Raw genomic sequence first — 230,686 nt, forward strand, 5'->3', positions numbered from 1 at the left:
TCCCTGGTGACCTGCCTGCTGATGAGCCTGACCCTCGCATTCGCCGTCATTCCCCTGGGAAAACGCATCGACGGACTTCTCGCGAGCGAGTCGTTCCGCGATCACGAGTACCGCCTGACGGCCACGCGTGAACTGGAACCCGTGGATCCGGCATCGCCACTGCTGCGCCTGCGTCCGCACAAGGAATACTGGGCCCAGTTCCCGGTCGGCAGCGTGCACCGGATGCCGTTGCGCAAGGGCGGGCTGGGTCTCTGGCAGGCGGATACGCGGGATTTCAGCGAGAAAGTCCGACGCTGGTACGAGGCGCATCCTTCCGCGCGACAGAAATAAGGGAAGTCCGCCGGGCCGGCGGATCATCCCGCGTCACGTTTTTTCCGGCTCCGGAATGTGCTCCGCCACTTCGTAGTGGCGCACCAGCGGTTCCATTTCCAGCAGGAATTCGTCGTCCTGGGCGTAGTAGCGCGAACGTTCGGCTTCCTTGCCGGCGAAGCGACGGACGGCGTCCATGGAATCCCAAAGGGAAATAATCTGGAATTCGCAATGTTCACCTTGTACGCGGCGAATGACGTAGACACCGCGATTGCCCGGGGTTTGCGCAAAATCACGCAATCCTGTCTGGCGCAGGTGCTCCAGGTACTCCTCGGCCTTCTCGGCGAGCGTCACGCCGCGCCAGACACGGGCAATCATGAAGTCTCTCCGGGGAGGTGGACGGGGCCAGCTTAGAGCCTGCGGTCGGCCTTGGAAAGGACGTCGATGGTCCGGGGTGGGCGGCGAACCGGCGCCAGGCAGGCCACGTCGTGACGGATGCGGCGAAGTATCCAAGGGTGGGTTCGCGCTTCACCCTGCTCCCAACTTGCGCCGACCTTGCCTAGACTCGGGTCCTGCGATGGAAGGAGGCGAGGATGGTGACAGGACTGGGCGGCCTCGCGGCCGGCGCACTGCTGATCGTGCTGGGCGGCGACTCCCTGGCCAAAGGGCTGACCGGTACCGCCCTCAACCTGCGCATGTCGGGGATCCGGACCGGCTTGCTGGTCAGCGGACTGGCCGCAGCGCTGCCCGCGCTGGCGGCAAGCGGCATGGCGCTGGCTGCGGGGCGGCCCGCAATGGCGCTGGGCTGCGGGGTGGGGGCGGCACTGGCGGCGCTGGGACTGGGGCTGGGGCTCGGCGCGTCGATCCGGTCGCTGGACGTCCAGGCGCGTATCCCCACACTGATCCTGGCAGTGATCCTTGTTGCCGCGTTGACCGCGGGTCTCCTGAGCTGGGACGGGCGCCTCGCGGCGGGTGACGGCGTCGGCCTGGCTGGCATTCTCGTGTTCGTTGTTGCGATGGTATGGAGGCGTGCACCCCGGGAAGCCACCACGGTGCAACAGGCGTTTGCCACGGCGGTTGAAACACGGCGCGAGCCCTCGCGTGTGGCACTTCGTGTAGCAGTGGGCGCAGCGGTGCTGGTGGCCGGCGCGCACCTGGCGGTACGCGCCATCAGCGGCCTTGGGACGGCGACGGACGCAGCGGATTTCCTGGCGGGCGCTACCGTGCTGGGCGTGGTGGCGAGCCTGCCACTGGCGGCGTCGACGGCGATGGCCAGCCTGCTGCGCCAGGGCGACCTGGCCGTCGGTACCAGCCTGATGGCGGCGGTCGCCACGCTGTGCGGCGCGGTAGGCCTGTGCGCCCTGGTGCGGCCCTTGTCCATTCCGCGCCAATGGCTGGCTTTCGATCTGGTAGCCGTGCTGCTATTTGCCGTGGCGCTGATCCCGATGCTGCGCAGCGACGCCCGCCTGACCCGCGCGGAAGGCGCGACGGTGCTGACGGCATGGGTCGCCTACGTACTGTGGCGGGCCTTCCTGGCCAGTGGCGGATAATGGCCCGGATCGGTGTTTTCGGTGAAGCTGTTCACGAAAGCGCGAATTTACGGTAAACCAGTTCTCCGTACCGAAGGTCGCCGCTTGCTTATACTCGGCCCGGGAACTGCCGCTTGCGCGGCCCGGTCCGGCCGTTGTCGCAGGTCCCATCCGAGGAGGGGCGCATGACCGTAATACTCGCCGTCGTGGCGGTGCTGCTGGGAGCAGCCGCTGCCGCGCTGGGCTGGCGCTGGAAGCAGTCCGAAGCAGACAAGGCGCGTCTGCTTGCCGAGCACCAGCAAGTCGAGGCTGAACTCAAGCAACTGCAGTCGAGCCAGGCGCAGGTGATCCATACCACCAAGCTGGCATCCCTGGGGCAGATGGTGGCCGGTGTGGCGCACGAGCTGAACACGCCGCTGGGCTTTGTGAAAAGCAATGTCGAGGTCGTGTGCGACCTGCTCGACGACTACCGTAAGCTGGTCAAGGCCTATGATGCGGCCGTGCAGTACTGCCAGCAGCCGGTCGACCTCATGTTCGGAGCCGACAAGTCTTCCCTGGACAAACTCGTCAAGCACGTTGAAGAGTCGCGCCGCAAGCTGTTCGAGGCGCGCACCAACGTGGAAAAGAGCCCGCTCCTGACGGAAGCGAAGGAGCTGCTTGCGGACGCCGGCGACGGCATTACGCAGCTGGCTTCGCTGGTGCAGAATCTCAAGGGATTCGCCCGCGTCGACCGGGACGGCATGGACCTCATGGACGTCAACGAAGGCGTCGAGAGCGCGCTGATGATCGCGGCCCACCAGCTGCGCGACCGGATCAAGGTCGTGCGCCGCTTCGACCAGGTGCCGCGCGTGCGCGGCATGCCTTCGCAGCTCAACCAGGTCTTTCTCAACCTCATCACCAACGCCGCTCAGGCGATGGAAGACGAGGGGACGCTCACCGTCACCACGCGCGCCGGCGAGGGCCAGGTCGAGATCCTGTTTGCCGACACCGGCTGTGGCATTCCGGACGACGTCCTGCCGAAGATATTTGATCCTTTCTTCACAACCAAGGCGCCGGGTGAGGGTACTGGGCTGGGTCTGTCGATCGTGCACAAGATCGTCAAATCCCATGGCGGGTCCATAAAAGTGCGGACCACGCCCAATCGCGGTTCTGAATTTACCGTCATGCTTCCTTCGGAGAATCCGGCCGGAGGTCGCGCCGCTACACTGCATTGAGCGAAGCTGCGCATAGCCATGCTAGGACACGACTTCGAAATGCCCGAAAACAACGCGCCGAGCGGTGTGCTGCGCGTTCTGTTCGTTGATGACGAAGCGCGCATCCTGCGTGCGCTCAAGGCCTTGTTCCGCGACCTGGAAACATTCATCACTTCCGATCCGCGCGAGGCTCCGCAGCTGGCTGCCAGGCATGATATCGACGTGGTCGTGTGCGACCAGCGCATGCCGGAGATGCTGGGCGTGGATGTCCTGCGCGAGATCCGCGCCAGCCAGCCGCGCGCCATGCGCATCCTGCTGACCGGCTATTCCGACCTCAAGGCCGTGCTGGGCTCGGTCAACGAAGGCGAGGTGTATCGCTTCGTCAACAAGCCCTGGGTCAACTCGGATCTGCGCGCCCTGGTTCTGGAAGCCGGCAGCATCGCGCGCGAGGCGCCGGTGGTGGCCACCGACCAGCTCAGCCCCAACGAACAGAACATCGCCCGCTCGCAGGTCGGCGTTCTGGTTATTGAGGACGACCCGACCGTGCAGCAGCGTCTGCGCGAGATCCTGCAACCGCACTACCAGGTGCGCTTCGCCAATACGGCCGAGCGTGCACTCCAGGTGCTGGAGCAGCACGAAACCGGCGTGGTCATCTCGGAAACCGCCACCAATCACGGCGCCGACCTGACCCTCATGCTCAAGGCGCTCAAGCAATACCATCCGCATATTGCGACCGTGGTCATCACCGAACGCGCCAACGCGCAGACGGTGATCGAGCTGATCAACGAAGGCCAGGTCTACCGCATGCTGATCAAGCCGGTGCGCATGGGGTCGTGCCGCCTGAGCATCGACTCGGCCCTGGGCCGCTACTGGAAGCTCAAGCAGACGCCCCAGGCCGTGCGTCGCTACGGCGTCACGCCGACCGTGGAAACCATGCAGGCCCAGGCCAAGCTGCCCAATTCCCTGCTCAGTCGCATCCGTTCGCTGCCGGCGCGATTGTTCGGCGCACACCGCGTGTGATCGCCGTCTGATACTGCGCGTTCTTGCTTTGTCGCAATGGGAATTAGTTTCTTTTGGTGGGGTACATAGGGCCGCGGAAACGCGGCTGCAGCGCTATACTGCGCCTCCCACGTGCGCCGAGCGGCCAGCCCTCGTCGCGCCATGACGACACCGGGCGATCGTGCAGCCATCAACCTCACCCATAGCGCTGTGTTTCGGTGCGTCGGGCGCCATCGGGCGCTTCCTGCTGCCGCGTCTGCGGGCGGGCGGCTGGCGCGTGATGGCCGTGAGCCGGCAGCCCGGCCGGGTGAGCGACGCCCGCCTGCTGTGGCTGTGCACCGATCTGGCGGGCGCCACGATTGCGACCAAGGGCATCGGCGCGGTGATCAGTGTCGGCCCGCTCGATGCGTTCGTCGAATGGCTGGAACGCTCGCCGCTGGCACCGGGCGTACGCGTCGTGGCGATGAGCTCGATGAGCGCAGTCAGCAAGTCGGCATCGGCGGACGGCGCCGAGCGCGCCCTGTCCGCGCGCCTGCTGGAATACGAAAACCGGCTCATGCGCCGCTGCGATGCCGCCGGATTGGCCTGGACCATACTGCGGCCGACCCTGATATATGGCGCAGGTATCGACCGCAGCCTGACACCGCTGGTCCGCTTCGCCCGCCGCACGCGGCTCTTCCCCTGGCTGTGGGGCGCCACCGGCCTGCGTCAGCCGGTTCACGCGGATGACCTGGCCGCGGCCTGCGCGGCCGCCCTGGCCGCGCCGCAGGCTGCCGGTCAACGCCTGGAAACCGGCGGAGGCGAAGTGCTGCCGTTCGCGACCCTCCTCGATCGCGTGCGGCGCAGCTGTGGCGTGGCGACGATTCCTGTTCCGGTCCCGCTCGCCGCACTGCAGACGGCTGCTGTGCTGAGCGGTCGCGGCCGTGGCATCGTCCAGCGCCTGCGCCAGGACCTGACGGCCGACAACCAGGCCGCCGGCCAGCTCCTGGGCTTTGTCCCGCGGCCATTCCTGCCCGATCCCGGTTGCTGGTCGCCGCTGCCGGAGTTGGCGGGTCCACATCCTGTAGAAGTGGATAGCGCGACAAAAACGCCGTAGTTTGCTGCGCCGCAACAGCAAAAACTGTCCTCGTCAGTTCGTTAAATCAGCGTTGCCAACAAGCGTTTGAACTCCCTAAGATACGGCGGCGTCGTGTCACAAAATTCCGCGCGTAACCAATTCCGCAAGAAGGAATCTTCCTATGCAGGCCCGAAAGAGTTTGGCACTGGCGTTGGCGTCCGCGCTGCTCGCCGCGTGTGGCGGTGGCAGTAACAGTCCTCGCGCGGTGGCTGCGCCGCCGGTCTTGAACAGCAACGGCTCGCCGGTAACGGGCGTCATCGCGGCCCGGTTCGATCCGGGTAACGCCGATGCTGCGCAGCGTGTCATTCCGCTGCCGAACAACCTGCTCTTTTCGGGTACGACCGACCTCACCCTCGAGCTGCCGGTCGCCAATCCCAACAATTTCAGCGATCCCCAGGTGGCGGTCAGCGCCCTGGACGGCTGGAGCACGACGGCGCCCTGGACCCTCCAGTTCAGCGCCGAACCCAAGGACAGCAGCCTCGTCCCGGGTACCACGATCCGCGTCTTCGAAGTCACGTTGACCGGCCCCGGTGGCGGCGTCACCGGCGTCACGCGCGAGCTGGCGCCGGGTACCGAGTTCGCCGTGGCCAAGGTGCCGTCTGACACGACCAAGCGCACCGTTGCGATTGTCCCGATCAAGCCGCTCAAGCAGCTGACGAGCTACATGGTGATCGCTACCACCGGTGTAACGGACAACTCGAACAACGACGCCACGCCGGACCAGACCTACTTCCTGTCCAAGCGCACCAGTCCGCTGTGCGTGAACAATGCCTCGACCGAGCCGCTGCTGCCGGCGACGACGGCCTGTGGCCTGGAGCCGCTGCGCCGCCTGACCAACTCGCACCTGGCCGCGGCCGCGACGCAGGGCATTGATCCGTCCAAGGTGGTGGTCAGCTGGGTCGCCACCACCCAGTCGATCACGCCGGTCTTCCAGGCTGCAGTCGGCAAGGTGCAGCAGTCTCCCGCGCCGGTGGTCCGCACTGCGCCGACGGGCAAGACGATCGGTGACCTGGGCCTGGGCCTGCAACCGATCGCCGACATCTACATCGGCACCCTGGATGTTCCCTACTACCTCAACGCCCCCGCTGCGGCGACGCCGGGTGCGCAGGCGGTCGCGGTGCTGGGCGGCTTCTGGAAGGCGGCTCCGAACGGCTATGTCGCGCCTTTCAACCAGCTTGGCCTTTCGCCGACCTCGACCAACGTCACCTTTGCCAATCCGTTCCCCGTGGCAACCAAGACCGAGACCATCCCGCTGATCCTGAGCGTGCCGAATGCGGCCTCGGGCAAGACGCGTCCGGCGTCCGGCTGGCCGATCGTGATCTACCAGCACGGCATTACGCGCAGCCGCGCCGACTCCTTCGCGGTGGCCCAGGCGATGGCCTCGCAGGGCTTCGCCGTGATCGCCATCGACGCGCCGTTGCACGGCCTGCCACCCGCCCATCCGTTCAACATCAGCGCCACGCCGTTTGCGGCGCTGGGTGCGCGCGAGCGCACCTTCGACGTCGACCTGATCAACAATGCGGCCAACGGATGCCCGGCGGGCACCTCGATCTGTCCGGATGGCGTGGCCGATGCGTCAGGCACCCACTTTATCAACCTGGGCAGCCTGCTGACCTCGCGCGACAACATCCGCCAGGCGGTCGTGGACCTGTTCTCGCTGTCCAAGGCGATTCCGACGATCAACTACGACAACGTGGCCGGCGCCGACTTCGACGGTTCGCGCGTGCAGTTCATCGGCCAGTCGCTGGGCGGCATCATCGGCACGAGCTTCACCGCGTTCGATCCGGCGGTCAGCAACGTTGCGCTGAGCGTCCCGGGTGCCGGCATCGCGCGCCTGCTGGACGCCTCGCCGACCTTCGGCCCGCGCATCCGCACCGGGCTCGCCGCGGCCGGCCTGAATGCGGGCACGCCGGACTATGACCGCTTCCTGGGTGCCGCCCAGCAGGTGATCGACTCGGCAGATCCGATCAACACGGCCTTCGTGCTGGGTGCCTCGACCAAGCGCGTGCTGCTGCAGGAAGTCGTGGGGGGCGGCGATGTGCTGCCGGACCAGGTCATTCCCAACGTCGTGCCGGGCTCGCCGACCTCGGGTACCGAGGCGCTGATCCGCGCCCTGGGCCTGGCTTCGATCACCCAGACCACGCAGTCGGCGACCGGCATCCGCGGCGCCGTCCGTTTCATCAAGGGTGACCACAGCTCGCTGATCGGCTCGCCCGCTTCGCCGGCCGCCACCGTGGAGATGCAGCGGCAGATTGCCAGCCTGTTTGTTTCCAACGGCGCCGCGGTGCAGGTGACCGACACTTCCGTGATCAAGACGCAGTAACCGACAAGGAACTTGGGGAATACCAATATGAACAAATGCACCAACTTCCGTGCAGGACTGCGTCCCATGGCTGCCGCAGTGGCGCTTGCCCTGGGCGCCCTGGCGACCGCGCCGGTCTTCGCCTTCGAATTCGGCGACGAGGACGGCTTCCACGGTACGGTCAACACGACCGTCACCTACGGCGTTGCCTGGCGCATGTCCTCGCAGGACCCGGACCTGATCGGCAAGGCCCAGTACAACCCGGCCATCAGCCTGCCGCCCTTCTCGCTGGGCAGCCAGTCGCAGCGTGACGCGATCGGCCGCTTCTCGGTGAACGGTGACGACGGCGACCTCAAGTGGGAAGACGGCGACGTCTTCACCAACGCGGTCAAGGCGACGGTCGAACTGAACCTGATGTACGGCGCCAACAGCGGCGCATTTTTCCGCGGCTACACCTTCTACGACTGGGAAAATGTCAGCCGTCACGACCTGTCTTCGCTGGCCGAGAAGAAGGTGGGCAAGGACGCGAAGATTCTCGACGCGTTCCTGTTCCACAACTTCAGCGTCGGCAACAAGCAGGGCTCGGTGCGCCTGGGCCAGCAGGTGGTGAGCTGGGGCGAGAGCACTTTCATCCAGGGTGGCATCAACACGATCAATCCGATTGACGTGTCCAAGCTGCGCGTCGCCGGTGCGGAGCTGAAGGAAGCCTTCCTGCCGGTCAACATGATCTGGGGCTCGTTCAACTTCACCGACACGCTGTCGGGCGAAGCGCTGTACATGTTCGAGTTCGAGCAGACCGAGGCGGATCCGGCGGGCACGTATTTCTCGACCAACGACTTCGCCACGCTCGGCGGCACCTACGTGATGCTGAACTTCGGCACCGTGCCGCAGCCGGTGGTCAATCCGGATTTCTTCTATCCGTACTGCTACGGCAATTCGGGCACCGACAACAATATTCCGGCCCAGCTCAAGCCGCTGGCCTGCGGCGCGGCCGTGCCGCGCGCGCGCGACCGCTACGCCAAGGATTCGGGCCAATATGGTTTTCGCCTGAATTACCTGGCTGATTGGCTCAACAACGCCGAGTTCGGCTTCTATGCGTTGAACTACCACAGCCGCCTGCCGGTGCTGTCGGGCATCTCGGTGACCAACACCGCGGTGAGCTCGGGCCGCTACTTCGCCGAGTATCCCGAAGACATCCGCATGTATGGCGTGAGCTTCAACATGCCGCTGGAAGGTCCGGGTATCGCGCTGCAGGGCGAGCTGTCCCACCGTCCGAACACGCCGCTGCAGATCGATGACGTCGAACTGCTGTTCGCGGCCCTGAGCCCGCTCAACGTGGTCATCCCGGCGCCGGGCCTGCGTTTCGCCAGCCAACTGGGCAATTACGGTCCAGGCCAGGAAATTCGCGGTTGGGAGCGCCACAAGGTTTCGCAGCTGCAGTTCACCGCGACCAAGGTGTTCGGCCCGGGCAACTGGTTTGCCGCGGACCAGGTCTCCCTGGTTGGCGAAGTGGGCTTCACTAACGTGTGGGACCTGCCGGATCCTTCGGTACTGCGCTACCAGGGCGACGGCACGGATACGGGCGGCGGCCCGGATGTGTTCTCGGGCGCACTGCGTAACCCGATGACCCAGGTCGACGGATTCCCGACTCCCTTCTCGTGGGGTTACCGCATCGCGGCGCGCGCGGACTACAACAATGCGTTCGGCACGGCGTACACGATCTCGCCGCGCCTGGCGTTCAACCACGACGTCAACGGAATTTCGCCGGGCCCCGGCGGCAACTTCATCGAAGACCGCAAGTCGGTCACGATCGGTGCCGAAGCGAACTACCTCAACAAGCTTGCCTTTGACCTTAGCTACACGAATTTCTTTGGTGCTGGCCATCTCAACTTGATCAGCGATCGCGATTTCGTCGCGTTCTCGGTCAAGTATTCGTTCTGAGCGCTCGGTGGGAGGGAAACACATGATGATGCTGAAGAAGACGCGGACCGCGGCACTGGTCGCCCTGGCGATGGTGTCGACTGCGGCGCTGGCTAAAGTCAGCCCGCAGGAGGCCGCCAAGTTGGGCGTGACGGGGACGCCGTTGACGCCCGTCGGTGCCGAGCGCGCTGGCAATGCCGATGGATCGATTCCCGAGTGGAAGGGCGGTATCACGGCGCCGCCCGCGGGCTACAAGACGGGCGCGCACCACCCCGATCCCTACGCCGATGACAAGCCTCTGTTTACCATCACGGCGCAGAACTACAAGGAATACGGGGACAAGATCGGCGCCGGCCAGATCGGCATGTTCGAAAAGTACAAAAACTGGAAGATGGTGGTTTATCCCACCCGCCGCAGTGCCGCGTCGCCACAGCGCACGTACGAATGGTCGATCAAGAACGCCACCACCGGCGAGCTGATCAACGATGGCGAGGGCGTCGCCAACGTCACCGAGGGCATCCCGTTCCCGATTCTCGAGAAGGACCCCTCGGCTGCCGGCTTCCAGGCCATCTGGAACCACAAACTCAAGTTCAAGGGTGTTGCCGCCTTCCGCTGGGCCAACCAGGCCACGCCGACGGCGTCGGGGGCGTACACGATCACGCGCATCCGGGAAGAGGTTCTGGGGCTCTATTACAAGCCGGGCAACACGCTCAAGGACATCAACAACATCCTGGTGTACTTCTACCAGGAGGTGGTGTCGCCGCCGCGTCTGGCGGGCCAGGTGCTGCTGGTGCATGAAACGCTGGATTCGAAAAAAGAGCCGCGCCAGGCGTGGGTGTACAACCCCGGCCAGCGCCGCGTGCGTCGCGCGCCGAACATTTCCTACGACAATCCCGGCACCGCCTCCGACGGTCTGCGTACCAACGACCAGACCGACATGTACAACGGCGCGATGGATCGCTACACCTGGAAGCTGGTCGGCAAGAAAGAGATGTACGTTCCGTACAACTCCTACAAGGCGCACAGCGACAAGGTGAAGGTGGAAGATCTGGTCAAGCCGGGCTTCATCAATCCGGATTACCTGCGCTATGAATTGCACCGCGTATGGGTGGTGGAAGCCAACCTCAAGGAAGGCCAGCGCCACATCAATCCGAAGCGGACGTTCTACATCGACGAGGACAGCTGGCAGATTCTTGTCGTTGACCACTACGACACGCAGGGCAAATTGTGGCGTTATTCCGAAGCGCCTTCGATCAACTACTACGAAGTTCCCGTGTTCTGGTCGACGCTGGAAACCACGCACGACCTGAAATCCGGCCGCTACATCGTTTCCGGCCTGGATAACCAGGAATCGATGTATGACTTCTCCCTGCAGACCACGCCGGAAATGTTCACGCCGCAGGCGCTTCGCCAGCGTGGATTCCAGTAAGGCGGCGTACTGCGTATGAGTGATCAGCCGCCGCCGTCAACGGGGCGGCTGATCGCGTTTCTGGCGTCACGCAACCCGTTTGCCCGTACCTGGGGACGCACTCGCGATGGGGCAAATTGCGCTAAGGTGAAACGCCCGGCGCTGGTTGCGTTCGCCTGCTGACGTGCTAACACGCTGTGATTGTTGTGGCACAAGCCGCACTGACAGGGGTATCGAGATGGGACGTTTGCTGGTTACCGGTTCTTCCCGCGTTCGCTTCGGCCTGGGCGTGGGTTTGTTGGCGGTAGCGGTCGCGTGGACGGCGTATGCCGCCGACGAACCTGCTCCCGCATCGGCTGCGCAAGCGGTGCCGGCGGAATCCGTCGCGCCCGCGACGCCTGCGCCCCCTGCGAACGCCGCGTCCAAGCCCTGGAAAGATCCGGTGGATGTTCCGGCCGAGCCGATGCGCCTGTCGGCACAGGCGCTGCTGCTGGACATGGCGGAAGCCGGCAATCGCGCCATCGCGGTGGGTGAGCGTGGCATCATCCTCGTCTCCCAGGATCGCACGCAGTGGACCCAGGTCGCCGACGTGCCGACGCAGTCCACGTTGACAGCGGTGGCGGCGGCGGGATCACGGCTCTGGGCGGTCGGCCGCGATGGCGTGATCCTCCACAGCAATGATGCTGGCGACCACTGGACACTGCAGCGCAAGGACCCTTGGACCGCACCCACGGATGACACCCCTGCGGACGACGCGCGCCATGGGGCACCCTTGCTTGACGTGCTGTTCCTTGATGAAAACAACGGCATCGCTGTCGGCGCGTACAGCTTGTACCTGGAGACTGCCGACGGCGGAAAGACCTGGAACCCGCGCGATATTCTGAATAACGGTGCGGCGCCGGCGGACAGTGCGGAAGCCGCAGGCGATGGAAAACCCCGCGACAAGTGGACCTTTTCGCGCGAGGAACTGAAGATCGAAGAAGAGGGCGAGCCGCACTTCAACGCCATCGCCCGTACCAGCGACGGCTCACTCCTGATCGCCGGCGAGCGCGGCAGCCTGCTGCGCTCGCGCGACGGTGGACAGACCTGGCAGCGCACCAAGCTGCCCTACGACGGTTCGATGTTCGGCGCCGTCGGCTTTGAAGGCCAGCGTGCCATCGTGTTCGGTCTGCGCGGTCACGCATTCGAAACCGACAATCTCGGCGATACCTGGAAAGAGCTTTCGACCAATACCGAGCTGACCCTGCTGGGCGGTGCGAAGCTGGCTGGCGGTGGTGTCGCCCTGGTCGGTGCGAACGGCCTGGTACTGGTGCGCCGCTCGGCCAACGAGCCGTTCCGCGAGGGAACCGTGCAACCGGCCGGCGCGCTGTCGGCGACGTTGCCGGTGGAAGGCGGCACGGCATTCGTCGTCGCGGGCGAGAACGGCATCGGCCGATTCCAGCCGCGGCAGTGACGGACACGACGGCGCCCGCCGGGGCGGCGCCGGGAAGGACGAACAGCAGCGCCCGTCCGTGAGCGATCCGGCGGTGCGCACGGCAAGAACGAAATCCGAGGGCAAGACATGGCGGGCTCCATCAAGGCGGTAGATAACCCCAGCGCGTTCCATCGGTTTGCCGAGCGCCTGATCTTCGGCAACCGGATGGTCGTCCTTGCGCTGTTCGCGCTGGTCACCGTGGCGATGGGATGGTTCGCCTCCCAGCTGCGCGTGGATGCCGGATTCAAGAAGCAGATCCCGCTGGCGCACGAATACATGCAGACCTTTCTCGACTACGAGAAGGAGTTCGGCGGCGCCAACCGCATCCTGATTGCAGTGATGGACAAGAACGGCGACATCTTCAACCTGCCGTTCATGCAGACGATGGAGAAGATCACGCAGGACGTGAAGGGCGTCGAGAATGTCGACGAAGCCCGCATCCGCAGCATCTTCACGCCGAACGTCCGGTTCGTCGAAGTGGTGGAGGACGGTTTCGCCGGCGGCAACGTGATTCCCCAGGACTTCACGCCGAACCTGGAGAACTTCCAGCCTTCGCAGGACCAGTTCGCCACCATCCGCGCCAACATCGAGAAGGCCAACATCGTCGGCCGTCTGGTTGCCAGGGACTTCTCCGGCGCCATGGTCTGGGCGGAACTCGTTCCCGAAGGCGGCGCCGGCCAGATCAAGCTCGACTACCAGAAGGTCGCTGCCCAGCTGGAGGCGATCCGCGCCAAGTACGAGAACGAAACCACCTCGGTCCATATCATCGGTTTCGCCAAGATGGTGGGGGATATCAGCGACGGTGCGCGCTCGGTGATCCTGTTCTTCTTCGTCACCATCGCCTTCACCTGGATCCTGCTGTTCCTGTATTCCTCGTCGGTCAAGCTCGCCACGCTGACGGTTCTTTGCGCGCTGATCGCGGTGCTGTGGATGCTCGGCGCGCTGCGTCTGCTGGGCTTTGGCATCGACCCGATGAACATGCTCACGCCGTTCCTGATCTTTGCGATTGCGGTCAGCCACGGTGAGCAGATGATCAATCGCTTCCGCGGCGAGATCTTCTTCGGTGGGCTGGAAGAGGGGACGGTCGAAGAGCTGCGTTCACGCAAGGGCGTCGATGCGGAGACGGCCGCACGGCTGGCGTTCCGGATGCTGCTTGTGCCCGGCTCGGTCGCCCTGATCGCCGGCTGCATCGGTTTCGCCACGATCCTGATCATCCCGATCCAGATCATTTTCGAACTGGCCATCACTGCTACTGTTGGCGTAGCGATCACGATCCTGACCGATCTGGTGCTGCTGCCGGTCCTGCTCTCCTACTGCAAGCTGCGCAACCTGATGGGCAAGCGCGAATACCGCCTCCGCCAGCTGACCCAGTTCGACAAGATCTGGGCGCTGCTGGCGAAGTTCGCGCGTCCGATTCCGGCGGCGGTCATCATCCTTGCCGGCGTCGGCATCTGGTTCGTCGCCAAGCAGTACGGCAGCCACGTGATGATCGGCGACGCCGAGAAGGGCGTGGCCGAGCTGCGGCCCCAGGCGCGCTACAACCAGGACGCCGTGCTGATCAGTGAAAAGTTCTCGCTAGGCGTGGACATGCTCAACGTCATCGCCGAAGCGCAGCCCTCGGCCTGCACCACGAGCTATCCGGTCATGGAAACGATCGACCGCTTTGCCTGGTCGATGCGCAATGTGGAAGGCGTGGAACAGGTGATGACGCTGCCCATGGCGGCCAAGATCGTCAATGCCGGCTGGAACGAAGGCAATCTGCGCTGGCGCGCGCTGCCACGCGACCCGGATACGCTGCGCGTGGCCACGCAGGGATTCGAGACGGACTCGGGCCTGCTCAACAATGATTGCAGCGCGATGCCGGTCATGATGTTCCTGAGCGACCACCGGGCCACCACCATCGACCGCGTCGTCGCGGCGGTGAAGGAGTTCCGCGAGAAGAACGGCGTGTGGTCGGGCGGCAACGTGAACCTGGTCAATGAGCTCTCGGCCCAGGCGAAACTGGCCCAGGAGAACGGCAAGGAGTTCCACAGTGATGCGCTGAACCTGCGTCTTGCCACCGGCAACGTCGGTGTCCTGGCGGCCATCAACGACAAGGTGCGCGAGGTCGACGCGGTAATGCTCTACCTGCTTTACGGCGCTGTCTTCGTGATGTGCCTGTTGAGCTTCCGCAATCCGCTGGCCGCGTTGTGCATCGTGTTGCCCTTGGTGCTGGTGACCGAGCTCGGCCACGCGCTGATGGTCAAGCTGGATATCGGCCTCAAGGTGAACACGCTGACGGTCGTTGCGCTGGGTGTCGGTATCGGCGTGGACTATGCGATCTATATTTTTGCCCGCATGCGCGAATCGATGCAGATGGGCAATTCGTTGACACAGGCCTATTTCGGGGCGCTCAAGACCACGGGTATCGCCATCTTCTATACCGCGCTGACGCTGGCAGTGGGTGTGGCGATGTGGATCTTCTCCGAGCTGAAATTCCAGGCCGACATGGGCCTGATGCTGACCTTCATGTTCGTGGTGAACATGTTCGCGGCGCTGATTTTCCTGCCGGCGCTGTGCCGCTGGTTGCTGCGACCGTTCGAGAAGTCCGCCTGAGGCGCCGACGGGGAGGGCACAAGCCCTCCCCGTTGCCACCCAGCCGTGTAGGATTCGGGCCGGGCGCCAGCTGGCGTTCAGCGACGTGGACCTACTGTCGCGCCGACCCCTTCCCTTTCTCCCCGCCCGGAGCCGTCATGCGTCGCCTCGTCGTCCTTTCCGCCCTCCTCCTGCCGTTTTCCGCAATGGCGCTGGATACCTTGCGTTTCGGCAGTCGCGTCCTCGCGGTCGGTGATTCCAGCGCAAAACTGATCGAACTGGCCGGCCAGCCGGCGATCAAGGATCCGATCGAAACCAAGGAAGGCGGCAGGGAAGGTGAGCGCTGGCAGTATTCCCGCGACGGCAAGACGCTGACCGTCGTGATCAAGAACGGCAAGGTCGAATCCATCGACGAAAGTCGCTGACAGACCACCGGCGAGCCGCCGGCGCAAAACAGAAGGCCACCGGTTCGCGGTGGCCTTTGCGTTTGTGGGGTTGCGCGTGCGTCGGGCTAGTAATTGATGCCCATCCGGCGGAGCACCTTTGCCGTGATCCAGGCCGGTCCGATCAGCAGGTAGGCCAGGTCCGTGAAGAACGACGGCCGCTTGCCCTCGATCTTGTGGCCGACGAATTGCGCCACCCATGCGACAACGAACACGCCGATGGCGAGGTATAGCAGGTTCTGCGGCCCCAGCACCCGGTAAAGCCCTTCGGTGAGCAGTGCCATCGCGATGAACACGGCGGCCATGGACAGCGCCAGCACGCGTGACAGCCGCATATAGAAGGCGAAGGCGAAGAACATGCCGGCGGCTGCCCAGAATCCCTGTCGACCCAGCGCCGGGGGCACCGGGATGATCCAGAGAAACGCGATGACGGTCCACAGGATCAGCGGCACGCAGACCCAGTGAATAAGAATATTGGTCGGGTCGCGGTGATCCTCGGCGTAGTTGCCGAGCCAGCGGTCAACTTCGCGGCGGGAATCGGCGGACGCGGCGGCAGTGTCGGTCATGGCACGCCTCAGGGTGCGACGGAAGGCCAGCTTAGCGCGATCCGGACGCCAGCGCATGTCGCGGGCGTCCGATGGGTCCGGACGGTGCCTGGCACCGTCCGCGCTCAGTCGAGGGTGATGTCGGCCAGTCGCTTGAGGGCTTCGGCGTACTTGGAGGCGGTAGCCGCGATGACTTCGGCGGGCACGCTCGGGCCCGGCGGCGTCTTGTTCCAGCCCAGCGTTTCCAGGTAATCGCGCACGTACTGCTTGTCGTAGCTGGGCGGGCTGATGCCGACCCGGTAATCCTCGGCCGGCCAGAACCGGGAAGAATCCGGCGTCAGCATTTCGTCCATCACATAGAGCGTGCCGTTCTCGTCCGTACCGAACTCGAACTTGGTGTCGGCGATGATGATGCCGCGCTCGGCCGCGAAGCGGGCCGCCCAGCCATAAATGGACAATGTGGCTTCGCGTACTTGTTCGGCCAGCGGGCCGCCGATGCGGGTGACGAGCTGGTCGAAGCCGATGTTCTCGTCATGGTCGCCGACCGCGGCCTTGGTGGACGGCGTAAAGATCGGCTCCGGCAGCTGCTCGGCCTGGCGCAGGCCTTCGGGCAGTCGGATCCCGCAGAGCTGGCCGGTAGCCGTGTAATCCTTCCAGCCCGAGCCGATCAGATAACCGCGGGCAATCGCCTCGACCGGCACCGGCTTGAGGCGCTTGGTGATGACGCTGCGGCGGATATACAGCGACGCATCCGTGCCCGGCGGCAGGACCGTCTCCACCGGCTTGTGCGTGAGGTGATTGGGAACCAGGTGTGCCGTCTTGTCGAACCAGAAGTTGGAGATCTGGCAGAGCATCTCACCCTTGCCGGGAATGGGATCGGGCAGGACGACGTCAAAGGCGCTCAGCCGGTCGCTGGCGACGATCAGCAGTTCCGCGGCAGACAACGCGTAGACATCGCGCACCTTGCCGCGGTGGACGAGGTTCAGACCCGGAAGCTGGGATTCACGCAGGGTGGTAGGCACGCTCGAAACTCCACGAGGACAGTCGGGAGGCCGGGAACGAGGTCGCCGGCCGCAGCCGCCCGCGGGGCGGGGACGCACCGCGTGGGCAGACTGCACAGCCGCCTATTCTAGCGGGTCGATCCGGGAGCGCCCACGGCGTCGCGCCGTACCTGCGCGTGCATGCGGGCGGCCGGGCCGATGCGTCCGCTGCTAGAATCGGCCGCTGTTTCCGCCTCCTGTCTTCCCATGCGACCGATTTTCCTGGTGGCTCTTGCGGTGTTTGGTACCTGCGCCGCGACGGCCCAGGCCGACGAGGTTCCCCGGCCGGCACGCCTGGGCCTGTGCGCGTCCTGCCATGGCGAGGACGGTCGTTCGACCCAGTCCGGTACGCCTCACCTGGCCGGGCAGGACCTGGAATACCTCAAGACCGCCCTGGCCGCGTACCGCAGCGGCCAGCGCGACGTCGCCGTGATGCGTGCCGCAGTCGGTGCATTGACGCCGTCCGAACTGGATGCCCTGGCGGCCTGGTATGCCGCGCGGCCGCCGCGTCCATGATCTGGATCGGGCCGCTGGTCGGTGCCGTGCTGGGCCTGCTGTCGATCCGCGGGGTGCCTGGGCTCATTCTCGGATTGATCGCCGGCCATCTGATCGGGCAATTCCTGCGGCCGTTCAAGACCGCGCGGCACATCAATTTCCTCGATCCCCTGTTTGGCCTGATCGGCGCCATGGCCAAGGCGGACGGTGCCGTGTCGCAGGCGGAAATCGACGCCACCGAACACCTCATGCGCCGGCTTTGCCTGGATCCGGCCCAGCGACGCGAAGCCATCGCGCGGTTCAATGCGGGCAAGCAGTCCGGCTTTGCCATCCATGTCGCGATTGCGGACCTGAAGACCTGGTGTGGCGGCCGTCGCGACCACGCCTACATCCTGATCGACGTGCTGCTGGACGTGGTCTACGCCGAGGGTGGCACGGCTGCGGCGCGCATGGCCGTGCTGCGCGCGCTGACCCAGGCGCTGGGCATCGACGACCGCGAGCTGGCCTCGCTCGCCGCCATGCGCGGACGGCGCTGGCAGGCGGGCCAGGGCCATGCCGGTGCGGGATCTGGCAACCACGCGCGTCCACCGCCGCCGGTCGACAGCCCGGATCCCTACACGGTGCTGGGCATCGCCGCCGATGCGGACAACCGCGCCATCAAGCGTGCCTACCGCAAGCTGATCAGCCAGCATCATCCGGACAAACTGGGCGACGTACCCGACGCCCTGCGCCGCCGCGCCGAGGAGCGCGCGCGCGAGATCAACACGGCCTACGAGCGGATAAAATCCGCGCGCGGCTTCGTCTGACCGGCACGACGCCGGCCCATCACAGTGAGTTACCTATGTCCCGCCAGCCTGCCGTCATCGCTCCTTCCATCCTTTCCGCCGACTTCGCCCGCCTGGGCGCCGAGGTGGATGCCGTCATCGCCGCGGGCGCGGACTGGGTGCATTTCGACGTGATGGATAATCACTACGTGCCGAACCTGACCATCGGCCCGCTGGTGTGCGAAGCCCTGCGCAAGCACGGCGTGAAAGCGCCGATCGACGTGCACCTGATGGTCAAGCCCGTCGACCGCATCATCCCGGACTTCGCCAAGGCCGGCGCCACCTACATCAGCTTCCATCCGGAAGCGTCCGAGCACATCGACCGCACCATCCAGCTGATCCGTGCCAGCGGGTGCAAGCCGGGCCTGGTGTTCAACCCGGCGACGCCGCTCCACTACCTCGACTACGTGCTCGACCAGCTGGACCTGATCCTCATCATGTCGGTCAATCCCGGTTTTGGCGGGCAGAGCTTCATTCCGTCGGCGCTGGAGAAGCTGCGCCAGGTGCGCGAACGCATCGATCGCAGTGGACGGGCGATCCGGCTGGAAATCGACGGTGGTGTAAAACCGGAAAATATCGGCGAGATCGCAGCGGCCGGCGCGGATACGTTCGTGGCCGGTTCGGCGATCTTCGGCAAGCCCGACTATGCGGCCGTCGTGCGCGACATGCGTGCGGCCATCGACGGTGCCCTTGCGACGACCGCCTGAGGCGGTCGTCGCCACATCAGAGGGCTGCGACGGCGGTGTTTGTCAGAAGACGTTCCATGTGGGGTCGTCTTCGACCGGAGTGCGCGGCCGGCGGCGCGCGTGGCGCTGCATTTCCTTAAGCGGCAATGGCGAAACGAGGGCTTCGCCGCCCAGCCAGTCGCTCTCGTCATCGGCGATGCGACCACATGCGCCGGTAGCGCTGCAGTCGATCGGTTCATCACAGGGAACAATACGGAAATCAGCCGGCAGGCAGGCGTCCATGAAGGGTCTCGGGTGCGGTTGGGGCAGGAGGGTTTGCCACCGCGGGCCCGGGCTCAGAAGCCCTGGGCCGCGACCACGAATCCCAACAGCAAGGCCCCCAGCGCGAAAAGGACCCGAAGCGGTTCGAAACCCGCTGTGAGTTCGGCATTCGGTTCCGGGCGGGGCGCATTGCTCATTGGGGTCCTCGTCAGTGTGGTGGCAGGTCCATTCCAACCGGTACAGCGGGTCACGCTGCTGCCGGGATGCGCCTTTGTACCGACCAGATCTGGCAATTCACGGGCAAGTGCGCGTCCGGCGTTGCGGGGGGCGGAGTCCCGTCGATAAAGTCCGCCCCAATCTCCGCCGCCGAGTAGCGACGCCATGCCCCGCAGTATCGCCATTGTCGAAGACGAACCACTGATCCGTGCGAACTACGTCGAGGCGCTGACCCGTTTCGGCTACGAGGTACGCGGCTATGCCTCGCGTCCGGAGGCGGAGGCGGCATTTGCCATGCGGCTGCCGGAGCTGGTGATCATCGACGTGGGCCTGGGCGATGAGCCCGAGGGTGGCTTCGACCTGTGCCGCGGCCTGCGGTCGCGCGCCGCGGCGCTGCCGATCCTGTTCCTGACTGCCCGTGACTCGGACCTGGACGTCATCTCCGGCCTGCGCCTGGGCGCCGACGACTACCTCACCAAGGATGTCTCGCTGCATCAGCTCGCCGCACGCATCAACGCCTTGTTCCGCCGCATGGACGCCCTGCGCAAGCCGGCCGATGCCGAGAGCGTGATCGAGCATGGCCCGCTCAAGCTGGAGCAGGAACGCATGCGCATCACCTGGAACGGCGAGGAGGTGCCGTTGACGGTGACCGAGTTCTGGATGGTGCACACGATGGTGCGTTTCCCCGGTCACGTGAAAAACCGCGACCAGCTCATGCGGGAGGCCCAGGTGGTGGTCGACGATGCCACCATCACCTCGCACATCAAGCGCATCCGCAAGAAGTTCCTCGCCATCGACGCGGCCTTCGACGGCATCGAAACCGTCCATGGCGTCGGCTATCGCTGGAAGCCGTAACGGTTCCCAGCCTGTTTCCCGCGCCGGCTGCGGTGCGCTCTGCCGGTGCAGGTCTCATGTCTCTACGTCAGAAATTGCTGCTCGTCGCCCTGTCGATGCTGGCCTTGCCCTGGGCCGGTTGGCAGTTCGTACGGCAGATGGAAGTGCTCCTGCGCCAGGGCCAGGAGCAGACGCTGATCGCCTCGGGCAAGGCGCTGTCGCGCAGCCTCGTTGCGATCAACGCGGCATTGCCGCCGCCGGGATCGGCGGTGTACGTGCATGACCTGACGGTTCCGATTGCCATCGACGGTTACGGTGACGACTGGTCCACCGTGCGTCCGTATTTCCAGGCGCTCGGTCCGGCAACCGATGCTCAGAAAGTGAAAATGGTACTTGGCAAAGATGCGCAATGGCTGCACGGCTTCGTCGAGGTGCGCGACCGCACCCGCCAGCGTGCCGATGCGCATGATCCGCAGGCCGCCCGCGCCGACCGGCTGGAACTGGAGTTCTCCCGCGCCGGCTTTACGCGCCGCTATTGGCTGGCCAGCGCCGCGCCCGGTCCTTTTGAAGCGTTGCCCAGCGGCATGGAAGGCGGGCCATTGCCGCTGACGATCACCGGTGAGTGGCAGGAAGACGCCGCCGGCTATCGGATCGAATTCCGCGTGCCGACCAGCCAGGCGCCGGATACGCTGTCGCTCAAGCTGGTCGATACCGGCGAACCCGACGCCATCGCGGGCAGCGAACCGATGACCTTGCTGCATTACTCCACGTCGCTGGCCCGCGAACTGGAACAGTTCGCTCCCGAATCCACCCGCGTGCGCCTGATCAGCGGCGATGGCTGGCTCGTTGCCGAAAGCGGCGCAGTGGCGCAGGTGCAGCCGCGCGGCGAAACCGAGGCGCCATCCTGGCTGGCGCGCTGGGCCTACCGCTGGCTGATCGCACCGGCGCTGCAGGGCACCCCGGCGCTGGCGCAGAGCCAGGCCCGCCTGGACGCGGCCGAATCGCTCCAGGCGCTGTCGGGCGTGCCGGCGGCCACCTGGCGCGCCGGTTCATCGCCCGGTGACGTTGTTCTGGTTGCGGCCGTTCCGCTGATCGTCGACCGCGAGACCCGTGGTGCCGTGCTGCTGGAACAGACCAACACGGCATTGCCACTGCTGACCGATGCGGCGCTCAAGCGGCTCGGGCTGGTCAGCCTTGGCGTGCTCGCGTTGGCGGCTGGCGTGTTGTTCGCGTTCGCGACCTGGCTGTCGGTGCGGATCCGACGCCTGCGCGATGGCGCCGAGCGCGCGACAGCAGCGGATGGACGCCTGGAAGGCCGCGTCCCGCTGACCGACAGCAAGGACGAACTGGGCGACCTGGCCCGCAGCTTCCAGCAGCTGCTCGACGCGATCGCCGCCTATACCGACTACCTGCGCACCCTGGCCTCCAAGCTTTCCCACGAACTCCATACGCCGCTCGCGATCGTCAAATCCTCGCTGGACAACCTCGAACACCAGCCGATCTCGTCGGAAGCCCGTGCCTACGTCGGCCGCGCGCGCGACGGTATTGATCGCCTGGTCGCCATCGTGCGGGCGATGAGCGAGGCCAGCCGCATGGAACGTGCGATCGCGTCGGCCGATGCCGAGGATTTCGACCTCTCCGAAGTGGCGCGCGGCTGCGCGGAGTCCTATCGCGCGCTGGCTGCGCCGCGCGACATCATCATCAACGTCCCCGACCAGCTGATGCCGATGCACGGCGCGCCGGAACTGATTGCCCAGGCCCTGGACAAGCTGTTCGACAACGCGCGCTCGTTCACGCCGGAGCACGGCTGGATCCGCATCGGCCTCGAACCGGACGCCACCGGTATGGTGCTGAGCGTGGCCAACCAGGGGCCACTCCTGCCGGCGGCCATGCACGGGCGTCTGTTCGATTCGCTGGTCAGCCTGCGCGATGGCGCCGGGCGGGGCGACGTGCCGCACCTGGGCCTGGGACTGTACGTCGTGCGGCTGGTGGCCGAGCGGCATGGTGGCAAGGCCTCGGCACACAACCTTCCGGGCGGTGATGGCGTCGAATTCGTGCTGCATCTGAGCGGCATGCCGCGCGAATCGGTGGCGTCGCGGGCACCGATGGCGCGGCGCTGAGCCGTGCGCGGCGCACGGTAGCGCGTGCCGGCCGGCATGCACCGTCCCGTGGGTCGCTGGCACACTGGCGCGATTGACTCGCGCGGGAGACGTCGCGGAATGCGGCAATCGAGATTGGTACGGAGCCGGGCAACACGGAGATGGCCATGATGGCCGCGCCCCTGCTCTGGGCGGCATTCGCCCTCGCCGGTGCCGCACCGGATGTGGCACAGACCTGCCGTGACCGCCAGCAGCAACCGGCCCAGGCGGTGCAGGCCTGCCAGGCGGCTTACACCGCGGCCGTAGCGGCCGGCGACCGGTCCACGGCCGACGAAGTGCTGTTGCGCCAGGTCGATGCGGAACTGGCGCTGGGCGACTTCGGCGCCGCCCGCCGGTTGCTGGATCAGGCCGAGCGCGCCGTGCAGCCGCCTGCGGGCATGCAGGCGTATCGGGTCGCCCGCCGGCGCGGCATCCTCGCTTACCGCCAGGACGCCGTCGGCGACGCACTGGCGCAGTTTCGCCAGGCGCGCGAGATGGCCGTGGCGATCGGTGACACCAAGGCCCAGGCCCAGTCCTGGAATGACGAAGGCAATGCCTTGCGTCGCCTTGGCAGCTACCGGGAAGCCCTGCAGGCCTACCTGACCAGCCTGGATCTGCAACGCCAGCTGGGCAGCGAACAGCTCGGTCCCGTGCTCAACAATCTGGGCGATCTCTACCGCGACCTGGGCGACCCGGCCTCGGCCGCCGCGCGCTATCAGGAAGCCCTCGCGGACCACGAGGCGCACGGCCGCGCATTGGATATCGCCCATACGCTGGAAGGCCTGGCTGCCAGCGCAATGGACGCCGGGGATCATCCCGCGGCGAAACGCCACCTGGATCGCGCCCTGGGAACGTTCCGCCAGAAGCAGGCCCGTGCGGACGAACTGCGGGTGGGTATCGCCCTGGCACGACTGGCGCTCGACACCGGCGACCTGCCGGCCGCGCGTGAGTCGCTGGCGGCGAGTGAACGGCTGGCCGTGACGCTGGGCATTGGCGTGAACGCGGGCCTGGCGCAGGAACAGGCACGCCTGGCACTGGCTACGGGCGATGCCCCGTCTGCCGCCGCGCGCCTGGCAGCCACCCTGGCCGCGTTACCGCCCGATGCCCCGGAACGGGCGAGCCTGCTTTCCCTGGAGGCAAAGGCCGCTGCGGCGGCCGGCGACTACCAGGCTGCCTATGCGCGGGCCCTGGCCTACCAGGCCGCGGATGCCGCCCGCCGCGATGCCGAGCACGACCGTCGCCTGGAGCAGTTGCGCGTCCGTTTTGAAGTGGCGGAAAAGGAGCGGGCGCTGGCCACGCTGGCGGCGGAATCGCATCTGCGCGAATCGCGTCTGCGCCAGCGCACCGCGCAGCTGTGGCTGACGGCAAGCCTGTCCGCGCTGGGATTTATCGTGGTGGCATTCGGCGTGTACCGGTACCGCGAACGGTCGCGGCTTGCGGCGGCGCGGCGCGAAGCCGTCCTGGCTGCCGAGGCGGCGCATTACCGGGAGGCGGCGGCGGCACTCGAACTGGATCGGCGTCGCGTGCAGTCGCTGCTCGATCGCGGTGCCACCGCGCTGCTGGCGCTGGATGCGGGCGGCGCGGTCATTGCCGCGAACACGGCGGCGACAGCGCTGTTGTCGCCGGCCGGCCCGGTGATCGGCTGCACCCTGGCGGATCTGCTCGATGCCGACTCGCGCCGCCAGCTGGAACAGGCCCTGGGCCGTATCGACGAGGGCGAAGGGCCGGCGGATGTCAGCCTCACGGTGCGCGGCGGTACCGTGATGCACCGGGTGCGCCTGGCAGCGGCGGACGCGGTGGAAGGCATGGCCGTGGTGACCTGGCTGCCCGGTCCGCAGGGCGCCGCTGTGAAAGACGCGACGATTTACGACACCCTGCCGGACGATCCCGAATCGGCCCTGGGCGTCGCCAGCGTGGCGCTGCAGGTGGACACGGCGCTGCTGCGTATCGCGGCGGACGTGGAACCGTTTGCGTCGGCCGGCGATACCACGGACGACGCCCTCGACGACAGCGGCGCCGATGGTTTCCGGCGTGAACTGGTCGAGCTGATGGTCTGTGCCGTGTCGGCCTGGGAGGAGTCCACGGGCAAGACACGCATCGACCTGGCCGAGAAGAGCCGGGTCTGGCGCGTGACGGTCGACGACGGCCGGCTGCGCGTGCGGGCGATGGAACGCTATCTGACGCTGGCACGCCTGCCGCGCCAGCCGCGCTGGCGGGAAGTGCTGCGCACTGCGTTCTACGTGCTGGCCGAGTGCCGGCTCGATGCCGGCGTACGCGAACGCCTGCGCAGCCTGGCCGATGCCGTCCAGGCTGCCGTGCGGCGCCGCGCGCTGTCGTGATCCGTTTGCTACGAATGAAATAGCAATCCGGTTCCGCTGACGACCGGGCAGGTTGACATACCTCTGGCCACCGCCCGGTACGGCCCATCCACCAAGCCGGATTGCCGGCGTGGCCTTATGCATTTGCCTGAGCTGACCTTTGCGCATCAAGGGCTTATCATCGTCCATTCGATACCGTCGGAGGCGAGCCGTGCCGATCACCCCGCAACAGGCGCTACAGCGCACGATTGAACACCGCGAGATCTTCCACGACGAGATGGTGGATCTGATGCGCCAGATCATGAGCGGCAGCGTATCGCCCACGATGGTAGCCGCCATCATCACCGGCCTGCGCGTGAAGAAGGAAACCGTCGGCGAGATCGCCGCCGCCGCGCGGGTGATGCGCGAGATGGCCACGCCGGTGGTCGCGCCGGCCTATCCGCACTTTGTGGATATTGTCGGTACCGGCGGCGACAGCGCCAACAGCTTCAATATCTCGACCGCGGCAATGTTCGTGGTGGCGGCGTCCGGCGTGAATGTCGCCAAGCACGGCAATCGCAGCGTGTCGTCCAAGTCCGGCAGTGCCGATGTGCTCGAAGCGCTTGGTGCCCGCATCGACCTGGATGCCGAGCGTGTCGCCGAGTGTCTGGCGGAAACGCGGATCGGCTTCATGTTCGCCCCCAACCATCATCCGGCCATGCGCGTGGTCGCGCCGGTGCGCAAGGAGATGGGCGTTCGAACCTTGTTCAACATACTCGGCCCGCTGACGAATCCGGCGAATGCGCCGAACATCCTGATGGGCGTATTCCATGCGGACCTCGTCGGCATCCAGATCCGCGTCCTGCAGGAACTGGGCGCGCAGCATGCGCTGGTGGTGCACGGCAAGGATGGCCTGGACGAAATTTCCCTGGGCGGCGCCACCCTGGTGGGCGAGCTCAAGGACGGCGTCGTGCGCGAGTACGAGATCGAGCCGGAGGAATTCGGCTTTGCTATGGCGTCCTCGCGCCAGCTGGCGGTCGCTGACGCGAACGAATCGCGTACCCGCGTGCTGGAGGTGCTCGACAACCAGCCGGGCGTCGCACGCGACATCGTCCTGCTCAACGCCGGTGCCGCCCTGTACGCGGCCAACCTGGCCGCCTCGATCGCCGAAGGCATTGCCGTCGCCAACGAGGCGATTGTCACCGGCGAGGCCCGCGCCAAGCTCGACCAGTTCGTCGCTGCCACGCAGCGCCTGGCCGGGTAGGGCGCTGCGCGCACATCCACTTGCACGAACGACCAGGTAACCCATGAGCGATATCCTGACCAAGATCCTGCGGCGCAAGGCCGAAGAAATCGCCGCGCGCAGCAGCGCGGTATCGCTGCGCGAGCTGTCGGCGCGCGCGGCCGACGCGCCGCCCGCGCGGGGATTTCGCGACGCGCTGGAATCGCGCATCGCCGCCGGTGCTCCGGCGGTGATCGCCGAGATCAAGAAAGCGAGTCCGAGCAAGGGCGTGATCCGTCCGGATTTTCATCCCGCCGAGATTGCCCGTAGCTACGAAGCCGGCGGCGCGGCGTGCCTGTCCGTGCTGACCGACGTCGACTTCTTCCAGGGCGCCGACGCCTACCTGCAGCAGGCCCGGGCCGCCTGTGCGCTGCCGGTACTGCGCAAGGATTTCACCATCGATGCCTACCAGGTGTATGAAGCGCGCGTCCTGGGGGCGGACTGCATCCTGCTGATCGTGGCCGCCTTGGGCGACGCCGCGCTGGCGGAGCTTTCCATGCTGGCGCTGGAGCTGGGCATGGACGTGCTGGTCGAGGTGCACGATGCGGAGGAGCTGGATCGCGCGCTGGCCATCTCCGCGCCGCTGATCGGCATCAACAACCGCAACCTGCGGACGTTCGAGGTGTCGCTGGACACCACCCTTTCGCTGCGCGATCGCGTTCCGCCAGACCGCCTTCTGGTGACCGAGAGCGGCGTGCTCGCGCCCGCAGACGTGCAGCGTCTGCGCGCCAACGCCATCCACGCCTTCCTTGTCGGCGAGGCGTTCATGCGCGCGGTTGATCCCGGCGCCGAACTGCGGCGGCTGTTTGATGCCTGAAGGATCCCCGCCGCCGTCCGGGCCGTCGGCGGACAACCCGCGCATCGTCCTGTTCGACTTCGACGGCGTGCTGATCCGCCAGGACAGCTTCGAAACCTACCTGCGCACCCGCCTGCGCCGGCAGCCATGGCGACTGCTGCCGCTGCTGCCCGTTCTGCCGGCGCTGCCCCTGCTGCTGCGGACGATTGCGGGAAAGTTCTGGGTGGCGCGGGTGTTCGTCCGCGCGGCCACCATCGGGATGCGGCACGCCGCGTTCATCGAGGACGTCACCCGGTTCGGGCAGACCATGGCGCAATCGCCCGGCGTCGCCGTGCACGAGGCGGTGGCCTGCGTGACAGCCCATCTGGCGGCCGGTGATCGCGTGCTGGTGGTCAGCGGGTCATTGCAACCGTGCCTGGAGGCGATCCTGGTCGGCCTCGGGCTCGGGCACGTACAGGCGCTCGGGTCGGATTTCGTGATGGGGCCGTTCGGCCTGCGCCCGACCTTCCACAACTACGGCAAGGCCAAGCTGAAACGCCTGGCAACGCTCGGCATCAGCGCATGGGACGTGGCCTACAGCGATTCGCGTGCTGACCTGCCCATGCTGGCCGCGGCACGGCAGGCGATCCTGGTCAATCCGGACGCGCGCGACATTGACGCCGTGAGGGAAGTGCTGGGGGATCGGTTCGAAGTCCGCCGCTGGGCCTGATCGGCCGGGGCCGCGGACCGCCGGGCTGTGGCGGTCCGGGGAGGGGCGGATGGGTCTCAGCGGGTGCCGAGCACCACGATGGTCTTGCCGGACACGGTGATCATGCCCTGGTCTTCCAGCTGCTTGAGCACGCGGCCGACCATTTCGCGCGAGCAGCCGACGATGCGGCTGATTTCCTGGCGCGAGATGCGGATCTGGCTGCCCTTGGGATGCGTCATCGCATCGGGTTCCTCGGTCAGGTCGATCAGGGTCTTGGCGACGCGGCTGGTCACGTCCATGAAAGCCAGGCGGCTGACCTTGCGCGAGGTGTGCAGCAGGCGGTTGGACAGCTGCGAACCGATCGCGAAGAGGATCTTCGGGCATTCGGAGGACAGCGAGGTCTCGAACAGCTGGAACAGCCGCTCGTAGCTGATCTCGGCCAGTTCCACCGGCGTGCGCGACCGCACCATGACTTCGCGTCGCGGGGTCTCGACGAACAGGCCCATCTCGCCGATGAACTCGCCGCGGTTGATATAGGCCAGGATGAGCTCGCGGCCTTCTTCGTCCTCGGTGAGGACAGTCAGCGAGCCATCAATGATGTAGTACAGGATGTTGGCCGAGTCGCCGGGCCGGATGATGGCTGTCTTGCTCGGATACCGGCGGCGATGGCACTGGCCGAGGAACCGTTCCATGGCGGCCCGGTCCGGCACCAGCATCGGCGGCGCCTGTACCTTGTTAACAGCTTGTTGCAGGTTGTAACGAAAATCGGCGACTTTCTGCATTCCCCGGAGCCCTTGGCGTGCATGGATGGTCCGCGGTCAATGCCGCGGCGAGTAGTTCGTACGTCGGCTCAAAAAGCCTTGCGAAGTCCGGCGCTACCCGGTGGAATCACGGATTCCGGGGCCTGCGCTGGTGCCGTTCACCCCCTCTGGATCCCGGCATGGGCCTAATCTTATGCCATCGGGGCACAGGATGAGGAGGCGATGGAGATGCACGGTGTAATCCTTGACCCGAATGGTCCATAATCCGCGCCCCCTCCCCCCACCCCGGCCTATGCGAGGTAATCCGCCGTGGTCAAGCCGCTGCCGCGCCTGAAGCTACAGGGTTTCAACAACCTGACCAAGGCATTGAGCTTCAACATTTATGACATTTGCTATGCGGTGACGCCTGAACAGCGCGACCGCTATATCGAGTATATCGACGAGCAATACGACGCCGATCGACTCACGCAGATCCTGTCGGATGTCGCCGAGATCATCGGCGCCAACATCCTGAACATCGCGCGCCAGGATTACGATCCCCAGGGGGCGTCGGTGACCATCCTCATTTCCGAGCAACCGGTCATCGACAAGAAGGCCGCCGGAAAGGATGTCATCTCCGACGCCGTGGTGGCGCATCTGGACAAGAGTCACATCACCGTCCACACCTACCCGGAAACGCATCCGCACAACGGCATCGCGACCTTCCGCGCGGACATCGACGTGGCGACCTGTGGCGTGATTTCGCCACTCAAGGCCCTCAATTACCTGATCGAGAGCTTTGAGTCGGACATCGTCACGATGGACTACCGCGTGCGCGGCTTCACCCGCGACGTGAAGGGCAAGAAGCACTACATCGACCACAAGATCAATTCGATCCAGGACTATCTGGCCAAGGGCATCCGCCAGAAGTACGAAATGTTCGATGTGAACGTGTACCAGGAGAACATCTTCCACACCAAGATGCACGTGAAGGAGTTCGACCTGGACACCTACCTGTTCGAAGCCAATGCGTCGGATCTGTCCTTCAAGGAGCGCCTGCGCATCGAGCAGCGCCTGAAGCTGGAGATCGAAGAGCTGTTCCACGGCCGCAACCTGGCCTGAAAAAGCCGCTTCAGCCGGTAATGTTGCAAAACCCCGCGATTGGCAACGGTCGCGGGGTTTTTCATTGTGGCAGCGCCAACCGCTGAACGGGTCACAAGCGCCTTCATGCCTGGCCCGCTACGATCCCGCCCTGGTGCATGTGGAGTCGGCGACGATGTGGCGGCGTGGAGCGGGTCTGGTTGTTGGAACGGCGGGAATCCTGGCGGGAACGGTCAGTCACGCGACGGAGCCGCCGGCGGGTTCGACCACGGCAGCCCTGGCCGCGGAGCAGGCGCAGTTCAACAAGCGGCTCGACCCGGTCGAGGCCAAGCTGCACGCGCAGCTGCGGCACGCCGTCGCGCCTGACGCTGCGCCGCGCGCGACGTCGGATGCCTTGCCGGTGGATCTGCGCGACGGCGACCGGATTCTCGTCGAAATCGAATACATGCCCGACCTTCCGCCGGAGGCCGCCGATGCCGCGCTGGCCCGTACGGCCGGCGAGCTGCGCAACCGGCTCGGCTCCGAGCGTGCCGAAGCCTGGGTGCCGGCAAACCGCCTGCGCGACCTCGCCGGCGATCCGGACGTCGCCGCCATCCACCCCGCGCGCCTGGTGCAGCACCTGATCGGCAGCAAGACCAGCCAGGGCATTGCTGCGGGCCGCGCTGACCTGTGGCACGGCGCAACGCCTGCGCTGACTGGCGCCGGCGTGAAAATTGCCGTGATCGACGGCTTCGACAGCACGGCCAGTCACATCACCCAGCTGCAGACGAGCAATGACTGGCCGCCCAACGCCCGCCTGGCCCAGCTGGCCTACCGCAGCGCCGGCTGCACCACGTTCGGTTGCGCCGCGGTGAAGCACGGCAATGCGGTGACGGAGATCCTCTACGACGTCGCGCCCGGTGCCAGTTACCGCGTCTATGACACTGCTACTGTGGGTGACTGGCGCCGCGCCATCCTGGACGCAGCCGGGCTGAATGCCTCCGGCGGCGTGGCCGGCCCGGTCCAGGCCCACATCATCAGTGCCTCGCTGGCTGCGGTGCGCGACGGCAAGGGCGATGGCAGCGCATTGCCGGGCTCGATCGCGGAGGCGGCCGGTTGGGCGCGCAATCGCGGTGTGCTGGTCGTGAATGCGGCAGGCAACTCACGCCTGAAGCATTGGGATGGCCTGTTCACGCTGGCCCCCGGTGGCCTGGGGCGGCATACCTGGAATGGCAGCACCGTATTCAATGTCCTGCAGGCCGGGCCCGCCAACAACTGCATTCCGGCGGGGCAGGTGATTCAGCTGGATATGTTCTGGAATGACTGGAACGCCGCGGGCAGCACGCACGATTTCGACCTCTATCTCTACCGCCGAATCAACGCGACGACCTGGGAAGATCTCCCGGTCGCCCAGTCCAATCAGCTGCAGTCCGGCGGCGCCGCCCACAAGCCGCAGGAATGGCTCCAGTTCACGGCCAGTGGCAGCACCAGCGGTTCCGGCTGCGCTGCCAACAGTGCGGTCTACGGCGCGGTGATCGTGCGCGTCACCGGCACCACGGCGGTGGACAACCTCGAAGTCTTCTCCAGTCACGACCTGACCGAACGGGTGACAGCGCGTTCGCTCAACTTTCCGGCCGATTCGCCGAACGTGCTGAGCGTTGCGGCGATCGACGTGGCGAATACTTCGGCCACGCCGCAGGAGGGATTCAGCTCCGAAGGCCCGGTGCTGGCAACCGGCGGCGGGCTGCCCGGCTCGGCGCCCGGCACTGATTCGAACCTGAAGCCGGACCTGGCCAGCTACGACAACGTCAGTACCGTGACCTACGGAAATGGCGGAACCTCGCCGCCGCCGGTCACCAGCTTCCTGGGCACCTCGGCCGCGGCGCCGCATGCGGCGGGAATGGCCGCGCTGCTGATGGAGCGCAATGGCATCCCGACGACTGCGGCCCAGTTGCAGAGCAGCATCATTGCCCCGCTGCGCACGGTTGCCGCTACCGGTTCGAACGACCTGGGCACCGCCGGGAAGGACTACCAGTACGGCAACGGCCGCCTGCGTTTCCAGCGCGAAAGTGCCCTGGGTTTCCTGCAGCAGCCGACGTCTGTGCTGGTCAACCAGAACATCACGCCGGCGATCCGCGTGCGTGTGCTCGACGATGAAAACCAGGTGGTGGCGGTCGGGCCATCCGAGGAAGTCAGCCTGGCGTTTGCGAACGATCCAAGCGGCGGCGCGGCAGTACTTAGCGGCGCTGGCGCCGCAGCCCTGGTTGACGGGGTTGCAACCTGGAGCGCCGTGAAGATCAGCCAGGGCGGTACCGGCTACACCTTGCGGGCCAGTATCTCCGGCGTCACCGCCAACAGTGCCTCGTTCAATGTCACGACGGGACCGCCTGCGCGACTGCGCTTCGGCGTGCAGCCCTCCACCGTCGTCGCCGGCCAGGTCATCGCGCCCGCCGTGACGGTGCGTGTGGAGGACAGCAACGGCAATCTGGTGGCGACTGACAACGCCACCCAGGTGCAACTGCGGCGAACCTCCTGCCTCGCCGCCGGCCTCAGTGGCGGGCGCGCCGTGGCGGTGGTCAACGGGGTTGCCACGTTCCCGGCGTTGCGCCTGTTCGGCGTGGGCAGCGGGGTGCAGTTGCAGGCCTCTGCCAGCGGAATGACCGCCGAGAACAGCGCCGCGTTTTCCGTGACGACGGCTGCGGAGCCGCTGGGCTTCCGATCCGGATTCGAAAGCTGCACGCCCTAGCGGTGCGGCCTGCCTCGCCACTCAAAGGCGGTAGGCCACCAGTTTCATCGCGCGCGACGCGGCGCGCATGAGGGTTGGAATCGGGAAGGGCAGCAGGCGCGCACCGGCGGCCTGCGCCGCGTCCGCGTGGCGCGCTTCGTCGGCCTTCATCGCGCTGACGATGGCGCGACTGCGGGCATCGCTCTCCGGCAAACCCTTCGACTCGAGGTGTTCGTCCAGGTGGGCTTCGACCTGGCGCTCGGTCTCGACCACGAACCCCAGGTTCCATCCATCGCCACGAAGGCCGGCCGCCACGCCGATGGCATAGCTGCCGGCGTACCAGAGCGGGTTGAGCAGACTGGGGCGGCTGTCGAGCTCGTCCAGGCGTTCATGGCACCAGGCCAGATGGTCGGTTTCTTCCTGGGCTGCGTGGAGCAATTGCTCCCGTGTGGCGGCATCGCGTGCGACGGCCGCTTGTCCCAGATACAGCGCCTGGGCGCAGACCTCGCCCGTATGGTTGATCCGCATCAGGCCCGCAGCATGGCGGCGCTCGGCATCGGCCAGGTTCTCCTGCGCGTGGGCATCCGCCGGGTTCTGGCGCTGGGCAACCGGACGCACGCCGAGCGACGTCGCCAGTGCGTGTTCGACTTCCTGGAGAACGCGATCCAGACGGGTCAGATGGCGGGTGAACATGGCGGGTGTCCGTGTCAGGCGTCGAGCTGGCGGGCCAATAGAGTAATCGGATGGAGCACTGGCAGCGCGCGGGCGCGTTGCCGCACGCCGCTTTCCAGGTGCAGCCGGCAGCCGATGTTGGACGTCACCAGCAGGTCGGGGCTGAGCGCCTGCGTCTGGTCGAGCTTTTCCGTCAGCAGCGCATCCGCCTGGGCCGGGTGTTCCAGAAAATAGCTGCCCGCGGCGCCGCAGCAGCGGGGCTGTTCCGGCAGGGTGACGAGCCGTATGCCAGGAATGCGCGACAGCAGTGTGGTCACGGCGGCGCCCGCTTTCACCGCGTTCACGAGCGAGCACGGCAGGTGCACGGCGACCGTGGCATCCAGCGGGCGGAAAGCCAGTGATGAAAGATCCTGACCGGACAGGAATTCGCCGATCTCGCGGACGTCAACGGCTGTTTGCGCGAACGTCAGCTCGCGCAACGTGCTGTAGCAGCCCGACGCCGACACCAGGACCATGTCGAGCCGGGCCTCGACAAACGACTGTCGCGTCGGCGTCGCGAGTGCGGCGGCGGTATCCGCATGGCCCGCGTGCCAGGCCAGGGCGCCACAGCATCCCTGGCCGGACGGAATCACCACCTCGAAGCCCAGTGCGTCGAGGAGCCGCCTGGCGGCATGGTGTGTGTCCTGGTCGAAGGCGGACGCTACGCAACCCAGGAACAGACCGACTCGGCCGCGGGAGCGTGGTGCGGGCGCGGACAACGGTGCGGACTGAGCGATTCGCGCCGCCGGAAACGCACGCGCTGCCCGCGTGATCGACGAATCGGCACCCAGGAGGCGTGCGCTGATGCCCGGTAACCACCGCGATACCCCGGCGCGTCTGGCTGCGAACGCCAGTGCTCTCAGCCACCGTGGGCGTGCGGCAAGGGCGTACATCATCCGTTGTGCCCGGCCCGGTGGGCGGCGCAGGGATTCCCGCCCCAGCCGCAGCAGTCGCCCGTAGGCTACCGATGACGGACAGACGCGCTCGCAGCTGCCGCAGCCCAGGCACTGGTCCAGGTGCATCAGCAGGGCAGGTGATGGAGCGATCTGTTTCTGCGCGACCGACTGCATCAGGGCAATGCGTCCGCGCGGCGACTCCGCTTCCACGCGCGCCAGCCGGTAGGTCGGGCAGTGGGGCAGGCAGAGCCCGCACTTCACGCACTGGTCGGCCAGGCGGGCGATCGTGCCGTCCAGCGCGTCGATGGGGGAGAGGCAAAGATCATCCGGGTCATGCTAGCATTGCCGACCCCGGCGCCCAGCCGGATCCCCAGCGGCCTCGGTTTCATCACCGGGCTTGCACCTTCGGAGAAGTGCGGATATTATCCCGCGCCTTTCCCTGCCCCTTTTTGGCACAAGGTTTTGTCATGAAAACGATCAGCGCGAAGCCTGAAAGCGTCAAGCGCGATTGGTACGTCGTCGACGCTACCAACAAGACTCTTGGTCGTCTGTGCTCCGAGATCGCGCTGCGTCTTCGCGGCAAGCACAAGACCATCTTCACCCCGCACGTGGACACCGGCGACTACATCGTCGTGGTGAACGCGGAAAAGGTCGCCGCCACCGGCGCCAAGCTGGATGACAAGTACTACCACCGCTTCACCGGTTACATCGGCAACCTGAAGTCGACCTCGCTCAAGGACATGCTCGCTACCCATCCGGAGCGCGTCATCGAGATCGGCGTGAAGGGCATGCTGCCGAAGAACCCGCTGGGCCGCGCAATGTATCGCAAGCTCAAGGTCTACGCCGGTGCCGAGCATCCGCATACCGCCCAGCAGCCGAAGGCGCTGGAAATCTGATCCGCAGGAATACAGACATGGCACTGCAACAGAACTACGGTACCGGCCGCCGCAAGACCTCCGCCGCGCGCGTCTTCCTGCGCCCGGGCACCGGCAACATCACCGTGAACGGCAAGACGCTGGACACCTTCTTCGGTCGTGAAACCGCCCGCATGATCGTCCGCCAGCCGCTCGAACTGACCAAGATGACCGACAAGTTCGACATCCTGGTGACGGTTGAAGGCGGCGGCACCACCGGCCAAGCCGGTGCGATCCGCCTCGGCGTTTCCCGTGCTCTCGCCGAGTACGACGAAACCCTGAAGTCCCCGCTGCGCAAGGCTGGTTTCATGACCCGCGACGCCCGCGAAGTCGAGCGTAAGAAGGTCGGTCTCCACAAAGCCCGCCGCGCCACGCAGTTCTCGAAGCGCTAATCCCGCTTCGGCGGGGTCGGTACTCCCGGCCCCCGACGCATCGCACAACCGGTCAGAGCGTGCGGTGTGGAAAATTGATGGGAGATCGTCTAACGGTAGGACAACGGACTCTGACTCCGTTTATCTAGGTTCGAATCCTAGTCTCCCAGCCACATTGAAACCCCGCGGAAACGCGGGGTTTTTTGTTTCTTGCATCCCGTGAATTCATGGTGGCGTCGGTCTGCAACCGCAATTCACTGAAACTAGCCCTCTTGTGCGGTCGACGCAAACAAAAAGCCGACCTTTCCAGGTCGGCTTGCGTGTTCAGGTGATTCGATCATGGCCTGGCGCAAACAGTTAGCTTACGACCCAGCTGGGATGTCGTAGATCACGATCTCGATTTTTCCGTCCAGATACTCGAAGACTTCCAGCGCTTGGTTTATAAGATCATTCATGTTCTTCAGCTCATCCAGGGCGATCTGAAAGAGATCGCGTTGTCGAGTAAGGTTCATCGACGGTTCCGAATTCAGACAAACAAGTCCGGCATGTAAAGTCTGCTTGGCATGATGCCCACCTAGCTGCTCGGGGCCGTTGCCGCGGAAGTCGATCGAATTGTGAGTGACCAGCGTGTAGTCGTGCTTGACCACGTATTCAATTAGCTGCCAGTCCTTCGTGCCGGCCCAGCCGCGGTTACGGACGCATGTAGATTCGACGTGCCCCGCGTCGACCGCCATCGCTACCAACTCTGGTGAAAGGCATTCGTCAATCAGTGTCATGTGCGCGCTGATCGAGATAGCCGCGTCACTTTGCGAGGCGACAGCTGGTTGACCTCGGCGAGGCGCGGTCGACCACGTTTAGGATGAACTTGCTGGTAGGTCCTGGCGGCATCGACATGTGCGTCAGTGAGAAATGGATATGACGCGCGCAGACGACCCATGTCGGTGTTGTCTTCAAGCGAAGACAACACGATGTCGATGGGTACCCGAGTGCCGCTAAATACGGGCGCCCCATTCATGATCTCTGGGCAAGAGCTCACCAAGGCGTCGGCATGATCAACGTCACGAGCTCGAAGGAGTGCCCTGCTAATGTACGGTGCCAAATCAATTTCCACCGCGAGCTTCGAAACTTTCCAGCTCAGGTCTTTTGGTACAGATAGGAGCGCAAAGACTTCGTCCTTGGCCAGCAACTTTTCCACTCGCTGCGTGAGCTCTTCGAGAATCTGTCGCCGCGCTTCGGCGATCAGCAGATCGTCAGTGTCAAAGTAGAAGTTGGCAAACGCTGCGCTAAGTCGCGTAAACCGACGAATATTGCCGTGGCGCTCGAATAGAGACTGAGGCACCAATGTTTCGTCAACAACGCGATTCATCTGGCGATCGGTCAGGCCAGCGATAAACGCGGCTTCGGCCGTCTGAATCAATGCTACTTGTGAGGCCATGACGTCGATGCTTGCTTTAATGTTCCGAGTGTTCGGAATATTAAATCGGATGCTTGCCAGCATCAAGTAAGACCTAGAGCAACCAAGTTCGTCCGGATTCCGGCTGGCGGGCGCCGTCTGGTTGTTCGCAATATCGCCACTCCAGTGGGCTCCAGGCCTTGTCGCGCGCACTTTTCGGGCGACAGTTGCGGACCAATTTGCAATTTAAATCGCTGAATAGATAGAGTATTTACTAGGACTCTGACTCCGTTTATCTAGGTTCGAATTCTAGTCTCCCAGCCACATTGAAAACCCCGCGGAAACGCGGGGTTTTTTGTTCCAGCACTGGCGTATTTCGAACCGATCGTGGCATCTCGTCTTGGGGCGCCTTGTCTAGCGTCAACAAAAAAGCCGACCCCTGGGGCCGGCTTTTTGCGGGAAGTCGCCAACAGCCGGCAACGCTAGTCGGCAATCTTCGGCAGGGGTCGACGTTTCGGGCTCGGCTTCTTTGCTGCAGCGGTTAGCTCCTTCTTCATGGTTGCCGAAGTGGTTGATCGCGTGGGTGATTGCCGTGGATCTCGTCTGCGTGTTCACGTCGGCTCAAGTGCGGCACTATCGCCAGATACTGTTGCCCTCAGGCACGAGAGAGGGTGCAAAGCATCCCGCCAGCGCCGGAAATCGTCCACCCAACTCCACATCAAACCGAGCCAGAAACGTCCGCCCGTACATCCCATCCTCCAGCCCGTCGACCAGCCTTGCCGGCAGGTCCGACTGATACTCGGGCGACAAGGAGGCGATGCCGACGGCAATGGCCGCGACGCTGTCCACGTCGCCGCCGAAGTCGACGCAGTCGCGCAGCAGGTCTGACAATCGACGATTTCGCTGCAGAGCAGTGTTCACGGCGTGCAGCGTCTGTATCGCGTCGCACTCCACCTCCGCGGCCCAGTCATTCCGCAATTGGAAGCCGGTGTGGTGTTTGACCTGCGCGGAAAGATCGGCGAGCTCGACTCCGTCGTACAACAGGCTGTGGGCCATCAGCGCGACGACGTGCGCCGACGTGACCCCTTCGGGCGTGTCATGCGTGACAACGGCTTGCGCGCGGGCTGTCTGCGCCAATTGCGTCTTGTCGGAAATCAGACCCAGCGGCACCGAGCGCATCGCTGCACCATTGCGGCGGCTGGCGGGGCGGATCCGCTGCCGGAGCGCAGCGCCATCGGCGCATTCATCCAGCAAGCCCTGCAAGCCCTTCGCATAGCCATTGCGCGGATCCCGCCGGTAGCAGCGGACGAATGCTTCGGCGAAGGCATCGCTGCCAGGCGCAGGCTCCGACAGCAGTACCTCAGCCACGGCGATGCTCATCTGCGTGTCGTCGGTATAGCGCCCGGCTTCGCTCCCCAGCGCGTGGGATGCATAGGCGGCCAGCGTGTTGTGCTGGACGATCCTTTCCCGGGCGCAGAACTCGAATCCGGCGCCGTAGGCGTCGCCAATGGCGATCTCCACTAACAAGCAAGTTTCTCCTGTGGCATGAGGCGCGAGGGGATACATCGCGTGATCATTGTCGCCGAAAAGATCCGCGTGTACTCGGCAGGGACAAACGGTGATCGCGGCGTACAGGTCACCCTCTCTGGCCAGTACCCGCCCAAGGAGCAAACGAAATGAGCCCATCCGCTTTCCCGCGACGCAGGCTGCCCTCAGCCCGCCGTGCGTCGCTTGCAGCCGGCCTTGCGGTGTTCGCGGCCTCAGCGGCTTCCGCGCAAGTGTCCTTGTACGTCGGTGCCAATGGCGGATCGTGGAATACGGCGTCGAACTGGTCACCCGCCGGCGTACCCAACAGCACCACGGCAGACGCCCAGCTGCCCGTCGTGAGCGGTCCGCGGCGGTCGCTGACTCTGGGCGGCAGCGCGATTACGCTCAATCGCCTCAGCATGCAGGGGTTCGTCACGCTCATGACATTTGCCAGCCAGTCGGGCTTCTCGGTGTCGGGCTTCCAGGTCCAGATTTCCGGACCACCGAACGCCTACAGCGGCCATTTCGAGCTCACGGCAACGCAGCTGCGAGTCGTGATCGACTCCCTGCCGGTTACGCTGCAGTCGTTCGAAGTCGATTGACGGGGCAAGCTGCGCAGGCGGTCACCAGTCGCCGAGAAAACGCAGTCCCACTCCCGGTTCCGTCGCGATCCAGCGTGGTGCCGCTGCCTCGTCACCTAGCTTCTGACGTAGCTTCGCGACCAGGATACGAAGATAGTGCGTGTCCTTCTGGTGCGTCGGTCCCCAGAGTTCGCGCAGGAGGTGCGGCTGAGTAACCACGCGACCGGCGTGCTGGATCAGTAGCACGAGCAGCGCGTATTCCTTGCGCGACAACACCAGCGGGTCGCCTCGCAGCTGGACTTCGCGGCGCACAAGGTCCACGCGCAAGATGCCGTCATCAAACACCGGCGGCATTTCCGTCGCCGTGACGCGGCTGCGCAGGCAGGCGCGCAGCCGCGCCATCAATTCCTGCACGCCGAAGGGCTTGGTGACGTAATCGTTCGCACCACCGTCCAAGGCGGCGACTTTGTCCGCTTCGCGCGAGCGCACGGTCAGCACGATGACGGGCACCTGCGACCATTGCCGAAGTTCATTCAGGACAGACTGTCCGTCGCGGTCGGGAAGGCCGAGGTCCAGGATCACGGCATCGGCGCCGAGTGTTGCCAGGGCGTCGATGCCCGCCTGGCCGGTTTCGGCCAGGGTCACGCGATAGCCTTGGGCGCGCAGGCTGATCTCCAGGAATTTGCGGATCTGCTGTTCGTCGTCGATGACGAGCACCCGGGCCGCCGATGTATGCACGCCATCAGTCACGGCGATGCACCGCCCGGACCCCGTGACGGCAGTCGGATGCGGATGGTCGTGCCGCGTCCGTCCGGGCCTGGTTGCGCCTGGACACTGCCGCCGTGTGCGCCCACCATGCCGCGGCAAATCGCCAGTCCAAGGCCGGTCCCGTCACGCCCGCGGTCACCGCGTTCCACGCTGTAAAAACGCTCAAATATGCGCTCGCGTTCCGCCTCCGGTATACCCGGGCCGCTGTCGCTGATATCAATGGTGATCTCGGATTCAGCAGTGAGCGAGGCGGACACCAGAACCGCTTCGCCGGGTGGCGAGAATTTGGCCGCATTTTCCAATACATTAAAAAGTGCCTGCTCGATCAGGGCAGGATGAACCCAGACCGGAGCCAGTGCCGGATCGATACGCGGGCGGAACGGCGTCTGTACCTGATGCTGCAACCGTCGTATCGCGGAGCCGATCAGCTCGTCGACGCCGATCCAGTCGCGATTCAGGACCAGATCTCCATGGCCCAGGCGCGTCATGTCCAGCAGGTTCTGGATGTAGCGATCCAGGCGTTCGCCCTCACCGCGAATCGCTTCAAGCAAGCTGCGGCGATCCGTCTCGCTCATCGATTCGCCGTAGTTCTCCAGGCTTCCTGCGGCGCCGATGATGGCGGCCAGCGGTGTGCGCAAATCGTGTGACACGGATGACAATAGCGCGGACCGCAACCGTTCGTTTTCCGTGGCGATGCGTTCCCCCTGCAGTTCGGCGGCCAGGCGCGTTCGCAGTATCGCCTGGGCGATGTCGCTGGCCATGGTTCGCGCAAGCCTGCGTTCGGCTTCGTCCAGGTGGTCCAGTGGCGGAGGTAGTTTCAGGCCGATGACGCCAAGGATGTCGGCACCGGCGGCGAGGGTCATGAACCACCAGCCGTGTTGCTCGACGGCGTCATCCCACGGCCGGATGGCCGCAACGCTGGCGTCGGCGGCGACGGACCCGTGCGTAGCGAGGCCGGTCGGCCCGAGCCGGATCCAGGTTTCCGCGCCCAGTACATCGCGGAACGTCGCATGTGCAGCGTCGATAACCGTCCGTTCGTCCGCGGCGGAAGTCAGGCGTTGCGCGAGGTCGTGCCGCGCGAGGGCGTGGCAGTGCGAAACACGCAGCGCCTGCACCTGGGTCGCCAGGCGTGCGGCGAGTCGACCGGCGAGCAGTGCCGCGGCGAGAAACAGTGCAACTGTCGTCAAGCCGTGGCGGGCGGAGATATAGAACGTCAGTCGCGGTTCGATAAAGAAGAAGTTATAGGCCAGGAAGCACAACAATGCGGTGGCCGCCGCCGGCCCGGCAGCGGTCCGTGACGCGATCACGATCACCGCCAGCATGAAAACCAGTGAAAGCTCGACCGGCCCGGCCAACTGCTCGAGGATGGCGGCGATGACGACGGCCGTCGCCGTACCGACGAGCGCCATCCCGTAGCCGCCGCGCGGCAGCGAGGGACGATTCGAGGTCAGCGCAGACCCATCAGGAACAGGCATCGCACTATTCTGCCCTTTCCAGGCGGGAACAACAGCGCCGGTACCACCCCAGCGGCTCCCAACCCCGGCAATTTACGCAGAATTTACGTGTCCGGCCGTTCCGATGCCTACAGCTTTTATGGGCGGACGCGGAAGACTGCTCCGGTCCAAGCCGATCGTTCGATTCGGCACCGAGAGCTTCCATGAATGTGCTTGCCGAGACTTCGCCCCAGAGTCGCCACGACCTGGACCATCGCAGCGGATTCGCCGCCATGATGCTCGGCGCGATTGGCGTCGTGTTCGGTGATATCGGGACCAGTCCGCTCTATACGCTCAAAGAAGCGTTCTCGCCGCACTATGGACTGACACCGGATATGCCGACGGTGCTGGGCATCCTGTCGTTGATCTTCTGGTCGCTGATCATTGTCATCACACTCAAGTACGTGCTCGTCATCATGCGCGCGGACAATGACGGCGAAGGCGGTGTCATGGCGCTGACGGCGCTGGCGCAGCGAGTGCTGGGCACCAGCTCTCGCCCGGTGTACGTCGTGGGCATTCTGGGCGTGTTCGGTGCGGCCTTGTTTCTGGGCGACGGCGTGTTGACGCCGGCGATCTCCGTGCTCTCCGCCGTGGAAGGGTTGAAGGTAGCTGCACCGGCCCTGGGGCGGTGGGTGCTGCCGCTGACTCTCGGCATCCTCCTGGCGCTATTTCTTTCGCAGCGCTTCGGTACAGAGCGTGTGGGTAAGGCGTTCGGGCCGGTGATCGTGGTGTGGTTCGTGGCGCTGGCAGCGCTGGGTGTCGCCAACATTCTGTCGAACCCGCAGGTGCTGAAGGCGCTGAACCCGTACTGGGCTATCCGGTTCTTCGTCGACCACGGCTGGCACGGCATAATCATTCTCGGCGCTGTCGTTCTGGCTGTGACCGGCGGCGAGGCGCTATACGCCGACATGGGCCATTTCGGTCGCCGCCCCATTCAGTACGCGTGGAACTTCTTCGCCCTTCCGGCGCTGACACTCAACTACCTGGGACAGGGCAGCCTGCTGTTGCGTGATCCGGCCGTGGCCAGCAATCCGTTCTTCATCGGTGTGCCGGGATGGGCGCTCTATCCGATGATCGCGCTCGCCACGGCCGCGACGGTCATCGCCTCGCAAGCCGTGATCAGCGGTGCCTATTCGGCGGCACGCCAGGCCATGCAGATCGGGTACCTGCCGCGTATGAACATTGTCTACACGTCCCGGAAGACAATGGGGCAGATCTACGTTCCGGCGGTCAACCGCATCCTGATGATCCTGACTATCGCCACGGTGATCGGGTTTGGCAGCTCGACGGCGCTGGCGACGGCCTACGGCGTCTCTGTAACCGCGACGATGCTGATCACCAGCATCATCCTGGTGGTCGCGATGCGGTCGCGGTCGAGCATGCCGTCGCCGGTGTTCTGGGTTCTGGCCTCCGCCTTCATCCTCGTCGACGTGGCCTTCCTGTTTGCCAACCTCATCAAGTTCATGGATGGCGCCTGGTTCCCCATCGCGCTGGGCGTCGTCGCTTTCACGCTGCTGCGCACGTGGGCGCGTGGGCGCCAGCTTCTACGCGCCGAAACGTCGACTGACGGTATCCGTCTCGATGCCTTCCTGCCCAGCCTGATGCGGCACGCGCCGGTGCGAGTGCCGGGCACGGCCGTATTCCTGACGCCGCAGACCGACATCGTGCCGCGGGCCCTGCTTCACAACCTCAAGCACAACAAGGTGCTGCACAAATGCAATCTGCTGCTGACGGTGCAGTCATTGCCGGTGCCCTTCGTCGCCGCAGAACGGCGTCTGCAGATTGAACCGCTGGAGCTCGACTTCTATCGCGCCACCGTAAATGTCGGATTCATGGAAACACCGGACGTACCGCTGGCCCTGATGCGGCTGGATCAGCACGGTCTGATCTTCGACCCGATGGACACGACCTATTTCGCCAGCCGGGAACGCATCGTGGCTCACCCGCGTCGCGGTATGGTGCTCTGGCGCGACAAGCTGTTCGATTTCATGCATCGGAATGCGACGCCGGCGACCGACTTCTTCCGAATTCCGGCCACCCGCCTGGTGGAGCTTGGCGCCTCCGTGGAAATCTAGCGACGGCCCCGCAGAAATGCGGGGCTTTCTATGCGTGTGCGCCGGCTCAGCGCTGTTGCAGCTCGTAACTGCGGTCCAGATAGGCGAACGGCACCAGCGCGACGCGAGGGGCGTCGCCGGGCTTCGACGGGTTGAAACGACTGCGCCGGACGATAGGGGCAAACGTCTCTGCGAAGGCGCCGTCGGCACCGCCGTCGAGCAACCAGAACCTGGAGACCCGGCCTTCGTGGTCGACCGCGATATAGAACTCCGCGTTGCCCGACTCCGTAGGGGGCACGGCTGTGTGCGACAGCCCGCTCACGCGACGCTTTCCGCCGGGAATCTGCAACTGCGGTGGCGGCGGCGACGTCGCCTGCCGCGCCTGGTGCGCCGCTTCGATCGTCGCGCCGTAGCGGTCGAGCAGTGTGATTGTGCGCTGGCGGATCGTTTCGTGCTCGACCGTGCCCAGACGCTCGGCGATGCGACTGATCAGCGCAGCGGCGCCCTTTGCATCCCGAGGGTCGAAGCCGGGCTGCTCTCGCAGATAGTGCATGTGCACCTGCGCCCAGTCCATGGCCTCCGCGTATCGGCCAGCCTGGTACTCCACTTCGGCCAGCTTGAAGGTGGCAGCGTGCATGCCGTCCAGTGCGGCGGCCAGCAGGTATTCACGGGATTTGTCGAGGTTCTGTGGCACCAGCTTTGCCGGGTGCGCATGACCGAGACGGTAGAGCACGCCGGCGATGTACCGTGCGGTGGCATTCTTCTGCTCCGCCTGGCGTAGCAGGATGTCTCGAAATGCGTTGCGTACGTCCGGGTCGGCGTTGTACGCCAGTGCCCCGTCGAGGACCCATTGTTCAATCGGCGACCTGGCCGTAACGGCGGCGGCGCGGCCGCTGGGCGTGGCGGAGTCGGCGGCATGCACGGCCGGCAAGGACAGGCCGGCCAGGGCGAGAGCAAGCAACAGTTGACGCATGGATACGCTCGGAAGTCAGGGGAGGATGCGCGACGGCGCATCGTCCACTAGTATCTTTTCCGGGATTGGCAAAATCCAGGCAGATTCCAGCGCTTTTGCAGGCCTATCGTGCGCGACCCGGATCCGGGCCGCAGATCACGGCAGAAAGCAAGGCCGGCTTGCGCCGGCCTTGTTGCCGTGCACCCCGGCATCAACTACTTGGCGTTGACCAGCGCCAGGGTCATGTCGAGCATGCGGTTGGAGAAGCCCCACTCGTTGTCGTACCACGAGCAGACCTTCACCAGCGTGCCACCCATGACCTTGGTCAGCGTGGCGTCGTACACCGACGAACGCGCGTCGTGGTTGAAGTCGACCGACACCAGCGGCGCCTTGTTGAAACCGAGAATGCCCTTGAGCGGGCCTTCCGCGGCTTCCTTGATGGCCGCATCGATCTCGGCATTGGTCGTCGCGCGGGCGGCGACGAAGCTCAGGTCGACGACCGAGACATTGATCGTCGGCACGCGCATGGCGAAACCATCGAGCTTGCCGTTGAGTTCCGGAAGCACCAGGCCCACCGCGGCGGCCGCGCCGGTCTTGGTCGGAATCTGCGACATCGTGGCCGAACGGGCGCGACGCAGATCCGAGTGGTACACGTCGGTGAGGACCTGGTCGTTCGTGTAGGCGTGGATGGTGGTCATCAGGCCGTGCACGATGCCGATCTTCTCGTGCAGCACCTTGGCCAGCGGAGCCAGGCAGTTGGTCGTGCAGGAGGCGTTGGAGATGACCTCGTGCGAGGCCTTCAGGCCGTCATGGTTCACGCCGTAGACGAAGGTGCCGTCGACGTCGTTGCCGCCGGGGGCGGAGATGATGACCTTCCTGGCGCCACCGGCGAGGTGGGCGCCGGCCTTGGCCTTGGAGGTGAATAGGCCGGTGCACTCCAGCACCACGTCGACGCCATGCTGGCCCCAGGGAAGCTTGGCCGGGTCGCGCTCGGCGAAGACTTTGATCCGGTCGCCCTTCACCACCAGGTCGCCGCCGTCGACGCTGACCTCGTGCGGGAACTTGCCGTGGGCGGTGTCATAACGGGTCAGGTGCGCATTGGTTTCGGCATCGCCCAGGTCGTTGATCGCGACGATCTGGATGTCGTTGTTACGGCCGGATTCGTACAGCGCGCGCAGCACGTTGCGGCCGATGCGGCCGTATCCGTTGATGGCAACTTTCACCGCCATGGTGAGGGCTCCTGTCAGGATGGGGGGACGAAAGACGCCTATTGTAGCGGCTTGGCAGCCGGCCCGTTTGACCGGCGTCGCCACCGGCGCTGGCCAGGTGTGGCACGTATCGGCCGAGCTCTTCGGTAAGTGACTGATTCTGCGGGTATAGTGCGGACTGCCTTCGGCAGCACGATGGGCAGCTAACCAATCGCGCCCAGGAACCATCCGATACCGCATGACGAACGAGGACGAGTGGGTCGCAGCGGCCCGTAACGGGGATCGGGTGGCCTTCCGGCGCCTGGTGGATGCGCACGCCCGCACGTTTCACGCGCTCGCCGCGCGGATCACGCGCGATGCCACGCTGGCGGAGGATGCCGTGCAGGAGGCCCTGTGGAATGCCTGGCGTCACCTTCGCGACTTCGATGGCCGCGCGCGTTTCTCGACCTGGATGCACCGCATCGTGGTGAACGCGGCACTGGAACAGCTGCGCCGCCGCGGCGATCGCGAGGACAACCTTGCCGGGCTCCTGGAAGACGACGACGAAGAAGCGGCGTTCCTGGCCCGCCATGCCGACGAAACGCCCGGTCCGGATCTGCACGCCGACGGCCACGAAATCCGCGTGCGCGTGGAAACGCAGCTGGCGCGTATGAGCGCCCTGGAGCGCAGTGCTTTCGTCCTGCGTCACCACGAGGGACATTCGCTGGAAGAAATCTGCGGCGTGCTCTCGATCAATGTATCGGCCTGCAAGCAGGCCATCTTCCGCGCCGTGAAGAAGTTGCGTCTGGCGCTGGATACCGTGAGGTAGTGCCATGGACCCGATTCGTGACTCCGACCTGATTCTCTACCACTACCGCGACGGACTCGACGCGGATCGCTGGGCGGCGATCGACCGCGCGCTGGTTGAATCGCCCGCATTGGCGGCGCGCTATGCCCGCCTGTGCCAGACCCTGGCGCTCGCTGACGCCGCGCCCGTGCCCGAGCCGGACGCCGGCTTCGAACGCCGGCTGTGGACAGCGCTGGAGCAGCGCATCGGGCCGGCTCCGGCACGGCCCGGAATTGCCCAATGGCTGCGACGCTGGTGGGAGGCGCCATTGCGCCCGGCCTTCGCAGCGGCTGCCGGCGTGGTTCTGGCCCTGGGTGTGGCCTTTTATGCCGGCCGCTACTCGGCGCCGTTGCCGGCAGCATCGCCGGTGGCGGCAACTGAAAAGGGTGCCGCGATGGGCGACAAGGTGCTCGAGGCGTATATCGCTGCACATTTGCGTACAACGCAAAATGTGGTTTTGACCGCAGTCAACGTACAAAGCCCGGAATTGCTGGCTGGTAATCGCGATATTGCCGAGGATCTGATCGAATCCAACCGGCTGTATGCCGCTGCGGCCCAGCGCGCCGGCAACGCGCGCCTGGCGGAGTTTCTGCGTCGCCTGGAACCGCTGCTGATGGAGCTGGCTAACCAGAATGGCGCCGGTGGCATCCAAGATTCCAACGGCCTTCGTGAGTATGTCGAAAAGAACGACCTGCTGTTCGAACTCAAGGCCACGCAGGCGCGCATCGAACCGCGCCGTTCAACCAGTATCTAGTGGAGCAGTGCAATGACTTTGCGCGTTGTGAAGAATGCGATGGCGACAGCCCTGCTGATCGCGCTCAGTGCCGGGGCCGCCGCGCTTCCCCAGGCGAATGGCGACATGGCGCCGCACGACAAGGAACTGGAAGCGCTTTACTGGCGCGGCCACGAGGCCTTGAAAGAGTCCAACTGGCCGGTTGCGCTGGAACGGTTCCGGCGACTGGAAGCCCAGCTGGTCGAAAAGGAGCCAAAGGCCGCGGATGCCGCGGTCTACTGGCAAGCCTACGCGCTGGTGCAGGCACGTCGGATCGACGAGGCGCGCCGCACGGTGGAGCGTCTGCACGAAAAGTACCCGGAAAGTCGCTGGAACAAGGACGCCGTCACGCTGATCCGGCAGACACAGCCGACGCCGCCCCCCGGGTCGGTCGACGCACTCGGCGATGACGAGCTGGCCGACACGGCGATCATGGCGCTGATGAGCGCGCCGGAAGAGCGGGCGATTCCATTGCTACAGAAGGTGTTGCGCGGGAAGTACTCCGAAAAGGTCAAGAAGCGCGCCCTGTTCGTGCTCAGCCAGTTCGAAACCTCGGAGGCGCGCACGATCATTGCCAATGTCGCCCGCGACGGTTCGCCGTCCATGCGCAACGAGGCGATCCGCATGCTCGGCATCAGCGGTGACAGTTCGGCCATCGAGCGGCTGAGCGAGATCTACCGCAATGCGCCGGTCGAGGTGCGGCGCGAGGTCATGCAGGCCTGGCTGGTGGCGGACCGCCCTGATCTGCTGCGTGATGCGGCCAAGGAGGAAACGGACGAGAACGTGCGTCGCGATGCCATCAACGCGCTGGGCGCGATGGGCGCGACGACCGAGCTGGCGTCCATCCTGGACGATCTCCCCGACGAGGAATCCCAGCGCGCCATCGTGCACGCCCTGGGCGTGGGCGGTGACGTGGAACAACTGCGAAGGATTGCCGAGTCGGCGAAATCCGAGTCGATCCGCAAGGAAGCGCTCCAGGCCATCGGCATCGCCGGCTCCGACGCGGCATCCAAGGTGCTGATCGACCTGTACGGGAAATCCGATGCACCCGGATGGCACGAATCGGTTCTCCAGGGGCTGATGGTGGCGGGCAATACCAAGGCGCTCCGGCAGCTGTACACGATCGCCAAGACCCGCGAGGAGAAGCAGCAGATTCTGAAAATCCTGACGGCCAGCGGCGACGACGCCGCGCTCGACGTCATCGAAGAAGCGATCAACAAAGGAGAGAATCCATGAAAACGGCACTACTGGCGGCCATCGCCTTCGTGGGATCCCCGGCAGCGCTGGCCGACGGATTCTCCAGCGCAATGGGAAAAGTGGACGGCTGGGCGGGCTGGCGCGTGCCGCTGGCCGAAGGCGTGGCGGCGCCGTGTTGCCAGTCTCACTCGCGCAAGGGCGATCTGCACCGTCGCTGCCATCTGGATGAGCGCGACTGGAGTGTGACGACGCACAAGCCGGTGGCATCCGGCGCGTCGGGCGACCTGCTGGTGTTCGCTCGGATCGAGGGCGGAAAGGTTCGCCGGCTGCGCGTGACCAGCGAGGACTGCCCGATCGACAGCACGGTGCCGGTCTCCGACCTCGGTGCCCCGGCGCCCGCCGAGAGTGTGGCGTGGTTGACGGCGCAGCTGGGGACTTCCCAGTCCGATGAGGCCATGGCGGCGATCGCCTGGCACGCAGGTGCACCGGCGGATGCGGCACTGAAAGCCGCCGCGGCGCCGGGCCGCCCGATGAAAGTCCGGGAAAATGCGCTGTTCTGGATCGGACAAACCCGTGGCGCTGCCGGCGTGGAGACGATTGCACGTTTTGCCACGCAGGATCCGGATGCGGCGCTGCGCGAGAAGGCCATCTTCGCGCTGTCGCAGGCCGAGGGTACCGACACGTTCGATCGGATCCGCGCCATTGCCCGGGACGATGCGGCGCCTTCCGTGCGCGGCCAGGCGATGTTCTGGCTGGCCCAGCAATTTCCCGAACGGGCCGAGGCGGAAATCCTCTCGCTCATTACGCGCGAGAAGGATGAGAGCGTGCGCGAGGAGGGCGTTTTTGCCCTGTCGCAGCTGGGTGACGAGCGTGCGGCAAAGGCCCTGATTGCCGTTGCGCGTGGAAATTACCCACGGGATGTCCGGCGGCAGGCGATCTTCTGGTTGGGCCAGACCGGCAGTGACGAGGCGATCGCCTTTCTCGATACGGTGCTTTCCGCACCCGAACGCTGATCGCCGGGAGGAATCCGGCGGTCGGGATTCGACCATTCGCCAGTGCCCGGCAGGTGTCCGGACAAGCGTGATGAAACTGGCTTATGCCGTGCCAAGATTAGCAGACCAGGCAATGGCTTGGCGCGGCAAGCTAGCCAGAATAGCGAGCAGACGAAACGTTTTTTTGCCCGGATAAACGTGAACTGGTCGACATTTTGGATGGCGCGCTTCGATGCTAAGCTTGTCTCGAAGGCCTGTCCGGGGCTGGCCTGTCAATCACCGGCCGGCCGATGCACATGGGGGTGCGTCACCGGTAACAACAGTCTCCCTTGGAGGCAGTATGTCGACGCAGCGATCGACGTGGGTCCCCACCTGGCCAAGCACGGCGCCGGAAACGACGCCTGCTGGCACGTCGCCTGTCTCTTCGCAGACACCCAAGGCGCCGGTGCCGCCGCCAACGCGTCCGGCCGCTCCTGCGCAACAAGGTGGCGTGCTGGGGCGTCCGCTACCGCCGACGCAGCCTGCGCCGCCGGCATCGCGCCCGGTTGCACCGACGGCGAGTGTGCTGGGCAAGCCCATTCCGCCGGCTGCACCGGCGAATCCGAACCTTACGCCGCCCGCCCACCTGGCGAACAACGCCGTGCTGGCGGATCTGGCTCGCCAGGCCCGCACCGCACGCGCCGAACTGCAGGCGGCGCAGGAAACCTTCGCCCGTCGCGCGCTCGGCCTGTACGAAACGCTGCGCGTGGTCGATGACAGCCTGGTCCAGCTGGCCACCCACGTACTGGGCAACAGCGTCATCGCTGCAGCCTGGTTCAGTTCGCGCAATCACCATCTGTCGCAGCGGTCTCCGCTGGAGGTTCTGATGGTGGGGGACCGCGAGCTGGTCGTGAACGAGCTGTTGCGCCTGGAGCACGGCGTCTACTGAGGCACCGCCCCGGGCGGGCAGGCGACCTTGCCGCCTCGCTCTTTTCCTTCATTGGCTGACATCCCGACGGCGTTGCACAATGCCGCTTTGCAGACGCGGAGCTGCCGATGTCGCCGGTTGTCGATTCTTTTTTTGATGCCACTACGGGCACCTGGTCGCACATTGTCAGCGGCGGGCCCGGTACCGACGCCGCTATCATCGATCCGGTCTGGGATTTCGACATGCCGTCCGGCCGCATCAGTACTGCCTCAGCCGAGCGAGTCCTGGCGCATGTCCGCACGCAGCGGCTGCAGGTCGCCTGGATCCTGGAAACCCACGCGCATGCAGACCATCTCACGGCCATGGATTGGCTCAAGAACCGGTTGAGAACCGAGGGTCATGCGGCCGTCACCGCCATCGGCGAGGGCATCTGTTTCGTCCAGGCGGTATTTCGCGACCGTTTCGGGCTGGGGCCGGAATTTCCCACTGACGGATCGCAGTTCGACCGGCTGCTGCGCGAGGGCGACCGGCTGCCGTTGGGCGGGGCCGTCATTGAGGTGCTGGCCACGCCAGGCCACACCAACGACAGCATGAGCTACCGAATCGGTAACGCCGTGTTCGTCGGCGACACCGTCTTTTCGCCGACCGCAGGCACCGCGCGCTGTGATTTCCCGGGCGGCGACGCGCACCGCCTGTACCAGTCGATCCACCGGTTGTATGCCTTGCCGGGCGACACCCGCCTGTACCTGTGCCATGACTATCCAGCCCGGGATGCCGAGCCGCGAAGCCAGGTGCCGGTCGACGAGCAGAGGCAGGATAACGCGCACCTGGCCGCCACGACGGACGAATCGGACTACGTCCAGTTTCGCCGGTCCCGTGACGCCGGGCTTTCCGTGCCGCGACTGCTGTATCCGGCACTGCAGGTGAATATCCGGGCAGGCCGCCTGCCCGATGCCGACGAAGCAGGGCGTTGCTTCCTGGTCGTCCCGGTGACGCAGCCCGGCTAGCGGGTCGCGCGGTTGCACGGGCCATGTCACACTGGCGAACCGCAAGGTACAGGACGCCGCCGTGCACCGTTTCCTTTTTATCCTTGTAGTGTTTTTGTTGTCTCCGGCCGCGTGGGCCTGGGGCCCGGTCGGGCACCGCACCGTGGCGAAACTGGCCGAAGACCAGCTCAGTCCCGCCGCAAAGACGCAGGTCGTCTCGTTGCTCGCGCCTGACAACGAACGCACCCTGGTCGACATCGCTGTCTGGGCCGATGACCTGCGCGACACCGACCCGGCGCGCTTCCGCACCACCTCGCGCCAGCATTACGTCAACATCCGCAGCGATACCTGCCGTTTCGACGCCGGGCGTGACTGCGCCGGGGGCGAGTGCGTGGTGATTGCCATCCGTCGCAATACGGACATCCTCAAGGACAAGCGGCGTTCCCGCGAGGAACGGGCCGACGCCCTGCGTTTCGTCGTTCACTTCGTCGGCGATGTGCACCAGCCGTTGCACGCCAGCTATCGCAGCGACAAGGGCGGTAACGAGGAACAGGTGCGCGTTGGCCGCGACACCAGGAACCTGCACTCCGTGTGGGATTCGATCATGCTCGACTCCACCGGGCTGAGCTGGTCCCAGTACGCGAAAAAGCTGACGTTGCAGCGCGCCCTGGTCGAGCGCGACAACGCGCTGCGGCCGGATCTGTGGGCGCAGGAATCCTGCAGCATCGTGCGCGACGGCGATATTTATCCCGATAAGCGCAAAGTAGACGACACCTACTTCGACCGGCACCTGCCCCAGGCCGAACGGCGGCTGCGCGAGGCTGGCAACCGCCTGGCTCATCTGATCAATACCGCACTGCAGTAGCGCCGGTTGTGACCGCGCGCTGGCAGGGATGACCCGGTGCTGTGCTAGGTTTAGGACGGGTCTGGGTCGTCGGGGAGGGCGGCGTGGACCCCGGTGTGCGTGTACCGCCGGCGTGTGCCGGAGCCGCGGGAGCCGCCGCTCAATCCCCCACGAGAACCTGGACAACAACAACGCCTATGCAGACTCGCCGCACCAAGATCATCGCCACACTGGGCCCCGCCACGGATGCGCCCGGCATGCTCAAGCGCATCATCGAAGAAGGCGTGGACATCGTCCGCCTGAACCTCTCCCACGGCGTCGCTGCCGACCATGCCCGGCGCGCTGTGGAAGTGCGACAGGTGGCCGAGGCGCTGGGTCGCGAAGTCGGGGTGCTGGCCGACCTGCAGGGGCCGAAGATCCGCATCGAGAAGTTCGCCAAGGGCAAGGTCAATCTCGAGCCTGGCCAGCCGTTTGTCCTGGACTGCCGCGCGGACGCCGCGCCCGGTGACGACGCGCGCGTCGGCGTGAGCTACCTGGGTCTGCCCGCAGACGTGCAGACGGGCGATACGCTGCTGCTGGACGACGGCCTGATCTCGCTTGCCGTTCTCGACGTGGTCGGCACGGAGGTGCGCTGCCAGGTGCTCAACGGCGGCGTGCTGTCGGACCGGAAAGGGCTCAACCGCCTGGGTGGCGGATTGTCCGTCGCGGCGTTGAGCGATAAAGACCGCGCGGACATCAAGCTGGCCGCCGAAATCGGCGCAGACTTCCTCGCTGTTTCGTTCGCCAAGTCTGCCGAGGACATGAACGAGGCGCGTCGCCTCCTGCGCGCCGCGGCCGGGCAGGGGGCGCTGGTCGCCAAGATCGAGCGCGCCGAAGCGATTGACGTGCTGGGTGAGATCATCGACGCATCCGATGCGGTGATGGTGGCGCGCGGCGACCTGGGCGTGGAAATCGGCGACGCCGAATTGCCGGGCCTGCAGAAGAAGATCATTCGCGAGGCGCTGATCCGCAACTGTATCGTGATCACCGCCACGCAAATGCTGCAGTCGATGGTCGAGGCGCCGATTCCCACACGCGCGGAAGTGCTCGATGTGGCCAATGCCGTCATCGATGGGACGGATGCAGTCATGTTGAGCCAGGAAAGTGCGTCGGGCCGCCACCCCGACAAGGCGGTCGCCGCCATGCGCCGGGTGTGCCTGGGTGCCGAGCGCCAGTTCGAGCCGATGGAAGGATTCCAGCCCGGCCAGCACCGACTGGACCGCACGGACCAGGCCATCGCGATGTCGGCCATGTTCCTGGCGACCCAGGTCAATCCGCGCGCGATCGTGGCATTGACGGAATCCGGTGCCACGGCGCAGTGGCTCAGCCGCTACCGCTCCGCGGTGCCGATCTATGCGCTGTCGCGAAGTGCGGCGGCGCGTCGTCGCATGCAGCTCTATCGCGATGTCTATCCCGTGGAATTTGATGCCCGGGGCGTCGACCCGGCGCATGCCACGCGGGCAGCCATCCAGCACCTGTTCAATCTCGGCCGCCTCTCGGAAAACGACCGCGTGATCATTACCACAGGTGATCACACCGGCCGGCTGGGGGGCACCAATACCCTCAAATTGCTGCGCGTCGGGTCGGGCGGACTGGCCGAAGGGCTCGGGGAGCTGTAGTCTCCAACGGTTCAGCCCGCCATCGGCCACGGATGTACGCCGGCCGGTCGGCGGGCGATTCGGTTCCAGTCGTCGGGGGGCGGCTGCACCGTTTTTGCCATGGCAGGACAATTGCTGACGGACTGAGCCGAACGGCCGCCAATTTACGGTAGCTGTAGCTGAGGGGAATCCCGTTCCTGGCTCGGCCGTTGCCCTGTTGCAGCAGCGGTGCGTTCACGCGCGTCCAGCCGGCGTAAAGCGACTTTTCCCCTATATATCAGGAACCATAACGGAATTCTTAAGGTCGTTACTGAGATGAATACCTCGCTTTACACGATTCTGTGCATCGTCATCCGCGTTGGCGCCGTGGTGTGGTTTCTGGCGACCGTGATGGCCGTGCCGCAGTTCGTGGTAATGATCGCGGATACCGGTGGATCGGCCTTGAGCCTGTGGACCATCGGTTCCGCACTGGTTTCCCTGCTGGCGACGGCGCTGCTGTGGATCTATCCCGGTGCGCTGGCGCGCCTGGCGGCCAGCCGGGCCAGCCAGCAACCGTTCTCCAGCAACATCGGCGGCGCCGACCTGCAGTGGATCGCTTTCAGCGTACTGGGGCTGTGGTTCGTGATGCAGGGAGCGCTCTACCTGCTCATGGGCAGTGCCCGCGCGCTGGCCGTGACGTACGCCATGCAGGCCGACAGCGTCGTCGGCGCCATGCAGTGGGTCGACACTCTGGTCTACGGCCCGGGCCAGATGCTCCTCGGAATCGCCCTTTGCTTCGGTGCGCGCGGCATGGTCCGCCTGCTGCGCACCGCCCGCTATGCCAGCCCAGTCAAGCACACGGACGATTTGGCTCATGAATGAGAATGTTCGCCGCTTCATCCCCATCGTGGTGATGATGCTGATCCTGCTCTGCGGATTCCTCCTGATCCGTGAAAGCGTCGCCCAGACCTCGCCGCGTCCGGTCGCGCCGAAAGACCTTGCCAAGTACTGGCTCGTGTCGAGCACGTCGCTGGAGGCGCTGGTGCCCAATTCCGGCCGCAACATGGACAAGCCCAGCTGTGCGTCGGTGGCCTACGTGATTGAAGCCAACGGCACCACCAGCAATATCCGCCTTGAAAAGCTGTATCCGGCCAGTGACCTGGGGAGCGTCGCCACCAGCGTCGTTCAGAACCTGCGCTACGTGCCAGGGCCGAACAACCAGGGCGTGGTTCCCGTGGCCACACGCGTGGTATTGCCGTTCAATCTTCCACCCGTCCAGGGAACGCCCGAGCGGCAGGCGCAGATCACGGCGTATCGGGAAAGGGTACTGGCGCAGTGCGAGCCGACGGTGCCGCCCGTGAAGAATGAGACGCCCGCCACCGGCCAGGGCGCCGCGCCGCACCAGTGAACTGGCGGCAGTAGCAGCACACCTGACGTTCCGGAGAGGTTGCGCGGTGCGACGAACCGCCGCACTGCGGCGGCATGCGGCATTGGCGGCAATCGACGCCGGAACCCTGTGATGGCTGCTTCCGGGACTGGCCCCTGCCGAACCGGCGGCGGTCCGATGCGCCGTGATGCCGAGGCGATCACTTCCGTTGCCGTTGTCCGATACGCACCGGCGACCTTCCAGCCCGCAACACTCCGAGACTCCCAATGCCCTCACGCCTCCTTGCCCTTCTCGGTCCGAACCAATGCCGGGCGTCCGCAGGTTGACCTGGTCCAGGTGAGCCTGGCTGACGGATCGATCGGCGATACGCTGTTCTCCCACCCCGGCGCAGACATCACGGGTGTGGTGGTCCGGCAACGGGACAAGGTGCCCCTGGGCGCAGCGTATTACGCAGGTGGCGTGCCGAACGTGCACTACTTTGATCCCGAGGATGACGCGCTCGCCAAGGCCGTCGGGGGGCACTTCCCGGACGCGCTGATCATCCCGATCGATCACTCGGTCAGCGGTGAACAGGCGACGGTGCTGGTCCTGTCGGAGGTCAATCGGGGCGCCTACTACCGCTACGACGCCACCGGCAAGACGCTGGAAAAACTCTACGACCTGTACGAGCCGTTCGCGGCCGTCAAGCCGGTGACGTCAAGGCCCGTGGCCGCGAAAACGTCTGACGGCCTCGAAATACGCGGGCTCGTCACGCTGCCGTCAGGCACTGGCCCATTTCCGCTGGTCGTCATGCCGCACGGCGGTCCCATCGGTGTGTTTGACGACAAGCACTTCGACCCTACGGTGCAACTGCTCGCGAACCAGGGGTTTGCGGTATTGCGGGTCAACTATCGTGGATCCGGAGGTGCCGGACGCCAGTTCGAGGAGGCCGGTAACCGGCAGTGGGGGCGCGCCATCGAAGATGACATCGAAGCGGTCCTCGGCCGGGCACTGGCGGAATTTCCGCTGGATGCCAGCCGGGTCGCGCTGATGGGGGCAGCTACGGCGGCTATTCCACCCTGATGGGCCTGATTCGTGCGCCGGAAACGTTCCGGTGTGGTATCGCCATTGCCGCCGTCACCGACCTTCCGCTCCTCTTCGCCAACAGCGATGTGGCCAGCGATCCCAAGGCCATCGACGTCGTGCGCAAGCGTGTGGGCGATCCGACGACCGAAATGGAGACGCTCAAGGCACATTCGCCGACCTATCAGTACGAGCGGATCAAGCGCCCCTTGCTGCTGATCCACGGCACTGCCGACGAACGGGTGGATTTCGAACACGCGTGGCGGTTGCGCAGCCTGATGGCCAACGCCGGCAACGCGCCGCACTGGCTGCCGTTGCCTGGCGCGGGACACTCGCTGTCGCGGCCGCAGGACAGCCTCGCCGTCCACGCGGCCACCGATCGCTTCCTCCGCGAATGCCTGGCAAGCCTGGGCGAAGCAGGCAAGTCCGCCGCAACTGGCCTATAATCCGCGGTCCACGCAGCCGCCGGGCGGCTGCCGCGCCTTCGGCGCCTCGACCGGATTCACATCCACGGAGTCATCCATGAGCATTGAACAGCTGGAAAGCATTGCCCAGGCAATGGTCGCCCCGGGCAAGGGCATCATCGCGATTGACGAGTCGAACACCACGATCAAGAAGCGTTTCGACGGCGTCGGCATTGAGTGCACCGAGGAAAACCGCCGTGCCTACCGCGAGATGCTGCTGACCGCGCCGAACCTGTCTGACCACATCTCCGGCGCCATCCTGTATGACGAAACGCTGCGCCAGTCCAGCCGCGCCGGCGTTCCGTTCACCAAGATCATGCTCGACAACGGCATCCTGCCGGGCATCAAGGTCGACAAGGGCCCGCAGCCGCTGGCCGGCTTCCCGGGCGAAGTGGTCACGGAAGGCCTGGACGGCCTGCGCGACCGTCTCAAGGAATACGCCCAGCTCGGCGCCAAGTTCGCCAAGTGGCGCGCCGTCATCAACATCGGCGAAGACATGCCGAGCTCGACCTGCATCGAAGCCAACTGCCATGCGCTGGCCCGTTACGCCGCGCTGTGCCAGGAAGCCGGCATCGTGCCGATGGTGGAACCGGAAGTGCTGATGGACGGCACGCACGACCTTGACGTCTGCTACGACGTCACCGAAGTCACCCTGCGTTCGCTGTTCGCCTCGCTGTATGAGCAGAACGTCCTGCTGGAAGGCACGATTCTCAAGGCCAGCATGGTCATCGCCGGCAAGGATTGCCCGGACCAGGCCTCGGTCGACGAAGTGGCCGAAGCCACCGTGCGCTGCCTGAAGGCCAGCGTGCCGGCGTCGCTGCCGGGCATCGTGTTCCTGTCCGGCGGCCAGTCCGACGAGCAGGCCACCGCGCACCTGAATGCGATGAACCAGATGGGCCCGCACCCGTGGCCGCTGTCGTTCTCCTACGGCCGCGCCATGCAGTCGGCGGCACTCAAGCTGTGGTCCAAGGACATGGCGAAGAACTTCGCCGACGCCCAGAAGACCGTCGCCCAGCGCGCCCGCGAAAATGGCCTGGCCGCGCTTGGCCAGTGGAAGAAGAGCGCGTAAGCGACTTCGACCGGTTGTACATAACGGGCGCCTTGGCGCCCGTTTTCTTTTGTATGTGCGTGCAGCGCCTTGGCGCCCGTTTTCTTTTGCATGTGCGTGCAGCGCCTTGGCGCCCGTTTTCTTTTGTATGTGCGTGCAGCGCCTTGGCGCCCGCTTTTCCGTGTTTGCGCCGCGCGTGGATTCAGACGGAACGGGCGGTACCCAGCGCTGACAGCGCGCGCTGGTAGGCGGCGGCCACGTCCTTGCTGAATGCGCAGAAGTAGATGCGCGCGATGCCGGTCGGCTGCAGCGTTTCCACGTGTATCGTCTCGATCGCTACCCGTGTCGCCGCGTCCAGCGGGTAGCCGAAGACCCCACAGCTGATGGCCGGAAACGCGATAGTGCGGATGTCATTGGCCTGGGCCAGCCGCAGGCGTTGCGCATAGCACGCAGCGAGCAGGGCCGGTTCTCCCTTGTCCCCGCCGTACCAGACCGGGCCCACGGTATGGATCACATGCCGGGCCGGCAGGCGGTGCCCACCCGTCAGGCGCGCCTCGCCGGTCGGGCAGCGCACGTGCGGGCGCACCTGTGGTATCGCCAGACATTCCTCGAGAAGGGCGCGGCCCGCGGCCCGATGGATGGCGCCGTCCACGCCGCCGCCACCGGTCAGGCTTTCATTGGCGGCATTGACGATGGCGTCGACGGCCAGGCGTGTAATGTCGCCCTCGACGACTTCCAGTACCGGTTCCATACGGGCAGGGTCCGTCATTGCGGTGGGCTGGCGAGGCGGTGCCTGTGTCGCACCGCACGCACAGGATGCAACGACAGGGTAGCCCGCGCCACCGTTTGTCTGTGTTGCCGCTTCGGCGGACTACCAGTGTCCAGGTCGCTTGAACAATACCTGACCAGGCAATAATAATCGTGGCAATCATGCCTTCGTCCGACCATCGCGCTGCGATTCTCGTCCCCCTGTTCGACGTCACGCGTCTGCTGCGCACCCGGTTCGACCGTCGCGCCGAACCACTGGGCCTTACCCGGGCGCAATGGCGTGCCCTGCGTTTCATCGATAGCGAACCGGGCATTACCCAGAAAATGCTGGCGGAGCGGCTGGAGATGGAGCCGATTCCGGTCGGTCGCGTCGTGGATCGCCTGGTTATGGCGCAGTTCGTCGAGCGCCGCGCGGACCCTGCGGACCGCCGCTGCTGGCGCCTGCACATCACCGCCAAGGCGCACGGCATCACCGGCAAGATGGACGTCATCGCCGACGGCCTCTGCGACGACACCTTCGCCGGCGTTGCCGAGGCGGATGTCGCGGTGTTCCGTCGCGTCGTCGACCAGATGAAGCAGAATCTCCTGGCACTGGACCTGCCGCCCGTCGATTCAGACGCGTGAGCCACGATTTCCGCCACCTCGACGCATCGACGCGGGCGCCGCACAGCGACGCTACCGGCGGTGCGCAGACAACATTGTGGAACATGATGCATTTTTCGCGCGCCATGCGGCGCCGTTGCACGGCGCTACGGTTCGTCGCATGCCGCAGACGGTTGGCCGCTGCCAATGACTTCTGGCGGATGAGGAACCCCTCCGCAGCTGCGATACCGCGCTCATGGGCGATCACGGCAACGCTGGTGCTGGCACCTGCGCCGATTGCGGCGGATCATGGGGCCGGACGCCTTGAACGGATTGCTGAAATACCCGACAGACCCAATGCTTCAGCCAGGCAGTGCCGTCCCGGCCGGAACCTCGACGCAGGCCGGTGCCGGATCGGTCAAGGACATTCGATGACACGCAGTATCGGTTCGCGGTTCCTTCTCGTCCTGACACTCGGCAGCGCAGTGCTGGCCGGTTGCGGACGCAGCGGCGGCGCCGCCGCGCCACCGCCGAGCCCGCCGGTCAGCGTGACAGCCCGCGTCGTCGAGCCCGCACCGTGGACGGACGAGATCCAGGCCCTGGGCACCGCCCGTGCGAACGAGTCGATCACGCTGACGGCCAAGATTGCCGAGACCGTCCGCAAGGTGAACTTCACCGACGGCCAGAAAGTGGCAGCGGGCGACGTCCTGGTCGAGCTCACCTCGCACCAGCAGGCGGCCCAGCTCAAGGATGCCCAGGCCACGGCCAAGGACGCCCAGCGCCAGTACCAGCGGCAGCAGGACCTGGTCACCCAGGGCACCGTTTCCAAGGCACTGTTCGATACGGCGCAGGCCGCGCGCGACTCGAACCAGGCCAAGGTCGAGGCGATCCGCGCGCAGCTGGCTGATCGCGTCATCACCGCGCCCTTCGGCGGCGTGCTCGGGCTGCGCCAGGTCAGTCCCGGCACCCTGGTCACGCCAGGTACGCCGATCACCACGCTTGACGACATCGATCGCATCAAGCTCGACTTCTCCGTGCCGGAAACCTTCATCGCCGCGCTGTCGGCCAACCAGGATGTCACCGCCACGAGCGTGGCCTGGCCGGGGCGCGAGTTTCACGGCCGCGTGCTGTCGGTCGATTCGCGCGTGGATCCGGTGACGCGGTCGATCATCGTCCGTGCCGAGATCGACAACACCGATCATGCGTTGCGTCCGGGCATGTTGCTGTCGGTGCGCCTGCTGCGGCCCGAGCGCCAGGCGCTGGCCCTTCCGGAGATCGCGCTGGTGCAGGTGGGCACCGATGCCTACGTGTATCGCATCCGCGGCGACAGCACGGTCGAGCAGGTGAAAATCGGCCTCGGTGTGCGCCGGCGCGGGGAGGTGGAAGTGATTTCCGGTCTCCAGCCTGGTGACCGGGTAGTGGTCGAGGGCACGGTGAAACTGCGTGGCGGCGCCAAGGTCGCCATCGTCGAGCCGCCGGCTACGCCGGCGACCGCGGCCAACTGACGGCACCGCCATGTTGCTGTCCGATCTGTCCGTCAAACGCCCCGTCTTTGCGATGGTGATGTCGTTGCTGCTGGTGGTGCTGGGCGTGATCGCCTTCCTGCGCCTGCCCTTGCGCGAACTGCCCAATATCGATCCGCCGGTGGTGTCGATCGACACCAACTATGTCGGTGCATCGGCGGCCGTGGTCGAGACGCGCGTGACCCAGGTGCTGGAAGATGCCGTCGCGGGCATCGAAGGCATCGAGTCGGTGCAATCCTCCAGCCGCAGCGGACGGTCCACCATCACGCTGGAGTTCACCCTCAGTCGCGATATCGAAGGCGCCGCCAACGACGTGCGTGATGCCGTCAGCCGCGCCGCCGATCGCCTGCCCGAGGAAGTGAATCCGCCACAGGTGGCAAAGGTCGAGGGCGACGCCGACGTCATCATCTGGCTGAACCTCAGCTCCAGCCAGCTCGACACGCTGGCACTGACCGATTACGCGGATCGCTACGTCGTCGACCGCCTGTCCTCGCTCGATGGCGTGGCGCAGGTGAACTATTCCGGCGGGCAGCGCTACGCAATGCGTATCTGGATGAACCGCGAAGCCCTGGCCGCGCGCAATCTCACCGTCAGTGACATAGAGAACGCCCTGCGGCGCGAGAACGTCGAGCTGCCCGCCGGGCGCATCGAATCTGATACGCGCGATTTCACCCTGCGTATCGCGCGTGACTACCGCACACCCGACGATTTCGGCCAGATGGCCATCGGCAAGGGCGAGGACGGCCACGTCATACGCCTGGCCGAAGTGGCGAAAGTCGAGCGCGGCGCCGAGGAGCGGCGCGCCTGGTTCCGTGGCAATGGCACGCCGATGGTCGGTCTGGGTATCGTCAAGACGTCCACTGCGAACAGCCTGGAAGTGGCCAAGAATGTGAAAACGGAAATGGCGCGCATCCAGGAATCGCTGCCCGAAGGCACGACGATCGGCGTGAGCTATGACTCCACCATCTTCATTGATGCAGCAGTGAACCAGGTCTACAAGACGCTGTTCGAAGCCGTCGCGCTGGTGCTGGTGGTGATTTTCCTGTTCCTGGGCAGTGTGCGTGCGGCCCTGATTCCCGCGGTGACGGTGCCGGTGTGTGTCGTCGCGGCCTTCTTCGGCCTGTATGCCTTCGGATTCTCCATCAATCTGTTGACGCTGCTGGCGCTGGTGCTTTCTATCGGCCTGGTCGTCGATGACGCCATCGTCGTGCTGGAGAACTGCCAGCGCCGCTGCGACCTGGGTGAGCCACCGCTGATCGCCGCCTACCGGGGCGCACGCCAGGTCGCGTTTGCCGTGATCGCGACGACGGCCGTGCTGGTGGCCGTGTTCCTGCCGATCGCCTTCATGGAAGGCAACAACGGGCGCCTGTTCCGCGAGCTGGCGGTGGCGGTGGCCAGCGCCGTGGCCATTTCCGCCTTCGTCGCACTCACCCTGACACCCATGATGTGTTCGCGCCTGTTGCGTCCCCATGCCGGGCAGCAGGGATTCACCGCCTGGACCGAACGCCGGCTGGAGTCGCTCTCGCAGCTGTATCGCCGCAGTCTGCAGGCCAGCATCGGCCACACCTGGGCAATCGCGGGCGTACTTGCTATCGCTGCCGTAGCGATCGGCCTGCTCTTCAGCAGCGTGCCGCGCGAACTGGCGCCGCCGGAGGACCGCGGTGCGTTCTTCACGATGGTGCAGGGGCCGGAAGGGGCGGGTTTTGACTACACCGTCCGCCAGGTACAGGAAGTAGAGAATCGCCTGCTCGACATGACCACCGGCAACAGCCCGGTCTATCGCATCAACGCCCGCGTTCCCGGCGGATTTGGTCGCAGCGAGGAAATGCATACCGGCCAGGCCGTGGTACTGCTCAAGCCATGGCAGGAACGCACACTCACCACCGTGCAGGTGCTCGAGGAGGCGCGCAAGCGGCTGGCCGGGATCCCGGGCGTGCGGGCGATTCCGATCATCCGCCAGGGCCTCGTGCGATCGATGGGACAGCCGCTGCAGGTGGTGCTCGGGGGGCCGAGCTACGACGAGCTCGTCGGCTGGCGCGATCGCCTGCTGGCGCGCATGGAGAAGAACCCGTCACTGTTCGCCGTCGATTCGGACTACAAGGAAACCCGCCCGCAGCTGCGTGTCGCGATCGACCGTTCGCGCGCCTCGGACATGGGCGTCGCGGTGGCGGACATCGGCCGTACGCTCGAAACCATGATGGGTTCGCGCCGGGTCACCACGTTCATTGATGGCGGCGAGGAGTATGACGTCATCGTGCAGGCGCAGGAATCGGACCGGCGCAGCCCGACGGACCTCACCAACCTGTACGTTCGCGGCCGCGGTGGCCAGCTGATTCCGCTGTCGAACCTGGTCACCCTCACCGAGCTGGCAGAGCCTGGCACGCTCAACCGCTTCAACCGCATGCGGGCCATCACGCTGTCGGCAGGCCTGGCACCGGGCTATACATTGGGCGAGGCGCTGGAATGGATGAAGAAGACCGCGGCCGAGGAGTTGCCGCAGGTCGCCCAGCTGGATTACAAGGGCGAATCCCGCGAATACCAGAAGGCCGGCGGCGCGGTGGCCTTCACCTTTGCCATGGCGCTACTGATTGTGTTCCTGGTGCTCGCGGCGCAGTTCGAAAGCTTCATTCATCCGCTGGTGATCATGCTGACAGTGCCGCTGGCCGTGCTCGGCGCTCTGCTCGGTCTGTGGCTGTGGGGTTCCAGCCTGAACCTGTTCAGCCAGATCGGCATCGTCATGCTGGTGGGCCTGGCGGCAAAGAACGGCATCTTGATTGTCGAATTCGCCAACCAGCTGCGCGACAACGGCCGCGAGATCCGCGACGCCATTCTGGAGGCCGCGTCGGTGCGTCTGCGCCCGATCCTGATGACGTCGGTCGCCACCATGACGGGCGCGGTGCCGCTGGTGCTGGCCAGCGGTGCAGGTGCCGCCAGCCGCGTGACGATTGGCGTCGTCGTCGTGTTCGGCGTGGCCTTCTCGACCGCGCTGTCGCTATTTGTCGTGCCGGCGTTCTATCTGCTCCTGGCGCGGTTCACACGCTCACCCGAATCGGTAGCGCGCCAGATTCACGCTGAAGGCGAGGCTTTCCCCGACGCCGAGCAGGCCGGATGACGCCGCTGCGCCGGGCCTGAATGCAGAAGGCCGGACTGGTGGTCCGGCCTTCTGTTCGGGCGATATCCGCGATCAGGCAGCCTTGTCAGACACGTCCAGGCTTGCCAGCCACTCGTCGTCCGAGCCGTCAGCGACGCCTTCGAACAGGATCGTCGACAGATAGCGCTCGCCGGTATCCGGCAGCACGGCCAGGATGACCGAACCTTCCGGCGCCGTCTCGGCCACCCGCAGGGCGGCCGCCGTGGTCGCCCCGGCCGAGATGCCCACGAAGATGCCTTCTTCCGCTGCGAGGCGGCGCGAGGTGTCGCGCGCCACGATGTCATCGACCGGCAGAATTTCATCGGCCACGGTGCGGCTGAGCACTTCCGGCAGGAAATCGGGCGTCCAGCCCTGGATCTTGTGCGGCTTCCACTCCTGGCCCGACAGCAGCGCGGCGCCGGCCGGTTCCGAGGCAATGATGCGGATGTCAGGGCGTGCCAGTTTCAGCACTTCGCCGGCGCCGGTGATGGTGCCGCCGGTGCCCCAGCCGCTGACGAAGTAGTCCAGGCGCTTGCCGGCGAAATCGCGCAGGATTTCCGGCCCCGTCGTGCTGCGATGCCAGGCCGGGTTGGCCGGATTCTGGAACTGGCGGGCGAGAAACCAGCCGTGCCTGGCAGCCAGTTCCTCGGCCTTCTTCACCATGCCGCTGCCACGCTCTGCCGCCGGCGTGAGGATCACCTTGGCACCATAAGCGCGAATCAGCTTGCGTCGCTCGATGGAGAAGGAATCCGACATCACCGCCACGAACGGATAGCCGCGCGCTGCCGCGACGGCTGCCAGGGCGATGCCGGTGTTGCCGGACGTGGCTTCCACGATGGTCTGGCCGGGCTTGAGCAGGCCGCGCTTTTCCGCATCCAGCACGATCGCGAGTGCGAGGCGGTCCTTGACCGAGCCGGCTGGATTGAAGGCTTCCACCTTCACGTACAGGTTGACGTGCCGGGGCGGCAGGCGGTGCAGCTTGACGATCGGGGTGTTGCCGATGGTGTCGAGGATGCTGTCGTAGATCATGGCAAGGAATCCGTCTCTTCCAGGAGGGCAGGAGGTGTCAGGCGGCGCGCGCCAGGTCGGGTGCGCCGGTTTCCGCCGGCGCATCAATGATCGGAGCGGCGCCGAACCAGTGCAGGGACTTGCCCAGGGCCGCCACTTCACCCAGCAGCAACAATGCGGGGGATTTCACAGTGTGTTCTTGTGCAATACGCCCCAGGGACTCAAGCGTGCCGAGGATCACGCGCTGCTCGCGGCGCGAACCATTCTCGATGATGGCCACCGGCGTCTGCGGCTGGCGTCCGTGAGCGATCAGCTGGCTGCTCAGGCGATCAAGTCCCGCTACGCCCATGTAGACCGCCAGCGTCTGCCGCTCGGCGGCGAGGGCGCGCCAGTCCAGGGTGTCGAGCGAATCCTTGCAGTGTGCGGTCACCAGCCGGGCGGACTGCGCGTGATCGCGGTGCGTCAGCGGTATGCCGGCATACGCGGCGCAGGCCAGGGCCGCGGTGATGCCTGGCACCACTTCGTACGGGATGCCCGCATCACGCAGCACTTCCAGTTCCTCGCCGCCGCGCCCGAACACGAAAGGGTCGCCGCCCTTGAGCCGAACCACGCGCTTGCCCGCGCGGGCGTACTGCAGCAGGAGTTCGTGGATGCGCGCCTGGGTGGTGTGATGCGTGCCCGACTCCTTGCCCACTTCCACGAAGTGCGCGTCGCGGCGTGCGAGCTGCAGGACTTCGGGGCTGACAAGACGGTCGTGCAGGATCACGTCCGCCTCGTTCAGCGCACGCAGCCCCTTGAGGGTGAGCAGGCCCGGGTCACCGGGGCCTGCGCCGACCAGCACCACATGGCCCGGCGCGGCCGGGACGGTGCCGGGGGCCAGCTGGTGCGCCAGGGCAGCGTCGGCGTCTTCTTCACGGCCCGCGCGCACCAGGTCCGCGACCGGACCGGAAAACAGTTTCTCGAGAAACCGCCGACGCTGGCCCAGATCACGCAACTGCTGGCGGATCCGGTCACGCCAGCGCTCGGCGAAGCGCGCGAGGGAGCCCAGCGACGGATCGAGCAGCGTTTCCAATTTTTCACGCACCATCCGTGCGAGTACGGGCGCTGCGCCGCCGCTGGAGATCGCCACGACCAGCGGCGCCCGATCGACGACGGCCGGTACCTGGAAGCTCGACAGTGCGGCATCGTCCACCACGTTGACAAAAACGCGCTGTTCGCGACCCGCCTCGGCCACCGCGGCGTTCACGCCGCGGTCGTCCGTCGCGGCGATCACCAGCCAGGCGTTGGTGAGCCAATCGCCGGCGAAAATGCCGCTAATCCACCGGATCCGCCCGGCGGCGACCCAGGCCTGAAGGGGCTGGGTGAGGGCGGGCGCACCCACGGTGATATCCGCCCCGGCCTCCAGCAGACCGGCGATTTTCCGTTCCGCCACGCAGCCGCCTCCAACCACAAGAACGGGTCGGGAAGCAAGATCGGCGAATATCGGATAGAGTCGGGAGACGGACATGGCGGCATTCGGCTTGAAACGGTGTTATAGCGATTGGATCTGACGCGAAGTCCGTCAGATCACACCGGATCATGCTGGGCGCCCGTCGCGGCGCAGGGAAGTGAGCAAACGCTTTGCCGTTATTCACTTGCGGCATGTAGGTCTGTATGGCCGTATAGACGGCCAAATGATCCGTGGTTATTATCGGATCGACCCACAGCCTATCCGGACGGCCCTTGTAGGCCGAGGATAGGCTTCACTGACGGAGACACCTAATGAAACCGATGAATTACGTAACTCGAATTTGTACCAATTATTCCCTTACCAATTGGCGTCGTTCGCTTTCGTCCGAATTGTTGCGATCTCCCCAGAGAAGGCCGTCATGACACTCACGCAGCTCCGTTACCTCATTGCAATTGCCGATTCCGGCCTGAACATCACTCTGGCAGCAGAGCGCGTCCACGCCACCCAGCCCGGCATCTCCAAGCAGCTCAAGCAATTGGAAGATGAACTCGGCTTCCAGATCTTCGCCCGCAAGGGCAAAAGCCTCGAGCGCATCACCCCGGCCGGCGTCCAGGTCATCGACCGCGCCCGCGTGATCCTTGCCGAAGCCGCCAACATTCGCGCGCTCGCCGCCAACCTGCGCAATGAAGCGCAAGGCGAACTGCGCATCGCCACCACCCATACACAAGCGCGTTTCGTGCTGCCGCGGACGGTAGCCAATCTGAAGCGCCGCTACCCCCAGGTCAGTGTCCACCTCAAGCCCAGCGGCGACGCGGAAGTCCTTGCGTTGCTCGAGCGCGGCGAAGCGGATATCGCCATCGTCAGCACGGCCGGCAGCGTTCCCGCCGGCGGACTGGCCGTGCCGCTGTTCCGCTGGGACCGCCACGTGCTCGTGCCGCGCTCGCACCCGCTGGCTCGCCTGGATGTCGCGCCCAAGCTCGATGAACTCGCCGAGTACCCGCTCGTCAGCTACGAATCGTCGCTCAAGCCCGATTCGTCCCTGCGACGCGCCTTCCTCGGCGCGGGGCTCCTGCCGCGTATCGCGATCACGGCGCGTGATGCCGACCTGATCAAGACCTACGTCCGCGCCGGTCTCGGCGTGGGTGTCCTCGCCGAAATGGCGATGACGCCGGAAGACCTGGTCGACCTCAAGGCACTGCCCGCCCCGGGCATGTTCCCGGTGTGCACCACCTGGGTCGTACTGCGCCGCGACCGCGTCCTGCGTGACTATGCTCTGGATCTGGTAGCGGAGCTCGCTCCGCAGCTCGATCGCCGCGGCCTGCGCCGCGTGCTCGACGGCATCACCACGCCGGACTGGCCGCAACCTCCGCACTGGCGTCAGCTGGTTGCTGCTACCGAGGCGAAATCCGCCAACGTTGCGCACCTGACCGCACAGGCGGCCTAGGGAACCACGGCGCCTTCGACGCGCCACTCCGGGAAGAGAATACAAAGGGGCCGAGAGGCCCCTTTGTCTCTTGCACGGCAGCTTCGCGCGAGGCCGGGCTCAGCGTGAGGCACAGGTGAGGGTATCGCCGGGCGTACCCGTCGCCATCGCCGTCACGCCCATCACCACGGGCAGTACGTCGCCCGGCGTGGATGCGGACCACAGCTTCCCCGACGCGCGCACCGATTGGCCGACGCGGCGCAGCAGCTCCGCGCGCGAGGCAATTTCCGGAGCGACGCTCAGCTGCAGCCGCGACAGCCGTTGTCGCTCGGGCCCCTTGGCGGGATCGGACAGCCGCACGTCGAGCTCCGGGGACACCACCAGTATCCAGGCATCGAAACGCGCATCCGACTCGGGATTCTCGCCGAAGTTGGGCGGGCCCCAGTGGATGTCCCGCTGCAACACGCCGGTCACGGCGACAATGGTTCCGCGGTCCACCTGCAACGGCGCAGCGCATTCCGACGCTGCTGCGGGCGTCGAGGCTGCCGCCAGCCCTAGGGCGAACAGAACGCGTCTGGGGATCATCGGCATCCGCCTCATCGATAGTTCGGAATCGTATATGGCAAGGTGCCGGCCGGTTCCACCACCGGCGGCCGGGCGGGTGTGATGCTCACCGTGCCGGGGCGCCAGCCCTCGAAGCGCTGGATCGCCGCGGCGACCGATCGCAACTGGTCCGCGCTCAGGCTGCTCATCGCCGTTGAAGCCGCCACCCCCGTCCATGCGGCCAGGGTGTTGGCATAGTGTGCAGGATCGTTGCCGTCGACGCCGGGTGCCCAGGTGGCGATCGCACCGCCCATGGTCTGGCCCTGGTAGCGTGGCGTCAGCAGGTTGTCGACCATGGCATCGAAGCCCTCCAGCTCGTCACTGAAGATGGCAAAGCGACCGTTGCGACCGATCGGCAGGTGATGCCGTACGCCGGCAATCATGTTGCCGGGATTGTTGTTGCGCCACGAGAGCGATCCGCCGCGCCGTGTCTCACTGCTGCCGTCATCGCGGTCGATGCGGACGTCGCCATTGGCCAGCCGGTGCGCTTCGTCGTTGAAGAGACGGGCAAAGGCCGCCGTGATGGCACCGTTGGCGAACTTGCCGCCGGTCGCTGCCGAGACGGAGCCGCCGGCAACCGCCGCGGTGACCACGCGTGACAGACTGAACCCGCCGTTGCGCACGTCTACCCGTCCGATGACGCCACCCGCCGCCTGCGATGCGCCGGCGGTCATGAAGCCATGACCGAAGCGGCCACCCTGCAGCGCGCTGATGACGCCGCCGGCCACCGCATGACTGAGTACCTTCGCCGACCAGGCGCCGGCGCTGAGCGACGAGCCGGCGAAATTGCCGGCGTTGCCATAGGCACTGAACGCGCTACCGATTCCGTAAAAGACCGCCGACGAGAAGGCCCCATACACGCCACCCTGCAATGTGCCCGACTGGATCGCGCCGGCGGCAAACCCGCCCAATGCGGAAACGCCCAGCGCACCGGCCGTCGTGGTGACGCTGGCGCCGAAGAAGCTCCAGGCTCCGGCCGCCGCGCCGCCGGTGTAGACCGTGATCACGATCGCGGCGGCAGCACGCACCCAGCGCTGCCACGACGCATGCCCGCTGGGGTCTGTCAGACTCAGCGGGTTATTGAGCACGTAGCTGTAGCGATTGAGCCCCTGGGCACCGGTATCCACGGTGGCGTCGGCCTGGAGAAAACGCCCGAGCCGCGGGTCGTACAGGCGTGCACCCAGCGTGATGACGCCGGCCGTATCCACGTGCTCATGGCCGGTGAATCCCTGTGCGAGCGTGACGGGCGCCAGCGCCGCCAGCCCGTAGGTCGCCCGGTCGCGGCGTTCCCCCGTCGGCGAGTAAGCCAGTGCCTCGACGCGATGGCCGGCGCCATCAGCCACTATGTCCAGCGATCCCTGGTGGTCGCCGAAGAGGTAGCGCAGTTCACCGAAGCTGTTCTCGCCGATCAGTCCCACGGCGACGCCGCCCAGGTAGCGACGGAACAGGTGGCGACCGTCTTCTGTCGTCACGCTTTCGACGTTGCCGATCTGCCGGGTCACGCGCTTGCCGGTGGGTCCGGCGTCGATGCGCAGGGTCGGAGAATCATCCGGGGCGTAGCGGAAGGTGGACTGCAGCAACGGTCGCGGCCCTGAGCCGACAGTGATCGACGCGACGCGATCCTGCGCGTCAAAACGCAGCTGCCGATGCCCGGACGTCCCCGTTGCCGACGTCTGGTTTCCATTGGCGTCATAACGAAAGTCCGTATCGCCGGCCGCGATCACCGCATGCGGCGCGCTGCTCTCACCGAGGCTGCCGACGCAACCGGAGCGTCCACCGTAGCGGTAGAACACGCCGTCCTTGCTGCAGATGTTGCCGAGACGGTCGTAGGTCAGCGCAACGAGCGCGCGCGAGGATGCCGCGCCCTGGTGCGTCGTCAGGCGTGCGGACTGGAGCCGGCCGACTGCGTCGTACTCGAACTCCTCCACATCGCGTGCCGATGCATTCTGCAGTCCGTCGCGCGCGCGCCGCGTGAGATTTCCGACGGCGTCGTAGTCGTAGTCCCAGTCCTGCAGCGCGCAAGCGACGCCACTGCAGACCGTGTCCGGACGTCCCGTTACTGGATCGTAGGTGCGCTCAGTCATCATCGCCGGCGAACTGCCGCGACGCTCCCGCGTCACCTCGCCGCGCGCATCCGTGGCGAGCACTTCGTAGAGGCGAGCGGGACGCGCCTGCGTGTCGTCGAGCGCGGCGACGAATCCGCGTGGGGTATACACCGTCGTCAGCGAATGGCCCGTCGCATCCTGCTGCGCGATCGCGCGGCCAGCGGCGTCATAGCGTGTGTGCTCGGTCCAGCGCCGGCCGTCGAAGGCGGTTTCTCGATGTTCCGAACGCGCCAGCGCGTCATAGTGATGATCACGCAGATAGGTGACACGTCCGTCATCTTCGCGGCTTTCCTGCGCCAGCAGTCCAAGACCATTGATTGCCACGTCGTAGGTATAGCGGTCCGTGGTTCGTGATATCGCATCGAGGCCGCACGAGGATGGTGTACAGGGCGACGCCTGGCTGCTGCGCTGCCAGATGCGGCCGAGCGCATCGCGGTGGTACCGGATCACCTGGCCCGTGGCGTCGGTGCTGCGCAGGCGTTCGCCGGCTGCGTTGTAAGCGAAGTGGCGCGTGCCGCTGTCGGGATCCGACTGACGTATCTTTCGCCCCAGCGCGTCGAACACAGCGACGCTGTCGATAGCGCCGTTACCGCCGTCGCGGGTCACGCGTCGCGTGCTGCCGTCGGCCGTGTACCGGTAGGTCACCACCAGGCCGGCCGCATCGACAGTGCGGACCAGCTCGCCGAGCGCATTGCGCCGTTGCACCAGCACGCTTCGTCGTGGGTCGGTAACGATGGTTTCGTTGTCCTGATAGCGCGTGGTCGTGATGCTCAGGTCGGGTGCGACCACGGCGACCGTCCGCCCCTGGGCATCAAAGTGCGTCTGCGTGGCGGGTTGCTCCCCGGTGCAGAAGTCCTGATTGATGCCAGGCAGAAACGACGGCTCGCCGCTGCCGTCGAGAAACGCCGGAATACTGTCGTGGATGACACGTCCATGCGCGTCGTAGCCGGTGCAGGTGCCGCTCAGATCCGCACCCGGCACGCCGGCATTGAACGTCTGCGTCACCTGCGCGGTGATGCGTCCCAGCACATCGTGGTAACGCCACTGCGTCGGCGCCGTATCGGAAAGGATCTCTTCGCGAAAGGCTGCCCCGGCCGGACACGAAACAACGGCTCCATCGCCGTTGCCGGCGCACCAGCGCAACCGAATGGCTTCACCGGCGCGTGTGGCGTTGGTCGCGCCGGTCTGGATCCAGCGGTAGAACGGGCGTCCCAGCGCGCCGAACAGGGCGCCACTCTCGCGACCGTTCGCGTCGCGCTCGCGGACAACGTCGCCGAACGCGTTGCGCTCGAGCACGACGCGGCGGACGTGCTCCGTCGAAGCCTGTGGCGCACTAGGGGCGAAGTACGGAATGGACTGCTCGTCGGCGAACCGCCCGCGCTGGCGATCCACGGGCAGGCGTGTATCAAACCGGGTACGCTGGTAGCGGTGCACCACCGGTGACGGCTCGTCACCCTCCTGCACGGGCCGGTGCGCCACGCGGTCCGTATCCGAAGCGTCATCGCAGTGCTCACGGGACACCTCGCCGCTGCACTGCCACTCAAGCGTGCGATTGCCAAAGGCGTCGTGCACGTACGCCTGCGACAGGTCCTGATCGCGCAGGCCCGGTTGCACCTGCTCGCGGGTCAACAGGCCGGTTTGCGCCGGTGAATCGAGGTCGTAGGCGAAACGTGTGCCGCGCTCGACGGGCGGCTCGCCCGGCCGCGTCATGCGCGAGGTGCTGTGCGTGAGGCGGCCAATGCGCCAGGGCTCCGCCACATTGCGGTAGGCATGCGTGGATTCCTCCCGCGCGACCGTCTGTCCATCGCCATCCAGGTGCTCGGTGATCGCTCGGGTGGCGTTGCCGAAGCCGTCTTCGTAGCAGGTCACGTGGTTGTGAACGGCGAGGATGCGACCCGACTCCGCATCCCGCGTCTGTTCGCTGGAACCTGCGGCGAAAGCCAGGATCGGCCTGGCTTCGCCCTGCGCGCGGAACGCCGAGAGAATGCCGCTGCGCGATGCCAGCAGAAGCCGGTGCAACGACCCGGATGCGCCTGCTGCGGGACATTGGCCCAGGCTGCCCCACGGCGGTGCGCATCCCGATGAATCGCCCGGCACCTGGCAAGCCCACAGGGAAATCGCTTCGTATACAACGGGGCCCTGGGCGGGCGACCAGCCCACAGTGCCGACATCGTGAAAGCAACCAGCGGCACTTTCCGGATCGGCCAGGCAGGGCGACGGCGCGAAGCGTGTCGACCCAATGCGGCGGACGCTGGACTGCGCGCTGCCAATGTACGGAAACGCCTGGAGGTAGTCGGACTGCGTCTCCGTATAGTGCGGCTGGCCATCTGCACCGTCGTTCGGATCCACTGTGCTGACCTGCCGGAAACCGAGGAAACCGCGGCCTCCACCCTGCAGCTTCGCCCCGGAATAGCGGTAGTACAACTGGCTCGTCGCCAACGGCGCGTCGATACGTGGTGCGCTGGACTCGGCGCGGGCCACGACGGTCACGGGGCCGAGCAGGTCCTGCACCGGCGAGCCTCGTCCCCACGACACCCTGTTGCGCGACTCGCGATCGGGTCGATAGATGGCGGCGTTGGTCAGCGGCTGGTAGGTCACACGCGTGGCGGCGCCGTACCCGTTGGTGACCTGGGTGACCACACCGCGCGGGTGGTGACGGTCTGACGGCGTACCGCGGCTGGCATGCAGTACTGCCCCCGCCGTGCGTGCCACTTTCAGACGAACATGATCGGCCGCGCCGTCGCCGTCGAAATCCGCAAACAGGCCGACCCAGTCGTTGCCGGGCGGCGCGGTCGCACCGCCGCCGGGAAGCACGACGGACGGTCCGAACTGTCCGGCGCTGTTATCGGCCGATGGTTGCCAGCGGCGCATCCGGAAAACACCGTCCGCGGCGCCGGGATGCAGGATTTCGCTGCGGCCGTCGTTGTCGACGTCGACCAGCTGCAGCGCATCTGCGCGCTCGACGACGCCGGCGGCCTCGCTCGGCAGTAACGCCGCACCGGCGTTGATACGGAAGCGGTAGCGGTCCACCGTCCCGGCCTCGCGGTAGAGCAGGTCCGCGAGTCCATCGCCGTTGAAGTCCGCCAGGTGCAGGTGCTCGGCGGTGTCCGGCAGGTCGCCGCCGGCCTGCGCACTCGCGGCGCCCCACATCGCGCGCAGGGTGAGCGTAGGCGGCTCGTCCTCGCCTGTGGTCCGCACGCCGGTCGTGAAGAGATACCAGGCCCGACGCAGTCGCGCGCGGTCGCTGTGCATGGTGTCGGTCGCGTAGAGCGCGCGGCCGTCGCCCGGGCGGCAGGTCGTGCACTGGGTGTCGTAGACGCGCGTGACGCGGAACAGCAGGTCCGCGCGGCCGTCCGCATTGAAATCGCTCGCGACGCCCAGGCGTTTGGGGCGATTTGCAAAAAAGTCGAGGGTGCAGCTGATGGGGTCGTCCGTGCTCTGGCCGGCTGTCGCGCAGGGATCACCATCCGCCCAGGTAACCACCAGCCGATGCGGCGGCGAGAACGCGTATCGCCCTGACGGTTGCCGCTCAAGGAAGCGAACATCCATCGCGCCGTACTGGGCGGTGGGCGCATCCTGCACTGGATAGAGGACATCGAGCAGACCGTCGCCGTTGAAATCCGCCAGCTGGCTGCGACGGAAGTCGTCGGCCGGTACGGGAATCAGGGTGTTGTCGTGCGCGGCGTCGAGCAGATCGACGTGCGTGTCAAACGCGCTGTGGCGATCCGAAAGGCGTGCATGCGCGGCATGCAATGCCCAGCGGCTGCCAGCCGCGCCGGCGACGAGCAGGTCGTCGCGCCCATCGCCGGTGTAGTCGAACAACTGCCAGGCGTCGTCGGCGTTGGTCAGGTCGCGCGGTGCGCAGAACGGCAGCTGGCGTCGCTCCAGGTGCAGGCGGCCAGCCGCATCGTGATCCGAGAATCCGACGATCAACCGGCTGTGCGGCGCACTCGACGTACCGCCGCACGTGGCATCCCGCTTCCAACCCACGACGTCCAGCCGTCCATCGCCGTCGACGTCACCCAGCCGGTAGGACACCAGTCCGTTGAAATCGGCGCCGCTGCCAATCTGGTCCGTCGACGGCGCAAAGTGGTAGCGCGCGGTCGACCACTGGAACCGCGTCGGTCGGTAGCAGACGCTGCGCGATGCATCGCTGCACTCCGTGATGGCCTGCAACACGTCTCCGGGGTTGCCCGATGGCGACCGTACGTAATCCAGGATGTAGTAGCGCAGCGCACGCGGCGTCGCCGTATCGATCTCATCCTCGACCGACACGGCTTCCAGCTGCTGCGTGCGGCTGAAGCGCGATCCGGCCTGGAATCCGGTAGTCCACTGCGCCGGCGGCAGCGTGCGATAGTGAAAACGCAGCTGCGCATAGGGCGGCAGGTCGGGGCCGTCCTGCCCGGGCAGGTTCCGCTTTCCCGTATACCGCACGGCAGACAACACCTGCTCGCCGGGCGCACCGGCGGTCGGCCCGGTGAGGTAGGTGTACGCGATATAGTTGCCCGCGGAGTCCTCCGTGCGACTGAGCGACCATTGCGCAACGCGTTCCGTGCACGGCGACGGGCTGGTCCCGCAGCCATTGCGATGCAGCCGCGAATCCGCCGTGTCGCCGTAATGGCTGGTGGAACCGTCGCGCCGCTCCACGTCAAAGTGGAGCGGACCGGTATAGGCGTCACCGTCACCGTGATAGCCACCCCGCGAATGGATGCGCGTAAACGGGTCGCGCTCCAGTCGATACTCCGCACCGTCTTCGCCATACAGCCCTTGCACCAGGATCAGTCGTTCGCCGTCCAGGCAGAACCGGTCCGTCGGTGCGAAGCGGACGGGCTGGGGATCGCCGTCAATCGGCTGTCCGTCCTCGCCGGTGAAATCACCGGCTTCCCGCGTCGCACGGCAGCGCGTAATCGCCGACTGCCCGCCGACAAGCCAGCCTTTACCCAGCGCTGATACGCCCGCCTGGCTGTTGTAGTGGAGGGAGATCTGAGGCGTCACGCCCGCTGTTCCCGGTGGTGCGTACAGCGGGATGGTGTAGTTCATCTGCCCCGCCTCATCCACGCGAAACTGCCCCACCGTCGCGCCGACCTGATCCGAGGCCGGATCCACGGTCGGCACCACCACCGAGCGCGAGGCCGGCGCGCCGGCATCGGCGGAAACAGCGACGGCGGCGCGCGATTGGGCGCAGACAGGCTGCCATCCCGCGACGGTTGTCACGACCAGCCATGGAAGGACGCGCCAGGCGCGGTGAGCAAGGACACGCAGTAGTTGCGGACAACAGAACACCGCAGCCCGCCTGAGCGGACCGGTGGTTTCGTGCAGGAGCATGGATGACCTCGAGTTACAGGGCTGGCACGTCAGTGTGCCGGTCGCGAAAGGGCGGGAACTGGACAGTCTGCAGCATTCCGTACATAGCAAAGACAGCCATCATATACATATCCACCATTGGCGCATCATGCCGCGACATACGGCGCCGTCGTATGTCGGCGGCCAGGTGGCAATGTCGACGCCTGGGTCGCCCGTACGTACAATTCGCGACTTGTCCTGGCCTATCACTGCGCGCTGCCGGGTACCTTCGACTCGAATCCCGATCCTTCAGCCCATCGACGGGTCGCCGCTATTCCCCAGGAGCTTTTCGGCAATGCATGCCCCTTGGATGTCTTCCGCCCTTCTGGCACTCAGCGTCACGGCAGCATACGCGGCCGAACCGATCGCGCTCGAAGGCCTCGCGCGCCACGACGCCGTCGGCGAGGTGAAGATCTCGCCCGATGGCCGCACGATCGCGTTGGCTGCGAAGGTCAAAGGCAAGCGCGTGCTGTCGCTGGTGGAAGTGGACACGCAGAAAGGTGTCAACCTCCGCCCACTCGAGAAAGATGAACTGGGCGAGTTCTGGTGGGTCGGCAATCGCGTGGTCTACAACCTGCGTCAGCCGCTCAGCAACAGGATGAACGTTCCGGTCTATACCGGCGAACTCTTTGCCGTGAACGCGGACGGTTCCGGGAAGCAAACCCTGGTCGATCGCCGCGGCACGGGAAATACGGAAGTGGTCGAAGTCATCGCTGCGATCCCCGGTGATACCGAGCACCTGCTCGTCAGCAGCACCAACTACTTCCAGAATGCCGAAAGGGTCGTGCCGACCGCCCAGCTCATGGCGGTGGACGGCGGCCGGCGCAAGACGATTGCGACAGCGCCGCTGGCGCAGGCCCGCTTCGTGGCCGACAACGCCGGCAACGCGCGCTTCGCCTACGCCGAAGACACGCAGATGGGCCTGAAGGTGTATTACCGCGAGGCCGCCGAAGGCAGCGAGTGGCGCGTGATCGTGGAAGAGAAGGCCGAAGGCCGCTCGCTCATTCCGCTCGGCTTCGCCGCCGACAACGAAACGGCCTACTTCCGCTGCAGCCTGGCGGGCGAACCGCATGCGCTGTGCACCTGGTCGGCGAAGGCGCCGGATTTCGGCCCCGTGTGGCGCGGCGAATCCGACGTCGAAGCGCTGGCGCCACGCTTTGACGGACGTGGCAGCTTCGGCGTCCTCTCGATGCCCGGCCGCCGCGCCATCAGCCTGCTCGACAAGAACGCCACGGAGGCGAAGCTGCTGGCCAGAACCATGCAGCGCTTCCCCGGTGAGAGCGTGAGTTTTACCTCGGCCTCCAGCGACGGCCGTCGCGTCATCGTCGAGGTGAGCTCGGACATCAATCCCGGCACGTTCTATCTGCTCGACACCAAGGCCGATACGGTCACCTTCCTGCTGTCCCGCCGCCCTTGGATCAACGCCGACCAGCTGGCACCGACGGAGCCGATCCAGTTCGCCGCGCGCGACGGCGTCAGCGTCAGCGGCTACCTCACGCGCCCGCTCCAGTCGCCCGACGGAAAATACCTTCCGCTGGTGGTGCTGGTGCACGGTGGGCCGTATGGCGTCCGCGACCGCTGGGAATTCACGCCCGACGTCCAGGCGCTTGCCACGCGCGGCTATGCCGTGCTGCAGGTGAACTATCGCGGTTCCGGCGGCTACGGCGCGAAGTTCGAACGCTCCGGCTGGGGCGAGTGGGGTCGCGCGATGCAGAACGACCTGACGGACGCCACGCGCTGGGCCGTGAAAGAAGGCATCGCCGACCGCAACCGTCTATGCATCATGGGCGGCAGTTACGGCGGCTACGCGGCACTGATGGGCGTATCGGTCGAGCCGGATCTATACCAGTGCGCCATTGGCTACGTCGGCGTGTACGACCTGCGCCTGATGAAAAAACGCGGCGATATCCCCCAGTCCAGCTACGGCAAGAACTACCTCCAGCGTGTACTCGGTACTGACGAGGACGAACTGGCCAGGCGCTCCCCCGTCGAATATGCCGACGCCATCACGGCAAAGGTGTTCCTCGTCGCCGCGGAGAACGACTCCCGTGTCCCGCCCCTGCACTCCGAACGCATGCGTGATGCACTCAAAAGAGCCGGCAAAGCCCCCGAGTACCTGCTGGGCCGCGGCGAAGGACACGGCTTCTACGACCCGAAGAATGTCGAAGCGTTCTACGAGCGATCGTTGAAATTCCTGGACTCGGCGATCGGGGAGAAGGCGGGTGCGGGGCGGAGTGTGAGTGCTCCGGCGCCGTAGCAGTACGCTAAGTCAAAGCCCCATGGTGAGAAAGCCAAGGTTGCTAAAGCTTGACGAAATGGAGGCGATTGCGAAACGCGCGACGTTTGCTGAATGACTTCCTGGTGCAGTTTCCTGCCCCGCACGGAGGGTCGGCGCTAGCCAGCAATTTGCTACCGCAGGCTATTGCGGTCAAGAGCTCCGAGGATGTCGAATGTGCGTCGATCGTTGGGACGAGATTCGGCTTGGATGTGAGCACGCTCGACCACCTGATGCGCCAAGCAGTGATGACGATCATGACCGACTTGCTTTTCCTGGGGGGCAGAAGGTATTGAAAAGCACAAAAATTAAAATTGCAATTTCGCGCGAGTTGCTGCTGAGGTCAAAGCTCCCTGGCTAGTGTGGTGTTCCGTTAAGACCATTCCTGTAGCAGGTACGCACGAACGCTGCCCGATCACCTCCGGAGCGCGGCGCCCTTGCTGGTGAACGTATCGCAGCGGCAAGCCCTTCGATGCTGCCGATGGCCACGAGACCGTCGGGCAGCTGCAAACACCACCTGCTATCAACTGCAATGACAATCGATTATCCCCTGGGAATACGACTTCGTGTGGCTGGGTGCTGACCGTCGCGGTCAAGTCGCCGCCTTCGTTTCGGCAGGCGTCGGGCCTGTGCCCACTTCCGTCCTTGAAGGACCGACTGTTGTCGAAGATACGGAAGGCTTGCTGCGGGACACTTTGATCGCCACGTCGGTTGCGCAGCCGGTGCATGTGGATACCAGCGCCGCGTCCTTCGACGAGCTGGCGCAGTTGGGCCTGTATGTATTCGACTGGACCGATGTGCAGCGGACGCACGGTTTCGCCCGGGCGTACGAAAAGGTCTCGTATCCACTCTCGCCCGTCACGCTGGATAGGCTGCCTGCCGCGCTGAAGGCGCAGCTCGTCATAACCGGGTTCGACAATGCGGCGTTCGACGAAGTCGATTACGTGGACGTTGCCGCCTATTTCCCATGCCTGGGAGCTACGGCGTAGACCGTTGCTGTCGTTCCATCGCGACGGGCCGCGCGGAACGAGATTCGCCATCGCATCCTGCGACCACGGCAACAGATCCACTTCTTCCGCCGTGGCACTGTAACGGCCTCGCAACATCGGCCTAACGGGGCGCTTACGCCGGTTTGCATTCAATGCGCGGCCGTTGTGCCGGAGAGTGAGTGTCTGCCTATGTTTCGACGAGTGATAGCGGTGGGTCTGGGGCTGGTATCGGGTTTTGCGGTGGCGGGGCCCGTGGCGACGCGGATCACGACCACATCGTTGACCTTGCCTGGCGCCGCGGCGGCAGCAGGAACCAGTTTCTGCCTGGGCGGCTACTGCAGCAATTTCAGCCCGCGCCTGTATCTGGCGCCGCGTGCGGATGGCAGTTACTGGCTCGGGTGGACGGGCAGCAATGGCGCAGGCCGCGTGAGCCGTATCAGCGCGGGCGGAATCGCCAGTACTTTCAGTTACGTTGGCGAAGAAGTGCGCGGTCTCGTCGCGCACGATGATGGCGGCTTCGCTGTGTTGTTGCGCAAGACCGCAGACAACAGCATCCGCCTCACACGGCGCAGCGCCAGCGATGTGCAGCAGTTCAGCACGGCGATCACCAATCCCAACGCCATCGCGCAGATGAACACGGGCGATGCGCGCCTGGCCTACGGCAATTCGCGGTATGCGGCGTATTTTGCCGTGCACGGCGTCGCGGGCAATTTCAATGGCCACGAGGGCGACCAGCTGGCCTACATCAGCAGCGCCGGTGCGCCCATGAGCGGCGGCTGGACCTGGGGCTGTTCGCACCAGATGGCGGGCCTGATGGGGTATCACCCGGGGCTGAACAGCTTCAACGCGCTGTGCATGTCCGACTGTTACAACAGCAAGGGCATCCTGGTGAACGACAGCCGCAATCTGTTCCCGGTCGATGCGGGCTGCAACGGCACGGTGTGGGGACAGTTCGGCCAGATGGCCGCCGCGGCGACGACATGGAAGCTCGCCTTCGTGGCCCAGAACCGGCCGGGATATCCGGCACAGGGCGTGGGCTTTCTCAGTTTCGACAACAACACGGCGACGGCGCCGGTGCTCAAGTGGCTCACGGCGACCGACGGCACGACCGAGCGGGATCCCGTTCTCGCGCGCATCGGCACGACGACGCCCGAGCGTTTCCTCGTCGGCTGGCGCAGCACGGCTGACAGTGGCTTCCGCCTGGGCGTCGTCGACGGCGCAGGCACCTTTGTCACGCCGTTGGAAACGGTGCCGGGCATCGCCTGGGGCAACCGGGACGACTCGCTGCAGAGCGCTCCGAACGGCAAAGTCGCCTGGGTCAGCGTGACACCGAATTCAACGGCGCTGAAGCTCTACGAGTATGCGGAAACCAGCGAAGTCATCTTCGCCAACGGTTTCCAGTAGTGTGCCATTGCGGTCCGCTATGGCGGTGGTAGCGATCAGGCCCGCGCGCCGTCGTCGGCGACGATCAGCCCGTGATGCAGCAGCCAGCCGGCCACGCCCAGCGCCTGGGCGCGGGGCATGGTGTAGGTGCACCAGTCCAGCCACTGGTGCAGGTGGTCGACATAGCGAAGTGACGCGAGCAGCGGTGCCAGTTCCACGCCGTCAACGAAAGCGACCGGACGCGTCAGGCGCGGATGGCTGATCGCGGCGCGCCGGCGGACGCGGTCGTCGACGAGGCAGGGCGTATCCACCAGGCGAAGTTCGTTGTCCACACGCACGCGACGGAAGAGTGCGGTTTCCAGCAGCGGGGTGTCGCCGACCGGTGTCGCCGGATCACTGGCTGCCGCGACGCGCGCGCGTTCCACGCGCCGGCGCAGCGGATCAAAGCCGTCGTCACGCATCTGGGCGGTGAACGAGACGCTGCGGTCCAGCCAGAATGGCTGCGACTTTGCCGGCCAGGCGCCGGCGTATGTGCGCTCGGTCCATTGCGCGTGTCGCGCGGCGGTTTCGATCAGGCGCTCCTGCAGGAAGGCGTGCGCCATCGATGCATCACCCGGCTCGGTCATCACCGTGTGCAGGGCGGCAACGGCCTGCAAGGAATAGCGCATCGCCTTCTCGACGCCGCTGGAGGAGATCGGATCCACGGCAAAGGCGGCATCGCCCAGCGTGAGGCAGCCGGGCAACCAGCCGTCACCCCGCAGGTAAGGTGTTGCGCCGCAGGTGGCGATCGTCGCCGACTGGCAGTCGTCGGCCCAGGTGCGGAACATCTGGCTGCGCCGGACCGTGGCGGAGAGCCACTCGCCCGGCTTCGGCGACCGGCCGGGACCGGCGCGGCGCGTGCGCGGGTCGCAGAAGGCCATGAGGCGGTAGGCGCCATTGGGCAGTGGCGCCCCCCAGAGCCAGCCGTCCATCGCGGCCTCGATGCGTACCTCGGGCACGCCGGTATGCGGAAGGTCGGTCCATAGCGCCAGCAGGGGCGGCGCCAGCGCCACGGTGTCGCGCGCACAGCGGCGGCCGCGGGCGTCAAGGATCCACTTCGCGCGGATGCGATGCTGCGCGGATCCCGTCTCGATCCACCACGCGCCGGCGGTGCCATCAATGGTGACCGACGCAACGCCGGTAAGCGCGTGGACGCCGCGGCTGCGTGCCAGTTCAAGCAGGGCCAGGTCCCACTGCGAACGGTCGACGATGATGTGCGGGGCGTTCTCGCGCACGGACCAGGCCGCGTCGGTGGACTCCCAGCACCGCAATACACGCTGCGTCGCCCGCTGCGGCACCTGCGCCAGCACGTCATCCGCCTCGAGGCTGGCCAGGATCGCCGGTACACCGGGGGTGAGCGATTCACCAATGTTCGGGCGCGGCAGGTCGGCCTTGTCAACGAGCGCGACGCGGTAGTCGAGCTGGCGCAGCCGCAGCGCGGCGGCCAGGCCTGCGGGACCGGCGCCGAGAATCGCGACATCGGTTTCGTGGACGGTATTCATGTTCCCTGGAAACTCCCGCTGTGCCAGCCCGGCACCAGGCGGGACAGCCGCCCGTGCGCCTGGATGGTGTAATGCAGCCAGCCACGGATGTAGTCACAGGCGTGACGTCCGCGGGCCAGCACCTCGTGGTGACAACCGCCACCGCACAGGTAGCGCGCCCAGCAGCCGCTGCAGGGTTGCTGCGTGTGGACGTGGCGCGCAGCCAGCCACTGTGCCTGACGCGGCAGGTCGATGCCGTGCGTGAGGTCGCCGAAACGCGCCTGGTCGTCGCCGACGAAGCGATGGCAGGCTGCCAGGTCGCCATCGGCGGAAATGCCGAAGTAGCCGGCACCGGCGCCGCAGGGGTAGGGGCGGTGGGTGCCGCGCTGCACTTCGCGTAGCGCATTGATCATGTTCAGGAACGGATAGCGCCGGCCGGCCAGCACGTGGCGCTCGAAGGCCAGGCCACAATCGATCATGGCGCCGAGCATCGCTTCCAGGCCGGCTTCGTCCATCTCGTCCCGCCCATTGGGCGCGCGCAGTAACGGCGAGAAGCCGACGCTGTGAAAACCGAGGGCGACAAACGCGTCGAGTGTCGCGGGCAGGTCGAGGTTGTGCGGTGTCACTGTCACCCGCGCCGAGACCTGCATCCGGCGTTGCGCGGCGAGCAGTGGTGCGATATTGCGCAGGATCACGTCGAACGAACCGCGGCCGTTGCGCAGGGGGCGCAATCTGTCGTGCACGGCAGCGGTCCCATCGAGGCTAATGGTGACGGCGAAGCCGTGTTGTTCGAAGAAGGCGGCATCGGTGGCCTTCACCAGCGTGCCGTTCGTCGTGATAGAGAAGCCGATCTGCAGCCCGCGCTGCTGCGCCTGCGCCGCGGCGTATTCCGTCGCTGCGCGCAGGACGGGCCGGTTTTGCAGTGGCTCGCCACCCAGGAAGCTCAGGTTGAGCTTCGTGCCCGGCGCCTTGTCGGCGAGCAGCAGGTCGATCGAGCGCAGGGCCACATCCAGAGACATCTGCTTCGCCGGCCCACCGAATTCACCCTGCTGGGCATAACAATAGGTACAGCCGAGATTGCACTTCTGCGCCACGGCAAGCGACACCGCGTGCACGCCGGGCGGCGCCAGCGGCGTATCGTCGATCACCGGAGGAATGGCGAGCCCATGCCGGCACAGCAGCGCATCGAGCGCTTCGTCGCCACGGGCTATCGCCTCGTCGAATTCGCGCGCAATCGGCCCGGGAAGATCGAACAAGCGCGATCCGTTGACGAGCAGCAGCTGGGCGCCCTGCGCGTGCGGCAGCAAGTGCGCCTGCGCGTTGCGCACGCGCGAGGCATGCTTCACAAAGCGTAGCAGCGAGCGGGTGTCAGGCGGCGCGACGACGGCATTCACGAGGCATCGGCGTCCTTGCCGCGGATGATGAAGCTGAGCAGGCCCTGCCAGTCACGGAACAGGTCGTCGTAGGAGAACAGGCGCGTGTCCACCCGATTGTCCGGAACGTAGCTGCCGGTGCGATGCTTCTGCAGCCACATGTCGCCGTGGCTCAGGCCGTCCTGGCTGGGTTCCACGTTCACGTAGTCCGGCCGGCTGGCCGCCCAGTAGTAGCAGGCGCATTCGCGGTAGTCGTTCTGCCACGGCGCGCACAGGCCCTGGGTCAGCTCGCCGGGCTGGAGCACATCGCGTGCGATCGCGGCGCTGTCGCCTTCGAAGAAGCGGCGCACGCGCAAGGTCACGCGGATAGTTTTCACGTTCGCTGCGATGACCTCGGTCGGTGCCGGCTTTTCCGCGGTGAACTCGCATTCCACGTCCTGGCCCTGCTTGGCCATGATGCGGGCCAGTGAGTTGGACCATTCCATGAACGACACGGCGTTGGGGTTGCTGGTGGTCGCCAGCGTGCCGGCGGAACCGCCGGGAAAGACGGGGCCGGTGGTGAGCACCATGGTGTCGAAGCCGTCCGCGCGGACCAGGCGCCGTGTGACCAGGTCATCGTAGGCCGGATTCTCGGCTTCGACGACGTAGTTGTTGTTCTCGACCAGTACGATGCCTTCGAAGGTGCGCCGCCACAGATTGCGGAAGTCGAACTCCAGGCCCGGGAAACAGTTGGAAATGGCCGAGCGCGGCAGCACCGAATACGGATTGCCCTCGCCGCGCCAGTGCAGTTGCGCGGTCAGGTTGTCGGGCTTGATGGTCGTACTCATGGCGTGGCTCCGCGATCGGCGCTGGCGGCGGGGCTGCGGAACATCACCTGTGCCGCCGCCTTGATGACAAGATCGATCTGCCGGCGCGTCAGCGTCAGGCCGCGTCCATCGGCACCGCGCATCAACGCCGGCATCTTGCGTCGGGTCTTGTCCGACAGATCGCCGATCTCTTCCGGCTTGCGCAGTACCTGGGCGAACCAGGGTGCACTGCCGCCGGCCAACGTTCCTAATACTCGTTCGTGCAGCGCGCGAAGTGCCAGGTTGTCCACGAGCGATGTGGCGGCGATAGGCGCATACAGGCGTTCGAAGTCATTGGTGTCCTGCCGCACCATGGTGCTGGCGACGTTCTGCCGGCCGTTGATCGCATTGCCGTTCATCACTGCCGTGTTCATCAGCCGGATTGTCTCCAGGGCGCGATAAACCAGTTCCTCGGCGTCGTCGAGCGAGACGTCGGCCGCATCGACGTCCGGGCCGTAGAGAATCTGTTCCAGCTCATCGGAAACGACCCGCACGGGCAAGGTGTCCGGCGCGAAAGCGGGCGGCCCGGCACCGATATGGGCCTGCGCGCTGAGCACCCGGCCGTTGGAATCGGTCAGCGTGATGCGCGCGAACCCGTCGCATTCGTCATCGAGATAGCCCCAGCTGACCTGGTACTCGCCGTCCGCATACCCGGCGTAGATCTGTGCCGGGTTCGTCAGTGTCGGGCCCACGCTTTCACGGTAGCCGCGCCAGCTGCCCTTGGTGTCGTCGTAGAGGATCAGCTCGTCGGTGTCGATGATGGGATCGTCTTCCACCGTCGTCGGGCTCGTATGACGCACACGGCTGGAGCCGTAGACCCTGCCGGCCGCCGGCGTGAACCGCAGCCGGACCTGCGGATGGCTTTTCGTCGGTTTGATGAACTGCACATGCCCGAGCGGCAGCACGCGGCCGTCGCGGAAATTGACACAGCGACCGAGCAGCGGCACGCGGGCGTGATCGCGCAGCGCGTCGATCCGGGCTTCGATCTTGTCGTTGGGGTCGGTGGTGCGACGGAAGAGCTTGATGTTGCCCACCGCAATCGTCCACTCCAGCGCGTCCAGCGCGAGCCCTTCGGCGGCGAGCAGGTCCAGTGTGAGCGGGACGAGCGCATCGGGTTCCGCGCTGGTCCGGGCAAACACTTCCAGAAACGGCGCGACCGGACGAATGCGCCGGTCTGGATCCTTGAACACGATACGCTCGGGCACATAGGCCCGGACGATTTCCCCGCTGGCCGGATCCACCTGGAAACTGGTGCGCGGCACGATGCGGCGGAAATCCAGCGGCCGCTCGTCCGGCGGCAGCAGGTCGAAGGCTTCCAGTGGCGTTGCCGAGGCGCCGAGACGGCCAATGGCCAGGGGCGGGAGGATGCGCAGTTCGAGCAGGGGCATGGACGTTCCTGGAGCGCGTTGCCGTTGCGGTTGAAACACCAGGGCCGCGCGGCGCTGTTGCCGCGCGGTGGGATCAGGTCAGGGCGAGGTTGACGTGCCCGGCGAGGATGCGTCCGGCGATCGCGGCCATGCGCGCATCCGCTTCGCGCAGCGCGTGCAGGTACGCGTGGCGCGAGGGCGGTGCGATCTTCAGCAGCGACTGGATCAGCGGCTCGGCCGCGGTGATCAGGTCCAGGTGCAGGCGCCAGCGGTTGGATTCGCCGAGCGGTGAATCCAGCGTGTACGGCATCTGGAACGGTGGGCCGGCCAGGATATCGGGATGGTCGGGGCCCAGCGGGAGATCCATCAGAATCTCCGCGATCGCACGCAGATTGTACATTTCGCCAAAAGTGGCATTGATGATGGCGCCGCGCGGGCTATGCGTGCCCGCCGCCGAGAGCCCGCCGTACAGTGTGAAACTGTGCGTGAGATACGCCAGCAGCATCCGGTAGCGCAGATTGTGCAGGCTGGCCCACAGGCGTGCCTGGGGATCGGTGATGGGGCGCGTGACGGCGTCTACTTCCAGGTCCTGCGCCGGATCGAGCGTGGGGTCGAGCGAGACGTAGGGGTTGGTGGCGACGGGCCGCGAGGGTGACCAGCCTTGCTCCGCCAGATCACGCATCTGCACGTAGATATTGAGGAACCGCGCGAAGTGGGACGGTCCTTCCGGGTCACTCGAATGGGTGGCTTCGCCCTGTTCGGCAATCTGCTGCAACGCGGCGACGGCGTCATCGCGGGAGGCCAGCGGCAGCACCAGCACATCGGGCGCCTGCGCCGGATTCACGCCTTGCAGGTTACCGCGCTGGCCGCCCTGGTAGCCGCGGCCCCATTCGTCCCAACTGGCCTGGAATGGGTAGGTGGTGGCCTGGAACGCCGAATCCGGGATGTAGTCCGGGTCGGACACGAGCTGGATCATCAGCGCGAAGAGTTCGGAAACGCGGTGCGGATTGGGCGTAGAGGCCTCGACGCGCGCACGGATCTCGTCGGCCAGCGGGCCTGACCAGTCCTGCGGCGATTCCGCATACACGTACTTGGCGAGTGAGTCGAGCGTGAGGCGTTCCAGCGTGAAGGGGAACGGGTAGAAGGGCACGTCCCAGGGGTAGTCGTCGCGCGCCAGGTTCAGCGGCGCGCCGATCAGGCGCAGCACGTTCTGGATGCAGATCAGGTGACCCATTTCCTCCTTGGCGATGCCCAGGATGATCTCCTGCCAGCCGCGCACCCGTTCCCGGTGTTCCGGTGGAACCTGTGGACCGCCGAGCGAATACGCGGCGTAGAGGTACTGCACCATCAGGCCGTGCTCGATCTCGGCGTCGACATGCAGCAGGAAGGCGACATAGTCGCGCGGTGCGAACTCACTTTCATAGGGCGCGGATGGCTTGGCGGCCTTGGCCAGGCCAAAGATGTCGCGGGCGTCCACTTTTGGCAGACGTGCGGTGAGCGAGCCCAGATGGCGTCGTTTCGACGGTCGCATGGAACCCCCGGATCGGCGGTCGGTGCGCAGACAAGGCTGGCTGCGCGTGACGTGGCTGATGCCCTATATAGCACAGGAAACGAATGTTCCATCATCGCAATGTACAAAAGCCATCGATGTTGCGAAGCGGCAAAGATCTTCTTGTCCGCCAGTATTGCCAACCATGCCAGGCGTGATAGGCCGGGGAATCGCACTGCGCTTGCCCTGGTGCCGGGCACTGATGTCCGGCCGGACGCGCGCATTTGTCCACAGTGATTGGAAGTATCAAAAATGCGCGTATACTCAAGCGCCGCTTCCCGCGCGGCGTACGGTTTAGGGGATGGCCATGCGTCGGAATGCTCGTCAGGCGCTTCGCGCGCCCGTCTTTGTCACGGTTGCGTTTGTCTGCGCCCTGGATGCCACGGCGCAACGTCCGGCGATCACGCCGGAAGTCACCATTGATCAGGCCCGGATCCACCAGTATCCATTGGCCAAGATTCTCGAATCGGGCGGCGACTTTCACACCACGCCGTTCACGCCGGAAGACGGCCACGGCGAGGGCAAGGAGGGGCCGCGTGCGCGCCAGCGCCAGGCGCTGTATCCGGAAGCCTGGCCGGATTTCCCGTTCCTGCGCGTGAATGGCCTTGATTCGCAGAGCTGCTACGAGTGCCACAACACCATCGGCAGCTATGTTCCGCCGGACTACACCACCAAGGCGCTGCTGCGAAAACCCAGTCCGGTCGGCGGCTCGGCGGGACTTGCCAGCAACGCGTTCATCAATCCCGATTTCCCCTGGCAGCTGACCCAGCTGGTGCGCAATCCGCCGCACGTGTTCGGAACGGGCTATGCGCAGTCCCTCGCCGGCGAAATGTCGACGGAACTGGGACTGCAGCGCGGCATCCTGCACCGCGTGACGACTGCCAAGGCACGTCGTGACAACAAGCCGGCGACGTTGACGACGCCGTTGTCCGCGAAGGGCCTGGCCTTCGGTACGCTGGCCACGACCTGCGATCCGTCGGGAAGCTGCACCGACGACACCAGCAAGGTGACGGGCGTGGCCGAAGACCTCATCGTACGGCCGTTCCAGTGGAAGGGCATTGCCTCGAGCGTGCGCCACTTCGTGCGTGACGCGATGGATTTCCACTTCAGCATGCAGGCGGTCGAAAAGGTCGGCCACATTGACTGCGACCGCGATGGCAAGATCGACGAGATGACGCTCGGCAATGTCACGGCACTCACCGCCTTCGTGGCGATGACACGTCCGCCGACCGTGATGATTCCCAAGGATGCGCCGGGCAAGGCGCGCTTCGAACGTGGCAAGTCCCTGTTCGAAGGCACCGCCAGAGGCGTGACCTTGTCGGGTCGCATGTGCGCCACCTGTCACGAGCCGGCAATGACGCTCAAGGTGCCGGAGCTGGTGATCGAGGATCCGGGCGTGGCCAATGTCACCACGATGGACGGCTGTCCGGATGAAACCCTGCTGATCAATCCCGAGCCGCCGGAACGGCATACCGTTTCGCGCCTGGTGAAGCAGCGCGTCGAGGCGCTCCTGGGCAAGTGGGAGCCGGCTGATGAAAGCGAGCCTGCCGCCACAGCCGCGAAACTGCTCGAAGCCGATACCGCGACGGCGGCCAGCCTTGGCAAGGACGACCTGCGCATCAATCTTACGCGTCCCGGCAATGCGCCGGCCTATGTGTATCCGCGCCTGCCGGCCGCGAATGACCGCGCGCCGGTCACCGTGCCGCTGCTGTCTGACCTGCGTACCCACAACATGGGCAGCGGGCTGCAGGATGTGGCCGCGCAGGGTGCGGACGTCACCGGCGTTTCGATCGCACCGCCGCTGTTCCTGACGCGCCCGCTGTGGGGCGTGGCCGATACCGGCCCTTGGCTGCACGACGGCCGCGCCCGCACGCTCAAGGAGGCGATCCACTTCCACGCCAGCGAGGGCAGCGAGGCCAATCCGATCATCGAGGCGTTCGAGAAGCTGCCGCCGGACGACCAGCAGGCTGTGGTCGACTTCCTGCTCGCGCAGCGCCTGCCGATCGCCGAAGACATCCACCAGGGCAAGTAAGCAGCACGCGGCGCCGCGGCTTGCGGCGCCGCACTCTTCCTCGTTGCCGCCAGGAGCCACGTCATGAGCAGCGCCGCGCATCGCCCGCCGGAAAAAGTGGATCTGTTGATCATTGGAGCTGGCGTCAGCGGCCTGTATTGCGCCTGGCGCCTGCTGTGCGAAAACCCGAAGGCGAGCATCGCCCTTGTCGAACGCGATGGCCGCATTGGCGGCCGACTGGATACCGACCGCATTGTCATCGTCGATGACTCCGGCCGTCCGGTGGAAGTGAAGGATGAAGAAGGCGGCATGCGCTTCAACTTCCAGATGACGGAGCTGATCGCCACCGCCCGGGCGCTGGGGCTCACCGACCAGATCGTTCCCTTCGGCATGGGCGACGGGAACAACCGCTACTACCTGCGCGGCCGCAGCTTCACGGTCGCCGAGGCCGCCGCCAACGGCAATGCGCTGTGGGGCCAGCTCTACAACCTCGATGAACGCGAGAAGGGCCTGAGCCCGGGCCAGCTGATCGACACAGCGTATCGCGGCATCCTGGCGCAGAACCGCTGCGACCCGCCTGCCAATCCGACGCCGGAATTCTGGCAGCGCGTGCGCAATGAATTCCGCTACAACGGAGTTCCGCTCAACCAGTGGGGCCTGTGGTCGCTGCTGCGCACCTTTGGCTATTCGCAGGAATGCATCGCGATGCTCAGCAGCGTGGTCGGCTTCGCCGGCCCGTTCCTGTCGTCATCGAATGCGGGCGACGCGCTGCAGATCCTGCTCGATTTTCCGAGTGATCCGAAATTCCATGCCTTCAACCAGGGCTTCAGCACGCTGACCGATGCCTTGACTGCGCAGATCCAGCGGCACCACGTGCCGATCACCATCGGCACGACCGTGACGGCGCTTACGGCGCGGCCCTCCGGCGGGATGCGTGCCGAATGGCGCTCGACGCCGGGCGTCTATCCGGGTGTGCATGAGCATGGACATATTGACGCCGACCGGATCATTCTCGCCTTGCCCAAGAATGCGATCGAGACCTTGAGCAGCGAGTCGCCGCTGCTGATGACTGACCCCGCGGCGTGGCAGCGGCTGCGCCAGAACCTCGATTCTGCCGTCGGAATGGTGCTGTCGAAGGTCAACTTCTACTTTGACAATGCCTGGTGGCGCGATGGCACCACCAATCGCGCGCCGATCGCCGATGGCCCGAGCTTCACCGATCTTCCGGCCGATTCGTTCTACGTGTTCGACCCGATCGAGGGCACATCGACGACCGGCCCTGCCGCGCTCACCTTGTACTGCGACTTCAACAATGCGGATTTCTGGCAGGAACTCCAGCAGATCGGCCCGAAATTCAGATCGCCGCTGCAGCGCCACTACGACGAGCAGGTACCCCAGGTGCTGTTCGCGGCGTCCATGGCGGTGGTGGAAGAGATGCGCCGGCAACTGCGTGACGTTTTCGGCACCAATGCCGTACCCATGCCCGTGCTCACGAGCTATCGTCGCTGGGGTAACGAAGCCTATTTCGGCTATGCCTACCACCAGTGGGGCCGCGGCGCGGACGACAGCATCGTGATTCCCCAGATGGCCAAGCCCTACGAAAACCTGGCGCTGTACACCTGCGGCGAGGCGTTCTCGGACCAGCAGGGCTGGGTCAACGGCGCACTGCGTTCCGCGGAAATCGTCCTGACGACGTATTTTGGATTGGCGCCGATCGTGCCGGAAGCGTCGTCATCGGATGCGGCGCCGGCAGCGAAGGCGGCTGCGACGGTGTAGCACGGAGAGCGGCGGGTGCCGGAACGTGCCGGCATCCGCCGGGTGATCAGGCGACCAATGCGGGCGCCAGTTCAGACGGGTGACTGACCACGGCATCCGCCCCCGCCCCCTTCAGCTCTTCGCGGCTGCCAAACCCCCACGTCACGCCCACGGCGCGCACGCCGTTGGCCCGCGCGCCTTCGATATCGAAATAGCGATCGCCGATCATTGCTGTACGGGCCGGATCGACGCTGAAATCCGCCAACGCGCGGGCGATCATTGCCGCCTTTTCCGAGTGCTGGCCGTCGCCCGTGGGGGCATAGACCTGCTCGAAATGATGGCCGAACGGCAGGTGGTCGATGATCTTGCGGGCCTGGGAGAACATCTTGGTCGTGACGACGGCGAGGCGCTTGCCTTGCGTGGCCAGTGCCTCGACGACTGCGGGAATGCCCTCGTACACCTCGTGCTCGGCCCAGCCGAGTGAATCGAACCGCACACGATAGTGGGCGACGGCTTCCTCGACACGGGCGTGGTCGTCACCGACGACGCTCGGGAACGACTGGCGCAGCGGCGGACCGATCCAGGTGCGCAGGGTTTCCAACGGCGGCGCGTCCAGGCCCATCTGGGCGATGGCGTAGCGGATGGAACCGACGATGCCCGCTTCGGAGTGGATCAGGGTGCCGTCGAGGTCGAACAGGACAAGGTGCATGTCGATACGTTTCTGATAGCGGTTCAGCGTTCCACGAAGGCGCGTTCGATCACGTAATCCCCCGGCGTGCCGATGCGCGCAGAGACGACGAAGCCGCGGCTGTCGAGCAGTTCCGACAGCGATTCAAGCATGGCAGGACTGCCGCAGATCATGGCCCGGTCGTTCGCCGGGTCCAGCGGCGGCAGGCCGATGTCGCTGCAGAGTTTCCCGCTGGCCAGGAGCTGGTCCAGGCGGCCCTGGTTGGCGAACGGCTCGCGTGTCACCGTGGGGTAGTAGATGAGCTTCTGGCGCACCATCTCGCCCAGGTATTCGTGCTGCGGCAGCTCGTGTTCGAGGTACTCGCGGTAGGCGAGATCGGACACGTGGCGCACGCCGTGGGTGAGGATCACCTTGTCGAAGCGCTCGTAGGTTTCCGGATCGCGCACGATGGACAGGAACGGGGCGAGCCCCGTTCCGGTGGAGAGCAGATACAGGTGCTTTGCGGGCTTGAGGTCGTGCAGCAGCAGCGTGCCCGTGGGCTTGCGGCTGACCAGGAGCTCATCGCCTTCCTTCAGGTGCGCCAGGCGCGAGGTCAGCGGGCCGTTGGGCACCTTGATGCTGAAGAACTCCAGGTGTTCCTCGTAGTTGGCGCTGGCCACGCTGTACGCGCGGACCAGCGGCCGACCGTCGACCGTGAGGCCGATCATGAGGAACTGCCCGTTCTCGAACCGCAATCCGGTGTCGCGCGTGCAGGTGAAGCTGAAGAGGTGCTCGTTCCAGTGGCGGACGGCGAGCACATGCTCCGTTTCGAATGCCGCCATCTCAGACGCGCGCCTTCACCGCATCGACCAGCCGCTCGACGGTGAAACCGAAGTGCGCGAAGAGCTTGTCCGCCGGCGCGGAGGCGCCGAAGGTGGCGATGCCGATGACCTCGCCGTCCAGGCCCACGTACTTGCGCCAGAAATCCGGGTGTGCGGCTTCCACGGCGACGCGGGCGCGGCACCAGGAGGGCAGCACGCTTTCCCGGTACTCCAGCGGCTGGTCGTCGAAGGCCTCGGTGCAGGGCATGGAAACCACGCGTACGCCGATGCCGCGCTGCTCGAGCGTGCGCATCGCCTGCATGGCCAGTTCCACTTCCGAACCCGTCGCAACCAGGATGGCCTTGAACTGGCCGTCGGCCGGCTCGGACAGCACGTAGCCGCCGCGTTCGATCTGCGCGAGCTGTTCGTCGCTGCGGTGCTGGTGCACCAGGTTCTGGCGCGAGAACACCAGGCAGGACGGACCGCTGCGACGCTCGATGGCCGCCTTCCACGAAACGGCCGATTCGACCGCATCGCAGGGACGCCACACGCGGTTGTTCGGGATGTAGCGCAGCGAAGCGAGGTGTTCGATCGGCTGGTGGGTCGGGCCGTCTTCACCCAGGCCGATCGAATCGTGCGTGTAGACGTGGATCGAATGGGCCGGGATCAGCGCCGACATGCGCACGGCGTTACGGGCGTAGTCGGAGAACACCAGGAACGTGGCGTCATAGGGCACGAAGCCGCCGTGTAGCGCCAGGCCGTTGGCCACGGCCGTCATGCCGAACTCGCGCACGCCGAAGTAGATGTAGTTGGCCGAGGCATCGCCGGAATTGACGTCCTTGGAGCCTTTCCACAGGGTGAGGTTGGAGTGGGCCAGGTCGGCCGAGCCGCCGATCAGTTCCGGCAGTTTCGGGCCGTAGGCTTCCAGTGCCATCTGCGAGGCCTTGCGCGAGGCGACGGTCGGGCCTTCGGCCTGCAGCTTGCGGATATAGGCGTCGGCGTGCGCGGCCCAGTCGGCCGGCAGGATGCCGTTGACGCGGCGCTCGAATTCGGCGGCCAGGTCCGGATGCACGTTGCGATACTTGGCGAACAGCGCGTTCCAGCGTGTTTCGGCTTCAGCGCCTTTCGCCTCGGCATTCCAGGCGTGGTAGATCTCGTCGGGCACCACGAACGGAGCGTGCGGCCAGCCCAGCTTTTCGCGGGTGAGGGCGATTTCGTCCTTGCCCAGCGGCGCGCCGTGGGCGCCTTCGGTGTTCTGCTTGTTCGGTGCGCCGAAGCCGATGATGGTCTTGCAGCAGATCAGGGTGGGCTTGTCCGGATCGAGTGCGGCGGAAACGATGGCCGCCTTGATCGCTTCGGGGTTGTGGCCGTCGACGTCGCGGATCACTTCCCAGCCGTAGGCTTCGAAACGCTTGGCAGTATCGTCGGTGAACCATCCACCCACTTTTCCATCAATGGAAATGTTGTTGTCGTCGTACAGGGCGACGAGCTTGCCCAGCTTGAGCGTGCCGGCGAGCGAGCAGGCTTCGTGCGAGATGCCTTCCATGAGGCAGCCGTCGCCCAGGAACACGTAGGTGTAGTGGTCGACGATGCTGTAGTCCGGGCGGTTGAAGCGGGCCGCGAGCACCTTCTCGGCGAGCGCGAAACCGACGGCGTTGGCCAGGCCCTGGCCGAGCGGGCCGGTGGTGGTTTCCACGCCCGGGGTTTCGCTGGCTTCCGGATGGCCGGCCGTCTTGGAATGCAGCTGGCGGAACTGCCTGAGCTGGTCGATCGGCAGGTCGTAGCCGGTCAGGTGGAGCAGGGAGTACAGCAGCATCGAGCCGTGGCCGTTGGAGAGCACGAAACGGTCGCGGTTGAACCATTTCGGGTTCTTCGGGTTGTGGCTGAGGAAGTCGTTCCACAGCACCTCGGCGATGTCGGCCATGCCCATGGGCATGCCCGGATGACCGGATTTGGCGGCTTCGACCGCATCCATGGACAGCGCACGGATAGCGTTGGCGAGTTCTTGACGGCTCGGCATGGGTTCAACTCGGCGGAAAGGAAGTGGTGCGCCGGTTTGCGGCCCGGTCGGGCGGCGGGTGGCGCGAAGGGCGCGTATTGTCGCCGAAGCCGGCCCCCGATGTCGCCATACCAACGGTTATGGGCCGGAAGGCCCGCCAGAAGAAAGCCCCTGGCAGCGCCGTTGGTACGCTGCCAGGAACCCCGGGGGCTGGAACAACACGGGTCTGGACCCGCCGCGCTTACCGGTAGTCCATTACCAGTAAAACTGGGCGCGGGCTTCCAGGATGCTCGGATCGTCGTCGACTTCGCGGCGCAGCGTGCTGCTGTAACGGCTGCTGCTGACCTTGACGTAGTTGACCATGAACTTGAAGTTGGAACGCCAGTACCAGTTCACGCCCAGGGTCAGGTTCTTCTCTTCGCCGCCGCGGACCGGCACGTCATTCAGGTCGGTCGCGTCGTAGCGCAGGCCCAGCTGCCACATGCCGGCAGCCGGATCTTCCGGCAGCGGGGTGGTGGCGACGCCGGACTTGTAGCCCCAGGTTTCGCCGGTCAGGTTCCACAGGCCGTAGACATACCAGCTGTTGCCGGTGAAATCGCCGGCGCTGGTGGCCTTGGTGCGGTTCACGCGCGAGGTCAGGTATTCGCTCTGCACCTTGAACGGCCCGCCGATCCACATGGCTTCGGCGCCGATCGTGCGGATGCGGTCGGTGTTGGTGATGTTGCCGGTGTCGACCAGGCGCACGGTGGCGAAGTCGGCGTCCGGACGCACGCGCCAGCGCTGGGTGTCGAAGTCGGTGTCGTAGTCGAGGGCCGAGACGCCCAGGTGGAAGATGCTGCCGGTCTGGTTCATCGGTGCCCAGTAGAAGCGGCCGCCGTAGCCGGCGCCCTGGGCCAGGTTGCGGGTCAGCTCACGGCCGAAGGCGCTGATCTGGTAGCCCCAGTTCGGCGTGTCGTTGCCGTAGGCGATACCGGTGCGACGGGCGACGCCGAACAGGTTGGTTGCCATCGCCTTGGAGATGAAGTCGTTGTGGCGCGTGCTGCTGAGTTCTTCCAGGCTGTTGGGCTGCTTGTACTGGCCGAACATCAGGTAGTCCGTGCCGAGCTTCCACTTGATGTTGGCGTCGAGGTACTTGTTGGCCTTGGCGTCGTAGCCCAGGGTCCAGTCGAAGCTGCCGCCCTTGCCCTTGAGGACCACCTCGGCGCGGCGCATCTCAAATTCCGAGTCCTTGCCATCATTGCCGGCGGGCGTCGCGGCATTGAGGTCCTGCACGTCGTTGTGGAACCAGTTGCCGTCGGCCTGGATCAGGCCTTCGAGGCTGACTTCGCTGCCATTGATCACGTCAATGGCGATTTCGGCCTGGGCCGGGGCAGCGATCGCGGCGGCGACGGCGATCGCTAGGAATCGGGGGGACCACTTATTCATTGTAAGAACCCTGGTGCCGTTGTGAGGCGCGCAGGGTATTGCCGGCACATTGCCGAAATATTTCATGAAGACCGCGTGATGATTTCGGAAAGCGCCGTGCGAACCCGGTTTCCGTTCAGGCGGGGCGCGTGAACTGCTACTGAACAATGACCGGACGGTTCCGGAACACTCGTTCACATTCGGCCTCCAATCGCGCTGCCCGGTGGCGCGCACCGGCGCCCCGCCCGGCGGCTCCCGCCGGTCACCGAATCCATCTGGAGAACCTCATGAAACGTCCTGCCCACCTGTGGCCGGTTGCGGCTGCCTGCCTGTGTCTTTTTCTCCTGCCGGCCGCCCATGCAGCCCAAACCCATGGTTTTGCCGACGTCCGCCTCGGCAAGGCCTCCATACCCGACGAACCGTTCAAGGATTCGGCGACGAACCTGGGCGTTAGCTTCGGCTACCGCATCGGCTATTTCGGCTTCGATGTGGGCTATACGCGGCTGGGCGGATTTGCAGCCTATGACAAGCTGCCGTCCGGCGCCGAAGTCGACAACATCGCGAGCATTGCCGGCTGGACGGCGGGGCTGAACCTGCGTTTGCCCGTGGCAGAGCGAATCTATGTCAGTGCCCGGGGTGGTGCATTTGGCTGGAAGGCGGACCGCTACAGCGTCGCGACCGGCACGCATTCACCGCGCCTGCAGGTGCTGCCCAGGCAATCGGGTCGGGACTGGTACGGCGGCGTCGGTGCGGGCTACGACCTCAATGCGCTGACCAGCATTGGCGTCACGGTCGACCGCTACAAGGTCTCGGCCTCACCGTTCCCCGCGACGATCACCGCCTATTCGCTCAACCTGGAATACCGCACGCCCTAGGTCATCGGCCAGGATTGTCGCGGCCGGCGCGCCTGCGAGGCGGCGCGCCGTCGCGAACCGGTGCGTCGCCTTGGCGACGACCCCGGAGAAAATCACGCGGGCACGTTGCTGCTGCGGCGGCCATTGACCTCCGTGACCACGGTCGGTGCCGTCCGCAAGGCCGCCACGCGTCCGATCAGCTGGGCAATGTCGCTGGCCGGCGTATGGGCGAACACCTGGGCCAGAGGTCGGATATCCGTCAGGGCAAAAAACACGGCGGCGTCAGTCTCGTGCAGCCGATGCGCGCCGAAGGCGGTGGACAGTGCCGCGAGTGGGCCGCTGCGGGGTGTCCACCATACGACGCGGCGGACCGACTGGCGCAGCGCCATGTCGAACTGGGGCTTCAGCAACTGCTTGAGTGGTGCGAAGCCCTTGCGGAAGGCATGGATCAGGCCGATGCCGTGCAGCGCGAGGACCAGCTCGTCCCGGCACACCGCAACGGCCCGTTGCTCGGCTGCCTGCCAATCCTCGCTGCGCAGGTGGGCGAGCGTGGCAACGTGGCGATACACCGACATCGCCTCGGCGACCGGACTGGTACGGCCCCAGGAATAGCCGCCCAGGCTGCCGTCCTTGTTGGGCAGGACCACCGCGCAACCACTCCGGCCGAGCTCGCGGATGAGGCGCAGCTGCATCGCCAGCGCCGATTCGGCGACCAGGCCCGGGGTAGTGCCATCCAGCTGCCGCGCCAGCGCGATCAACGGATCGGCATAGCCCTGCTGGTCGAGGGTGCTGTAACTGTCGAACTGGGGATTGCCGCCCTGCTCGTGGTGCGCCTGCCGGTGCGCGCGCCAGGCCTGCCAGCGCCAGAACCACCGTGTCCGCCAGGCGGTGGCAGCGGCGCTGGCGCCACCTGCCGGGCCCATCAGTCCCTCACCCTTCGCGGAAACCGCCATGGTCATCCCTCCCACTGGGGTTGCAGTGGATACGAGCGCGATGAAGGGGAGACAACTATCACGCGATTGGCCGGGGCCCGCGTGTCAACATTCGTTGCAATCGCGGTACGGCCGCGGCCTCGCGCCGGCGCCGGTTCAGTCGGGCAATTCGAACACCAATACCTGCGCGCCGGCATCTGTCTGCAGCGACAGCGCCTGCTCACCGCGCAATGCCAGGCCGTCGCCGCTGGCCAGTGCCTCGCCGTTGGCCACGAGCGCGCCGGATACGACCTGAACCCACAGGCGGGGCGACGTAGACGTGTGCGCCACTGCCGCGCCGGGCGCCAGGTCCGCGGCGAACAGCGTGGCATCCGCGAGCACGGGAATCGCACCATTGGCGCCGTCCGGAGAGGCAATCGCCACCAGCTGGCCGTTCACTGCCGTCGCGAACGTCTTCTGGGCATAGCCGGGCCTGGCATTGGAGCGGTTGGGCTGGATCCAGATCTGCAGAAAATGCACCGGCTCGCTCGGCGATGCATTGAACTCGCTGTGCTCGATGCCGCTGCCGGCGCTCATGCGCTGCAGTTCACCAGGGCGGATGACCGAGCCGTTGCCGAGGGAATCGCGGTGCTGCAGCGCGCCGGAGATCACCCAGGTGAGAATCTCCATGTTGGCGTGACCATGGGTGCCAAAGCCGCCGCCGGGCGCGACGCGGTCTTCGTTGATCACCCGCAACGGGCCAAAGCCCATGCGTTCGCGATCGTAGAACTGGCCGAAGGAAAAGGTGTGCCAGCTGTCGAGCCAGCCCGTCGTGGTATGTCCGCGATCGGCGGCGCGGTGGATGTGGCGCATCGTGGATTCCTCGGCAGAAGTGCTTTCTCTACAAATAGGTGCTGCCGGCCGGCAGCGGGGCGCCGGCCGGCAGCGGCCGATCAACCGGCCTTCAGCGTTTCGGTGGTGATCTGGATCTTCACTTCGTCGCTGACGTTCGGCACGTATTTGCCGAGTCCGAAATCCGAGCGCTTGATCGTGGTGGTGGCATCAAAGCCGGCGGCCGGCTTCTTGGCCATCGGGTGATCGCCGATCTTGTTGATCTTCACATCCAGTACCGCCGGCTTGGTCACGCCGTGGATGGTCAGGTCGCCGGTCACCTTGAGCTTGTTGTCGCCGGCCTTTTCCACCTTGGTGCTCTTGAAGGTGGCAGTCGGGAACTTGGCCAGGTCGAAGAAATCGTCGCTGCGCAGGTGATCGTCGAACTTGGCGACGTCCGAGTCGATGCTGGCGATCGGCAGCGTGACCGACACCGACGACTTGGTCAGGTCGGCCGTATCGAGCAGCAGTTCGCCCTCGACCTTTTCAAAGCGCGCCGACGGGTTGGAGAAACCCATGTGGGTCCAGGAGAACACCACCTGGGTGTGGCTGTTGTCGAACTCGTACTTGTCGGCGGCCTGGGCAGCGCCGGCGGCGGCAACGAACGCGGTAACCAATGCGAGCTTGCGGAACATGGAGATCTCCGTGGGTGAGGGCAGACGACCGGCGGCAGGTGCCGTCAGGCGATGCGGCAGACTTCATCGAAGTCAAAGCGCGGATTGCGCGGTTTCGGGGCGGCGGGATTGCCGCGTCCGATGTTGATCAGGAAATTGGATTTCACCTGGGTGCCCGTGAAGAACAGTTCATCGGCCTTGGCGGTGTCAAAGCCCGACATCGGGCCGCAATCGAAACCCAGCGCGCGGGCGGCGACGATCAGGTAAGCGCCCTGCAGGCTGGCATTGCGGAACGCCGTGTTGCGGATCACCTCGGGCTTGCCTTCAAACCACGAGCGCGCGCCGGTGTTGGGAAACAGCGTGTCCATGTGCTCGTAGAAGGCGTGGTCGCTGCCGACCAGCGCGGTGACCGGCGCGGCCATGGTCTGTTCCACATTGCCCTCGTCGAGCGCCTGGCGCAGTTTTTCTTTTCCTTCCGGCGTGCGGATGAAGACGATGCGTGCCGGCGAGCAGTTGGCACTGGTCGGGCCCATCTTTGCCAGGTCATAAATGGCCTTGAGGTCGGCGTCGGCGACCGGCGCATCGAGCCAGGCCCGGGCGGAGCCGCGGTAGGTGCGGGCTTCGCGGAAGATCTGGTCCAACGCGGCATCGGAAAGCGGGTTCTTGAACATGGTTCTTCCTGGTTGACGCACCGGCCGGATCAGCACGGCGCGCAGTGTAGGCACTGGGACACGGCCGGTCATTGTGCCCGGCGAAAACAGATTGGTGAACCGCGCTCTACAATGCGACCCCATGCCCGACTCTGCTGCCATGCCAGAAACAGCCAGGAACTGCTGGGTGATCACCGACGGCGCCGCCGGCAACGAGCGGCAGGCGCTGGCCCTGGCCGAGGCACTGGGTGTTCCGACCCGGGTCTGGCAGGTGGCGCCCGCGCCGCCGTGGCGTTGGCTGGCACCCCGCGGCGTGGCGGGCGCGCGCCTGGCTCTGCCGGCCTCGACCCGCGCCCAGTTCATGCCGCCCTGGCCGGATCTGGCCATCGGCTGCGGCCGCGCGGCTGCCCTGTACACCCGCGGGCTGCGACGCTGGAGCCAGGGTCGTACGTTTTGCGTCCAGATCCTTGACCCTCGTATCGATCCGGCGCAGTGGAATCTTGTCGTGGCACCGCGCCATGACGGCCTTTCGGGCGCGAACGTCCTGGTACCGCTGGGATCGCTCAACCCGATCGACGACGCCTGGCTCGCCGCCGGCGCCGAGGCCTTCCCGGACCTGGCCGCCTTCCCCGCGCCGCGCACCGTGGTGCTCATCGGTGCCAATCACCGGGATGTTGCCGTGAGTACCGAATACTGCGTGGGCCTGGTCGAACGGCTCGGCGCGTTTCACGCACGGTTCGGCGGCAGTTTCCTGGTGAGCACCTCGCGCCGCACGCCGGTGGCGCTGCGGGACTTTCTTCGCTCCGCTTTTGCACGCTTTCCCGGATGCTTCTGGGGCGGCGCCGAGGACGGCGCGAATCCCTATGCGGGCTATCTGGCGCACGCCGACCGCATCGTGGTGACGCCGGATTCGGTCAATATGCTGAGCGAGGCCTGTGCGGTCGGCGTGCCGGTTTCCTGCTGGCTGCCCACGCCGCCGCGCGGCAAGCTGGGGCGGTTCCATGCGGCGCTGGCGCAGGAAGGGTGGGTGCAGCCCCTGACGGAATCGGGTAGTCGTGCGCAGCCCGGTGCGCTACGGGAAACCGAGCGCATCGCCGATGAGGTTCGACAGCGCCTTGTTGCGCATCGGATGGCAACGGGCCACTGCGAGCCCGGATAGCGACCTGTTCTGCCGGCGGCCCCACGCCGGCGTGATCCTCCAGGGGGTGGTGATGCTGGCGACGATGCTGACGATGCTAACCCCGGTGGCGCTGCTGCAGACGGGCGCCGTCGTGACCTTCGAACCCGTTGCCGGCGCGCTCGATCGCGTCACCGGCATCACCTCGACGGCCGCTGTGCCGCAGACGGTATGGATCAGCGAGCAGGTCGGCCGGCTGCGCCTGGTCGAGAACGGCACCCTGCGGCCATTGCCCTTCCTGGATATCACCAGTCGCGTCAAATCCACCGGCTTCGAGCAGGGACTGACGGGCTTTGCGCTGGCGCCGGGATTTCCGGCTGTACCTGAGTTTTACGTGCACTACATCCGTGCGGACGATGCGTCCGTCATCGCGCGCTTTGCGCTCCTGCCCGGGCCGGTGCTGGCGGGCGACGCGGCTTCCGAGCAGATCCTCATGGTGGTGCCGCAGCCGCATCCGACCCACAACTGCAACCAGCTCCACTTCGGGCCCGCCGACGGCATGCTCTACATCGGCTGTGGCGATGGCGGCCCGCCGTTCACGCCGTTCTACGACCCGCAGTCGCTGTCCGATCTGCACGGCAAGATCCTGCGCATCGACGTCACCAACGTGCCGCCGGGGCACATTTATGGCATCCCGCCGGACAATCCCTTCGTCGGCCTGCCGGGCGCGGCTGGCGAGGTCTGGGCCGTCGGCCTGCGCAATCCCTATCGCTTCAGCTTCGATAGCGCCAACAACGACCTGTGGATATCGGATGTCGGGCAGTCGCACTGGGAGGAGGTCAACCACGTGTCTGCCGTCGCGCCGGCCGGTGTGAACTTCGGCTGGAACCGCATGGAAGGCGCGCACTGCTATCCACCGGGTAGCACGTGCAGCACGGCGGGCCTGCACGTGCCCGCGATCAGCTACTACCACGGTGTGGGCTGCGCCGTGATCGGCGGCGTTCGCCTGCGCCAGAGCCAGTTGCCGGCGATCGAGGCGCGCTACACCTACGCGGATTTCTGCACCGGCGATGTCTTCGCCGCCTATCCGGCCGGAGGTGCGTGGGAGACCTACCGGCTGGGCGTCTTCCCGCAGATGCCGACGGCGTTCGGCATGACGCCCGAAGGCGAGCTGTGGATCGGCAGCTACGGCGTGGGCGACGCCACGGTGTACCGGGTGCGGCAGATCGACTCGATCTTCGTCGACGGTCTTGGCGGCTGATCCAAATCGCGGGACCATCAACAGCCGGGCCAATCGGCTTTCAGGAAGATCCCCATGCGCGTTCTGGTGCTTGGTGCGGGCGGCTTCATCGGCTCGGCGATCGTGGACCGGCTGATTGAATCGGGCCATTGTCCGGTGCTCGGAGGCCGCGATCCGAAAGTCTTGTCCGCCCGCTGGCCCGGGTGGCCGACGCTGGCGTTCGATTTCGAGCGTGAGTGCAGCGTCGCGGAATGGGTCCAGCGCCTGGAAGGCGTCGATGCCGTCGTGACCGCCGTCGGCATCATTCGCGAGCGGCATGCTGACGAGTTCGTCGCGGTACACGAGCGCGGCCCGCGGGCCCTGTATGCCGCCTGTGCGCAGAAAGGCGGAATGGCCATTGTCCATATTTCAGCACTCGGTGCGGACGCGGAGGCAGCCAGCGCCTACCACCGCACCAAACGTGACCTCGACGCCTACCTATCCACCCTTCCGCTGCCCTGGACCATCCTGCAGCCCTCGCTCGTCTTCGGTCCGGAAGGGGCCAGCTCGCAGCTGTTCCTGATGCTGGCGACGTCGCCGCTCATCGTGCTGCCGGCGGGCGGGCCCCAGCCGGTACAGCCGGTGCATCGCGACGATGTGGTGAGCGCCGTCCTTGGTGCCCTGTCGCAGCCGCGCGGGTGCGGGCGCCTGGCCGTGGTCGGCGGCCGCTGCATGCCGATGGCCGAGTACCTGCTCACGCTGCGCCGCGGCATGGGCTACCGCCGCGGCTGGGTCTGGCGCGCGCCGGTGGCACTGGTGCGGATTGGCAGCCGGCTGGGCATCGGCGGTGGCGTCGCCGACCGCGACACCCTGGCCATGCTCGAGCGCGGCAGCTGCGCCGACGCAGGCCCAATGGCCCGGCTCATCGGCCGCACGCCGCGCGCACCGGACGCATTCCTCGACGGCAAGGACGCCGCACAGGCCCGGCGCGCGGCGGTGCTCGGCTGGGCCATTCCGTTTGCCCGTTGGACGCTCGCGGCGCTGTGGATCGCCACCGGCATCGTCTCGGCTTGGTTCTATCCGCGCGAGGAGAGCCTGGCACTGCTCGCGCGCACCGGCCTGACTGGCGGTGTTGCGGTTGGCGCGCTGTACGGGGCTTCGGTACTGGACCTGGCACTGGGATTCGGCGTGCTATGGAAGGTCACCCGCGGCGCGAGCTATGTGGCCCAGCTTGCGCTGATGCTCGGATACACCGCGATCATCAGCGTGTGTCTGCCGGAATACTGGCTCCATCCTTATGGGCCGGTGACCAAGAACCTGCCGATCTTCGCCCTGACCGTACTGCTATGGCAGCTGGACACACGACCGGCGAAGCCCGGCGCGACGCGCCAGCAGTGACGCCTTGCCACCTGCCGCCGACAGTCACGGAGAGACTTTCATGGCGCGCAGAAAGTGGCGCACCTGCGCGGACTCGTCAATCGCGAAGTACGACCTGAGCACGCGCAGGTAGCCGATCGCGCTGATCAGCAGTGCGGCGGCGGCAAGTCGTGCGGCGAGCATCGAATAGGGGACTTCGCGCTGTACGGGACGTGCTGACGGCGGCAGTTCCCCTATGGCGCGCAGTGCCAGGTCGAACTCTTCTTCGGCGCAGGCGGCCAGGGTAAGCGCGGAGAAGTAATCCTCCGCCGCGTAGAGATGCAGCGCCGTCTCCAGGTCTTCGGTCGCGTAGTGCAACTGTTCCTGGAATGGCGTTAATGAGGGCGAACGAGGCAGAGAGCTGCCGAGGGGGGCCATGACGCGTATCCCGTCCGCGAGCGCATTGACCGTGTCTGGCGCGACGTGGTCGTGTGCTCGCCATCCGGTGCGCGCCGATGAGTGCGCTGTCCGGTGGGCCTACGCTGGAAGCGCCGGGCTGTCCATCGCCCTGCGCCGGGCAGCGGCATCGAGGTCATGCAGGCAGCGGGCCGGTAAAACCGGCCGTCGTTTCGGGGCCCTGCAATGCCAGTATACGCAGCCCATGTCGCGCTGCCGTGATTATTGGGCGGGAAAATGACGCATCGTATATGTCGCGCAAAAAGCACGACGTGGATAACGCTGCATCCAGACTACTGAAAGCCGTTGGCGAAAATGCGGTCGATCGACGGCGCCAGGCCCGTTCGTCTGAGACTGCCCCGGCCGGTGCCCCAGAGCACGCGTGCATTGGCCGTTCCCGGCAGGTCGTAGGCCACTGCGCCGGACTGCGACGTGCCGATCACCAGTTCCAGGTCGGCATCGGCATCGAGGTTGGCCAGCGTGGGTGCGCCCAGGCCGCCGTTCCAGTCGTCGCCGCGCGGCGCGGGCAGGTTCAGCGCGAACAGCGACTGTCCACGGCAATTGAGCACATGCAGCTGGCCGACGAAGTTGTTGCGCTTCTCCGGGTAGGAGGTGAACAGCACTTCGGCGCAGCCGTCGTTATCCAGGTCGGCAACCGCCGGCTCCGCGGCGAACCGATAACCGGTGCCGGGTACGACATAGGGCCAGTTGTGGTGTTCGGTCTTGTCCAGCCACCAGGCGTGCAGCTTGCCGTCGTAGCTGGCGAAGAGAATTTCCTTGCGTCCGTCGTTGTCGAGGTCGGCCAGGACGGCGTTGCTCACCGATGACTCGATCACGGTGTAATCCTGCGTCAACGCCGGTCCGCTCGCGCCGGGTGCGGGAATGACGGTCCAGTCGTAGCCGGACGCCGCCCACCGCGTGCGGTCCATGCGCAGGATCCAGGGCAGGTAGTACAGGTCGCCATCCGGGTCGCCAATATCACAGTTGTATACATCGCCCGGAAATACCAGTTCCAGCGACCCGTCGCCGTCGAGGTCGCCGACCGCGGGTGCCGCGTTGGCGAAGTTCGGCCGATGTTGCACGCCGCAATCGGCGAAGCCGGCAAGATCGGCCGCCTGGTCCACGTGCACGCCGACCTGCGACCAGAACTTGGCCACGCCGCCGGGCGTTCCGTACAGGGTGCTGGCGCGCAACTGGTCGCCATTGCGGGCAAACGCGTTGATGTAGTGCGTGTCGGTCGGGGCGAAGATTTCCTTGAAGCCATCACCGTTCATGTCGGCGATGGCGATGTTCTCGTTGTACAGGCCCGCGCCGAAACCGGGCTCGCCCGTGCGGCGGGCCGGCCAGCCGGTTCGCACGACGCCGGTGTGTTCGTAGACATTGACCTGCAGCGTCGAGCCGCTGCTGCCGCGGCCGACGACAATTTCCAGGTCGCCGTCTGATTCGAGGTCTTCCACCGCCAGGGTGCGCACTTCGCCGCCGGAGAACGGATTCTTCGGCCATCCGGACCGAAGCACGCCGGCATTGGAATACACGGCGACCTGGTTGCTGCCGCGTCCGACGATGACTTCCACCGGGCCGTCGCCTTCCAGGTCTGCCACGGCAATCGCGGGCCAGATGCGCGCGCTGCCCGGTTGCTGCCACTCGGTTGCGCCCGTGGCGCCGTTGAAGCTGGCGATATCCTGGCCGCCCCAGATCACCTCGACTTGGCCGTCGTTATCCAAGTCGAAGGCGGCTGGCGAAGCGTACCAGCCGGTCTGGCAGTCCGAAGCGGAGCAGCCGGCATACTGCCACTTCAGGACCGGCGACTGGACCACCGAATGGGCTGGCGGGACAACCATCAGCAGCAGGGCGAGCGACAGGAAGCGATAGCGGAAGGCGTTCATCGGGCGGTGGAGAACCGGCAACGGGACGTCAGTCTACGCTCGCATTCCCCACGCGCGCCGTGGGCCGCTGCGCGGTTTGCGCGGTGATGCGCTGCCGCACGCGGCCCGTTCCGTTCCGATGTGGCTATAGTGCCCGTCCGCAGCGGCAACTCAGGGGGCTTTCATGTTCGATTGGCTCAAGCGGCTCACGGGGCAAGGCAGCGCGCCGGCGCCAAAAGCCCCGCAACTCACCGCAGAACCGGCGGCAACGCCGGCGCCGTCCGATCCCTCCGCGGCACTTCCCGATGCCCAGTCGGAACTCCGGCAGGCCCTGGCGCGTCGCGACGTGCCCGTCGACACCCGGGACGGGTGGCTGGTGGATACGGAATTCGACATGGCCATCCGCGCAGAGCTGCTGGAAGTGGCTTCCGCCGCCCAGGGCACGCGCGTGGCGATCGGCGTGGAAATTCGGCATCCGGTTTTCGGTGAAACCACGGTGCGCGAATACGTGCACAGTGCAGGCGATACCGTGCTGGATGCGATGGTGTCCGGCCTGGACCGGTGGGCGCAGGCCGACTACGTCGTTCTGGAGGACGTTTTCCGCGAGCAAGCCGAATCGTGCCTTGCCATGGTGATGGACGGTGCCGCCACCGCGGAGCGCCCCGCGTTTCGCCGGCGCATCCTGATGGGGCCGGTGCAGCACTTTGTCCGACGCGATCCGGACGCCGCGCCGCAGTGCGCCATTGACGGCGAGGAACACTCGCCGTTCTGTCCGTGCTGCCTGTTCACGAGCGGTCACGAAGCGTTCTTTCCGGTGGTTTCCGCGCCCGGCTTCTACGCCATCCGGCTGTTCGCGGCCCGTCACGAGGACGGGGAGATCTCGGCCGATTGCCGCATCAACGGGGAGGATTTCGAGCCCGGTGCCGAGGCCCTGCGCCGGTACGTGGCCACCTGGCCCGGTGAAGGCTTCACCTTCCGCAAGCAGTACGTCGTCGCCCACGATGCGGCCCACCTGCCACCGCCTGACCGCGGCGGGGTGTAGCGGCGTCGGGCATCAACCGCCGCTGGGCTTCATCACCATCAGCCAGAAAATGGCGATCACGCTGAGGAAAGCGGGCCAGCCCAGCCAGAACCACCAGCGCATCACGCGGAAGTACGCCGGCGGAAGCGGTGTTCCGTCGTCGGCGGCCTGCCGGGCGAGGTTGCGTGCGCGCACCTGCAGCCACAGCACCGGCAGCCAGCAGGCGCCGATGACAAAGAACAGCACGATCGCCATGCGCACCCAATAGACGTGCAGTGGCAGGTGCAGGATCTGCACCAGCCAAAAACCGGTGACAAACTGCGTGATGACCGCGGGTGCGGTGAAGCAGGTGTCGGCGATGACCACCGTCCGTGCCGTGGCGGCAATGACCCGCGCATCACCGCCGCGATGCGCCACCCACAGGAAGAAGGCGATGCCAAGACCCGTGCCGAACAACAGGGTCGATGACAGGATGTGGACCCATTTCACCCAGAAATACGTCACGGTGCACCCTCGCAGTGTGAGTAGCGTCGCTGCCTGCAGCCCAGGCTGTTACCGAAGCCGTTGACCGCCGATTATGAACCGCGTCGTCGTGGTGGTATCGCGACGAATGGTCGCGGTCAGAGACGGCCTGCTGCAAGGCCGACTTCGAACGGGCCTGGCCAGGCCGCGCAGTGGAGGTTGGCCCGGTCCCCTGTCTGCCGATCTCGGCAGAATGATCCGCCGTGTTCCACTCCGCCGCGGCAGATACGCACGCGCAGGTCATTGCGTTCTGTGCTTGGCAGCAGGCGCGAGTTAACCGATCATGCGTCTTGACCTTTGGGAGAGCGGAGCGCATGGAAGATTCCCCACCCTCGTCTTCGCGGCACCATGCTGAGCCCGGGCAGCCCGGTGGCCTGGATTTTCCCGTCGTCGGGCTCGGTGCGTCCGCTGGCGGCCTGGTCGCCCTGGGCCGTCTTTTCGAGAACATGCCGGCCGATTGCGGCATGGCATTCGTTGTCATCCTGCACCTTTCTCCCAAGCACGAGAGCAGCGCCGACCAGATCCTGCAACGCTCGACACGGATGCCGGTCATGCAGGTCACGCAGACCCAGCGCATCCAGGCCAATCACGTCTACGTGATCTCGCCGCGCAAAGAGCTGCTCATGCAGGATGGCGAACTGCGTGTCATGGATGCCGACAGCGTGCGCGGCCAGCACGCGGCGATTGACCTCTTCTTCCGCACGCTTGCCGACGCGCACGATGACCGCTCGATCGGAATCGTGATGTCCGGCAATGGTTCAGACGGCTCCGTTGGTCTTGCCCGGCTCAAGGAGCAGGGCGGCGTCGCGATCGCCCAGCTGCCCGACGATTGCGAGTATGACGCGATGCCGCGCGCTGCCATTGCCACGGGCAAGGTCGATTTCGTTCTCCCTGCAATCGAGATACCTCAAAAATTAATGGACTTGTGGCAAAACGCGCGAAGGATACGCATGCCCCGCGACGAAGCGGATCCCAAGATCGCTGTCAGGCGTACAAACAGCGAAGAGGCCGAGAAGGCACTGCACGACATCGTCGATCTGCTGGCCAATCGCACCGGCCATGACTTCCGTCATTACAAGCGGGCAACGGTGCTGCGCCGTATCGAACGGCGCCTGCAGGTCAATCTGCTGCGCGATTTGCCGGCGTACCTGGAGTACCTGCGCAAGAACGTGGAGGAAACAGCCGATCTCCTCGACGACATGCTGATCGGCGTGACGAACTTCTTCCGCGACCGGGAAGCGTTCGAGGGCCTGGAACGGCAGATCATCCCCGAGCTGTTCGTCGACCGGCCGCCCACCGACCAGTTGCGCATCTGGGTGGCCGGCTGCTCGACGGGCGAGGAAGCCTACTCCATCGCCATGCTGCTGGCCGACGAGGCGGAGCACCAGGCCAGGCTGCCTGCATTCCAGGTCTTCGCCAGTGACATTGACGAGCGGGCCATCGCCGTCGGGCGCAATGGCTGTTATCCGGAATCCATCGTGGCGGACGTGCCGCCGCAGCGGCTGCGCCAATACTTTTCCAAGGAACAGAACCACTACCGTATCCGCAAGTCCATTCGCGACAAGGTGCTGTTCGCGCTGCACAACGTGCTGCGTGATCCTCCGTTCTCGCGTGTGGACATGATCTGCTGCCGCAATCTCCTGATCTACCTTAATCGCGACATCCAGATGCGGCTTCTGGAAATGTTTCACTTTGCGCTGATGCCGGGCGGCGTGCTGTTCCTGGGCAGTTCCGAGTCGGCGGACGCGGCCGGCTCGCGCTTCGAACCGATCGACAAGCGCCTGCGCATCTACCGCGCCAAGGCCCAGGCGCGCGGGCTGCGGCATCCGCCTGAATTGCCGTTGCGGGTCAGCCCCGCCGTCAGCCGGACATTGCTTCCGAGTGGCGCGCCCAGTCCGCGTGAGCGCGGTTTTTCCTTTGCCGAGGTGCACCAGCGCATCCTTGAGCAGTACGCGCCGCCGAGTGTCATTGTCGACCGCGAGTACACCATCGTGCACATGTCCGACCAGGCCGGGCGCTTCCTGCGTTTCGCGGCCGGCGAACCGTCGCATGATCTCGTCACCGTCGTGCTGCCGGCGCTGCGCCTGGAGTTGCGCTCGGCCCTGTTCCAGGCCACCAGCACGAACAAGAGCGTCGAGGCCCGCCGCGTGCTCGTGGAGCACGAGGGGCGCGTGAGCTACGTGAACATGGTGGCGCGCCCGTTCCGTGATGTGGAGGCCTGCGCTGATTTCATCCTCGTGCTGTTCGACGAGGTGGAAGACACCATGAGCGTCGATGCGTCCTCCGTGGTCGGCAAGGACACGGTCCTCGTCCGCCTGGAAGAGGAACTTCATGCCACGAAGGAACGCCTGCAGAGCACGATCGAACAATCCGAAACCTCGAACGAGGAGCTGAAAGCCTCCAACGAGGAGCTGCAGGCGATCAACGAGGAACTGCGCTCGGCCACCGAAGAGCTGGAAACCAGCAAGGAAGAACTGCAATCGGTCAACGAAGAGCTGATCACGGTCAACTTCGAACTCAAGTCGAAGATGGAGGAGACCGCCAAGATCAACGACGATCTGCAGAACTTCATTGCCTCCACTGAAATCGCGACGGTCTTTGTCGGCGGCGACCTTCGCATCAAGCGCTACACGCCGCGCGCCGAGGATCTGTTCAACATCATCCCCAGCGATGTGGGCCGCTGCATTCTCGATATCACGCACCGCCTGGCGTATCCGGATCTGGCCGCCGATGCGAAAGCGGCGTTCGAGACTCTGCGCCTGATCGAGCGCGAGGTGCGCAGCCGTGATGGCAGCTGGTTCGTGGCCAGGGCACTGCCCTATCGGACAGCCGAGAACAAGATCGACGGCGCCGTGCTGACCTTCGTCAACATCACCACCCTGCGCCGCACCGAGGAACGTCTGCGCGTCGGTGAAAGCCAGATCAACCAGATGTCGACCAACGTCGGCGACCACGCCATCATTTCGCTCGATGCCGACGGACTGGTCGTGGCCTGGAATCCGGCGGCAGAAAATCTGTTTGGCTATACGGCCACCGAGATGGCGGGTGCACCGCTGGATCGCATCTTCATGCCGGAAGACCAATCGCGGGGACTGCCGGGGAAAGACTTCCGCGCGGCCAATGCGCACGGCCGCACCGAAAGCGAACGCTGGTTCTTGCGCAAGGACGGGACACACCGCTACTGCCGCAGTGCGGTAACGCGCCTGGACGCCACCCAGCTGGTCGGCTATGCCATGGTAGTCCGCGATATCACGGCACGGGCGCGGCGCGACGAGGAATCCGACCTCGCCGAACGGCGCGAACGCCAGCTGCTGGAACAGTCCGAAAGCGCGAGTGCGCTCAAGGACGAGTTCCTGGCGGTGATGTCGCACGAGCTGAAACACCCGCTCAACCTGATCAGCGTCAACGCCGAGGTGATGGCGCGGCTGCCGGAACTGCAGAACGCGCAACGCGCCCAGCGTGCGCTGACGACCATCCGGCGCGCCGTGCAGAGCCAGACCATGATCATCAACGATCTGCTGGATCTGTCGCGCATGCGCACCGGCAAGCTGGCGCTGAATTTCTCCACCGTCGACCTGGTGGCGACGGTGCGGGGCATCGCGGAGGTCGCGCGCGCGGATGTCGCCACGGCCAATCTCACGGTGGAGTACGAAGAACCGCCCTACGATGTGCTGATCCGCGCCGATTCCACACGCGTGGACCAGGTGGTCTGGAACCTCCTCAGCAATGCGATCAAGTTCACGCCCGCCGGCGGCACGATCCAACTGCAAGTGTCCAAGGACCACCGCCACGGCCGGCTGGATGTGCACGATACCGGGCAGGGGATCGACCCGCAGTTCCTGCCGCGGATCTTCGACATGTTCGGCCAGGCCTCCGCGCGGGCCGCCAGCGAGCAATCCGGACTGGGTATCGGCCTGGCCCTGGTCAAGCAACTGATGGAACACCACGGTGGACGGGTGGAAGCCACCTCGCCCGGTATCGGCCGCGGTACGACGCTGTCCCTGTGGTTCCCGCTGATTTCCTCCAAGCTGATGCCGCCGCCGTCGATGGAGGCCCAGGTCAACGCCCAGCTGGATGGCCTGGACATCCTCATCGTCGACGACACCAAGGACACGCTTGATGCCGTATCCAGCCTGCTGCAGCTGGAAGGCGCCAAGGTGACCGTCGCCGACAGCGGCGCTCGGGCCCTGGAGCTGGTGAAGTCGCACAACTTTGACCTGATGCTGTCGGACGTGGGCATGCCGGAAATGGATGGCTACGCGCTGATGCGGGAGTTACGCCGCAACAGTGCCGTCGACGGCATGAAAACCATTGCGCTGACCGGCTACGGCCGCAATTCCGACGTGGAAAAAGCCCTGCAGGCCGGTTTCGACGCCCACGTGAGCAAGCCGCTGTCGATGCCGAAGCTCGTCGCGGCGATCTCCAGCATCATGGAGGAACGGCGACACTGAGCGCGGGCGTACCGCCGTGTGGCGGCGCGACGGTACGCCCCCTTGCGCCCGGAAGGTGACGCGTTGTCACGCAGCCGTCATTCTCCCGTGATGTTGGCAGGTGAGCATGCCCGGTCCCTGCGGATGTCTCGAGGTTTCCCATGCGTGCGGTACTGCTGCTGGCGTTCCTGGTCCTGCCCTCCGTCCTGTGGGGGCAGGGATACACCGCTATCGAAGATCGCCTGACGGAAGCGCAGCGCAAGGCGACCGGCCTCGACACGCTCACGAGCGAGCAGCTCGCCCTGCTCAATCGCCTGCTGCGTGAGAAAGAACAGGCGGCACCAGCCGTGGCGGCGCATCCGGATGAGGCCGAACGCCACGCCATGCTCGCCGCCGAACAGCGTGCGATCACAGCCCGCCTGAAAGGCACGATTGCCCGGTGGGAGCCCGGTACCGTGTTCGAGCTCGACAACGGGCAGAAATGGAAGGTCCTCAAGGGTGAGCTGACGCTGCGCGCGCCGCTTGAGCAGCCCGAGGTCAAAGTGATTTCCGGTCTCGCCGGGCGCTGGTTCCTCCAGGTGGACGAGGCGCTTCCAAAGGCCCGCGTCTACCGGATTGATTGACCGCACTGGCGGCGCAATGGGGATATCCTTCCCGGTGCCGGCAACCACCGGCGTCACCGCCGGGAAAGGCCATGACCACCAAGGAACACTGGGAACGCGTCTATGCCACGCGCGCGACGGACACCGTCAGCTGGTACCAGCCCCATGCGGCGACCTCGCTTCGCCTGATTGAAGAAACCGGCACGCCCCGCAATCTGCCGCTCATCGATGTGGGCGGTGGTGCGTCAGTGCTGGTCGACAACCTGGTCGACGCCGGATACACCAACCTGACCGTGCTGGATCTTTCCGGCGCCGCGCTGTCGGCGTCCCGCACCCGCCTGGGCGCCCGCGGCCACGCGGTGCACTGGCTTGAGGCGGATATTCTTTCCGTAGCGCTGCCGTTCCGCCACTTCGCCCTCTGGCACGACCGCGCGGTGTTCCATTTCCTGACCGATCCGGACGAGCAGCGGGAATACGCGCGCCAGCTGCGCCAGGCGCTCAAGCCGGGCGGCCATGCCATCATCGCCACGTTTGCCGAGGATGGCCCGACGCAATGCAGCGGCCTGCCGGTTGCCCGGCACAGCATGGCTTCCCTGGAAGCGATTTTCGAAGAAACGCTCGAACTCGTCGCCCATCACCGCGAATCGCACCTCACGCCGGCGGGCGCTAGCCAGTCGTTCCTGTACTGCCAGTTTCGCCGCGCGCCATAGCCGCGCGCGATGGGCTCGCCAGATCGGGCTCTGCCGCCGACTCACCGGGCGACAAGCTGGCTGACCATTGGTCGCCAATGACCAGCCCGGCCGCAAAGGCGGCGTAAACCAGCGCCATGTCGCTCAAGCGCAGGTGTGCTTCAAAGCCCGGCGTCAGGCGGCGCGGCACGACGCCGTAGTCAACAGCCGCCGCTGCTGCGGCGATGGTGCCGGCTTTGGCCGCCACGCGTAGCGGCTGATCGCCGGGTTGCCGCCAGCCTGCAAAGAACAGCGCCCACCAGATTGAACTGGCGTGGTGGATCAGATAGCCCAGTGCGGTATACCGCAGGCTGGGCCGGTGCTGGCGTAGCGCGCGGCGTCGCCAGAGCCAGTGACTGGTTGCGTTGGTTCCGCTGGCGCCATGGCCCGTCTGGCGTCGACTGCATACGCTGACCGCGAGAGTCGACACGACGGCGGCAACGGTGCCGACGAGTACGGCGCTACGGATGACCTTCCTTGTATCCATGGCGGCTCCTGCAGAACGGCCAGCTGATTCTAGCCCGCGCCAGGACGGATTGCCGTCCGCAGGAATTTCGCGCCAATGTAGAAAATTCCCGGAACCGGACCGCATCCGGGTTCTGCAGGCCGCAGGCAACGGCGATGTCGCGCGGCATGTGCGTTGCATCGTGGTACCGCCGACCGCTTCGCTCACGGAGGAACGTATGCACGCGCTGACCTATCACGGCTCAAGGGATGTCCGCTATGAAACCGTCCCCGACCCCACACTGCAGGAACCCGACGATATCGTGCTGCGCGTGACGGCTACAGCCATCTGCGGATCAGATGTCCATCTGTACCGTGGCAAGGTGCCGGGACTGAAGGAAGGCGACGTGCTCGGCCACGAATTCATGGGCATCGTCGAGGAAGCAGGCGCGGGCGTCACCGCCCTCAAGCGCGGCGATCGTGTAGTGATTCCCTTCACCATCGCCTGCGGCAACTGCTTTTTCTGCGAGCGCGAACTCTATGCGGCCTGCGAAACCACCAACCCCGACAAGGGATTGCTGGTGAACGGCAAGGGGCTGCGTCCGGGCGCCGGCATGTTCGGCTACACGCACTTCTACGGCGGCTACGCCGGCGGCCAGGCGGAATTCGTCCGCGTGCCAAAGGCCAATGTGGGGCCGCTACGCATTCCGGAGGGGCTCACAGACGAACAGGTGCTATTTCTGTCCGACATCCTGCCCACGGGCTATCAAGCGGTGCTCAACGGACAGGTCGGGCCCGGCAGCACCTGCGCCATCTTCGGTGCCGGCCCGGTGGGGCTGATGGCCGCCGCCTGTGCACGCATGCTGGGCGCCACGCGCATCTTCATGGTGGACCATCTCGACTATCGGCTCGAATTCGCCAAGAACGCCTACGGCGTCGAGCCCATCAATTTCAAAGCCCAGGACGATCCCGCCGAACACATCATCGCGGCGACGACCGGACGTGGTGTGGATTGCAGCATCGAGGCGGTGGGATTTGAAGCCGAAGGCAGCCTGCTCGAAACGGCGCTGACGACCTTGAAACTCGAAGGTTCCTCCGGCGTCGCCTTGCGCCAGGCCATCGCAGCGACGCGCCGCGGCGGTGTCGTCAGTGTCCCGGGCGTGTATGCCGGCCCTATCCATGGCCTGCAATTTGGCGATGCGTTCGAAAAGGGACTGACGTTCCGCATGGGCCAGACGCACGTGCAGCGGCTCATGCCTGAACTGCTCCAGTTCGTCCAGGAAGGAAAGCTCAATCCGGCGGTGATCATTTCGCACCGATTGCCCTTGTCCCGCGTGGTCGACGGCTATGCGATGTTCGACAAGAAGGAAGACGCCTGCCGCAAGGTCGTGCTTGCTCCGGGCATGTAGCGCCCGGCAGGCGCGCCATGCGCAGGCGCCAGGAGGGCCTGCCGGAACAGCCGCGGCCGTTGTGGCCGTGGATCGGTCGGCGGCACCGGGGCAGATCGCGCGCCCATTGCCGGCGCTCTACTGAAATCCGCTGGCGAAGATCCGGTCGTAGGCGGGCAGCTCCACGACATAGGTTTCTGCGCCACCGGAGTTGAACCAGTCCGAGTTGAACGCCACGCGCGTTCCACTCGGACTGAGTACCGGGTGCGGTTCGGAGAAATAGCCGTTGCTGCCCTGGCCAGCCGCCGAGCGGTGGTGGCCGATGCGGCAGACAACGCCCGTATCGACGTTCGCCAGGTACAGCTCATTCTCCAGCACGCTCTGTCCGAGCAGTCCGTTCTGCAGCTGGCCGACCGAGCTGACGACCACCCAGCCCGGATTCTTCGTCGCCAGCGCCGACACATGCGTACCCGACGGCGGATACGGCCAGCCATTGGAAGGCCCGACGTGCACGCGCACCTGGCCCGTATCCAGGTCTGCGCCGACGACCGAGCCTTCGTAGGTACCGAACTGCACACCGAAGAAGGCGTCGTGTCCGTTCGCGTACTTGCCCAGGCTCGCGTGCTCATGCGGTACCAGGTTGGCAATCGTTCGCACTACCTGTCCTTCGAGACTGCGCACCTGAGCCTGATTGTTGAGATACGACAGGAACACCTTGTCGCCCGACGGCGCCACGATGTAAGCGGTCTGCGGATTGTTGTTCTGGGTGACCTGGTTCACCACCGCGTGCACGACATCGTTGCGGAAGTCGTAGACCCAGTTCTTTGTGCCGCAGGTCAGGCCGGTCTTTCCTCCCACCCATGCACCGAACATCGGGTCGCTGCCCATGGTCAGATCCTGCGTGCACGACGCTGGCGGAGCGTTGAAGTCGCGCAGCATCGTCCTCGCCCGCGTAACAACGTTGTACCTGTAGAAACGCCGGTCGACGCGATTGGCGTAGTAGATGACCTGCGGATCGTCATTGTCCCAGAGCACCTGCTCACCGTCGCTGGGGCTGATCTCGCTCGAGATATTGCGAATGAACTGGTACGTGCGACCGTCATAGAGCACATGCTGGTAGCCGGTGGAAAGCAGCAGTAGCAGCGACTCATCCGCATTCCAGGCTGGCTGGGTGGAATACATCGTCTTGACGTAGGTTTTCCCGATCGCCGCCGCGTCCGTGACACGACGGATGCGGGTGCCGAACTGTGGATCGGTAAACGACTGCCGTGCGGCGGGTTTGCTGACCGCCGCCACGGAAAGCGGGTGATTGAGCTTGTCGGTGACGAGCCCCTCGCACAGGTTCGCGTGGCTTGGTGCTGAAAGTCCCGCGCCGCTGAAACACACTGCCACCGTGGCGCACTGGCGCCATGATCGACCGGCCTTGGCTGACATCGTAAATCCCCTCTGGATGGTTCGGCGGAAAATCCCTGCGTTCTCCGGCGTGGGCGCATCCTGAGGTGGAGTGCCACCCGCCGTTTGGGCAGGCGTCACAGAAACCGGCGTTGGTCTTCGTCGATGGACAGATTGTCCAGTCATCCCGCCCGATGACGTCGACACTACGCACGCCGTCAACCGGCCCACGGTCGCGCCAGGAAATAGATGGAATGTGAACAATCACGCTATATGTAGAGTGCGCAGCGGTGCACATGTAGGGAGATGTAGGCGGGCTATCCGGCATCGCACGGCCCCCGTCTGGAACCGCGCTCTCCGCGTGCCTGCGCGGCCGGGTGCCACGTCACACCGGCATACCCGACGGACGGTCATCGGTGAAATTCGCCAATTCTCATAACAATCCGGGTGTTACGGGCAGAAATTGAGGTCAATCGGGATCCTGCCCCTACGACGAACGGCTATGTGACATCCACGACAATCTGATACTTCCGTCACGCTTTGGTCGGTGAGTCCCACGCTACTTTGCATCGCAAGGGACAGGGAACTCAGATCGGCAATCTGCTCGGAGCCATGCGGCGCAGTAGCGTTCGTATGCACCCGATTCGCATCGCAGCCTGCCGAAGCAGCACCGACACCAATTTGACCGACGTCCACGCGCTGTACGCGACGTTGGTCAAGACAGAGAACAACGGGTGGCCGAAACTATGCTCTCCGTCGATAGCGAAGTGATGCGTGACGCCATTGCCGATGAAACCGTGAGCGAGGTTTCGCTCAACGCTCTGATGCGCCGACTGGCATCGGCACGTGCCGCAGGGCAATCCCCTGTACCGCTGCAAAGCCGGGTGACGTGGTCGCGTGCGGAACTGCGCGCAGCCCTCGACGCCATCGAGCGTCGTATTGCCCATGACTTCAGCGCCATTCCCGCGCTATCGCTGCAGGATGCCATTACGGATCAGCTCGGACGCCTGTTCCGTTCGGCTGCGGCGGTCTATACGTTCCATCCGGAGGATCGCCAGCTCATCGCGTCGGTCGACCGCCACACGCAGCAGATCCTCTCGCTGTACGACGCTGCCGAAATTCTTCGACCGGATGTATTCGTGCTGCGCATGCTGCTGGTTGCAGATGCCCTAGTGCAGGCCGATGCCAGTTCGCCGGTGACCCAGCTGCTGCGGCAGCTCGTCGGTGGCTGCTGGGCCATCGTCAAGACCGCGTTCGGCGATGCGTCATCGCGCGTAGAAGGGCACGCCGTCATCCGTCGAACCTTGCGCGATGTCCTCGTCAATCGCGCGGATCGGCGCCATGCACTGGAGCAGGCGCTGGCGGCCGTGGCGGAGTTCGTCGATCGCCGCTCGCAGCGCGAGGACGACGCCACGTCGGCACTGCCCAGTGCGCGGTCCCGCCTGGATGAAGCGCGCCGCTATCTTTCCGAAACGCTCGATGCGGTGATCGGCGCACGCGCATTGCCGAAGGACGCCCTGCAGTTCGTCCGGCAGACGTGGGGCCGTCATCTGTTGACGGCGTACCTGGCTTCCGGGCCGGAAGGCGAACGGTGGAGCCGTGGCATCACCGCCATGCAGCGGTTCTGCGCGCGCATGGACGGCCACGCTGCCGGTGACGAAGGGGTCGTCGATATCTACGTCCTCGAAAGTCTGGAAGCTGCCGGCTATGACCACGCACAGGCCCGGCGCCTGACCGATTCGCTTCTGTCACGCGTTGCCCACGGCGCTGAGCCGGGTGCGTCGGAAGAGGCTGCGGAGGTGGCTGTCACGTCGGCCAGTCCGGTTGAATCCGTCCACGCGCCGCTGGTGAAAGGCGACTGGATCGAAGTGCGTCAGCCCGACAGCACCTGGCTGCGCGGCAAGCTCTCGTGGTTCTCCCTCCAGGGGCGCGTCTACATCTTCGTCGACCACAACGGCCGCTGCGTCTTCGAACTGCACGAAGATGACCTGAAGCACCACTTTGCGGATGGGTTGGCGCGCCACGTAGCAACGTAAGGAACAGCCCTTCCGATAAGCGCGATGACGTCGCCAACCCGGTTGATGGTTCGGGTTGCTGCCAGCTTGCCATGGTCTGCTACAAGAACCGCAGCGTCCTGTGTGGGCCGGGTGAGCGCAGCGCACTCGGGGTGAGCGGCGTATCGAGGGTGGATGAAGTGAACATCCCGCATTTCACCAGCGCCACCGCAGATCTACCCCGGCTTCCCTAAAGCACTGCGGATACCGCTACCAGATCAAATCATCCGGCACCTTGAACTGCGCGTAGTACGCATCGTCGTCGGATGTCGCGGCGGCTGGCTCGTCGTTCGTGTTCTGGCCGTGATCGAGCACGATCAGTGCGGCGTCGCGCTCGCGCACCTTGTCGGCGGCCATGCGCGGCAGCAACTCGAAGCGATCACCCACGCGCACGATGACCAGTGCACCGCTGGAGAGCCGCTTCCGCAGATCGTCGTTCACCAGGATGGTGCGAATCGCACCATCCACGCTGAAGCGGTACTCGCTTTCACCCGAGCGCGGCACCTTCTTGTCCTCGATGATCTGGCGTGCCTGGGCGCGCAGTTCGGCGGTGCGGGCCTGCGCCTTGCGCTCCGCCTCAAGGGCGCGGTCGCGCTCGACTTTCTCGGCCCGCGCCCGTTCCGCTTCGAGCTGGATCTCGCTGGGTGTGGCCGACGCCTTGGCATGCCGGGCCTTGTTCTGCTCGCGCGCCACCTCGGCCACCTTGGACTTCTTGACCAGGCCCGCCTTGAGCAACTGTTCCTGCAGGGGATTTCCCTTTGCCATGTCGCTATTTCGTGCTGGGGATAGACGGGTCATGATACCCGCCGTTTCCGCCGTCTGCGCGCCCCTGGCCGATCATGAATCCCCTGAAGTATCTCGCCGGCTATCCCCCGCAGCTCCAGGCCCGCGTCAGCGAACTGATCGCCCAGGGCCGGCTGGGCGCCATGCTCGCCGAAAAGTACGGGCAATCTCACGCCGTACGCAGTGACAGCCAGCTGTATGACTACGTGCAGGCGCTCAAAGACCAGTACCTGAGAAAGTCCGTGCCATTGGGCAAGGTGCTCTACGACGCCAGGCTGCAGGTGCTCAAGCATGCGCTGGGCACCCACACGAGCATTTCCCGCGTGCAGGGCAACCGACTCAAGGCCAGTCGCGAGATCCGCATCGCCACCGTCTTCCGCGATGCGCCCGCCGATTTCCTCAGGATGATCGTCGTGCATGAGCTGGCGCACTTGAAGGAGGTCGAGCACAACAAGGCGTTCTACCAGCTGTGCACGCATATCGAACCCGACTATCACCAGCTGGAATTTGACGCGCGGCTATACCTGACGCATTGCGAGATGGTGCGGCGGTAGGCGGGCACAGTGGATCAGCCACAGCAGGTGCAGGCAACAGGCTACTGACGATTGGCACATGAGTGCGCGACACCGTCTGCCTAGCCTGTTTGCACATTCAGGGAAGGTTGCATGGACACCATCAAACGCAACGCAAGAACCGCCGCACTGCTCTACCTGCTGCTCGTACTGGTGGCGCCCATCCGGCTTGTCTACGTGCCCAGCCAGCTCTTCGTGAGCGGCGACATGGCGACGACTGCCGCGAACATCATGGCGCACCCCGGTCTTTTCCGGCTCGGCATTCTCACTGATCTGTTCTGCGCGACGCTCGAGGTCTTCCTGACGCTCGCGCTCTTCCGGCTGTTCAAGGATGTCGATCGTCGATCCGCCGTGCTGATGGCCGTGCTTGGCCTCATGCCCGTGCCGCTGTACTTCGTCAACGTGTTCAACGATGTCGCGGTGGCGCACCTGCTCCTGGGGGCATCGCCTGCTGGCTTCACGGCCGAACAGGTCATGTCGTTGGTGCGTCTTGCCATGACGCTGCACGACGCCGGCATCAATATGCTGCAGATCTTCTGGGGCGCCTGGCTGTTCCCGTTGGCGGCCCTCGCCGCGAAATCGCGCCTGGTGCCGCGTTTCGCCGCCGGCTGGCTGTTCGTCAATGGCGTCGCCTACCTGGCGCTGAGCGTCACGGGGCTGGTGGCGCCCTCCTGGAACGGCACCGTCTCGCTCGCGGCCGTTCCGGCGCAGCTGGGCGAAGTGGTGTTCGTTGTCTGCCTGCTGTGGTGCGGCATCCGTGGACACCGCGCGACGTCGGCGCCTGCTGCCGGAGCGGTAGCATGACGGCCGCGCAGACAACAAAGGATGCAGGGGCGTCGACACCCTCCCGCTGGTTCGTGGCTGCGCCGGTGATCGGGTTCGTGGTCTCCGTCGCCCACCTGGCGTGGGAGGCCTCGCACGGCGGCATCAAGAGCCATCACCTGCTCAATGATGCCAACCTCCCCGCCATATCCAACAGCTGGGGCCTGCTCGCCCTTCCATTGCTTGGTGCGGTGGCGAGCTACGTGCTCCGGCGCCGGTCTTCGACGAACCCGCAGGCGCCGCGGCAGGCATTGGCCCCGTTCTGCGGTGCGCTGGCCGTCGGGCTGGCGTTATCGATCGCGTTCCAGCTTGACTGGAGCGAGGTCACCAGCGGGCTGTTCCTCGCGCTCCTTCTGAGCGGCACGGTGCTGCGCACCTACCGCGCGGAGTATGGCTTCGGGTTCGTCCTGGGCATGACTTTCGTGTTCGGGTCGGTTTTGCCGACGTTGGTTGCCGGGGTTGCGGGAGGTCTTTCCGCCGTGGCGCACTTCGCGGTGTACCCGGGCGTCGCGGCGGCGTACCGAAGGCTGCGCGCCGTCTCGGCTTGAGTGGCTCGCGCCGGTATCCGCTATCGGATAGCGGCGCGAAGCCGGGAACGGATTACGGTGCTTGCTTGCGCCGGCCGCTCCACGATTTGCTGACGATCATCCATTTGCCGTCGATCTTCGACAGCGCCAGGTAGTCCAGCCCTTCCCAGGCGGGATAGTCCAGCTTCACCTTGACCACCGCGGCGTTCTCGGTCACGTCCACGATTTCGTAGCTGCGTTTGCGCTGGGCTTCGTCATCCGCGGGCTTGCCGGGAAAACCTTTCGCCCATTCCTCTCCGGTTTGTACGACCACCTGGCCTTTGGAAGTGGAGTAGCCCAGTACGACGCCGTCTTTCCGGAGAACTTCAAAAGCCAGGTTGGCATCACCCGTTTCGAAGGCGCGCATCATCGTTTGCATGGCGCGATCGACGGCGGCGCGTTCGCTGCTCTGGGCCGTGGCAAAGGCGGGAAGGAGAAGGGCAGCTGCGAAAGCGATCGATCGGATAGCGTGTTTCATTGTGGTCTCACCGTGTTGGGGGATTTGGGCCGGCCCTGGCCGGCGCTGTGCAGCGTTGGAGCGATCAGGCCGTCTTCGGATCGCGACGGGGCGGTTGGGCGGTGCGCCCGGCAAGCAGCTCGACGACGGCCTGGGCCACCTGCGTGGCGGAGGCGTAGTTCTGGCCCGTCACCACGCGGCCGTCGACTTCCACGTACGGCTGCTGGCCGTCCACCGCATGGAAGAAGCCGCCGCGTGCTTCGACTGTCTTGCGCATCAGGAAAGGCAGCTGCTTGAAGTAGGGCGCGTCCTGCTTCTCGTGTTCTTCCGGATAACCGGTGATGCGCCTGCCGGCGACCAGGGCCTGTCCACTGGCGAGCGTGAGGTGCACGATTCCCGCGGTGCCATGGCACACGGCGGAAATCACGCCGCCGTTGCGCTCGTACACATGCATGGCGATTTTCTGCAGAACCGGATGCTCCGGCACGCCGTACATGGCGTTGCTGCCGCCCACGTAGTAGACGGCCCGGTACCGGGCGGGGTCGACCTGCGCGGGCGTCGCGGTATTGCGCAGCCCGTTCATGATGCGATCGTCCTTGAGACGGGGTTCCATTTCCTTGCCGACATAGGTGTCGAGGATCGGCACTTCACCGCCGTCGGGCGAGACGAAGTCCACCGGATACCCGGCGGCCTGGAACGTATCCCAGGCATTCACCACCTCGCCGAAGCTGATGCTGGCCGGGATCGTCGAGCGGCCGTGCACCTTGCTGCTGGCGAGGATGAACAGGATGCGCCCCGGATTTTCAGGGGCAGTCGGGTCCGTCTTGTCGTTGCCTGGGGCCGCGTGAACGCTGGGCACGGCTCCCAGCCAGGCAGACAGCAGCAGGGCCAGGAAGGAACGGATGATGCGGGATACAGGCATGGGCACTGGCTCGTGGGAAGGAGCCAGCACACTATCCGATCTCTTTCAAATCAATATCTTGCGATACGATTCCGGACTACTGGAATCGATTTCAGGAGTCGACCTGCGCCGCGCGGAACGCTGCCGGCGTGGCCCCTTCGAGCTTTTTGAAGGTGCTGTGGAAGGTCGACATCGACTGAAAACCCGCCTCCGCCGCCACGACCTCCAGCGGCTTCGGCGGCAGCTGCCGCAGCAGCGTCTTCGCCTCCACCACACGCAGCTGCGCCAGGTACTGCTTGAAGGAGGTCTGGTTGTTGTCGTTCAGCAGCTGCGACAGCCGGGCCTGGGGCATGCCCAGCCGGCGGGCGAGCCGGGGCAGGGTCAGCCCGTGATCCAGATGCAGGCGCTCGCGCGCCATCAACTCCGCCAGGGCCTGCAACTGCGTCGCCGCCTCCGGCTCCGGAATCCGGCGATCCTGGTACGGCTCGATCGGCGCCAGGCCTGACCGCAACCGCAGATACACCACCACGCTCGCCGCCAGGACGAAGGTGAACGACAGCGCGCCGACGATGTACGAGGTGTAGCCGGAGGTGAAGTACGCCAGCCAGATCACCCACACGCCGGCCACGGCCCCGAGCAACAACACACGCGCCGGCGTCCCCCGGATCCGCGCGCGATGGATGTACACCTGCGCAGTGGCCAGCAACAGGTAGCCCAGCCAGCTGTAGAGAATCCCCGGCACGATCACCTGCTTCCAGAGATCGACATGGTCGCCATACGGCCACAGCAGGTTCACCACCGTCGCGATGACCAAGAGGCCCGCGATATGCCACCCGTCCGCCCGACCCGGCCTGGCCGCATCGCCCTGGCTCGATCGCACCAGAAAGAACAGGCACGGCCCGATCAGAAAACAGGCGGTGAGGCCCACCTGCAGCACGATCCGCGGAATACCCGGCCAGAAATAGAAGACCACCGACTTCCCCGTCCGCAGGCCAACCGCCAGGACCAGCAACGCCAGCCACCGCTGCGTCGCCTCACCGTTCGCCCGCCACCAGAGAAACGACGCCAGGCCAATGCCGTTGAAGGCGCCGAGCATGGCGAAGAAGAAGAGGAAGTGTTGGGTGAGCATGGGGTGCTGCGTCGAAAAAGCGGATTCTCGCTGAGTTGTGGGTGGGCGGGGAGAGGCGGGGATGGAGGAGCGATGTCTGCTTCGGCTAGATGCGCGCTCCGGGGGCGCTGCGCTCTGCGCGCCGAACATTTGCGCCGGCGTTCCCCGGATGATCGCATGCACATTGCGAACGCGGGTTCGTGTCTCGTCTTGATTTCCGGACAGATTCCCAGTCTATTGCTTGCTGATTGCCGGTCGAATGCGCCAGGCGCAAGGGCCTCTGCTACCACTTCCTTATCGCGACCTCATGAGCGACATCCAACTATTCCACCTCTCTGCCGGCCGCGCCACTGAACTGCCTTCCTCATCCGCCGCTCTCGAGCGACAGTTGCAGGCGTTGATCGAAGGCCAGATGGACGCCTTTCTCGGTGTGCGTTTCCTCGCATCGGAGTACACCACCGGCAAGACCCACCGCGGTCGTATCGACACCTTGGGCCTGGATGAGAACGGGTGCCCGGTCATCGTTGAGTACAAGCGGCACAGCAACGAAAACGTCATCAACCAAGGGCTTTTCTACCTCGACTGGCTGCTGGATCACAAAGCGGAGTTCCTATGGCTGGTGATGGAGAAACTCGGCAAGGACGTGGCCGACAGCGTGGAATGGGCGGGCACCCGACTGCTCTGCATCGCGGCCGACTTCACCCGCTATGACCAGCACGCAGTGCAGCAGATACCGCGCAACATCGAGTTGATCCGCTACAAGCAGTTCGGCGACGACCTGCTGCTGTTGGAGCTGGTAAACGCGCAGAGTGTGCAGGAGGTCGGCGGTCCGGCCTGGTCGCCGGCGTCAGTCGACGGGGTACACCCGGTGGCGCATGGCACCCCCAAAGCCATCGGCAAGGACAAAAGTCTGCAGGAGCAACTGGAAAGCGCAACGGAAAGCACCCGCCAGCTTTATGCCGACCTTCGCTCGTTCGCCCTGGCTTTGGGCGACGATGTCACCGAGAAGCCGCTGAAGCTCTATACCGCCTTTCGCAAGCTCCGCAACTTCACCACGGTTGTCGTTCAGGCCAACCGGTTACTGGTTTACGTGAAGCTCGATCCGGCCACCATCACGATGGAAAAAGACTTCAGTCGCGACGTCAGCGCCATCGGTCATTGGGGAACGGGAGATGTGGAGCTGTGGATTCACGCGCCGCCAGACCTCGAACGCGCGAAGCCGCTTATCGAGCGGGCGTATCGGGAAGGATGAGTTCGCACGGCATGTGAACGCGCGCCGGTCACCGCATCGCGCAATTCACGCAGGCCCATTGTTCCGCGGACGTCAGCGTCCCTTGCTCTGTGGGTACCACAACTCAACTCGCCCGGAGGCTCCCGGATCTATCGCCGCTTCGCTCGCGCCGGGGCGGTACACTTTTGCAATATACGGTGGGTGATGCTGTCCGACAAAGCGCAGAATGCGGGGGAGGGTGGCGACAAAGGCTTGCGCAAGTTCGGCGTAACGTGCGTGTCCGATCACCACCAGCAGGGCGACGTCATGTTCCACCACGGCAGCCAGTTCATTGGGCTTGTAGCGAATGTTTCGATCATGAGTGATGGCTATCCATCCTCGCGATCCGATCTCGCGTAGCCAGGCAGGGTCTGGGCAGTCGGGCGCGAAGTGTTCGGCATGGCGCTCCACCACGAGGCCTGCCGACTTTAGAATTTCCGGAAACTGCTTGCCGAGGTCGCGGTCGGTGAAAAATACCGGAGCCGCGTCCGGGGCATCAGGCCGCACGCTCATAGAGGGCCGCTACTTCGATATCCTCGATGCTCAGATCGTAGTCCGCCGCGATCTCGGCTTCGCTCTCGCCTGCATCCAAACGGTCGACAATTGCGGCGGTCGTGATGCCGCCGCGCGCCAATACAGGCCTGCCGAAAGCCACATCCGCTGCAATTGCTACCGATCGATCGGTTCCGCTCGATGTGAACGGATAGAGGCGAACCGGAAACTGCCACTCGTCCCATTCCACACGCGCAAGGTGCTCATTGAACATACGGCGCATGGCAAGCTGCCCCGAGGCGGAAAGGTCGATCAGCTCACCGTAACGTTCGAGCAGTAACCTGCCCGCGTCCGTACGCAACTCCTTGCTCAGCAGCAGTCGATCAATGCGCTGGGCACTCTGGGCGTAACCGATTGCCGTACGAAGCGCATCCATCGAGACACCGTGGTCAGTGCGCAGAGAGCGCAACACATGGGTTTCGATCAGATTCCAGAACGACAACACGGGGGAGAGGCCTTCGCGGGTCGAATCAGGGGATCCGAACGGACTGTGACGGATGCCTTCTGATAAGGGCGTCCAGCCACCCATGAGCGCAGTGTTGCCGGCGCAACCTTCAGGTAACGGGCGGCCTCGGCAACGGTGTACGCCGGCTGATCCCGGACGTCAATTCTGGTCATGCTGAAAGCAGGCTCCGACAGCGCGGTTTTCAGAGTGCATTGTACTCGGTCCGGCGAGCGCTGAGCGCGCCCTGGCAAGCAGGCCTAACGAATCGCCATTCATCGGGGTGGCGTCCTATTCGCAATTCGCGAATCTCGAATGCGATGCGCCGTCTCTGGCCTTGTTCACGTCGCTTTGCAGGGGGAACAACACCCCAGCCTGGACGAACTCACAACGGCGGTAGCGATGGCGCCATGCCAGGACCGCCTAATGGAGCCACTGCGGATTCGGCAGAGGACGCCGGCGGAGACTCTCACGCGATTCTCGAATCTACGGCCTGTCACGGGAATCCTGGAGGAGCATCCGGCTCCAGCCTGGATCGCGCGATCGAAACCCGCCATGCGCCCCATACCGCCCCGCCCGGATTTTCCGTCACCATACGGATTGACGCCGTCGCGTCGCGTTCGCAGAATCACGTCGCTGCCGCCAAATCGGCAGCCCGGGATTGGCCTCCTGGTATTAGTCTAGGCGCACGAAAGCGCCCATCCGACGATGACGGCGCTTTTTTCACGCCCAGTCGTCGGCTGGGCGCCCTATTGCCCCCAGTTTTATGGCGGGCGGCGCATGGCAGCAGCAATGCTGGCCGGTTCTAGACTACCGGTAGGCCAACCAGGCGTCGTCCGTCACCGTTTCGGGTCCGGTGACGGGTTTTTCCCCACTCGTCGAGGACACGCAATGTCTCTCCGCATGGAACGCCCGTTCGCCACCGGCGAACGTTTGCCGTCGAGTCGTACCCGCTGCCTGCATCCGGCCACGAGCCGGTGCAGGCGGTTGCCCAGTCTCTTCACTTTGCCGCTGCCGCGCACGCCGAACTGGCGCTACACCTTGCGGTGCGTGATGCTCGTGTTCCGGCGGAGGGCATTCGCATGACGCCCTGTCGCAACGACACTCCCGCACACGAAGCGCCCGAATACAGCATCCACGATGTGCTGGTGTCGCCGCATGCCGTTGACCCAGCCGACTTCCCACGCCTGCTCGGCGGCGCCCGGCACGTCTGCGACCGCGGGCTGGCCGGCTTGCGGACGCTGGCGAAGATGCTCCGCGCGATCACCAGTGGCGATGAGGCGCCCGATGCCGACCTCGTCCACGATGCCGGCATGCTGGTGGCGGATCTCGCCGACTACATCGACGCGATGATCATCCTGCAAAGCCATGCGGAACATGCGTGGGAGAAACAGGGATGTAGCAGGACGAACAGGCTGGAAGCATAGGCTTTCGAACTTCGTCGTACGATGGGCGGCTGGGAGATCGGCAAGACCCGGCCGTGCGGTCACCTGCGGCGACCGCACGCTACATCAACCGTAGCGTGTGGTCGCGAATGCGACCGCACGATGGAGCGGTTCCACAATCCGCACCACCCAATCGCGCGATCCAGCCCCCTTGATCTTGCGAACGCCACAGGAAACACCGTCGACCGCACCGGAGCGGTCGCTCACCCGAACCTGCGTTGTGGACTTTTCCGGAGAGCCCCCCAGCGTCGTTGACGGTGAGACGGTGTTTCCGGTGACGCTTGCCATGAAAACCACCGACAACCCACACCCTGCCGACCGCGCCACCCGCGGAACGCGGTCGGGCATGGCTGTGCTGACGAGCACGGGTGCAGAGGGTGTGGGTTGTCGGTCTTACTAACCGAGGTTGCCAGCTACCGGCAGTAGGAGTAGTGCGTCAGCGCTTACGAGATGCGAAGCACTTCGCACGGGTCATAGCATGCGTGTGGAGGGGTGAACGTGCGTCGAGATGGTGGAGCAGAGACGACCGGCATCAAACCTTGGCTTTAGGAAAGAATCGGAACGATTAGACGACCTTCCAACAAACTAGGGCCCTTGGCATATCCTGATTTTTGCGCAACCTACGCGTCGCCTGTAACACGACAGGCTGCTTGCGCCGGTAAATCATCTGGTGGGGGGCGGGGCTGCTGTGTCAGCAGCCAGGCTCAAGTGTGTTCCTTGTTCAAACCGCTGATACTCGCGGTATTCACCTACTGCCATATTGAATGTGGTTGCAATTTGTACGAAATCGTCTAGTTCTGGGCTAACGATGTTGGTTTCGCGCAAGAGGTTTGTAACTGCGCGCTTTAACTCGTTTGCCTCATCCCAGCTACTCTGCGGTATGTCGTTCTCTATGCCTTCAAGTAAAAGGACTACATCTACATCGTAGTGTTCCTCAGCACCGATATCCCCTTCCGGCACAATTGAGATCAACATTTCCACAACAGAGGGGGCGGCGCTCATTGCGGTCTGTAGGCGCTTCTCGGCTGGCTTTAGGCGTTTGTTGAACTCACCCGGAAACGCACTTCGAAGGTAACGGCCAATAATCCAACGAACGACAAGCTCAAGGTCCTGGTCGAAGAACGAAAGTGGCATGGGTGCTACTTTCGCTAGAGCGGCGCGATCCACAAAATGACGGTCCACAATGCGTATTGAGAGGTGCACGACCTGGTCGCCGTCATTGGCATCGACATGTAGCTGCCTTGGGTGGCGACAATTGATAAATTGACCGTCGAGCCGCTCAACAACCTCGGCAAGCAGCAATTCAATTTTTGGTTCTGTGGCAAGCTTTCCGCACCTGATGTCGCAGGACTGCGACACAACTATTCCTATGCGATTTTCGCAGGCCTCTGAAGGCAGGCCGATTGTTACTAAATCAGTAGCAGAGATGGTGCTTCCTTGAAGCCACCCTGCGGTGACAATGGCCCCTACTATTTCGGCTTCACCCTCAGTCGTCGTCACTCCTGAACTCCACCGAGCGCGTCAAATGTGGATTACGTTTTGTCTTCGTACCACGCTTACTGCTGAGTCGTCTCGCCCTTTCGGCCGACGCCGCAAATCTCGGTGTAGGATCGCTCCATGCGGCGAGAAGCGCGGAAATGTCTGTGGAGTTGTCTAACAGCCAATCCTTTGCAGTCCGACCGTGGATACGAGCTTGTAGATCCAACTTGGATATAAGTCGACCAAACTTGTTGCGCCACCCACGTGCAAATGTCGCCAGGCGGGCAATTTGGAGGGCGTTGCCATCACGTATTGAGCTTGGGGAGTTTTCCTCATCAAGCCAAAGGTATACTGTCTGCCTTTCGACCCCTAGTAGCTCTGCCTGCCAAGTAATAGGGATGTCGAATGTCTGACGAATAACTTTCAGGTCATCGTTAGGAGCGGACGCGCTTGCGCGCGCGCGCGGTAGGGTGGTGCCGGAAAAAAGCCATACATGATTTATGCCTCCGGCAGCGTCTTTCACAAAAAGGGACGTGCCATTGGGAGCAAGTAGGTCGCCACGCGAACCTACGTGCGAGGGCGCTTTTCTGACTTCCGCTGACCGAGGAGCCGAAAGCGATGTTGAGTCCATTAAGTCTGGCGCAGCAAGCATGGTTCACGCTCCCAAGATGGTTGGATCCCCCCAAACTTTGCGCGCATGTTGTGTAATAAGCGTTCGAAACAGCTGGTCCGCATCTCTGTGAAGTTCATCAAAAACGCCAATAACCTTGTCCACATCTAGCAGCATTCTTACATCGCAGAACCTGTCCGTATCCAGTACGGAAATCGGTCGGCCAGCAACAGCTAGTTGGCTAATCTCATCGCGCAACCCGACTGGTAGTGGCTCCAGATCAGGCGGGACTACTGGAGTTCCAGCACCTGAGGCAAAGCGCACGTTTGCTGTTCCCGAGCCCATAGTAAAGCGACAAATGCTTATGCCCTGTTCGGCGTGTCCGCGAGCAGTGGGGGGGCGATGGCGTAGCCCCTCGGACACATACATTTCTGGCTCTTCATCATCGCCAGTGGCAAATGCGTCAACGTAACGCAACCCAACCCGAGTGCAGTTAAGTTTGCCTCCTTCTGACAGCCCTGCTACCGCATGTTCTAACGCAGAGAGTACTTTTCGTAGCGTCCCTGCGAACGGTGCGTAAGTCGTGTAGGACGTAGACATGAACAGCAAGCCACCATCACCAATCACAACTCCTTCACTACCATCTTCACTGAAGAAGGCAGACCGCTCGACTTCAAACACTACCTGCGCAGCGCCAAGTGAGTGCTTCTTTTGGAGGCTTTCCTGTCGATAGCCAGGCAGAAATGGACGTACGGCATCCTGGAACGCCGGAAGAGCCTTTGGAAGATTAAGCAGTTGGTCGTAGAGCAGCCCAGCGACCGCAAATACCAAGGGGGGTTGGACCACTGCCCTGTGCTCATGGTGGTTGCCGTTAATGGTTGCGACAAGAACTTTACATCTTAATTGACACCTTGGAAATGCCGGAAGTTCCTCCCTGAATAAGGAAGGCACGGCGCTCTATATTTGCCCCTGGCAAGTTCTGGTTTGGTCGCTCCAGTTGTCGTACTAACCCATTTAAATCAATGACATGCGACTCAGTGCGGGCGCGAGAAACCGGTTCCGATCTCGCTGGAACTTGCCCGGAGGGAGGCCGCATTGCTCACCGCGAGGCGAATTGATTATCAATAGTTATAAACACGTTATCAACAAGGTTATCAACAACCCGGCGTGGCCTCGGTCACCGACCGGCTCAATATATTGGGGTGAGTCAGCCAGGACTCCCACTGCACCTTGTGTATTCGACGGCGCGTCGTCAGCGTTTGCCTAGATCGTGCTCATGACGATGTTCGATTGGAGCGGCGGTCCTATCCACGACGGACGGTGCCGATCTGCCGATTAGTGTTTCTCGCAAAACGTTATGGCGACCTGATGCACATGGCTTCATCGGTAGCGGACGCCGAACGGAAGAAGTTCGGTGCGCGTCGGGCGGCCCAGTCCTGCCGGTGGGCGTACTTCTCCTCGGGGCTGCGGCATTCTCACAGCCGCGACATGCGGCCCAGCTCATGCTCAAAGGTGAAGGTGGTGCCGAATCACTTCTGAGTTAGCCATGTAAGTGTTGCCGTTCCGGCAAACCACAGCCCAGCAGCAATCGCCGGGGACGCCAGAAGCGTTTTCCATCTACGCACGCCCACGGCTCGGCAAAGCGCGCGTATCACGCCGCCCCCAATCACTAGCGCAACTGCGTATAGAAGGACAGCAGCTACGGCAGTGACGACGTTGAAATTCTTGTAGTCGGAAAGGCCGGGATGGGTGAGTGATTCCCAAATCCAGGGAACCACCTTGATGGGAGCAATCAGGAGCCAGTAGTAGAACGAGGCGATCGCTTTGTACGGCTGGTCAAATGTGTGCCATTTAGGAAGATTTTCCCAGGTCCAGGCGACGCCCGCTACAGCGCAAAACACTACCGCCGTGACGAGATTGGATGGGCCTCCGCTTTGGCCGTGCGAATGCTCGTCGTGCTGGCTGTAGGCTTCCCTTATTCGACGGGCTTGTTCCTGCTCCTCCTCGTCCCGTGCTATCCGCAGCCTTCGACGGCGATCGTCTTCCTCGTACGACATAGCGGCTCCTATGAGTGGCAACACGGAGGGGCTTGGGCCGTTGGCGAGTCAGGCATTCGCCAAGCGACGACGGAGCTTGCCTTGCGGCAACTGAAGAAGCTTGGATAGCTTGGTGTGTTGCGCGGACCGCGGGCGCGTCTTTCCAGATTCCCAGTTGTAGATCGACTGAATGCTGACGTCCATCAGTGATGCTAGATCCTGCGCTGAAATCTCCAGGGAGCGGCGGATCGTACGCAAGTCAGTGGCGTCAGTCCCAACACCATCGCCGGGAATCTTCTTTCGATCTGCATGTTTCCGCGCCTTCGAAATCCCCGTGCCGCGCTCAATTCGATCGATACGGCCCTTGACCGCTGCAACGTCCTTCGCGTGGGCAGCTACCAGCTTGCGGATCTCGTCTAGTTTTGGACCGACTTCTCGGCGGAGTACGCGGGTGAATTCCTCAGCGAGCAACGATTCGATGGAACCCATGGTGCTTAACTTGGCAGTGGTTGAGCACCAAAGTGTACACTGTAGCAATGTAGATGCCGAGCGGTATGCGCCGGCACCTGTTCATACATCGGTTGCTCAAGGGCTCGGTCGAGGTCCCGAGTAATCGACTACCGTCATGGGGAAAATCATGTATCAGGTCCAGTTGATCTGCACGGGCGTTCCCGAGTCATCAGGGGCAGAGGCGGCTGTCGATATCACCGAGGAATTTTCGCAGCATCGCCAGTGGCATCGGAACGTCCTATGCACATGGGATGGAAGACATCTTCGCCTTCAGGCTGACAACGACTTCGACCCTGATGGTTTGGCACTGATGGATGAGTTCTCCGACTGCATAGCGGCGTATATTGAGCCGTTCACTGGAAGCCTCCGGGTCGAGTCCCTCTCGACGATTCCGGTTGTTTGATCGCATGAGACTTCCCGAAGAAATTGTTCCAGTGCTGAACGAGACGCTGCGACATTGCGCGCCCGGTACACCCCTGGAAATATGGCGCGGCGACGATCACCACCAATGGATCAGCAACTTCGCGGCACTGGCTGATCAACTCGAGCTGAGCGAATTGATTGAGGATGATCTGCCGCGTGGTTTCGGCTTGGTCTGCCATGCGTTGGGCTGGGAGGCGGCTTGCCAATGCGAAGGCTGGCACGCCTTTTCGAACAAGGCAGACAGCTTGGACAGAATCTACGCGGCGCTGGAGGAAGTCGGTCTGGCTGACGAAGCGAGCGCGCTCAAACGCGCCGCTGCGGTGTGGTTCGAAACCGGCGGCGATCTTGACGCGACCGCCGCCGCCTATAGCGCCGCCTCGATACCGCACATGTGCGACCTAGACCGAATGGAGCACATGGTGTGCTATTTCGTGGACCACGCGGACCGGTTGTTCTACCGGCGGTAGTCCGGGCGCCTCAGCGAATCATGGAGCGAAGTAGCTCGTACTGCTCGCACCACGCATGAGGCGGCGAAATTGCCATGTCGACCAGGCGCGTCTCATCCGGCAGCGCTTCGTCGAGGATTGCCTCAACGATTCCGGGGGCGAGCGTCGTCAGGTTGATCATGCGGGCGATGTAGCTGGGGTCGCCGCCGGTCTGTCGCGCGATCTCCGACATGGATGCGACTTCGCCGCGTTCGATCATCCCTAGCCACCGATGCCCCCGCGCCAGCGCCAGCTGCAGCGGCGTGGCGGTTCGTGGCTCGGCCCTCGGGTCCATATGTTCCGTACGCGGTAGCCGGCGCCCGCTGCGACGCACCAGCCGAATGGGTATGGAAATGCTGCCGCCGCCGTCGGTGCTCGGCGCGGCCGACGGCGGACCTTCCACTACGAGCTGCGGCTTCACGCTGCCTCCGCGTGCGAAGGCGCCGGAACGTCGGCCAGCTCGGCCAGCCCTAGCGGGTGAAAGTCGATGTCCAGCCGATCGGGGTACACGACGACTTTCCGCACCAGCAGGCGAAGAAGGCGCTGCCGCTCGCCGGGGAAGAGGCTTTCCCACACGGTGCCGACTTGTGTCATGGCAACGGTTACCTGCGCCTCGTCCAGCGCCGGCTTCACGCTCGTGGCGGCGGCCACAACGTCGGCGACAAGGCCCGGCGTCTGGAGCACGACAAGTGCCTGGGCCTCGACCAGCTTCTCGATATCGCCGGCGGGTAGGCGGACAAGCTCGGCCGCGTTGGCGCCCCAATGAATGGCCCGGGTGCTGACGTAGTACCGGTACTGCCGGCCGTTGGGCTTTCGCGTGTGCCAAGGTGTCAGCGCTGAGCCGTCCGGCGCCCAGAGTAGGCCCTTAAGGGCAAACGCCACTTTCGCCCGCGATTCGTTGCCCCGCGTGCGGCTCGGGACAGCCAGAGCCGAGCGTCCCTGCTCCCATATCTCGGTCGAGATGATCGGCTCATGCGCGCCGGTGATCCATTGATCCCGGTGGCGCAATTCGCCGAGGTACGTTCGGTTCGTCAGTATTGCGTAGATGTAGCTCTTGCCGATCGCGCGAACCGGGCGAGCGCGTCCATTCTTGCTGGTCCAGGCTTTGGTGGTCACGCCGGCGGTCTTGAGCTCGTTGATCAAGCCGACGGCGGAGCGCAATTCCACGAAGCGTTGAAAAATTCGCCGGACCCACGGCGCTTCGGTGGGGTTGGGAACGAGCCGCCGGTCGACCACGTCATAACCCAAGGGCGGGATGCCGTGCATCCACAGTCCCTTGCGCTTGCTGGCGGCGAACTTGTCCCGGATTCGCTCGGCGGCAATCTCGCGCTCGAACTGGGCGAACGAAAGCAGCACGTTCAGCATGAGGCGCCCCATGCTGTCCGTGGTGTTGAACTGCTGTGTGACGGACACGAAGGCGACTGGTGCCGATCGAACACGTCGATCAATAGCGAGAAACCACTAATCGTACGGGTGAGCCGATCGGTCTTGCAGACAACGACCAAGTCATTGGGTCTTCGTCGAAGAGCTTTGCTGGCGTTGACTTCACATCAACGCCATCGTGTGGCACTCCGAATTGCCCCATCGAAGATGCTGTCGCAATCGCGCTACACTTTCGGAAGAAACTCTGCTGGACGACAAACGCTCCAGAGAGGCGAGCCTCGAAGATTCTCCGCGTGCACCACACGGCGGGGAACTCGGCATCCGATTGGTGGGCCCACCAGGATTCGAACCTGGAACCAAAGGATTATGAGTCCTCTGCTCTAACCGTTGAGCTATAGGCCCGGCATGGACGATGGCGTGTCCCGCGGTGCGCGGGCTGGGCCAGGGGAAGGTGTCCAGTCGGGGGATTGTAGCAGCGCGTAGCCGGGGATTGGCAGAGGAGGGCGACGGCGCGTGACCGGCAAACCCGCCGCACTTCCCCTTGGCGCCAGCCTTGGTGAGAATTTCCCCCTGCCGAAGGCCTGAGTACTGCGCATGCAACCGGAAATCTGGCGCCTGGGGGAGGCTGTTGCTGACCTGGGTACCCAACGCATCGATCGGGGTGGCCAGTCGCACCGGTTGACGCCGCGTGCGGCGGCGGTGCTGCGGGCGTTGATCGAAGCGGGTGACCGGCCGTTGTCGCGTGATGCGGCGCTCAATCAGATCTGGGGCAATGTCGCCACGGGCGATGAGGTGGTGGGCAAGGCCATCAACGAGTTGCGGCAGGCGCTGGGTGATACGGATCCGGCGCAGCGACGTTACATCGAGACGATTCCGAAGCTCGGTTACCGGCTGATCTGCACCTGTGCGCCGGCGGAGCGAACGGAAGTGACCGATCTGGACGTCGCGACGGCCGTGCCGGAGGAAGCGCGTGTCGATCGTGCGACGGCGCCGGTGGAGGACGCCGATGCGGACGTCGCGACTGCGCCGGAACGCGTTACCGTGCTGACGTCCGGCAGGCGGCCCTGGCGGCTTGCCGTTCTGACGGGATGCAGTGCACTGGTCGCGGTTGCCGGCTGGCTGATGTGGCCGGTCGCCGGACGCAGCGTGTACGACGCACCGGCCTTGGCGCATGCACTCACTGGTTCCATCCACACCCTGGCGCCGGCCGGAACGTACGTCGGCTATGGCGAAGTACTGCCGGATGGCCGTCGTGCGTTGTTCTCCACCGTGATCGATGGTCACGTGCGCGTGGTGTCGCAGGGGCTGGACGGCAGCGCCAGTACGCGCATCGGCGCGCTGCCCGGTGGCCAGGATTTCAGCATCGCGGTGGCGCACGACGGCCGCACCGTCGCGTACCAGCATTTCGACGACAACGGTGCGTGCCGGATCCGTCTGCATCGCCTGCCCGAGGGCACGGAGCGTGAGCTGGGCAGCTGCAGCACGCGGTTTGCCGAATGGATGACGTTCTCGCCGGATGGCGAATACCTGGTGACACCGCGGATGCGGCCGGGTGACGCGGCGATGAGCCTGCACCGGATTCGCCTCTCGGATGGCCAGGTTGAACCGTTGGATTATCCGCGCGACGCCGCGGTGAGCGACGTGCAGGCGCACTACTCGCCGGACGGGCGATACCTGGCGATCCGACGCGGACCGCAGCCGCACAGTGGCTTGTGGTTACTGGATATCGCCGCAGGAAGACTGCGCGAATTGGTGCCCGACTACCTGGGGCTGGATGGCTTCACCTGGCTGCCGGACAGCCGTGGGCTGGTGATCGGCATCCATCGTGGTGCCGGATCGGGTCTGTGGCGCGTGGATGCGGGCACCGGCCAGCGTGACTACCTGGGGCTGCCCGGTGCAACCGATCCGATCCTGGCGCGTGAGCGCGAAGCGCTGCTTTTCTGCCGCGGAAAACGGCGATTTGGCCTGGCGCAGCTCACGCTCGACGGCACGGCGGAGCCGTCGCCCACGGAACCGCTGCGGCGGGAAACGGGGAGCGAGTGGTTTCCACGGCGATCGTTCCAGGGGGATCAGCTGGCGTACCTGGCTGATCCGGATGGCCGGATAGCCGTCTATGTGGCCAAGGAGGCCCAGGCCGTCCGCCTGCCGGATATCGACGGCTTCGTGCCGCAGGCCACGCCCGCTTTCAGTGGCGACGGCAAGCGGCTGATCGTGCCGGTGCGCAACCAGGCGGGTGACACGGCGCTGTTCGAGGCGGACCTGGCGAATGCGGCCTGGAGCCGGCTGGGCGCGACGTCCCGACGCATCGAGCAGGTGTATCTGTCGGCTGACGACAAATGGATCTACTACGTGAGCGCCGACAACGCGGCGCGGGCGTTGTGGCGCCGCTCCCGCGAAACCGGCGTGGAGCAATCGTTGGCCTCTCCGGTGGAGCGGGGTCCGATTAGTGGTGACGCGAAGGGCGGTATTTTCTATATCGATACAAAGCAACAAGCGCTGGTGCGCCGATCGCCGGAAGGCGCGGTAGAGAAGTGGGTCGACGACATGGGCTACTGGACAGCCTACGGCTGGACACCGGCCGACGATGGCATCTATGCCGTGCTGGAGCCCGCCGGCGCGCACTTCGGCGTGTACTTCGTTGCGGCGGCAGGCGCCGCGCCCGTGCTGGTCGAACCGATGGACGGCATCACGACACTGGGTATGGCGATGCGCGATGGGTCAAGGACGCTGGATCTGGTGCGTCCGCCGCGCGCGGTGCACGATCTGGTGTGGGTGGATCTGCGTACCGCGGCGAAACCGCCATCGCCCTGATGCTGGCGCGGTAGAGAGAAGGAAGTGGGAAGGATCCGCACAGGGGGTGACGGACCCTTCCCGACGTCGCGTTAGGCGGTGATCCAGGGGATAGATCGAGCGCCGCCTGCGGTCGCGAACGTCGAACAATTTTATCGCAGCGATCCTGGCGCTGTTATGGCATTTTCGACCGTCCGCCCGCGGATTGTCGGTAAACGATCTTTACAGCAGGGGCCGGTTTGGATGTGAATTCCCCGTGGATGGTGCGGGGAGTGCGCGTTGGTCGGCTCGTTTCCACCGGTACTCCAGCGAATTCCTACACTCGGCCTGAACCTTGTGGGGAAGGAGGTCGGGTATGCGAGTCCGTTATTTCGGCAGGAAGGGCTGGACCACTGCTTTCATCGCGGCGGTGGCGTGCGCGGCAGGGCCTGCTGCCGCGCAGGAGGAAAAACTGGAAACGATTGTCGTGACCGGCTCGCGTATCAGTTATCGCGACCTGCTGGAAACGCCGGCTGTTTCCATAACCCGTCCCGGCGATTATCTCCTGCTGTCGCTGACACTCGTCAGCGACACGCGCAACAAGGAGAGCCGGGAAAATGAAATCCACGAGACGATCCGGAAAATGCAGGCCAGCGCCGGAAAATCGTTCCAGCTGGTTTACGGCGACACGTTTCTGTCGACCATTGATTCGAAGAATTATCAGATTCCGCTCGATGATGACGACAAGCGGCCGGACGTGAGCAAGGTGACGATCTTTGTCCGTACGGCTATTGGCGGCAAACCGGAGAAGGCGGAAGAACTCACCCGCGAGTTGCGCGATTTCGTGGGCAAGGCCGAGCGGATGGGACGTACCGAGATCGATGTGGCATCCGAGACCGCCTTGAGCCTGACGCGCCCCGAACGCTTCCGCTACGAGCTGGTCACCGCCATTGCGGAGGACACGGCACGGATCCGTGGCCAGCTGGGGGCTGGTTGCGAAGTGTCGATCGAAGGGCTGAGCAGCCGCATCGAATGGCAGCGGGTGTCGGCGTCGGAGCTGATGCTGTACATCCCCTACACCATGGCCATTGAGCACTGCGGCACCGGCAAGCCCGGTTGAGTGTCACGTGCCGCGGTGGACGCGTTGACGCGAACCGTCAACGCGTCGATGCCGTCACGCCTTCTTCAGGAAGCAGGTCTTCAGAACCAGACCTTTAACCTTCTCGGCGTTGCATTCGATCTCTTCCTCATCGTCGGTCAGGCGGATGTTCTTGATGAGGGTTCCGCGCTTGAGCGTAACGGACGTGCCCTTGACCTTGAGGTCCTTGATGACGGTGACGCTGTCACCGTCGGCGAGCGGATTGCCGTTACTGTCGCGAACGTTCTGGGTCATTGCGGTACTTCCAGTCAGTGAGTGGTGTCAGGAACTGCACGACAGCATGGAGCAGCCGGCGCGGCTTTTGGCCCATTCCGGGCGCTTCTGCGCAAAGGCATCGCGGCCGGGCTGATCGTCGTAGGGGTGGCGCATCACGTCCATCAGGTCGTGGATACCGGCGTAGTCGCCGGACTCGGCGCGATCGATGGCCTGCTGGGCGAGGTAATTTCGCAGTACATAGCGCGGGTTGGCGCGGTTCATCCATTGCCGGCGCTGGGCTGGATCGACGCCATCGCGCCGCAGGCGCGCGGCGTAGCGATCAAGCCACGCCTGGAAGGGGCTGCCGCTGCGGCCTGTTTGTCGGCATCGTAAAAGGCGTCCGCCACGGACCCGAGCGACGGTGCCTGCGTGTCGATATCAGCCAGGCCCCGGAAGAACAGTGTCATGTCGACTTCGGCGGCAACCATCAGGCCGTACAGGTCGCCCATCAGCGTCGCGTCGTCGTCTTCGCAGTCGCGCAGGCCCAGCTTGGCGGCGACAATGCTGCGCTCGGTGCTGGCGTAGGCCTGCATGAAGCGTTCAAGACCGGCTTCCAGCGGGGTGGTATCCGGGAACGCCGAGGCCACGGCGCCGGCCAGCCGGGTCAGGTTCCAATAGGCTACTTGTGGCTGATGTGCAAAACGATACCGGCGACCGTGCCGGTCGGTCGTGTTGGGAGTCCAGTCCGGATCGAAATTGTCGACCCAGCCATAGGGGCCGTAATCGATGGTGAGGCCCAGGATGGACATGTTGTCGGTGTTCATCACGCCATGGACGAAGCCCACGCGCATCCAGTGCGCCACCGTGCGCGCGGTGCGTTCGCACACCTGGGCGAACCATTCGGCGCGAAGGGCGGGTGTATCACCGGACAGCTCGGGAAATTCGCGCCGGATGGTGTAGTCGACCAGGCGCGCCACCAGTGCAGTATCACCGCGCGACGCCGGAAGCTCGAAGTTGCCAAAGCGCAGGAACGACGGCGCCACGCGGCAGACGACAGCGCCCGGTTCGTCGCGCGGATGCCCGTCGTAGAACATGTCGCGTTCGACGGCCTCGCCGGTCGACACCAGCGCGAGCGCGCGCGTGGTCGGAACACCCAGGTGGTGCATGGCCTCGCTGCAGAGAAACTCGCGGATCGACGAGCGCAATACGGCGCGGCCATCGGCCGTGCGTGCGTACGGTGTGGGGCCGGCGCCTTTGAGCTGGATTTCCCAGCGCTTGCCGGCCCGGTTGATCACTTCGCCCAGCGTGATGGCGCGGCCGTCGCCGAGCTGGCCGGCCCAGTTGCCGAACTGGTGGCCGCCGTAGTTCGCCGCGTAGGGCTCCATGCCCGGCAGCAGGCGATTGCCACCCATCACCTGGGCGAACAGCGGCGACTGGATGGCTGCTGCGTCGAGGTCAAGCACCTGCGCCATTTCGGGTGAAATGGCGATCACTGACGGTGCCGCGACCAGGGTGGGGTTCACGCGTGAGTAAAGTGCGCCGACGACCTGGCGGCGGAAGTTTCCGGATTCCGGATCACCGGGCAGTTCCCGCACGAAGCTGTTGTCGAAACGCCAATCCATTGCCGTGATCCGCCGCTGCCAGACCGCCATTCTACTGCGCGGCTGGCAGCGGCTGCGCGGAGGTCTATTCCGGCTCTTCGATGGTGTAGTTGCGCTCGGAAAGGGCGGCGAGGTATCCGTCGCTCTTGAGCAGCATGTCCATGGGCAGCACGGCCAGGGTGGAGGCATTCCTGGCAAGCGCGGCGTCCGCCGCTGCGAGAAATTCCTTCTTGATGCGCGCAGGCAGCTCGTCCAGCCCCAGTCGTTGCGACACGCTCGTATCGAGCGCGGCCTTGAGGCAGGCCGCTTCGTTGTCGGCGAAAGTCAGCTGGCGCAGCTGCGCGACATCGCCCACGGCCCAGGCGTTGGCGCGTTCGCGCATGGCGTCGAGGTCAGTGTCCAGGCGGTTGAGGGTCTTGGCGAAACAGTCCGCATCGTCGAGCGGCGAGCGGGCGAATTCCTTGATGGTCTTGCGGGGCTCCTCGATCGGGATCTCGATCTTGGCCACCGTCACGGGCACCTTGTGCTCGCGGGCGAGTTTCTCGACGACCGGCCACACCACGCCTTTCTCGGAGAGCCCGCGTTTCTCGATGGCAGCTTCGTACAGCTCCTGCGCTGCGAAGAGCGGGCGCCAGCGTTCGGTCTTGTCACTCTTGCCCAGGTACTGGGCTTTCAGACGCGTCCAGTGGGCATAGGTGTCGGCCGGAAGGATGTCGGCGAGCGTGGCGTCGTCGGGGTTCTTGCGCGCGCTCATGGCGGCTGGCAGCAAGGTCAACCCGCGCAGGAAGCCGATATTGCTGCCGACCTCCACGCGGGGCAGGCGCAGCACTTCCTGCGATTGCGCGATCACGGCCTCGACATCCTTGGACCGCCACGACATCTTCTTCGGCAGGGGCGACTGCACGCCAAGTATCCAGAGCACGTGGTCACCCTTGGATACACGCCACATGCCCGGGCCGGGTTGTTCGCCGCTGACCAGCACCTGGTCGAGCACGACGGTTGCCGATTCGGTGGCCGGTGGCAGTGGCTGTTGGGCGTTCGTCGGCATGTGCGCCAGGGCGGCAAGGGCAAATGCGAGGCAGCTGGCGAGGTGTCGCGGCATGACGGGTTCCCTGGGAAAGAATCTACGCAGCCGGACGCGGCTGCGGCGCGAGACGATAACCGGTGAGGCGGCCCGATGGCTGGATGAAGCGTAAATGCCGTTCGTCGGCGGCGGCACGGGTGCGTCAACGGTCCGCGGAGGCGCCCGTTACGGCCGGTACCAGCCTTCAGGAGACCGTCATGCGTGGGATCTGCCTTGTACTGCTGTTGCTAGCCAGTGCCGTCGGTCATGCGCAGACGTGCACCTTCCCGGAGGCGACGGGCCGCTTCGCGGCGCTGCTGCAGTCCGAGGGACTGGAAGGCGGCGCGCTGCTGGTGGGTGACCGTCAGGGAATTGTGTACGAAAACTATTTGGGTACCTATACACCGGCGACCTGGGTGCCGGTCGCCTCGGCGACGAAGCTGCTGTCGGCCGTACGCCTGGTGCAGCTGGCGGACCAGGGGGCCCTTGGGCTTGATGTGCCGGTTTCCAGCTACTTGCCGGCTTTCAGTGGCGAGAAGGGCACGATGACGGTGCGACAGATGTTCAGTCACACTGCAGGCTACGGGGATGACTTGCTGGCCCCGGTGGTGAACAACGATTCGATCACGCTGGCGCAGGCGGTGGAGCAGATTGCCTGCTGCCGCCCGCTCAATGCCGGATACACCGTGGGCGGGCAGTTCTCCTACGGGGGTGTCTCGATGCACGTGGCCGGTCGCGTGGCGGAGGTGCGCGGCGGTGGCGACTGGCAGGCGCGCTGGATTTCCGAACTGGGCGAGCCGCTGGGGATCAGCAGCATCGACTGGCAGGGGTTGGGACCAACGCTCAACTACCGCATTGCCGGCGGTGCGCGCAGCACTCTGCGTGACTACGGGCGTGTGCTGCATCTGCTGGCCAATGACGGGCGCAGCAACAATCGCCGCCTGCTCAGCCTGGGTGGCGTCCGGCAGTTTCGACAAGATAACGTCGGCAACCTGCCCGTCGCGTATGCGCCGCCCAATGCGGTACCGCCGGTACGCTATGGATTAGGTAGCTGGATGATCGGCGAGCGGCCGCCGGGTGAAGCGCCGCTCATCCACAGCCTCGGCATGTTCGGTTTCATGCCCTGGGTCGACCTGGAAAAGCATCGCTTCGGCGTGTTCATGATTCGCGGCGACGCCGGCGTCAATGACCGGGCCTGGCCGGTCTACCAGCAGATGCTCACTGACATTGGCACGGCGTTCGACCAGGGCTGCAGCCCGGTGGAATGGTTTGACGAGATCTTCGGCGCCGGCGAGTTCGAGTGACGCGCGGTACTGCGGCCCCGGACAGCAAGACGCCCCGCGTGGGCGGGGCGTCTTCCGGTTGCGACGGGAAAAGGTCGGGCGCCCGGGTCTGAAACACCCCGAACGCCCGTACTCCCGTAACTTTGCCGATGATCGGCGGGTCGGAGTTCCTGGCGCGGATGGCGCCGCGAACCCGACAGGCGGTGCGACTGTATTCGTCACAATGATAAACAAATGTGACGATATTTTCTGCCCAAAAATGCCGGGAGTCGAAAATCATCGCGCACCGGTTTTTTCCAATTGGCGGCCAGTGGAAAAGTGCAAACCCGCCCGTGGGGCCGCGGATACGCTCCCCTTTTGATCATCCCGTTGAAATTTCACGCTTTTGACCGAGATGCAAAGACCGCTCCGGTCGCGGCTTTGTTGCGCTGCGCAACGCCAGCGCCGCTACAAAGGGGATCGATGGCGGCGATGGCTATCGGGCCGCGCTGACGTGCCAGATCGCATTGCCGACGTCGTCGGCGACCAGCAGCGCGCCACGGCTATCCATCGCGACGCCCACCGGCCGACCACGCGCCGCGTCGCCCGCGAGAAAGCCGGTGAGCACGTCCCGCGTTTCTCCAGTGGGAACACCCTTGGCGAAGGGCACGAAGAGCACCCGGTAGCCGCTGCGCGGCCTGCGATTCCACGATCCGTGCTGGCCGACGAAGAGGCCGTTCTGGAACCTTTCCGGCAGCGCGTTCGCGCCGCTCCAGGCAAGCCCCAGCGATGCCGTGTGGGGGCCGAGCGCGAAGTCGGGGACGATGGCGGATGCGACGAGATCGGGGCGGGCCGGTACGCGTTTGTCCACATGTTGGCCGAAATAGCTGTAGGGCCAGCCGTAGAAGCCGCCGTCCTTGACGGAGGTAATGTAGTCGGGGACGAGGTCGCTGCCGAGCTCGTCGCGTTCGTTGACCGCGGTCCACAGCGCGCCGGTCCCCGGCTCCCACGCCAGTCCGACCGGATTGCGCAGGCCACTGGCGAAGACCCGGGATGTGCCGCTGGCGGGGTCGATCGCGAGAATGGCGGCGCGGTGTTCCTCTTCGGCCATGCCGTGCTCGGCCACATTGCTGTTCGAGCCGACGCCGACATACAGCGTGCGTCCGTCGGGGCTTGCGATCAGACTCTTGGTCCAGTGGTGGTTGCGCTCGCCGCCGGGCAATTCGGCCACGCGGCGAGGCGGCCCGTGCAGCGTCGTCTGGCCGTCCGTATAGGAAAACGCAACGACGGCATCCGTATTGGCGACATAGAACTGCCCGTCGACCAATGCCATGCCAAAGGGTGAATGGAGCTGCTCGGCAAAGACCGAGCGGAATTCGGCCACACCGTCGCCGTCGGCATCGCGCAGCAGGGTGATGCGGTTCGCGCTGGGCGTCGCGGCACCGGCCTTCTTCATCAGAAGCTTCTGCAGCTTGGCCTTGAGTCCGCGGTTGTCCCGCGGGCGCGGCGGTGCATTGGTTTCAGCGACGAGCACATCACCGTTCGGCAATACGTAGAGCCAGCGTGGATGGTCCAGGCCGGCGGCAAAGGGCGTAACCCGCAGCCCGTCGGCCGCGTCGGGTGTTTCTCCCGCCGGCCAACCGGTCGCTGTTGCGACATGCACGACGGGTATAAGGGATTTTTGCGGCGGCGGCAGTTTCGGGTCAGGACCGGTGCCCTCGCGCACGTCCAGCCGGGCACGACCGCCGCATGCGGCGAGCGCGGCGCAGATCACGACGACAGCCCATCGGGCGTACATACGACCTCCCGGCTTCAGGCAGGCATCGGTTCGGCCGTCTGCCCGACCTCCTCGGCCACCATCTGGCGGCAGCTTTCCGCGCAACGCCGGCACGCTTCGGCGCAGTCGTCCATCTTGCCGACGGAGTCGCAATCCGCGGCGCAGGCTTCGCACACCGCCGCGCAGGCGCGGCAGAGTTCCTCGTAGAACGGTGTACTGCTGAGCAGATAGGCGGCGGTGGTGCGGCACACGTCCGCACAGCCGGTCATCAGGCGGATATGAACCGGCGCGATGTGCCGGCCGCCCGCCTCCAGGCAAAAGTTCATGGCCGCCGCCAGGCACGTGCGAAAGCAGGTCAGGCAATCCTGGATGCAGCGGGCGGCGTCGCGAGTCGATGGGGAATTCATCGGCGTGTTCCTTCTGGTTCGGGCCGAGGCCGGTGGCGCGGAAAGGCCGCGATCGCTCATCCTCAGCGGTTCTTCGGACGGCGCTGCAGATCCCGTGCCGCGCGACGGTCGGGCTCGTCGAGCGCGCCCGATGCGTTACGGCAGTGCGATGAATCTGTTATCGAAAGGGCTGTGGCAGCTACGTCAGCGATAGCGAGAACCGGGGCGTCGGCCGCTCCTTTCACGGCAGCGGCGCGCCGATCGGGCAATCACCCCGCTTTCACCACGCTGTATGCCGGGCAACGGGCCGCAGCGGGTTCAGCAGGCGCTGGCACAGGTATCGCAGTTGGCGCTCAGTCGTTCGGCGCGGCGCCGCCGCGAACGACGACGCTGACGGGATTCGGGTGTCTTGCACACCAGCGCCCTATCGAAGGAGTCGAAGCATGAAATCCCTACTGTCCTGTGCCCTCGTTACGCTTGCTTGCCTCGTGTACCCGCCGCTGGCTGCCGCCGATTCGGTCGTCATTACGGCCGATGCGTTCGTGGTGGCGAACTCGGAAACCTTCAGTATCGGCAGTTCCTCGGGCGAGGAAGCGCGCAATCGCGTTGCCTCGCCCGTGGGAGGCACCGCGCAGAACCTGCACCTGATCGCGAACATGGCGCCGACGCCAGGCGCCATCGTCACGGCATGCGTGCGCCTCAACGGTGTCGATACGAACCTGTGCGCCACCTACACCAGCACCGACTTTCCCGGCGTTCGCAGCAATCTGGTCAACACCGTCAGCATTGCGCGTGGCGATGTGATCACCGTGCATTTCACCGAAACCGGCAACCAGAACAGTGGCGCCAATATCCGCGCCAGCTTCCAGATCGCACCGCCGACCTGGACGTCCGATATCCTGTTCGCGGACGGCTTTGAAGTGCCGGCACCTTCGCATTCGGCGGTGATCACCGGCGAGCCCTTCCTGGTTGCCAGCGGCGACACCTACAGCATCGGCAGCACCGCGGGCGATGAACCGCGCAATCGCGCCGTCGCGCCGCGCGCCGGTACGATCCAGCACCTGTACCTGCTGCCGAACCTGCAGCCGGCTGCCGGCTCGCGCATTCAGGCCTGCCTGCGCAAGAACGGCATCGATACGCCGCTGTGCGCATCCTATGTCGATGCCGACTGGCCGGATCCGACCGTCAGCACTGGCTCCGTCAACGTCGCCCAGGGGGACGTGATCACCGTGCATTTCACCGAAACCAATGGCGTGAATTCGGGCGCCAACGTGCGTGCCAGCTTCGACTATGCCGGCCCGGTCAACACCGGCGCCATCGTGATCACGGCCGAGCCCTACGTGCCGGCGGCCAGTGAAATCTTCAGCATTGGCGGATCAACCGGCGAGGAAGCCCGCAACAGCGCCCCGGCGCCGCGTACGGGCAACCTGCGGAATTTCTACATCCTGCCGGACCAGCAGCCCGCGGCGGGTTCCCAGCTGGTGGCGTGCGTCCGCGTGAACGGGGTGGATACCGCATTGTGCGCAACGTATACGCCGGGTACGTGGCCCTCGCCGTCGGGCGACAACGTGACGGGTGTGCTGGTGCAGCAGGGCGATGTGATCACCGTGCGGTTCCGCGAGATCAACGGCGTGAACTTCGGTGCCAATACGCGGGCCAGCTTCACCGTGGACTGAGCACGACGAGGAAAGGGGCGGCCGATTCTGGCCGCCCCGTCCGTTCACGCCGCCAGTGGCAGGGTCTGTTCGGCAATCGTCGCGTGCGCAGCGGCGATGGCCGAGGCGCGCTGGTCAGGACCGATGCCGACGCCTTCGGCGCGAACGAATTCGACGTGCGTGATGCCGATGAAGCCCAGCACCTGGCGCAGGTAGCTTTCCTGGAAATCGGCGCTGCTGTTGGCGGTGCCGGCGTAGTAGCCGCCGCGCGAAGACACCACGATCACACGCTTCCCATTCACCAGGCCAAGCGGGCCCTCGGCGGTGTAGCGGAATGTCCTGCCGGCTACCGCGATGCGGTCGATCCAGGCCTTGAGCTGGCTGGGCACGCCGAAGTTGTACATGGGCGCGCCGATCACGATGACGTCCGCAGCCAGGAATTCCTGCAGCACCGCTTCGTTACGGTCGGCTTCGGCGGAATTGGCGGCATCGCCCGTGGCCGCGACGGGAGCCCAGTGCGGCAATGCGTCCGCTGCCAGGTCGCGGTAGGTCACTTCCGCCGGCCCATTGGCCGCGAGCCAGCGGGTCACGACGGCGGCGCTCAGTTCGCGCGTCACCGAGTAGGCGCCAAGGGGGCTGGAATCCAGGTGCAGGAGTTTCATGGATGTCTCCGGTCAGGAGCCGCGCAGTACCGGTTCAGGCGATGGGCGGCGGGTGAGATCATCCTATGGGTGAGGCGAATAGGCCGGTAGACGGCTAGAATCGGACATATCGTCCTATAGGTGGAACGCTCGTGCGCGACCTTAACGACCTCGCCTACTTCGTTGCCGTGGTGGATCACGGTGGATTCGCCGCCGCCGGACGCGCGCTGGGCATGCCCAAGTCGCGACTGAGCCGGCGCATTGCCCAGCTGGAAGAAGACCTCGGCGTGCGCCTGTTGCAGCGGTCGACACGGCGATTCGCGGTCACGGACGTGGGCCAGGAAGTCGTCCGCCACAGCCGCGCGATGCTGGCCCAGGCGCAGGCCGCGGAAGAGGCGGTGGACGTGCAGCGGGCCGCCCCGCGCGGCCTCGTGCGACTGAGCTGCCCGGTCGAGCCGGCGCAGAGCATCCTGGCGCCGTTGCTGCCCGAATTTCTCGCCGCCTATCCGCAGGTGCAATTGCAGATGATCGTGAGCAACCGGCGCGTGGATGTGATCGGCGAGGGAATCGACGTCGCGCTGCGCGTGCGTCCGCAACTGGATACCGACGCCGAGCTGGTCATCCGCACCTTGGGGCAAAAGCGCGGCCATCTGGTCGCCAGCCCCGGTTACCTGACGAAGCACGGGCGCCCGGCCCATCCCTCCGACCTGCAGGGCCACGCCAGCCTGAGCATGATCGAGCACGACGCGGTGCAAACCTGGACCCTGGTCGGACCCGATGGCGAAACGGCGAAGATCGACCACGAACCGAGGCTGCGTTGCGGCGATTTCAACGTATTGCTGGCGTCGGCCCTGGCGGGTCAGGGCATCGTGCTGCTGCCGGAGATCGTCTGCGCCGCCGAACTGGCGCGCGGCGAGCTGGAACGCGTGGTGCCGCTGTGGCGTCCGCCGGAAGGGATATTCCACATTGTCTACGCATCGCGGCGGGGCCTGCTGCCGTCGGTGCGGGCGCTGATCGACTTCCTGGTGGAGCGCGTGCCGCCGGTGGTGACCGAACGCCGGCGCGAATGCGACGAACGCGAGGCGGACCTCGCGTCACCGGCGTCCGCGTGACAGCAGGTACATGCCGCCCATCACCAGCGCGCTGCCGGCCAGCTGCAGTCCGGTAACGGGTTCGTCCAGGATCAACGCGCCGAGGAATACGGTCGATACCGGCCCGATCATGCCGGTTTGCGACACGGCGGGCGCGCCCACGCGCGCAACGGCGGCCATCGTCAGGAACACCGGCAGCACGGTGCAGAACACGGCATTGAGCAGCGACAGTCCGTACACCTCGCACGAAACAGCGAGCGCTTCGATCGGTCGCAGCACGAGGAACTGCGCGACGCAGGCGCCGGTGGACACGCACATCGCGTAGGCAACCAGCCGTGTCGAACCCACGCGGCTGACGAGCTCGCCCGTGCCGGTGAGATAGATCGCATAGGCGACGGCGGAACCGAACACCAGCGCGCCGCCCAGCCAGACGCCGTCGCCACCCAGGCGCAGGTCCTGCACGAAGACGAGCACGATGCCCAGGTAGGCAACGACCAGTGCAAGCCACTGGTGGCGCTCGATGCGTCGCCGCATCACGGTCGCGGCAATCAGCAGCACGATGGACGGGGTCAGGAACAGGATCAGGCGTTCCAGGCCGGCGCTGATGTATTGCAGGCCGAGGAAGTCGAGAAAGCTCGACAGGTAATAGCCCATCAGTCCGAGCACGCCGATCAGGGCGTAGTCGCGGCGCGTCAACGGCGGCGCGTGGCGGAACTGCCACGCCGCGACAGCCGCGAAGAAGGGGGCGGCCAACACCATGCGCAGGGTGAGCACCAGTACCGCATCGACGCCGTGGCGGTACAGCAGCTTGGCAATGATGGCCTTGGCCGAGAAGAAGACGGCGGCAATCGCGGCCAGCGCAAGACCATGCCGGGCATTGAGTGGTACGGCGGCTGAAAGGGCGGCCTCTGCCGCGGAGGAAGGACGATTCATGGCGAGGGATGTGGTGCTGCCGGTCAGGTCCCGCTACGGTGGTGCGCTACGCAAGGTGCAGCGCGATGATCAGCGCCGTGCGTCAGGCGGGCAGCGGTGCGCGGCGGCGCAGCTGGTCCCGCGCCATGAAGTAGCTGACGACCGCCTGCAGGGCGACCGTGGCGACAGACAGGTACCACACGTGCTCCAGGCGGAATCCCGGCTGCGTGGACAGCCAGATCGCCGGGAGCACGAAACTGATCAGGCGCGTGCCGGTGCTCAGCAATGAGGGCAACGTGTTGCCCAGCCCCTGGAACAGGCTCGAGCAGGTGAAGACAAAGCCCGACGCCACGAAATTCCAGGAAATGATGCGCAGGAAATCCACGCCGACCGCCGTCACGTCGGCCTCGGTGGTGAAGGCGCTGATAAGCCATTGCGGGCGCCACTGGGCCAGCAGCGTCAGCGTCAGCATGACCACGGCCCCGAGCAGGGCGGCTGAGCGGAACGTCTCGTGCACGCGGGCGATCTGGCGGGCGCCGAAATTCTGGCCGGCGATGGGCGCGACCGCGAAGGCGATGGCCATGGCCGGCAGGAAGATCGCCTGCATCACGCGCGTGCCGATGCCGAAGCCGGCCTGGGCCGCGGCGCCGAACTGTTTGATGATCCAGTAGATCACGCCCATGTAGACGAAAACGAGCGCAAACTCGCCGCCGGCGGGCAGGCCTATCAACAGCAGGCGCTTCCAGGTTCCCAGGTGCGGGCGCGCCAGTGCCCAGGAGAAGTGGACGTACTTTTCCAGTTTCACGAAGTAGACGGCCAGCATGATCACGCCGACGGCGATCGCCAGCGAGCTGGCCAGGCCCGCGCCGGCCACGCCCATGGCGTATCCGGTGCCCCAGCCGGCGATCAGCACCGGCGCGAGGATGATGTTCAGCACGACCGTGAGCATCTGTACGACCATTGCCGGTTTTACGATGCCCGTGCCGCGCAGCGCCGAGCTCATTGCCACCAATGCGAACTGCATTGCCAGTCCTGGCGTATACCAGAGCAGGTACTCGATACCCCGTGCCGTGGTCGCCGCATCGGCGCCGACGGAGTGCATGTAGCGTCCGCCGAACCCATAGCCGACGGCCAGTGTCACGAGCGCGCAGATGACCGCCAGCACGAGGGACTGGTTGAAGATGAGATTGGCGTCGGCGGGATCCTTACGCCCCACCGCATGCGCGATCAGTGCGACCGTGCCCGCGCCGAGCATCGTGGTCAGGCCCAGGATGAGAAACATGATGTTGCCCGCCGTGCTGACGCCCGCGAGTGCGGCGTCGCCGAGGCGGGCGACGAAATACAGATCCACCAGGAAATACAGCATCTGCACCATCATCCCGGCGGCCAGCGGTGCAGCCATTTCCAGGATATGACGACGAATGGACCCCTGAGTCAGGTCTTTCACCGCGGGGCACTCCCTATCGAACGCGTAACAGCCATTGTACGTCGTTCGCCGGATGAGCCATGACGGCGCATGTCCTGACAACTGCGCCGTTGACACCACGGGGGCGCGGCGGCAGCCACGTCCCCGTGGGCAAGCCCGCGTGCGTCAGTGCGTTTCGCGTCGATTCACCCGTGCCGCGAGCAGCTGCCAGTGCTGCTCGCGCGCCAGCGACCAGTGATTCTGTTCGGCCCACGCGGCCACGTCACGGACCGTCTGCTCCGAAGCACCGAGGCGCCGCGCCAGCTCGGTGGGCGAGACGGCTTCGGGCGAGGTGCGATACATCCGTTGTAGCAACTCGGCGCTGGGCTGGGGCTTGTGTTCGAACTTGAAGCCGAACACCGCGCAGTTCGCGCTGCCGTAGAAGCGGCTCACGCCCATGATCTTGATGCTGGAGAGAATTTCGCCCGGATAGGTGAAATCGTGGTCGCCGCCGCCGGGATAGTTGCCGCCAAGCTTGTTGCTCCAGCTGCCGTCCTTGAACTGGAACCACAGGGCGTTGAGGATGTCGCCGGTGCGTGCGCGTACCAGGGTGATCGGATTGCGCGTCGTATCGAACGAGCCACCATGCGGCGGCATATTGCTGCCGCCGCTGCTGTTGCCCATGCGCCCGGTCGTACTGCGGCCATCGGGCCCGCCGTTGGGCGGATAGTCGACCTCCGCCGCATCGATGCGGTCCCAGCCCCAGACGATGACGCGGCTGATGGGCAGCGTCGGCGGTTGCGTGGGCAGGGTGAAGGCGGAGTCGTGCGAGGTACCGACGGCATCGGAGTAGATTTCGCGGTCGAGGTAGATCGCCGGCGGCGTCGGATACTTCGAAATGTCGTAGTACTGCCACATGGCGCGGAAGTCGTTGACCGTCAGGGTCATCTCGCGCACGAAGCGGTTGACGTAGTTGAACGGTTCGGTCTTGGCCGGGTTGCTCGGCGCCTGCGCCTTGCGCTGTTCCAGCGCCGACGTATAGATCTTGTCCGTGTAGGCGGTGTACGAGCCGATGGCCTCGACCAGCTGTTGCTTCACGCGCGCGATGATCTCCGGTCCCCAGCCCCACTGGGCGCCGAAGGCGACGCCGTCGCGCATCAGGCCCAGGTGCAGGTTGGCGAACTGCGCGAACAGAGGCAGCAGGAGGAGCTCATAGCCCTTTGACTGGAATGCCGGGAGGTCGTGCAGGAAGTGTCCCTGGGCGACGTTGTACTTCTCGGAAATGTAGCGCGGGTCATTGGGGAAGTTCTGTGCGGCGTAGATGTAGTCGTCGAGCACGTTCTGCAGTCCGGCCAGGGCTTCCGATACCTGTTGCCACACGCGTTCGGCGATCTTCTGGTTTACCAGCGCCTCCACGCGTGCTTCCACCATGGCCCAGACATCGACCGTCGGGCTGGGCCAGAAGATGTCGACCAGTGCACTGAGCAGTGCGCCGACGGCCGGGATCTCGCCGAGTGCAGTGGTGATCACCACGCGCGCGGCGTTGTTGTAGTCAAAATCCGATTCAATGCCGAGCGCGACCGTGACGCCGAGCGCCAGCTGGCCCTTGGCAGGATCGAGTGCGGACATCGGCGGGGGGCGGAGGGCGAAGGGACAGCAACGACTGATGCACCATTACCGGTACTCATGAGCGTCTCCTGGGAAGCGCTTTCGGACAGCGCGCCGGGCACTATAGTCGCGCCAGCCGGCGTATACAATGGAAACTGGCGCATAGTGGATGTAGTCGCCCGGTGCACCCGCATGGCTTATGCTAGGGAAGGTCTGAACAAGTCCGACCCGATTGTGTTGAGATAGTACCCTCCCACACAAAGGCACGCGCATGGACCAGATGAGCTTCGGCGACTCCGAGTATGCGAGCAAGCGCAAACGGACCCGCCGCGAGGTGTTTCTGGCAGAGATGGAGCAGGTTATTCCCTGGACGATCCTGCTGAACTTGATCGAGCCGGTGTATCCGAAGGCTGGCAATGGGCGGCGACCGTATCCGCTGAAGGTGATGCTGAAGATTCATCTGATGCAGAACTGGTTCGGGCTGAGCGACCCGGCGATGGAAGAAGCGCTGTACGAGATCGCGTCGATGCGCCAGTTCGCGAGCCTATCGTTGACGAAGCCGATCCCGGACGAGACGACGATTCTCAATTTCCGGAGGTTGCTGGAAACCTACGAGCTGGGTGCCGAGATTCTGGCTCGAGTGAACGGCTATCTGTCGCGCAAAGGGCTGATGCTCAAGCGCGGAACGATGGTGGACGCCACGATCATCGCAGCACCGAGCTCGACGAAGAACGCCGGAGGTGAACGAGATCCGGAGATGCATCAGACGAAGAAGGGGAATGAGTGGTTCTTCGGCATGAAGGCGCACATTGGCGTGGATGTCGACTCCGGACTGGTGCACACGGTGACGACAACCGCAGCGAACGAAGCGGATGTGAATGAAGCGGAGTATCTGCTGCACGGCAAGGAAAGCGTGGTCTATGCCGATGCCGGTTACACGGGCGCGGACAAGCATTCGTCGCGCCGAGGATTGGACTGGCAGATTGCTCGTCGACGCAGCAGCGTGAAGGCAATGCCGGAAGGACGCCAGAAGCGTGCGATCGAGAAAGCGGAGAAGCGCAAGGCGAGTATTCGCGCGCGCGTGGAGCACCCGTTCCGTGTCGTGAAGCGTCAGTTCGGCTACGTGAAGGTGCGCTTCAAGGGACTGGCGAAGAACACGGCGCAGATCCTGACGCTGTTCGCGCTATCGAATCTGTGGATGGCGCGAAAGCGATTGCTGGCGATGACGGGCGAGTTGCGTCCGAAGGTGGCATAGCGCGTTAAAAAGGCTGCTATTTGCAGCCTTTGCAAAGCAATCTCGTTCGCTCTGAACCGATTTTCATCACCACCGGCATGCGACCGAGTCTTCAGACAAGCAGTTTTCGAGGCTTGTTCAGACTTTCCCTAGGCGTACCGGCCACAGCAGTAGGCGCGCTCCGGGCATCATCGTGCCGGCGGCCGGCAAGAGATCTTCTCAAACCAGCCAATGGGAGTATCCCGTGAGAACCCTGAAGAAGACGGTCGCCGTGCTTGTGCCCCTGTTGTTGCTCGGATGCGCCGGTTCCGCGACGCGCCCGGATGCCGCCGGCGCCCAGGCCGCGCCGCCGGCCCCCGCGCCGGCAGAGGCCGCGCCGGTCGCTCCGGTGGAGACGTCCGCCGCCAATTGCGTCGTGCCGCGCCAGGCGGAAGTCATCGCGCTGTTCGATCGCTGGAATGACTCGCTGAAGACGGGTGATCCGAACAAGGTTGTCGCCAACTACGCCGCCGACGGCGTGCTGCTGCCCACGTTGTCGAACCAGCCACGCTCCAATCACGCGGAAATGCGCGAGTATTTCGTGCACTTTCTGGCCAAGCGGCCGAGTGGAACGATCGACCGTCGCTGGATCCGCACGGGATGCAACGTTGCGCAGGATGTGGGTTTGTATACCTTCAGGTTCGGCGACAATACGGAAGTCAAAGCCCGCTACAGCTATTTCTATGCGCTGATCGGCGGCCGCTGGCTGATCACGCATCACCACTCATCGGCCATGCCCGAGAAGTGACGGAACGATCTACGCGCCGTCGGCCATGCGGTCGGCGGCGCGCCGACGTCGGCGTGGCGCGGCCGGCGCCTGCCAGATCATGTAGACATCCGAGCGCGAGTAGTGCGAATCCGGCTTGAGCGCCGGCTGGTGCACGAAGCCCATGCTTTCGTACAGCGCCAGCGCCGGCTTCAGGCGTGTGCTCGATTCGAGGAACAGCGTTTTGCCGCCGCGCTTCTGGAACGCGGCGATGGCGGCAGCGAGCAGTTTGCGTCCGATGCCGCGCCCCTGGTAGCGCTCATCCACGGCCATCTTGGTGAGTTCGAACGTACCTGCGGATTCCTGCAGCAGGGCGCAGGTGCCCACGACCGTCTCGCCGATCAGGGCGAAGAAGATTTCGCCGCCGCCGGCGAGGATTTCCGTCTCCGGCTGCGACAGCACGCGATGGTCGATCTCTTCCAGGTAGAAGTACTTGCGCAGCCAGTCGGCGTTGAGGCGGTAGAAGTGTTCGCGCAGTGCGGGCTGGAACCCTTCGATGCGCACCTGCGCTGCGTCCGTCGCGGAACAGCGCTCGGCAACGCGTCCCGCCAGGCCCTCGTCCAGCACACCTTCGAAGCGAGCGAGCGCCTGGAGAATGTCGACGTCGGCTGACGCACAGCGCTCGCCCAGTTCCTCGATGAGGGCGCGCCACGCCGGTCGTGCCTCGCGGATCGCGTCGCGGGCTTTGTCTGTCAACGCCAGGTAGCGGCAGCGCCGGTCGGATTCACCGGGAACAACCGTCAGCCAATCTTCCCTGACCAGTTTGTCGGCGAGCTGGCTGACGGCCGAATGGGTCTGCCCGATTGCTGCGGCGATCGCGCCGACCGTTTGCGGGCCCTTGTCGTGCAGAAGGCGCAGCAGCGGGAACCAGCGGCCCTGCACCGGGCATCCGCGCAGCCGGTACACCTCGTCGGCGATGCCATACAGACGGTCACTCAGGGCCTTCATGCGACTGCCCAGGGCCAGCAGGCCCAGATCGGCGAGAAATTCCACGGCAGCTGTTCCAGTATTTACGTAAGTACTAACATAAATCGGAACCGAGCCGGACGCAACCGCTTCCCCGCCCGGTAGCGACGGGGAAGCGGCGCGGGTCAGGCGTTCACCAGCGGCATGTGCGCAGCGGCATAGCGCGTGCCGACGACGGCGTGCCCGCCGATCGCAGCGGCGATGCGTGCCAGGTCGTCCTCACCCAGACGCAGCTGCAGCGCGCCGGCATTCTCGTCGAGCCGGGCGAGGCGACGTGTACCCGGAATCGGCACGACGTCCTCGCCCTGGGCCAGCAGCCAGGCCAGGGCCAGTTGTGCCGGTGTGCAGCCGCGTTCCTCGGCGATCGCCGTGACGGCGTCGACCAGGGCGAGGTTGTGCGCGAGCGCATCGGTTTCGAAACGCGGATTGCTGCGGCGCCAGTCGTTCTCCGCCAGCCCGTCGACGGAACGGATCGCACCGGTCAGGAATCCGCGTCCCAGCGGGCTGTAGGCGACGAAACCGATGCCCAGTTCGCGGCAGACGGGCAGGGCATCGGCGGTGACCTCGCGGGTCCACAGGGAGAACTCGCTCTGCAGTGCGCTGATCGGATGTACGCCCGCGGCGCGCCGCAGGGTGGCGCCGGATGCTTCGGAAATGCCGAGGAAGCGCACCTTGCCGGCTTCCACCAGACGCGCCATCGCGCCGATGGTTTCCTCGACCGGAACCTTCGGGTCGATGCGGTGCTGGTAGTAGAGGTCGATGTGGTCGACGCCCAGCCGCTGCAGGCTCGCGTCGCAGGCCTTGCGCACGTAATCGGGCGTGCCGTCGATGCCGAGGTATTCGCCAGCCGGCCCGCGCACATTGCCGAACTTGGTCGCGAGCGTTATCGCGTGGCGCCGCGTGGCGAGCACCTTGCCCAGCAGCCGCTCGTTCTCACCGCAGCCGTACATGTCGGCGGTATCGAGGAAGTCGATTCCGCGATCAAGCGCGCCATGCAGCACGGCGAGATTGGCTGCCTCGTCGGCGGGGCCGTAGAAGTCGGACATGCCCATGCAGCCAAGGCCGATGGCCGATACCGACAGGCCCTGGCGGCCGAGTGCGCGACGGGGAATGGAAGCAGTCATGGAGTCTCCGGATGGTCGGACGGGAGCGACAGGCTAGTGGCCCGCGCCGCGGCGACGTTAGCTCGATGCTGTCCGAAACTTGCCTGTTCCTGCAGGACTGGCGAACGGCATGCCTGGAACTGCGGGGCACGATTGCATAATCGCCGCACTGTCCTGCCGGAATGTGCTCCATGCCCAGTGACTTCGCCGCCACCGACGCCCTGGCCGGCCTGCGTCGCCGGATCCTCGGCCAGGTGGATACCGACGGCATCCACGCTACCGCCGTGCCATCGCTGTCGCTGATCCGGGCGAGCGAGCCGTCGCTGCCCCTGCCGTCGGTCTACCAGCCCAGCCTCTGCCTGGTGGTACAGGGCCGCAAGCACGCGCTGCTCGGCCAGGAAACCTTCGTCTATGACGCCATGAACTACCTCGTCGTGTCGGTCACCTTGCCGGTGGTCGGCCAGATCATCAAGGCAACGCCGGAGGAGCCCTACCTGTGCCTGCGGATCGAGTTCGATCCGGCGGAAGTGCTGGCGCTGGCGCCGGAAACCGCGGCGCGCCGGCCGTCCGTACCGGATGCACGCGGGTTGTTCGTGGCGCGGGTGGATGCGGCCCTGCTCGACGCCGTCGTGCGCCTGGTCGGCCTGCTCGACGCGCCGTCCGACATTCCCGTCCTGGCGCCGTTGGTCCTGCGTGAGGTGTGCTACCGCGTCCTGGTCGGCGAGCAGGGGCATCGCCTGAGCGACGCCACCGGTATGGAAGGGCATGCGCACCGGATCGCCCGGGCGATCGGTCTGCTCAAGCATCGCTACGCCGAGCCGCTACGCATCGAAGAGCTGGCGCAGGTGGCACACATGAGTCCCTCGGCCCTGCATCACCGTTTCAAGGCAGTGACGTCGCTGTCACCGCTGCAGTACCAGAAACGGCTGCGCCTGCACGAGGCGCGACGCCTGATGCTGGCGGAAGGGCTGGAGGCCGCCAGTGCAGCCCACCGTGTCGGTTATGAAAGCCCGTCCCAGTTCAGCCGCGAATACCGGCGAATGTTCGGTGCGCCGCCGCGGCGCGAAGTGGGGCAGCTGCGCGTTTCGGGCGAAATCTGACGCCCGGAGCACCGTATTTGCGTTGGTTCACCACATCGGTGCGGGTGGCAGTTTTATAGTCGCGCCAACGACGGCAGCGCAGCGCGATGAGGCACCGATGAGCAGTTTCCGGCAGGGCGTGGCATTCCTGGTTGCGCTGCTGGCGATGCCGCTGGTCCGTGCCGGGACGGTGCCGGTCAGCAACGTCAGCGGCCTGCGCCAGGCCATCCAGAATGCGACGGCCGGTGACGACATCGTGCTGGCTGCCGGCACCTATGTGGTCGACGGCAATCTCAACTGCACGGCGGTGGGTTCAGCCGCCTTGCCAATCCGGGTGCGTGCCGCGCAACCGCGCAGCGTGCTCATCCGTTTCAGCAATCCCGGCGGCTACGCCGAAGGCTTCAAGCTGAGCGCCCCCCACTGGCAGTTCGAGGGGCTGGACATCGAAGGCGCCTGCGCAACCGACAACGAATGCGAGCACGCCTTCCACCTGTTCGGCAACGCGGAATTCGCGGTGCTTCGCAATAACGTCGTGCGCGACTTCAACGCGCAGATCAAGAGCAACGGCAGTCCCATCGGTGGCGTGTACCAGTACCCGGACGACGTGCTGATCGAGGGCAACCGTTTCTACGACACGCGGGCACGCAACACCGTGCAGCCGGTGACCAAGATCGACGTCGTCGGCGGCCGGCGCTGGGTGGTGCGCGCCAACACGATCAGCGACTACGAGAAGGGCGGTGGCGACACGATCAGCTACGCGGCCTTTTTCAAGGGCAATTCGCGCGATGGTGTATTCGAGCGCAACCTGGTGCGCTGCAGCCACCTGACCACCGGCGGCGTGCGCCTGGGGCTTTCGCTGGGGGGTGGCGGAACCTCGCCCAACAGCATCTGCGAAGATGGAACCTGCACGCCCGAGCACCAGAACGGCATCCTGCGGAACAACCTGATCCTGGCCTGCAACGACGTCGGCATCTATCTGAACCGCGCGGCGAATTCGCGCATCCAGCACAACACGCTCTACGCCACTACGGGTATCGACGTGCGCTTTGCCGCCTCGACCGCGGATCTTCGGAACAACGTCCTCGCCGGGCTCATCCGTTACCGTGACGGTGGTACCGGCACCAGCAGCGGCAATCTCACCCAGGTCAGCACGGCCTCGTTCAATGCATGGTTCACTGATCCGGCCAATGCGGATTTCGGTTTGCGTAACGGCGGCAGCCTGGTGGACCTGGGCGTCGCGGCGCCGTTGGTGACGGATGACTTATGCGGCGCCGTCCGCAGCGACGGGCAGCCGGATATCGGTGCCCTGGAATACGACCCGGCCGCGACCTGCCTGACCGACGTGGGCGGCGGCCGACCCGATCGCCTGTTCGTCGATGATTTCGAATGAGCGCGCGTTTCACCGCAACGGCTGGCACGCTTTGTGGAAGCGAAGCGTCGCCGTTGGACCGATAGGGACGAGCCGGCACCTTCTGTCCAAGGCACGACGCACCCTCTAGACTGCTCGCGATGACCCAGCCCCGCCTGACGCCCGACGAATCGACCGTACCGGATCCCGGTGCCGCGATGGCCGGCGCATTGGCGCAGGCCCTGCTGGGTGTCCCCGACATGGCAACGCTGGTGGAGCGTCTGGTCGACGAGGGCAGCCAGCGTGCGCCGGGTGCCGAGCTGGTCGTCGTCTGGTCGCTGGACTGGCCGTCGGAGCGCGCCCACTATCCGGCCGTTGCGCTGAGCGCCGAGGAGGAAGCGCTGATCGAAAGGGCGGCCCGCGTCGCGCCGGGTGATCCCAACGGTGACGATGCGCACGTGGTTTATGCCGTGCAAGGCGTCAGTGGCGAATGTGCCGTCCTGCTGGCCCGGAACGCGGGTACGCCGGCACTGCGCGATGCCCTGGGGGTGTTTTTTCTCGCAGCGGCCCCCTTTGTTACCAGCGTGCTCGAACGCGAACACCTGCGGCGCGCCGTGCTGTGGGCGCAAAAGGCCGAGCGGCTCCAGCGGGCCCTGTTCGCTATTGCAGATACGGCCAGTTCCGACCTGGAAATGACGGACATGCTGCGGCAGATCCACCAGATCGTCGCCGGGTTGATGTACGCGGAGAACTTCTACATCGCCCTGCACGATCCCGTGCGGGACACCATCCGCTTTGCCTATTTCGCGGACGTGAACGACAGCAACTGGCAGGATCCGACCGCCGAAGAGTCGATGGAGGAAGATCTCAAGCAGGGGCTGACCTGGTACCTCATCCGCGACGGCAAGCCGCTGATGGGGTCGACCGAGGAGATGCGCCGGCAGGTATCCGGTCCGCTGCGGACGCTGGGGCCGGAAAGTGTCGACTGGCTGGGCGTCCCCATGCACAACGGTCCGGTCGTGCGCGGCGCGCTGGTCGTGCAGAGCTATAAGGAGCACGAGCGCTACACCGCCGAAGACCGCACGCTGCTCGAGTTCGTCGCCAGTCATATCCTCACTGCACTGGAGCGGCGCCAGGTGCGTGAGGAGCTGGAGCGCGGCGTGCTTGAACGTACGCATGCGCTCACCCTCGAAGTGCAGGAGCGCAAGCGCGGGGAGCGGCTGCAGGCCGCCTTGTTCCAGATCGCCGAGCTGGCCAGCTCCGCGAGCAACCTGGACGAATTCTTCGCCGCGGTTCATGCGGTCGTCGGTGAATTGCTCGAATCGCGCAATTTCTACATTGCGCTGCTTTCCGACGATCGCAGCATGCTGCATTTCGTCTACTGGGTGGACGAGCGTGACCCGCGGCCCGCACCGCGCACGCCCGGGAAGGGCGTGACCGAGTATGTGCTGCGCACCGGCAAGCCCTTCCTGGCCGACATGAACGATCCGGTGATGATCCAGCGGGTCACCGAGCTGCACGAACGCGGAGAACTCTCGAAGGCGGGCGCGAGCGCCACGGTCTGCTGGCTCGGCGTGCCGCTCATCTGTGCCGAGCGCACCGTGGGTGTCCTGGTGGTGCAGAGCTATTCGCCGGAAAAACGCTACACCGCGCGTGACCAGGAACTGCTGACCTTTGTCTCCTACCAGGTGGCCAACAGCCTGGAGCGCAAACGCGCCGCCGAGGCCCTGAAACTGGCCAACGTGGAACTGGAAAAACGCGTCATCGCGCGGACGGCGGAACTGATCCGCCAGATCGCCGAGCGCGAACGCATGGAAGTGGCGCTGCAGCAGCGCAACAGCGAACTCGAATCACTCAACCAGAAGCTGGCCGGCGCCCAGAGCCAGCTGCTCCAGTCGGAGAAGATGGCCTCGGTTGGCCTGCTGGCGGCGGGCGTGGCGCACGAGATCAACAATCCGATCGCCTATGTCCACTCCAACCTGGACAGCCTGCGCCGCTACATCGAGGACATCTTCGCCCTGCTGCGGGTGTACCGGCAGTTCGAGAACACCTTGCCGGAGGATCATCCCGAACGTATCCAGCTCGAGGCGATCAAGCGCAGCATCGACCTGAAGTTCCTGCTCGACGACACCGGCCAGCTGCTGGCCGAGTCGCTCGAAGGCATCACGCGCGTGGAGAAGATCGTCCGCGACCTCAAGGAGTTTTCGCACCAGGACGAGGCCGAGTGGGAAGTGGTCGATATCCACCAGGGCATCGAAAGCACGCTCAATGTCGTGGCGCACGAACTGAAGTACCGCGCCGATGTGGTGAAGCACTACGGCCAGCTGCCGCCGATCCGCTGCCTGCCATTCCAGCTCAACCAGGTGTTCATGAACCTGCTGGTCAATGCCGCCCACGCGATGGAGACCCGCGGCACGATCACGATCCGTACCGATTGCGACGACGAATACGTGCGCCTGTCGTTCTCCGACACCGGCAAGGGCATCGAATCGACCAACCTGGGGCGCATCTTCGAGCCGTTCTTCACGACCAAGCCGGTCGGTGTCGGCACCGGGCTGGGGCTTTCGGTCGCCTATGGAATCGTGCAGAAGCACGGCGGCAGCATTGACGTGGCCAGTGCCGTCGGCAAAGGCACCACCTTCACCTTGTGCCTGCCGATCAATGGCGGGCCCGAAAAGCCCCAGATGGAAACGGCCGCTTCACGGGCCAATGACCCCGCTCAGCCCTCGTAGCGGATGGCCACCACTTCCAGCCGGCGGTCGCCGGCCGGGCGGCGCCAGGTCACCTCGTCGCCGACGCGCGCACCGATCACGGCCTTGGCCAGGGGCGATACCCAGCTGACGACGCCATGCTCGGCGTCCGACTCGTCTTCGCCCACGATGCGATAGGTCGCTTCGTGGCCGTCCTCGTCGACGACATCAACGGTGGCGCCGAAGGCGACGCGGTCGCGCGGCTGGTGTGACAGGTCGACGACGGTGGCGCTGGCGATACGCGCTTCCAGCCAGCGCTGCTCGCGTTCCAATGCGTTGATGGCAGCCGCGTCGGGCAGCGTGTCCGTTGCCGAGGCGTGTGCGCCCAGCTCGCTGCGCACGGTTTCCAGTCGCTCGGTCAGGCGTGCCAGGCCGCGCGGTGTCATCCGGTTGGGATGCTCGCTGATCGGGATTTCCGGCAACAGTGTGTCCGGTTCGGATTCTTTGACGAAGGCGCGGCTCATGATCTGGAGGTGGCGATGCGCGCTGCCATTTCAAGTCCGCATCACCTCAGCGGGCGAAGTAGCACTCCATTGCGCGACGGTAATCGGTGACGTCGCTGCGTGCATCGCGATGGTGCGTCATGCAGCCGGCCAGGCGTGCACTGTCGGGCGAGATGGGGCCGAGGTCGCGCGCCAGCCGATTGATCACATCGTAGGCGAGCATCTGCGAATCGACGCAGTCGTACACCGAGGCTTTCGGGTCGAGCCGGAAGCAGTACATTGATAATTTGTCGCGCACCGCGCGCCGCGCGCGCTCGACGAGCTGGCGTTCGCGCTGGTAGCGCAGGTATGGCGTTTCCAGCCGCGTGGGCGGCGGCACCAGACAGGCCTGGGCGGTCCAGTTGCCCTCGGCGTCGCGGCACTTGTAGGTCACGGTGCCCGACGGCAAGGCGGCAAACAGGGCGATTGCGATCAGGCTATGCATCAACCCTCCGGGCATGGGGAATGTGATGTCCTGCCGCCAGCCGGATGTGTTGGCACTACCGGCGATCCGCTCCGACGGTCGGCCGGCGCGACGGCCGGCCCGGCGCTGTGTCGCGGTACCCACGTTAGCGCGAAAATGGCGCGAATCAAGCGGAAATAGGTCGGGTTGACGCTACTTCCCGCGAATTCGCAGAGGCCGTCACGATTGTTGTTGGACTGCAGGGATGGCCGGCGCGAACTGGCCGTTGATCCACGTGCCCGTCACGGCCAGGTCCGCATCCAGGCTGGCGAAATCGGCGGCCTGGCCGGTAGCGATGCGGCCGCGTGTTGCGGCGATGCCCAGGAATTCCGCCGGATAGGCCGAGGCCATGCGCAACGCCTCCTCGAGCGGCTGGCCGAGCTCCCGCACGCTGTTGCGTACGGCCGACGCCATGTCGAGGGCGGAACCGGCCAGGCTGCCGTCGGCGTTGCGGCAGATGCCCCCGACGGTCTCGACGGCCTGGCCGCCCAGGTGGAAAGACGTCTGCACGCCGCCGACCGGCGGCATCGCGTCAGTCACCAGGAACACCTTGCCGCGTGGTTTTGCCGCGAGCGCAATCCGCAGGCTGGCCGGATGCACGTGATGGCCGTCCGCGATGATGCCGCACCAGCTGTCGGGGTCTTCCAGTGCCGCACCGACCACGCCGGGCTCGCGGCTGGTCAGTGGCGTCATGGCATTGAACAGATGGGTGAACCCGCGCACCCCGTTGGCGAGCCCGGCGCGGGTCTGCGCATAGGTGGCGGCCGTGTGGCCGGCACACAGGAGGATGCCGCGGTCCGCGATGCGGCGCAGCAGGGGCGCATCCAGTTCCTCCGGTGCCAGCGTCAGGACCGTGCATCCGCCCGTCGGGGTGGCCAGCCAGTCGAGGTCGCTGTCATCCGGCCGGTGAAACTTGCTCGCATCGTGCGCGCCGCGCCGCGCCGTGGACAGGTACGGCCCTTCCAGGTGAATGCCGAGCACGCCGGGCACGCCCTGCCGGATAGCGTCCGCCACCGCGGCAATGGCGGCCTGCATGACGTCTTTGTCGTCGCTGATCAGGGTCGGCAGGAAGCCGGTTGTCCCGAACTGCCGGTGAGCGGCGCCAATCCGGCGGATCGTGTCGACCGTGGGCGATGCGTTGAAGAGCGCGTCGCCGCCGCCGTTGACCTGGCAATCGATGAAGCCCGGCACCAGGTATTCACCGTGTAGCGCCTGCGGGGTCGCCCGGGCGACCCGCCAGTCGTCCTGCGGCACCACTGCAATGATGCGCCCATCGGCATGGAGGACGGCGTGATCGTCAATGAAACCCGATTCGCCGAGGATGCGTGCGCCGATCAGCGCCGTAGTGCGGGTGTCGCTCGTCATCAGACCGTTTCCGTGACCTTGTTCAGGTGGGGAGGAAGGTCCGGATTGTGCCCGCGCCGCAGTGCCAATGCGTTGGCGGCGCGGTAGAAGTTGCGTACGGTGACGAGTGGTGCGCAGGCCGGATGGACGTCGCCGCCGAGCGGAAGATGGGTGCCGGGCGGGTCGCCGGGTGCGGCGACCAGCACCGTGGCACCGCGCTCGCGGAATTCCCGGGCGACGGCGAGCGTGCCGGGGAGGGTGGCATCGTTCTGCGCGAATACCAGCACCGGAAAGTCCGCGCCGACCAGCGCCATCGGGCCGTGCCTGACTTCCGCGGCACTGAAGGCTTCCGCGTGCAGGCCCGTGGCTTCCTTGAACTTCAGGGCCGCCTCCTGCGCGGCGGCCAGGCCCAGTCCGCGACCGAGCACGAACAGGTTGCGCGCCCCGGTCAGTTGCTCGACCAGGGGTGACCAGTCGGCGTTCCAGGCGCGGGCCATCGCTGACGGTACCGCGTGCAGTGCCTGCGCCAGGGTGTCGCTGCCTTTCCACGTTGCGGCGATATGCAGAAGTGCAGAAAGCGAGCAGAGGTAGCTCTTGGTCGCCGCGACGCTGCGTTCGATGCCGGCCAGGAGGGGGATCACCGTGTGGGCCGCAGCGGCCAGTGGCGATTCCACCTGGTTGACCAGGGCGACGACATGGGCGCCGGCTGCCGCCGCGGCGCGTGCGTGGCTGACCAGGTCCGGACTCTTGCCCGACTGGGAAATCGCCACGAACAGGGCGCCTTCCAGGCGTTGCGCCGCTTCATAGACCGAGCTGACCGAGGGCGATGCCGATGCGGTGGTGATGCCCAGCTCGGTTTCAAACAGGTACTTGGCAAACGTGGCGGCATGGTCGGAGCTGCCGCGCGCGCACGTGACGATAAAGCGCGGCGGCGCAGACCGCAGTCGCGCTCCGAGTGCCTCCACGGCGGCTGCGTTGCGCTGCAACTGGTCGGCGATGCGGTCGGCGGCTTCCTGCGCCTCGCGGAACATCAGGGTGTCTTCGGGCTGGGGCAGGCTCATGGCGATTCCGGCAGGGGAGGAGTCGATGGCTCAGCGATCGCGGGCGATCGCATCGTCACCGGTGAGCTCGGCGACGAAGTCGTAGGCGTCGCCGCGATACCAGGAACAGGTGAACTCGACCACGCGGCCATCGTCGAGAAAACTGCGCCGTTCGATCAGAAGGCCGGCGGCGCCGACCGCCACGCGCAGCTGTGCGGCCTGCTCGGCGTCGAAGTTCACCGCGCGCAGGCGCTGCAGCGCCCGCTGCGGGCGGCAGCCGTATTTGTCGAGGGTTTCATAGAGCGAAGCGGCGACCAGTTGCGGATCCGGCAGCATCGACTGCGGCACCGCGGTACGTTCAATCGCCAGGGGCTGGTCGCCGGCGTAGCGCAGGCGATAGATGCGGCACACCCGGGCCCCGGGCGACAGCGACAGTGCCATGGTCTCTTCCGGATTCGCTTCGCCCACGCTGCGTTCCAGAAACACCGAGCGGGGCCGCATGCCGCGGGCGCGCAGGTCGTCGCTGAAACTGGTGAGGCGCGAAAAGGATTTCACAATGCGGCCGGCGACGAAGGTGCCGGCGCCGTGCCGCTGGATCAGCACGCCATCATGAACCAGGGCGCTGATGGCGCGCCGCACCGTCACGCGCGACAGGCCGAGCAGTTCAGCCAGGTCACGTTCGCTCGGCAGTGCCGAGCCGGGATTGAGGTCGCCATCGCCGATCGCGCGCTCGATCAGGTGACGCACGCGTACCCAGGCCAGGTCACGCTGGCTGGTCGGTTCGTCGCTCAGGCGTTTCCAGGTGCTGAGGAGGTTCGGGCTCATGAGGCGACAATACCAGTCAGATACCACTGCGTAAAGTGGCGCGGTTGGGCGGCCCAGCTCGCAAGGCCGAGCCGTCCATCAACTCCGGAATTGCCCACTATTACGCGGGATTCTCGACTGCAATCGAATTCAGCCCGCGGTGGTTCCTGGGGTACTGGCTGATCTGGTATTTCAGTGGTATCGTCCGCGGACGCTTCGCAACGAGGTGGCCCGTGACAGTTCAGGCAACACCGGTCGAGCCCTTCGACCTCGTCATTTTCGGCGGTACCGGCGATCTCGCCGCGCGCAAGCTGCTGCCAGCCTTGTTCCATCGGTTCGTCGACGGCCAGATCGTGCCGGGCAGCCGGATCGTCGGCGTCGCACGGGATGCGTTATCGGACGAGGAATACCGGGAACGCGTCCGCGAGGCGATCGGCCGCAGCGCCGGCAGCGCGGCGACCGACCACGCAATAGACGCGTTCCTCCCCCTGGTCCACTACCGTCCGCTCGACGCGCGCCGCGATGCCGGCTGGGGCGAATTTGCCGACCTCCTGCGCAGCGACAGCCATCGGGTGAATGTGTATTACCTGGCGACCAGCCCGGAGATCTTCGTCGCCATCTGCGACCGTCTGCGCGACCATGGCCTGAATGAAGGCGCGGTGCGCGTGGTGGTGGAGAAACCGATCGGGCGTGACCTGTCTTCGGCGGCGGCGATCAACGACGCCGTCGGCCGCTGCTTCGCCGAGCACCAGATCTACCGCATCGACCATTACCTCGGCAAAGAGACCGTGCAGAACCTGGTCGCGCTGCGTTTTGGCAATGTACTGTTCGAGCCGTTGTGGAATGCCGAGAACATCGACAACGTCCAGATCACCGTCGCCGAATCGATCGGCGTGGAGTGGCGCGCGGCGTTCTACGATAACGCCGGCGCGCTGCGCGACATGGTCCAGAATCACCTCCTGCAGCTGCTGTGCCTGGTCGCGATGGAGCCGCCCTCGTCGCTGGCGCCCGACGCCGTGCGCGACGAAAAGCTCAAGGTGCTGCGATCGCTGCGTCGTATCGACGAAAGCAATGTCACGCAGGTTTCCGTGCGCGGCCAGTACCGGGCCGGTGCTGCCAATGGCGGCGCGGTGCCCGGGTACCTGGATGAGATCGGGCGCGGCGATTCGCGCACGGAGACCTTTGTCGCGCTGAAGGCCGAAGTGCAGAACTGGCGCTGGGCCGGCGTGCCCTTCTACCTGCGCACGGGCAAGCGGCTGGCCGAACGCGTCTCGGAGATCGTGATCACCTTCCGCGCGATTCCGCATTCGATCTTCGACACCGGCACCGGCCCGATCGCGCCGAACCGCCTGGTGCTGCGCCTGCAGCCCGACGAGGGCGTGAAGCTGTGGCTGATGAACAAATATCCCGGACCGGGCGGGTTGCGTCTGCGGCGGGTCGCGCTGGACATGAGTTTTGCGGCGGCCTTCGGTGTGCGCTACCCGGAAGCCTACGAACGCCTGCTGATGGACGTGGTGCGCGGCAATCCGACGCTCTTCATGCGCCGCGACGAGGTCGAGGCGGCCTGGGCCTGGACCGACCCGATCCTGCGCGCCTGGGATGCCCTGGGTGATGCACCCAAGTCCTACACCGCCGGGACCTGGGGGCCGAGTGCGGCGGTGGCCCTGATCGAACGCGACGGACGGAACTGGCATGAAGATGCCCACTGAAACACGCCTGGCACCCTTGCCGCAGCTCGCCCTCGCTGATACGGCGCTGATCGAACACGACTACGCCGACAGCCACTCGCTGGCCGACGAACTGGCGGCCGCGGTCGCCAATGACCTGAGCGATGCGATCGCCACCCGCGGGCGTGCGTTGCTGGGCCTTGCCGGCGGTACGACGCCGCGCCAGTTCCTGCTGCGCCTGGGCAACAAGCGGCTGGACTGGGCGAAGGTCGATGTCACGCTGGTGGACGAGCGCTGGGTCGCCGAGGACGATCCGCGTTCCAATACGCGCCTGCTGCAGGAAACCCTGTTCCAGGGCATGGCGCGTGCCGCGCGCTTCACCTCGCTCTACACGCCGCTGCTGCAGCCGGAAAATGCGGAAGACATCATCGCCGCGCGGATCCGCTCGCTCGCCTTGCCCTACGACGTGATCGTGCTCGGCATGGGCGCCGATGGCCACGTGGCGTCGTTGTTTCCCGGTGGTGACAACCTGGCGCGCGCGCTGGACCTGGGCAGCGATCGCCTCGTCACCGCCATGCGTGCGCCGGGCGCGTCGGAACCGCGCATGAGTCTCACCCTGTCCACGTTGCTTGCGGCCGACTCGCTGTATCTCCATATCGAGGGCCGGACCAAGCGCGAGGTGCTGGCCCAGGCGCTGGCGCCGGGCGCCCACGCGGCCCAGTGGCCGGTGCGCGGCCTGATGCAGCGACGTGGCGAGCCGGGACGCATCTACTGGTGCCCGTAGCGCACGGCAAGCGGAGGAACGGATGGCTTTGCACCCTGTCGTCGAACACGTCACGCGGCACATCGTCGAGCGCAGCCGCCCGACGCGCGAGCGCTACCTGGAGCGTATCGAAGCGGCGCGCAGCGCCGGGCCGCGACGCAACCGGCTGTCCTGCGGCAACCTGGCGCATGGGTTCGCCGGTTGCGGCGAGGAAGACAAGCAACGGCTGCGCGCCGGACGCGTGCCGAACATCGGCATCGTCACCGCCTATAACGACATGCTGTCTGCCCATCGCCCGTATGAGGACTACCCGGAGCTGATCCGGCGCGCCGCGCGCGACCGGGGTGCGACGGCCGAGGTGGCCGGTGGCGTGCCGGCGATGTGCGATGGTGTCACGCAGGGCCGCGCCGGCATGGAACTGTCGCTGTTCTCGCGCGATGTGATTGCGCTGGCCACGGGCGTTGCGCTCTCGCACGACATGTTCGACGCGGCGCTGTACCTGGGCATCTGCGACAAGATCGTGCCCGGCCTGCTGATCGCTGCCCTGCGCTTCGGCCATTTGCCGGCGGTGTTCGTGCCGGGTGGCCCGATGCCCAGCGGCGCCACCAACGACGAGAAGGCGCGGGTGCGCCAGCGCTATGCCGAAGGCAAGGCCAGCCGTGATGAACTCCTCGACGTGGAAGCACGCTCCTACCACGCGCCGGGTACCTGCACCTTCTACGGCACCGCCAATTCCAACCAGATGCTGATGGAGATCATGGGCCTGCAGCTGCCCGGCTCCAGCTTCGTGCATCCGGGAACGCCCCTGCGCGAGGCACTGACCATCGGCGCCGTCGATCGCGCGCTGGCCATGACTGCGCTGGGCGATCACTACCTGCCGATCGGCCACGTCGTGACCGAGAAGGCCATCGTCAATGGCGTGATCGGCCTGCACGCGACCGGTGGTTCCACCAATCACCTGATTCACCTGGTGGCGATTGCCCGTGCGGCGGCCATCGACCTGCGCCTGGAAGATTTCGACGCCCTCGCCGGTGCGGTGCCGCTGCTGGCGCGCGTGTATCCCAATGGCAGCGCTGACGTGAACCAGTTCCACGCGGCCGGCGGAATGGGGTTTCTCATCGCCCAGTTGCTCGACGCGGGATTGCTGCACGAGGATGTCCACACGATTGCCGGCGGCGGCATGACGCTGTATCGGGAAAGCCCGCTGCTCGATCGCGACGGCCGCTGTGTGTACGCGCCTTCGACGGGTGAAAGCCTCGATCTTTCCGTCCTGAGGCCGGTCGCGCAGCCCTTCCGTCCGGACGGCGGCCTGCGGCTCCTGCGTGGCAATCTCGGGCGTGCGGTGATCAAGGTCTCGGCGGTGCCGGAAGACCGGCACGTCATCGAGGCGCCGGCGCGCGTATTCGAAGAGCAGGAGTCGCTGCAGCGTGCGTTCGAGCGCGGCGAGCTCGATACGGATGTCGTCGCCGTCGTGCGGCACCAGGGGCCGCGCGCCAACGGCATGCCGGAGCTGCACAAGCTGACGCCTGCGCTGGGTGTACTGCAGTCGCGCGGATTCCGTGTCGCACTGGTCACCGATGGCCGCATGTCGGGGGCTTCGGGAAAGATCCCGGCGGCGATTCACCTTACTCCCGAAGCCGTGGATGGCGGCCCCATTGCGCGGATCCGCGACGGCGACCGCATCCGCCTGGATGTGCGGGCCGGCACCCTGGACGTGCTGGTCGATGCCGACGAGTGGCGCGGACGCGAGCCGGTGAGCCACGACGTCACGCCGCACCACCAGGGCCTGGGGCGCGAAATGTTCAGCGTGTTCCGCCGCAGCGTCGGTGCGGCCGATGAAGGTGCGTGCATCTTTGGAGAAATGGAATGAGCGACCTGGTCGAACAGAAGCAGGCGCAGGCCGAGGCCGTGCTGCGCCTGGCGCCGGTGGTCGCGGTGGTGGTGATCCGGCGGGTCGAACAGGCCGTGCCGCTGGCACGCGCGCTGGTTGCCGGCGGTATTCCCGCCGTGGAGATCACCCTGCGCACACCGGTCGCGCTGGAGGCGATCCGCGCCATCGCGACCGAGGTGGACGAGGCGTGGGTCGGCGCGGGGACCGTGCTGTCAGCGCAGGACCTGCATGCGGCGGCCCAGGCCGGTGCGCGATTTGCCGTTTCACCCGGACATTCTCCCCGCCTGCTGGCGGCAGCCGAGGACAGCGCGCTGCCGTACCTGCCGGGTGCCGCTACGGCCTCGGAAGCAATGACGCTGGCCGAGCGGGGCTATCGCCTGCAGAAGTTCTTTCCGGCGGTGCCCGCCGGTGGGGTGGACTATCTGCGTGCGCTGTCGGGCCCGTTGCCGTCCGTGCGCTTTTGCGCAACCGGCGGCATTGGTGCGGCAACGACCGCGGAGTGGCTGGCGCTGCCGAATGTCATCGCCGTCGGCGGGTCGTGGCTGACCCCGCCGGACCTGGTCGAAATGGAGAACTGGCCGGCAATCGCGGCACTGGCGCGCGAAGCGTCGGTCCTGCGCGCCTGATCTGCGCTCAGGCCGGCCGGACCGGCCCGGTCGATCCGCGGATGACCAGCTGCGGGCTGAAGCCCTTGTTCGAGACGACGGTGTGCTTCTCCACGTCGTCCTCGTCGCGATCCAGCTCGGAAATGAGCAATTGCGTGGCGTGGCGGGCGATCTCTTCGGTCGCCTGCTTGGCCGTCGTCAGCGTCGGCCAGGATTGCTTGGAGAAGGGGCTGTCCTCGAAACCGGCGATGGACAGGTCGTAGGGCACCTCAAGGCCCGATGACTTCGCCGCGGCCAGCACCCCGGCGGCGATCTCGTCATTGGAACCAAAGATGGCGGTCGGGCGGTCCTTCAATGCCAGGAGCTTGCGCGCACCGCGAAATCCGTCGTCGAAGCTGTAGTCGCCGGGAATGATCAGCTTGCGATCGATGGCGATCCCGTAGTCTTTGAGCGCACTTTCGTAGCCGCGGTAGCGCTCGGGGCTGGAACGGTGCGACTCGCCGCCCCACAGAAAGCCGATGCGCTGGTGACCGAGCTGGATCAGGTGTTTGGTGATGTCATAGGCGGCGTCGCGATCGTCGACGAAGACGCAGGGATAGCCGTCCTTCGGGTCCTCCGCCGCGGAGATGATGCGCACGAAGCGGATGTTGTTGCGCGTCAGGTGTTCAATCAGCGGCATCCGCTCGGACATCGGCGGCGCCAGGACCAGCCCGGCCAGCCGCGCCTGGCGCACCAGCATGACGAGTTCGTCAGCCAGGTTAGGCGAGCTGGAATTGCACGGGTGGATCTGCAGCCCGTAGCCGCGCTCGCGGCACACGGACAGCACGCCGTTCTGCACCGCGATGACGTAGTAGGGATTGGGGTTGTCGTACACCAGGCCCAGCGCGAATGAGCGCGCGCTGCGCAGGCTGCGCGCGGAGAGGTCTGGCTGGTAGCCCAGTTCCGCAATCACGCGCAGCACCTTGTTGCGCGTGCCCTCGCGGACGGTGGCCTCGTTGTTGATGACGCGGGAAACGGTTTTGAGCGAAACCTGGGAACGTTCGGCGACGTCTTTGATCGTCGGACTGCGCATCCTTGGAGCCTTGCGAGGTGTGCGGTGGCAGAGAGCGGCGCCGGGGCAATCGAACGCCCCGGCGATTGCACCATTGTGAAGGCAAACGGTGCGGCCGGCCAGCCGCCCCGGGACACGACCGCCCACGGCGCGCCGGGCCGGCGATCAGGCCGCGTCGTGGCCTGCCTCGGTTGCAGGCCGGCTCAGGTGGCCATGGCGACCGCGGCGGCGCGCCGGCGGCCGACAGCGTAGCCTTTCACCGAGAAAAACAATATGTATACATAGCAAGGAATGGCAATCGCCAGGAACACCAGCTGGAAGTCGTACACGTCCTTGTATTCCGCGTAAAGGCGGGGAATGATCGCGCCGCCGCAGATGCCCATGATCAAGAGCGCCGAGCCGCGTTCGGTGAAGCGGCCCAGTCCCTGGATGGCGAGCGGGAAGATGGCCGGCCACATCAGCGCATTGGCCAGGCCCAGCGCTGCGACGAAGCCCACCGACACATAGCCCTTCGTCAGGTACGCCGCGATGCTGAAGATCACGCCCAGGATCGCCGAGACGGCGAGGCTGCGCTCCTGCGAGATCCAGCGCGGAATGGCCACTAGGCCGACGATGTAGCCGACCAGCATGCCGATCAGGGTGAGCGTGGTGAAATACTTGGTCTCATTGCCGGGAATCCCGAAGCTCTTGCCGTAGGTGCCAATGGCGTCGGCGGCCAGCACTTCAATGCCCACGTAGGCGAAGATGCAGACGACCCCGAGCCAAAGGTGCGGAAAGCCCAGGATGCTGCGCCGGTCGCCGCCCGTATCGGCGCCCTGGGCGTTGACTTCCGATGCCTTGAGCTCGGGCAGCGGGGAGGTGAGGATCCATAGCCCCAATCCGAACAGCACCAGCGCCATGCCCATGTAGGGCCAGTAGATCTGCGCGGCGAACTGGTCCAGCAGCGCATTGCGCGCGTCGGCCGTGGGTGCGGCGGCGACTGCCGCTTCGAGCTTGTCCACGTCGCCCAGCACCAGCACGCCCAGGAGAATCGGGCTGAGCACGCCTGCCAGCTTGTTGCAGATGCCCATCACGCTGATACGTGCCGCTGCACTCTCGATCGGCCCGAGGATGCTGATGTAGGGATTGGACGCGGTCTGCAGCAGCGAAAGCCCGGCACCGATCACGAAGAGCCCGGTCAATGCGAGCGGGTAGTGGCGCTGCGTGGCGAAGGTGCCGAAGGCGATGGTTCCGGCGGCCATGACGGCAAGCCCGAGCGCCATGCCCTTCTTCATGCCCGTGCGTTCGAGGATGAACGAGGCCGGCAGGGCCAGGACGAAATAGGCCATGTAGAAGGCCGTGGTGACCCAGAACGCCTTGGCGTCGGTGGCCAGGTCGAAGGCCAGCTTCACAAAGCCGATCAGCGGGCCGTTGATCCAGGTCACGAATCCAAAAATAAAAAACAGGATGCCGATCGTGATGACCGAGCCGAGATAGCTGTCTGCCTGTCCGGTACGGCTGTTCATTGCGCAAATCCCTCAACGGTGTCGATTGGCCAGCGGTGCGGCGTGCGCCGCTGGTGTGGAAATAGCGGCAGAGCGACAGACACCCGGGATCGCGGGCATCGAACTAGCAACGTTGTCATATCTTGCTCCCTCCTCGGCGGTCATGCACGTCGATTCGATGGTGCGGTGCAGCGTCGGAAAACGCCCCGGCGAGGCCCGCGGTAAACACCGGGAGCCCGCGATGTAATGCGGTTTCCCGGTGGTCGGTGCGGTGCGTGTCCGGGCCTTTGTGTGCGAATTCCGTGGGCGGCAGTCTGGACATATTGACAACGTTGTCAAGTCGCACCAGACTCCGCCCCCGTCAGACGCGCTCCGGGGCGGAGCGCAATACCAGCGAAGGCAACACACCAGGGAGTGAACGCGTGGCCCCATCCGCCAGTCCGCGAATTGCCGATGTGAGTGCGGCGAAATCGGTGCCGTTTCTAGCCGCCGATGTCGGCGGTACGCATGCGAGGGTCGGGCTGGTCCGCCCGGCTGCCGCGGGCGCCTCGGCGGTCACCGTCGAGCAGTACGACAAGTACGTGTGCGCCGATTACCCGAATCTGGGTGTGTTGCTGCGGCAGTTCCTGCAAAGCGCCGGCGGCGTCGCGGTGGATCGCGTCGCCATCGCCTGTGCCGGCGTCGCTGTCGGCGATTGCCTGGTGAACACCAACCTGCCCTGGGCCGTTTCGGTATCGGAAATCCGCGCCGAACTGGGCGTGGCGGCAGTGGAGCTGGTGAACGATTTCGAGGCCGTGGCCTACGCAACGCACTACCTGCGCGCCAGCGAGAGCGTGCTGCTGCCGGGCAATGCCGAAGCCGCTGCGAACGGGCCCACCCTGATCGTCGGCCCGGGCACGGGGCTCGGTGCGGCAGTGCGCATCCCCGGCACGCGGCATCCGACGGTACTGGCCACCGAAGCCGGCCAGGCGGCACTGGCACCGGGCAACGAGCTGGAAGTGGAGATCCTGCGCGTACTCATGCGCCAGTCCAGCCATGTGTCCAACGAGACCGTGCTTTCCGGGCCGGGGCTGGTCAATTTATACAACGCACTTTGTGATATTCGTGGCGCGGCGGGCGAATTGCGTGCGCCCACGGCCATCACCGAAGCGGCGCTGGCGGCGCAGGATCCGCTCGCGCTGGAAACGCTCAACGTCTTCTGCGCCTGGCTGGGCGGCGTCGTGGGCGATCTGGCCCTGCTTACAGGTGCGCGCGGGGGCGTGCACCTGGCCGGCGGCATCCTGCCGCATATCCGGCAGTTCCTGCTGCATTCCAGCTTCAGTGCGCGCTTCCTGGCCAAGGGAGCCATGCGTACGGTGCTCGAACGCATCCCCGTGGGCCTGATTGATCACGGCCAGCTCGGCGTCGTCGGCGCGGCGGCGTGGATGCTCGATACACACCAGCGCCTGGCGGCGCCGGACTGAAGTGGTTGCCTTCGGCGCCGTGCGCGCGGCGCCACCCTATGGAAGACATCGTTTCAACAGGATGCATTCGTCACCAATCGCAAGACCGAGGCCCGTAACAGACGCAGCGCGCGGGGCGTCCCAAGACGGAACCAACAACGGTAGGGAAGGGGAACACCTGATGATTCATCGCAGAAACCTGCTCGCGGCCAGTATCGTCGCCGCGCTTGGCCTTTACGGTATCGCCCATGCGGAAACCAACGTGCTCGCCGAAAGCGCCGTCGAAACGGCTGCTGACGAGAAGACCACCCAGGAGCTCGAAGAGGTGGTGGTCAAGGGCATCCGCCAGAGCCTGAAAGCCTCGCTGGACGCCAAGCGCGAAGCCGACGCCGTGGTCGAGTCGATCACCGCCGAAGACATCGGCAAATTCCCGAACACCAACGTCGCCGAAGCCATCGCGCAGGTACCGGGCGTCACCATCGACCGTCGCTTCGGCCAGGGCGAGCGCGTATCCATCGACGGCACCGATCCGAGCCTGAACCTGTCGTTCCTCGACGGCCATCCGGTCGCGCAGTCAGTCTGGTTGTATGGCGAACAGCCCAATCGCGGCTTCGACTACACGCAGATCGCCTCGGAAATCCTCGGGCGGCTGGAAATCTACAAGTCGCCCGAAGCGCGCCTTCCCGAGGGGTCGATCGGCGGTACGGTGCTGATGCACACGCGCAAGCCGCTGGACCTGGAAAGCGGCACGATGAGCGGCTCGGTGGGCTACAGCTACAGCGAGCAGGGTTCGGAGGGCAAGCCGAACGGTTCCTTCCTCTTCAGCAGCAAGAACGCGGACGAAACCTTCGGTATCGCCGTGGCCGCGCAGCACTACGAAGAACAGGTGGATCGCCAGGGCATCGAGATCTTCGGCTACGCGCCGGCCTCGCGCTTCACCAACGCCACCGGCGTGCCGGGCAACGCCCAGGTTCCCAACTCGATCAATGCGGCCTGGTTCCAGCAGACGCGCAAGCGCAACAGCGCCGTGGTGAACCTGCAGTTCAAGCCCACCGATCGCTTCGAGGCGGAGTTGTCGGGGCTGTACATCCGCGAAAACTACGACAACTACAACCAGTCGATGTACAGCTTCATCACCTGGACGCCGGCCACTGTGGGCGCGGTGGATCAGCTGGGCAACGTACGCGGCGGCGTGGTGACGTCCGGCCACTCCTCGGCTGACGGCGGCGCAGTGATCTACGACAACCAGGCGCGTGAATCGGAAGTCACCACCAAGGGTGTCGACCTGTCGCTGGCTTATCACGGTGAAACCTGGGATGTCAGCGGCCAGCTCGGCCATTCCGATTCGGAAAATCCGAATGTGTCGCAATGGTTCATCGAGCCGGTGTACCAGGGCGGATTCAGCTGGGACATCAACCGCGGCATCACCTTCGACAACGAAGCCGCGGCGCGCGACCCGGCCAACTGGAAGGACACCGGCTGGCTCGGCAATCGGGGCGTGTTTTCGTCCGCGGCCGACGACACCTATGCGCAGATCGACTTCTCGCGCAGCTTCAACAGCGTGTTCAACCAGCTGCTGTTCGGCTACCGCCACCACAAGCACGATGAGTCGTACGCGCTGCACGTCTATGGCGGCGTGCGCCTGGGATCGCTCGCGAATGTGGGCACCATCGGCTACGTCGATACCATGGGTGCCTTCAACGGGTTTTCGTACGGCCATGGCCACCACCTCTACGTGGGCCGTGACAATGTGATCAACTGGGTGCGCAACTCGCCGATCGACTACGCCCATCCGGATGCGGGTTCGACCATCAACAACACCTGGGCGCTGACGCAGGAGACCGACGCGGTCTACGGCCAGCTCAATTTCGCCACCGACGGCAAGCTGCACGGCAACTTCGGCGTGCGCTTCGTCAACGTCGATACCGATGCGAGCGGCTACAACCCGGGCGGCGCCGCGCCGGTGCTGCCGGCGCCCGCGGGCTGGTGGCAGACCAGGAGCAGCAGCTACAACAAGCCGCTGCCCTCGTTCAACCTGATCTACGACGCGACCGACGATGTGGTGCTGCGCTTCACCGGCGCGAAGGTGATCGCCTGGGCGCCGTACAACCAGATGGTCAACAACACCTTCCTCAATGACGCCACGCTCACCGGTGCCGGTGGCAACGCCAACCTGGGGCCCTACGAATCGAACAACTTCAATGTCTCGGCCGAGTGGTACTTCGCCGACCAGTCGGTGCTCGCGGCCTCGGTTTTCTACAAGCGCGTCTCGAACTATATCGATCGCATCGCACGCACCGAGCGCCAGTACAACTCGATCCGCGACAACAACCCCACCCAGTGGGCGACGATGGTCGGCTTCAACGGCTGTACCGCTGACGGCTTCTGCGACTACAGCGTTTCCCGCCCGTACAACGCCGGAAGCGCGCGCATCAAGGGCTTCACCCTGAGCTACCAGCAACCCTTCGGCGAGACCGGTTTCGGTGTGTCGACCAACTACACCTTTGCCGACGGCGAGACCAACGACGGCAACGACATGCCGTACCAGTCGCGCCACTCGGCAGCGATCAGTCCGTACTACGAGCAGGGCCCCTTCAGCGCGCGCCTGACCTACAACTATCGCAGCCACTATCTGGCGGGCGGCTACGTCGCGGGTGCCGCGCCGGCCAGCGTCGACGACTACGCCGAAGTCGGCGCCAGCATCGGCTGGAACTTCACCGAGAACCTCGGCCTCTCCTTCGACGCGATGAATCTCACGGACGAGAAATATTTCCAGTACCTGGGCACCAAGGAATTCGTCGCGGGCAAGTATTCGACCGGCCGTCGCTATATGCTCACCCTGCGCGCCAGCTTCTGATGACACTGATCGGCGCCGTCCACCGGGCGGCGCCGACAGCGCGCGATCGGGCACAGTCTCTGACGTGGTGACACTTGAGGCCGGGATGGGATCCTGGCCTGTTTTTTTCTTGGAGCCGTCGCTTGCGGCGACGGCTGAACCGCGCAGGCTGCCGTGCCTGCCCAGAGGGAGAAAGACGCATGCGTTGGTGTACCCGTATTCCGCTCGTGATGCTGTCGGTGGCGGTGGCGCCGGCAACCCTGGAGGCGGCACCGCCGGTGATTCCCGCGCCGCAGGTGATGGTGCAGGGCAAGGGGCATTTCCACCTCGCCGAAGGCGCTGCGGTGTGCGCTGCGGCCGGCGAATCGGCTGCCGCGCACTATTTCGCGGACCTCGTTCAGCGTACGCGGCACCTGTCGATTTCCGTGGACAACGTCGGGAAGCCCGGTTGCCTGAATTTCGACATCGACCCGATGGCACCTGTGGAGCATGCAGAGGGTTACAGCATCCAGGTGGAGCCGGACAAGGCACGCGTCCGGGCGCGTACGCCGCAAGGGCTTTTCTACGGTGCCGTTACGCTCTGGCAGCTGGCGACCAGGAGTGCCGGGGGCGGCCTGGACTTTCCCGCCGTCTCCATCGACGACCAGCCCCGCTACGTCTGGCGCGGACTGATGCTCGACTCCGCACGCCACTACCAGTCACCGGAATTCATCAAGCGCCTCATCGATGCGATGGCGCTGCACAAGCTCAACACGCTGCACTGGCACCTGAGTGACGACCAGGGCTGGCGTATCGAGATCAAGAAGTACCCCCGGCTAACCGACATCGGCGCCTGGCGCGTGCCGGCCGGCGCTGCCCCGGCCGCCGATATCGATCCGGCAACCAGAAAGCCGCGCCTGCACGGCGGCTACTACACCCAGGATACCGTCCGCGACATCGTGCGCTACGCCGCCGAGCGACATATCACCATCGTTCCGGAAATCGACATGCCCGGCCATGCGCAGGCGGCTATCGCGGCCTATCCGAAGCTGGGTACGGGCGATACGCCGGTGGTGTCGCCGGACTGGGGCGTGCACACTTATCTGCTGAACGTCGACGACGAGACGTTCGCATTCTTCCAGGACGTCATGGACGAGATCCTGGAGCTGTTTCCCGGCAAGTACATCCACATCGGCGGTGACGAGGCGGCGAAGGACCGCTGGAAGACATCCGAGTCCGTCCAGGCGCGCCGGCGCGCACTCGGTATCGCCGACGAAACGCGCCTGCAGGCCTGGTTCACGAAGCGCTGGGAGCAATGGCTGTCCGCCAAGGGGCGCCGCCTGATCGGCTGGGACGAAATTCTGGAGGGCGGACTGCCGGAAGGCGCTAGCGTGATGTCCTGGCGCGGGACGCAGGGCGCCATCGAAGCGGCGAAAGAGGGCCATGACGTGGTGCTGTCGCCGGCGCCCGAGCTGTATCTGGACAATCTGCAGAGCAACTCGGACGCGGAACCCTCTGGCCGCACCGCCTACGTGACGCTGCAGCAGCTCTACGGCTTCGAGCCGACGCCATCCGAACTGACCGCCGAACAGGCGCGCCACGTGCTCGGTGCCCAGGCCAACGTCTGGACGGAGCACATGCGCCTGGCCGAGCGCGTCGAGCATGCCGTGTTTCCGCGCATCGCGGCGCTGGCCGAGGTGACCTGGTCCTCGCGCGATCGCCGCGACTGGTCCGGTTTCGTCGCGCGCCTGCCGGCGCAGCTGGAGCGTTACCGGCAGTTGGGTATCCGCTACGCCGACAGTGCGTTTGCGGTGCGTGTGAATCCCGAGTACGTCGCGGGCGCAGCCACGGCGCGGTTGTCGCTTGCTTCCCAGGTTGACGCCGGCGAGATCCGCTACACCCTCGATGGCAGCACACCGACCGCAACGGCGTCACGCTATGGGGAACCGCTGACGGTCAAGACGGGCACGACGCTGCGCGCCAACCGTTTCCTGGACGACACGGCATTGGCGGGAGAGACCCGCTACACGGCGGATGCGGCCACATTGCTGTCGCGCGGCAGCGCCACGCTGGCGCCGTGCCGCGAAAACAGCCTGCTCTTGCGGCTGGAGGACGATGCACCGCTCAAGGGCGAGCGGCCGGTCTACACCGTGGACATCTTCGATGCGTGCTGGAAATGGCCATCGGCACCGCTGGCCGGTGTCGGGGCGATCGACGTATCGGTGGCCAACCTGCCTTTCAATTTCCAGCTGCTGCAGGACATCAAGCACGTCGTGGTGCGGCCGACGAAAGACCCGGCCGGCGAGCTGCAGGTGTTCCGGGGGGCGTGCGACGGCAAGCCCTGGCGCAGTGTGTCGCTGGGCGAAGCGGCGAAGTCGTTCGAACGCACGACCGTGCGTGTCGCCATTGACGGCGCCGACGCACCGGCTGACCTGTGCCTGCGCTTCGCGCGTCCGGATTCGACCGTGCTGTGGGCGGTGGACCGCGTCCAGCTGATACCCGCCGCACGCTGACGCACTGTGGCACCGGCACTGCCGGTGCCCGGCGCCTACTGGAATCCGTTGCCGAAGATCCGGTCGTCGAGGAATGTCGCGTCATCGACACGGATCTGGAACGCCGAGCCGCTGGTACATTCCACCTGCACGTGCACCGACACCGCATTCGCACCCGTGGTGTAGGTCGCCGGGGTGGATTGCACATAGGCGCCGCCCGGGTCGAGCGGGGTGGTTTCCGCGTTGATGTTGAACTGGCAGTTGTCCTGCGACCAGTCGGCAGCTTGTACCGTGCAGCTGACGGTTCCGCCCGAGACCTTCTGGCCCCAGGCGCCGTACGCGTACAGCCGATTGGGCGCGACGCCGGCGGCAGCCTTGATGCAGTAGCGAAAGCGCACCACGTGGTTGATCGCGCCGGCGAATGAGGAACAGGTGATGTTGTTGGCGTCGGTCACGCCGATGGTGTTGTTGGGCTGGCACGTGCCGCTGGTGAGGTTTTCCCAGCCCGTCAATCCTGCGGTGAATCCGCAATTGCTGCCGATCAGGTTATGCACGCTCTGGCAGGCGAGCGCGGACACGGGCAAACCCAGCAATGCGATCAAGCCGAACCCGAAGCGAAGCGCCATGGCGTTCTCCTAGGCAGGTCGAGCAAGCAGTGCGGTGACGCTATGCCCGGTTGCCGGAGCTGTCAATGGCGCGATGCGGCCGGTCGCCGTCGACGCGGCTGGCCAGGCGACGGGCATTGGCCGCGCGCATCATTCGTGCCAGCGGCGCCTGCAGCGGATCGCCGTCCAGCGCGGCGAGGAAGTCTGCCAGCACGTCCGCGCGCTCATTCTGGCCAAGCTTGAACGTGGCCGCGGTGTGGAGCACGCGCGCCCGGAATGCAATGATCGCCGGCAGCAGCCGGTGCAGGCGTTCGCCCAGTTCGTCCGGCGACCAGGCTTCCGTGCGCCCGCGCTCGACCTGGTCGGTGAGTCGCCGGACGGCATCCAGCGCCGCGGCAGGCGATGGATCGGTCGCTACCTCCACCTGCATCTGCACGGTGGCGAAATTCCAGGTCGGCGCCTGGGAGCGATCCCGCAGCCACGACGGCGACAGGTAGCCGTGCGGTCCCAGGAAGATCGCGATGGCGCGAGGCGAACGCGCGAGGGCGTCCAGCTGGGGATTACTGCGTGCGAAATGCCCTAGCAGAAACGCGTTGCCCTGGGCGTCGTGCTCAAGCAGCAGGGGCAGGGGCGTGGCGGCGTAGCCGGCGTCGCCGGTCGATACCAGGAGCGCCAGCGGCCAGGTTCGGATCAGGTTCGCGATGTCGTCCGGGGGCGGTGTGAACAGCGGTGTGGTGCGCATACGTCAATTCCAGCGGCAGTGGCGGGCCAGTCTGCGGCGCGCTGCGGACGTGAACCATCCGGATCCTGCGCGTCGGTTGGTGCACCCGCCCGCAGGCCGGCATGGCAATTTGCGACGGGCAGGGCTGCAATGGCAGCAAGATCACCTGCCGATTGCCCGCTATGCTGGTGGTCGGTTCACCGCGGGAATGACGAGATGATGGATCTTTCTGCAGCCCTGCGCTGGCAGCCGCCAGCGAACTGGGCGCGCATTCGCACTCTGGATCTGCACACCGCCGGCGAGCCGCTGCGGCTGGTGATCGACGGCTATCCGGCGCTGGCCGGCCGTTCCGTCCTCGAGCGGCGTCGCGACGCGCTGGCTCACCATGACTGGGCGCGTCGTGTGCTGATGTTCGAGCCGCGCGGCCACGTCGACATGTACGGCTGCATCCTCACTGCACCCGCCACGGCGGATGCCGACTTCGGCGTGCTGTTCACGCACAACGAGGGTTACAGTGCGATGTGCGGCCACGGCATCATCGCAGTGACCACGGCATTGCTCGAACTGGGCATGGTGCCGGCGAACAAGGCGATCGATGGCCTTCGCATTGATACACCGGCAGGACGCGTCACCGCGTTCGCGGATTTCGATGGCGAGCGCGTGGCGCGGGTGCGCTTCCACAACGTGGCCTCGTTCGTGGCCGCACGGGATGCCGTCGTGGATGTGCCCGGGCTCGGCACGATCCGCTACGACCTCGTCTACGGTGGCGGCTTCTACGCCTATGTGGACGCGGCGGATGTCGGGCTCACCCTGGAACCGGCGTCCACGCCGCAGCTGATAGCGGCAGGAACGGCGATCAAGCAGGCCGTTGTGGCATCGCGTCCGGTGCGCCACCCGACCGAGGCGGACCTCGGTTTCCTCTACGGCACCATCTTCGTCGGCCCGCCGACGAACCCGGCGCACCACAGCCGTAACGTGTGCATCTTTGCCGAAGGCGAAGTGGATCGCAGCCCGACCGGCACGGGCGTCTCGGGTCGCTGCGCCCTGCACGTGGCGCGCGGTGACGTGGCACTGGGCGAGTCGATGGTGATCGAGAGCATCCTGGGTACCACCTTCGCGGTCCGTGCCGTGGACGCCGTCGATTTCGGCGGCTACCCCGCAATCATTCCCGAGGTGGAAGGCAAGGCGTACGTCTGCGGCCGCAACGAATTCCTGGTCGACCCCGAGGATCCCCTCGCACACGGATTCCTGCTGCGGTGAGTGACGCTTCCACCCTGCCGCACCTGCGCGACGATGCCGTGGCCGCCGTACTGTCGATGCCCGTGGCCATCGGATTGATGCGCACGGCGTTCCTGGCCATCAGTCGCGGTGAAGCCACCGTACCGACACGGCTCAGCGTACCAATGGCCGAGCATGACGCGCGTGCGCTGGTCATGCCCAGCTACCTGCCGGCGTCGGGCATTGCCTGCGTAAAGTGGGTCAATGTGAATCATTCCAATCCGTTGCAGGGGTTGCCGATGATCCACGGCATCATCATGGCCTGCGACGCCGCGACAGGTCGGCCGCTGGCCCTGCTTGATGCCGAGATGCTGACGGCGATCCGGACCGGTGCCGCCAGCGGCCTGGCGACGGACCTTCTGGCTCCGCCGGGCGCGGCGCATCTGGCGGTGTTCGGCAGTGGTGCGCAGGCGCGGACGCAGGTCGAGGGCGTGTGCGCCGTGCGGCCGATCCGGCGGCTGACCGTCTTTGGCCGGGACCGGCAGCGTGCCTGCGACTTCGCCGAGTCCATGGCGGCGCGCCACGCCCTGCATGCGGGCGTTGGCGACTCGCTGGAGCTGCTGCGGGAAGCCGACGTCATCTGCACCGCCACGCCGTCGAAGGTGCCGCTGTTTCCGGCAGCGGCGCTGCCAGGATGCGTGCACATCAACGCCGTCGGCAGTTATCGTCCGGACCTGTGCGAGATCGGCCCGGATGTGCTGGTGCGCAGCCGCGTCGTGGTCGACCAGCGTGGCGCCTGCTTCGCGGAGGCTGGTGAGCTGGTCCAGGGGCTGGCTGCCGGTGTGCTGGACGACGGCAGTGCCATCGCCGAGCTGGGGGAGCTGATCGATGCCGGAGTGCCCGCGCGGTCCGCCCGACCGGAGCGACCATTCACGCTGTTCAAGTCGGTCGGCAATGCAGTGCAGGACCTGGTCTGCGTGGCCGAAGTGCTTCGCCGCTACGCCATTGCTAGCGGGCACTCATCGCCATGAGGAAATAGGCCATTCCCGCCACACCGATCAGGGCGGAACCGGTGCGCGGCACCCAGCGTTCGCTGACGGTGGGCGTGGCATAGCGGCGGCATAGCGCCCAGGCGGCGAAGGTGGGCAGCACCACGAGCTGGTGGCCCAGTTCCACGCCGATACCAAAGCCGGCGAGGGCCGGCAGCAGCGCGGCGGCAGCGTGCGCGGACATCGCCTCGGCCAGCCCGCCGGCGAATCCGAGGCCATGGAAAAGGCCGAATCCGAACGCAATCGCGAGGTTCGCGCCAATCCTCTGCCGCTCGCCGCGGAGGTTGTGCAGGGCCATGACGACGATGCTGGCGGCGATCAGGGGTTCCACCACGGACGGCGCGCCCGGCACGTAGCCGGCGCTGGCCAGTCCGAGGGTGAGCGTGTGCGCCAGAGTGAATACGGTAACGACGGCGACCAGCCCGCCCAGCCGTCTCACCGAAAACAGCAGCGCCAGCACGAATAGCAGGTGATCGTAGCCGCTGAGGATGTGATGCAAGCCTTCCTTCACGAAGGCGAGGAACAATCCGTCGCTGGTCGGTGCAGGGATGCACAAGGCCAGCGGATGGCCGGTGCAGTCCAGCAGCAGCGGAGCGGTGGCGGTGAGCGGGTGCGGCGACGCGGGTGACGGCGCAGGCGTCCAGTCAACGACGTAGCTGGCCTCCCACGGATTACCAGGCGTGTAGTCGAACTCGCGCAGTACATCCTGCGACAGACGCAGCCGTTGCAGCGGCTGCGGCAGGGGATAGTCGATCTGGAACACCAGCGGCGCGCGCAGTGCCGCGGGTGCCGCCATGACGTGCCCATGGAGCAGGGCACCATCGGCCTGGACGGTGAGATGGCGTGCCAGGTAGCGGCCATAGGCCGCCAGCCGTTCGGGATCATCGGCCTGCGCTACGCCCAGGTGGAATGCGCCAACGAGAAATTCCTCGGTGGAAATCGTCGCGTGCAGGCGCACGCTCCCGGGGTCGACATGGACGCGGAGCGCACTCTGCGTGACCGGGTGTGCGCGGCAGGCGCCGCCGAAGGTCGCGAGTAACGCAGCCAGGAACAGAATGATCCGCGCCCTAGCGGTGCACATGGAAGCGTCCTGGATTCGGATTGAGGGTGGACGCCCGTTCCAGTGCGCCGCGCGCGAGATCGGCATGACCGGCGGCCAGGTGGATCAGGCCCGCGTGCAGGTAGACCTCGGCGTCCCCACTGCCTTGCGCGACGAGCGGCACCATGACCGCGTGCGCGGCGGCGAACTGGCCATCGCGGTAGAGCGCCCAGGCCAGGGCATCGCGCGTGCCCCGCGTCGGCCGCTGGGCAAAATCCCGCCGTGCCAGTTCGACGGCGCGGGGCGGATCAGGCTGGGCGTCGGCGTAGAGGGAGGCCAGGTGATGCAGATAGTGGGTCTCGCCGCGTGCCACGGACTGTTCGTAGGCATCGCGCGCGCGCGTGAGCCACGGTGTCGCGCTGGCCGCGTCGCCGCGGTGGTGATAGAGCTCACCCAGTGCCTGCCACGATTCCGGGCGCGATGCGCGATCGATACTGATCCGGTAGCGCGCGACGGCCTCGTCATACCGTCCGGCCGCTGCCAGCGCTTCGGCCATGTGATCGTCCACCAGCCAGTAACCATCGTAGGCCGATTCCGCCAGTGCATAGAAGGTGATGGCCGCTTCGGTCTGGCCCTGGCGCAGCCGCAGCCAGCCGCGCTGCAGCAGCACCCAGCAATAGGTGCGCATCTGGCGCACGTCCAGTTCGTCGGCCGCCTGCGCGTAGTGCCGGTCGGCGGCTGCATTGTCGCCGCGGGCCGTTTCGATAGCGGCCAGTCCCGCCAGGGCTTCCCAGCGCCGCTCGCGCGCCAGCACGTCGCGAAAGAGGGATTCCGCCGTCGCTTCCTCGCCCAGTTGCAGCAGAATCTGCGCGCGCAGCAGCGCCGGTTCCGTACTGCCGTCATCCAGCGGCGCCAGCCGGTTCAGGGCGCCCGTCGTGCGGTGCAGGGCCAGATCGATGCGAAGTGCCAGCAGGTCATCGTCCGCGTGGCGCCGGCGCAGGTGTTCCGCCAGTTCGGCAAGCCCGCGGGTGTCGCCGGAGAGCATCAACTGCCGGTAGCGCAACTGCGCGTAGCGCGGCGTGTCGTCGGCCAGCTCCGCCTGGCGGACACCCTGGGCCAGCCTACGCCACTCGCGTTGATAGGCCCCGGCTTCGACCGGCGGGGCCTGGGTGCGGTGGCGAAGGTGCGGCATTGCCGCGATGGCGGCAATGCCGGTGGCCAGCAGCAGGACGAGCGTGCCCAGGCGCCGCAACAGGTCCGGCTCGGCGTGCCCGCCGGCACGCCTGTGCGGCATCGGACGCACCGCTTACCAGGGTTCGGCCAGGTAGGGGAACGTGGCCAGGAAGGGCTTGTCGTTCGCAGCCGGATTGGGCGGTGTTTTCGGCTCGATCGCTGCGCCTTGCCACAGGGCCGGCTGGTTGAGCAGCTCCACGTCGTAGGGTTTGCCGTTCACCTGCGCGGTCATATCCAGGAACAACGCGAGGAAGCGCGTGGCGACCTGGTCTTCCGGCCGGCGGCCGAAGGGCCAGGTGCCGTTCGTGTCCATGTCGATGGAATTGACGTTGGGCACGAACACCTCGAAGGTGCGCCGCAGCGGAATCGGCAGGTTCCGCTTGTTCCAGCTGTTGTCCGGCATGTTGAGTTTCTGGAACAGCATCTTCTTTACCCGCGGGAAGGCTTCGACGGGCGAGTCGACCACCTTGTGCACGGAAACCGGCGCGTTGTCGTCATTGAAGGCGCTCTGCAGCCCGAGGGCGCGGATGGAGGGACCGAATCCCCAGCCCAGGTGCGCCAGGCGCTTGATGAAGCTGGGTCCGAGGAAGAGATTGTCGGCGCCGACCTGGCGCTCGTCCTTGCGCTCGTTGAGGGCCGCATCGGCGAAGGCCTGCCCGTCCGTGTCGACCAGCTTGTAGCCGGCCAGCTGTTCGTCGCCGAGGGTCTGTGAACGCGAGCCGGCGAAGCCACGTCCGGAGGCGACGAGCACGGTGAATCCCACGGCCGTCAACACCAGCACGAAGCCCAGCGCGTGCGCCAGCTTGGGAATCAGCGAGCGCCGTGGCGCCCGGGTCGCGACGACCAGCAGCAGGCCGGCGACCAGGACGACGGCCGCGCTCTGGTAGGGGTAGCGTTCCCAGACCGGACCGGGAAGGACGCGATCATCCGCGATTGCCGGTACCTTGCCGGAGGCCTTGCGCACCCAGCTCTCACCCCAGGCGTTGACGATGCGGTCGGTCGTCGGTGACCGGGTCAGGTAGGAGAGCGGCAGCTCCAGGATGATGGCGTTGACGTTGAACCCTGCCTGCGCATCGCGGCCGCTGTAGACGAACCGGAAGTTGCCGTTGGCGTCTTTCAGGTAGCGGTTGCCTGACCAGGTGTACGGGCCGGGCGGAAGGTCCGTCTTCACGCCGGAGCCGTGGCGCGGGTTGGCCGGATCGAAATTGAACAGCGTGTTGCCCTCAAGCTCGATCAGCGTCTTGGGAATCGGCAGTTCGCGCAGCTCGGGCTTGTTGTGTGGCACGTGATAGAACTGTGGCGCGTAGTTGATCGAGCGGAAGAAGCCGGGCAGATCATTGAAGAATGCATCGTCGCGGCCGCCGATGTAGGCCTGCAGGACTTGCCCGTCGGGCGCCTTCAGTTCCAGCGACGTGTTCATGTCGATGGTCTGCGCCAGGTCCCCGCCGGGAAAACCGCGGAAGGTGATCGCGACCTTCTTCTCGCCCGCCGGGACCACGCGCACTTCGCCGGGTCTGGCGTGCAGGTAGCGGTCCTGCACGGCCTTGAAGTAGTCGAGCAGCCCCTGCAGGCCACCGTCCTCGGCGACCTGGGCGCTGGCGCGGGGTGCCGTGAAGACGCGCACGCGGTAGAGCAGGTCGGGATCAAAGGTGCCGGCGATCGGAACCGGGGCGAAGGTCAGCGCCAGGATGACGCGTTCGCCGCGGCTGACGTCATCGGCCGGCCAGCCGAACATGTCATAGAGGTCCGCCGCGCTCATCGGAATATCCGAAAAAATGGAATTCGCGGCATTCGGGTCGTTGTGGTCGGCGGCGATGGCTGGCGTACTGGCCGCGGCCAGCACCAGGGCGAAGGGCAGCGCCAGCAGGGCGCGAAAGCGACGCAGTGCGGACATCGGCAGGCACCTCGGCGAGTCTGTTCGAACGGGACGTCGAAGACATTGCCCCGTCGCCGGCAATGCCGGCCAACGGGTGTTATCGCCCTGTGGGAGCGCCGGCGCGGCGCAGAGATCCCTTCCCCTGGACCAGGGTGGCCGTTGTGGTCGCAGCACAGTACCCCTGCGCTGTCGAGTCACGCCGCCACGGTATTGTCCCGGCGCCTGTCCCGGCCCGCAGGCGAAAAAAGAGCATTGTGCACGCAGGACGATAGGAGGTGAATGATGAAAAAGCAAGATTTAGACGGCATCGACCGACTCGGCGATGCCGGCCTGCCACCGGTGCTTGCCGTCTTCAGGTCGTGGATTGGGTGAACTGGGCCTGTTCCCCCAGGCCGCGGAAGAAAGCGCTCAGCTCAGCGCGGTGCTGTGGATCAGGTGCCCTGGTGAACAGATAGCCGATCAGGCTGCCGGTGTGGGCCACAACGATGCCGGCGGCGCGCAATTCCCTCCGCCGCGCCTGCAGTGCGTCCCAGTGGCGCTTGGGCAGCACCGACTGGGACAGGTGCGCGCTCCCGGTGGCGCAGTCGGCCACCACTTCGGCCGCGCCGGCGTGCAGGGCAGGCAGCATCCTGCCGAAGAGGCGGGCATAGGCAGGGCGATGCGCCGCGTAGTGGCGCCGCAGTGGCATGGACAAGTCCTGCGTATCGACGCAGCCGCCTTCGTCGATGAAACAGGCATGAAAGCCGGGGCGGGCGCCGAACTGGTGTACGGTGCGCTGCTGATCGCTCAGATACAGCGCCAGCCCATCCAGGAAAACCGGGTCCGAGCGCTCGAGGTCGCCGAGCAGGCCTGCAATTGCCACCGGCGACGAGCGCCGGGAGAACAGGGCGTCCAGGCACCGGATCGTTGCGACGATGTCCGCGGTGGAGCTGGCCATGCCGGCGCCGACCCGGAGCGTGCTGGCGTGGCGCCATCGGCCCGGGGGCAGCGCGAGGCGGTGAAGCGCCAGGTAGCGTTCGATAACGGCCCGGCAGCGTGACTTGGCGGGCAGGTCCTGCGCATGGCTGCCCGTTTCGCCGGAGTGGAACCACATCCGGCTGTAGCGACGGATGGGCAGCGACACGATCGCGATTCCCTCGCCATCCCGGCCATCCCAGGGGCCCTGGATCAGTTCGCCCAGCGTGCCGTGGCAGACGCCGCTGATGATCGGGGCGAGCGCAGGTGCCGAGGTTGCGGGGTGCGGCATGGCGGTGGCGGGAAAAGAACCCATGGTAGCCGGACTTCCCTTGCGCAATGCACGTGTCCGCCGCCGCCACGGGCGATTCGCAAGGGCGTATCCACGTTTCGGCCCGGTGGCGTGCGTACTGGCGCGGCGGTGGGCGTGGCGCGCCCTTCGCAGGGTCAGTGGCGGCACAAAGGAGTTGCTCATGGCACGCCCGATCTGGAACGGCACGATCTCGTTTGGATTGCTCCACGTCCCGGTGCAGTTGATGAGCGCCCAGCGCAGTGTCGACCTGCACTTCCGCATGCTCGACAGCCGCGACCAGAGCCCGATCCGCTACGAGCGGGTCAACGCGGAGACCGGCGAGGAGGTTCCCTGGAAGGAGGTGGTCAAGGCCTTCGAGTACGAGAAGGGCAGTTACGTCGTGCTCGACGAGGCCGACCTGAAGAAGGCAGCGCCCGAATCGACCGAGACGGTCGACATCGAAGCATTTGTCGATGCGGACGCGATCGACGCGATGTATTACGAAAAGCCCTATTACCTGGTGCCGGGCAAGAAGGCGGAGAAAGCCTATGTCCTGCTGCGCGAGACCCTCAGGCGGACCGAAAAGGTAGGAATTGCCAAGGTGGTGATCCGCACACGCCAGTACCTGGCAATGCTGGCGCCGCGCGAGACGGCGCTGGTCCTCATCCTGTTGCGGTTCCCGCAGGAGATTGTTTCCGCCGACGAGTATTCGTTTCCTGCCGGCACGGCGGCGGCGCACCGGGTCTCCGCCAAGGAGGTCGCCATGGCCACGCAGTTGGTCGAGGCCATGAGCGCAGAATGGAACCCTGACGACTACAAGGACGACTTCCGCGACAAGCTGCAGAAGATCATCCAGGAGCGGGTCACGAAGGAAGGCGGCAAGCTGCGTCGACTGAGAGCAGCGGAGAAGTTGCCCGACGATGCGGCCACCAACGTGGTGGATTTCATGGCGTTGCTCGAAAAGAGCCTCGGGCAGGGCAAGCGCGCACAGACCAAGGTAACAAAAAAGCGCGCTACGCGATCCAGGGCGCGCACCGTGGGCGCATCGGCTCGGCGGGCGCAAAAATGAGTGCCTGGATCCGGCGGGACGATGACTTGACTTCGTTTCGGCGGCGGGCCCGGCGGTGTCCTGTCGGACACGGCCGGGCCCTTGGATCAGCGGTTGCCGGAGCGGTTGTTGTCGTTGTCGCGACCGCCCTGCTGCTGCTTGTCGGTCTTCTCGCGCGAACCGGACTTGTTCGGCGAGTTCTGATTGGTGTGCTGGTTCTTGCCAGTGGGGTTGTTGTTGGGCATGTTCGTCTCTCTCTGTCGGTAGTTCGGCATCCTGCTACTGCATCGCATCCTGCGTGCACCGGCAACTGCACGCCCTGTGCCAGCGTCAAGAGGGGTGTAAATGCGTCTTTGTGGATAAAAAAATCATTAAAGGTATTGGAAAACGCGGTAGTCGCTGCAATATTTGCCGGCGCGCTGGCGAAGGCTTGCGCGGTGCTGCGCTACAGCCGGCACCGGCTGCCTGACGCTTGTGTGCGCACCGCGCGTCCATCGCCTGCCGGGCCGCGGTTGACGTATTCCCCACCGGGGGTCACGGTCAGGATGATCCGTTCGCGACCGGGGCGATCCGGAAAGCGGGGCGACGCCGCCGCCGCTTGCTGGCCGGCGGCGGATGTCTCACGAACCAATGCAGGTAAACGATGCATGAAAAATATCCTCGATAACGTGTACGAAGGGTTGCCCGGAAGTACGGGCGGAAACCGGTATGCCGGATGGCGACTCCCTTCGTGGGCCCGGACTGGATCTTTTCCGGTAACCGCGCGGCGAGCGATCCGTCGGTCCAGTCCGTGGACTCGGGATCGGATTCCATCCGGCCGCATCGTGACGGACCCTTCACTTGCCACAGCGTACTGCTGCTCGCCGCGCGTGGGGACTTACGTCACCCGGCACCTGTCCCGCAATTCCCGTACCACGAGCAAGTCCTTGAATCGCGATGGGTATCGAGGACCGCTGATGCGCGATATCCGGAAAACTTTGCCTCAATTTGAAATTTGTTCCGGCGCGGCTTCACTGCGGTTTAAGGGGCGTGGGAGTACCAATAATTGCCGGCCTCGTCTGCGCGTGACGGCGTCATCAGCCCGGGTGCGACAGGAGCGGATTGCAGGGGGGCGTGTGAAGCCAAGGAGCGGAAATGGAAAAACCCAGCAAACCGAGCGTGCTGGTCGTCGACGACGATATTCCCTTCGCCGAGGCCGCCTGCGTGCTGGCGGAAATGCAGGGCTTCTCGTGTGCCCAGGTCACTTCCCTGGCGGCTGCCAGGGCGATTCTGACGCGTCAGCGCTTTGATCTCATCCTGGTGGACCTGGAACTGCCCGACGGCAGCGGCTTTGACCTCGTCGAGCACATTGATCTGGCCGACACGGCGGCGATCGCCATCGTGACCGGTAATCCGTCGGTGGACACCGCCGCGCGGGCCGTGCGGCTGCCGGTGTTCGACTATCTGGTCAAGCCGATCGACCCGGCGCGTTTCAAGGACCTGCTCGACCGCGCCGCGGTCGGCTGGCAGTCGCGCCGGCCGCGCGAGCGGACCACGGCCTGTGGCGAACTCATCGGCGCCACGCCCGTGATGCGCGAGGTGTTCCGCCAGATCCGGCGCGTTGCACCCACCGAAGCCACCGTGCTCATCCACGGTGAGAGCGGCACCGGCAAGGAACTGGCCGCGAGTGCGATTCACGCCGAGAGCGGCCGCCGCGGTGGCTTCGTCGCCGTCAATTGCGGCGCGGTCGCGCCCGAATTGCTCGCGAGCCAGCTGTTCGGCCACGAAAAGGGCAGTTTTACCGGTGCCATCCGCCAGCACCAGGGATTCTTCGAGCAGGCGCACGGCGGCACCATCCTGCTCGACGAAATTACCGAAATGCCCTCGCAGCTGCAGGTGCACCTGCTGCGCGTGCTGGAAACGCGGCGCGTGACGCGGGTGGGCGGGACGCGTGAATACAACGTTGACGTGCGGGTGATCGCGGCCACCAACCGGCCCCCGCGGCAGGCGGTCGACCAGGGGGCGCTGCGCGAGGATCTGTACTACCGGCTCGCGGATTTCCCGCTCGAACTGCCGCCGCTGCGCGCGCGGCTCAACGACGTGCCGCTGGTGGCGCAGCTGTTTCTGGAGCGTCTCAACGAGCGGTACGGGTTGTCGCGGCGCTTTGGGGCCGAGGTGCCACGGGTGCTGATGAGCTACGCCTGGCCCGGAAACGTGCGCGAGTTGCGCAATGTGATCCAGCGCGCGTATATCCTGAGCGAAGGCGACGAGGTGCACTTGCCGGCGCTCAATGTGACCCCCAGCCTGCCGATCGAGGAAACCGACCTCACGGTAACGTTCCCGGTCGGAACTTCGTTCGAGGAAATGGAACGGAAAATGCTGCTGAAAAGCCTGGCGCATTTCGGCAACGACAAGGTCCGCACGGCCGAGGCGCTCGGTATCAGCGTCAAGACGATCTACAATCGGTTATCACGCTATGCAGCCAACGATGACCCCGACTCCAAGTCCCGCTTCGAACGAACGTAGTGACAAACGTGAGTTCGCCCACGCGTTGAACAACGTGCTCAACGTCATTGCCATGCAGGCCGAGGTCGCCAACCAGTTCGCCGCGCGCGGCGAATTTGCGGCGTGCCGCGAATACCTGGACCGCCTGCAGCGCGAGTGCCGCGTGGCGGCCGCGACGGTGAAAGCGTACTGCGACGCCAACAAATAGCCGGTTGCTGCAAGTGAGTGGGACGCGGCGCACTGGTTCACTGCCGGGCCTGCCTGGTCGCGTGTTGCTATTGGAATGACAGCGCGGCGGGCCATCCTGGCCCGCCGCGTGCTCGCCCACCTGAAGCTCAGTGCTTCTTCGATGTTTCGGTCGTCCTGGACTGGCTGAGGTTGTCGTCGCGGTTCTCGTTGCGGCGTACCGTCAGCTTGTTCTGAACATCCTTCACGCCGCTGCAGCTTTCGCACAGGTCCTCGGCCATGTGCTTCATCCGGCGCTCGGTGACCGAGCCTTCCAGCGTGACCACGCCGTTGTTGCAGGTCACCGTGATTTCGCTGGCGTCGATGCGGTCGTCATCCGAGAGGCGTTCGCACAGATCTTCCTTGATGCGCTCGTCGGAGCGCGAATAGCCCTTGGGGCCCTTGCCGCGGTGACCCAGCGACTGCTGCTGGCCACGCTGGTTGTCGCCATAACCGACGCCGCTGCTGCCGTAGCGGCCGCTCTGGCCATAACCGCCGCCGTAGGGCTCACCGACATCACGGCCGTAGGCATCCTGGTAGTCGCGATTGCGCTGGGTCTGGCCCTGCTGCGCGCCCTGGCGCTGCTCCATGCCCTGGCCGCGCAGGTTGTCGTCCCAGCCGCCCTGGCCGCGCGAACCGCCGTAGCCCTGGCCCTGCCGATAGCCTTGCTCGCGGTCGCCCGAATTCCAGCGGTCTTCGCCATAGCCGTACTGGCTGCCCTGGCCGCGCAGCGGCTCGCGATTGCCTTCGCGGCCATAACCCTGGCCGTATTGCTCGTAGTCGCGCGGACTGTTCTGCTGCGAGCCGACATTTTCGTAGCGATCCTCATCCTGGCGCCATGCGCCGCTGCCATAGCTGCGCCGGTCGTCCTCGTCCTGCCACGACAGGTCACGCTGGACGTTGGAGCCGCGATAGAAATCTTGGTTGCGTTGTGGCATGTGAGTCTCCTTGTGTGTATTGCGCGATTGTTTCCCCTGCGGACGTGCACGCCGTCCGGCACCGCGGTGACAGTGGGAGCAACACCTGTGCCAGCCGGGCGCGCGCCGACGGCGGCGCGCCAACGGCATTGCGACCGCGTGGCAGGGTCTTATCGGTTCCGCGACAGATGCGCTGTTACGGAAAACTCTACAAATTCGTGCAGCGATTACAGCTCATGCCGATATGTGCCCACCGCCATTGACGTGAATCACCTGGCCGGTGATGAAGCTGGCGTCGTCGCTGGCCAGGAACACGTAGGCAGGTGCGACCTCCGTTGGCTGGCCGGCGCGTTTCATCAGCGTGTTGTGGCCGAACTCGGCAACCTCCTCGGCGCTGAAGCTGGCGGGAATCAGGGGCGTCCAGATCGGTCCCGGGGCGACAGCGTTGACGCGGATCCCCTGTTCGGCCACCGATTGCGCCAGCGAAAAGGTGAAGGCGAGGATTGCGCCCTTGGTAGAGGAATAGTCGATCAGCTTCTTGTGGCCCCGCACGCCGGTCACCGACGCCGTGTTGATGATCGATGCGCCCTTTTTCAGATGCGGCAATGCCGCCTGGGTCACGTAAAAGTACGAGAACACATTGGTCTCGAAGGTAGCGTGCAGCTGGTCCGGTGTAATGTCTTCCAGCAGTTCCTGCGGATGTTGCTCGGCGATGTTGTTGACCAGCACGTCCAGACGTCCGTAGTGCGCAATGACGTCATCGACGACTTTCTGGCAGGCCTCCACCGAGGACAGGTCGGCGCGCAGCACCAGGCACCCGCGCTTTTCGGCTTCCACCAGGCGCCGCGTCTCCTGCGCATCGGCGTTCTCACGCAGATGCACGATCGCGATTTCAGCGCCTTCACGGGCGAAGTGCAGGGCGACAGCGCGCCCGATGCCGCTGTCACCGCCGGTGATCAGGGCCACCTGTCCGGCAAGTTTTTCCGCGCCGAGGTAATTGGCGCGAATGGATACCGGTTGCGGTGACATCGCTTCCTGTGAGCCCGGCTGGCGGTTCTGGTGCTGGGGGGGCTGCAGAATCTCGGCTGGCGCGGTGGACATGGGGCCTCCTTGGACATGAAACGCCGTGGTGGGACCCGCCGTTCCGACGGCACCGCGGCGTGCGCTTTGACGACTGCGTTACAAGTCCCGTACCAGCACGAAGAGGCTCCCTGAATCATCGCCAAGCGGTCGGGTGCAGGTGGTGGCGCAACGGCCACGGGTGGCGGGATTGACCTGGCGGAATTCGCCACTAGGATTGCGTTTCCGCCACCGGTGCGTCTGGCGGCGCAGGCCTAGGATGGTCATGCCCTCCCCAGGAGCCATGCCATGAAAACCGTGAAAACCCTCGTTCGCCAGCTGCATCGTGTCGTTGTTGCCGGTGCGTTGGCCGCCATTTCCCTTTCCGCCGTTGCCGACGGAATCTCTGTTGAGCCCGGTGTCGCCGAGCCACTGCCGGGACGCGACTACAGCCTGCGGCTCGATCTTTCCGCCCATCGCCTGGAACGCTATGACGTCGTGACCGGCAAGACCGACTCGGTCGTGATCGACGCCGGCTGCGCCAGCGGTGCCGTGCCGGGACTGTGGTTGCTGGTGCCGCAGTCCGGCGCGAACTTTGACCTGCTGCCCGTCGGCGCGACCCCAGCGCAGGCGCGCCCGGTGGCGCTGTCTGGCACCTGCGCCACCCTGCGGGATGCCGCCGCCGGCGGTGTCGTCCTGGTGGAAGCCGGCCAGGCCCTGCCCGATGCGCCGCGCGTGCTGGCTGCCGGCGAGGTGAACTGATGGCCCTGCGCGTCGGAGTGCTGGTGCACGAGGCCTCCATGCCGTCGGCCACGACGGCGCCGCTGGACGCCCTGAGCATCGCCAACAAGCTCAACCACGTGCTGCATCCCGGCGCGCCGGCGCCGGTCGAGGTCCGCCTGGTCGGTACCCGCGCCGGGATGGTGCGGGTCGGCCAGGGGGTGAACTTCGAGGTGGACGTGGCCCGACCGGACGAGCTGGATGTCCTGGTCGTGACTGCCCTCAACTACCGCACCAACGGCGAGCTGTGCCGGCGGCTGGACAGCCTGGTCGCCGAGCGCAACCTGCTCCGGCGCTGCGCGGAGGCCAACCTGCGGATCTGTACGGCCTGCAACGGGGCCTTCCTGCTCGCCGAGGCGGGCCTGCTGGACGGACGCCGCGCCACTACCAGCTGGTGGCTGGCGAACCTGATGCGCGAGCGCTATCCGGCGGTCGATCTGGCGATCGAGGAGATCATGATCGAGGACGGAAACATCATCACGACCGGCGCCTCGACGGCCGAGTATGACCTGTGCCTGCAGCTGATCGAATGGGCCGGCGGCAAGACCCTCGCGCACAATGTCTCGCGCCTGCTGCTGGTGGACCGCCAGCGCCAGAGCCAGGCGCCCTACATCAGCATGGCGCTGGCCGACCGGCCACGGCAGGGGCTCTCGGAACGGGCCGAGAAGTGGCTGCAGAAGCGCCTGCACGAGACCATCACCGTGCGCGAGCTGGCTGATCACTGCCGGGTCAGCGAACGCACCCTGCTGCGGCGTTTCCACCAGGATTTTGGCGCCACCCCGCTCGAATACGTCCAGAAACTGCGGGTGGAGCGGGCCAAGGCCCTGCTGGAGACCACACGGCTGTCGTTCGAGGAAATCGTGGGCCGCTGCGGCTACCAGGATGTCTCCAGCTTCCGGCGCCTGTTCAAGCATGTGGTGAGCATGACGCCCAACGACTACCGCGAGCGCTACCGGCTGCGTGGCCGCTAGTCCTGGCCGCCCGGCCGGTGGCGGCGCAGGACCTCTGGCAGACTTTTCCCGTTCGGGCGGGTGGGGCAAACTTCCGCGCCGATCCGCGGTCGAAGGCGGCCCGGAGTTCCACCAGCGGACATATGCCCACCATGGATCACCCTGTATCGGAGCGCCCCGAAGCGCTTGCTGACGCGTTTCGCGCGCTGCGCGACGAACTGGCCTCGCGCATCATCGGCCAGTCGCGCCTGATGGACCGCCTGCTGATCGCCCTTCTGGCCGACGGCCACCTGCTGGTCGAGGGCGCGCCCGGCCTGGCCAAGACCACGGCCATCAAGGAACTGGCTGTCCGCATCGAGGCGGATTTCCACCGTGTCCAGTTCACGCCCGACCTGCTGCCGGCGGATCTGACCGGCACCGAGATCTACCGGCCGCAGGAAGCGCGCTTTGAGTTCCAGCGTGGCCCCATCTTCCACAACCTCCTGCTGGCCGACGAGGTCAACCGCGCGCCGGCGAAAGTGCAGTCGGCGCTGCTGGAAGCCATGGGCGAGCGCCAGGTGACGATCGGCCGCACCACCTATCCGCTGCCGCCCCTGTTCCTGGTGATGGCCACCCAGAACCCGATCGAACAGGAAGGCACGTATCCGCTACCGGAAGCGCAGCTGGACCGTTTCCTGATGCACGTGAGCGTGGACTATCCCGACGCTGCCTCGGAAGCGGCGATCCTGCGCCTGGCGCGTGACCGCGCCAAGGCGGAGCTGCACGAGGTGTCCGCGCCACGCCGGCGGCTCACCCAGGCGCAGATCTTCGCCGCGCGCGAAGCGGTGCTGGATCTGCACCTGGCGCCGGCACTGGAGGAATACATCGTCCAGATCGTCGTCGCCACGCGCCGCGCCGCGGACCTCGGCCCCGATCTCGGCCGCTGGATCGCCTTTGGCGCCAGTCCGCGCGGCACCATCGCGCTGGACCGCTGCGCCCGCGCGCACGCCTGGCTGGCCGGCCGCGACTACGTGCTGCCCGAAGACATCCACGCGGTGGCCGGCGATGTGCTGCGCCATCGCGTGCTGCTGACCTACGAAGCCGAAGCCGAGGGGGTCCGCCCGGACAAGGTCATCGGCGAGCTCATCGCGCGGATCGCGTTGCCCTGAGGGGCGCGGCATGGCGAGGGTCATCGCGACAGGTTCCGCTCACGGCGTTGGCGCCGGCATTGCCGTGGGGCTGGACGAACTCCTTTCCCAGCGGCTGGCGGCGCGCTCGCTGGTGCTGGCCGCGTCGCGCAAGGTCGTCGCCTCGCAGGCGGGCATCAAGTCCTCGCGCTTTCGCGGACGCGGCGTCGATTATGTGGAATCGCGCATTTACCAGCCCGGCGACGACATCCGCAGCATGGACTGGCGTGTCACGGCGCGCAGCGGACGGCCGCACACCAAGGTGTTCCAGGAGGAGCGCGAGCGCAGCGTGCTCCTGGTGATGGACCACAACCCCAGCATGCACTTCGGCACGCGGGTGCGCTTCAAGTCGGTGCAGGCGGCGCGCGCGGCGGCCCTGGTCGCCTGGAGCGCGGTGCGCGGCGGCGACCGCGTCGGAGCCGTGGGATTCGGCAACGGCGTCAACGGCGAAGTGCGTCCGGCCGGTGGCCCGCGGGGTGCTCTGCATTGCCTGCGCGCCCTGGTGGAATGGGACGGCATCGCGCGCAGTGTCGGCGACGCGCCGGCGCCCTTGTCGGAAGGGCTGGAACGCACCCGGCGCCTGGCCCGACCTGGCAGCCTGATCATTCTCCTGACGGACGGTTTCAGTGCGGACGTGGCTGCCGAGGCGCCGCTGGCGCGCCTGGCGGCGCATGGCGAAGTGCGCGTGCTGCTGATGACCGACGTGCTGGAACTCTCCCCGCCGCCGCGCGGACGCTATGCCGTCGCCGTCGGCAACCAGCGACGCTGGTTTGATTTCGGCGACAACCACCACGACAGCGCCTGGACCGACGCGTTCCGTCGCCGCCGCGCGCTGCTGGCCGAGCAGGCGCGACGCCTGGGCGTGGCGCTGCTGCCGCTGGATACGCGCGATGACCTCACGCGCCGCATGGCGCCGCTGGGCCTTGCCCTGGCCACACACCGGAACGTCGGCTGATGCAGGCGGACATGCCCCAATTGCGTGATATCCACGTGGCCGCAGCGCCGGGCTGGTGGCCGCCGGCGCCGGGCTGGTGGATCCTCGCCGTGCTCGTTCTGGCGGGACTCGCCATGCTACTGATCCAGTGGCGGCGTCAGCGCCGTCGCGCGCGCCGCGCGCGGCGCCTGCGTGAAGCGCTGGGCCAGGTGCGCCGGCAATTCCAGGGCAGCGCGGACCGCGCCGCCTATGCCGCTGCGTTGTCGCAGTTCCTGCGGCGACTCGCGCTGCGCATCCGGCCGGCCGCAGCGGTGTTGCAGGGGCAGGACTGGATTACGTTTCTCGACCGGCATGGCGACGGCTTTTCGCGCATCGCCGATACCCTGCTCGATGCGCCCTATCGTCCGGCGACGGACCTGGACGTCGAGGCCCTGTACGACACGGTGGATCGCCACCTGACGAGTGTCCTGGCACGGGAGCTGCGCGATGTTTGAATGGGCGTGGCCGTGGTTGTTCCTTTTGCTGCCTTTGCCGTGGCTGGCGCTGCGCTGGCGCCGGCCGCGGACCCAGGTCAGCGCCGCGTTGCGCCTGCCCTACGCCGGTGTGCTCGATCTGGGCGCCGAGGAATCGGGCAAGACCCCGAACACTCTCGGTGCCTGGTGGACCTGGCTGGTCTGGGCGGCGCTGGTGGTGGCGGTCGCGCGCCCGCAATGGATCGGCGAGGCGCTGGATGTGCCGCGCAGCGGACGCGAAATGCTGTTGGCGCTGGACGTCTCGGGCAGCATGAATACCCCCGACATGACCCTGGGCAACCGCCAGGCCACGCGCTTTTCGGTCATGCAGGCCATCGTCGGCGATTTTATCGAACGTCGCACGGGCGACCGGGTCGGCATGGTGCTGTTCGGCTCACGCGCCTACCTGCTGACGCCGCTGACGTTTGACCTCAAGACGGTGCGGACGCAGCTGGAAGAGGCGACGGTGGGACTGGCCGGCCGCGAGACGGCCATCGGCGATGCGTTGGGCCTGGCGGTCAAGCGCCTGCATGATCGTCCCGAGGCGCAGCGCGTGGTGGTCCTGCTGACCGACGGCGTCAATACGGCGGGCGAACTTGATCCGCGCCGTGCCGCCGAACTGGCCAAGGCGGAAAAAGTACGGGTATATACGATTGCGCTGGGCGCCGAGCAGATGCGCGTGGACGACTTCTTCGGCAGCCGCGTGGTGAACCCGTCGGCCGACCTGGACGTCGCACTCATGACCGAGATTGCCGAGAAGACCGGCGGCCGTTTCTACCGGGCCCGTGACACGAAGGAGCTGGCGGGTATCTACCGCGAAATCGACGCGCTGGAACCGGCGGCGGACCAGAGCGAGAAGTTCCGCCCCGTGGATGAGCTGTTTCACCTGCCGCTCGGTATCGCGCTGCTGGTGGCCCTGATCGGACTGGCCGGCTTGCCCTGGCGCTGGGGTGTGCAACGCGAGGGAGCGCCCGGATGATGGCCGACTTCCATTTCCTGCGGCCGTGGTGGTGGCTGGCGTTGCTGGCGCTGCCGGTGTTGTGGTTCGCCGTGCGGCGCGACGCCAGTGTCACGCGCAACTGGGCGCGGGTGATCGATGCGCATCTTTTGCCGCACCTGATGGTGGGCGATGCCACCTCGCGCCGGACGCCGCTCGTCGTGCTATCGATCGCGTGGCTGATCGGCGTGGCGGCGCTGGCTGGCCCGGCGTGGGAACGCCTGCCCTTGCCAGTGTTCCGCCACCAGCAGGCGCACGTCGTCGCCCTGCAGCTCAGTGCCACCATGCTGGCGGCCGACCTCAAGCCCGATCGCCTGACCCGCGCCCGCTACAAGATCAATGACCTGCTCGACCGCATCGGCGATGGCCAGGTCGCGCTGCTCGGCTACGCCGGCGATGCCTTCGTTGCGGCGCCGATGACCGACGACGCCAACACGGTGAAGAACCTCCTGGATGTGCTCGATCCGAGCGTGATGCCCGTGGCGGGCAATGCGACCGGTACGGCGATCCGGCGTGCACTGGCCTTGATCGAACAGGCCGGGGGACGCGGCGGTGACATCATCCTGGTGGCCGACTCGGCCTCGAACGACGCATCGGAAGCGGCCCGTGAGGCGGCCGAACGCGGCGTCCGTGTCTCGGTGCTGGCGGTGGGTACGGCGCAAGGTGCACCGGTGAGCCTGCCGCAGGGCGATTTCCTGAAAGACACGCGCGGCGACATCGTCGTGGCAAGACTCGACGCGAATGCGTTGTCCCGCGTCGCCCGTGCGGGCCGCGGCAACTATGTGGAAATGGGCAGCGATAATCGCGACATCGACGCGGTGCTCGGCGGCCGCCAGCGTGTGACGACCGGAACGGCTGCAGGCGATGGCGCCGGCGCGACCGCGCAGGCATGGCGGGATCGCGGCCCGTGGCTGGCCCTGTTGCTGCTGCCGCTGGCCCTGGCCGCCTTCCGCCGCGGCTGGGCCTTCGCGGTGCTGTTTGCCCTCGGACTGGGCGCGCCGCAGCCCGTGCGGGCGCTGGAATGGCGTGATCTGTGGCAGCGTGCCGACCAGCAGGCCTGGCAGGCGCTGCAGGCCGGGGATGCCAAGCAGGCGCAGGCCCTGGCGCGCGATCCCGATCTCCATGGCAGCGCCGCTTTCCGGGCCGGCGACTTCGCCACCGCCGCCCAGGACTGGCAACAGGGTGCGAACGCCGATGCGGCCTACAACCGCGGTAACGCCCTGGCGCAGCAGAAGCAGTTCGAGGAGGCCATCAAGGCCTGGGACGAGGCGCTGGCGCGCGACCCCGGTCACGCTGATGCGTTGGCGAACAAGAAATCCGTGGAAGAGTGGCTCAAGCGCCAGCAGGAGCAGCAACAGCAACAGCAGGGCGGTGAGTCGTCCCGGGATCCCTCGGGCAACGAGGAGTCCAGCGAGTCGCCTTCGTCCGATCCGTCGCAGTCCGGCCAGGACAAGCCGAAGGAAACCGGCGATCCGTCCCGGCAGGGAGAACCCGGGCAGAGCAAGGATGGGCAGTCGGGGGAATCGGACAGCAAGGACGGCAAATCCGAAGGCCAGCAGGGGCAGTCCGGGCCGTCGCAGCCTGGCCAGTCCGGTGGCGATGCCCGCGCGGACAAGGACGGCAAGGAGGGCGCCGGAGCCGGTGCGCCGACCGAAGAGCAGGCCCGGCAACAGGCCGTGCAGGCGCAACAGGACAAGGCCCGATTCCAGAAAGAAATGGACAAGGCGCTGACCCAGCAACCGGCTGCCGCGCGCGGCGAGAAGGGCGACCCGAAAGGCGAGCCGGCCGGCAAGGCGGCGGTGGAATCGGACGCCGAGCGCGAGCAGCGCCAGGCTAACCAGCAATGGCTCGAGCGCGTGCCCGACGACCCGGGTGCGCTGCTGCGCCGCAAGTTCCAACTCGAATACGAACGCCGCAAGCAGGGCGGCCGCAAGGATGAGTGACATGCAGCGACGATCAGCGTCTGCAACAGCGAACCCGCTTCGCCCTGGCCTCGCCGTGCTGATGGTGATGCTCATGCTGGTGCCTGGCCTGGCCGGTGCGGCCGTGCGGGCCTGGTTCGATCGCGACCGCATGCACGTCGGCGAAACGGTGAGCCTGAACATCGAATGCGATTCGGCGACCTGCGGCCAGCCGGATCTGTCGCCGTTGGACAAGGACTTTGACCAGCTGTCCACCTCGAATTCGCGCTCGGTCAACATCGTCAACGGGCAGACCAGCGCGCGCCAGCTCTGGGCGGTGGCCGTGCAGCCGCGGCACGAGGGCGTCATCACGGTTCCCGCGCTGGCGGTCGGATCCGAGCGCACGGCGCCCGTGCAGCTCACCGTGCTGCCAGCCAGCCAGGCCACCCAGCGCTCGGGCGACGACATCTTCATCGAGTACGACGCCTCGCCGCGCGAGGCCTACGTGCAGCAGCAACTGCACGCGACGGTGAAGCTCTACTACGCGGTCAACCTCACCGACGGCGTCCTCGATGAATTGACCGCGCCGGGCGTGGTGGTACAGAAACTGGCGCAGGATCGCAGCTACGAATCCGAGCAGGGCGGAAGGCGCTATCACGTGCTGGAGCGCCGCTACGCGGTATTCGCCGAAAAGAGCGGGCCGTTGACCCTGCCGGCGATCAACTTCCGCGGACGCGCGCTGTCGGCGCGGGATCCCGGTGGCTTTTTCAGTCGCGGCAACGCGGTATCCGCACGGGCCAACGCGATCGATCTGGTGATCAAGGCGCGCCCGGCCGATTCCGGTTCCGGCCCCTGGCTGCCGGCCGAATCGGTCGAGCTGCGGGCGGAAGGTGCGGGCGCGTCCGTGGGGCATTCGGCTATCAAGGGCAAGGTCGGTGAGCCGGTGACGCTGACGCTCACGGTCCAGGCCAAGGGCCAGACGTTCGAACAAATCCCCGAGTTGACACTTCCGGAAGTGGACGGTGCCGAGGTGTATCCGGACAAGGCCGTCACGCGGACCCGCGATGACGGTGACTGGGTCTACGGGGAGCGCAGCCGCAAGTTCGCCATCGTGCCCTCGCGCCCCGGCACGCTGCACGTACCGGCAGTGACGCTGGAATGGTGGAACACCCAAACCAACACCATGGCGACAGCCACGACCGCTGCGTTCGACATCACCGTTGAAGGTGTGGCCGGTGCGGCCGCGCCCGTGCGGCCGATCATCAGCACACCGGCAGGCGACGCGTTGCCGGTGGCCGGCGAAGTGGCCCCGGTTGCTGCGCAGGCAGGGCCGTGGCGTGCGATCGCCCTGGCCAGCCTGGGGCTGTGGGCAGTGACCCTCGTCACCGGATATCTGCTCTGGCGCCGCACGCGTGCGCCGGTCGTGCGGCGGCCAAATACGGCACAGGGCGCCGATGCGGCCGCGCTGGGCGCGCGCGGCGCGTTTGCGCGAGCGGCAGCGGCGGGGCAGGCCGGGGCCAGCGCGCGCCACCTGCTGGCCTGGGCCCGGGCAGAGGGACTCGCCGTGCAGAACCTGGGCGAACTGGCCGACCAGCTCGACGACGATGCGCAGAAGCAGGCGATCGGCGCGCTGCAGGCCGCGCTCTACGGCACGACGCCCGGTATCGCCATGCCGCCGCTGGCGACGGTATTCGGCAACGGTTTCCGCCGCCGGCCGCGCGCATCCGCCGCCGCCAATGAGGACGAGCTGCCGCGGCTATGGCCTTCTGACGATCCGTCATTTCGCCAGAATCGGGGCACGCGATAAGGTTCGCGCCGGTTCAGCAAGTCCGTCTATCGTCTAATTGACATCGTTCGTGTTGCACGCGCTGCGAAACCGGGCGAAGTGCTAACCAGTGGACAGAACGTTGACGCCGCCGCGATTAGTCTGCGCTTGCTTCGCAACGCTGGCCAGACGGCGGCGGACTCCCCATCAGGGAGATGTCGGAGGGGCAGGGTGCCCTAGTCACGGATGACTCATACGAGCCCGGTGCGCACCCCCTGTCGCATCGGGCTCGCTTTCTTTCGGATCCCGCAAATCCCTTGCTCTCGTTCCCCGCGCGCTGGTCGCGCGAGCGGCGCTTCGTTGCGGGCGGCGGATGAATTGCCCTGGCGGGGGCAGGTCCGGTAGGGTCGCGTCTTTCGCCCGGGCCATGAGACTGGTATGAGCCAAGCCGCCGCTTCCGTCACCCCGCCGCGTCGCATGGCGTTGCATACGCGCATCCTGATCGGCTTCCTGGTCGGCACCTTCGCCGGTGTGCTGTGCTACTGGCTGGGGCGCGACGCGCAATGGCTCTCCCTGATCGTCACCTACGTCAGCCAGCCGGTGGGGCAGATCTTTCTGCGTCTGCTGCTGATGCTGGTGATTCCGCTGCTGTTCTCGGCGCTGGTGCTGGGCGTGTCGGAGATGGGCGACCTGCGTTCGCTCGGGCGCGTGGGCTGGAAGACCCTGGTCTACACCGTTGCCGTATCCGCCATCGCGGTGCTGATCGGCCTGGTGCTGGTCAATGTGCTGCAGCCCGGCGCCGGCATGCCGGACGAGACGCGCAGCGCGCTCCTGGAAGGCTCGGCCGAACGGGCCAAGTCGGTGACCGCGCAGTCGGCGCCGCCCTCGGGCATGGAAATGCTGGTGCAGATCGTGCCGGACAATGTCGTCCGCGCCGCTGCCAACGGCGACATGCTCGGCATCATGTTCTTCGCGCTGATGTTCGGCATCGCGCTCGTGCTCACCCGCACGCCGTCCACGGACCGGGTGAAGGAATTCGTGCAGGGGGTGTACGACATCGCGATGACCCTGATCGACAAGGTCATCCAGCTGGCGCCCTATGCCGTCGCCTGCCTGCTGTTCACCCTGGTGGCCAAGCTCGGCTGGTCCATATTGTGGCAATTGGGAAAATACGTCGGCGTGGTGTTGCTGGCGCTGGCCATTCACCAGTTCGTGGTTTACTCGCTCGTCGTGAAGGTATTTGGCGGAATGAGCCCGCGTGTCTTCTTCAAGGGCGTGGAAGAAGCCATGCTCACGGCATTTTCCACGGCCTCCTCGTCTGCCACGCTGCCCACCTCGCTCAAGGTGGCTGAAGAGAAGCTCAAGCTGCCGCCGCGGATCGCGCGGTTCGTCCTTACGGTCGGCGCCACCGCCAACCAGAACGGTACCGCGCTCTTCGAGGGCGTGACGGTGCTTTTCCTGGCCCAGTTCTACGGCATTGAGCTGTCGATGGTGCAGCAGGTGACGGTGCTGGGCGTGTGCATCCTGGGCGGCATCGGCACGGCCGGCGTGCCATCCGGGTCGATTCCGGTGGTGATGATGATCCTGGCCATGGTCAAGGTGCCGGTCGAAGGCATCGGCCTGATCCTGGGCGTCAACCACCTGCTGGACATGTCGCGCACCACGCTCAACGTGACCGGCGACCTCGCCGCCGCGGTGGTGGTGTCGCGTGGCGAACCGGACGAGGCATCCTCGCGTTCCGGCTAGCGGTGGCGCTGGCCGTGGCGATCCCTGCTGCGGCTGGCGGTCGGTGTCAGCCCCGGCCGGGCGCAGTTTGCCGGACACGTGTCGCGAATGCCGGCCAATACGCGTTACATCCCCCCCGGGCTTGCGGCACAATGCGGGGGCCCTCGTCACAGTTCCGACTATGTCCGCAAACGGCGACGTCACCGAACTTCTGCATGCCTGGCGCGGTGGTGACCGTTCCGCTCTCGAGCGGTTGATGCCCCGGCTCTACGACACCCTGCGGGAAATGGCGGCCGTGCGGCTGCGCCGCGAAGGCGCCATCCAGACCTTCGAACCCACCTCGCTGGTCCACGAGGCCCTGCTGCGCCTGCTGGGTGGCACCACCGACTGGCAGAACCGCGCCCACTTCCTGGCCTTCGCGGCCATGCATATGCGATCCGTGCTGGTGGATCATGCGCGTTCGCGCCTGGCCGCCAAGCGCGGTGGCGATATCGTCATGGTCACCCTGAGCCACGCGGAAGCCTCCGAGGGCCAGCGGATCGAGCTGGACCTGCTCGCGCTGGACCAGGCCCTGACCCAGCTCCACGACGAGGACGAGCGCATCGCGAAGGTGGTGGAAATGAGCTATTTCGCCGGCATGGAGCGCGAAGAGATCGCGGCGGTGGTGGGTATTTCCGTACCCACGGTGGATCGCGACCTGCGCTTTGCCCGCGCCTGGCTCAATCGCGTCCTGAGCTGAAGCCGTGGCGTCGCCCACGCGCTTTTCGCAGCTGCGCCGGCTGTTCGAAGAGGTCTGCGACCTGTCCGATACCGAGCGGCGTGCACATTTCCACGCGTGCAGCATCGACGAAGCCATCGTCGCCGAGGTCGAGGCGCTGATCGCGGCGGAAACCCGCGGCCTGCGCCGCGCCAGCACGCCCGTCGCCGCCCTGCTGGCCAACCTGCCGGACACGGAACTGGACGCCGGTGATCGCCTGGGCGCCTGGCGGCTGACCGAGAAGCTGGCCAGCGGCGGCATGGGTGCTGTCTATCGTGCCGAGCGCGCCGACGGTCATTTCCAGCAGCAGGCGGCGATCAAGCTGCTGCGCGGCGTTCCCACGGCCGAAGCGCTCGCGCGCCTGTCGGCGGAGCGCCAGATCCTGGCCGAGCTGCAGCACCCGCATATCGGCCGGCTGCTCGACGGCGGCTCCACGCCCAGCGGGCAGCCCTTTCTCGTGATGGAATTCGTCGACGGCGTGCCGATCGACCGCTGGTGCAGTGAGCGCAACCTGGAGCTTGGCGCGCGGCTGCGCCTGTTCCGCAATGTCTGCCGCGCGGTCGCCTTCGCGCACCGGCGGCTGGTCGTGCATTGCGACCTCAAGCCGTCCAACATCCTGGTGCGGCCGGACGGCTCGCCGGTGCTGCTCGACTTCGGCATCGCCCGTGCCCTGGATCGTTCGCGCGAGGGCGAGACCGAGACCTTCTACACGCCGGCCTATGCCAGTCCCGAGCAAATGGCCGGTGCGCCGGTGACCGTGGCGAGCGATGTCTATTCGCTGGGCCTGGTGTTGTTCGAGCTGGTGACCGGCCGCAAGGCGCGCATGCATGCGGATGACAACACGGTCACCGAGCTTGCGCACGCGGCGCGACGGCCCAGCGAGCTGGCTGCCGACGACTGCCGCTGGCGCCAGAAGCTGCGCGGCGACCTCGATGCCATCATCCTGCGCGCCACTGCGCAGGCGGCCGCGCTGCGCTATGCCTCCGCCGACGCCCTGGCCGAGGACATCGAAAGCCATCTCGATGGCGAGCTCGTTGCGGCGCGTGCACCGACCTTTGCCTATCGCTACGGCCGGTTGTTGCGCCGGCGCTGGCCCCTGTTCGCCGGCGCGGCGGTCGTGCTGGTGATGGCAGGTCTTTTCAGCTGGCGCATCATCAGCGAGCGTGATCGCGCCGTCGCCGCGGAACGGGAAGCGCGCCGCCAGGCGCAGACGGCGCAACAGGTGAGCGAATTCCTCATCTCGCTGTTCGACTACGCCAATCCGGAAAAGAATCCGGCCCGGCGCGACATCACCGCGCGCGAAATGCTGGAGGAGAGCACGCGCCGGATGACCACCTCGCTGGCGGAACAACCGACCGTGCGGGCGCGCCTGACCGATGTACTCGCGCGCGCCTGGAACATGCTCGGCCAGCCGGTGCGCGCGGCGGCGCTGTACGAAGAAAGTGCGAACCTGTGGCAGAGCGCCGGCCCGGAGTTCCGCGCCGAGGAGGCGGCCAGCCGGTCGGATCTGGCCGTGATCCTGACCAACCACGAACGTGACGCCGAAGCCGAGCGCCATGCGCGCGCAGCGCTCGCACTGCGCGAGGCGATGCCGCAACCGGACGAGCGCGCCATGGCCGATTCCTGGAACACGCTGGGGCTGGTGCTGCTGGGCGAGGCGCGTTTCGACGAGGCCGAGACCTACCTCCAGCGCGCGCTGGAAACGCGCCGGCGGCTGGGCGAGGCCGGTTCCGTGGCGTCGACCCTGCACAACCTGGGCCTGCTCTATCTGCAGTCGGGAAACATCCAGAAATCCATTGATGCCTTCGCGGGCACACTGGCGATGAAGCGCAAGCTCTACGGCGGTGACCGGCACCCGAGCACCCTGGTCACGATGGACAACTACGCCCGGGCGCTGTCCAACGCCGGACGTACCGAGGAAGCCCTGCCGCTGCTGGAAAGCGTGCTGAAGCTGCGGCGTGAACTGGACGGCTACGACAGCCGCAATGTCTGCGATGCCTACAACGAGCTGGGTTCCTCGCTGCACGATGCCGGGCGCTTCCGCGAAGCCGCGGAGAACTACACGCAGGCCATGCGTATTGATGGCGAGCTGGCCGGAAAGCGCGGACTCGACTACGTCCGGCCCTTGAACAACCTGGCTTCGGCACGCGAGGACATGGGCGATTACGCTGCCGCCGAGCCGCTGTTCCGCGAATCGCTGGAGATCCGACAGCGCGACCTGGGGCCCGATGTGCCGCTGGTGGCGCGCGCGCAAAGCAATCTGGCGCGGGTACTGATGCGCCAGGGACGCCTGGCCGAAGCGCGTCCTTACCTTGACGCTGCGCTGGCCACCCGCCGGGCGAAACTGGGCGATGCGCACGTGGACACCGCGCGGTCGCAATTGCAGCTGGCCGACTGGATGCGCCTGTCGGGAAAGCACGAGGAAGCCCGGCGCATGGTCGATGAACTGGCCCACCACGCCGCGCCGTTCACGCCGCAGATGCAGGCGTATCGCTGGCGCCTGTCGGCCCAGCTCAAATCCGCCGACGCAGACACCGAAGGCGCCCTGGCCGACTTCATCCAGGCGCAGAACGCCATGGCCAGGACCTGGCGGGAAACGCACCCGCTGACGGCGGTCAGCATGCTCGATCGCGCCGAAGCCGAGTGGGCGGCGGGGCACCGGGATGCGGCCCGCGAATGGCTGACCAAGGCCGAACCGGTATTGACCCGGGCGCTGGCGCCCGTTGCGCCGGAGCTGACGCGAATCCGTCAGCTGAAAGCCCGCCTGCCGGGGAACGGATGATCGTTCGGCAACGCGGGCGCCTGCATCGGTTATCGGCCGCGTAGCCGGTCCCAGAGCGCGCGGAAAACGCCGCGCCGCAGTGGCGCGTGCCCGTAGGTCTCGGCAGGAATGCCGAGCATCCGGGTTGCTCCGAACGTTCCATCAGCGAGCTTTTGTCCCGCCTGGAGCGCTTTGTTGACCGCGGGAACCACGGAGCTCTTCAGTGCGACTGCCTGGAACACTTCCTGGGGGCCGTTGTGGCAGAGGGCGCTGGCCAGGATCAGGGCGTGCTGGAAGATCGGCTCGGCTTCCAGGGGGAACTCGATCCATTCTCCCGCCGCGTTCTGCGCCTTGAATGTCTTGGCGAAGCGAAGGTCGCCCAGGTGCGCCACCAGCACCATGCCAAAGGGTTCGGGGATCCAGTCGATCAGTCGCCGTGCGAGTGCCGCATCGCCGGCCAGTGCCAGTACGCGCGCCTCGATGTCCGCGCGACCGGCGTTTGCGTCGGCCAGTATGGGAATGGTCTGCCGGACCAGCGTCTGCAAGTCATCACGCATGCGTTTTCCTCCCCGATGCGCCGCCGCCGCACCGGCCCGGCCAGGCGCGGATGATGGTGGCCAGGCCGGGCAGGGTCAATGCAGGACAATCACGCGAAACTCACGTCCACTTCGCAGTCGCGCGTGCCATCCGCGCGCGGCACCGTGCTGACGTGACGTTTCGTGACATTTCCGTCGCATGTCCACCTGTGGATTTTGCCTATTCCGAGACGACGGGACACAATCGGTAGCACGCATTTGCGAGGGATTGTTGACACATGTAAACATGCTTGAACCGGAGCGATGGATGTCGCCAGAAGGAAACGCATCGCGGTCACAATCAAATGGCTGCCAGGCAGCACCTTTTGAACGTTCTCCGCACGGGCACATCGGAAAACGCGTTGCGTCGCAACACGTGATCCGGTGGCGGAGGTGGACATCAATTCGGGTTTGCACCGCGTAAGTCAGTGCAGCCAGGAGACGTCACAGCCGTGCGCGAGTCGATCTTGATCGTTGATGACGATGTATGCCTGTCGGGCATGATCGTGGAATTCCTGCGTTCGCACGGCTACGACGCCGACGCGGTCGACAACGGTCCCACCGCGGAAACCTATATCCAGAACCAGCCACCAAAACTGGTGCTGCTGGACCTGATGCTGCCCGGCAAGGACGGGCTCTCCGTGTGCCGCGACGTTCGCCGCTACTTTCACGGGCCGATCGTGATGTTCACGGCGCTCGGGGATGACGTCGACCACGTTGTCGGCCTGGAGACCGGCGCCGACGACTATCTCGCCAAGCCGGTCAGCCCCCGTGTCCTGCTGGCGCGGGTGCGTGCGATGCTGCGTCGGCACAGTACGCAGGCAGCGGGTGGTGTCACCGAGGTACGCAGCGCGGGCCTGGTGATCAACAGCTCCTCGCGCACGGTCATGCAGCACCAGCGACGTATTGATCTGACGACGGCCGAGTTCGAACTCCTGTGGTTGCTGGCGCAGAACAAGGGCCGCATCGTCAGCCGCGAGCTGCTGCACGATACCTGCATCTTCACGCCGTTTGATCCCCTGGACCGCTCGATCGACCTGCGCGTGTCGCGCCTGCGCCGCAAGATTGGCGACGACCCGCGCGCACCGGCTCTGATCAAGACCGTGCGCGGACGCGGCTACCAGCTGGCCGATCTTCCGCCCGTCCACTGATGCTGCGGCTGTACCTGCATCTGGTACTGGCGGCGGCGCTGTTCGTCGCGGGGCCCTGGTTCGTCTTCCGCTTGTCAGAGGACACGACCGCGCCGGTCGAGGTGAGAGCATTTCTCGTCAGCAGCGCGGACATGGTGGTGTCGCAATTGCAGGGATTGGACGACCAGACCCTGGGCGAGCGCGTGCGCAAGATGACGCGGGATCGCCGTGGCCTGCGCATCGTATTTCCCGGTGACGACGAGTGGGAAGCGGACATCGCGGCGATCGCCAGTCGTGGCGTCAACGGGCGCTTCTACGACGTGGCGGCCGCGCGCACGCTGATTCATTTTCCCGCAAACAATGCCGTGGTGATCGATGATCCGGATTTCCGGCCGCCGTCGCGCTGGCAATCGATTCCCTATCGTGTCGCGCTGTTCGTCCTTCCGGTGGCACTGCTGGCGTTTTACTACTACTGGCTGTTGCGCCCCACTGCGCGCCGGTTCTCGCACCTGGTCGAGGAACTGGACCTGCGCCTGCAGGAAGGCCGCTTTACGCCGCTGCCCGAAGACGCCGATTCGCTCATGGCCTCGGTGGTGCACCGGTTCAATCGCCTGATGGCGCACTACCAGCGCACGCTGGAACAGGCCGAGCGCTCGTTGCTGAACCAGCGCGACATGATGCATGCGGTGACACACGAAATCCGCGCGCCGCTGGCACGTGTGCGTTTCGCGGTGGACATGCTGGCCGACAGTGGGAGCGTGCGTCCTGGACTGCAGGCGAACGTGGATTCGGCCATCGACGAACTCGATCGCCTCGCTGCGGAACTGCTCGGCTACTCACGCCTGCAGTACGCCCGCTACCCGTTGCAGCGGGAGCGATTCGCCGTGGCCGAATCCATCGGCGCGGTCGTGGAAAGCTGCCTGCACGAGGAGCCGGACGTGGACGTGGCCTACCACCCGGCGCACGGTCCTGACCTTCCCTGCAACTTCGACCGGCGCCTGTTCGAGCGGTCGGTCGGTAACCTCGTTCGCAACGCCATGCGCTTCGCGACCCATCGTGTCGACATCATCAGTCGCTGGAGCAGCGGTCGCTGGGTGGTGGAAGTCATCGACGATGGACCCGGTATTCCACCCGGCAAGCGCGATTGCATCTTCGAGCCCTTCATGCGGCTGGATCTGAGTCGTTCGCGCGAATCGGGCGGGTTCGGCCTGGGATTGGCCATCGTGCGCGCCATCACCGCATTGCATGGCGGCAGCGTGCGCGCCGACGATCGCGTCGACGTGCAACCGGGCATCTCGTTCGTGCTCGACTGGCCCGATGTCACGGATACGTGACGTCATTGATACGTGACGTCATGGATCGCGGCCGTCACTGACGTGTGAAGCCGGTGCGCGTTCGTACATTCGGTTACAAAGACGCCGCATAAACCCACTGCAACCGGCCGCGACGGCGTTCTAGCCTGCAGTGCGGCAATAGTCCTGGACGAACACCACGGCGTGCTGACGCGGGGATGGGTGTTCGTACTGCGCTTGCCGAACAAGGTGCGGCGCACGCTTTGCGGCGTGCGCCGCACCGGGGCTCGCGGTGCACAGCGACCGGTTGCGGGGGCAACCGGGTGCGGCGCGAAACATAGGGGAGGGTGTCCGCGACCGTCGGCGGTTCGTGGCGCCCGCTGCAGAGCACCGCAGGCCGGTGCCGGGAACAGCGGAAGACAATGCCAATCCAACACACGAATCCCACGGCGTTCGATGTTCTCTTGATCTCGCCGTTCGAGCGGCCCTGCCATCGCCTGGTCAGCGAAGGGCACAAGGCCGGTGCCTTGCCATTTCTTGATCTGGGCCGTGACATGGCCGCAGCCAGGCGCGCTGTCGCCCGCGTTGCCGTGTCGCCTGACGTGACCTGGGGAGTCCGCATTCCCGAGGGCGTCACTGTTCCGGTCGATCTGCTCGACAGCCTGCGTGGCCGTGCCCGCACGCTACTGCATGGCTCGCCGGACAGCTTCGTGCGCCACGAGGGTTTCGTGCACCTGGTCCAGGCCGTGTCCTGGGAAGAAGCGTTGCGGGCGCAGTCGCTTGGTGCTGACGGCATCATTCTCAAGGGCGCGGAGAGTGGCGGGCGTGTCGGATCGAGCAACAGCTTCATCCTGTTGCAGCAGTGCACCGACGCGCTGACGATTCCCTTCTGGCCGCAGGGTGGCCTCGGGCCGCACGGCGCCGCGGCGGCAGTTGCCGCGGGTGCACGCGGCGTCGTGTATGACGCGCAACTGGCATTGCTGCCGGAACTTCGCGTGCCGCACGCGTTGCGTCTCATCCTCAAGGGCGTCAACGGCTCGGAGTCGACGGTGGCCGGTGGATACCGCTACCTGCGTCACCGCCGCCTGCCGGAACTGGACATGCAGGCGACGGCGGCGGATGTTCTGCAATCGTTGTCGCAGCCTGATCCGCCGGTGCTCGCCGGTGAAGACGTCGCCCTCGCGGATCTCTTCGTCGCGCTCTACGGCGATCTCGCCACGCTCGTCGACGCGACGACGCGCGCGATGGAAGGCCATCTGCGCCAGGCCAAGGCGTACTACGCATTCGCGCCGGACTCGGCCTTCGCGCGCGAGCACCGGTTGCGCTATCCGATCCTCCAGGGGCCGATGACGCGCGTCTCCGATTCGCCGGATTTCGCGCACGCCGTAGCGGCCGAAGGTGCACTGCCATCGATTGCACTGGCGGTGATGAAGCCCGACGATGCGCGGCAGGTGCTGCAGCAGACGCAGGCCCGCCTGGGTGACCTGCCGTGGTCGGCCGGCCTCCTGGGTTTCCTGCCACCGGAGCTTTACACCCGGCAGGTCGACGTCGTGCTCGAAGCGGCGCCACCCTTCGTGCTGATCGCCGGTGGACGCCCGGACCAGGCGCAGTTCTTCGAATCGCGACAGATCGGCGCATTCCTGCATTGCCCGACGTTCCGCCTGTTCGAGCACTTCGTGAAGGATGGCGTCAAACGCTTCGTGTTCGAAGGACGCGAGTGTGGTGGCCACGTCGGCCCCCTGTCGTCTCTCACGCTGTGGGAAGGTCAGATTTCCCTCGCATTGGAAACCGAAACGCTCGACTCCCTTTCGCTGGTCTTCGCCGGCGGGCTGCACGATGCGCGATCTGCGGCATTGCTGGCGGTGATGTGCGCACCGCTGGCGGCGCGTGGCGCAAAACTGGGCCTGCTGATGGGAACGGCCTATTTGTTCACCGAGGAGATCGTGCAGGAAGGTGCGATCCTTCCACGCTACCAGGCCATGGTGGTTGATTCGCACGCTACCGCGCTGGTGCAGACCGGCCCGGGACATGTGACGCGCTGCCTGCGCACGGCCTACGTCGACGTTCTCGACCGCGAACGGGAGCGCCTGCATGCGCAGGGCAAGACCGCGCAGGAGATCTTCACACGCCTGGAAGCGATGAATGTCGGCAGCCTGCGTGTGGCGAGCAAGGGCAAGAAGCGTGTCGACGGCACGCTCGTGGACGTCGATGCCGCGACCCAGCTGGCCGAAGGCATGTATATGGTCGGCGATGTCGCGACCCTGCGTAGCAGCGTCACGCGCGTATCGGCATTGCACCAGGGCATCGCGGACGGCGCGCAGTGGCTGCAGGCGCTGCCACCGTTTCGCGCGACGCGGCGTGGCACGCCCTGCGACATCGCGATCGTCGGGGTGGCCGGCATTTTCCCCGGTGCACTCAGTGCCGAGGAGTTCTGGTCGAACGTGTTGCTCGGCAAGGACTGTGTCACGGAAGTTCCCACCTCGCGCTGGTGCGAATCGGTGTATTACGACGGCACAGCCCGTGGCGCAGCCGGTGAAAAGACCAACTCGAAATGGGGCGGGTTTATCCCCGATTTTCACTTCGATCCCGCGGCATTCGGTATTCCGCCGCAGGCCCTGGGCTCGATCGATCCGGCGCAGCTGGCGAGCCTGCTGATTGCCTCGCGTGCCCTGCAGGACGCCGGCTATGGCGATCACAACGCGGCCGGCGCGCGCACCAGCGTGATCTTCGGCGTGGAGCCAGGCGGTGATCTGTCCGCGGCCTACGGACTGCGCATTCTCCTGCCGCAGCTGGTGCAGGGTGCTGCGCTGGAGAAGGCGCTTGATGCGCTGCCGCGCCTGACCGAAGACAGCTTTCCCGGTGTGCTGGGCAACATCGTCAGCGGCCGCATCAGCAATCGGTTGGATCTTGCGGGCCAGAACTTCACCATCGACGCGGCCTGCGCCTCGTCGCTCGCCGCCATTGATGCCGCGATCAAGGAACTGCGCTACGGCGAATGCGACATGGCGATCGCCGGTGGCGTCGACTTCCACAACGGCATCAACGATTACCTGATGTTCTCCAGCACGCATGCCCTGTCGTCGAAGGGACGCTGCCTGACGTTCTCCGATGGCGCGGATGGCATCGCCCTGGGCGAGGCTGCGGCGGCGGTCGTGCTCAAGCGCCTGGAAGATGCCCAGGATGACGGCGACCACATCTATGCGGTGATCCGCGGCATCGCCGGCGCCAGTGACGGTCGCTCGCTGGGGTTAACGGCACCGCGGCGGCAGGGGCAGCGGCGTGCGCTGGATCGCGCCTACCGGCGCGCGGGTATCTCGCCGCAGGCGATTGGTCTGCTTGAGGCGCACGGAACGGGAACCGTTGCAGGGGACCAGACCGAGCTGACCACGCTCGAGTCCGTCTTCGCCGCCGCTGGCAGTGACGCGGGCGCGTGCATCCTCGGCTCGGTCAAGACACAGATCGGGCACACCAAATGTGCTGCCGGCATGGCGAGCCTGATCAAGACGGCGTTCGCGATCGAACAGGGCGTATTGCCGCCGACCTTGCACATCGATCGGCCCAACCGCGCCTGGCGCAGGGAGCGCAGCCGCTTTGCGTTTCACGCGCATCCGGCGCCGTGGCTGGCGCAGGACCGCAAGGCCGGTGTCAGTGCGTTCGGCTTCGGTGGCACGAATTACCACCTGGTGATGGATCGGGCCGACCAGGAACGGGCCGCGCCGTCACCGGCTGTCTGGCCGCAGGAAGTATTCCTGTTTCGCGGTGAGACGCCGGCGCAGGCGAAGGAGTCGCTGGCGCGGATGACGGCCTTCCTCGACGTAGGCCGGCAACTTCGCCTGGCGGATGTGGCATATAGCCACCATCTGCGCGCGGACACCCGCCAGCCCGTGCAGGTGGCGATCGTGGCCGCATCCATCGACGAGCTGCGGGAACGACTGACGCTGGCAGAGAACGGACAGTCTGATCCGCGCGGCGTATTCCACGCCAGCGCGGAAACGGCGACTGGCGACATCGCGTTCCTGTTTCCAGGCCAGGGCAGCCAGTTCCTGCGCATGGGGGGCGATCTTTTCACCTACTTCCCGCAGACACACCGCTGGATCGAGAACGAGCCGGCGCTGCTGCGGCACCTGTTCCCGGTGCGTAGTTTCGCCGACGACGAGCGCGCGGCGCAGGATGCCGCGTTGACCGCCACCGAAGTGGCGCAACCGGCGCTGGGTGTCGTCAGCCTGGCGGTGGCAGACATCCTGCGCTCGCTCGGGGTGCGGCCGGCACACCTGGCCGGCCACAGCTACGGCGAACTGGGTGCCCTGTGCCATGCGGGCGCCATTGCGCCGGCAGACCTGGTCGCGATCAGCCGCCAGCGTGCGGCCAGCATCCTGACCAGCGTCGATCCGGAGGACCCGGGCGCCATGCTGGCGGTCGACGGCGATGCGTCGCTCGTACACGACGTGCTGGGTCCGGCGCTCGGTGGTGTCGAAATCGCCAATCTCAACGCGCCGCAGCAGACCGTACTGGCCGGGCGTACCGCGGCGATTGCCGCCGCGCGTGAGGCGTTCACCGCGCGCGGCGTCGGTGCGCGGTTGCTCAATGTCGCCTGCGCGTTTCACAGCCGCGAGCGTGCGGGGGGCGCGGCGCACTTTGGCGCGGCGTTGGCACAGTGGACGCTGGCGGCACCGGTGAACGCGCCCGTCTGGTCAAACGAGACCGGCCTGCCGTACGCGGCGGAAACAACGGGTGAACAGGTTGCGCAGGCACTGGCGCGCCAGATTGTGGCCTCCGTGCGTTTCACCGAACTGATTCGCGGCATGTACGAGCGCGGCGTGCGCACGTTCATCGAGGTCGGCGCCGGCAATGTGCTGTGCGGCCTGGTCAATCGCATTCTTGACGGAAAGGCGGTGCGCTGCCTGCCCGTGTGCCTGCGGGACGCCGCGCCGCTGAAGGGACTGATGGTCACCATCGCGCGCCTGGCCGCCAGCGGCGTCGAACTGTCACTCGACGCCCTGTTTGCCGGACGTCGCCTGCGCGAGGTGGACCTGGATGACACGCGTCCTCTGTCGCGCTCGATGTGGATCGTCAACGGCCACTACGCGCGGCCCCTGTTCGGCACCCTGCCGGCTCAATCCTACAATCCGCACCACCGCATCGACCTCACGCCACCCACTACGCCATCGGTAGCTACACCGCACCAGGGCGATTCGCTGGCGCTGTACTTCGACAGCCTGAATCGATTCATCGAAGCCCAGCGCGACGTCATGCTCGAACACCTGGGAGCGGCAGACCGACCGCTGCGCACGATCAATCCGCGGCCCGGCAACACCGCGACGCCGGTGCTGGAGGCGCCGGTGGCACCACCGCCTGTCGCGGCGCGGCCCGTAATGGATGCGGCGGGCATCGAAATCCGCCTGCGCGCCATGATCAGCGAGCGGACCGGCTATCCCCTCGACATGCTGCAACCCGAGCTCGACCTGGAGGCCGACCTGGGCGTCGACTCGATCAAGCGCGTCGAACTGCTGTCGGAAATCAGCGCCGAGCTGGGTGTGCGCCGCGGTGGAGATGCTTCGTCGCCAGGCGAAGAAGCGACCTCGTTCCTCGACCAGGTATCGCGCATCAAGACGCTGCGGGGCATCAGTACCTGGCTGGCGGACTTCGTCCGGCAGTCGGCGCCGCCGGTTGCGGCCACCAATACCGCGGCCGCACCAGCGGCAGTCGCGGCACCGCACGTTGCAGTGGACCAGGAAACGATCACGCGGCGTCTGCGCACGTTGATCGCGGAACGGACCGGCTATCCCGAAGACATGCTCGACGCGGATCTGGATCTGGAAGCGGATCTGGGGGTCGACTCGATCAAGCGCGTGGAACTGCTGTCGGAAATCGGACGCGAGCTGGGACTGGCGCGCGGCGGGCAGGACGGACTGGGAGAGGAGGCGACCTCGTTCCTCGACCAGGTATCGCGGATCAAGACCCTGCGTGGCATCAGCAGCTGGCTGGCCGATCGCGTCACGGGTGGCACGACGTCTGCCGCCGCCCAGGTGCCGGACGAATCGCCAGGAGGGGCGGCGACGCCAGACCGGCTGGCTGCCGTACTCGAACCGGACACCGTGCCGCTCAAGGTGTTCGACGTGCGCTACGTGCCGCAGGCGCTTCGCGTCGCCCAGCCTGCGCTGGCGGGTAAGACTTTTCATGTGATCGATGCGCCCGATGCGGCGGCCGCCGCGCTGACCGCAAGCTTTGCCAGCCGGGGTATCCGCCTGGCGTTCATCGGGCGTGAAGCCCTGCGTGCCGGGATGACGCTCGACACGGACGGGCTGGTGTATTTCAGCCACGGCGACGTGCCGTTCGATGACATCCGCGGTCTGCTCTGGTCGTTGCAGGCCTGCGACGCGGCGCGCATGGACTGCGTACTTGTCGTGCAATGCGCGACCGAACCGCTCCTGGACGAGGAAGGCCGTTACATCGCCCCCGCGGCCAGTACCGGTGCGGCCGGCTTCCTCGTCAGCCTGCGCTGGGAATGGCCGCGGACCCGCATCATCCGGCCGCTGGTCGTCCATGATGCGACGGTGCTATCGGTGCAGCAGCTGGCCGAGCGTCTGGTTGACGAGGTGTTCAGCGAGGCCGAGCCGATGGCGCAGCCGGTCGCCTACGTGAATGGCGAACGCCACGTGCGGCGCGTGGTGCCGCGCGCCACGCCGGTGACCGCCACGTTGCCGCTGGAGCTGGCGCACGATGCGGTGATCGTCGTGATCGGTGGCGCCAAGGGCATCACCAGCTGGTTCGCCGAAGGATTTGCACACCGCTATCGGTGCCGGCTGGTCGTGCTCGGGCGATCCGCGCTGCCGCCGGCAACCGATCCGTATCCATCGCTGGAGACGGCCGCGCAGCTGCGGCAGGCGCTGCTGGCGTCCAGCACGCCGGGAACCTCGCCGCGGCAGATCGAACAGGAGGTGCGGCGCCTGCTCGACGAGAAGGCGATACGGCGCAACCTCGCTGCGCTGCAGGCGGCGGGCAGCGAGGTCAGCTACTGGCAGGCCGATGTCACTGACCGTGCCCAGGTCGATCGCGCCGTGGGCGAGGTGATGCAGCGCTATGGTCGCATTGACGGCGTGCTGTTCGGTGCCGGCGTGCTCGATGACCGGTTCATCGCGGCCAAGGACGAAACGTCCCTGGCCAAGGTCTACCAGCCGAAGGTCGCGGGCGCCGAGAACGTGCTGGCCGCCGTTCACGCGCAGGCCGAACCCCGGTTCTTCGTGTTCTTCTCGAGCCTCTCCTCCGCCGTCGGCAACCGCGGCCAGACGGACTATTCCGCGGCGAACGACTACCTGGACATCCGTGCGCTCGCACTCAATGCCGCACGCCCCGGTCAATACCTGTCGATCAACTGGGGCCCCTGGGCGGGCGCCGGAATGATCGACGGCAGCTTGCAGAAACACCTGGAGGGCATGGGCGTGTTTGCCATCTCGCGTCACCAGGGTGTCGACTTCCTGTTCGATGCGCTGGGCGAGGGCAAGTCATCGGGGCAGGTCGTGGCGATGTGCGTCAACGACGACGCCGTGTACTGGAAGGAAGCCTGAGTGGACACGGCCCAGTTTCCACCGCCGACACCGCATGGCCCACGGGGAAGCAAGACATCATGACGTTTCGAGTAGCAATCGTGGGAATGGCCTGCCGCTTTCCCAAGGCCCCCGATGCGGCGACGTTCTGGCAGAACATCACGCGTGGTGTCGATGCCACGTCGCCCTATCCGATGGCCGAGCGCTGGGGCAAGGACGCTGCGTACTACGATCCCGCCGCGGAGCCGTCGCTGGACCGCGTCTATTGCCGGCGCGGCGGCGTGGTCGACAACCTGCGCTTCAATCCGATGGACTACGGGGTGGTGCCGCGGGAAGTCGACGAGGCGGACGCGGACCAGTTCGTCATGCTCGACCTGGCGCGCGAGGCGCTGCGCGATGCGGGCATCGAGCGGTCCGGCCGCGAGAAGACGCCACTGCATGCGGGTGTGATCGTCGGTCGCACCATGCCGATCGGACCGGTCGTGCTGCGCTACCTGGACCGGATCAAACTGCTGCCGCAACTGACCGCGGAGCTGCGCGCTGCCTGCGTGGGCGACGCCGAGATCGCGCGGTTCACGCAGGCGTTTCTGGACCAGCGCCAGGCCGGTTTCAGTCACAGCCGCACACGCAACCTCGTCGCCGGGTTCACCGCCGCGCGGATTACCAACCGGCTCAACCTGTCTGGCCCGAACTACATTCTGGATGCTGCTTGCGCCTCGTCGCTGATCGCGATCGAGAACGCCATGCTGCACCTGGCCCGGGGCAACTGCGACCTGATGCTGGCGGGTGGCGTGCACCTGCCGCTGACCCAGGGCTATTGGTCGATGTTTACCAATATCGGCGCGTTGTCGCGGCGGGAGTGCATCTCACCCTTCGACCAGCAGGCTGATGGTCTGCTTCTGGGGGAAGGCGCCGGCCTGGTGGTGCTCAAGCCCCTGGTCGCCGCACAGGCGGACGGTGATCGCATCTACGCGGTGATCGACGGCATCGGCAGCAGCAGCGACGGGCGCGAGGAAAGCCTTCTGGCACCCTCGAGCGACGGCCAGTGCCGCGCGTTCGCGCAGGCGTGGCGGCAGGCGCGTCGGCGTTTCGATGAGGCCGCCTACGTGGAGTGCCACGGCACCGGCATGCCGCGCGGTGACGAAGTGGAAAGTGCGTCTTTGTGTGCGACGTTCGGCCGTGGCCGCCAAGCGGTGGCGTTGGGCTCGGTGAAGTCGATGATCGGTCACACGCTCGGCGCCGCGGGCATCGCCAGTGTCATCAAGATGGCCTTCGCACTGGAGCAGGATGTCATGCCGCCGTCCCTGCACTGTGGAACTCTGCGCCGGGATCTGGCGTCAGCCGGCTTCTACGTGCCTGACCGTGCCACGCCCTGGCCCAGGGAAGCGGCGCGCGTCGCGGGCGTCAGCGCTTTCGGCTTTGGTGGCGTGAACGCGCATCTGGTGATGAGTGCGCCGCCGTCGCGCAAGCAGCGCCGGCCGGCCGCGGCATCGCGCCTGCGCACCCAGGAAACCGTACTGCGGATCGCCGCGGCCAGCGCGGCCGAGTTGCTGCGTGCCATGGAGCAAGGGGCGGCGTCATCCACGGGGCCGGTACGCCTGGTCGTGTTCGATCCGACGCCCGAGCGCCTGGCGCTGGCGCGAAAAGTCGTGGCCGCCGGCAAACGCTGGAGCGGGCGCCACGGCGTCTTCTTCAGTCCGGATGGCGTACTGGCGAAGGGCGGAAAGCTGGCCTTCCTGTATCCCGGTCTGGGTGACCAGGTCGGCAGTGGCATCGACGGCCTGGCCAGGGACCTGGGCCTGGATGTCACCATCCCGGCCGGCGCGGACCAGCTGGTGCGCACCAGCCTTGCCAGCGTGCACTCCAGCTACACGCTGGCCCACGCGCTCATGCGTCTGCGCGTGAAACCGGACGCGGTCGCCGGGCATTCGCTGGGCGAGTGGACGGCCTGCGTCAGTGCCGGCGTGATCGAGCCCGGCGACCTGCGCCAGCTGGTCAGTCGTTTCGGTGTGGGCCAGTCGGAGTTCATGGCGCGCAACTACCACCTGCTGGCGGTGTGGTGCGGTGTGGATCGCCTGGCCTCACTGCTGGCCGATATCGAGGACATTGCCGTCGCCGTGGACAACTGTCCCGGCCACGCCGTCGTGTGCGGCACCAGCGTGGCGCTGGACAAGGCGCGCCAGCGTTTCACCGCCCATGGCCTGCTGAACCTGGACCTGGGCATCGAAGCGGCGTCGCACACGCGCTTCAACGCGCCGTCGCTGGAACTGATCCGTCCCATCGTTGAGAACCTGGCGCTGGCGGCACCGCGCATTCCGCTGTGGTCGTCGAGTCTTGCGGGCCCCTTTCCGCCCGACGCGGCGGCGGTGCGGCGGGCGATCTTCGAGAACATGGCGCGACCCGTTCGCTTTCGCGAGCTGGTCGAGGCGCTTTATGCGGATGGATTCCGAGCCTTTGTGCAACTGGGCAACGCGGGCCTCAGCGGTTTCGTCACGGACACGCTGCAGGGGCGAGAGATGATCGCGCTGGACGCCGCGCGTACCGACATGGATGCGGAATCCGCGCTGCGTCGGGTGGCGGCGGGCCTGTATGTCGAAGGAATGGAGCTGGATCTTGCGGGGTTCGGCCTGGTCGCGCAGCGCACGACCGCTGGCGCGGCCACCGCCGGCGGATCGGCGGTGTCGCTCGATCGCAGCCTGGTGGAAATTGTCGGTCTTCCGGACCGCCCCGGATGCGTGGCCGAGTCCGATCCGGAACTGGAGGCCCTCGCGGTGTCCGAAACAGCGCGCGAGCTGATGCGCGCGAGCGCCTTGGCTTTCCGCCAGGCGCAAAGCAGCGTCATGGGAGCAGTAGCGGCACTGGCGACCCATGGCCATGCCGATGAATCCGCTGCGGCCCGGCGTGGCGGTGACGCGCTGCCGCCGCCAGGGCCGGTGTATGGCGGAACGATCCGCATCGACCACGCGCAATATCCCGAACTGTTCGACCACGAGATCTACCGCTCGGCGGATGAGGCGCCGATCGCCGATCGATCGGCCGTGGCACCGATGGCGATGATGATCGAGCTGGCCATCGCGGAAGTCCGACGCTGCCTGCCGGGCTTTGAAGTGCTGACGGTGCGCAAGGTGGTTTCGTTCCGCTTCATCGACGTGAAGGGGCCGGTGGTGCTCGACGTGCGCATCGCGCGGCGCGAGGATGGCGCGTTCACGGTGGTCTTCGGTGAGCACTTCTCCTGCGTGGTCACCGTTGCGCGCACCCTGACGGCGATGCCTGCGCCTGACCCGGCGCGCTGGCAGGTGGCCGACCGGCCGGCGCCGCATCCGATCCCCTTCGCGGATATCTACCGCGAGCGCTGGTTGTTCCACGGGCCGCGCTACCAGGGCCTGTGCCGCATCGACGCGATGGACGCCACGGGGGCACGCGGCACGGTGCGGTACGCCGGCGGCAAGGGATCGCTGATGGACAGCGCCTTCCAGATGGCGGGCATGTGGTTCCACTGCCACTACGTCGTCGATAGCGTGGTGATGCCCCTGAAGATCGAGCAGATCGAGCTGTTCGTGCCGCCGGCGGTACTGGAGGAGCCGGGCGAATTCGACTGCCGCGTGTTCGTGGACCAGATCACGGACAACGAGTTCGTCTACAGCCTGGAGCTGGCCCGGGCGGGGCGTGTCTGCCTTCGGATCGGGCGCTTCGCCGGCCGCCGCTTCGAGACGGATACACAGCTGGGCGCCGTCTTCCGCACGCCAGAACGCGACTGCCAGGTGTGTGACGTGCTGGACGACCGCGTGTTCGTCTTCGCCTATACGTACCGGACCAACTGGATCCGCGTGATGCTGCAGAGCACCTACCTGGACAACGGCGAGGTGGCGCGGCTGGACGGGTTGCGCATGATCCAGCAACGCAACGCGTCGCTGATGGGACTGGTCGCGGCCAAAGAGGCGACCAAGCGCTGGATGTTCCGGCAGGAGGGGTTCACCGCGTTGCATCCCACGGATATCCGTATCGAACACGATCCGCACGGAGCGCCGGCGGCGCGCGTGGCGGGACGCGAGGCGCCTCTGCATCTTTCGATCAGCCACAAACCGCAGTACGGCGTCGCGCTCGTGGGTGGGCCTGCGCGCGTGGGGGTGGACATCGAACTGATCGAGCCGCGCCTGCCTGCCTTCGAAGAACTGAACTTCGACGATGACGAACGCGCGCTGCTGGACCGGCATCCGCCGGCGCTGCGCCCCTACCTGGTGACGCTGCTGTGGACTGCCAAGGAGGCCTACGCCAAGTACACCGGCGAGGGCATTGGCGGATCGCCGCGGCGGATCCGTGTGCGCCAGGTGCATGCCGATGCCGACGGCGCGCGCGGCGAGGTCGAAGGCGTGCCGTTCGTCAGTCGGCGCTACCGCAATCAGGCCGTGATCAGCTGGATCATCGTGCCGCCACTGGAGTCGTGAAATGAGCCTGACCAAGGAACACGTTGTTGCCGAAATCCGCGGCTGCGTCGTCGCCATCGTCGGCGACGAATGGGCCGAGACGATGGATATCAGCCCCGATCGCAAGCTGAGCGACGGGCTGGACCTGGACAGCATCGAAATCGCCAAGGTGGTGGCGACCATGATGACGCGCTATCCGGATGTGGAATTTGCCGCCTGGTTCTCGGGCATGGACATGGCGCGCATCACGGCACTCACGCTGGGCGACCTGGCCGAGTTCATCGTGCGTTCGCGCAACGGACGCGTGCTGCAGTGACATGACGGCCCCGGTTGCGTTGAACGTCGTCACGCTGGGCCAGCCGGGCCGGTTGCCGGTGATCTTCGTGCACGGCATGGCTGGCACGGCGGGCCTGTGGATCATCAGCTACGCCTTCTGGCTGCTGGAGCACTGCCACGTCATTGCCTATGACCAGCGTGGGCACGGGCTCTCGCCGGCAACGCCGCAGGGGTATCGGCTGGTGGATCAGGCGGACGATATCGAGCGGGTCCGCCAGGACCATGCGCAGGGGCCCGCGATTGTCGTGGGTTACAGCTACGGCGGGCATATCGCCACGCAGTGGGCGATGCGTTATCCGGCGCAGGCGCGAGGCCTGGTGGTGATCGATTCGCCGCCACTGCCCCTGGCGCCGGCGCAGATCGCCGAACTGCTGCACGGCGTGCCGCAGGCGTTGGGTGGCGAAGCGGCGCCGGACGGACCGCTGGTCAATCGCATCCGTGACCGCCTGGATGACTCGATCCGGCAGCGCCGGCGTCCGCTGACACGCATGAAGGCGCGCCTGGAGGCCCTGCGCGAGACGACGTTCGAGCGTGACGTACTCGCGGACGTGCCGTTTGCCGACGACGCCTACCGGGCGATCCGCTGTCCGACGTTGCTGCTCTACGCCACGCGTGCGGGAAATCTCGCATTCGCCAACCGGCAGCAAAAGCTGATACCGGATTGTCGCACCCGCCTGGTGGATGCCGAGCACGATCTCGTCACGCGTAACACCGAGGCAGTGCGGGAGCACCTGCGTGACTTCCTGCGCGAAGTCGCCGACTCGCCCCGCAGCGACGTCGTGCAGCGCGACCGGGGTTCACGCTGAGTCAAGACCAGGCCGATACGATGAAAGCACGCATCCTGATGGCGGCACCGCCGCTGCGCGGTCACCTGGCGCCCCTGGTCGCCGTCGCGAACACGCTGGCGGCGCAGGGCTATGCGGTGCAGTTCCTGAACTTCCTGGACGCCGACCTCGGCCTGGGGCCGTCCGTCGATGAGCGGCGTCATGCTGCACCGATCCGGTACCCGTCCGGGGAGGGTGACGTCATGGCGGACGCGCTTGGCTGCCTGGGTGAATTCTGTCGTGAAGTGTATTCGTACACCCTCGCGCAGGCTCGGGCGTTCGCGCCGGACCTGGTCATCGCCGACCAACAGTTCCCTATCGCCTCGGCCGTGGCGGCGGACCGCGGGTGCCCGTACATCGCCACCCTCAGCACACCGGCCCTGCTGATGGGCGGACTGCCGATCCCCGTGCAGGAAGCGACCGCGGAGCTGCCCCAGGTGGGCGGCGCATTCCGGCAGGCCTTGCGACGGGCGTACCAGGACCTCCTGGCCGGGCTGGGCGCAGAGCTGGGCGCGCCGCTGCACGGTGAGCCGTTGTCGCCGCATGGGAACTGGTGCTTTGCCACGGAGGCGTTCTGCGGCGTGCCCGCACAGTCGCTGCGTGAGGACCGCGTGCGGTTCGTCGGGCCAGCCATCCAGCCAGTTCCGGCAACGACGCAGGACCAGGCATTGTTCGATGAAGTTGCCGCGTTCGCCGGCCGCCGCTTCCTGCTGGCCATGGGGTCGGTGCTGGGCAACATGAGCGCCAGCCGCGCGGACGTCGTGGCGATCTATCGCAATGCACTGCTGGCACTGGACGAGCCGGAACATCTGCTGCTGATGGTGGCGTCAGAGGACGTCACGCGGGAGGTGCTCGAAGGCGTATCGCCACGCGCGACGGTGCTGACGCGTCGCTTCATCAACCAGTTCCATCTGATGCCGGCATTTGACCTGTTGCTGACGCACGGCGGCTACAACACCATTGCCGAAAGCCTGTACCACCAGGTGCCGGTGATGGCGTTCCCGTTTGTGTTCGACCAGTCGCAGATGGCACATCGGCTGGAAGACCTGGGCGTCGGTGCCTGTGTATCGCGCAAGCGGCATACGCCGGCGCTGATTCGGCGCTGTGCGGAAAAGCTGCTGTCCGATGCCGGACTGCGCGAGCGGGCAGGAGTGCAGCATCGCGCTATTGCCGAGGCGGGGATAGATGGACGTGTCGCAGTACGCGAAGTGGTGCGACTTCTGCGTCACGGGGGTGCTAATCGGTAAGGCAGGCGAGAACGCTGTCACCTCGCACCAGCGTCTCCTGTAGCCCGGGTAGGCGCAGCGCACCCCGGGTGAATTACGCGATAACAGTGAAACGTGTACGACGGTAGGTTGGGGTGAGCGCAGTGTTTGGTCAACAGGGGGCGCAGGAACATCGACCGAATTGCCATACGGGCCCCTGTCGGGGTTTGCTTCGCTCACCGCCAACCTACAGGGAATGGCACATCAGCGCGCTAATCGCTGCCGCCAATAGAGGCAGTGATGATCAGTTTGCGTTCGTTCCATTCCCGTCCCTGTGCATCGGAAAGATCCGCGGCAATTTCAAAGCAGGTGCGGTCCGTGTTGCCATCGGCCGGCAGATGGCCACTCAGGTTGATACCGACGCGCTGCGGTGGGGGTGCGGTCGTACCCGTCGGGTCCGCGTGCAGCGAGAAATGATCAACCGGGATGCGTTGGCCCGTGCGCGAGTGGATCAGGTTCACCGTGAACAGCGGGCTGTAGCGTCTGGCCGGCTCGCCGTGCTGAATGTGCAGAACCAGTCGCGCCAGCCCGTCGGCCAGGGCCTGGCGCTGGCGGGCGTCGTGGTCGATGCAGACGGTGGCGGGCATATGGCCGTAGGTGGTCTCGGCGCGGGTGGTCGGGAGAGAGGCGGCGGCGCAGCCCGTGGCGGCCAGCGCGGTCAGTGAAAAGACGCGGAAAAGCGGTACTCGCATCGGACACCTCGCGCAGGCCTGCCCCAGACCATACGGGCGAACGGGACGATCTCAATGGCAGACCGTCGGGTTGCCGGCGAGGTTCCTTGTCGAAGCGGGCAGGACCGCCTGTGCCGGTTCCTGCCCGCGACGGTGCCCCGCGTGAGCGCGTTACAGCACGGCAATCTCGACCGAGGCCGGGACGACCTGTTCGCCGTTGGCCTTGGTGCCTTCGCGCAGGATCGGCAGCAGGTGCACGCTGACCGTGTCGTCCTTGAGGGCGCCTTGCTGGCCGAGTTTGCGCAGTGCCGGCGTCAGATCCACCAGGGCCGAGGGCGGGGCCTTGTGGTGTCCGCCCTTGCCGTGTTTCAGGAAGGCGATCTCGGTGACGAAGTGGGGGTCGGTATCGGGCGTGCTGGCGGTGAGGTTTTCCGCATTGACAAAGACCCGCACGCCTTCGATGTTCGGTGTGGCCTGCATGTCCTTGATCAGGGCGAACACTTCCGTGCGCCGCGTGCTGTCGGCGCTGGCGCTGAGTACGGACTGGCGCGTGGACCCGTGCATGCGCACCCGTTGCACCAGGGGCTTGGCGGGTGTGGCCGGCACGGTGTTGGTGGTCGGCAGCATGCTCAGGCCATCGGTGGTGCCGCGCATGCCTGCGCCGGTTGCAAAGAGCGAGAGCAGACGGTTGTTGCGCGAGGTCTCGGTCTGCGCGAAATCGGCCTTGGGGAGTCCCTCGTAGGTGTAGCCGAGCGCCTCGGTGTCCTGGACATCAATCACCTGCACGCTGTACGGCGTGCCATCCGGGCGCAGGTAGTTGTCCTTGAAGTTCATCTGCAACCAGAGCCGCTGCGTGTCGGCATCCATGCCGCTGGTATTGCTGCGGCCCAGGGCGTTCCAGTACGCCCAGATGCGATCGATGTTGGAATGGTGCATGAAAAAGATCGGATCGCGCGGCGAGCCGGCGGTGGGCATGAACGCGCCGATCCAGTTGTGAACCGTGTTGTGCGGAGTACGCTCGAGGATTCCCTGGGTACCGCCGCCGGCAACGACCCAGCTCATGTCCAGGTCGTCCTGTTCGGGGTTCTTGCTCGTGCCGAAGAGCTGGAAGTCGGTCTCGGCGTAGATGGCCTTCATCACGTCCGGGCCGACGATGCGGTCCGGCAGCGGCCAGTGCTGCGGATTGCTGAGCGTGCGGTCCTTCACGTACAGCGGATTGGGCTTGCCGTTGTAGGTCGGCTCGGTGAAGGCGGCCGGCAGGACGCGGTCGACGGTCCAGTCCCAGAAGGGCATGGCAAAGCCGTCATGGCCGGTGATGGCACGCACGGCGTTCTCGTACATCAGCACGTACTCGCGGTGCCAGGGCAGGAAATACCAGTCGCCGTGCGGGCAGTATTTGTAATCGCCGTCGTACTCGCCGTGCTGCAGCGAGTAGCCCAGCCAGCTGACCGGCTTGGTCTGGTCGTAGCCCTGCATGGTGCCGACGAAGCTGCGGTAGGCGTCCAGGTCCGGATCATCCAGCGCCATGCCGTGCAGGCTGCGCCGCACGCGCAAGGTACTTTTCACGAAGGCGGCCAGGCCATCCAGGCTGCCGCAGAAGGCGACGGCAACGCCGCTGGTGAGCATCGTCTTGAGCACGGTTCTGCGAGTTGCCATGACGTTTTCCCCGGGATCGAAAGAGTAAGGACGGACCGGACGCCGGTACCTGCCTGTGGCGGCAGGGCAATCGCGTCCACGCAAGGTAACGCGGGTGGATCCGCCGATGCGGCGGCAGCAGGACGCAGGCGGCGCGGGGCGTTGCCGGCCCGCCGGTTTACTTGTCGCATGCCCCGTTTCGTATCCAATCACAAAAGTGGATACGTGTATAGTTATCGATCGCCCGGTGCGGCGCTCCGGCCATCCCGGCCGGGGTGCCAGGGCCGGGCGCTGGCAAAGGCGGCACCCGCGGGCCGCCAGGGGTGATGGCCGCGGGGCGACGACGGGCGCGCCAACGACCGCCCTCGACGAATCCGGTCCGATACCGGCGCTCCATCTGGGCACAAACCGTGCATCCGGTCACCTATTGCGAACTGGTAGACTTGCCGCTTTAACCGCATTCGTCCGGAATTCCCCATGTCCCGACCCAATCCCGCGGCGGCGAAGACCATACCCGCCAATGCCGAGAACCGTTACGAAGTGACGCGTGCCGACCTGCCGTTGTCCTGTCCGATGCCCGGCATGAGCCTTTGGAACTCCCATCCGAAGGTCTATCTGCCGATCGAGGACGAGGGCGGCCATTCCGTGTGCCCTTACTGCGGCGCACAGTACGTTCTGAAGTCGTAGGGTCTCGTGGAGGGTCGTCGACTCACCGTCGTGCAGCTGGCGCCCGCCCTGGATACGGGAGGCGTCGAGCGTTCGGTGCTGGAAGTAGGGGCGGCCCTGGCGGCTGCCGGGCACCGGTCGGTGGTCATTTCCGGCGGCGGCCGCCTCGTGCCACGCCTGGTCGAGCAGGGCAGTGAGCACATCGTCCGGTCCATCGGGCAGAAGTCGTTGCTGAGCCTCCGCCACATCGGCGGGCTGCGGCGGCTGTTCAGCGAGATCCAGCCCGACATCGTCCACGCGCGCTCGCGCGTGCCGGCGTGGCTGGCCCATTTCGCACTCAAGGGCATGCCCTCGAGCATGCACTTCGTCACCACGGTGCATGGCCTGAACTCGCCCGGGCGCTATAGCGCCATCATGACGCGCGGCGAGCGTGTGATCGCGGTGTCGCACACCGTGCGCGACTACCTGATCCGGCACTACGAGATCGACCCGCTGCGCATCGTGGTCATCCCGCGAGGCATTGACCCGGAGGAGTTCCCCTACGGCCACCGGCCCGACGAGGAATGGCTCAACGGTTTCTACGCCCAGTACCCCCAGCTGGCGGGCGCACCGCTCCTGACGCTTCCGGGCCGCGGTACGCGGCTGAAGGGGCACAAGGACGCCATCGACCTGGTCGCTGCGCTGAAGAACCGCGGCATCGAGACCCGCCTGCTGCTGCTGGGCGTGGTCGAACCCAAGCGGGCCGCTTACGTGGCGGAGCTGCGTCGCCTGATCGAGGAACGCGGGCTGACCGATCGCGTGGTGCTGTCCGAGCCGCGCTCGGATGTGCGCGACGTCTACGCGGCCAGTGCGCTGGTGCTGCAGCTGTCGAACAAGCCCGAGGCCTTTGGCCGGACAGTCATCGAGGCATTGGCCCTGTGCCGTCCGGTGCTGGGCTACGCCCAGGGCGGCGTGGGCGAGTTGCTGAGCGAGTTGTATCCATCCGGCCGCGTTCCGTTTGATGATTTCGGGCGCCTGGTCGAACGCGCGGCAGAACTGCTGCGCCTGGCGCCGGCGATTCCACCGCTGCGCCGCTACCTGTTGGCGGACATGCAGAGGGCTACCTTGTCCCTCTACGACGCCCTCGTCACGGGCGATCACGCCGCGCTGCGATCCACCTACGCCATGAGCTGAGAAGATCTGAGCAAGGCCGCGCTGTGGCGCGGTGGGGCAGGGCAGGGCACGTTCGCGCCGGTGGAAATTCGATCCCGCGGCGTGTTCAGACCATTCCCCAGGGCGTTACCGCAAGTGAAGTCCGGCCATCGCGTATGATCGCCGGCTGCATGGAATCGATCTCACCGGCGGCCCGCCTGCGCGGCGTGCTGACCTCACCCCTGTTGCCGATCTGGGCACTGCCCGCGCTGCTGCCGTTCGGGCGCAGCGCCGAGGTGGTCATCGTGCTGTGCCTGATCGGCTGCCTGTTTCTGTTTGCGCGTCACCCGCGGGCGCTGGCGGAGCACCCCGGTGCGCGCCTGTTCGTTGCGCTGTGCGCCTGCTATGGCCTGGCCGCACTGGTTTCGGCGATCGACGCGGTTGCGCCGGGCAAGAGCTGGGGCACGGTGGCTTCGGCCCTGCGCTTCTTCCCCCTGGGCCTGTATGCCGCCTTCGCGATGCGGCGGGCGGCGACGGTACGGCCGGTCGAAACGGGCGTGGCGATCGTGGTGACGTTCTGGTTGGCCGATGCCTGGTTGCAGGCGATCACGGGCCATAGCCTGGGGGGCGCTGCGGAAGCGGAGCGCCTCTCCGGCGTGTTTGGTGCCGACAACCTCAAGTTCGGCCCCGTGCTGGCGACGCTCTCGCCCTTTGTTCTCCAGGCAGCGCGGCAGCGCTGGGGACGCCGGGGGTTGCTGCTGGCCATCGTGATCACGCTCGTGCCGGTACTGCTCTCGGGTTCGCGCGCGAGCTGGCTGGTGTTCGGGCTGGTGGGCACGGCTTTTCTGTGGCGCGAGACGGCCTCGCGTTGGCGCTTCTTCGCGTGGACCGGCGGGCTGGCCCTGTTCGCACTGGCGGCAGGCTTCGTGGGCTGGCGCACGTCAGAGGCCTTCGCGGCGCGCGTGGATCGCACCCTGCTGCTGTTCAGCGGCTCGACCGAGGCAGTGGACCGCGCGCTCGCCGGGCGGCTGCGGATCTGGCAGACAGCCGAGTCGATGATTGCCGCGCACCCGCTCAACGGCGTCGGCGTGCGTGGATTCCGCTATGCCTATGCGACCCACGCGCAGCCCGGCGATGCGTTCATCTATCCCGGAAGCCCCGGCGCCGCGCACGCGCACCACTGGGTGCTGGAAGTGCTGAGCGAAACCGGTGCGGCCGGGCTGGCGTTGTGGCTGCTCGCCCTCGCGCTGGCCTGGCGCGCCTGGCATCGGGCCGATGCCGCGGCGCGCGAGCGCGCGTTCACGCCGGCAGTGGCACTCGCGGCGATGCTGTTTCCGCTCAACACACACCTGGCGTTCTATTCCGCCTGGTGGGGCCTGCTGTTCTGGTGGCTGGTGGCGTTGTACTGCGCCGCCTTGTATGCGATGCCCGATACGACGAGGAACCGCGATGCGTGAACCCCTGAACGTCGTGGTCACCACGCTCAATAACGCGGCGACGCTGGAACAATGCCTGGCGAGCGTGGCCTGGGCAGACGACATCGTCCTGCTCGATTCCGGTTCGAGCGACGCGACACTGGCGATAGCGGCCAAATACGGCGCGCGCATTTTTACCGAACCCTTCAAGGGCTACTCGGCGCAGAAACAGAGCGCGATCGACAAGGCTGCACACCGCTGGGTACTGCTGCTGGATGCGGACGAAGCACTGGCTCCACCGGCGCGTGCGGCGATTGAAGCCGCGCTGGTCGATCCAAAGGTGGCGGGGTTCCGTCTGCCGCGTCGCGAACAGGTGTTCTGGACATTCAATCACCGCGGCGTCCGGCTCAATGCGCACCTGCGCCTGTTCGACCGGCAGCGCGTGCGCATGAATGCCATACCGGTGCATGCCGCGCCGGACACGCGTGAGCCGGTGGTGGTGCTGGCCGCCGCCGAGTTCGTG

General features: G+C 65.9%; 186 protein-coding genes, 2 tRNA genes and 3 pseudogenes (2 of these 191 only partly in view). 109 read left to right on the forward strand and 82 right to left on the reverse strand.

Features of this window, described 5'->3' with window-relative positions; all coding sequences use genetic code 11:
* Window positions 1–330 carry the final stretch of a hypothetical protein gene (locus tag N4264_RS04065; RefSeq protein ID WP_261695800.1) on the forward strand. Its footprint begins 690 nt before the window's first position, so 330 of the gene's 1,020 nt are visible here — the last part of the coding sequence; its start codon lies beyond the left edge, outside the window; it ends in the stop codon at window positions 328–330.
* A 33-nt stretch (window positions 331–363) separates the two neighbouring features.
* Here N4264_RS04065 and N4264_RS04070 read toward each other — a convergent pair whose 3' ends face one another.
* Window positions 364–687, reverse strand: coding sequence for an antibiotic biosynthesis monooxygenase family protein (locus N4264_RS04070; RefSeq protein ID WP_261695801.1), 324 nt, complete (start codon window positions 685–687; stop codon window positions 364–366).
* Window positions 688–902: 215 nt separating this feature from the next.
* On the opposite strand from N4264_RS04070, the gene N4264_RS04075 reads away from it, so the two are divergent.
* The 10 genes from N4264_RS04075 (at window position 903) to N4264_RS04120 (ending at window position 15,250) form a co-directional block, all read left to right on the forward strand.
* The gene (locus tag N4264_RS04075) at window positions 903–1,859 is read left to right on the forward strand and encodes a sodium:calcium antiporter (protein ID WP_261695802.1); all 957 of its coding nucleotides are present in this window, start codon (window positions 903–905) and stop codon (window positions 1,857–1,859) included.
* 185 nt (window positions 1,860–2,044) lie between these two features.
* Window positions 2,045–3,052 carry a sensor histidine kinase gene (locus N4264_RS04080; RefSeq protein ID WP_261695803.1) on the forward strand — a complete coding sequence of 336 codons (1,008 nt, stop codon included), beginning with the start codon at window positions 2,045–2,047 and terminating at the stop codon, window positions 3,050–3,052.
* An 18-nt stretch (window positions 3,053–3,070) separates the two neighbouring features.
* Window positions 3,071–4,051: a response regulator gene (locus tag N4264_RS04085; protein ID WP_261695804.1), complete on the forward strand. Its 981-nt coding sequence runs from the start codon at window positions 3,071–3,073 to the stop codon at window positions 4,049–4,051.
* Between the two features lie 160 nt (window positions 4,052–4,211).
* The gene (locus tag N4264_RS04090) at window positions 4,212–5,126 is read left to right on the forward strand and encodes an SDR family oxidoreductase (RefSeq protein ID WP_261695805.1); all 915 of its coding nucleotides are present in this window, start codon (window positions 4,212–4,214) and stop codon (window positions 5,124–5,126) included.
* Between the two features lie 142 nt (window positions 5,127–5,268).
* Window positions 5,269–7,470: a hypothetical protein gene (locus N4264_RS04095; RefSeq protein WP_261695806.1), complete on the forward strand. Its 2,202-nt coding sequence runs from the start codon at window positions 5,269–5,271 to the stop codon at window positions 7,468–7,470.
* Between the two features lie 66 nt (window positions 7,471–7,536).
* The gene (locus tag N4264_RS04100) at window positions 7,537–9,390 is read left to right on the forward strand and encodes a DUF1302 domain-containing protein (RefSeq protein WP_261695807.1); all 1,854 of its coding nucleotides are present in this window, start codon (window positions 7,537–7,539) and stop codon (window positions 9,388–9,390) included.
* Window positions 9,391–9,412: 22 nt separating this feature from the next.
* Entirely contained in the window at window positions 9,413–10,798 is a 1,386-nt protein-coding gene (locus tag N4264_RS04105) for a DUF1329 domain-containing protein (protein ID WP_261695808.1), read from the forward strand.
* A gap of 217 nt (window positions 10,799–11,015) precedes the next feature.
* The gene (locus tag N4264_RS04110; protein ID WP_261695809.1) at window positions 11,016–12,230 is read left to right on the forward strand and encodes a WD40/YVTN/BNR-like repeat-containing protein; all 1,215 of its coding nucleotides are present in this window, start codon (window positions 11,016–11,018) and stop codon (window positions 12,228–12,230) included.
* 108 nt (window positions 12,231–12,338) lie between these two features.
* Window positions 12,339–14,846: an efflux RND transporter permease subunit gene (locus N4264_RS04115; protein WP_261695810.1), complete on the forward strand. Its 2,508-nt coding sequence runs from the start codon at window positions 12,339–12,341 to the stop codon at window positions 14,844–14,846.
* Between the two features lie 137 nt (window positions 14,847–14,983).
* Entirely contained in the window at window positions 14,984–15,250 is a 267-nt protein-coding gene (locus N4264_RS04120; RefSeq protein ID WP_261695811.1) for a DUF2845 domain-containing protein, read from the forward strand.
* Between the two features lie 86 nt (window positions 15,251–15,336).
* Here the strand turns inward: N4264_RS04120 and N4264_RS04125 are convergent, their stop codons facing one another.
* Together N4264_RS04125 and N4264_RS04130 are read right to left on the reverse strand one after the other, a co-directional pair.
* Entirely contained in the window at window positions 15,337–15,834 is a 498-nt protein-coding gene (locus tag N4264_RS04125; RefSeq protein ID WP_261695812.1) for an Mpo1 family 2-hydroxy fatty acid dioxygenase, read from the reverse strand.
* A 104-nt stretch (window positions 15,835–15,938) separates the two neighbouring features.
* Window positions 15,939–16,835 carry a phosphoribosylaminoimidazolesuccinocarboxamide synthase gene (locus N4264_RS04130; RefSeq protein ID WP_261695813.1) on the reverse strand — a complete coding sequence of 299 codons (897 nt, stop codon included), beginning with the start codon at window positions 16,833–16,835 and terminating at the stop codon, window positions 15,939–15,941.
* Window positions 16,836–17,060: 225 nt separating this feature from the next.
* Here N4264_RS04130 and N4264_RS04135 point away from each other — a divergent pair, with 225 nt between their 5' ends.
* From N4264_RS04135 to rpe, 3 genes are read left to right on the forward strand one after another with little or no spacing between them, the layout of a single operon-like run.
* Entirely contained in the window at window positions 17,061–17,369 is a 309-nt protein-coding gene (locus N4264_RS04135; RefSeq protein ID WP_261695814.1) for a c-type cytochrome, read from the forward strand.
* A complete protein-coding gene (gene djlA / locus N4264_RS04140) occupies window positions 17,366–18,154 on the forward strand; it encodes a co-chaperone DjlA (RefSeq protein WP_261695815.1) in 789 nt (262 codons plus the stop codon). Before N4264_RS04135 ends, djlA begins: the two co-directional genes overlap by 4 nt.
* A 35-nt stretch (window positions 18,155–18,189) precedes the next feature.
* The gene (gene rpe / locus N4264_RS04145) at window positions 18,190–18,879 is read left to right on the forward strand and encodes a ribulose-phosphate 3-epimerase (protein WP_261695816.1); all 690 of its coding nucleotides are present in this window, start codon (window positions 18,190–18,192) and stop codon (window positions 18,877–18,879) included.
* Between the two features lie 42 nt (window positions 18,880–18,921).
* On the opposite strand, the gene N4264_RS04150 is transcribed toward rpe, so the two are convergent.
* On the reverse strand, window positions 18,922–19,140 hold the full coding sequence (locus N4264_RS04150; RefSeq protein ID WP_261695817.1) for a hypothetical protein: 219 nt from the start codon (window positions 19,138–19,140) through the stop codon (window positions 18,922–18,924).
* Window positions 19,141–19,193: 53 nt separating this feature from the next.
* Window positions 19,194–19,316 carry a hypothetical protein gene (locus N4264_RS04155; RefSeq protein WP_261695818.1) on the reverse strand — a complete coding sequence of 41 codons (123 nt, stop codon included), beginning with the start codon at window positions 19,314–19,316 and terminating at the stop codon, window positions 19,194–19,196.
* A 184-nt stretch (window positions 19,317–19,500) separates the two neighbouring features.
* Between N4264_RS04155 and pdsR the strand changes: the two genes are divergently transcribed.
* From pdsR to N4264_RS04185, 6 genes are all read left to right on the forward strand, one after another.
* Window positions 19,501–20,190: a proteobacterial dedicated sortase system response regulator gene (pdsR, locus tag N4264_RS04160; RefSeq protein ID WP_261695819.1), complete on the forward strand. Its 690-nt coding sequence runs from the start codon at window positions 19,501–19,503 to the stop codon at window positions 20,188–20,190.
* A gap of 56 nt (window positions 20,191–20,246) precedes the next feature.
* Window positions 20,247–22,289, forward strand: a complete 2,043-nt coding sequence (locus N4264_RS04165; RefSeq protein WP_261695820.1) for an ATP-binding protein — start codon at window positions 20,247–20,249, stop codon at window positions 22,287–22,289.
* Between the two features lie 146 nt (window positions 22,290–22,435).
* Complete coding sequence (locus N4264_RS04170; RefSeq protein WP_261695821.1) at window positions 22,436–24,646, forward strand: tetratricopeptide repeat protein; 2,211 nt, start codon at window positions 22,436–22,438, stop codon at window positions 24,644–24,646.
* A 190-nt stretch (window positions 24,647–24,836) separates the two neighbouring features.
* Entirely contained in the window at window positions 24,837–25,868 is a 1,032-nt protein-coding gene (gene trpD, locus N4264_RS04175) for an anthranilate phosphoribosyltransferase (protein WP_261695822.1), read from the forward strand.
* A 43-nt stretch (window positions 25,869–25,911) separates the two neighbouring features.
* Window positions 25,912–26,703 (forward strand): indole-3-glycerol phosphate synthase TrpC, encoded by a 792-nt coding sequence (gene trpC, locus N4264_RS04180; RefSeq protein ID WP_261695823.1) that lies wholly within the window; start codon window positions 25,912–25,914, stop codon window positions 26,701–26,703.
* The gene (locus N4264_RS04185; protein ID WP_261695824.1) at window positions 26,696–27,391 is read left to right on the forward strand and encodes an HAD-IB family phosphatase; all 696 of its coding nucleotides are present in this window, start codon (window positions 26,696–26,698) and stop codon (window positions 27,389–27,391) included. The genes trpC and N4264_RS04185 overlap by 8 nt, the downstream gene beginning before the upstream one ends.
* Before the next feature lie 56 nt (window positions 27,392–27,447).
* Here the strand turns inward: N4264_RS04185 and crp are convergent, their stop codons facing one another.
* Window positions 27,448–28,152: a cAMP-activated global transcriptional regulator CRP gene (crp, locus tag N4264_RS04190; RefSeq protein ID WP_425508308.1), complete on the reverse strand. Its 705-nt coding sequence runs from the start codon at window positions 28,150–28,152 to the stop codon at window positions 27,448–27,450.
* Between the two features lie 288 nt (window positions 28,153–28,440).
* Between crp and speD the strand changes: the two genes are divergently transcribed.
* Both speD and N4264_RS04200 read left to right on the forward strand, forming a co-directional pair.
* Complete coding sequence (speD, locus tag N4264_RS04195) at window positions 28,441–29,232, forward strand: adenosylmethionine decarboxylase (protein ID WP_261695825.1); 792 nt, start codon at window positions 28,441–28,443, stop codon at window positions 29,230–29,232.
* Between the two features lie 154 nt (window positions 29,233–29,386).
* The gene (locus N4264_RS04200; protein ID WP_261695826.1) at window positions 29,387–31,936 is read left to right on the forward strand and encodes a S8 family serine peptidase; all 2,550 of its coding nucleotides are present in this window, start codon (window positions 29,387–29,389) and stop codon (window positions 31,934–31,936) included.
* Between the two features lie 21 nt (window positions 31,937–31,957).
* Here N4264_RS04200 and coq7 read toward each other — a convergent pair whose 3' ends face one another.
* Together coq7 and N4264_RS04210 are read right to left on the reverse strand one after the other, a co-directional pair.
* Window positions 31,958–32,608 carry a 2-polyprenyl-3-methyl-6-methoxy-1,4-benzoquinone monooxygenase gene (gene coq7, locus N4264_RS04205; RefSeq protein WP_261695827.1) on the reverse strand — a complete coding sequence of 217 codons (651 nt, stop codon included), beginning with the start codon at window positions 32,606–32,608 and terminating at the stop codon, window positions 31,958–31,960.
* Window positions 32,609–32,622: 14 nt separating this feature from the next.
* Complete coding sequence (locus N4264_RS04210) at window positions 32,623–33,828, reverse strand: (Fe-S)-binding protein (RefSeq protein ID WP_343232001.1); 1,206 nt, start codon at window positions 33,826–33,828, stop codon at window positions 32,623–32,625.
* Window positions 33,829–33,989: 161 nt separating this feature from the next.
* Between N4264_RS04210 and rplM the strand changes: the two genes are divergently transcribed.
* The 3 genes from rplM (at window position 33,990) to N4264_RS04225 (ending at window position 34,980) form a co-directional block, all read left to right on the forward strand.
* Window positions 33,990–34,418: a 50S ribosomal protein L13 gene (rplM, locus tag N4264_RS04215; protein WP_261695829.1), complete on the forward strand. Its 429-nt coding sequence runs from the start codon at window positions 33,990–33,992 to the stop codon at window positions 34,416–34,418.
* 17 nt (window positions 34,419–34,435) lie between these two features.
* Window positions 34,436–34,828 (forward strand): 30S ribosomal protein S9, encoded by a 393-nt coding sequence (rpsI, locus tag N4264_RS04220; RefSeq protein ID WP_261695830.1) that lies wholly within the window; start codon window positions 34,436–34,438, stop codon window positions 34,826–34,828.
* A 78-nt stretch (window positions 34,829–34,906) separates the two neighbouring features.
* Window positions 34,907–34,980: transfer RNA gene (locus N4264_RS04225), tRNA-Gln, on the forward strand.
* 189 nt (window positions 34,981–35,169) lie between these two features.
* On the opposite strand, the gene N4264_RS04230 is transcribed toward N4264_RS04225, so the two are convergent.
* From N4264_RS04230 to N4264_RS04240, 3 genes are all read right to left on the reverse strand, one after another.
* Window positions 35,170–35,583 (reverse strand): DUF5615 family PIN-like protein, encoded by a 414-nt coding sequence (locus N4264_RS04230; protein ID WP_261695831.1) that lies wholly within the window; start codon window positions 35,581–35,583, stop codon window positions 35,170–35,172.
* Window positions 35,580–36,305: a DUF433 domain-containing protein gene (locus N4264_RS04235; RefSeq protein ID WP_261695832.1), complete on the reverse strand. Its 726-nt coding sequence runs from the start codon at window positions 36,303–36,305 to the stop codon at window positions 35,580–35,582. Before N4264_RS04235 ends, N4264_RS04230 begins: the two co-directional genes overlap by 4 nt.
* Window positions 36,306–36,833: 528 nt before the next feature.
* Window positions 36,834–38,036, reverse strand: a complete 1,203-nt coding sequence (locus tag N4264_RS04240) for an ADP-ribosylglycohydrolase family protein (protein ID WP_261695833.1) — start codon at window positions 38,034–38,036, stop codon at window positions 36,834–36,836.
* Window positions 38,037–38,083: 47 nt separating this feature from the next.
* Between N4264_RS04240 and N4264_RS04245 the strand changes: the two genes are divergently transcribed.
* On the forward strand, window positions 38,084–38,329 hold the full coding sequence (locus N4264_RS04245) for a hypothetical protein (RefSeq protein ID WP_261695834.1): 246 nt from the start codon (window positions 38,084–38,086) through the stop codon (window positions 38,327–38,329).
* 21 nt (window positions 38,330–38,350) lie between these two features.
* Here N4264_RS04245 and N4264_RS04250 read toward each other — a convergent pair whose 3' ends face one another.
* Both N4264_RS04250 and N4264_RS04255 read right to left on the reverse strand, forming a co-directional pair.
* Window positions 38,351–39,058, reverse strand: a complete 708-nt coding sequence (locus N4264_RS04250) for a response regulator (RefSeq protein ID WP_261695835.1) — start codon at window positions 39,056–39,058, stop codon at window positions 38,351–38,353.
* Window positions 39,055–40,551: a sensor histidine kinase gene (locus tag N4264_RS04255; RefSeq protein ID WP_261695836.1), complete on the reverse strand. Its 1,497-nt coding sequence runs from the start codon at window positions 40,549–40,551 to the stop codon at window positions 39,055–39,057. Before N4264_RS04255 ends, N4264_RS04250 begins: the two co-directional genes overlap by 4 nt.
* A 251-nt stretch (window positions 40,552–40,802) precedes the next feature.
* Here N4264_RS04255 and N4264_RS04260 point away from each other — a divergent pair, with 251 nt between their 5' ends.
* A complete protein-coding gene (locus N4264_RS04260; protein ID WP_261697572.1) occupies window positions 40,803–42,644 on the forward strand; it encodes a potassium transporter Kup in 1,842 nt (613 codons plus the stop codon).
* A gap of 46 nt (window positions 42,645–42,690) precedes the next feature.
* On the opposite strand, the gene N4264_RS04265 is transcribed toward N4264_RS04260, so the two are convergent.
* Together N4264_RS04265 and gap are read right to left on the reverse strand one after the other, a co-directional pair.
* Entirely contained in the window at window positions 42,691–43,596 is a 906-nt protein-coding gene (locus N4264_RS04265) for a hypothetical protein (RefSeq protein WP_261695837.1), read from the reverse strand.
* Window positions 43,597–43,790: 194 nt separating this feature from the next.
* Window positions 43,791–44,804, reverse strand: coding sequence for a type I glyceraldehyde-3-phosphate dehydrogenase (gene gap / locus N4264_RS04270; protein WP_261695838.1), 1,014 nt, complete (start codon window positions 44,802–44,804; stop codon window positions 43,791–43,793).
* A gap of 217 nt (window positions 44,805–45,021) precedes the next feature.
* Here gap and N4264_RS04275 point away from each other — a divergent pair, with 217 nt between their 5' ends.
* From N4264_RS04275 to N4264_RS04330, 12 genes and pseudogenes are all read left to right on the forward strand, one after another.
* Window positions 45,022–45,591, forward strand: coding sequence for an RNA polymerase sigma factor (locus N4264_RS04275; protein WP_261695839.1), 570 nt, complete (start codon window positions 45,022–45,024; stop codon window positions 45,589–45,591).
* A 4-nt stretch (window positions 45,592–45,595) separates the two neighbouring features.
* On the forward strand, window positions 45,596–46,363 hold the full coding sequence (locus N4264_RS04280) for a hypothetical protein (protein ID WP_261695840.1): 768 nt from the start codon (window positions 45,596–45,598) through the stop codon (window positions 46,361–46,363).
* A gap of 12 nt (window positions 46,364–46,375) precedes the next feature.
* Window positions 46,376–47,617 (forward strand): HEAT repeat domain-containing protein, encoded by a 1,242-nt coding sequence (locus N4264_RS04285; RefSeq protein WP_261695841.1) that lies wholly within the window; start codon window positions 46,376–46,378, stop codon window positions 47,615–47,617.
* Window positions 47,614–48,591, forward strand: a complete 978-nt coding sequence (locus N4264_RS04290) for a HEAT repeat domain-containing protein (protein WP_261695842.1) — start codon at window positions 47,614–47,616, stop codon at window positions 48,589–48,591. The genes N4264_RS04285 and N4264_RS04290 overlap by 4 nt, the downstream gene beginning before the upstream one ends.
* A 319-nt stretch (window positions 48,592–48,910) precedes the next feature.
* The gene (locus tag N4264_RS04295) at window positions 48,911–49,498 is read left to right on the forward strand and encodes an MbcA/ParS/Xre antitoxin family protein (protein ID WP_261695843.1); all 588 of its coding nucleotides are present in this window, start codon (window positions 48,911–48,913) and stop codon (window positions 49,496–49,498) included.
* A gap of 107 nt (window positions 49,499–49,605) precedes the next feature.
* Complete coding sequence (locus N4264_RS04300; RefSeq protein ID WP_261695844.1) at window positions 49,606–50,484, forward strand: MBL fold metallo-hydrolase; 879 nt, start codon at window positions 49,606–49,608, stop codon at window positions 50,482–50,484.
* A gap of 88 nt (window positions 50,485–50,572) precedes the next feature.
* On the forward strand, window positions 50,573–51,328 hold the full coding sequence (locus tag N4264_RS04305; protein WP_261695845.1) for a S1/P1 nuclease: 756 nt from the start codon (window positions 50,573–50,575) through the stop codon (window positions 51,326–51,328).
* A 176-nt stretch (window positions 51,329–51,504) separates the two neighbouring features.
* Entirely contained in the window at window positions 51,505–52,965 is a 1,461-nt protein-coding gene (gene pyk / locus N4264_RS04310; RefSeq protein ID WP_261695846.1) for a pyruvate kinase, read from the forward strand.
* Between the two features lie 294 nt (window positions 52,966–53,259).
* Entirely contained in the window at window positions 53,260–53,805 is a 546-nt protein-coding gene (locus tag N4264_RS04315) for a hypothetical protein (RefSeq protein ID WP_261695847.1), read from the forward strand.
* Window positions 53,798–54,331: an energy transducer TonB gene (locus tag N4264_RS04320; protein ID WP_261695848.1), complete on the forward strand. Its 534-nt coding sequence runs from the start codon at window positions 53,798–53,800 to the stop codon at window positions 54,329–54,331. Before N4264_RS04315 ends, N4264_RS04320 begins: the two co-directional genes overlap by 8 nt.
* Before the next feature lie 768 nt (window positions 54,332–55,099).
* Window positions 55,100–55,818: pseudogene (locus tag N4264_RS04325) on the forward strand (alpha/beta hydrolase family protein).
* Window positions 55,819–55,894: 76 nt separating this feature from the next.
* Window positions 55,895–56,905, forward strand: a complete 1,011-nt coding sequence (locus N4264_RS04330; protein ID WP_261695849.1) for a class I fructose-bisphosphate aldolase — start codon at window positions 55,895–55,897, stop codon at window positions 56,903–56,905.
* A 181-nt stretch (window positions 56,906–57,086) separates the two neighbouring features.
* Here the strand turns inward: N4264_RS04330 and N4264_RS04335 are convergent, their stop codons facing one another.
* A complete protein-coding gene (locus N4264_RS04335) occupies window positions 57,087–57,653 on the reverse strand; it encodes an O-acetyl-ADP-ribose deacetylase (protein ID WP_261695850.1) in 567 nt (188 codons plus the stop codon).
* A gap of 161 nt (window positions 57,654–57,814) precedes the next feature.
* On the opposite strand from N4264_RS04335, the gene N4264_RS04340 reads away from it, so the two are divergent.
* The 3 genes from N4264_RS04340 to N4264_RS04350 all read left to right on the forward strand — a co-directional run bounded on the left by N4264_RS04340 (window position 57,815) and on the right by N4264_RS04350 (window position 62,869).
* On the forward strand, window positions 57,815–58,276 hold the full coding sequence (locus tag N4264_RS04340) for a MarR family winged helix-turn-helix transcriptional regulator (protein ID WP_261695851.1): 462 nt from the start codon (window positions 57,815–57,817) through the stop codon (window positions 58,274–58,276).
* Between the two features lie 389 nt (window positions 58,277–58,665).
* Complete coding sequence (locus tag N4264_RS04345; protein WP_261695852.1) at window positions 58,666–59,739, forward strand: efflux RND transporter periplasmic adaptor subunit; 1,074 nt, start codon at window positions 58,666–58,668, stop codon at window positions 59,737–59,739.
* A 10-nt stretch (window positions 59,740–59,749) separates the two neighbouring features.
* A complete protein-coding gene (locus tag N4264_RS04350; protein ID WP_261695853.1) occupies window positions 59,750–62,869 on the forward strand; it encodes an efflux RND transporter permease subunit in 3,120 nt (1,039 codons plus the stop codon).
* 72 nt (window positions 62,870–62,941) lie between these two features.
* Here the strand turns inward: N4264_RS04350 and cysK are convergent, their stop codons facing one another.
* Together cysK and cysG are read right to left on the reverse strand one after the other, a co-directional pair.
* On the reverse strand, window positions 62,942–63,916 hold the full coding sequence (cysK, locus tag N4264_RS04355; RefSeq protein WP_261695854.1) for a cysteine synthase A: 975 nt from the start codon (window positions 63,914–63,916) through the stop codon (window positions 62,942–62,944).
* Between the two features lie 37 nt (window positions 63,917–63,953).
* On the reverse strand, window positions 63,954–65,402 hold the full coding sequence (gene cysG, locus N4264_RS04360) for a siroheme synthase CysG (protein ID WP_261695855.1): 1,449 nt from the start codon (window positions 65,400–65,402) through the stop codon (window positions 63,954–63,956).
* A gap of 361 nt (window positions 65,403–65,763) precedes the next feature.
* Between cysG and N4264_RS04365 the strand changes: the two genes are divergently transcribed.
* Window positions 65,764–66,789: a LysR family transcriptional regulator gene (locus N4264_RS04365; protein WP_261695856.1), complete on the forward strand. Its 1,026-nt coding sequence runs from the start codon at window positions 65,764–65,766 to the stop codon at window positions 66,787–66,789.
* 99 nt (window positions 66,790–66,888) lie between these two features.
* On the opposite strand, the gene N4264_RS04370 is transcribed toward N4264_RS04365, so the two are convergent.
* Both N4264_RS04370 and N4264_RS04375 read right to left on the reverse strand, forming a co-directional pair.
* Complete coding sequence (locus N4264_RS04370) at window positions 66,889–67,353, reverse strand: hypothetical protein (RefSeq protein WP_261695857.1); 465 nt, start codon at window positions 67,351–67,353, stop codon at window positions 66,889–66,891.
* Between the two features lie 11 nt (window positions 67,354–67,364).
* Window positions 67,365–74,801 carry an RHS repeat-associated core domain-containing protein gene (locus N4264_RS04375; protein WP_261695858.1) on the reverse strand — a complete coding sequence of 2,479 codons (7,437 nt, stop codon included), beginning with the start codon at window positions 74,799–74,801 and terminating at the stop codon, window positions 67,365–67,367.
* A gap of 328 nt (window positions 74,802–75,129) precedes the next feature.
* On the opposite strand from N4264_RS04375, the gene N4264_RS04380 reads away from it, so the two are divergent.
* The 3 genes from N4264_RS04380 (at window position 75,130) to N4264_RS04390 (ending at window position 79,487) form a co-directional block, all read left to right on the forward strand.
* Complete coding sequence (locus N4264_RS04380; protein ID WP_261695859.1) at window positions 75,130–77,076, forward strand: alpha/beta hydrolase family protein; 1,947 nt, start codon at window positions 75,130–75,132, stop codon at window positions 77,074–77,076.
* 647 nt (window positions 77,077–77,723) lie between these two features.
* Window positions 77,724–78,083 carry a hypothetical protein gene (locus tag N4264_RS04385; protein WP_261695860.1) on the forward strand — a complete coding sequence of 120 codons (360 nt, stop codon included), beginning with the start codon at window positions 77,724–77,726 and terminating at the stop codon, window positions 78,081–78,083.
* Window positions 78,084–78,272: 189 nt separating this feature from the next.
* Window positions 78,273–79,487 (forward strand): hypothetical protein, encoded by a 1,215-nt coding sequence (locus N4264_RS04390; RefSeq protein ID WP_261695861.1) that lies wholly within the window; start codon window positions 78,273–78,275, stop codon window positions 79,485–79,487.
* A gap of 35 nt (window positions 79,488–79,522) precedes the next feature.
* On the opposite strand, the gene qhpG is transcribed toward N4264_RS04390, so the two are convergent.
* The 5 genes from qhpG to N4264_RS04415 all read right to left on the reverse strand — a co-directional run bounded on the left by qhpG (window position 79,523) and on the right by N4264_RS04415 (window position 86,102).
* On the reverse strand, window positions 79,523–81,007 hold the full coding sequence (qhpG, locus tag N4264_RS04395; protein ID WP_261695862.1) for a flavin-dependent monooxygenase QhpG: 1,485 nt from the start codon (window positions 81,005–81,007) through the stop codon (window positions 79,523–79,525).
* A complete protein-coding gene (locus tag N4264_RS04400; protein WP_261695863.1) occupies window positions 81,004–82,380 on the reverse strand; it encodes a radical SAM/SPASM domain-containing protein in 1,377 nt (458 codons plus the stop codon). The genes qhpG and N4264_RS04400 overlap by 4 nt, the downstream gene beginning before the upstream one ends.
* Entirely contained in the window at window positions 82,377–83,186 is an 810-nt protein-coding gene (locus N4264_RS04405; RefSeq protein ID WP_261695864.1) for a LodA/GoxA family CTQ-dependent oxidase, read from the reverse strand. Before N4264_RS04405 ends, N4264_RS04400 begins: the two co-directional genes overlap by 4 nt.
* Window positions 83,183–84,592: a hypothetical protein gene (locus N4264_RS04410; RefSeq protein ID WP_261695865.1), complete on the reverse strand. Its 1,410-nt coding sequence runs from the start codon at window positions 84,590–84,592 to the stop codon at window positions 83,183–83,185. Before N4264_RS04410 ends, N4264_RS04405 begins: the two co-directional genes overlap by 4 nt.
* A gap of 73 nt (window positions 84,593–84,665) precedes the next feature.
* Window positions 84,666–86,102, reverse strand: a complete 1,437-nt coding sequence (locus N4264_RS04415) for a ferritin-like domain-containing protein (protein WP_261695866.1) — start codon at window positions 86,100–86,102, stop codon at window positions 84,666–84,668.
* Between the two features lie 325 nt (window positions 86,103–86,427).
* Here N4264_RS04415 and N4264_RS04420 point away from each other — a divergent pair, with 325 nt between their 5' ends.
* Complete coding sequence (locus tag N4264_RS04420) at window positions 86,428–88,152, forward strand: di-heme oxidoredictase family protein (RefSeq protein WP_261695867.1); 1,725 nt, start codon at window positions 86,428–86,430, stop codon at window positions 88,150–88,152.
* A gap of 63 nt (window positions 88,153–88,215) precedes the next feature.
* Entirely contained in the window at window positions 88,216–89,907 is a 1,692-nt protein-coding gene (locus tag N4264_RS04425) for a flavin monoamine oxidase family protein (RefSeq protein WP_261695868.1), read from the forward strand.
* Window positions 89,908–89,953: 46 nt separating this feature from the next.
* Here the strand turns inward: N4264_RS04425 and N4264_RS04430 are convergent, their stop codons facing one another.
* The 4 genes from N4264_RS04430 to N4264_RS04445 all read right to left on the reverse strand — a co-directional run bounded on the left by N4264_RS04430 (window position 89,954) and on the right by N4264_RS04445 (window position 94,798).
* The gene (locus N4264_RS04430; RefSeq protein WP_261695869.1) at window positions 89,954–90,595 is read right to left on the reverse strand and encodes an HAD hydrolase-like protein; all 642 of its coding nucleotides are present in this window, start codon (window positions 90,593–90,595) and stop codon (window positions 89,954–89,956) included.
* A gap of 23 nt (window positions 90,596–90,618) precedes the next feature.
* On the reverse strand, window positions 90,619–91,395 hold the full coding sequence (locus tag N4264_RS04435) for a ferredoxin--NADP reductase (protein WP_261695870.1): 777 nt from the start codon (window positions 91,393–91,395) through the stop codon (window positions 90,619–90,621).
* A 1-nt stretch (window position 91,396) separates the two neighbouring features.
* Window positions 91,397–93,394, reverse strand: a complete 1,998-nt coding sequence (gene tkt, locus N4264_RS04440; RefSeq protein ID WP_261695871.1) for a transketolase — start codon at window positions 93,392–93,394, stop codon at window positions 91,397–91,399.
* A 234-nt stretch (window positions 93,395–93,628) separates the two neighbouring features.
* Window positions 93,629–94,798, reverse strand: coding sequence for an OprO/OprP family phosphate-selective porin (locus tag N4264_RS04445; protein WP_261695872.1), 1,170 nt, complete (start codon window positions 94,796–94,798; stop codon window positions 93,629–93,631).
* A 266-nt stretch (window positions 94,799–95,064) separates the two neighbouring features.
* Here N4264_RS04445 and N4264_RS04450 point away from each other — a divergent pair, with 266 nt between their 5' ends.
* On the forward strand, window positions 95,065–95,652 hold the full coding sequence (locus N4264_RS04450; protein WP_261695873.1) for an outer membrane beta-barrel protein: 588 nt from the start codon (window positions 95,065–95,067) through the stop codon (window positions 95,650–95,652).
* 92 nt (window positions 95,653–95,744) lie between these two features.
* Here the strand turns inward: N4264_RS04450 and N4264_RS04455 are convergent, their stop codons facing one another.
* From N4264_RS04455 to N4264_RS04470, 4 genes are all read right to left on the reverse strand, one after another.
* The gene (locus tag N4264_RS04455; protein ID WP_261695874.1) at window positions 95,745–96,584 is read right to left on the reverse strand and encodes a hypothetical protein; all 840 of its coding nucleotides are present in this window, start codon (window positions 96,582–96,584) and stop codon (window positions 95,745–95,747) included.
* A gap of 135 nt (window positions 96,585–96,719) precedes the next feature.
* On the reverse strand, window positions 96,720–97,415 hold the full coding sequence (locus N4264_RS04460) for a pirin family protein (RefSeq protein ID WP_261695875.1): 696 nt from the start codon (window positions 97,413–97,415) through the stop codon (window positions 96,720–96,722).
* Between the two features lie 80 nt (window positions 97,416–97,495).
* Window positions 97,496–98,068: a YceI family protein gene (locus tag N4264_RS04465; protein ID WP_261695876.1), complete on the reverse strand. Its 573-nt coding sequence runs from the start codon at window positions 98,066–98,068 to the stop codon at window positions 97,496–97,498.
* 44 nt (window positions 98,069–98,112) lie between these two features.
* Window positions 98,113–98,718 carry a malonic semialdehyde reductase gene (locus N4264_RS04470; RefSeq protein ID WP_261697573.1) on the reverse strand — a complete coding sequence of 202 codons (606 nt, stop codon included), beginning with the start codon at window positions 98,716–98,718 and terminating at the stop codon, window positions 98,113–98,115.
* Window positions 98,719–98,884: 166 nt separating this feature from the next.
* Between N4264_RS04470 and N4264_RS04475 the strand changes: the two genes are divergently transcribed.
* Genes N4264_RS04475 through N4264_RS04485 form a run of 3 tightly spaced genes read left to right on the forward strand, consistent with a single transcriptional unit; the run spans window position 98,885 to window position 102,431 of the window.
* Entirely contained in the window at window positions 98,885–99,856 is a 972-nt protein-coding gene (locus N4264_RS04475; RefSeq protein WP_261695877.1) for a mitochondrial fission ELM1 family protein, read from the forward strand.
* Complete coding sequence (locus N4264_RS04480; RefSeq protein WP_261695878.1) at window positions 99,795–101,075, forward strand: PQQ-dependent sugar dehydrogenase; 1,281 nt, start codon at window positions 99,795–99,797, stop codon at window positions 101,073–101,075. The genes N4264_RS04475 and N4264_RS04480 overlap by 62 nt, the downstream gene beginning before the upstream one ends.
* A 54-nt stretch (window positions 101,076–101,129) precedes the next feature.
* Window positions 101,130–102,431, forward strand: coding sequence for an SDR family oxidoreductase (locus N4264_RS04485; RefSeq protein WP_261695879.1), 1,302 nt, complete (start codon window positions 101,130–101,132; stop codon window positions 102,429–102,431).
* Window positions 102,432–102,455: 24 nt separating this feature from the next.
* Here N4264_RS04485 and N4264_RS04490 read toward each other — a convergent pair whose 3' ends face one another.
* Window positions 102,456–102,827 (reverse strand): hypothetical protein, encoded by a 372-nt coding sequence (locus N4264_RS04490; protein WP_261695880.1) that lies wholly within the window; start codon window positions 102,825–102,827, stop codon window positions 102,456–102,458.
* Window positions 102,828–103,138: 311 nt separating this feature from the next.
* Window positions 103,139–104,731 (reverse strand): FG-GAP repeat domain-containing protein, encoded by a 1,593-nt coding sequence (locus N4264_RS04495; RefSeq protein WP_261695881.1) that lies wholly within the window; start codon window positions 104,729–104,731, stop codon window positions 103,139–103,141.
* Window positions 104,732–104,894: 163 nt separating this feature from the next.
* Here N4264_RS04495 and N4264_RS04500 point away from each other — a divergent pair, with 163 nt between their 5' ends.
* Entirely contained in the window at window positions 104,895–105,752 is an 858-nt protein-coding gene (locus N4264_RS04500) for a DUF6348 family protein (protein ID WP_261695882.1), read from the forward strand.
* Window positions 105,753–105,764: 12 nt separating this feature from the next.
* On the opposite strand, the gene N4264_RS04505 is transcribed toward N4264_RS04500, so the two are convergent.
* Window positions 105,765–106,235 (reverse strand): DUF2269 family protein, encoded by a 471-nt coding sequence (locus N4264_RS04505; protein WP_261695883.1) that lies wholly within the window; start codon window positions 106,233–106,235, stop codon window positions 105,765–105,767.
* Window positions 106,236–106,567: 332 nt separating this feature from the next.
* On the opposite strand from N4264_RS04505, the gene N4264_RS04510 reads away from it, so the two are divergent.
* The 3 genes from N4264_RS04510 to N4264_RS04520 all read left to right on the forward strand — a co-directional run bounded on the left by N4264_RS04510 (window position 106,568) and on the right by N4264_RS04520 (window position 111,995).
* Entirely contained in the window at window positions 106,568–110,704 is a 4,137-nt protein-coding gene (locus N4264_RS04510; protein WP_261695884.1) for a CheR family methyltransferase, read from the forward strand.
* Window positions 110,705–110,844: 140 nt separating this feature from the next.
* Window positions 110,845–111,306, forward strand: coding sequence for a hypothetical protein (locus N4264_RS04515; RefSeq protein ID WP_261695885.1), 462 nt, complete (start codon window positions 110,845–110,847; stop codon window positions 111,304–111,306).
* 71 nt (window positions 111,307–111,377) lie between these two features.
* Window positions 111,378–111,995, forward strand: coding sequence for a class I SAM-dependent methyltransferase (locus tag N4264_RS04520; RefSeq protein WP_261695886.1), 618 nt, complete (start codon window positions 111,378–111,380; stop codon window positions 111,993–111,995).
* Here N4264_RS04520 and N4264_RS04525 read toward each other — a convergent pair.
* Window positions 111,952–112,500, reverse strand: coding sequence for a hypothetical protein (locus tag N4264_RS04525; protein WP_261695887.1), 549 nt, complete (start codon window positions 112,498–112,500; stop codon window positions 111,952–111,954). The genes N4264_RS04520 and N4264_RS04525 overlap by 44 nt on opposite strands.
* Before the next feature lie 196 nt (window positions 112,501–112,696).
* On the opposite strand from N4264_RS04525, the gene N4264_RS04530 reads away from it, so the two are divergent.
* Complete coding sequence (locus N4264_RS04530; protein WP_261697574.1) at window positions 112,697–113,866, forward strand: zinc-dependent alcohol dehydrogenase; 1,170 nt, start codon at window positions 112,697–112,699, stop codon at window positions 113,864–113,866.
* Window positions 113,867–113,983: 117 nt separating this feature from the next.
* On the opposite strand, the gene N4264_RS04535 is transcribed toward N4264_RS04530, so the two are convergent.
* Window positions 113,984–115,279: a TolB-like translocation protein gene (locus N4264_RS04535; RefSeq protein WP_261695888.1), complete on the reverse strand. Its 1,296-nt coding sequence runs from the start codon at window positions 115,277–115,279 to the stop codon at window positions 113,984–113,986.
* A gap of 692 nt (window positions 115,280–115,971) precedes the next feature.
* Between N4264_RS04535 and N4264_RS04540 the strand changes: the two genes are divergently transcribed.
* Window positions 115,972–117,273 (forward strand): DUF1631 family protein, encoded by a 1,302-nt coding sequence (locus N4264_RS04540; RefSeq protein WP_261695889.1) that lies wholly within the window; start codon window positions 115,972–115,974, stop codon window positions 117,271–117,273.
* A gap of 228 nt (window positions 117,274–117,501) precedes the next feature.
* On the opposite strand, the gene N4264_RS04545 is transcribed toward N4264_RS04540, so the two are convergent.
* The gene (locus N4264_RS04545; RefSeq protein ID WP_261695890.1) at window positions 117,502–118,056 is read right to left on the reverse strand and encodes a DUF2058 domain-containing protein; all 555 of its coding nucleotides are present in this window, start codon (window positions 118,054–118,056) and stop codon (window positions 117,502–117,504) included.
* A 74-nt stretch (window positions 118,057–118,130) separates the two neighbouring features.
* Here N4264_RS04545 and N4264_RS04550 point away from each other — a divergent pair, with 74 nt between their 5' ends.
* The 3 genes from N4264_RS04550 to N4264_RS04560 all read left to right on the forward strand — a co-directional run bounded on the left by N4264_RS04550 (window position 118,131) and on the right by N4264_RS04560 (window position 120,016).
* Window positions 118,131–118,628, forward strand: coding sequence for a M48 metallopeptidase family protein (locus tag N4264_RS04550; RefSeq protein ID WP_261695891.1), 498 nt, complete (start codon window positions 118,131–118,133; stop codon window positions 118,626–118,628).
* Between the two features lie 111 nt (window positions 118,629–118,739).
* Entirely contained in the window at window positions 118,740–119,450 is a 711-nt protein-coding gene (locus N4264_RS04555) for a DUF4386 domain-containing protein (RefSeq protein ID WP_261695892.1), read from the forward strand.
* Window positions 119,447–120,016 (forward strand): hypothetical protein, encoded by a 570-nt coding sequence (locus N4264_RS04560; RefSeq protein ID WP_261695893.1) that lies wholly within the window; start codon window positions 119,447–119,449, stop codon window positions 120,014–120,016. Before N4264_RS04555 ends, N4264_RS04560 begins: the two co-directional genes overlap by 4 nt.
* 52 nt (window positions 120,017–120,068) lie before the next feature.
* On the opposite strand, the gene N4264_RS04565 is transcribed toward N4264_RS04560, so the two are convergent.
* The 3 genes from N4264_RS04565 to N4264_RS04575 all read right to left on the reverse strand — a co-directional run bounded on the left by N4264_RS04565 (window position 120,069) and on the right by N4264_RS04575 (window position 122,683).
* Window positions 120,069–120,512, reverse strand: coding sequence for a nuclear transport factor 2 family protein (locus N4264_RS04565; RefSeq protein ID WP_261695894.1), 444 nt, complete (start codon window positions 120,510–120,512; stop codon window positions 120,069–120,071).
* A gap of 64 nt (window positions 120,513–120,576) precedes the next feature.
* On the reverse strand, window positions 120,577–121,413 hold the full coding sequence (locus tag N4264_RS04570; protein WP_261695895.1) for a type 1 glutamine amidotransferase domain-containing protein: 837 nt from the start codon (window positions 121,411–121,413) through the stop codon (window positions 120,577–120,579).
* Window positions 121,414–121,504: 91 nt separating this feature from the next.
* Window positions 121,505–122,683, reverse strand: coding sequence for a helix-turn-helix domain-containing protein (locus N4264_RS04575; protein ID WP_261695896.1), 1,179 nt, complete (start codon window positions 122,681–122,683; stop codon window positions 121,505–121,507).
* A 124-nt stretch (window positions 122,684–122,807) separates the two neighbouring features.
* Between N4264_RS04575 and N4264_RS04580 the strand changes: the two genes are divergently transcribed.
* Window positions 122,808–123,752, forward strand: coding sequence for a DUF5655 domain-containing protein (locus tag N4264_RS04580; RefSeq protein ID WP_261695897.1), 945 nt, complete (start codon window positions 122,808–122,810; stop codon window positions 123,750–123,752).
* A 72-nt stretch (window positions 123,753–123,824) separates the two neighbouring features.
* Here the strand turns inward: N4264_RS04580 and N4264_RS04585 are convergent, their stop codons facing one another.
* The 3 genes from N4264_RS04585 to N4264_RS25770 are packed head-to-tail and all read right to left on the reverse strand — an operon-like array spanning window position 123,825 to window position 124,940.
* Window positions 123,825–124,283, reverse strand: a complete 459-nt coding sequence (locus N4264_RS04585; RefSeq protein ID WP_261695898.1) for a PIN-like domain-containing protein — start codon at window positions 124,281–124,283, stop codon at window positions 123,825–123,827.
* Complete coding sequence (locus tag N4264_RS04590; protein ID WP_425508332.1) at window positions 124,267–124,698, reverse strand: DUF433 domain-containing protein; 432 nt, start codon at window positions 124,696–124,698, stop codon at window positions 124,267–124,269. Before N4264_RS04590 ends, N4264_RS04585 begins: the two co-directional genes overlap by 17 nt.
* 47 nt (window positions 124,699–124,745) lie before the next feature.
* Window positions 124,746–124,940, reverse strand: coding sequence for a helix-turn-helix domain-containing protein (locus N4264_RS25770; protein ID WP_425508309.1), 195 nt, complete (start codon window positions 124,938–124,940; stop codon window positions 124,746–124,748).
* 801 nt (window positions 124,941–125,741) lie between these two features.
* Here N4264_RS25770 and N4264_RS04595 point away from each other — a divergent pair.
* A complete protein-coding gene (locus N4264_RS04595) occupies window positions 125,742–126,191 on the forward strand; it encodes a hypothetical protein (RefSeq protein ID WP_261695900.1) in 450 nt (149 codons plus the stop codon).
* Window positions 126,192–126,872: 681 nt separating this feature from the next.
* On the opposite strand, the gene N4264_RS04600 is transcribed toward N4264_RS04595, so the two are convergent.
* From N4264_RS04600 to N4264_RS04615, 4 genes are all read right to left on the reverse strand, one after another.
* Entirely contained in the window at window positions 126,873–127,709 is an 837-nt protein-coding gene (locus N4264_RS04600) for a hypothetical protein (protein ID WP_261695901.1), read from the reverse strand.
* Window positions 127,710–128,343: 634 nt separating this feature from the next.
* Window positions 128,344–129,144, reverse strand: a complete 801-nt coding sequence (locus N4264_RS04605; protein ID WP_261695902.1) for a TIGR04255 family protein — start codon at window positions 129,142–129,144, stop codon at window positions 128,344–128,346.
* 683 nt (window positions 129,145–129,827) lie between these two features.
* Window positions 129,828–130,355 (reverse strand): hypothetical protein, encoded by a 528-nt coding sequence (locus N4264_RS04610; protein WP_261695903.1) that lies wholly within the window; start codon window positions 130,353–130,355, stop codon window positions 129,828–129,830.
* Between the two features lie 48 nt (window positions 130,356–130,403).
* Window positions 130,404–130,823 carry a helix-turn-helix domain-containing protein gene (locus tag N4264_RS04615; RefSeq protein ID WP_261695904.1) on the reverse strand — a complete coding sequence of 140 codons (420 nt, stop codon included), beginning with the start codon at window positions 130,821–130,823 and terminating at the stop codon, window positions 130,404–130,406.
* A gap of 148 nt (window positions 130,824–130,971) precedes the next feature.
* Between N4264_RS04615 and N4264_RS04620 the strand changes: the two genes are divergently transcribed.
* A complete protein-coding gene (locus tag N4264_RS04620) occupies window positions 130,972–131,247 on the forward strand; it encodes a hypothetical protein (protein WP_261695905.1) in 276 nt (91 codons plus the stop codon).
* A gap of 4 nt (window positions 131,248–131,251) precedes the next feature.
* Window positions 131,252–131,734, forward strand: coding sequence for a hypothetical protein (locus N4264_RS04625; protein ID WP_261695906.1), 483 nt, complete (start codon window positions 131,252–131,254; stop codon window positions 131,732–131,734).
* Between the two features lie 10 nt (window positions 131,735–131,744).
* On the opposite strand, the gene N4264_RS04630 is transcribed toward N4264_RS04625, so the two are convergent.
* The 3 genes from N4264_RS04630 to N4264_RS04640 all read right to left on the reverse strand — a co-directional run bounded on the left by N4264_RS04630 (window position 131,745) and on the right by N4264_RS04640 (window position 133,537).
* Entirely contained in the window at window positions 131,745–132,173 is a 429-nt protein-coding gene (locus tag N4264_RS04630) for a LacI family transcriptional regulator (protein WP_261695907.1), read from the reverse strand.
* A complete protein-coding gene (locus N4264_RS04635; protein WP_261697575.1) occupies window positions 132,170–133,201 on the reverse strand; it encodes a recombinase family protein in 1,032 nt (343 codons plus the stop codon). Before N4264_RS04635 ends, N4264_RS04630 begins: the two co-directional genes overlap by 4 nt.
* A gap of 260 nt (window positions 133,202–133,461) precedes the next feature.
* Window positions 133,462–133,537, reverse strand: a tRNA-Ile gene (locus N4264_RS04640).
* Between the two features lie 192 nt (window positions 133,538–133,729).
* Here N4264_RS04640 and N4264_RS04645 point away from each other — a divergent pair.
* Together N4264_RS04645 and N4264_RS04650 are read left to right on the forward strand one after the other, a co-directional pair.
* The gene (locus N4264_RS04645) at window positions 133,730–135,946 is read left to right on the forward strand and encodes a winged helix-turn-helix domain-containing protein (protein ID WP_261695908.1); all 2,217 of its coding nucleotides are present in this window, start codon (window positions 133,730–133,732) and stop codon (window positions 135,944–135,946) included.
* A 334-nt stretch (window positions 135,947–136,280) separates the two neighbouring features.
* Window positions 136,281–137,024, forward strand: a complete 744-nt coding sequence (locus tag N4264_RS04650; RefSeq protein WP_261695909.1) for a hypothetical protein — start codon at window positions 136,281–136,283, stop codon at window positions 137,022–137,024.
* Window positions 137,025–137,078: 54 nt separating this feature from the next.
* Here the strand turns inward: N4264_RS04650 and N4264_RS04655 are convergent.
* The 3 genes and pseudogenes from N4264_RS04655 to N4264_RS04665 all read right to left on the reverse strand — a co-directional run.
* Window positions 137,079–137,294, reverse strand: a pseudogene (locus N4264_RS04655) (alkylphosphonate utilization protein); the annotation flags it as partial.
* Between the two features lie 30 nt (window positions 137,295–137,324).
* Window positions 137,325–138,880 (reverse strand): annotated as a pseudogene (locus tag N4264_RS04660) (protein adenylyltransferase SelO).
* A gap of 64 nt (window positions 138,881–138,944) precedes the next feature.
* The gene (locus N4264_RS04665) at window positions 138,945–139,961 is read right to left on the reverse strand and encodes a TraB/GumN family protein (protein ID WP_261695910.1); all 1,017 of its coding nucleotides are present in this window, start codon (window positions 139,959–139,961) and stop codon (window positions 138,945–138,947) included.
* A gap of 179 nt (window positions 139,962–140,140) precedes the next feature.
* Here N4264_RS04665 and N4264_RS04670 point away from each other — a divergent pair, with 179 nt between their 5' ends.
* Window positions 140,141–141,226 (forward strand): serine hydrolase domain-containing protein, encoded by a 1,086-nt coding sequence (locus tag N4264_RS04670; RefSeq protein ID WP_261695911.1) that lies wholly within the window; start codon window positions 140,141–140,143, stop codon window positions 141,224–141,226.
* A 454-nt stretch (window positions 141,227–141,680) separates the two neighbouring features.
* On the opposite strand, the gene N4264_RS04675 is transcribed toward N4264_RS04670, so the two are convergent.
* Both N4264_RS04675 and N4264_RS04680 read right to left on the reverse strand, forming a co-directional pair.
* On the reverse strand, window positions 141,681–142,982 hold the full coding sequence (locus N4264_RS04675; protein WP_261695912.1) for a PQQ-dependent sugar dehydrogenase: 1,302 nt from the start codon (window positions 142,980–142,982) through the stop codon (window positions 141,681–141,683).
* Between the two features lie 14 nt (window positions 142,983–142,996).
* Window positions 142,997–143,368, reverse strand: coding sequence for a four-helix bundle copper-binding protein (locus N4264_RS04680; protein ID WP_261695913.1), 372 nt, complete (start codon window positions 143,366–143,368; stop codon window positions 142,997–142,999).
* 422 nt (window positions 143,369–143,790) lie between these two features.
* On the opposite strand from N4264_RS04680, the gene N4264_RS04685 reads away from it, so the two are divergent.
* The gene (locus tag N4264_RS04685; RefSeq protein ID WP_261695914.1) at window positions 143,791–145,023 is read left to right on the forward strand and encodes a hypothetical protein; all 1,233 of its coding nucleotides are present in this window, start codon (window positions 143,791–143,793) and stop codon (window positions 145,021–145,023) included.
* Window positions 145,024–145,067: 44 nt separating this feature from the next.
* Here N4264_RS04685 and N4264_RS04690 read toward each other — a convergent pair whose 3' ends face one another.
* Window positions 145,068–145,664, reverse strand: a complete 597-nt coding sequence (locus tag N4264_RS04690) for an FMN-dependent NADH-azoreductase (protein ID WP_261695915.1) — start codon at window positions 145,662–145,664, stop codon at window positions 145,068–145,070.
* Window positions 145,665–145,795: 131 nt separating this feature from the next.
* Between N4264_RS04690 and N4264_RS04695 the strand changes: the two genes are divergently transcribed.
* Window positions 145,796–146,755: a LysR substrate-binding domain-containing protein gene (locus N4264_RS04695; protein WP_343231988.1), complete on the forward strand. Its 960-nt coding sequence runs from the start codon at window positions 145,796–145,798 to the stop codon at window positions 146,753–146,755.
* On the opposite strand, the gene N4264_RS04700 is transcribed toward N4264_RS04695, so the two are convergent.
* From N4264_RS04700 to N4264_RS04710, 3 genes are all read right to left on the reverse strand, one after another.
* Window positions 146,738–147,667 (reverse strand): DMT family transporter, encoded by a 930-nt coding sequence (locus N4264_RS04700; RefSeq protein WP_261695916.1) that lies wholly within the window; start codon window positions 147,665–147,667, stop codon window positions 146,738–146,740. The two genes, N4264_RS04695 and N4264_RS04700, sit on opposite strands and share 18 nt — an antisense overlap.
* Before the next feature lie 82 nt (window positions 147,668–147,749).
* Window positions 147,750–149,093: an MATE family efflux transporter gene (locus N4264_RS04705; protein WP_261695917.1), complete on the reverse strand. Its 1,344-nt coding sequence runs from the start codon at window positions 149,091–149,093 to the stop codon at window positions 147,750–147,752.
* Window positions 149,094–149,237: 144 nt separating this feature from the next.
* Window positions 149,238–150,680, reverse strand: coding sequence for an insecticidal delta-endotoxin domain-containing protein (locus N4264_RS04710; RefSeq protein ID WP_261695918.1), 1,443 nt, complete (start codon window positions 150,678–150,680; stop codon window positions 149,238–149,240).
* A 250-nt stretch (window positions 150,681–150,930) separates the two neighbouring features.
* Between N4264_RS04710 and N4264_RS04715 the strand changes: the two genes are divergently transcribed.
* Together N4264_RS04715 and N4264_RS04720 are read left to right on the forward strand one after the other, a co-directional pair.
* Window positions 150,931–151,914, forward strand: coding sequence for an IS5 family transposase (locus tag N4264_RS04715; RefSeq protein ID WP_261692799.1), 984 nt, complete (start codon window positions 150,931–150,933; stop codon window positions 151,912–151,914).
* A 223-nt stretch (window positions 151,915–152,137) separates the two neighbouring features.
* Window positions 152,138–152,680: an SgcJ/EcaC family oxidoreductase gene (locus tag N4264_RS04720; RefSeq protein WP_261695919.1), complete on the forward strand. Its 543-nt coding sequence runs from the start codon at window positions 152,138–152,140 to the stop codon at window positions 152,678–152,680.
* A gap of 9 nt (window positions 152,681–152,689) precedes the next feature.
* Here the strand turns inward: N4264_RS04720 and N4264_RS04725 are convergent, their stop codons facing one another.
* Both N4264_RS04725 and N4264_RS04730 read right to left on the reverse strand, forming a co-directional pair.
* The gene (locus tag N4264_RS04725; protein WP_261695920.1) at window positions 152,690–153,691 is read right to left on the reverse strand and encodes a bifunctional helix-turn-helix transcriptional regulator/GNAT family N-acetyltransferase; all 1,002 of its coding nucleotides are present in this window, start codon (window positions 153,689–153,691) and stop codon (window positions 152,690–152,692) included.
* A gap of 98 nt (window positions 153,692–153,789) precedes the next feature.
* Window positions 153,790–154,776 carry an aldo/keto reductase gene (locus tag N4264_RS04730; RefSeq protein ID WP_261697576.1) on the reverse strand — a complete coding sequence of 329 codons (987 nt, stop codon included), beginning with the start codon at window positions 154,774–154,776 and terminating at the stop codon, window positions 153,790–153,792.
* 182 nt (window positions 154,777–154,958) lie between these two features.
* Between N4264_RS04730 and N4264_RS04735 the strand changes: the two genes are divergently transcribed.
* The 3 genes from N4264_RS04735 (at window position 154,959) to N4264_RS04745 (ending at window position 159,926) form a co-directional block, all read left to right on the forward strand.
* The gene (locus N4264_RS04735; RefSeq protein ID WP_261695921.1) at window positions 154,959–155,867 is read left to right on the forward strand and encodes an AraC family transcriptional regulator; all 909 of its coding nucleotides are present in this window, start codon (window positions 154,959–154,961) and stop codon (window positions 155,865–155,867) included.
* 97 nt (window positions 155,868–155,964) lie between these two features.
* Entirely contained in the window at window positions 155,965–157,236 is a 1,272-nt protein-coding gene (locus N4264_RS04740; RefSeq protein WP_261695922.1) for a chondroitinase-B domain-containing protein, read from the forward strand.
* A gap of 119 nt (window positions 157,237–157,355) precedes the next feature.
* Window positions 157,356–159,926 carry a GAF domain-containing protein gene (locus N4264_RS04745; RefSeq protein WP_261695923.1) on the forward strand — a complete coding sequence of 857 codons (2,571 nt, stop codon included), beginning with the start codon at window positions 157,356–157,358 and terminating at the stop codon, window positions 159,924–159,926.
* Here N4264_RS04745 and N4264_RS04750 read toward each other — a convergent pair.
* From N4264_RS04750 to N4264_RS04770, 5 genes are all read right to left on the reverse strand, one after another.
* On the reverse strand, window positions 159,914–160,408 hold the full coding sequence (locus N4264_RS04750) for a GreA/GreB family elongation factor (protein WP_261695924.1): 495 nt from the start codon (window positions 160,406–160,408) through the stop codon (window positions 159,914–159,916). The two genes, N4264_RS04745 and N4264_RS04750, sit on opposite strands and share 13 nt — an antisense overlap.
* 46 nt (window positions 160,409–160,454) lie before the next feature.
* Window positions 160,455–160,871, reverse strand: coding sequence for a hypothetical protein (locus tag N4264_RS04755; RefSeq protein ID WP_261695925.1), 417 nt, complete (start codon window positions 160,869–160,871; stop codon window positions 160,455–160,457).
* A 198-nt stretch (window positions 160,872–161,069) separates the two neighbouring features.
* Complete coding sequence (nagA, locus tag N4264_RS04760) at window positions 161,070–162,254, reverse strand: N-acetylglucosamine-6-phosphate deacetylase (protein ID WP_261695926.1); 1,185 nt, start codon at window positions 162,252–162,254, stop codon at window positions 161,070–161,072.
* A complete protein-coding gene (locus N4264_RS04765) occupies window positions 162,254–163,294 on the reverse strand; it encodes an SIS domain-containing protein (protein ID WP_261695927.1) in 1,041 nt (346 codons plus the stop codon). The genes nagA and N4264_RS04765 overlap by 1 nt, the downstream gene beginning before the upstream one ends.
* A gap of 30 nt (window positions 163,295–163,324) precedes the next feature.
* Complete coding sequence (locus tag N4264_RS04770; protein ID WP_261695928.1) at window positions 163,325–164,098, reverse strand: GntR family transcriptional regulator; 774 nt, start codon at window positions 164,096–164,098, stop codon at window positions 163,325–163,327.
* A gap of 212 nt (window positions 164,099–164,310) precedes the next feature.
* Here N4264_RS04770 and zwf point away from each other — a divergent pair, with 212 nt between their 5' ends.
* The 4 genes from zwf to eda are packed head-to-tail and all read left to right on the forward strand — an operon-like array spanning window position 164,311 to window position 169,024.
* Window positions 164,311–165,786: a glucose-6-phosphate dehydrogenase gene (gene zwf, locus N4264_RS04775; RefSeq protein WP_261695929.1), complete on the forward strand. Its 1,476-nt coding sequence runs from the start codon at window positions 164,311–164,313 to the stop codon at window positions 165,784–165,786.
* Window positions 165,770–166,528: a 6-phosphogluconolactonase gene (gene pgl / locus N4264_RS04780; protein WP_261695930.1), complete on the forward strand. Its 759-nt coding sequence runs from the start codon at window positions 165,770–165,772 to the stop codon at window positions 166,526–166,528. The genes zwf and pgl overlap by 17 nt, the downstream gene beginning before the upstream one ends.
* Before the next feature lie 22 nt (window positions 166,529–166,550).
* Window positions 166,551–168,377, forward strand: coding sequence for a phosphogluconate dehydratase (gene edd, locus N4264_RS04785; RefSeq protein ID WP_261695931.1), 1,827 nt, complete (start codon window positions 166,551–166,553; stop codon window positions 168,375–168,377).
* Entirely contained in the window at window positions 168,374–169,024 is a 651-nt protein-coding gene (eda, locus tag N4264_RS04790; RefSeq protein WP_261695932.1) for a bifunctional 4-hydroxy-2-oxoglutarate aldolase/2-dehydro-3-deoxy-phosphogluconate aldolase, read from the forward strand. Before edd ends, eda begins: the two co-directional genes overlap by 4 nt.
* Window positions 169,025–169,031: 7 nt before the next feature.
* Here the strand turns inward: eda and N4264_RS04795 are convergent, their stop codons facing one another.
* Together N4264_RS04795 and N4264_RS04800 are read right to left on the reverse strand one after the other, a co-directional pair.
* Entirely contained in the window at window positions 169,032–170,075 is a 1,044-nt protein-coding gene (locus tag N4264_RS04795) for a LacI family DNA-binding transcriptional regulator (RefSeq protein ID WP_261695933.1), read from the reverse strand.
* A gap of 182 nt (window positions 170,076–170,257) precedes the next feature.
* Window positions 170,258–171,559 (reverse strand): sugar MFS transporter, encoded by a 1,302-nt coding sequence (locus tag N4264_RS04800; protein ID WP_261695934.1) that lies wholly within the window; start codon window positions 171,557–171,559, stop codon window positions 170,258–170,260.
* Between the two features lie 401 nt (window positions 171,560–171,960).
* On the opposite strand from N4264_RS04800, the gene glk reads away from it, so the two are divergent.
* The 3 genes from glk (at window position 171,961) to N4264_RS04815 (ending at window position 178,308) form a co-directional block, all read left to right on the forward strand.
* Window positions 171,961–173,001, forward strand: coding sequence for a glucokinase (gene glk / locus N4264_RS04805; protein ID WP_261695935.1), 1,041 nt, complete (start codon window positions 171,961–171,963; stop codon window positions 172,999–173,001).
* A gap of 160 nt (window positions 173,002–173,161) precedes the next feature.
* Window positions 173,162–175,837 carry a TonB-dependent receptor gene (locus tag N4264_RS04810; RefSeq protein ID WP_261695936.1) on the forward strand — a complete coding sequence of 892 codons (2,676 nt, stop codon included), beginning with the start codon at window positions 173,162–173,164 and terminating at the stop codon, window positions 175,835–175,837.
* A gap of 179 nt (window positions 175,838–176,016) precedes the next feature.
* Complete coding sequence (locus tag N4264_RS04815) at window positions 176,017–178,308, forward strand: beta-N-acetylhexosaminidase (RefSeq protein ID WP_261695937.1); 2,292 nt, start codon at window positions 176,017–176,019, stop codon at window positions 178,306–178,308.
* A 35-nt stretch (window positions 178,309–178,343) separates the two neighbouring features.
* Here the strand turns inward: N4264_RS04815 and N4264_RS04820 are convergent, their stop codons facing one another.
* Window positions 178,344–178,913, reverse strand: coding sequence for a hypothetical protein (locus N4264_RS04820; protein ID WP_261695938.1), 570 nt, complete (start codon window positions 178,911–178,913; stop codon window positions 178,344–178,346).
* 40 nt (window positions 178,914–178,953) lie between these two features.
* Window positions 178,954–179,634, reverse strand: coding sequence for an FMN-binding negative transcriptional regulator (locus N4264_RS04825; protein WP_261695939.1), 681 nt, complete (start codon window positions 179,632–179,634; stop codon window positions 178,954–178,956).
* 195 nt (window positions 179,635–179,829) lie between these two features.
* Here N4264_RS04825 and N4264_RS04830 point away from each other — a divergent pair, with 195 nt between their 5' ends.
* On the forward strand, window positions 179,830–180,873 hold the full coding sequence (locus N4264_RS04830; RefSeq protein ID WP_261695940.1) for a proline racemase family protein: 1,044 nt from the start codon (window positions 179,830–179,832) through the stop codon (window positions 180,871–180,873).
* Window positions 180,870–181,862 carry an ornithine cyclodeaminase family protein gene (locus N4264_RS04835; protein WP_261695941.1) on the forward strand — a complete coding sequence of 331 codons (993 nt, stop codon included), beginning with the start codon at window positions 180,870–180,872 and terminating at the stop codon, window positions 181,860–181,862. Before N4264_RS04830 ends, N4264_RS04835 begins: the two co-directional genes overlap by 4 nt.
* Here the strand turns inward: N4264_RS04835 and N4264_RS04840 are convergent.
* The 4 genes from N4264_RS04840 to N4264_RS04855 form a co-directional block, all read right to left on the reverse strand.
* Window positions 181,840–182,961: a HupE/UreJ family protein gene (locus N4264_RS04840; RefSeq protein ID WP_261695942.1), complete on the reverse strand. Its 1,122-nt coding sequence runs from the start codon at window positions 182,959–182,961 to the stop codon at window positions 181,840–181,842. The two genes, N4264_RS04835 and N4264_RS04840, sit on opposite strands and share 23 nt — an antisense overlap.
* Entirely contained in the window at window positions 182,948–184,213 is a 1,266-nt protein-coding gene (locus N4264_RS04845) for a tetratricopeptide repeat protein (protein WP_261695943.1), read from the reverse strand. The genes N4264_RS04840 and N4264_RS04845 overlap by 14 nt, the downstream gene beginning before the upstream one ends.
* A gap of 12 nt (window positions 184,214–184,225) precedes the next feature.
* A complete protein-coding gene (locus N4264_RS04850; RefSeq protein WP_261695944.1) occupies window positions 184,226–186,046 on the reverse strand; it encodes a DUF4331 family protein in 1,821 nt (606 codons plus the stop codon).
* Window positions 186,047–186,380: 334 nt separating this feature from the next.
* On the reverse strand, window positions 186,381–187,274 hold the full coding sequence (locus N4264_RS04855; protein WP_261695945.1) for a GHMP family kinase ATP-binding protein: 894 nt from the start codon (window positions 187,272–187,274) through the stop codon (window positions 186,381–186,383).
* Between the two features lie 181 nt (window positions 187,275–187,455).
* On the opposite strand from N4264_RS04855, the gene ku reads away from it, so the two are divergent.
* Complete coding sequence (ku, locus tag N4264_RS04860) at window positions 187,456–188,343, forward strand: non-homologous end joining protein Ku (protein WP_261695946.1); 888 nt, start codon at window positions 187,456–187,458, stop codon at window positions 188,341–188,343.
* An 86-nt stretch (window positions 188,344–188,429) separates the two neighbouring features.
* Here the strand turns inward: ku and N4264_RS04865 are convergent, their stop codons facing one another.
* Complete coding sequence (locus N4264_RS04865) at window positions 188,430–188,567, reverse strand: hypothetical protein (RefSeq protein ID WP_261695947.1); 138 nt, start codon at window positions 188,565–188,567, stop codon at window positions 188,430–188,432.
* An 889-nt stretch (window positions 188,568–189,456) separates the two neighbouring features.
* Here N4264_RS04865 and N4264_RS04870 point away from each other — a divergent pair.
* Entirely contained in the window at window positions 189,457–190,827 is a 1,371-nt protein-coding gene (locus N4264_RS04870; RefSeq protein WP_261695948.1) for a sigma-54-dependent transcriptional regulator, read from the forward strand.
* 25 nt (window positions 190,828–190,852) lie between these two features.
* A complete protein-coding gene (locus N4264_RS04875; RefSeq protein WP_261695949.1) occupies window positions 190,853–191,014 on the forward strand; it encodes a hypothetical protein in 162 nt (53 codons plus the stop codon).
* Window positions 191,015–191,141: 127 nt separating this feature from the next.
* On the opposite strand, the gene N4264_RS04880 is transcribed toward N4264_RS04875, so the two are convergent.
* Together N4264_RS04880 and N4264_RS04885 are read right to left on the reverse strand one after the other, a co-directional pair.
* Window positions 191,142–191,969: a BON domain-containing protein gene (locus tag N4264_RS04880; RefSeq protein ID WP_261695950.1), complete on the reverse strand. Its 828-nt coding sequence runs from the start codon at window positions 191,967–191,969 to the stop codon at window positions 191,142–191,144.
* Window positions 191,970–192,182: 213 nt separating this feature from the next.
* The gene (locus N4264_RS04885; RefSeq protein WP_261695951.1) at window positions 192,183–193,049 is read right to left on the reverse strand and encodes an SDR family oxidoreductase; all 867 of its coding nucleotides are present in this window, start codon (window positions 193,047–193,049) and stop codon (window positions 192,183–192,185) included.
* 267 nt (window positions 193,050–193,316) lie between these two features.
* Here N4264_RS04885 and N4264_RS04890 point away from each other — a divergent pair, with 267 nt between their 5' ends.
* The 11 genes from N4264_RS04890 to N4264_RS04940 all read left to right on the forward strand — a co-directional run bounded on the left by N4264_RS04890 (window position 193,317) and on the right by N4264_RS04940 (window position 207,276).
* Window positions 193,317–193,769, forward strand: coding sequence for a hypothetical protein (locus tag N4264_RS04890; protein ID WP_261695952.1), 453 nt, complete (start codon window positions 193,317–193,319; stop codon window positions 193,767–193,769).
* Entirely contained in the window at window positions 193,769–194,758 is a 990-nt protein-coding gene (locus tag N4264_RS04895) for a GlxA family transcriptional regulator (RefSeq protein ID WP_261695953.1), read from the forward strand. Before N4264_RS04890 ends, N4264_RS04895 begins: the two co-directional genes overlap by 1 nt.
* A gap of 131 nt (window positions 194,759–194,889) precedes the next feature.
* Window positions 194,890–195,885 carry an AAA family ATPase gene (locus N4264_RS04900; RefSeq protein WP_261695954.1) on the forward strand — a complete coding sequence of 332 codons (996 nt, stop codon included), beginning with the start codon at window positions 194,890–194,892 and terminating at the stop codon, window positions 195,883–195,885.
* A 10-nt stretch (window positions 195,886–195,895) separates the two neighbouring features.
* The gene (locus tag N4264_RS04905) at window positions 195,896–196,858 is read left to right on the forward strand and encodes a DUF58 domain-containing protein (protein ID WP_261695955.1); all 963 of its coding nucleotides are present in this window, start codon (window positions 195,896–195,898) and stop codon (window positions 196,856–196,858) included.
* An 11-nt stretch (window positions 196,859–196,869) separates the two neighbouring features.
* Window positions 196,870–197,331, forward strand: coding sequence for a DUF4381 domain-containing protein (locus N4264_RS04910; protein WP_261695956.1), 462 nt, complete (start codon window positions 196,870–196,872; stop codon window positions 197,329–197,331).
* The gene (locus N4264_RS04915; protein WP_261695957.1) at window positions 197,324–198,328 is read left to right on the forward strand and encodes a vWA domain-containing protein; all 1,005 of its coding nucleotides are present in this window, start codon (window positions 197,324–197,326) and stop codon (window positions 198,326–198,328) included. The genes N4264_RS04910 and N4264_RS04915 overlap by 8 nt, the downstream gene beginning before the upstream one ends.
* Window positions 198,325–200,289, forward strand: coding sequence for a VWA domain-containing protein (locus tag N4264_RS04920; protein ID WP_261695958.1), 1,965 nt, complete (start codon window positions 198,325–198,327; stop codon window positions 200,287–200,289). The genes N4264_RS04915 and N4264_RS04920 overlap by 4 nt, the downstream gene beginning before the upstream one ends.
* 1 nt (window position 200,290) lies before the next feature.
* Window positions 200,291–202,054 carry a BatD family protein gene (locus N4264_RS04925; protein ID WP_261695959.1) on the forward strand — a complete coding sequence of 588 codons (1,764 nt, stop codon included), beginning with the start codon at window positions 200,291–200,293 and terminating at the stop codon, window positions 202,052–202,054.
* A gap of 396 nt (window positions 202,055–202,450) precedes the next feature.
* Window positions 202,451–203,758, forward strand: a complete 1,308-nt coding sequence (locus N4264_RS04930) for a dicarboxylate/amino acid:cation symporter (protein ID WP_261695960.1) — start codon at window positions 202,451–202,453, stop codon at window positions 203,756–203,758.
* A gap of 160 nt (window positions 203,759–203,918) precedes the next feature.
* Window positions 203,919–204,476 (forward strand): ECF-type sigma factor, encoded by a 558-nt coding sequence (locus tag N4264_RS04935; RefSeq protein WP_261695961.1) that lies wholly within the window; start codon window positions 203,919–203,921, stop codon window positions 204,474–204,476.
* A 4-nt stretch (window positions 204,477–204,480) separates the two neighbouring features.
* Window positions 204,481–207,276, forward strand: a complete 2,796-nt coding sequence (locus N4264_RS04940; RefSeq protein WP_261695962.1) for a serine/threonine-protein kinase — start codon at window positions 204,481–204,483, stop codon at window positions 207,274–207,276.
* Window positions 207,277–207,305: 29 nt separating this feature from the next.
* On the opposite strand, the gene N4264_RS04945 is transcribed toward N4264_RS04940, so the two are convergent.
* Window positions 207,306–207,812 (reverse strand): hypothetical protein, encoded by a 507-nt coding sequence (locus tag N4264_RS04945; protein WP_261695963.1) that lies wholly within the window; start codon window positions 207,810–207,812, stop codon window positions 207,306–207,308.
* 470 nt (window positions 207,813–208,282) lie between these two features.
* On the opposite strand from N4264_RS04945, the gene N4264_RS04950 reads away from it, so the two are divergent.
* The 7 genes from N4264_RS04950 (at window position 208,283) to N4264_RS04980 (ending at window position 224,627) form a co-directional block, all read left to right on the forward strand.
* Window positions 208,283–208,981: a response regulator gene (locus N4264_RS04950; protein ID WP_261695964.1), complete on the forward strand. Its 699-nt coding sequence runs from the start codon at window positions 208,283–208,285 to the stop codon at window positions 208,979–208,981.
* Complete coding sequence (locus N4264_RS04955) at window positions 208,981–210,294, forward strand: sensor histidine kinase (RefSeq protein ID WP_261695965.1); 1,314 nt, start codon at window positions 208,981–208,983, stop codon at window positions 210,292–210,294. Before N4264_RS04950 ends, N4264_RS04955 begins: the two co-directional genes overlap by 1 nt.
* 380 nt (window positions 210,295–210,674) lie before the next feature.
* Window positions 210,675–217,817, forward strand: a complete 7,143-nt coding sequence (locus N4264_RS04960) for a type I polyketide synthase (RefSeq protein ID WP_261695966.1) — start codon at window positions 210,675–210,677, stop codon at window positions 217,815–217,817.
* A gap of 59 nt (window positions 217,818–217,876) precedes the next feature.
* Window positions 217,877–222,241 (forward strand): beta-ketoacyl synthase N-terminal-like domain-containing protein, encoded by a 4,365-nt coding sequence (locus N4264_RS04965; RefSeq protein WP_261695967.1) that lies wholly within the window; start codon window positions 217,877–217,879, stop codon window positions 222,239–222,241.
* A 1-nt stretch (window position 222,242) separates the two neighbouring features.
* Window positions 222,243–222,536 (forward strand): hypothetical protein, encoded by a 294-nt coding sequence (locus N4264_RS04970; protein ID WP_261695968.1) that lies wholly within the window; start codon window positions 222,243–222,245, stop codon window positions 222,534–222,536.
* Window position 222,537: 1 nt separating this feature from the next.
* Window positions 222,538–223,362 (forward strand): alpha/beta fold hydrolase, encoded by an 825-nt coding sequence (locus tag N4264_RS04975; protein WP_261695969.1) that lies wholly within the window; start codon window positions 222,538–222,540, stop codon window positions 223,360–223,362.
* Window positions 223,363–223,382: 20 nt separating this feature from the next.
* Window positions 223,383–224,627 carry a glycosyltransferase gene (locus N4264_RS04980; RefSeq protein ID WP_261695970.1) on the forward strand — a complete coding sequence of 415 codons (1,245 nt, stop codon included), beginning with the start codon at window positions 223,383–223,385 and terminating at the stop codon, window positions 224,625–224,627.
* A 230-nt stretch (window positions 224,628–224,857) separates the two neighbouring features.
* Here N4264_RS04980 and N4264_RS04985 read toward each other — a convergent pair whose 3' ends face one another.
* Window positions 224,858–225,337, reverse strand: a complete 480-nt coding sequence (locus tag N4264_RS04985; protein WP_261695971.1) for a hypothetical protein — start codon at window positions 225,335–225,337, stop codon at window positions 224,858–224,860.
* A gap of 150 nt (window positions 225,338–225,487) precedes the next feature.
* Window positions 225,488–226,972, reverse strand: a complete 1,485-nt coding sequence (locus tag N4264_RS04990; RefSeq protein ID WP_261695972.1) for a tyrosinase family protein — start codon at window positions 226,970–226,972, stop codon at window positions 225,488–225,490.
* A gap of 456 nt (window positions 226,973–227,428) precedes the next feature.
* On the opposite strand from N4264_RS04990, the gene N4264_RS04995 reads away from it, so the two are divergent.
* From N4264_RS04995 to N4264_RS05010, 4 genes are all read left to right on the forward strand, one after another.
* The gene (locus tag N4264_RS04995) at window positions 227,429–227,638 is read left to right on the forward strand and encodes a zinc-finger domain-containing protein (RefSeq protein WP_261695973.1); all 210 of its coding nucleotides are present in this window, start codon (window positions 227,429–227,431) and stop codon (window positions 227,636–227,638) included.
* Between the two features lie 6 nt (window positions 227,639–227,644).
* A complete protein-coding gene (locus tag N4264_RS05000; protein WP_261695974.1) occupies window positions 227,645–228,790 on the forward strand; it encodes a glycosyltransferase in 1,146 nt (381 codons plus the stop codon).
* Window positions 228,791–228,939: 149 nt separating this feature from the next.
* On the forward strand, window positions 228,940–230,205 hold the full coding sequence (locus N4264_RS05005) for an O-antigen ligase family protein (protein ID WP_261695975.1): 1,266 nt from the start codon (window positions 228,940–228,942) through the stop codon (window positions 230,203–230,205).
* Window positions 230,198–230,686: the 5' portion of a glycosyltransferase family 2 protein gene (locus N4264_RS05010; protein WP_261695976.1), read on the forward strand. The gene runs 270 nt beyond the window's last position; only the first 489 of its 759 coding nucleotides appear in the window; the start codon lies at window positions 230,198–230,200; the stop codon falls past the right edge of the window. The genes N4264_RS05005 and N4264_RS05010 overlap by 8 nt, the downstream gene beginning before the upstream one ends.

It is taken from the genome of Tahibacter amnicola (assembly GCF_025398735.1).
GTDB classification, from domain to species: domain Bacteria; phylum Pseudomonadota; class Gammaproteobacteria; order Xanthomonadales; family Rhodanobacteraceae; genus Tahibacter; species Tahibacter amnicola.

Bases quoted from the DNA above. Each gene is read 5' to 3' on its own strand.
- N4264_RS04070 (WP_261695801.1), bottom strand. From the start codon at position 687: ATGATTGCCCGTGTCTGGCGCGGCGTGACGCTCGCCGAGAAGGCCGAG.
- N4264_RS04075 (WP_261695802.1), top strand. From the start codon at position 903: ATGGTGACAGGACTGGGCGGCCTCGCGGCCGGCGCACTGCTGATCGTG.
- N4264_RS04085 (WP_261695804.1), top strand. From the start codon at position 3,071: ATGCTAGGACACGACTTCGAAATGCCCGAAAACAACGCGCCGAGCGGT.
- N4264_RS04095 (WP_261695806.1), top strand. From the start codon at position 5,269: ATGCAGGCCCGAAAGAGTTTGGCACTGGCGTTGGCGTCCGCGCTGCTC.
- N4264_RS04100 (WP_261695807.1), top strand. From the start codon at position 7,537: ATGGCTGCCGCAGTGGCGCTTGCCCTGGGCGCCCTGGCGACCGCGCCG.
- N4264_RS04105 (WP_261695808.1), top strand. From the start codon at position 9,413: ATGATGATGCTGAAGAAGACGCGGACCGCGGCACTGGTCGCCCTGGCG.
- N4264_RS04110 (WP_261695809.1), top strand. From the start codon at position 11,016: ATGGGACGTTTGCTGGTTACCGGTTCTTCCCGCGTTCGCTTCGGCCTG.
- N4264_RS04115 (WP_261695810.1), top strand. From the start codon at position 12,339: ATGGCGGGCTCCATCAAGGCGGTAGATAACCCCAGCGCGTTCCATCGG.
- N4264_RS04120 (WP_261695811.1), top strand. From the start codon at position 14,984: ATGCGTCGCCTCGTCGTCCTTTCCGCCCTCCTCCTGCCGTTTTCCGCA.
- N4264_RS04125 (WP_261695812.1), bottom strand. From the start codon at position 15,834: ATGACCGACACTGCCGCCGCGTCCGCCGATTCCCGCCGCGAAGTTGAC.
- N4264_RS04135 (WP_261695814.1), top strand. From the start codon at position 17,061: ATGCGACCGATTTTCCTGGTGGCTCTTGCGGTGTTTGGTACCTGCGCC.
- djlA (WP_261695815.1), top strand. From the start codon at position 17,366: ATGATCTGGATCGGGCCGCTGGTCGGTGCCGTGCTGGGCCTGCTGTCG.
- rpe (WP_261695816.1), top strand. From the start codon at position 18,190: ATGTCCCGCCAGCCTGCCGTCATCGCTCCTTCCATCCTTTCCGCCGAC.
- N4264_RS04150 (WP_261695817.1), bottom strand. From the start codon at position 19,140: ATGGACGCCTGCCTGCCGGCTGATTTCCGTATTGTTCCCTGTGATGAA.
- N4264_RS04155 (WP_261695818.1), bottom strand. From the start codon at position 19,316: ATGAGCAATGCGCCCCGCCCGGAACCGAATGCCGAACTCACAGCGGGT.
- pdsR (WP_261695819.1), top strand. From the start codon at position 19,501: ATGCCCCGCAGTATCGCCATTGTCGAAGACGAACCACTGATCCGTGCG.
- N4264_RS04165 (WP_261695820.1), top strand. From the start codon at position 20,247: ATGTCTCTACGTCAGAAATTGCTGCTCGTCGCCCTGTCGATGCTGGCC.
- N4264_RS04170 (WP_261695821.1), top strand. From the start codon at position 22,436: ATGATGGCCGCGCCCCTGCTCTGGGCGGCATTCGCCCTCGCCGGTGCC.
- trpC (WP_261695823.1), top strand. From the start codon at position 25,912: ATGAGCGATATCCTGACCAAGATCCTGCGGCGCAAGGCCGAAGAAATC.
- N4264_RS04185 (WP_261695824.1), top strand. From the start codon at position 26,696: ATGCCTGAAGGATCCCCGCCGCCGTCCGGGCCGTCGGCGGACAACCCG.
- crp (WP_425508308.1), bottom strand. From the start codon at position 28,152: ATGCAGAAAGTCGCCGATTTTCGTTACAACCTGCAACAAGCTGTTAAC.
- N4264_RS04200 (WP_261695826.1), top strand. From the start codon at position 29,387: ATGTGGCGGCGTGGAGCGGGTCTGGTTGTTGGAACGGCGGGAATCCTG.
- coq7 (WP_261695827.1), bottom strand. From the start codon at position 32,608: ATGTTCACCCGCCATCTGACCCGTCTGGATCGCGTTCTCCAGGAAGTC.
- rplM (WP_261695829.1), top strand. From the start codon at position 33,990: ATGAAAACGATCAGCGCGAAGCCTGAAAGCGTCAAGCGCGATTGGTAC.
- rpsI (WP_261695830.1), top strand. From the start codon at position 34,436: ATGGCACTGCAACAGAACTACGGTACCGGCCGCCGCAAGACCTCCGCC.
- N4264_RS04230 (WP_261695831.1), bottom strand. From the start codon at position 35,583: ATGACACTGATTGACGAATGCCTTTCACCAGAGTTGGTAGCGATGGCG.
- N4264_RS04235 (WP_261695832.1), bottom strand. From the start codon at position 36,305: ATGCTGGCAAGCATCCGATTTAATATTCCGAACACTCGGAACATTAAA.
- N4264_RS04255 (WP_261695836.1), bottom strand. From the start codon at position 40,551: ATGCCTGTTCCTGATGGGTCTGCGCTGACCTCGAATCGTCCCTCGCTG.
- N4264_RS04260 (WP_261697572.1), top strand. From the start codon at position 40,803: ATGATGCTCGGCGCGATTGGCGTCGTGTTCGGTGATATCGGGACCAGT.
- N4264_RS04265 (WP_261695837.1), bottom strand. From the start codon at position 43,596: ATGCGTCAACTGTTGCTTGCTCTCGCCCTGGCCGGCCTGTCCTTGCCG.
- gap (WP_261695838.1), bottom strand. From the start codon at position 44,804: ATGGCGGTGAAAGTTGCCATCAACGGATACGGCCGCATCGGCCGCAAC.
- N4264_RS04275 (WP_261695839.1), top strand. From the start codon at position 45,022: ATGACGAACGAGGACGAGTGGGTCGCAGCGGCCCGTAACGGGGATCGG.
- N4264_RS04280 (WP_261695840.1), top strand. From the start codon at position 45,596: ATGGACCCGATTCGTGACTCCGACCTGATTCTCTACCACTACCGCGAC.
- N4264_RS04285 (WP_261695841.1), top strand. From the start codon at position 46,376: ATGACTTTGCGCGTTGTGAAGAATGCGATGGCGACAGCCCTGCTGATC.
- N4264_RS04290 (WP_261695842.1), top strand. From the start codon at position 47,614: ATGAAAACGGCACTACTGGCGGCCATCGCCTTCGTGGGATCCCCGGCA.
- N4264_RS04295 (WP_261695843.1), top strand. From the start codon at position 48,911: ATGTCGACGCAGCGATCGACGTGGGTCCCCACCTGGCCAAGCACGGCG.
- N4264_RS04300 (WP_261695844.1), top strand. From the start codon at position 49,606: ATGTCGCCGGTTGTCGATTCTTTTTTTGATGCCACTACGGGCACCTGG.
- pyk (WP_261695846.1), top strand. From the start codon at position 51,505: ATGCAGACTCGCCGCACCAAGATCATCGCCACACTGGGCCCCGCCACG.
- N4264_RS04315 (WP_261695847.1), top strand. From the start codon at position 53,260: ATGAATACCTCGCTTTACACGATTCTGTGCATCGTCATCCGCGTTGGC.
- N4264_RS04320 (WP_261695848.1), top strand. From the start codon at position 53,798: ATGAATGAGAATGTTCGCCGCTTCATCCCCATCGTGGTGATGATGCTG.
- N4264_RS04330 (WP_261695849.1), top strand. From the start codon at position 55,895: ATGAGCATTGAACAGCTGGAAAGCATTGCCCAGGCAATGGTCGCCCCG.
- N4264_RS04335 (WP_261695850.1), bottom strand. From the start codon at position 57,653: ATGACGGACCCTGCCCGTATGGAACCGGTACTGGAAGTCGTCGAGGGC.
- N4264_RS04340 (WP_261695851.1), top strand. From the start codon at position 57,815: ATGCCTTCGTCCGACCATCGCGCTGCGATTCTCGTCCCCCTGTTCGAC.
- N4264_RS04345 (WP_261695852.1), top strand. From the start codon at position 58,666: ATGACACGCAGTATCGGTTCGCGGTTCCTTCTCGTCCTGACACTCGGC.
- N4264_RS04350 (WP_261695853.1), top strand. From the start codon at position 59,750: ATGTTGCTGTCCGATCTGTCCGTCAAACGCCCCGTCTTTGCGATGGTG.
- cysK (WP_261695854.1), bottom strand. From the start codon at position 63,916: ATGATCTACGACAGCATCCTCGACACCATCGGCAACACCCCGATCGTC.
- cysG (WP_261695855.1), bottom strand. From the start codon at position 65,402: ATGTCCGTCTCCCGACTCTATCCGATATTCGCCGATCTTGCTTCCCGA.
- N4264_RS04365 (WP_261695856.1), top strand. From the start codon at position 65,764: ATGACACTCACGCAGCTCCGTTACCTCATTGCAATTGCCGATTCCGGC.
- N4264_RS04370 (WP_261695857.1), bottom strand. From the start codon at position 67,353: ATGATCCCCAGACGCGTTCTGTTCGCCCTAGGGCTGGCGGCAGCCTCG.
- N4264_RS04375 (WP_261695858.1), bottom strand. From the start codon at position 74,801: ATGCTCCTGCACGAAACCACCGGTCCGCTCAGGCGGGCTGCGGTGTTC.
- N4264_RS04380 (WP_261695859.1), top strand. From the start codon at position 75,130: ATGTCTTCCGCCCTTCTGGCACTCAGCGTCACGGCAGCATACGCGGCC.
- N4264_RS04390 (WP_261695861.1), top strand. From the start codon at position 78,273: ATGTTTCGACGAGTGATAGCGGTGGGTCTGGGGCTGGTATCGGGTTTT.
- qhpG (WP_261695862.1), bottom strand. From the start codon at position 81,007: ATGAATACCGTCCACGAAACCGATGTCGCGATTCTCGGCGCCGGTCCC.
- N4264_RS04405 (WP_261695864.1), bottom strand. From the start codon at position 83,186: ATGAGTACGACCATCAAGCCCGACAACCTGACCGCGCAACTGCACTGG.
- N4264_RS04410 (WP_261695865.1), bottom strand. From the start codon at position 84,592: ATGCCCCTGCTCGAACTGCGCATCCTCCCGCCCCTGGCCATTGGCCGT.
- N4264_RS04415 (WP_261695866.1), bottom strand. From the start codon at position 86,102: ATGCGACCGTCGAAACGACGCCATCTGGGCTCGCTCACCGCACGTCTG.
- N4264_RS04420 (WP_261695867.1), top strand. From the start codon at position 86,428: ATGCGTCGGAATGCTCGTCAGGCGCTTCGCGCGCCCGTCTTTGTCACG.
- N4264_RS04425 (WP_261695868.1), top strand. From the start codon at position 88,216: ATGAGCAGCGCCGCGCATCGCCCGCCGGAAAAAGTGGATCTGTTGATC.
- N4264_RS04430 (WP_261695869.1), bottom strand. From the start codon at position 90,595: ATGCACCTTGTCCTGTTCGACCTCGACGGCACCCTGATCCACTCCGAA.
- N4264_RS04435 (WP_261695870.1), bottom strand. From the start codon at position 91,395: ATGGCGGCATTCGAAACGGAGCATGTGCTCGCCGTCCGCCACTGGAAC.
- tkt (WP_261695871.1), bottom strand. From the start codon at position 93,394: ATGCCGAGCCGTCAAGAACTCGCCAACGCTATCCGTGCGCTGTCCATG.
- N4264_RS04445 (WP_261695872.1), bottom strand. From the start codon at position 94,798: ATGAATAAGTGGTCCCCCCGATTCCTAGCGATCGCCGTCGCCGCCGCG.
- N4264_RS04450 (WP_261695873.1), top strand. From the start codon at position 95,065: ATGAAACGTCCTGCCCACCTGTGGCCGGTTGCGGCTGCCTGCCTGTGT.
- N4264_RS04455 (WP_261695874.1), bottom strand. From the start codon at position 96,584: ATGGCGGTTTCCGCGAAGGGTGAGGGACTGATGGGCCCGGCAGGTGGC.
- N4264_RS04460 (WP_261695875.1), bottom strand. From the start codon at position 97,415: ATGCGCCACATCCACCGCGCCGCCGATCGCGGACATACCACGACGGGC.
- N4264_RS04465 (WP_261695876.1), bottom strand. From the start codon at position 98,068: ATGTTCCGCAAGCTCGCATTGGTTACCGCGTTCGTTGCCGCCGCCGGC.
- N4264_RS04470 (WP_261697573.1), bottom strand. From the start codon at position 98,718: ATGTTCAAGAACCCGCTTTCCGATGCCGCGTTGGACCAGATCTTCCGC.
- N4264_RS04480 (WP_261695878.1), top strand. From the start codon at position 99,795: ATGAGGTTCGACAGCGCCTTGTTGCGCATCGGATGGCAACGGGCCACT.
- N4264_RS04485 (WP_261695879.1), top strand. From the start codon at position 101,130: ATGCGCGTTCTGGTGCTTGGTGCGGGCGGCTTCATCGGCTCGGCGATC.
- N4264_RS04490 (WP_261695880.1), bottom strand. From the start codon at position 102,827: ATGGCCCCCCTCGGCAGCTCTCTGCCTCGTTCGCCCTCATTAACGCCA.
- N4264_RS04495 (WP_261695881.1), bottom strand. From the start codon at position 104,731: ATGAACGCCTTCCGCTATCGCTTCCTGTCGCTCGCCCTGCTGCTGATG.
- N4264_RS04500 (WP_261695882.1), top strand. From the start codon at position 104,895: ATGTTCGATTGGCTCAAGCGGCTCACGGGGCAAGGCAGCGCGCCGGCG.
- N4264_RS04510 (WP_261695884.1), top strand. From the start codon at position 106,568: ATGGAAGATTCCCCACCCTCGTCTTCGCGGCACCATGCTGAGCCCGGG.
- N4264_RS04515 (WP_261695885.1), top strand. From the start codon at position 110,845: ATGCGTGCGGTACTGCTGCTGGCGTTCCTGGTCCTGCCCTCCGTCCTG.
- N4264_RS04520 (WP_261695886.1), top strand. From the start codon at position 111,378: ATGACCACCAAGGAACACTGGGAACGCGTCTATGCCACGCGCGCGACG.
- N4264_RS04525 (WP_261695887.1), bottom strand. From the start codon at position 112,500: ATGGATACAAGGAAGGTCATCCGTAGCGCCGTACTCGTCGGCACCGTT.
- N4264_RS04530 (WP_261697574.1), top strand. From the start codon at position 112,697: ATGCACGCGCTGACCTATCACGGCTCAAGGGATGTCCGCTATGAAACC.
- N4264_RS04535 (WP_261695888.1), bottom strand. From the start codon at position 115,279: ATGTCAGCCAAGGCCGGTCGATCATGGCGCCAGTGCGCCACGGTGGCA.
- N4264_RS04545 (WP_261695890.1), bottom strand. From the start codon at position 118,056: ATGGCAAAGGGAAATCCCCTGCAGGAACAGTTGCTCAAGGCGGGCCTG.
- N4264_RS04550 (WP_261695891.1), top strand. From the start codon at position 118,131: ATGAATCCCCTGAAGTATCTCGCCGGCTATCCCCCGCAGCTCCAGGCC.
- N4264_RS04555 (WP_261695892.1), top strand. From the start codon at position 118,740: ATGGACACCATCAAACGCAACGCAAGAACCGCCGCACTGCTCTACCTG.
- N4264_RS04560 (WP_261695893.1), top strand. From the start codon at position 119,447: ATGACGGCCGCGCAGACAACAAAGGATGCAGGGGCGTCGACACCCTCC.
- N4264_RS04565 (WP_261695894.1), bottom strand. From the start codon at position 120,512: ATGAAACACGCTATCCGATCGATCGCTTTCGCAGCTGCCCTTCTCCTT.
- N4264_RS04570 (WP_261695895.1), bottom strand. From the start codon at position 121,413: ATGCCTGTATCCCGCATCATCCGTTCCTTCCTGGCCCTGCTGCTGTCT.
- N4264_RS04580 (WP_261695897.1), top strand. From the start codon at position 122,808: ATGAGCGACATCCAACTATTCCACCTCTCTGCCGGCCGCGCCACTGAA.
- N4264_RS04585 (WP_261695898.1), bottom strand. From the start codon at position 124,283: ATGAGCGTGCGGCCTGATGCCCCGGACGCGGCTCCGGTATTTTTCACC.
- N4264_RS04590 (WP_425508332.1), bottom strand. From the start codon at position 124,698: ATGGATGCGCTTCGTACGGCAATCGGTTACGCCCAGAGTGCCCAGCGC.
- N4264_RS25770 (WP_425508309.1), bottom strand. From the start codon at position 124,940: ATGACCAGAATTGACGTCCGGGATCAGCCGGCGTACACCGTTGCCGAG.
- N4264_RS04610 (WP_261695903.1), bottom strand. From the start codon at position 130,355: ATGTCGTACGAGGAAGACGATCGCCGTCGAAGGCTGCGGATAGCACGG.
- N4264_RS04615 (WP_261695904.1), bottom strand. From the start codon at position 130,823: ATGGGTTCCATCGAATCGTTGCTCGCTGAGGAATTCACCCGCGTACTC.
- N4264_RS04620 (WP_261695905.1), top strand. From the start codon at position 130,972: ATGTATCAGGTCCAGTTGATCTGCACGGGCGTTCCCGAGTCATCAGGG.
- N4264_RS04625 (WP_261695906.1), top strand. From the start codon at position 131,252: ATGAGACTTCCCGAAGAAATTGTTCCAGTGCTGAACGAGACGCTGCGA.
- N4264_RS04645 (WP_261695908.1), top strand. From the start codon at position 133,730: ATGCAACCGGAAATCTGGCGCCTGGGGGAGGCTGTTGCTGACCTGGGT.
- N4264_RS04650 (WP_261695909.1), top strand. From the start codon at position 136,281: ATGCGAGTCCGTTATTTCGGCAGGAAGGGCTGGACCACTGCTTTCATC.
- N4264_RS04665 (WP_261695910.1), bottom strand. From the start codon at position 139,961: ATGCCGCGACACCTCGCCAGCTGCCTCGCATTTGCCCTTGCCGCCCTG.
- N4264_RS04670 (WP_261695911.1), top strand. From the start codon at position 140,141: ATGCGTGGGATCTGCCTTGTACTGCTGTTGCTAGCCAGTGCCGTCGGT.
- N4264_RS04675 (WP_261695912.1), bottom strand. From the start codon at position 142,982: ATGTACGCCCGATGGGCTGTCGTCGTGATCTGCGCCGCGCTCGCCGCA.
- N4264_RS04680 (WP_261695913.1), bottom strand. From the start codon at position 143,368: ATGAATTCCCCATCGACTCGCGACGCCGCCCGCTGCATCCAGGATTGC.
- N4264_RS04685 (WP_261695914.1), top strand. From the start codon at position 143,791: ATGAAATCCCTACTGTCCTGTGCCCTCGTTACGCTTGCTTGCCTCGTG.
- N4264_RS04690 (WP_261695915.1), bottom strand. From the start codon at position 145,664: ATGAAACTCCTGCACCTGGATTCCAGCCCCCTTGGCGCCTACTCGGTG.
- N4264_RS04700 (WP_261695916.1), bottom strand. From the start codon at position 147,667: ATGAATCGTCCTTCCTCCGCGGCAGAGGCCGCCCTTTCAGCCGCCGTA.
- N4264_RS04710 (WP_261695918.1), bottom strand. From the start codon at position 150,680: ATGTCCGCACTCGATCCTGCCAAGGGCCAGCTGGCGCTCGGCGTCACG.
- N4264_RS04715 (WP_261692799.1), top strand. From the start codon at position 150,931: ATGGACCAGATGAGCTTCGGCGACTCCGAGTATGCGAGCAAGCGCAAA.
- N4264_RS04735 (WP_261695921.1), top strand. From the start codon at position 154,959: ATGCCCAGTGACTTCGCCGCCACCGACGCCCTGGCCGGCCTGCGTCGC.
- N4264_RS04740 (WP_261695922.1), top strand. From the start codon at position 155,965: ATGAGCAGTTTCCGGCAGGGCGTGGCATTCCTGGTTGCGCTGCTGGCG.
- N4264_RS04745 (WP_261695923.1), top strand. From the start codon at position 157,356: ATGACCCAGCCCCGCCTGACGCCCGACGAATCGACCGTACCGGATCCC.
- N4264_RS04750 (WP_261695924.1), bottom strand. From the start codon at position 160,408: ATGAGCCGCGCCTTCGTCAAAGAATCCGAACCGGACACACTGTTGCCG.
- N4264_RS04755 (WP_261695925.1), bottom strand. From the start codon at position 160,871: ATGCATAGCCTGATCGCAATCGCCCTGTTTGCCGCCTTGCCGTCGGGC.
- nagA (WP_261695926.1), bottom strand. From the start codon at position 162,254: ATGACGAGCGACACCCGCACTACGGCGCTGATCGGCGCACGCATCCTC.
- N4264_RS04765 (WP_261695927.1), bottom strand. From the start codon at position 163,294: ATGAGCCTGCCCCAGCCCGAAGACACCCTGATGTTCCGCGAGGCGCAG.
- N4264_RS04770 (WP_261695928.1), bottom strand. From the start codon at position 164,098: ATGAGCCCGAACCTCCTCAGCACCTGGAAACGCCTGAGCGACGAACCG.
- pgl (WP_261695930.1), top strand. From the start codon at position 165,770: ATGAAGATGCCCACTGAAACACGCCTGGCACCCTTGCCGCAGCTCGCC.
- edd (WP_261695931.1), top strand. From the start codon at position 166,551: ATGGCTTTGCACCCTGTCGTCGAACACGTCACGCGGCACATCGTCGAG.
- eda (WP_261695932.1), top strand. From the start codon at position 168,374: ATGAGCGACCTGGTCGAACAGAAGCAGGCGCAGGCCGAGGCCGTGCTG.
- N4264_RS04795 (WP_261695933.1), bottom strand. From the start codon at position 170,075: ATGCGCAGTCCGACGATCAAAGACGTCGCCGAACGTTCCCAGGTTTCG.
- N4264_RS04800 (WP_261695934.1), bottom strand. From the start codon at position 171,559: ATGAACAGCCGTACCGGACAGGCAGACAGCTATCTCGGCTCGGTCATC.
- N4264_RS04810 (WP_261695936.1), top strand. From the start codon at position 173,162: ATGATTCATCGCAGAAACCTGCTCGCGGCCAGTATCGTCGCCGCGCTT.
- N4264_RS04815 (WP_261695937.1), top strand. From the start codon at position 176,017: ATGCGTTGGTGTACCCGTATTCCGCTCGTGATGCTGTCGGTGGCGGTG.
- N4264_RS04820 (WP_261695938.1), bottom strand. From the start codon at position 178,913: ATGGCGCTTCGCTTCGGGTTCGGCTTGATCGCATTGCTGGGTTTGCCC.
- N4264_RS04825 (WP_261695939.1), bottom strand. From the start codon at position 179,634: ATGCGCACCACACCGCTGTTCACACCGCCCCCGGACGACATCGCGAAC.
- N4264_RS04830 (WP_261695940.1), top strand. From the start codon at position 179,830: ATGATGGATCTTTCTGCAGCCCTGCGCTGGCAGCCGCCAGCGAACTGG.
- N4264_RS04840 (WP_261695942.1), bottom strand. From the start codon at position 182,961: ATGTGCACCGCTAGGGCGCGGATCATTCTGTTCCTGGCTGCGTTACTC.
- N4264_RS04845 (WP_261695943.1), bottom strand. From the start codon at position 184,213: ATGCCGCACAGGCGTGCCGGCGGGCACGCCGAGCCGGACCTGTTGCGG.
- N4264_RS04850 (WP_261695944.1), bottom strand. From the start codon at position 186,046: ATGTCCGCACTGCGTCGCTTTCGCGCCCTGCTGGCGCTGCCCTTCGCC.
- N4264_RS04855 (WP_261695945.1), bottom strand. From the start codon at position 187,274: ATGCCGCACCCCGCAACCTCGGCACCTGCGCTCGCCCCGATCATCAGC.
- ku (WP_261695946.1), top strand. From the start codon at position 187,456: ATGGCACGCCCGATCTGGAACGGCACGATCTCGTTTGGATTGCTCCAC.
- N4264_RS04865 (WP_261695947.1), bottom strand. From the start codon at position 188,567: ATGCCCAACAACAACCCCACTGGCAAGAACCAGCACACCAATCAGAAC.
- N4264_RS04870 (WP_261695948.1), top strand. From the start codon at position 189,457: ATGGAAAAACCCAGCAAACCGAGCGTGCTGGTCGTCGACGACGATATT.
- N4264_RS04880 (WP_261695950.1), bottom strand. From the start codon at position 191,969: ATGCCACAACGCAACCAAGATTTCTATCGCGGCTCCAACGTCCAGCGT.
- N4264_RS04885 (WP_261695951.1), bottom strand. From the start codon at position 193,049: ATGTCCACCGCGCCAGCCGAGATTCTGCAGCCCCCCCAGCACCAGAAC.
- N4264_RS04890 (WP_261695952.1), top strand. From the start codon at position 193,317: ATGAAAACCGTGAAAACCCTCGTTCGCCAGCTGCATCGTGTCGTTGTT.
- N4264_RS04895 (WP_261695953.1), top strand. From the start codon at position 193,769: ATGGCCCTGCGCGTCGGAGTGCTGGTGCACGAGGCCTCCATGCCGTCG.
- N4264_RS04900 (WP_261695954.1), top strand. From the start codon at position 194,890: ATGGATCACCCTGTATCGGAGCGCCCCGAAGCGCTTGCTGACGCGTTT.
- N4264_RS04905 (WP_261695955.1), top strand. From the start codon at position 195,896: ATGGCGAGGGTCATCGCGACAGGTTCCGCTCACGGCGTTGGCGCCGGC.
- N4264_RS04910 (WP_261695956.1), top strand. From the start codon at position 196,870: ATGCCCCAATTGCGTGATATCCACGTGGCCGCAGCGCCGGGCTGGTGG.
- N4264_RS04915 (WP_261695957.1), top strand. From the start codon at position 197,324: ATGTTTGAATGGGCGTGGCCGTGGTTGTTCCTTTTGCTGCCTTTGCCG.
- N4264_RS04920 (WP_261695958.1), top strand. From the start codon at position 198,325: ATGATGGCCGACTTCCATTTCCTGCGGCCGTGGTGGTGGCTGGCGTTG.
- N4264_RS04925 (WP_261695959.1), top strand. From the start codon at position 200,291: ATGCAGCGACGATCAGCGTCTGCAACAGCGAACCCGCTTCGCCCTGGC.
- N4264_RS04930 (WP_261695960.1), top strand. From the start codon at position 202,451: ATGAGCCAAGCCGCCGCTTCCGTCACCCCGCCGCGTCGCATGGCGTTG.
- N4264_RS04935 (WP_261695961.1), top strand. From the start codon at position 203,919: ATGTCCGCAAACGGCGACGTCACCGAACTTCTGCATGCCTGGCGCGGT.
- N4264_RS04945 (WP_261695963.1), bottom strand. From the start codon at position 207,812: ATGCGTGATGACTTGCAGACGCTGGTCCGGCAGACCATTCCCATACTG.
- N4264_RS04955 (WP_261695965.1), top strand. From the start codon at position 208,981: ATGCTGCGGCTGTACCTGCATCTGGTACTGGCGGCGGCGCTGTTCGTC.
- N4264_RS04960 (WP_261695966.1), top strand. From the start codon at position 210,675: ATGCCAATCCAACACACGAATCCCACGGCGTTCGATGTTCTCTTGATC.
- N4264_RS04965 (WP_261695967.1), top strand. From the start codon at position 217,877: ATGACGTTTCGAGTAGCAATCGTGGGAATGGCCTGCCGCTTTCCCAAG.
- N4264_RS04970 (WP_261695968.1), top strand. From the start codon at position 222,243: ATGAGCCTGACCAAGGAACACGTTGTTGCCGAAATCCGCGGCTGCGTC.
- N4264_RS04975 (WP_261695969.1), top strand. From the start codon at position 222,538: ATGACGGCCCCGGTTGCGTTGAACGTCGTCACGCTGGGCCAGCCGGGC.
- N4264_RS04980 (WP_261695970.1), top strand. From the start codon at position 223,383: ATGAAAGCACGCATCCTGATGGCGGCACCGCCGCTGCGCGGTCACCTG.
- N4264_RS04985 (WP_261695971.1), bottom strand. From the start codon at position 225,337: ATGCGAGTACCGCTTTTCCGCGTCTTTTCACTGACCGCGCTGGCCGCC.
- N4264_RS04990 (WP_261695972.1), bottom strand. From the start codon at position 226,972: ATGGCAACTCGCAGAACCGTGCTCAAGACGATGCTCACCAGCGGCGTT.
- N4264_RS04995 (WP_261695973.1), top strand. From the start codon at position 227,429: ATGTCCCGACCCAATCCCGCGGCGGCGAAGACCATACCCGCCAATGCC.
- N4264_RS05005 (WP_261695975.1), top strand. From the start codon at position 228,940: ATGGAATCGATCTCACCGGCGGCCCGCCTGCGCGGCGTGCTGACCTCA.